The sequence below is a fragment of the uncultured Pontibacter sp. genome, assembly GCF_947499215.1.
Taxonomy (GTDB): Bacteria; Bacteroidota; Bacteroidia; order Cytophagales; family Hymenobacteraceae; genus Pontibacter.
The window spans coordinates 749,267-979,952 of sequence record NZ_CANMNI010000001.1; the positions used below are offsets into that span (position 1 = coordinate 749,267).

Sequence of the window (230,686 nt, forward strand, 5' to 3'; positions counted from 1 at the left end):
TTCGACAGGAGATACGTCGCAAGATCGGCATGCTTTTCCAAAGCTCCGCCCTATTCGACTCTATGACGGTGGAAAAGAACGTGGAGTTCCCACTTAAGATGCTCACTGACATGAACAAAGAGGAACGAATGGAGCGCGTGAACTTCTGTCTGAAGCGCGTAGGATTGGAAGGATCGAATAAGAAAATGCCTGCTGAACTAAGCGGTGGTATGAAAAAGCGTGTAGGTATAGCCCGCGCCATTGCCCCGCACTGTACCTACCTATTCTGCGATGAGCCCAACTCCGGCCTTGACCCACAAACCGCGCTTAAGATTGACGAATTGATTAAAGAGATCACCGAGGAATACAACATTACGACCATCATCGTAACGCATGATATGAACTCCGTGATTGAAATCGGCGACAAGATTTTTTTCCTGCACGAAGGTAAAAAGCTCTGGGAAGGCACCCGCGATGAGATCATGGATAGCAACATCAAAGAACTCAATGAATTTATTTTCGCCAACCGTCTGATGCGCGATGCCAAGAAAGTGGAAGAAGAGGAGCGCGAAGAAGAGGAAGAGCGTCAGCACAATGGACAGCTATCAGCTTCACAGGGCAAAGAAAAGGCTCCTTCTGAAGAAACGGTGGAAACGCAGGATGAACCACAGCCCGAGAACCCAGAGGGTCCTGCCGCTACTACCCAGACTGGGAAAGACAAGGTATAAGTACAGGTATAGCTATACCTACAAGGCACAAAAAAGGCTCCCGCTAGATCGTAGCGGGAGCCTTTTTTTGGGTATGGATTCTATTTAGAAGTTCAATCCGAAAAGCATACCGGCCACCGTGGCCGTCATCATACAGGCCAGTGAGGCACCCAATAAGGCGATAAAGCCAAGTTTTGAAAGCTGTCCCTGTTGGTTTGGCGCCATGCTACCGATACCGCCGATCTGGATGGCGATGGAGCTGAAGTTAGAGAAGCCCGCCAGCGCGTAGGTTGACATGACTAAAGCTTTCGGACCAAGGGTGCCAGCTTCTTTCATATTAGCCAAATCGAGGTAAGCCACAAACTCGTTGATAGCGGTTTTCTGCCCGAGCAAACTGCCAACCTGCAGGGTATCGGCCCACGGCACTCCCATGATAAAGGCAAAAATACGGAAAATCTGACCGAGAATATACTGCAGGGAGAAACCATTGAACTGACCGTTTGTGCTAGCTACTACCATTTCATTCAGCCCGGTCCAAACACCGATCATGTCCGTCAGGATATAGTTCACGAGAGCGATAACAGCGATAAATGCTAGCAACATACCGCCCACGTTAGCGGCAAGGCGCAAGCCATCGCCAGCTCCTCTTGAGAGCGCATCGATCAGGTTCACACCCAGTTGCTCTTCGTTCACTTCCAGTTTGTTGGATATCTCTTCGTGCTCAGTTTCGGGTACCAGTATTTTGGCGAGTACTATACCTGCAGGGGCGTTCATGATTGAGGCTGTGAGTAAGTGCGCGGCGAAAATCGCTTTCTGCGCTGGGTCTGTACCGCCCAAGAACGATACGTAGGCTGCCAATACTCCTCCGGCCAGCGTTGCCATACCGCCTGTCATCAAGCACATCAGTTCCGAGCGCGTCATGCGGGCAATGAAAGGACGCACAAGCAATGGCGCTTCCGTCTGACCCAAAAATATGTTGCCAGCGGCAGACAAGCTCTCAGGACCTGACAGGCGCATCACCTTCGACATAACCCATGCAATGCCAAATACGATCTTCTGGAGCACACCGAGGTAATACAGACCAGCCGACACCGTGGAGAAGAAGATGATCGTGGGGAGAACAGAGAAGGCGAAAATAAATCCCAGTCCGCTGTTTTTAGAAGGGTCAGCCAGATTGCCAAAGAGAAACTGTGCGCCCGCCTGCGAGAAATCCAGAAACGTAACGAAGCCTTCACTCACGTAGGCAAAGCCTTTTGCCACCACAGGCACCTGCGTCACAAGCACGCCAAAAAGAATCTGTAGGCAAAGACCGTAGCCGACGAGTCTCCAATCTATGTTTTTACGACTTTTGGAAAATACAAAGGCAATGGCAATAATGGCTAGTAGGCCAAGAAGCCCTCTGAAAATATCGAACATGCTGTGGGACAAAATTTGGCCAAAAGTAAGCCGAATATCTGTTAAAACAAAAAGTCCTGCACCATATAGGCACAGGACTTTTAAAGTATAGCGTATGTTATGCTAGTTTCGCTTGTTCAACTCGTCACGGATCTTGGCAGCGCGCTCGTAGTCCTCTTTTTCGAGGGCTTCGTTGAGCATTTTGTTCAGGTCGTCTACCGATGTCTGGTTGAGCGGTTCTTTGGAACTTGAGGCTGTCGTCGAAGAACTGCTTTTGACAGCCATTTCTTCGTTTTCGTCCTCCTCCTCTTCCAGATCGCTCAAGATAATGCCAGCCTCCGACAGTACACTTTCCACCGTGTAGATAGGCACCCCAAATCGCAGACCGATCGCGATGGCATCGGACGGACGCGCATCCAGCTCGAACTCCTTCTCTCCGTCGGTGCACATGATCTTGGAATAGAACACGCCCTCCTTCAGGTCTGAGATCAGGATCTCGGTGATGTTCACGCTCATCTGCTCAGCAAAGGTCTTGAATAGATCGTGCGTGAGCGGACGGTTTGGGTTAATTTTTTCTATCTGTATGGCAATGGACTGCGCCTCGAACATACCGATGATGATCGGCAGCCTGCGGTTTCCATCACGCTCACCCAACACCAGTGCAAACGATCCTGTCTGTGACTGGCTGGAGGAGAGCCCGAGTATCTCTAGCTGTATTTTTTTCACAATTAAGCTCTTCTTAAGTCTATTTGTCTAAAGCTTTAGCAGCTTCTATCAATTTAGGAAGCACCTCCAGCGCATCGCCAACTATGCCATAATCAGCGGCTTTGAAGAACGGCGCTTCCGGATCCTTATTAATAACGACAATCACTTTAGAAGAGTTAACCCCCGCCAAGTGCTGAATGGCACCAGAGATGCCAGCAGCGATGTATAGGTTAGGGCTTACGGTGATACCAGTCTGGCCTACGTGCTCGTGGTGTGGGCGCCAGCCGATGTCAGACACAGGCTTGGAACAGGCCGTTGCCGCACCCAGTTCTTTTGCTAGTCCTTCGATCAAATGCCAGTTTTCAGGACCTTTCATACCGCGACCGCCAGATACCACGATCTCAGCTTCTGGCAGCAATACGCCACCACCTGTGTCCTGCATCACCGTCTCTTTCGGAGCGGCAGCAAAATCAGACTCTGCCAGATCAGCTGAAAGCTTCTCAACTGTTGCGGTTGAGCCTCCGTTGCTGATGATATCGGTGCTGTTCTTCTTTACGGCTATGATCTTCACATCGGAAGTAAGGTTTACGTCCGCAAACGCCTTGCCTGAGAACACACCGCGAGTAACGGTAAAGTTGCCACCGTCGATCTTAGGAAGCTCCGTTACGTTGGTTGCCAGTGAGCCGTTCAGACGAACAGCCAGCTTAGAACCCACGGCCGCACCGATGTTGGAATTGGAGAACACCAGTACTTTGGCGCTCTCCTGCTGTGCCGCTGTCGCGATTACTTTTACATAAGCATCGGCTACGAATTGCTTCAGGCGGTCATCGGCATCGTACAACACTTTGCTGATACCCTGCTCGCCCAGTTTGGCGAGTGCCTCTTCGTGTACTTCGCCGATGGCTACCGCTGTGGCAGATGTACCCATGGCTTGTGCTACTTGGCTGCCGTATGATGCTGCCTCCAAAGAGGATTTTTTGATCTCTCCGTTCAGACCTTCTACAAATACTAATACAGACATATTACAGTACTTTAGCTTCGTTTCTCAATAGTTTAATCAATTCGCCGGCGTTGTCCGCGTCAATCAGCTTCACGCCGCTCTTTTTCTCGGGCTTGCTGTAGTTCACGTACTCCGACTTGGCTTCGCCGCCTGCTGCTTCCACCACTTTCAATGGCTTGGTGCGGGCAGTCATGATGCCGCGCATGTTCGGGATGCGGGGCTCGCACATCGGCTGCTGGGCGCTGGCTACGAAAGGCAGTTTTACCTCTACCACTTCTTTGCCACCTTCGATCTCACGCTCCAGACGAGCCGTGCTATCATCTACCATGTCCAGTTTGAAGGCTGGCGTTACAGATGGGATGCCCATCATCTCGCCCACCATGTTGTGTACTTGGAAGCCGTTGTAGTCGATGGACTCCTTGCCCATCAAAATCATATCGTAACCTCCCTCTTTGGCGATGGCAGTAATCTGCTGCGCCACGAAGAAAGCGTCTTTCGGGTGTGCGTTCACGCGGATGGCATCGTCGGCGCCAATGGCCAGTGCCTTGCGGATGTTCGGCTCAGCGTCGGCTTCGCCCACGTTCAGCACGGTTACGCTGCCGCCTTTCGCCTCTTTCAGCTCAATGGCGCGGGTCAGGGCGTACTCATCCCAAGGGTTGATCACGTACTGCACCCCGTTCTTGTCGAACTCTTTGTTATCTCCAGTAAAGTTGATCTTGGATGTAGTATCCGGAACGTTACTGATGCAAACTAATATTTTCATGATTAGAAATGTTAGCTTATTTAAAATTAGATTTGTGCGAAGTTAGTTAAAATATAGCCAAATGGAAATGTCTCAAAATAGATTGCTGCAACTCTTCCAATTCTACAAAGAAGACCCAAATGACCCGTTTACCATTTATGCCATTGCGACCGAGCTTCGTATCTCCGAGCCGCAAAAAGCGATGGAATATTATGAGAAACTCTTGTCGGAGCATGAACGCTACGTAGGCACCTACTACCATGCCGCCAGCCTGTACGCAGAACTTGGGCAACCTGATAAAGCTGAGCAAACCTACAAAAAAGGGATGCTGATCAGCCGTCAGGAAGGCAACATGCACGCATTTGCCGAGCTACAGCAGGCCTACAACAAGTTTGCGGGCCTTGACTACGAAGACGAATAGCACCTTCTGCGCTATAGATCAAAAATAGTATGCATGCAGCATATCTGCAAGTATAAAACAGGCTTTTATGCCGAAATGTTTTCTAATGGCTTCTGTAGCGTACTTGATATAGCGCCCGAAGGTTTACGATAGCAAAAAGAAAAGCCACCTCCTTTGCAGGTTTGGTGGCTTTTCATGTTTATACCTTCATGGGCTACGATAAACTTACTACCAGATCGTCAGTGTTCACCAGTGAACCTTCCGATAAGTGCAGGTTTGCAATCTTGGTGGCCTCCGAAGCGGTGATGGTTGTTTCCATTTTCATGGCCTCGATCACAAACAGTGGGGTGTTCTTTTTCACCTCCTGATCTTTCTCTACCAGTATCTTCGAGAGCAAGCCCTGTAGCGGCGCCCCAATGTGTTTAGGGTTGCCTTTATCTACTTTCTGGTGCTGCACGCGCTCCACTTTCACGGACTTGTCGCGCACTTCGATGTTTCGCGTCTGTCCATTGAGTTTGAAGAACACGGTGCGCATACCGTCCTCGTCCACGTGGCCCAGCGACTGGTATTTGATCACGATGGACTTACCGCGCGCAATGTCGATGATGGCCTCTTCGCCTTGTTGCATGCCATAGAAGAACAGACGCGTTGGGATTTTGGAGACGTTGCCGTACTGTTCGTAGTGCTTGTGGTAAGCTTCGTATACCTTCGGGTATAGCTGGTACGACAGGAAGTCGGTATACTTGGTATGCTCCCCGAACTTCTTCTGAAACTCCCGGAACTCCTGATCCAGATTGATCGGTTCGAGGTGCTCGTTCGGACGTCCGTCGTAAGGCTGTTCGTCTTTGAGCACGATAGCCTGCAGCTTTTTCGGGAAACCTCCCGCCGGCTGACCCAAGTCACCGCGGAACAGCGACTGGACCGATTCCGGGAAAGAGATCTGGTCGCCGCGCTCGAGCACATCCACCGTGGTCAGGCCATTGGAGACAAGGTATAGCGCCATATCGCCCACTACTTTGGAGCTTGGCGTTACCTTCACCAAGTCGCCAAACAGCTGGTTCACTTCAGCATAGGTTTCCTTTATTTCCTGCCACTTGTCGCCCAAACCGAGCGCATTGGCCTGCGGCCGCAGGTTGGAGTACTGACCGCCCGGTATTTCGTGGTGGTATACCTCGGCCGTACCGGCCTTCAAACCAGACTCAAACGGATAGTAGTACTCACGCACCGTCTCCCAGTAATTGGAGTGGCGGTTGAGGCTCTTCTGGTCGAACTCGCGGTGCCGCTCCTGAAAGCGCATGGCCTCCACCATACTGTTAAAGTTCGGCTGTGACGTAAGGCCCGACATGGAACCCAAGGCCACATCCACTACATCTACTCCTGCCTCAATGGCTTTGAGGTAAGTGGCGGACTGTATCCCTGATGTATCGTGGGTATGCAAGTGGATTGGCAGCTTTACGGTATCTCGGAGCGCTTCTACCAGCACCTGCGCGGCGTATGGCTTGAGCAAACCGGCCATGTCTTTGATGGCCAGTATGTGCGCCCCTGCCTCTTCGAGTTGTCTGCCCAGTTGCAGGTAGTACTCTAAATTATACTTGGTCTTTTTCGGGTTGAGGATGTCGCCGGTATAGCAAATCGTGCCTTCGGCCAGACCGCCGGTGCGCTTTCGCACGAAGTTGATGCAAGGCTCCATGCTCTTCATCCAGTTGAGCGAGTCGAAGATGCGGAAAATATCCACCCCAGTCTCCCACGACTTCTCTACAAACGACTCGATCAAGTTATCCGGATAAGCCTTATACCCTACCCCGTTAGAGCCGCGGATCAGCATTTGCAACAAGATATTTGGCACAGCTTCCCGGATCTCAGCTAGTCGGCGCCAAGGGTCTTCGTGTAGGAAGCGCAGGCACACGTCGAAGGTCGCGCCGCCCCATACCTCCATGCTAAAGGTTTGCGGATGATCTTTGGCATAGGCCTCGGCTATTTTGAGCATGTCGAAAGAGCGCATGCGGGTAGCCAGCAAGGACTGGTGCCCATCGCGGAATGTAGTGTCGGTGTAGTGGATTTGCTTATCGTTGCGCAGCCACTTTGAGAACTCCTCTGGACCAAGTTCTGTCAGGAGGTCTTTGGTGCCGCGCTCGTATGGTTTGTTCAGATTAAAGCCTGTAAAATCCGGCTTGGAAAGCACCTTATCTGGATCAGGTTTCTTCACATCCGGGTGCCCGTTCACGATCACATCGGCCAAAAAGCTGAGTAGTTTGGTTGCGCGGTCCTTGCTCTTGCGGAACACAAACAGCTCGGAGTGGTTTTTCACAAAGTCCACGGTCGCATCACCAGAAACAAACACAGGGTGCGTGATGATGTTTTGCAGGAACTGGATGTTTTGCTTCACACCCCGGATTCGGAACTCGTCCAAGGTACGCGACATTTTCATGGCGGCGTGGCGCAAGGTCGGAGCCTGCGCGGACACTTTCACCAGCAGCGAATCGAAGAACGGGCTGATCTTGGCGCCTTGGTACACACTGCCTTGGTCGAGACGGATACCGAAACCACCCGCACTGCGGTAGGCGATGATGGTGCCGTAGTCTGGCTTGAAATCGTTCTCTGGGTCTTCAGTCGTGATGCGGCACTGGATGGCCACACCGTTTGCCCGCACCGTGTGCTGCGGACCGAGCAATACCTCTTCGTGATCCAAGGTATAGCCGTCGGCGATGAAGATCTGCGTTTTGATCAAATCTATACCTGTGATCATCTCCGTCACGGTGTGCTCCACCTGAATACGTGGATTCACCTCGATGAAGTAGATGTTATTGTTATGCGGCTCCACCAAAAACTCCACCGTGCCCACGTTATTGTAGTTCACAGCCTTACAGATGCGGATGGCATAGTCGTAGAGTTGGTGGCGGGTTTCTTCGTTTAGGCTAATGGCCGGGGCTACCTCCACCACTTTCTGGAAGCGGCGCTGCACGGAACAGTCGCGCTCAAACAGGTGGGTGATGTTGCCGTAATTGTCTGCTACGATCTGCACCTCGATGTGCTTCGGATTCTCGACATACTTTTCCAAGAAGAGCGTGTCATCACCAAATGCTTTCAAGGCTTCATTTTTCGCCTCAAAAAAGCCTTTCTCAAGTTGATCATCGTCCCGGATTACGCGCATGCCGCGTCCGCCGCCGCCGGCAGCTGCCTTTAGCATCAGCGGATAGCCAATGCGGTGCGCCTCTTCCAAGGCGGTGTCGTAGGTGTTCAGGTCGAGATCGTTGCTCTGGATGATGGGCACTTCGCAGCTCACGGCCACTTTTTTGGCTGAAACCTTGTCGCCCAATGAGCCCATTACCTCCGGTCTTGGACCGATGAAGATGATGCCGTTCTCGGCGCACTTGCGGGAGAAATGCTGGTTTTCGGACAGGAAGCCGTATCCCGGGTGGATGGCGTCTACCCCATTTTCTTTGGCGATTTTGATGATCGCGTCGATGTCGAGATAGGGCTGCAGCGGCTGGTTGTCTTTGCCGATCTGGTAGGCCTCATCGGCTTTGTAGCGGTGCAGGGAGTAGCGGTCTTCGTAGGTATAGATAGCCACCGTCTGAATGTTGAGCTCCGTACAAGCCCTGAGCACACGGATGGCAATTTCGCCGCGGTTAGCGACAAGTACTTTTTTGATTTTCATGAGTGGTGAGATGTAGGGTATAGGTGCACTATATGTTTATCTGTTAAGGGCGAAAAGAGCACATCGATGCGCCACAGGTATAAAGCAATGTGATTCTATAGATATAGTTGAATGACAGACGGGAAATGAAGCTGCCTGCCTCCTTTAAAACACCCCTTAATACAGGCTTTTTCAGGATAAGGTTATATTACAATTTAGCTACTAATCCAAGCCTTATACCTTACTAAATATCAAACACTTACAAGACACTCTCCTTAATAATCCAATGCCTCCTGAACAAAGCGGAAATCTGCCAGTTGTTACAGCACGATTCAGGTATAGAAAATGATGCGATTTAAGGAAAAAAATATTTTAATCATTGGCGGCACATCCGGCATAGGCTTGGCCATTGCTAGACAGTTGCAAGCAGAAGGAGCGCACGTGACCGTAGCATCCCGAAAAACCTCTGAAGCGATAGAGGAGCTAGGTATAGCCCATCTGGAACTGGACGTGCTAGCTTTTGACCCGGCTTTTATCAAAGACCTGCCCAACGAACTGCACGGCTTGGTCTATTGCCCGGGCAGCATCCGGCTTCGGCCTTTTGAGCGCATGAGTACGGAAGACTTCCGGCAGGAGTACGAACTCAATGTGCTAGGCGCGATACAAAGTATCAAAGCCGTGTTGCCTCTTCTTAAGAAGCCGGATAGTGCGAGCATTGTGCTCTTCAGCACGGTGGCTGCTCGTTTGGGCATGCCTTATCATGCGTCCATCGCCTCCAGCAAGGCAGCCCTCGAGGGACTGGCTGTCTCCTTGGCAGCTGAATTCGCCAGCGCAGGTATACGGGTCAACGCCATTGCACCCTCCCTTACCGACACTCCTCTCTCGCAATCTCTTTTGAGTACGCCGGAAAAGGTCGAGGCCGCTGGTAAGCGCCATCCGCTCGGCCGTGTGGGGCAGCCCGAAGACATCGCCAAGGCTGCCGCCTACCTCCTCAGCGATGAGGCGGGTTGGGTCACAGGACAGGTGCTTCATTTGGATGGCGGCATGAGCACCTTGCGGATACTGTAAAAAAACAGCGCCACTGCTTAGCAATGGCGCTGACAATAATAAACAACCTAAACTTTAATGTAATCTGTAAATCAATTACTTTAGATAATATGCTTTAATGCTTGCGATGCCCCGGCTCGTAGATCAATCGTAAAAAGGTGCTCATGCGTTCCCGTTCTTTTGTAACCGGTATGCCTGTCACAATGCCGATCATCAGCCCCTCGTTTATCACCAGTCGCATCTGCGGACGTAGCACCATGTCCATGTGGCCACTTTGCATTTCCTTATTCACCTCGAGACCGACAAAGTTGCGGCTGTTCGGGATCATATAATGGGCACTTGTGTTGATCTCATAGCTGGTCTCGAGTCCGCTGTGGCCGAAGTGGTTGAACAGCCGCGGACCGGTATAGATCAGGGAGTGGAAATTACTGCCCCACTTCTTGGCTGCCACTAAAAAGGGATTAAAAAGAATCCCTTGAAACACATCATCCCGCCGGATACGGTCCAGATCCATCAGTTCGAACTCGGTGATGCCCCCTAAAGCCATGGAGGTTTTAAAGCGATCGTTCACCAGAAAGGTATACTGCGCCGCCAGTTTCAGTGACTCGATGCGGTCTGAAGGACGGTTTACTTCCGGTCGACGGTCTTTGCTGTTGGTTGTGTAAACCGACACCGGCACTTCGATCTCTAAACCCAGCCTGTCAATCGGCGCCCATTCGTACTCCACCAGAAACTCGTAGCGGTCGTAGCTAAGATTGTCGGTCATGCCTGCCCCGATATTCCACTCTTTCTCGTCTTTGTGCGCGCCCAAATCCCGAATCAGGTCAATGTACAGGGGCTCAGCGTGATCTAGCTTCAGTGGTCTTTTGGGTTGGTGCTGGGTAGTGTCAGGTATAGCAGTCTCCTGTGCCATGGCCGTGGTGGAGATGGCTGCGAATAAAGCAAAAGAGATAAAAGTTCGTTTCATAAAGGGTATTTTGAATGGCACGAAGGTAGAGCGGCCCTGTTAAAAGAGAATTAAAAGGGAATTAAATCTTAATTAAATCTGAAGCGAACACAGCAAAGAAGCTTTGCATTTCGGGCGGTTGCGTATCTTTGGCCTAATGTACCGCTACCTGCTCCTCTTCTGGCTTTGCGTGCTGCTCCTGCTCCAACCTTTGCAGGGCATGGCTGCCGCTTCGGACTCGACGGCCACGGCTGTGAACAAGGACAGGCTGCTCTTGCTCGGCACCGGCTTTGCGGTTGGTTACACGGCCCTACTGGTTTCCTTGAACAAGGCATGGTACAAAGATCAGGAGCAAACCAGTTTCCACTTCTTCAACGACAACCGGCAATGGAAGCAAATGGACAAGGCTGGTCACTTCTGGGGGGCCTTCCACCAAAGCCGGGCAGGTATAGACTTGCTGCGCTGGGCCGGTGTCCCTGATAAAAAAGCTATTTTGTATGGTGGCCTGACGGGCATTATCCTGCAAACGCCTATCGAGATCTTCGATGGTTTTCAGGCGGACTACGGCGCTTCGGTTGGCGACGCGATTGCCAACACGGTAGGATCAGCCGCAGTTGTGGCGCAGGAACTGGCTTGGCGGGAGGTGCGGATCATGCCCAAATACTCTTTCCGGACGACCCGCTACGCTGCGGAACGTCCTAATGTGCTGGGCAGCACGCTGCCAGAGCAAATGCTCAAGGATTACAATGGCCAAACCTATTGGCTCTCCGTCAATGTGGGAGATTTCTTGAAAGAAGAAAGCAAATACCCCAAATGGCTGAGTATAGCGGTAGGCTACGGTGCCGAGGGTGTGGTATACAACGACCCCGAACTGAACAAAGCCCGGGGTTTCAATGCGCGTCGTCAGTTCTACCTCAGCCCCGACCTCAACCTGATGCACTTCAAAGGGCGCAGCAAAGCGCTCAACACTACGCTATACCTCCTCAGCATCATCAAGATTCCCGCGCCGGCGCTGGAGTACAACCGCACCGATGGACTGCGCTTCCATCCGGTATACTTCTAAATCGGCACGATTAATCCGCCGCACAAATCGTATCTTTGTGTAAAGTCAATTTGTACTTGTATAATCAAGGTATAGCAAATAGCCCTATACCTTGGCACGGGCCCCATGCCTGTGACCACCGAACAACCATTAACGGATAACGAACAACGAATATATGAACGTAGGAGATCGCGTGCGCCTGATGTCGGGCCGGGAAGAAGGCATCATCACTCGCATACTGGATAATAACATCGTGGAAGTCGCTATCGACAACGACTTCACTATACCTGTTTCTAGAAGAGAGATCGTGCTGATCGCGCCGGAAGAAGCCAAGGCTTTTCGAAATACTGAGCCGGAGGGATACTCAAAACCAACGGCCCGCAAGGAGCCATCGGCGCCTGTGCTAGCTGAGAAAGGCATCTACCTCGCCATGGTGCACCAGTCGGAAGAGTTGCTGGCCGCCACCGTTGTGAACAACACGGACTACGACGTGCTGTTTACCTCTGGAGAAGAGCGCAATAACCAATACCGTGGTTTGCAAAACGATAAACTGGCTCCAAAGGCGAGTCGTGTCGTAAGTCACTACCACATGAAGGACTTTGAGAAATGGCCGACGCTGATCGTGCAGTTTCTGCAGCATCGCAATGGCAGCCCGGGTCTATTTGAGCCGGTGACCAAGAAGGTGCAGTTCCGTGCCAACTCTTTCTATAAGAGCAAAAAAACCGCGCCGGTATTAAATAAAGAGGCCTACCTTTTCCAGCTCGACACCAAACCCGTTGCCGTCGATACCGACAAGATAAAGGAACAGCTTTCCGAAAAGCCTACTACACAGGAAAACAACAAGGTACAGGCACCGGAGCACGAAGTGGATCTCCACATAGAGAAGTTGGTGGAGGACTACAGCGACATGAGTAACACCGCCATGCTGAAGCTACAACTAGAGCGATTCCAAGATGCATTGGATCGCGCCATGGCCGCCAACATGCACGAGATCATATTCATACACGGCACAGGCAACGGCGTGCTCCGCAAAGAGATCCAGAAGATCCTGAGTCGTACCCCCGGCATCCGCTTCTTCGAAGACGCCAAGAAAGAGAAGTTCGGGTATGGCGCGACCTTGGTGAGACTTAGATAGCAATTTGACAGTTAACAATAATCAGTTATCAGTGAATTGGAGACCAGAATTATTTATTTGGGATTCTTGTTTACTGATTACTGCTAACTGTGTACTGTTTCTTACCTTTGCAGATATAGAAAGCTTAACAGCAAGCCGTCTTATCGCCGCTCCGCATGGAGGGGAGGAAAGTCCGGGCAACGTAGAGCATCCTACTTCCTAACGGGAAGGGGCCTTCCGGGAGACGGGAAGGCTACAGCCAGTGCCACAGAAAATAACCGCCACGGCCTTGGCCGCGGTAAGGGTGAAAAGGTGCGGTAAGAGCGCACCAGCGGCTGGGTGAACAGTCCGGCTGGGTAAACCTTAGGAGTTGAAAGACCAAATAGGCTGACAGCGCCTCGCTTCGGCGGGGCTAAGGGCTGCTCGTCCGATGTCAGTGGGTAGGTCGATGGAGCCTGTGCGCGAGTGCAGGCCTAGATAAATGATAAGACGTTGGGTTTCGGCCCAGCGACAGAACCCGGCTTATAGGCTTGCTGTTAAACTTTTCTGCTTACTTCTCTTCAAAGCTTCATTTCATCTTTTCTTAATTTATCTTTCTGCATAATATACTTTTCTGTTGCTGTTCTGCTTCGCAGTGGCTTTCTACCTATATCTTGACCTATATCGTCTTCTAGCTTCGCCTGTGCGGAGGGTACTCACTTTTTTCTCCCGAATCTAGTTCGGGATCTAGAAAGTTTCCCTTCGGAGGGGTCAGGAGGAGGAAAATCGTGCACAATTATCCTGATTCTAATAGGATATACCTCCATGGCATCCTAGACACTCAAGGTCTAAAAGACAAGCGAAGTTTTACACTCCCCTCCGACATGATCAATCCTGTACATCCGTGGGGGTAGTGGCCCTCTTCTTAATCCTGTAAATCCTGATTCAGATAAGCACTTCTTCGTATCTTTGCACCCTCAAACGACACGATCATGACTGAGTTGAAACTATACGACCCGTTCCCAAAAATGCAGTTTAGCGACAAGCACTGCTTTCTGTGCGGGGCACATACGGAACCCGAAAACCGAACACCTGTGTTTGCGTCGTGGCTACAGGACAGGTATAACCTGCGCGGCAAGGAACTACTTATGCTCGATAAGAGTGTCAGCACTTATGGTGAGCTCACCATACCCTGCTGCGACGATTGCCATACCCAGCACCTCATTCCGCTGGAAGAAGAGATAGCTGCGGCTGCAGACCAAGGTATAGCCGGATGGCAGGCCTTGGAGCCTAAAAAGCTTTTTCAATGGATTGGCAAAATGTACTACGGCATACTTATCACCGAACTCATCAAAGAGGCCGATCCGCTCATTATGCCACAGAACCCGGTGAGCGAAAACCCGAAAATGCTGGGCAAGTTCCGCGAGTTCTTCAAGGTGCTGCAGTCGATTCGGGTGCCCATGGAGTTTTCTGATTTTCTGCCATGCTCATTGTTCATGTTGGAGGTGAGTCCAACGGAAGATGAGCTGCCCTTCGAGTATCAGGATGAGCTGACGACTATGGCATTTAGCATTAAACTTGGGCCGGTCGTGCTCGTTTGCACCCTGCTGGACAATGGCATTATCGGGAAGGCCCTTGGTAAGTTCTACCGCCTCACGCAAGGGCAGCAACTACACCCGATTCAGGTGGCTGAGTTCAAGGCGCGGGTGTTTTACGCCGCTTATATTTTTAATGTTATACCAGAGTATTTTGAGCGCTCGCTCAAGCCTGAAGACACGCGGATCACCCTCGATACTATTATAGACGATGTAACGAGCGAGATCTTCAATCCTTGGGAGATGAGCGCTTATGCCCACATGCTGGAAGAGATGCTCAAGCCATGGGATATCCGCGAAAAAGAGATACTGGTTGACCCCAGCAAGCCAATTAGCTTTCTGCTGGATGACCAGAACAACTTTCAACCGATGGAGCGTTACCAGAAACTTAATTAAACAGGAAGGCCCGCTATACCTAGGTACAGTGGGCCTTCCTGACTTCAATACCTTATAAATTACTGTTCAATTACAAAACTAACATTTACATTAGAGGTCACCGTCACCTGACCGCCTGCAATGGAAGGGCCACCACCGCCCTGCGCCATTTCCATATCCATGGCAACTTTGGCATAATCCATGCGTGGTGAAATGATGGGTGTGTGCTCACTAATGGAATATACCTTACCTACTTTCGCGCCTAGCTCGTTGGTGAGCGCATTAGCCTTTTGCTTGGCATCAGCCACAGCTCTTTTACGGGCCTCCACTTGGTGCTTCTCAATGTTAGATACCCGAAAAGCGATGTCATCAATACGGTTCACACCGTTCTCATAAAGACCGGAAAGTAGCGCATCAAACTTGTCTAGTTTTTTGATCACAACGGTCATAGTTTTTTGCGCCATGTAAAAATCAGGTTCCGCCTTGCCAAACTGGTTGCTGGAGTAAATGGGCTGTAGATTGACATATGAAGTTTGAATATCTTTGGCATCTACGCCCTGCTTGCGCAAGTAGGCAATAATGGCCGCCGCTTTGCTATCGGTTTGCTTACGGGCCTGTTCCAGTGTTTTCTCGCGCATCTCTACGCCTAAACTAATCACTACTTCGTCAGGCGGAAGTTTAACCTCCCCTATTCCGTTTACACTGATGAGCGGTGGTAGAACTTGTTGTTGGGCCTGTACCTGCAGCAAGCCTGCCACCATTACAAACAGGGCGATAAAGGATAGCTTTTTCATAGTTTTTAACTCTTTAAAGGATTGGTTACCTAATTTGTAAATATAGCACCATACTATATAACGGTCAATCACAAATGTTATACCACAAATCGCCAGAACCGAACAAGCCTCTTCGCCATTATGGCGAAGAGGCTTGTAAGTAATGCTAATACTAAAGAATTAACCTTCGAAGTCGAAATCCTGATCGGCTACATACTTGGCTACCAGAACAGCACCCAGCGTTACGGCTCCCGCAGTCAGGATAAGTTGTGTAGTGCTCATGCGGCGGGCACCCTGCAATACCAATTTTCCCACATCGTGCATCAACTCAGGCAGCTTATCGTGCTTACCTTGAAATATGTGCATCGCCGACTCAACGGTTTTAGACATATCGTGTGGCTTCATCAATTTCAGGGCGCTTGGCTCCCCTGACTGCTTCTTGCTTTGGCTTTGTCCGCCGTTGCCGGCATTCTGGTTGCCCTTGTTATCGTTTTCCATAGTTGTATTTTCAGTTTCGGTTATGTATAAAATCAAGTGATTTTCTTATACGGCATTATCGGCTTCAGGATATGGCTTAGGCTTCAGAACGACCACCATAGCGAGAAATCATCTCGCTGATGCGCTGCACAAGGCTATCGGAATTAATCATCATGCTGGCGGGGAAGCCCACTGACAGATCGCTGATCTCGAGTGATTTTGCTTCAGGGTTATAGTTGTAGTTGGCTTGCACGCCTTTCTCACTGGTGCGGCCGCTATCGCCTTGCAAACTCATACCATACGTTTGAAGTTTGCTTTTCAGTTCGTTGTATGCTTCGGGCGTTACGCCGGTATAAAATGCTCTTTTAGACATAGTGTTTATTTCTTTTTTGGATGATAGGTATAACGGCGCAAGATAGCATGAAGTTTATAAAAGCCCGTTAGATGGTTGGCTTGTGATCATTTTTAAAGAATCAGGCATAAATCGAAGCAAAATTTCGATAAATTATTTTGCACGATAAAAATGGGCTTGTATATTTGCACCCGCAATACAGTAGCACGGTCCGTTCGTCTAGGGGTTAGGACTCCAGATTTTCATTCTGGCAACAGGGGTTCGATTCCCCTACGGACTACTCGAAAGCCTCTCAGTTAACATTGAGAGGCTTTTTTTATGCACTTCGGACACTAACGCTGCTTCTCCCCTATCGCTGAACTCCAAGAAGCCCCGCTGATCATGCTACTGAAATAGATCATAAGTCAGACTTTGGTAGATCCTGAAACTCTACCCAGATAGGGTGCACATGTAAAACAATTTGTATAGCATTGAGCTCTTCCTCCATGGAGCAAGTCTTTCACAGCAATGTAAAATTTGTACTAATCAGTCCACTATGCTTTTTTTAACCAGTCTGCTCGTATCCTCTTGCAGAAAAATAGGAACCCTTTACAGTGTCTATTAGTAGCTTACTTAATCCATAAAATTTTGCCATATCTAGATGAAAAGAAGATCCCTCTTACGGCTTTTCTCAATGCCTCCCCTCACTCGGCAATGCTAAGACTAAATTCCTAAGAGTTGGATTATTCATCTAGTATTACGATTGAATAAGTAGCTAAACGTTGTACCGAATGCATTGTAATTTTGCCAACCATCAAATGTTTTTTTGCTCACCATTCTGTAGTAAAGAGTGACGTCAAGTTGAGATTTTATTGTTTTGGAGATTCCGACTGTATACCAATTCTGATTCAAAGTATGGGTGTGAAATACATAGAACCACTCATAGGAAAGATAGGGAGTAAAGTTGCAGTCATAAATTGAAACCAATTTCTTAATCTCAAATCTTTGCCGCCATCTCCAATATTCAATTTCTTTAAAAATTCTGTATTCAAATCTTGGATTGGTGCTGCATCCCCATCCATGTTTTAAATCCAAGCTTATTCTAGGTATGATTTCAATGCGGTTTTCCGTGTGCCACTCTTTCTCTTTTTCCCGCTCGTACAGGTAGTTCACTTTAATTCTGAAGTAGTCATTAAAGGTATACTGTAACGCAAATCCGTAATTGTGCAGGGCAAATGTGCCTATATTATCTGTTACTCTTTGTTCCCAGGTAAAACCTAGCGTTGCAGCGGATGAAATAGGATACTTAATTTCAACCTCATCCCAATACTGCCAGGTATTCTGCGCGCTCGCCACTATTGACAGAACAGAAAAAGAAATAAAGAGAATAATCTTAAATAAGACCCCTTGTGTGCTTTTGGTTAGATACATTACTTGCCCCTGTTAAAGCGCATCTAATGTATTATACCTTTCTATCCTTTTTATGGCCGTATTATTTAGCGCGCGTGCTCCTTCTGCATGTTGTACCAATCTAATTTCCAATGATAAGTGATTCTTACTATTTAATTGGCGGGAGAAGCTTATAGACAGGAAACGTGAAGTTTTAAAAGTTGCTAATAATTTATAGATGTACTGCCACAGTTTTCATATTCCTGTGGATAATGGACGAGAATTCGCACCACCTTCGATCTACTTGATAGCCTTTCAGTTAACACTGAGAGGCTTTTATGCTCTTCGAATACTAATCGAGTGGTAAAGAAGCCTTTTCCCTACGGCTTAGCTTGAAGAAGTCAATGATATTATAGAAACTCTTGTTCAAATCACCGGCAAGTCTAACCCCCCATCTGACTTTGCTTATTTGTCAGTCCTAACATATATGAAAAAGCTTAGTGGCTTTAAATCTTTATTGCCTCGTTTTTTTATCTCACCTACTCATCTTTCATGGAACGGCAAAAGAACCTATAGGCACACCAATTGCTCATAAACCATCCTGAATTTCAATACTTGGCCGCTTCTTGTGACGGATATCAAAGGACAAGACACTTAAAAAGACAACTAACGTAATTGAATAAGTCTATTCATACTTAACTGACTTAATCTAGTTAGAATTGCTCGTAAAAGACCGCTTAATTCCCTACCTTTTGTTTACACCTATGCATAATCCCAATCCTTCGGTGCTTAATCAAACGAAGATCCAGATCTTCCTACGCTTCCTTAAGTTTGGATTTCTGGCGTGGGGTGGCCCGGTGGCCCAGATTGCCATGCTTAAACAAGAATTAGTGGAGGAAGAAGAATGGATCACAAAGGAGCGGTTTAACCGGGCGCTTGCTGTCTATCAGGTATTGCCCGGACCGGAAGCCCACGAGTTATGCGTTTACTTTGGAATGGTAGCGGGCGGTAGACTGGGTGGCTTTCTGGCTGGTCTTGGTTTTATGCTTCCCGGATTTATCCTAATGCTTTTGCTCACATGGCTGTATGTTAGCATAGGCATTGGCTCCCCGCTGCTGCAGGCTGTTTTTCTGGGCTTCCAGGCTGCTGTGATCGCCCTGATCTTTGCGGCAGTTCATCGCATCGGTAAACACGCGCTTGTCGATTGGAAACTGCTGGTGATTGCAATAGCCGCTTTTATAGCCTATTTCTGCGGTGTCGGATTTTTCATCGTGCTTCCCCTGGCTGGTCTTGCCTATGTGTTCTGGATGAAGGGGAATCTACTGCTTGTGACGCTTTGTGGAGTAGTGCTGGCCATCGCCTGTGTCTTCTTGTTCAACCCTGAGATGCTTCAACTCCAGACCACCGCACCTGTTGACGCAGCTACTTCTACAGTAAGGGAACAGTCGCATTTGGCGGTTTTCTGGACAGGCTTAAAGGCAGGATTGCTGACCTTTGGCGGGGCCTATACCGTTATCCCATTCATCCAGCAGGATGCCGTAGTACAACAGGGCTGGTTAAGTAACAGGCAGTTTCTTGATGGCATCGCGCTGTCAGGTATACTTCCTGCACCCCTGATTATCTTTTCTACATTTGTGGGTTATTTCGGCGCAGGCTGGCCGGGTACCATTCTGATGACGTTTGCCATCTTTCTGCCAGCTTTCTCCTTCACGCTGTTAGGGCATAACATAGTTGAAAAGGTCATTTCAAACAAGGCACTGCATAGTTTCCTGGACGGCGTGACGGCCGGTGTGATAGGCCTGATTGCGATGACTGCGGTGCTGCTGTTCCGGTCTACCATCACGGATTGGTTCACAGCGCTTGTGTTTGCACTGTCCTTGTTGATATTGTACCGCATCAAGTCAAAGTTCACGGCCATTTTTGTGATTCTGGGAGCAGGATTGCTGGGCATGGTTTGGCACCTAATCCAGTAAGAGGCTATTTCCTCTATCAAATGAAGCCATTTGTAAGGGAAGAGAATCTTTTATTCCGACAATTCAACACTAATGATAGTGTCCTAAAAGCTAGTGTTTGGGATGATTCATTTCTTTGCCATGCTTACCAAGTTCCTCCAGCGCCGCCCGGAAGCCTTGCGCTAGCTTGATGGCTGGGCCGCTTCCGTAATAATGAAGAAATATAATTCGCGGGTCATCGCCGAGCATATGGTGATGCAGGGCCACCACTTCCATATTATGTTGGCGCAAGGCCTTGATCACCGGATTTACTTCCTGCTCCAGCATGGCTATATCGCCCGCAATGTGCGCCCTTTCTTGTTTGCCAGCAAAAGAAGCCCATGAGTTGAGGCCTATGGAGGGTGTCATTTCCGCTCCCATCGCCATAATGGTTAGATCATCTCTGCCCACTGTATACTTATAGGTAGGTCCATTTACCGTTCCGCTATACTTTACCACAGCATTTAAGGCTTGTATGTCAAAGTTTTCTTTGCCTGTGGGAGCTGCCGCTGTTGCGGGGGCAGTATTGCCGCTCTGTGCAGTTGGATTAGCAGCAGAGGTTTTAGGTTGATTCGCAGGTGCTAGCTTGCTTTGGCTGATGGTAGCAGCAAATTTTTTAGCCAGATCAGTGGGAGTGCCCATGCCATGCAGGTGCATGTAAAAGATCCGGGGCTCTTCGTAAAAGAAATGATTGTGAATTGCACTCACTTCCAACCCGTTCGCATGGGCTGCTGAAATCAAGGGATTCACTTCCTCCTGCAGCAACACGGTATCGCTCATGAGCATGGCCGTCTTACCATCTACTGTCTTCTTGATGGATACCCATCCTCCAAAGCCGAAAGCAATTGGCACAGATTCACCTTTGATCTTTACTTTTAAGTCATTACGGGGCAAGGGCGTGGTATGCGTCGCTTCAGCTTCTTTGTAGGTTCCCTTTTTCCCCATGGCAGTTTCGATCGCTGAAATCTCTGCTGTGGTTAAAGCAGGTGTGCTTCCTTTCTGAGGAGCTGCCAGCAGTTCAGGAAGACCTAAGACGGAAGCAGTTCCAAGCAAGGCCGTTACCTGTAATGCTTGCCTTCGGCTCATGTTGTTTTTCATACTGGTTTATACTTAAAAAAAGGAGAAAAGGTGATACAATATAAACTACTGCTATATCTAAATAAATATAACCACTTTAAACAGCCTTGTAGTTGCTACAGATCAGTCAATTATTCACATTTGAATGTATCAAATAAATCAGTAGCTTTTAGTAGCACAGCTAGTTTTCCTTAGTTCATGTAGCCGCTTTCTGATTAGGTCAACACTGTTGCCGTTTCCCACTTTCTTATGCAGGCTAAAGTCCATAGCAAGCGTTATGATCAACAGGCACTCAATGCTACTATTGAAAAGTCTCTACCTCTCCACTTCTACCTCTACATATTTACTCACGGCCACCAAATCACTGTGGATAAGGTTCGATAATTCAATCCTTTGGTCTACTAAAAAAGCCGCTTCAGATAAAACTGGAGCGGCTTTTTTTATAGCCTCCCTTTCAATTCATAGATTTAGCCTTTACAATTCTTGTGAAGCTAATTGCGCACTCTTCAAAGTTTTGCCCTAGCCCTTAACACTCCTTTCAGTTGTGATAGGAACTGTAAATAATAGAGATGTACATCTGCCATGCATTATACTTTTTTACCCATCTAGTGGCATCATATTATCATCAAGTCTCAGGTCAATCATTAAGAGGTTAGGGTCGATACCCCCGCGTTCAGGTTTTCGCGGCACTGTGATTTTTATCTTTTGCTCACCAGACCGAATGCGGTGCATCAGAAGGTATAGTGGCTCGTTTAACCCTTTACCCTCCTCATAAATGCCAACTTCCAGCCAATCATTCATCGGCACTTCATTTTCCTTACCTGTACTATCCACGACCACCTTTTGAGCCTCCACCTTCAGGGTTACCTCCCAGTTGCCTGCATTCGTTTGCTCTGCTACAAATTGCTTTGTTTTAAGGCGCCAATACGTGTTCTCCTTAAACAGGTCATGTAACAAGTATTTCAATGAGTCAGGGGTAACCCTTTGTAGCTCATGATAGAGATCCAAGGTAGTCGGCAGAGGTAACTCTCCTGAAGTACGTTTTTGGAGCAGGCTCCGCAGTGCACCATTGACTTTTTCTTTACCTATGTACTTACTCAGGGTATACATGGCGAGACCACCTTTTTTATAATATAAAAAGGGTTCATCTGCCCTGATTAAGGAAGTTGATGCGAGTGAGCGTGGCATTGCATAGGAGTCATGCAAAAAGTTTACATATTTCTGCAAATGACCATCACCATAGTTCTTTTCCAGCACCTGCATGCCGGAATACACTGATAGGCCTTCAATCAGAACACCGGCTCCTTCGACATAGGCAGGTGTTAATCTGGCCATTCCCCACCACTGGTGCGCCACTTCATGCGCCAGAATATAATAGGGAAGGTCAAAGCCATCCGGACTGTCATCGGGATTCATAAGGGCATACTGTTCTCCATAGTATATGATGCTCGCATCCGCAGTTGCTCCACCCCCGGTGCCAGCGCGCTCTACTACCGTTAGATGTTTAAAGGGATAAGGACCAAACTGCTCCGTAAAGTATTCCAACGAAGCTTTTACGCTTCGGAGCATACGGTCTAGGTTCTGGGTATGATTTGGATAATAATACACCTTTATCGCGACATCATTCCACTTACTTTCCTGCACCGCATAGTTACCTGATAAGATAGAGTACTCACCCCCGATACCCGCATCCGTTTTGTAATGGAAGTAGCGCCGGTCAACTGCTGTCCAAGTTTGTTGCAATACTCCGGGCGCGACGGCAACTTCATCCTTTGCCGTACCTACAATGGCTTCAAAGGTAGTCTGATCTGTACTGAACGGCTTTTTACGTTCCTTCTGAGCATAAAGAAAAGGTATGTCTGGGCGCGCAGCAAGCTGATGCTTTCTACGAAGGACAGTATCATTAATTTCTCTGTAGCGTTGGTAGCCAATAGTAGGTAGCAGGTCAAAATTCCTGAAATAGGTGCCGTTTTCCACCACCAAACCGTTCGTACCGCTATGTTGGAAACCACGGGGCTTATAGTTTACTAAAAAGTCTAATTGCAGGGAATCTCCCGGCCTTAATGGTTGCTCTAGTGCATAAATGTGGTAGCCGAGTACTTTGTCTATCAGCACGCCGGCAGCTGGCCGGTTGAAGTTTACTTCACCAATCTTTATGACCGGTACACTCCCTACATGTATCGAGTCTATTGGAAATGTTTCCTTATTCACCAGTGTATAGGTGCCACGAATACTGGCTTCCTGCCGGTCGGGATAAATCTCGACATGCAGCTTTGTAGCTATCAGGTGGGGTTGCGGGGTATTTCTGTACTGCCCATAGCGCCGTTCGTATGCAGCCTTCCTCTCACTGATCTCAGAGCCAGTCAGGTACTCATTCAGGACATTCGTGTTATAGAAAACGAAGCTCCCCACGCTAAAGAGAAGCCCTGCACCGAGTATGGCAACCCAAGTTGTTGAGCGTGTGAAACGGCTCCTTGCTAGCTGAATACGATGTTTCAAACCTTGTTCCCTTCCCCGCGCCCAAAGCAATCTCGCAGCCACTGCCAGCAGTAAGGCCCAAGCTAACCAGTAGACTTTAAACCACAACCACGGCCCAAGTGTAGGTCCGAATCCACGCATATCGGTATACCACCATCTTGGGTCTGCTCCAAAAATGAGCAAACTGTGCTCGACCTGGAAGGTGGAAGGAAAGGCCATAAAGCTAAAAACCAATAGCACCACCAGGTAACCAATATGTTTTTGATTTACTATTACATGTACCACAAAGACGAGCAGGGCAAATAGCAGGTAATCTACAAGCTGAAGCCCAAATAGGGTCTGCAGGTATAGACCTAGCTCCAATTTATCGTAGCCCAGGTATACCTGCATCCCTATACCTCCTGCCATAATCAAGGCCATCCAGACAACAATGATGAGACTTAACCCCAAGAACTTACCTGTGAAGAGTACCCAATCCGGTACAGGTGTTGCATCAGCTACATCACTTAGGCCTGCATCCCGCTCACGCCAAACAAGCTCACCAACGAAGTACATGATAAGTAGCGGGATAACAACCCAAGGAGAATTGACGCTGCTTACAGGAGAGGTCAGGTAGGATAGCACCTGCTGGGTAGTGGGAAGCAGCGGAATCCCATGCTCATTTAGAATGCTGCCACTGAATACAGCTGAGACCAGTGCAATGGTACCAACTAGTGTAAGTCCTATTGGATGTCGGGCTATTTTTCCAAAACATGCCCACGCAATGGTAAGCATCTGACAGAACCAGGTGGCAAAGCCAAAACTTCGCTGAATCTGCGGAACAGAAATGGCAGCTGCTCTAATTATTGCGGTTTCAGGAGAAGTCTTGACCTGTACTTTTGGATGCTTTTTAAAGCTACTCCACCAGCTGTTTATTGCGGGATTCGTAAAGCTGAAGCGACGATAGGTTAACCACAACAGCCCTATAGCCACACTCCCCCACATGACACGATTCAGAAGAAACATACCTTCCAGCGTAACGAGTCGCGTGTTTTTCTCTGTTGCCGTCCATGTTTGTAGTTCGTTGCCTACAATACCGGCAACACCTACCGGATCCAGTAATTTTGTTAAGTCCCAGTTTCCAAAGAGCTTTGCTGCCGTCACCGCGATCATCTGAGGAAAAATGGCTAATAATAAGCTGGCCAGATAACTAGTCATCACCTGGCGGCTAAGCGCGGCAAAAGAGAATTGAAGCGCTGTTGCTACAAAAACAATCGGTAATGCAATTAAGAAGTATACATTCAAATACGCCAAAGGCCTGAACGGCAATAATTCTTCTTGCTCTATACCTGGCAGGTAGAAGGACAGCAACACACCTAATGGTAAAGAAAGGATTAGCAATGCATTCACCGCAAAGGCTGCCAGAAATCGCCCGCCCAAGTAATCACGCTTCTTGACCGGAGAAGCATATATAAGAGGATGCATCCGCAGCTGTACGTCTCGTGCTGCCGCTTCGCTAGCCACGGACGCACCTATTACAAGCCAGATAAGGCAGCCAATAACAGTTATAGCCGTGATGTGAAAGGTATTATTAGGGTATACGCCGTCGGCAGTTGCGATGACCAGCTTCATTCCGATTGTAAATGCGAGCAGGACTACTACATAGAGCCATGTGGAAATGCGCCCTACCTGATACGCAAACTCAGAGCGAAAAATCTTCCAGAGTATCATAGCTGCACCTCTCTCTCCTGCAGCATTACCTGCTTTTGATTATATCCTGCCATCGTGGTGAAGTAAACATCCTCCAGATCTGGGGGCACCAGTTCAAAGCCATTACCGGGATTTTCTTCGCTGTATACATGGACTACAGTTCGTCCGCTAAGCAGTTTAGTAGAGATGACCTTATACTCCTGCTCCAGCGCTGGCAACATGCTTTTCTCAACAATGCGGCGCCAAATCATTCCTTGCAGTTCTTCTATCGCATTTAAAGGCTCCCCTTGCTGCAGTATTTGTCCTTTGCTGATGATAGCCATTCGGGTGCAAAGCTCGCTGACATCTTCAACAATATGGGTAGATAGAATCACGATGCTGTTCTCGCCCAGCTCACTCAATAGGTTGAGAAAGCGTACCCGCTCTGCTGGGTCTAGGCCTGCTGTAGGCTCGTCTACGATCAGCAACTTAGGATTGCCCAGTAATGCCACTGCCACGCCGAAGCGTTGCTTCATACCACCCGAGAAGCCACCCAATTTTTGCCTGCGTACATCCCACAGATTAGTTTGTTTTAGCAAGGCTTCTACCACTTCTTTTCTGGAAGCCCAGTTGGTGATTCCTTTGAGCACGGCGAAGTAATCGAGTAGATCTTCCGCTTTCGCTTTAGGGTAGAGCCCGAACTCTTGTGGCAGGTAACCGAGCGTCTGACGCACCTCCTCCTTCTGCTTCACTACATTTATTTCACCTAAAATTATATCCCCTTCATCGGGGTCCTGCAGCGTAGCTAGTGTGCGCATGAGCGTAGACTTTCCTGCGCCGTTAGGGCCTAGCAAGCCGTACATGCCCGAGGGAATGTCTAAGGAAATATTGTTCAAAGCCTTTACGCCATTGGCGTAGGTTTTAGAGACATTGCGGATGGACAGGGTGATCTGGTTATTTTCCATAGTTTCAGATTTTTTCATTCTAATTGCTAGAAGAGAGAGAAGCATCTTTAGAGCGCCTTCTCGCTTATTTCCAGAATAAAGGAAACGGTATGGTAATGGAAAGCAAAAAGCAATATGCTACCTCTGTAAAGTAGTCGACCAATGGCGACTTTGCATCCGCCAAAGCACTTGCAGGATCAATAAGCGGTTTCGCAGATTGGTATCAGGCTCCTGCCGAGTAGATAGTATAGGAATGGCAGGAAAAAATATCTTTGTGCTATGCATCGAATTAAAAAGGTATTCACGCTCATCCACATCGGTCTCTGGATTCTGTTTAGCCTGTTGATAGCGCTTCAACTAAGTCAGGATACTGTTCACTGGTTTAAATTAACTGTGGCAGTCGTCCTGACAGCTATGTATGTTTTTTACAGCCATTTCTTTCTCCTGACCCGCTATTTAGGCAAAAGAAAAAAAGGTGCTTATTTCCTCCGGCTTTCAGGAATCACATTGTCCGGTCCGATCTTATATATGCTTCTTCATTACAAAAGGCTGGATACTTTCGACCTTTTGTACTATTTTGTCTCCCTGTTCTCAATTATAATCCCCTTTATTTTCCTAAGCTGGTTGGCCAGAGTTACAGAGAATTTGGTGCTTAATACCATCAAAAAAGAGCAGCTAGAGAAACAGGCTGTACAGGCTGAACTATATTATTTGAAGTCACAGATCAATCCGCACTTTCTGTTCAATACACTCAATAACATCCACACCTTGGTTTACAAACAAGCTGCTACTGCTCCGGAAGCTGTCCTTCGTTTGTCTTCCCTGATGCGCTACATGATCTATGAATCAAATGCTCCCACGGTACCGCTTTCACGGGAGATGAACTACCTGGAGGATTATGTGGGTTTGCAGCAGCTCCGGTATAAAAAAAGCCCGGTTGTAGACCTGGAGTTAGAAGGAGATACGGAGTCCTGCCACATTGCTCCGCTGCTTTTCATACACCTCTTGGAGAATGCCTACAAACACAGCCCGGCCCGTCTGGAACCAGGCGACATAAAAGTTAGGATAGTGATAAAAGAAAATACGCTTATCTTCAGCATACAAAATCCTATTGAGAAGAATCGGGGTAATACGCTGGAAGAGCCAAGTGGTATTGGTCTGCCAAATGTTCAGAAAAGGCTGGCTTTGTTATACCCGGATCAACACACCCTAGAGATAGATAACTCGGGTGAAAAATTTACAGTTACATTAAAGATTCACGGTCTTCGTTTACAGGTTCATGAAAGAAAAGCTCACCTGCTATATAATTGATGACGAGCATCTTGCCCAGGAAATACTGGAAGAGTATGTAGCGAAAGTTCCTTTCTTGGAGTTGAAAGGAACCTTTATTAGCCCATTAGAAGCAGCTGCCCAACTAAAGGATGATAAACCCGACCTGCTTTTCTTGGACATTAACATGCCGGACCTCGATGGGCTCAGCTTCATCCCGATGCTGAACCCAAAGCCCATGATCATCCTGACGACTGCCTATGATCAGTATGCCTTGAAAGCCTTTGAACTGGAAGTGAAAGATTACTTGGTAAAGCCTTTTTCCTTCGAGCGATTCTACAAAGGCGTGCTTCGGCTATACCAAGAACAAACCAGTCGTCAGCAAACCGAAAAGAAGGAAGCGATCGCAGAACCGAGACATGAGCAGGAGTATATTTTCCTTAAGGTGGGCCATCGTATCCAAAAAATTGCGACACGTGATATTCTCTACATAGAGGGCATGAAAGACTATCTGAGAATCCATACAGCCAAGGAAAAGATCATGTCTTTGCTAAGTTTTGCGAAACTGGAGGAGCTGCTGCCAGCCCAAGACTTTGCCCGCGTACACCGTTCCTTTATGGTTTCTATCGATAAGATAGACCATATTGAAAAAAACAGGATCCAAATAGCTGATCAAGTTATACCTATTAGCGAAACCTATAGTGAGAGCTTTTACAAGAAATTAAGAGGCTTGATATAAATATAATTTAGATGTGACGCTATAGAACATCTTCATGCAGGTTTTAAAGCTCTGTCAATGCCACTAAATACATATGAATAAGGGTTAATAACTCAATAATTGGTCTACTTACTGCCCGCTTCAACGTTTGCTCTTCTGGAATCGTAATCCTGAAAAGACCAACGCACCATCGCTGACCGTAGTAAGGATGCTTTACTTTAGGCAGCAATAGTGCGTTGCATTAATTTTTAGTAGCTGTGAGCAGCCTTATCACAAAATTATAAGTGATATCTACGTTTTAATTGGCTATAGTATAACACCACCTACAATAGAGTTAAATTTGCTCAACAAAATCTAAAAAGACTTTTTTATGCATTTCAAGGTCCATATCAGGAGATAGTGCTACACGGGCAATATAATCTTTGTCGTCTTCTTTCGTCGTCCCTTGCGTGGAAGTAGCGGGTATTGTCCAGTAACATCCCTTCAACTGCCCATAGCTCACACAGTATTTACTTTCATGAGGAATTTCTTCAATCATTAAATTGATCAATTTTAGGTTTAACGCTCTTTTATAAGCTTCCCTTTCTTCATCAGTATTCCCTTTCGTAGGAAGGTCCAGTGAAAATACGGATGGCGTAAATCCTTCTTTTGCTAATTCCTCAGAAACAAAATTGATCTTCGCAGCTGGTAAAACCTCTTTGATAAAGTTTACATAGTCACGCGTATTCCTGTAAGCATCTTCAATCCTTTGATTCATCGAAGGTAATTGCTCTGCTAGTATCTCCATTTGAAGATCTGTAGCCTCGTTGTCGCAAAGTATCAGGTGCTTTTCTATTTTCTTCAGCAAAGCTTCAGCCCTTACATTTGCTACACAGTAGCCGGCAGTAGCTTTTCCGCCACTCGGGAATTTCGATCCGCTAACATAAGATATGATTCTGACCGACGAGAGGATGTTATCCTCACTTGCGAATTGTACATTCGGGCAGAATGTCTGATCTAAAATAAATACCGGATCGATGGCAACTTCACCACTTGCAGTCTTACGCGCCTTAGTTAGAACATCCCTTAATTTTACAAGATCAGGAACCTCGACTCTTGGGTTTGTTGGAATCTCAGCGATAATGTAAGCGACAGCGTCTTGGCTGGCAATTTTGTCCAGCACGGTATCAATACTTTGAACCATATCATGGTCACCATCAACCGGCAGATCCACCACTTCAACATTATCCAAACAAGCATCTACCCGTCTTGCTTGGTCGTTTGTTCCACCATAGCAATTGGGAGGAACAATGAATTTGATAGCTTTTCCTTTGTGTTTTTCTAGAGCATCGTGCACCAGCCCCATCATGATCGCATACTGCATAGACAGCCCGGATGAAGCAACTAGCCCCTTCGTATTGGTACCTGTAATCTTTCTGATTGACGCTAAGACACTTGCTTTGTTCTTCTCAACGTCACGCTGCTCATGGTCGGAAGAAGCTTTTCCTGTCAGCTGCTGCAAGGCAGCAAAACAATTGGCCGGAGTCATGGCAATTGTCTCTCTTCTGCGCACATGCTGAATTTCTGAGATGTAATCCTCATTTTGTTCACCATTTACCAATAAAATACTTCCCAATTGAGGATGAACTTTGATAAAGAAGTCAATATTCGGGTTGAGATCAACTTTACCAATTTCGTCATCTTGCGAAACGAAAATGGTACTGCCATCAAACTCCAAAATCTCTTCTACTTTCTTAACCTGCTTTAAGTCAAATTTATAACCATAAACACGCTTTAGCACGTCAGCATCGAAAGATTCCGGTAATTCACCGGCATAAGCAATTTGGGTGTTTTTATGATCCAGCAGGTTTTTTCTCAGCACTGCTAAAATAGGAACCGTCCTAGATGAAAAACTGATCACATTTTCCGGCTTCAGATTATTCAACTTAGCAATAGCCCATTCCAGTACGGAAGATAATGGATGGCCTAAACGAATATAATCGAAAGCAGTGGGTAATTCGCTGAGCGCTGTAGTTTCAGAATTGCCGTTCTTGAATAGATTATCAAACTGCCCTAAGAATTGGGTTTTGGCTAATTGTTCATTATAAATATCCAGTCGATGGGTTGTTAGCCTCAACCAGTCAGCTGGCATGTTTGCTAATACATCTTCAATGTAGCCTAGCACTTTACTATCTTTCATAATATTTACTTGGAGTTAAGCCTATAATACACAAAGTAGTAGAAAATTTAATTTCCGGCCTAGTTTTAAAAAGGTGGCTAGATGCTAATTTTTAAACCCACCGTCAAAGGCATACTTCTGGGAACCGTTAGACAAAACATAATAGACAATCTGGATGAAGTGGAGGCCATCGTATTAGAAACAAACGGCACCATATCGGTGATAAGAAAAGATGGAGATTCTCAAGGAACCTCCACCTACAAACAGCTTAAAAAGTAATCCGGCATCTGAAATTGACTAGCTGCCAGTCACCAAGTCAATTCACCTCAAACTTTAAGGATTAGTAGAAAATATACTGGCCTCTTTCACAAACACCCTTCTGTTCAGCTTCAGATGCGCCACAACAAGTTCGGCAAAATCCTCTGGGTGCATCACGCGCTCCGGGTCACCTGTGATCAGATTAGCACTTTGTGCCATCTCTGTCACCACCGTGCTCGGGGCCAAGGCTGTTACGCGTATGTTATGCTTCCGCACTTCTTGCATCAAACTTTCGGACAGGCCAAAAACGGCGAACTTAGAGGCACTATACGCACTCGTAACAGGGCTGCCCGCTTTGCCCGCCGTAGAGGATATGTTCACAATATCACCAGTCTGCCGCTCGATCATTTGCGGCAGCACGGACCGTGTGGTATAGTAAACGCCAAACACATTCACTTTTATCTGCTGCTCCCATACCTCAGGCTCCAGCTCCAAGAACTTCCCAAAAGTGGCTGTGCCGGCATTGTTGATTAAAATGTCAATTGGTCCTAGCTCATCCTGTACCTTGGCTACAGCGCTTTCCACTTCGGCTCTGTTACTCACATCAGCCGTGGCAAACGCTGCTTTTACACCTAAGCTTTCAAGCTCATCCGCTAGGATTTTTACATCTTTTTCTGTTCTGGCTATTAAGCCGACGTGTACGCCTTCCTGCGCCAGTGCAATTGCTATGGCCTTGCCTATACCTTTCCCTGCGCCGGTTACCAGTGCTACTTTATCTTTTAGTGACTGCATGTATATTTGCTCTATTTAATAGTTTAAGATAAGACTTGTTCCTCATACGCTGTTTTAAGGACCTTGTGTTTGAAGTGGTGCCGCAACTTGCACTGCTCATCAACAGAGCAGATAGCCGTTACTTAAGAAAGTGCCTGAGGTGCTGGTCCTCCGGCCGGTTTAGAGCGGTCAGCAGGTAGCGGCACATATTCCAGATTATCGGTTGGGGGTAGCAGGATTCGCCCCTCTTTCCAGTCTGCCTTCGCCTGTTCGATGCGATCTTTTCTGGACGAGACAAAATTCCACCAGATAAAACGCTCTCCTAGTGGCTCCCCTCCAAACAGCATGAGTGTACTGGGTTCCTTTGCTAATATAATAGGGTCCCCGCCTTTGCTGAAGACCAACATTTGTCCGACCGTATAAGTCCTGTTTGCGACCTCTATACTACCTTTCGCTACGTAGATTCCCCTTTCAGAGTGTTCTCTTGGAAGCCCGAAGCGAGCACCCTTCTCTAACACGACATGGAGATAAAATAAGGGGGAATGGGTTTTCACATCGTTGCGCAAACCATAGGCATCGCCTGCGATCAGTCGCATCCAGACACCATTGTCTGTGAAAATCGGCAACCGTTTCGGTTTGTAGTTCTCAAAGTCCGGCGCAGCTTCTTCGTCTTTCTCCGGAAGCGCCACCCAAGTCTGTATCATCTCCAAATTTCCGCCTGCTAATGCGGCCGGATCCTCAAAGCGCTCCGAGTGAGCTATACCGCTTCCGGCTGTCATCCAGTTTACTTCGCCCGGGCGTATGATCTGCTCCACACCCAAGCTATCCCTGTGCGTCACCTGTCCGCCAAACAAATAACTGACCGTGGATAGGCCTATGTGGGGATGTGGCAGCACATCCATCGTATGCGCTGCACTGGGCTGTATTTCCACAGGGCCTGCATGATCCATAAAAATAAAAGGGCCGACCATGCGGCGCTGACGAAAAGGCAGAATGCGTTTTACATCCATACCCGGTCCCAAGGAGGCTTTACGCGCTTCAATTACTATGTCTAGCATACCTAGATTTTTAGTGGTTTGTCTGAATATAAACGTAGACGGCTTAAATGGGGTACTTGTGTTACAAATACTGCAATCAAATAGAGCTGTTCCATTGATTATTTAGAACGAAGAAAAGCAGACGGCCCCGGCACTTTGAGTACCGGGGCCGTCTGCTTTTTATACCTACCGTGCTTCTGCCTATCGCGCACTCGCTACTTGTACCTGACGCTTCTCTCCTTTACCTTTCGGTTGCGCAGGGTACATAAAATTGCGAACGTCTTTCATGTAGTTGAGGCTGCCATTAGTTAGGTTGCTGAGCACGATGATTGAGCTGTGGTCCTTGGGGTTGCGCAGGATGTAGGTGTTAAAGCCGTGCCACAAACCGCCGTGGTATACCACCGTGTCACCGCTTTCGACCTGCTTCAGGCGCCACCCAAAACCATAGGACTCTTTCTTCTTGTTGAGTTTGCCGGTTGGGGTGAAGGCTTCCTCTAGGGTCTGCCGCGAAACGAGCCGCTGGGTATAAAGCGCCTGATCCCACTTATACAAATCCTCCACCGTCGAGTACATTCCTTTGTCACCTAACACGGTATCCTGATAGTCTGGCAGTCGTTTACGACGTCCTCCAATATGGCCGCTGGCCACCCTATCCGATTGGCTTACCAGTTCGTGCTGGAAGGTGTAGGTGTTGTGCATCTTCAGCGGGTCAAATATATGCTCCCGCATAAACTCCGCAAAGGGCTGTCCGGAAGCCTTCTCTACAACCGATGCCAATAGCGCATAGCCTGTGTTACTGTAACTGAACGTACGGTCAGGCTGATAGTAGATGTTCGGTTTATGCACGGCCATCATGCTTAGCACATCGTCGTTGCTGAGATCCACTTTACGATCGGGCCAGAGTTCATCGCTGAAATAGGTATAGTTGGGGAGTCCCGAGCGGTGCGTGAGCAACTGTCTCACTGTAATGCCTTTGTAGGGGAAGTCTGGGATGTATACCTGCAGGCTGTCGTCGTAGTTCAGTTTGCCCCTCTCCTTCAGCATCATAATGGCCATGGCCGTGAACTGCTTGGAAACGGAGGCCAGCTGAAACACGGTCTGAGTGGTAAGGGTGTCCTTGGTTTTAAAATCGGAATAACCGAAAGCCCCTTTGTAAACGATCTGGTCGTACTTGGTCACCAATACGGTGCCGTTGAATCCCTTTTTCTTGTGCAGACGCGTGAAAATAGAGTCGACCTGTGTGCCCAGCTTACTGGCGATAACAGGTGTGAAAGTTTGTGGCACTTCAATGTGGAGCTCGCAGTCCTCTTCCGCAATCAAGCGGTCTTCACGAGTGCCAGAACAGGAAAACAAGAGCAGACCGGATAGGAATGCCGCAAAAAAACGAACAGAATGAAAATGTGACTTAACAAGGACCATACAGAATACTACCAACGCCGAAATGAGCTTTAAATATAAGCCAACTTTCTGGTTTTTAGCAAAGGAATTTTTACAAAATATATGAAGCACTCTATTTAAGCCTCAATCTCTGATGCAGCAGATTGTAAGTATTGGCCCTTTCCGTAAACGGTGTCAATAAAATGTCAATTGTTTTGACCACTGCCATATTCACGCATAAGTTAAATGCAATCACTCTTTATAATTGCACTGAGATTATACCTTCCCAACAGAGCTAAACCTTATACTCATCTCAACTTAATCTTTATCAGCATATTATCAACAAACCCCAAGCTTAGAAACTGTGCAATAACGTCAATACCTCGCCTAATTTAAATTAAGCTTTCACTAAGAAAAGTGGCACTTACACCCTCGTTCTTCTTAAAATAAAAAAAATTTAAAATTCATGTAAATAAAATTAATACAATATCGTACAGCAATCTAAGAAAACTCAAAAAAAGCTTTAATAGCAAGTTTTCGATGAATTTTGCTAGCTGTTGCAGAATTCATATATAGGCTAAATTATATTTTAAATCACTCTAGCATAACCCCTACTATGAAAAAAAACTTACTTCTTCAGCTGATCAGCTCCCAATTTCATTTCTCGACTTAGGCCTGTAACACCGCGCCTATTTAAGGCAAAATAACCAAGGCACAAACTGACACGATTATAGCGGGACCCCAAAAAAAGCCCTGCATGGCAGCGCCTTGCCTAGATTTTCCTACAATGTTTAAAATTTAATTATCTAATACTTACACTTTACAACTATGAAAAAAAGTTATACCATCAACCTTCATCAAAATTGCCCGCATGGGAGACGAACAAATACGCTTGGGCAGTTACTTCGCTGCTTTTTATTCTTATTCACTATAGGTCTCACTACTTCTTTACAGGCACAAAACAACACTTGGCAAACTATTGATGTAAGTGTGTTTGCTTCGACACCTCAAGCCTATCTAGATTGCAGTAATACTTCTGTGACACTAAAATCATACGTTAGAGTAAACGGCTCATACAGGGAAGAAGGAATCACCTATGAGTGGAGAGATGAAATTAATAATGTTCATGAAATTATTTCAACGGAAAAGGAACTCATAGTCACCAAACCGAGCAGATATTCCCTCACCGTAAGGAATACAATAGACTGCTCTACCGTTAAGGATATTTCTTGCTCCGCTTCAAGTGAATTTGTAGTGGAAGGTATCAACTTCCCTTATGGATTCGCCGGTCAGGATAAAAAAATGTACCCAGATGATGCTACTGTTACACTGCAGGGCAACTCAAGAGGTGACGTGACACCGATGTGGGTGGCGAGCAATGGCGGTAACATTGTATCGGGGGCAAACACCCTAACGCCTGTAGTAGATGCGGCGGGCACTTACACACTCACACTGACTCATATTAGTGGCTGCACCATGCAGGACGAGGCAGTGGTAACGAGAGAAGAAAACACATTTACAGCCCGCATTTTCAGCTCTCCCATCCGATTTACTTGCCCCGGTCCCAACCATGCTACTCTGGATGGTTACGCCATATTCAATGAAGAGTATGTAAGTGAAGGAATCACTTACCAATGGAGTGGACCGAATGGATTTTCTTCCAATAACAGAAGGGTTGGGGTTACCGAACCGGGAGAATATACGTTAGTGGTAACTGATACAAACCGCAATCTCACTGCATCCGCCTCACTTGTCATAAATCCTCCTATGCAACCGACGGGAAGCGCTGGCCCCGACAAAGTTTTGACCAGCCAGAATAGCACTGTCACCCTCGAGGGTTCAGGAAGTGAAAGTGCCGTGATATGGTTCGCGAGCGACGGGGGCAACATTGTATCGGGTGAAAGATCATTTAATCCAGTGGTGGACGCCCCGGGTACTTATACCATGAGAGTTACTAACGTCCGTACCTCTTGCACATTTGAAGACACTGTAAAAGTTACCCGCGAAGAGGAACTAACGGTTAGCGCTACCGGCGGTAAGTTGGACTGCGCGACAGCCTCTGTGCAACTGATGGGCTCCTCTTCTGCAGAGGGCGCCATCTACAGCTGGACCGGCCCGAACGGCTATACCTCCACAGAGCAGAACCCTATCGTGAAGGTAGCCGGAGACTATACCTTGACCGTCACTGATCCGGCATCAGGTTCAACTGCCTCTACCAGCGTAGTCGTTACACCTGTCTCGACAGAAATGGAGGTCACAAACCACACGATCGATTTCGACAGCGAAAAGCGAGGCCTGATTACGAGCATCGAAACAGAAGCAGGACCCGTGGCGCTGATGGGCAGAAAGCGTAACGGGGATGGCAGCTATTCACCAGAAAACTACGCAGCTATCTTCGACACGCAAGACCCGACAGGCGACGACACCAATCTGTATACTACTAACTGGGGGAATGCCCTTATCATCAACGAATACCACAACGACTTGCCGGATGCTACCCGTTGGGGAGGCGAACTGATATTGGATTTCTCAGCCATCGGTCCGGTTACCATGGAGTCAATGAATGTTGTAGGGATGGACGTATATGAACAGATGTCGTGGGTATACTTGTATGATGCGGATGGCAAGGAGTTGAACAAGGTATACCTGAAGCCACTTGGTATGAACAGCAAGCAGACGGTAAATCTGGGAAACACCAGAGGTGTGATGATGATGAAAGTAGTACTCGATGGCAGAAACTCCATGGACGAGTTCAGTGGTTCAGCTGCCATCGATGATATCAAATTCCATGTGGAGACAACGGTTGAAAATCCGTGTGAAGTAGCGGCCTCTAACATCACCCACTCGAAGGCCTATCCTACCTCCTTCAGCGACCAAGCCACTCTGGAGTTCATCGTGCGCGAGACGGAGAACTACAGCATCAACCTCTACGACACACAAGGTATGCTTGTCAAGCAACTTCGCTCAGGTATAGCCAAAGCAGGCGAGTTGACCACAGTGGAACTGAACGGCAGAGAACTGAAGGAAGGCATGTACTTTGCACGTCTGGTAAGCGACTCCGGATCTCAAACCTTTAAACTGATTCTAAAGCGATAAACCAAAGAGATCTTATCATGCATTGAAAGCCCCCGTCTCCCCTTGAGGCGGGGGCTTTTTTTCCTAAAAACCCGCAGAGAACTTATTCCTAAGCCTGAAGTATAAAATAGTAGTGGTACAACCTAAAGATTTCAGTTGCAATGGGCTTTCCGGTTTTCATATGCTTCTTTTTTATGCTGCTGTTCCAACCCGTGCAGGAAGACGCATACCTCGAAAAGAGGGAGGCTATGGTACAGAAGCAAATCAAAGGCAGAGGCGTGAAGGATAATGCCGTGCTCGAGGCCATGCGTACCGTGAAGCGCCACTTATTCGTTCCTCCCTCAATCGCGGCCGAAGCCTATTCTGACCGCGCTCTGCCCATAGGCTATGAGCAGACCATCTCCCAGCCCTACATGGTGGCCTACATGACCGAAATAATCAAGCCCAACCCCGACATGAAAGTGCTGGAGATCGGCACCGGATCAGGCTATCAGGCTGCCGTACTGGCTGAGATCGTGAAAGAGGTATACACCATTGAGATTGTACCGGAGCATGGCCAAATGGCTGCCGCTAGACTAGAACAACTGGGCTATGATAACATTGAAGTAAAAATTGGGGACGGCTATGCGGGCTGGGAAGAGCACGCACCCTTCGATGCCATTGTCGTAACAGCCGGGGCCGAGACCGTTCCCCCTCCCCTGTTTGCGCAACTAAAAGAAGGCGGTCGCATGGTTATACCTGTTGGGCCCGTGTACAGGACGCAAACCCTCAAGTTGATCGAGAAGAAAAAAGGCAAAGCCGTCACCCGCAACTTAATGCCTGTGGTGTTTGTGCCTTTTACTCGGGAAGAACAGAAATAACTCATAACTACCTAGAAAGCAATCAACTTGGCTACAAAAGCAAGCAAATCATAAAAATTCATACCTATACCTGTAAAATTGCGTAAGCGCTATATAGCAACTCAAAAACATAGCTCTACACCTATGTTAAACTGAGTTTGCTATTCATAATACTTTCTTTAATCAAAGCTTACACATGCAGAAAACTTTACTGTCTTTCCTCATTTTCTTGTTAACTGTAACTACAGCAACGGCTCAGACTGAAGCCGACACCACTTGGCGAAGAACCTTCACGGCAGGTATAAATTTGAATCAAGCTGCTTTCAGCGATAACTGGAAAGCAGGAGGCATCAGCTCTATTGCCTTCAACTCAAACTTGGATGCGCGGGCCGACTACAAATTAGGCAAAACATCATGGGACAATGCCGTGCAAATGCAGTATGGCCTTATCAAAAACAAAGGCGAAGAACAGCGCAAAAGCATCGACCGCATTTTCCTAGACTCTAAGTATGGCTACGCTATCTCATCGGACTGGAACACGTTTGTGTCAGCCAATTTCCTTTCTCAATTCACAAAAGGCTATGAGTACGACGTGGATGCGGACGGAACAGACCGCCTGATCTCAAACTTCCTGTCACCGGGTTTCCTTACGTTCGCCTTAGGCGCCGAGTACAAACCGAATCCTTATTTTTCGCTGCGTCTGAGTCCCTTCGCACCGCGCTTCACCTTTTTGGCAGACGATGCCGTGGCTTTGAATGAGCGGTACGGTGTGCCGGAGGGCAAAAGCATACGCACGGAATGGCTGGCCGCCATGGTGCAGGCCAGCTATAACCGGGATATTCTCACCAATGTCAACCTGAGGCTGGGGCACATGGCCTATATCAACTACCGGGAGCTATCGGGTAAAAAGATAGACCATATGTTCAATGCCGTACTGACTGCCAAGGTGAACCGCTACATTAATGTGAACCTGATGGGCAACCTGATCTATGACTATGATCAGGACTCGGAAGTGCAGTATAACCAGTCACTGGGGTTAGGCATACTCTATACCATGGAGGGTTTTACGGTTAGGCCATAGGCGCTATACCTGTGTGCATACCTGCACCCTAAAAGCCAAACTCATCTTATTATGCAGGGCTTAATACTTTGGTCTTAAGCCTTGCATACTTTCTTCCAAAATAAACCATGGAAAAAGCAGTCAGCAAAATGCCGACCGCCGAAAGTCCGATTACACTGTTTGAAAAGAAGGTGACCCAGTTTAACTGCACTTTGAAGATTTCCTTGCTAAACAACACACCCACACTGCCCACATACCCAAATGAATCGGCTAGGTATATTAAAAAGCCCACGTTCCCTGTATACTTAAAGGTAGAGATCAGGCGGTCGAAGAACACGGCATTGAAGGGGATGTAAACCATGTATAGGCCAAGCCCGACGAGCATCATCCACCAGATCGGCTCCATTGAATCCGCGGAAAAAAGCAAGGTGGAAACTCCTGCGACGGCAAATCCAATCAGAATAAACACATGTGCCGTTTGAAGGGCCCTATAGTTGTTTTTGATGAGCACCATGCTGCCAATCAAAACCAAGATAATCAGGGTGATAGGCGTTTCCGTTTTTGAAAATATAGCCGGCTGATTGAAATAGCCAAGCTCTTTCCACATTTCAGCACTAAAGTTGTCGCGTATATCCCGGAAGATGGTCGCAAAGGAGTAAATGAGCACACAAGCGACTATACCTGCAAAAAATTCTCTCACGAAGCCTCTCCGGTCTTCTTCGGTCATGGCAGTGCGTTCTGTTCGAAGCTGAATGTCTTCTTCGCTGGGTGGCGGAATCCGCTCCATCAGATACACGAAGAGCAGAAGCGGCAGGGCAAAGACAAGACCGGTGTAAAAGGGCATCCAAAATTCTGACACATTGAATTGCACCATTAGCCAAGCACCAACGGATTTGACAAAACCGGAGGCGAAGATAAAGCTTACGGCTAAGGTTGCCCCAATGAAATCGGTACTTCTTCTGCCCTCCACGTAGGAAAAGACAACTCCCCAGAGCATTCCCAAGGGGAAGCCGTTTATAAAAAGAAAAGCAATGTTATACGGAGCCGGTACAAGGGCGAAAAAAAGCCAGCTTACCCAAGAAATCCCCGTCAGGATGAGAATCACGCTCCCTCTGCCGGTTCGTTTAAGCTCTGAAATATACTTGATGCCGTAGAACTTGGCCAGCAGGTAACCTAAGACCTGACTGATAACCAAGAGTGTTTTATAACTGTACCCTGCTATCTCAATCCCATCGAATGTGGCCACTGTAAAGGACTTTCTGAAGCCAAAAATCATGGTGTAGGCTAAAAAGACCACAACGGCAGCGTATAGCCCAACCTTCACTTGGCTATTTTTCTTTAAGATTAAATTAGACATGCCTTATACCTCATTCCTAGGATGGAAATTTCGTTTTTGCTGTGGTAATGTAATGATTAGCTATGGAAGTTTCCTAATGGCAGTTAAGAAGTCTTCTAGAACTCTCTGAATTATGACTCCAAAATATACTTCACCAACTTCTGAATTAATGTTGTAGATTTAACGTAATAGGTATATACAATCAGAACCTGCTTTACATCTTCTTGTAAACTCCTGATCTCATTGCTCATCAATCGCCCCAGGTTCTTTTCTATTCCCAGCAGCAACGCCGCACCATACTCCGGATCCGAGTATGCCCTTAACCCAAGTAAATGAAATTATACATTAAGTACATGGTCAGTAGCCGCTGCAAAGCGCTGGTGCAGGAAGAACTCATAAATCTAGGATTACAGTCAGAGTATGTGGTTGTTGACCTAGGCATAGTAGAAATACACAAGGACATCACCGACATTCAGCTGGAGCAGCTAAAAGACAATCTGAGCAAAGCTGGCTTGGAATTGCTTGACGACAGCAAGAGCAAACTGATCGATAAGATAAAGGCACTCATCACCGATATGATCCACTCTTCGGAAGAGCAACCGAAAGTGAATTATTCGGTTTACATCAGTGAAAAACTGGGTTACAACTATAACTACTTGGCCAATATTTTTTCAGAGGTCAAGGGTATTACCATTCAGCAGTTCATTATCATCCATAAGATAGAGAAAGCAAAGGAGCTGCTGTTTTATGATGATCTCTCCCTTACCGAAATTGCCCACCGCCTGCATTACAGCAGTGTTGCCCACTTATCCAGCCAATTTAAAAAAGTGACGGGACTTTCTCCCTCGTTTTACAGGCACTTAAAGGACAAGCGGGAGGGCGTGCTCGAAAACCTGTAACATTTGATACATACTTGAACAAGTATGTAAAGTATTCCTCTCTTAATGCCCTCACCTTTGTGCGTGCTTTTGGATACCTCAGACTTAAGGGTGTTCAATTGTGTTGTTAACACTTTCAGGCATCATCCTGCCTCTAAGTATAGCGCAAATATTTATTCCCCAAACCGCTCACGTTTGCCTATGAACCTATTAAAATTAGAAACCGGAAATGCCTCTTTCGACCATATTTCAGATGGCGGATTGCCACTGGGCCGAACTACTCTTGTAGCAGGAAGCTCAGGTAGCGCAAAAACACTTTTTGGCGCTCAATTTCTAGCTATGGGTATACAATTGTTCAATCAGCCGGGGGTTTTTGTCACCTTCGAAGAACAGGTAGATGACATCCGGAAGAACCTGAAAAGTTTTAACTGGGACATTGACACTTGGGAAAGGGAAGGTAAATGGATATTTGTGGATGCTGCCCCGAAAGAGGAAAATATAATAGCCATTGGCGACTTCGATCTGAGTGCTTTCAGGATCAGATTAGAGAGTGCCGTGCAGAAATGCAAGGCCCAACGAGTCGTTATCGACTCCATTGGCAGCATCTTTACGCAATTTCACGAGGAGATGCATACCATCCGGCGTGAGCTGATACAGGTAGCCCTTACCCTTTCGCGTTTAGGCGCAACATCTATCATCACAGCCGAGCGACTGGAAGAATATGGTAAAATCACTCGCTTCGGGGTTGAGGAGTTTCTGACTGATAATGTGGTCATACTTCGCAATGTGCTGCACAACGAGAAGCGCAGAAGAACCATCGAGATCCTGAAATTCAGGGGAAGCAATCACGAGAAGGGCGAAAACCCATTTAGCATCAACAAGGAGAACGGTATCGTCATCATCCCTTTGTCAGCGATGAACCTGAAGCATGTTTCTTCTAATGAAAGGGTAACATCCGGTATACCTAAACTGGACGACATGATAAATGGCGGGTTTTATAAAGGATCCATCAACTTGGTTTCTGGGGCAATAGGAGCTGGCAAAACGTTGCTGGTCGCCAACTTTATAAATGGCATCCGGGAGAAAAAAGAACGCTGTCTGCTCATGGCCTTTGAGGAAAGTTATGAGCAACTGAACCGAAACGCAGCCGGTTGGGGAATCAGTTTTGCCCAATTGGAAGAAGAAGGGCTCCTGAAAGTGATCTGTATCTATCCCGAGATTTCTTCATTGGAAGACCATTTCATCAACATACAGGAAGTGGTGGAGAGCTTCAAACCCGACAGAATTGCGATCGACAGTCTTTCCGCCTTGTCGCGCACTTCTACAGACAAAGGCTTCCGGGAGTTTATCATTGCTTTTACTTCCTACCTCAAACACAAGGAGATTACAGGCATGTTTACATCCAACACTCCCTTATTGGCGGGCGGCACATCAGATACGGAAGGTAACATCTCCCCTATCACGGATACCATTATCCTGCTGCGCTATGTAGAAATGTCAGGTGAGATGCAACGGAGCATCGCAGTGCTCAAAATGCGCGGGTCCAGACACGACTCCTCCATCCGCAAATTTTCTATTACCGACAGAGGAGCCGAGATAGGAAAACACTTCGAAGGCATTAGTGGCATCCTGACAGGCAACCCCATGCTTATTAAGCTTGAGTAACAAGCCGTTTCGACACACCATTTTAGCCGGCGGTTTTCGGCGCTTTTAGCCCAAATTAACAAAATGAGCATACATGTATTTCAGCTCTTTATCAACGGACACAGTCTTAACTCAGTTGAGACTGTGGACACACTTCTTAAGATCTGCAGGGAAAATCTAAATGGAAACTACCAACTAGAGATCATTGATATTCAGAAGTATCCTGAAAAAGCCGAGGAAGCAGGTATAATAGCCATACCCACCCTAATCAGATTGGAGCCAACACCAGTTAGCCGTATAATAGGAGCTTTGAATGTGAGAAGCCGTGTATTAGCCGCCTTGGGGATTTCGAGTATGCTTAACAAAGTTTAATCGCCGTACAAGCATCGGCATGCACGCCTTTCTTATCGTCCGTTAAGCTTTGGTGCAACAAATACGCTATTAGTGAGATTTCTTAGGAATCTCACTGCAAGGCCCCTCATAACGCACAAATATGTGAATATAAAGCGACCTTGACAGCCTGAAGATAACTGGCAAAAGTCCTATCACTACAACGGCCACTACGCCAATCATCATCGCCATGGTAATCTCTTCCACAAACTGGTAAAGTACCACCAAACAGATGACGAAAATAGCCACATTGAAGGCGAAACTCACATACATGGCTCCGTAGTAAAAGCCCGGCTCCGGCTCCAAAGCTTGGCCGCAGCAGGGGCAGTTCGTGCGCATGTCGGCAAACTTCGGGGTATAGAGACCACCTGTAAACATCTGCCCTTCGCTGCATCGCGGACATTTTGTGGTGATGATGCTATAGAAAATGGAGTTTTTCTGGCTCATTTTGCTTGAATATCAAAGTTACGACACACAAAACCAAAGATAGTGTTTTTCAGATATCCAAACGGTGACTTTCATCACAAAATCTTCTAAAACTCAACTATAAAACCGAGTGTGGGTACAAGGTTACCGTCGTCGTTCTTCAGCACTACAGGTATGGCGTTACTCCCATCAGTACGCAGCGGAGCGCTATCGGTAGTGGCAAAGCCGGTATTGTCCTCGTTGCGCTGGAAGGTATAGCGGTCGTAGCCCGGGGTGCGACTGGCCAGCACATTGGCCACATCTAAGAACAAATCCAGGGTAATGCGGCTGAAATTCCACTTTTTGTCGATGCGCACATCCAATTGGCTAAAAGGCCTGAGTCGCTCTGTGTTGAGTTGGGTGAAATCCAAAATACCCACGCCCAGCGTAGCATAGTTGCGCTGCGATGCCTCCAAATCGAATGGCGTAGTGGGTGCACCACCGGCATAGCGGTACTTGGCTCCGAACTCCCAGTTGCGCGGCAGTTTCTTGCCCAGCAGCCCCGATACCAAATGGCGGTAGTCCCAAGCGCTGGAAACATAGCGCCCGTCCGTTCCCGCAAACTCACTTACCACATAGGTATAGGAGAGCACCGAAAACACTGTACCCGTCAGTTTTTTCTGAAGGTAAAACTCCGCTCCGTAGGCTCTTCCTTTGCCTGAGGTACTCACCGCCTCGTTCCCGATGGATCCAAAGTCACCGCCTTGGTTTGCCAGCGAAATGCCGTCACGCAGCGACACCGGGTAGTTGCTGTAGTCCTTGTAAAAGCCCTCCAGCGTGAAGCGTAGATCCTGACGAGGCAAGAACTCCGTGCCCAGCACATAATGGATAGAGCGGATATAGTCGGCAGAACGGTTCAAAAACTGGTTGTTTTCCTGATAGCCCAGCACGGTATAAGTAGGCAATTTGTAATACGTACCCCACGAGCCGTTAATGGTCCATTTATCAGTGAGAAAGTAAGAAGCTGACAGGCGCGGCGACAGTGCTCTAAGCGGATTGCGCCCCTCGTCGGTAAAAGTGTTCATGTCGGTGCGCAAGCCAAAGGACAGTCCCAACCGGTTGTTGAGCACCGTACGCGATACCTGCCCGAAAGCGCCGTAGCGGAAAAAGTCCAGATCGGTGTCGTAATTCACGGTCACGGCTGGTTGCACCAAATTTCCGCTTTCGTCGCGCACTTCATTGCGGATCAAACTGAAGATGTCGTTGGTAAACTGCACATACTGACCCGAAAGGCCGTAAGCGTACTTAAACCCGTTGCGGTACTTGTTCACATCGAGGCGCAGCTTGTTCTCTGTTTCCCGTGAGCTCGATTTTAGGGTGAGTTGAGAAGCTTCGCCCTCTCCTGCCGCCTCCGATTTCTCCAAGTCGATATCAAAAGCGTTCCGACTCAACGCCAAGTTCACATAGCCATCGTTTACGAGTCGTTTCATGGATACGCCCGTGGTGTAGTTCCACTGGTTGTTGGTAGGTATGGAGCGCAGAATATACTCGCTCTCGGGCGTGCTGTTGCGCGGCACCCCAAACGCAAATTCATCAATGGCGCCTACGCCGATAAAAGAAAGGGATGTTTTGTTGTCGATTTTGTGATCTACTTTGTACTGAAAGTCCCAGTAATTGGGGCGAATGGGTAAGTCAAGTAGCTTGAACAAAAACTGAAGATAGCTGCGTCGCGCTGACACCAAGTAGGTGGTTTTAGAGGACAGCGGGCCTTCTAGCGTAGTGGCGAACTCGGAACCGCTCAGGCGCACATTGCCCGAAAAGCGCTCCGGGTTGCCATAGCGCTGCCTGAATTCAAACACTGATGCCAGGGCGTTGTCGTAGCGGGCATCAAAGGCGGAAGAACTCACTTTCAGATCCTCGATAAAAGACACATTGAGTATACCGGTAGCCCCGCCTGCGCTACCCTGCGTGGTAAAGTGGTTGATGAGCGGAATCTCGATGCCATCCAGATAGTACACATTCTCGCTCGGCGCCCCACCCCGGATGATCAGGTCGTTGCGCCCGCCTCCACCCGCTCCGTTGGTGGCCACTCCCGGCAGCACCTGTACTACTTTCGAAATATCAAAATTACCGCCCGGGTTGCTGCGAATTTCCTCGGTGCTCAGGCTCTGCACCGACAGTGGCGTCACGATATCGGCCACGGCGGCACTCTGCCGGCGACGGGCCACCACTTCCACCTCCCCCAACTGACTAGTGCTCGGTACCAGCTCGAAATTGATGATCTGTGCGTTGCCTGATGTGACGTTTATGTTGAACTTACTCTGTGGCTGATACCCGATATAAGAACCCTGCAAGGTATAGCTCCCCAACGGGATATTCTCCAAGCGGTAAGTGCCTTGGGCATCGCTCACCGTACCCAACTGCGTGCCGACCAGCTGTACTGATACTCCAATCAGGGCCTCCTGCGTGTTTCTGTCGCGTACCGTGCCGGTAATGACGCCAGTCTGGGCAGACACCAAAAGCGGAAAAAAGAAGAGTAGTGTAAAAAGCAGTCTCATGGCCAAAAGCTTGTTTATTGCTGCGTGTAATACACCCATCGCCTTAAAATGTTTAGAAAACACTATATATTTTTAAGCTCCAAGTTACCAAGCATTTACAAAAGCAAATAACTGGTTAATGTTTAGACACTTATACAACCGCGCCTCTCTCCCCTTCCCTCAAAAATTACCGACAATAGCTCAGCTTATTTCACAACTCTTGTACATACTGCCTGAGTTTATCAGCGTCAGTCACCGCGTTCCCCATAATGGTGTTGTTGAAAAATACCCATACCTCTTTGCCGTCCTCCAGCCAGTCTTTCACCATGTAGGCGTAGCGCTCCAGCTTTTCGTCGGAGTAGGCGGAGGAGTACATTTTCTCGTCGCCGTGCAGGCGCAGGTAGGCAGTGTCTGTGGTGGTGACTTCGATACCCGGAAAACGTTTGCCAGCGCTGGCGATCACGGTCGTAATCTCATACTCCCGCATCAGGTCCAGCGCCTCATCGGTGAACCAACTCACATGCCGCGCCTCCAGAGCAAACACTTGCGCAGGGTATAGCTCCCGCAAGGTATGGAAGAAGTCTCCGGCTATACCTTTGTCGAAGCGGAAGCTGCCCGCTATTTGCACCAGTACCGGCCCCAGCCGCTCGCCCATGAGCAGGTAGCGCGACATGAACTTTTGCAGCGGCTCCTCTATATCCTGAAACTTGCGCTTATGTGTGATCTCTTGGTTGAGCTTAGGAGCGAATTTAAAATGTTCTGCCGTTTCCGCCAGCCACTTCTCTATGGTTTTGGCCATTGTAAAGTGGTAAAAACTGCTGTTGATCTCCGTGCAATTGAAGCGGGTGGCATAGTAACTCAGGCGGTCAGCCGACTTCAGGTCGGGTGGGTACAGCACTTCAGGCCAGCGATAGCTCCAGCCGGAAGTGCCTATGTGTAGTTTCGGATTATCTATCATCAGCCCTGATACGGATTATTAACTGGATTAGGCACCCAGCGGGAAGTTGAATACGAAGGCAGTGCCATCGGGTGTGATGCCATCCAAGCGCACCATGCCCCTGCTGGAAGCCGCCAGCGCTTTACTGATATCGGCTAAGCTACTCACGGCCCTTCCGTTCACGCGCGCTATCACGGAGCCTTCCGGTATACCTGCCGTGGCAAAAAAACCATCGGGGTGGACTTTGGTCACGTATACCCCCTCACCCAAACCGTAGCGTTCTTTCATGCGGTCCGTCAGTGGGGCAAAGTTAGCCCCCAGTCTTGCCTCCAGCCCTTTGGCTGCCATATCAGAAGCGCTCTCCTCTTCCTCGCCTTGCAACGTTACAGTAGCCTTGCGCTGCTTGCCGTCACGCAGCAGGGCCAGTTCCACTTTATCGCCGGGGTAATAGCGGGCAATGCGCTCTGAGAGCTCTGCTGATGTGTTCACTTCAACACCATCAATTCCCTGTATGATGTCACCTTCTTTTAGACCGGCTTTCTCGGCGCCACTGCCCGACTGTACTCCCATGATATAAACACCGCTCACCTCACCCGGATCGATGCCGCGCGCCCGCAGCATCTGGTCTTCCACAGCCGGTACCGGGAAGTTCACGCCCAAAAAACCACGAAGAACCCGGCCATGCTTCCGGATGTCGCCTACCACTTTCTGCATCAGGTTAACAGGTATAGCAAAGCCATAGCCGGCATAGCTGCCCGTTTGGGAGGCAATGGCCGTGTTAATGCCGATCAGCTGTCCCGAAGTATTTACTAAGGCACCACCCGAGTTGCCGGGGTTAATGGCGGCATCTGTTTGAATGAAAGACTCGATGGCGGTATTGGCCACCTGCGCCGGATCGACGTACCCGCCCTGTCCGGGTCGGTTTAGGATGCCGATGCTTCTGCCTTTGGCACTAACGATTCCGGCTGTTACCGTGGAGTTAAGCGAGAGCGGATAGCCCACAGCCAGCACCCACTCTCCGACCTGCACCTTGTCCGAGTCACCAAGCGGCACCACCGGCAGGTCACGGCCCTCTACTTTCAGCAGGGCCAAATCGGTGCTCGGGTCTGTTCCAATTAGTTTGGCCTCGAAAGTGCGGCGGTCTGGCAGGACCACTTCTATGCCCGAGGCCCGGTCGATTACGTGGTTGTTGGTAACAATATAACCATCTTTTGAAATGAGTACGCCTGAACCTGAGCCCCGAGCCGGGGTGGATTGCTGCGGGATGCCGAACAGTTCATAAATAGGATTACGGCCAGTTTGCGTAGCGGTGTACAATGTTTTGATGTGCACTACAGCCGGGGTTACGTTGGCAGCGGCCGGTATAAAATCAGGGTTGCCAACCGACGATGCTACTGGTATAGCCGAAGAATTGGTATTGTTGAAGTTCCCGTCTTGTTGCGGGCTGCCTTCGAAGAGTTTATACCCTGCGATGGCGAGCACGGCAGAGAGAATGGCTATTAAAAAGGTACCGACAGCTTTTCCCATAAAATTCGATGTCTTACCACTTGCTTTACCGATAATTACACGACCGGGTTGGCTGAAAAGCGGATTTGAGTTCATAACGGCTGACTTTAAGATTGTTTAAAACCTTTTGCACGGGCTATACCTAATTCTAGTCGAGTATGCTCTGTTTATACTGTCTAGTCCTCAAAAAAGCGCATAGTTTATGACTTAAATCCTGTCGCTGTTCGTAAACAGTGGGTCAGAGACCATTAAGCCTACACTTAGCTACAGACCTATGAGTAACTTGAACGAAGACTACCCTGCGGCAGACGCGACCATGGCGACAACACAAACCACAGCCCCAGCCGAAGAAAAGCCGAAGGCTGAGCCTCGACCCGCCTTGAGTATGTTCGATGCCATCGCTGTGATTGTGGGTGTGGTAGTGGGTGCCGGCATTTTCCGAACACCTTCGCTTGTAGCTGCCAACGTCGAAAGCGGCACGATGTTCCTGACCACTTGGGTGCTGGGCGGTCTGGTTTCTCTGATCGGAGCACTCTGCTATGCTGAGCTCACCACCACCTTTCCGCATGCCGGGGGCGACTATCACTTTCTCACGAGGGCTTTCGGTAAAAAATTGGCATTTTTGTTTGCTTGGGCGCGTATGAGCGTCATCCAGACCGGCTCCATCGCCTTGCTGTCCTTTATCATCGGCGACTACATGGCCCAGATCTACAGCATCGGCGAGCTATCGTCGGTCATCTATGCGGCGCTGGTTGTGGTGTTGCTCACGGCCATCAACATTGTGGGCGTCAGTTTCGGCACAGGTGTGCAGCGGTTTTTAATTATACTGGAGGTACTGGGGATACTTTTTGTGCTGGGTGCGGCTTTTCTTTTTACGCCCAACGAGGCTGCGGCAGTGAGTAATTCAGGTTCAGGCAACGGCACCTCTATGGGACTGGCCATGGTATTTGTGCTGCTCACCTTCGGTGGTTGGAACGAGGCCGCCTACATCTCAGCAGAACTCAAGAGCGGCCGTCGGGGCATGGCCACCGCTCTGATTGCCAGCATAGCCGTTATTACCTTGATCTATCTGCTTATCAACATGGCTTACCTCCATGTATTAGGCTTGAAAGGGATGGCCGCCTCCGATGCTGTTGCCGCTGACCTCGTGCGGGTAACACTTGGTAATACAGGGATGGTCCTGATCGGCATCATTGTGACACTCGCCGCCCTCACCTCGGCCAATGCCACTATTCTCACCGGTGCACGCACCAATTACGCCCTCGGCCGTGACTTCCCGGTTTTTAGCTTCTTGGGCCAGTGGAACACCAAGGCATCCTCTCCGGTGAATGCCTATGTGGTGCAGGGTGTGGTCTCGCTCGCGCTGGTTGGCTTGGCGTTGTTCACCCGCAATGGTTTTGAGACCATGGTGGAGTACACGGCGCCGGTTTTCTGGTTCTTCCTGCTACTGGTAGGTATAGCCTTATTTGTGCTGCGCCGTAAAGAGCCGGAGCGTCCACGACCTTTTAAGGTACCGCTTTATCCCGTTCTGCCCTTTATTTTCTGCCTTACTAGCGCCTACCTGTTTTACTCTAGCCTGATGTATACTGGGTTGGGAGCCTTGGTAGGTATAGGCGTGCTGGTGGTAGGTGTGCTCGTGCTGCTGGCACTTCCTACTATCGAAAAGAGCATGAAAAGCAGGACTTAATGGAGTGAGATACTCGTCAAGTCCTATAAAATTATTTGCAAAATGCTAAAAATGCCAACTGAAGCCTAGACTGGTACGTAAAAACAGGCTACGTGCATGCTTCAGCCGACTGAAAACAATCAACAAGATATCAGCTCCCCTTATACTTAATTTAAACTGAATATTAACTTAAAGAAAAGAAGATGAGATCAATCAGACATTCGTTATGCACCATGGTGCTGACACTTTTCGCTACGGCGGCATTCGCCCAAACCACAACCACGGCCCCAAAACTGGATGTACCTTATGTCCCTACCCCACAGGCTGTAGTCGACGCCATGCTTAAGCTAGCAAACGTATCGAGTGACGACGTGGTGTATGATTTGGGTTGTGGCGACGGCCGCATTGTGATTACGGCGGCCAAGGAGCACGGTGCCACTGGCACTGGCTTCGATATAAACCCGGAGCGGATAAAAGAGGCCAACGCCAATGCAAAGGAAGCTGGTGTAACTGACAAGGTGAAGTTTGTGGAACAGAATCTGTTTAAAGTTGACTACCGACCTGCCTCTGTGGTAACGCTCTACCTATTGCCGAACGTGAACATGAAGCTTCGTCCGGTGCTGCTGGAGCAGTTGAAGCCGGGTACCCGCATCGTGTCGCACGCCTTCGACATGGGCGATTGGGAACCAGAGGAGACGATGGTGGTTGATGGATCAACCATTTATCTGTGGACAGTTCCGGAAGACAAAAAGATTGGCAAAAGCCGCTAGATTGAGCTATACCTATAAAACAAAACCCTGCCTCTACAGAAGAAGCAGGGTTTTCTTTTGCTTTGTAAAAGCACCATTGGCTTGGATTCTATGCTGCAGGCAGCAGCCGGTAAAAACAGGAGCAGTCATCTGTTTTGATAATTAAATCCCTATATTTACAGCTGACACCAACTACAATCTTTGAAATGTATACAGGATTACAGCATCTACACTCTTTTATGACCTATCTGGTACTGCTAGGTCTTGTTATCAGCATCATCTTTGCCTTTATGGGCATGTCCGGCAACAAACCTTTCACGGACAAAGACAGAAAAATGGGTTTGCTGGGTCTCATTCCAGCACACTTGCAGTGGGTGATCGGTGTGATCCTATACTTTGTGTCGCCTTTAGGAATTAGTAATGCGACAGAAGGTTTCATGAAGGATTCTACCTCTAGGTTGTACATACTAGAGCACCCGCTTACCATGATTATCGCGGTGGTGCTGATTACAGTGGGTTATGCCCGTGCCAAGCGCCTGCAGGACGACAAGAAACGTTTCAGCAGCATTGCCATTTTCTATACCATCGCCCTGATACTGATTCTGATCCGCATTCCGTGGAATGCATGGCCGGGAAACTAAGCTACCGACCGGTATAGCCCCACAGGGCAGTGCCTCCCCTTTCAGGTATAGCCCTGAAGCGGGAGGCATTCTTTTTTATGAAAGCATATTGAAGCGCTATGAGTAAAACAGACCAAACCTCGAAGCAAGAGATCAAACAGGTGGGCCAGCAGGTATACGCGGCACATAAAAGGTATAAAGAGCAGGCCTTGCGACACCGTCGCTTCCGTCATCAGCACATTGTGCCTTTAATCGAAAAGCTGCAGGACAATCCGCTTTTTGACGTACAAGTGGCTGGCCACTCAGTACAGGGTCGCGCTATCTACCTTATAAAAGCCGGCAGCGGCAAAACCAAGGTCATGCTTTGGTCGCAGATGCACGGCGACGAGCCCACCGCTACCATGGCCGTGTTCGATTTGCTGAACTTCCTGAGCGTGTCGGATGAGCTTGACCCGATTCGGCGGCAGTTGCTGGAGCACCTGACACTCTATTTCGTGCCGATGCTGAACCCAGACGGAGCCGAGATGTATACCCGACGAAACGCATTGGGTATAGACATGAACCGCGATGCCCTGCGCCTGCAGAGTCCAGAGTCGGTGCTGCTAAAGCAGCTGCGGGACGACTTGGAGCCGACCTTCGGCTTTAACCTGCACGACCAAAGCCGTTACTATACCGCTGGCTATACGGCACTCCCGGCCACCATCTCTTTTCTGGCGCCCGCCTACGACTACGCCCGCAACATCAATTCGGTGCGGGACCGGGCTATGCGCACCATCGCGGGTATGGACAGCGTATTGCAGCAGTTTATTCCCGGTCAGGTGGCCAAATTTAACGACGAGCACGAGCCTAGGGCCTTTGGAGACAACATACAGAAATGGGGCACCAGCGTGATCTTAGTAGAGTCTGGGGGCCAGCATGGCGATCCGGAGAAGCAGCATATACGTCAGCTTAACTTTACTACCATTATCGCCGGTCTATACCTCATTGCAAAAGAAGATTATAGAGCCTTTGCGCTGGAGGATTACAATTTTATACCTGAGAATCAGCGCCACCTCTACGACTTAGTGATACGCCATGCACGCTACGCTGAAAACGGCAGGGAAACACTGTTGGACATCGGAATTAATCGGCTGGAAGTGGATGCGCCCAACCACATGGGCTTTTACCACAGCAGCGCCGTGGAAGAGCTTGGCGACATGAGCGTTTTCCACGGCTACGAGGAGCTCGACGCCACCGGCTTGCAGCTGGTGCCGGGCAAGGTATACGACCAAGCCTTGGAGCGTATGGACGAGTTAACACCCGCACTGGGTACCGAGCTGCTTAAGCAGGGCTATACCACGATTAGAGTACGTCACCTGCCCGGCGTGCTCCCCGACCCTAGCTCCCTCCCACTCAATGTGACAGGCATGGAAAGCATCGTTAACCACCAACTGACACTCGATGAACCGGCTAACTTCATCTTGCAGGATGACAGCGGCCATGCCAAATACGCCATTCTGAACGGATTTGTATACGACTTGCAAGGCAACCGGCCGGAGCTCTTCCATGGACTGCTGCATTAAGCCGAAAACTTAATTTTGTCATTCAAATCCTACCCGGTTTTGGAATCAGTTTGTAACTTACAGACTGATTCCAGACCAACCTTAGCTTCATGGTATTAAATTATCTTTGGGCGGCTTTCTTCCTGATCGCCTTTGCCATTGCCTTGTTCCAGCTCATCGTTTTCCGCGATGTGGAGATTTTCCAGAAACTCGTCGCCAGTACCTTCGACAACGCCAAACTAGGCTTTGAGATTTCCCTCGGCCTCACCGGGGTGATGACGCTCTGGCTGGGTTTGATGAAGGTGGGCGAACGGGGCGGGATCATCGCTATTTTCTCCCGCTTGGTGGCGCCTTTTTTCAACCGGCTCTTTCCGGAGATTCCGAAAAACCATCCAGTGTTTGGCTCTATTTTGATGAACTTCTCGGCCAACATGCTGGGGCTGGACAACGCCGCCACGCCACTTGGCCTTAAAGCCATGAAGGAGATGCAGGAGCTCAACCCGATAAAAGACCGGGCCTCTAACGCCCAGATCATGTTCTTGGTACTGAACACCTCGGGCCTGACCATTATACCTGTCAGCATCATGGTGTTCCGGGCCCAGTTGGGTGCAGCCGACCCTTCGGATATATTTATCCCTATCCTGCTAGCTACCTTCTTTTCCACTATGGTGGGCTTGATCGCTGTGGCACTTTACCAGCGCATTAATCTTTTCAACCCCGTTATAATGGCCTACATCGGCACACTGTTGTTGCTGATCGTGGGGCTTATTTACTACTTCAGCACCATCTCACAGGAAGAAGTAAGCGTGATATCGCAGGTGGCCAGCAACGTGATCCTGTTTTCGATCATCGTCTCGTTTGTGGGGCTAGCCCTCATCCGTAAGGTGAATGTGTACGAGGCTTTTATCGAGGGCGCAAAAGAAGGCTTTTCAGTGGCCATTACCATTATACCTTATCTCGTGGCAATACTGGTGGCCATCGGGGTATTCCGCACTTCGGGCGCCTTGGATATGATCGTGGACAGCATCGGGTACCTGATTGCCCTGACCGGGGTGAATACGGACTTTGTGCCGGCCCTGCCGGTCGCCTTCATGAAACCCCTAAGCGGCAGCGGCGCCCGCGGCCTGATGGTGGAGGCCATGAACACCTATGGCGTGGATTCCTTTGTAGGTCGCATGGCCTCGGCCTTCCAAGGCTCCACCGAGACGACCTTCTACATTCTAGCGGTATACTTTGGTTCGGTGGGTATAAAACGATCGAGGTATGCTCTCACCTGCGGCTTGCTCGCCGACTTGGCCGGTGCGATTGCCGCTATATTTATTGCGTATCTGTTTTTCCATTGATTCAAAAGCACCGCACTAACCGGTTCGCTATTTCCTAAATAAAAATAAACCGCCCCTTTCCATCATGTAAACGGAAAGGGGCGGTTTGCTCTTCAGGAGCGGGTGTGCTACAATCTGCTCAAAACTTTAGCTACTTTTTCAGCACGAGTCGGGTAGTCTGTACATCGTTGGCGCTGATCAGGCGCAAGTAGTACACCCCTTCCCGTAGCTTTTCTGCCTGTATTGTTTTGTTCAGTAACTGTCCGGCCTTTGCCTTACCCTCTGCTACGACACCCAGCATTTCGCCATTGGCACTGTAAAGCTCCAGCCTGTAATTTCCCTGTATCGGAATAGAGAAAGTAATTTTGGCCCCGGTACTGAAAGGATTCGGATGCACCCGCAAGGCGGAAGCATGTGCAGGTGTATCGTTACATCTTCCCAGCTTATCGTCCCGGTGGTTTCGCAAATGGCTTTCGATTGCCGGTGCTGGCAGGCAAAGCTGCTGCCCGTTATGGCAGATTGCTATCTTCCCATTGCCGCAGCGCACATCTATGACCGTGATGGTAACCGTTGCGGTTGCGGAGCAACTGCCATTGTAAGCTGTTACGGTAAAAATATAGGTACCCGCCGAGGATGGCGTGAAGACGGGGTCCGCTATCGACGCATTGCTCAGGCCATCTGCCGGGCTCCAAGTATAAGTGGTCCCTCCAGTGGCAATCAATTGTACCTGCTGCGCACCGTAGCCTAGGTATATGGTACTGGAATCACCGCCTGTATAAACATCTGACAAAGTCCTCACAGCTATTGCGGGAGTTGGCGTTACACAGTCTGCTTCCGGACTGAGCTTGATAACCCAATAGTCACTACTGCCGCGTGAGGCCTCACTCTTGTCACCACTAATACCCGATGTAGACTCACCACCCAGTATGTATCCACCATCGCTCGTTTGCTGTAAAGACATCAGCCTGTCTGATCTGTTCCCCTCATATGCCCTGTCCCACAATTTATCACCAGTTCCATTTAGTTTCACCAGCCAATAACTGGGACTGCAAATGTTCTCCTCCTCATAATCGCAGAATGCATCGCTTCCTTCCGTCCTGTCACCACTTACGGGCGATGTGGAACTGCCCCCCAACAAATACCCTCCATCGCTTGTCTGAATGAGGTCATTTAACCTATCATGCTTCACGCCTCCTATCGTTTTTTCCCACTCAATACTACCTGTGGCATCTGTCTTTACAACCCAAAAATCCGGAGAGCAGATATCATCGTCGTACCTGTCACAACCGGCTCTGTTATTTTCTGACTTCTCACCGCTGGCGTTTGAGTATGAGTAACCTCCAAAAACATACCCTCCGTCACTGGTTTGTACAAGCGAAGTCAGGATATCCGTGCTGATCCCTCCCATTGTTTTTTCCCATTCTATCATCCCGTTGGCATCAGTCTTCACCACCCAGTAGTCAGATGGGCAGTCTCGAGTGACAAACTCATCACAAATGCCACGGTTGTCTTCCGATTTGTCTCCACTGGCGTTTGAGGTGGAGTGACCTCCAATGATATAGCCGCCGTCTTGTGTTTGCCGGACAACGTATAGCCGCTCCAGAAAATCTCCGCCGTATGTCTTGTCCCATACTTTATTACCAGCAGCATCTATTTTGATTATCCAATAGTCTGACCATCTGCTTGCTTCCGTTTTATCACCGCTTATATCTGACCAAGAGGATCCTCCCAATACATAGCCACCGTCTTCTGTTTGTTGCAGTGAGTAGAGAAAGTCCCTGCCCTCACCTCCATATGTGCGGTCCCATTCTTTATTGCCATTTGCATCTACTTTTACAATCCAATAGTCGGTGTCTCCCACATTAGCTTCCGTTTTGTCGCCACTTATACCTGACCAAGATGTTCCACCTAAAATATAACCCCCATCGGAGGTTTGCTGCAGCGAAGTCAGTTCGTCCTGATCACTTCCTCCAAAGGTTTTGTCCCATACCTTATTTCCTTCCGCATCAAGCTTTACAATCCAGTAATCAGCGGTGCGTAGGTTAAAAGGTTCGGTGACACCCCGGTTCGGCTCGCTTTTGTCTCCACTCACGCCCGACCTCGAAGTACCGCCAAGTATATAGCCCCCATCCACTGTCTGCTGCACTTCTGCGAAGGATTCTGTCTCCTCACCTCCATATGTTCTGTCCCATTCGATAGTTTGCGCCTGCAGTTGATAAGAAAAAATGAAAAGTAATGTCAGGCTTAACACCTGCTTGTAGCAGGCAGATAATTGACCTAGCGGGAAGGTCTGTTTAAAATAAAATGTTTTCATAATGTTTAAGTTTGAATGAGAAAAGAAGTATAGATAATAACTGGAGTTAAACTATATAATACCAGTGCAAATCAGAATATGTTTTGTCATAATATTGATTAAAAGTACACCTCTATTATATTCTTAGTGGACAGCAGCCTACCCCTTGCTAATCGATTTGGATACCCAGTAAATGAAAAGAGCCGCTTGCCTAAATAGACAAGCGGCTCTTTCACCCCAATTAAAGTTTTGTATTATTTAATTTCTGACAACCACCGGGTGGCCTTCCAATTGGGCATGACTCAGTTTCCAGTCACCATCCTCCCCCTTTTCCCAGAGGAGCATAAAGTTACCCTCTCCCAAGCCTCGCGGCTCACCGGGCGCTGCAGGTAGCACATCCACTGAGAAGGTACCGGCCTCATAGGCGAGCTTTGTATCAGTGTCAGAGCTAACTGGGTATAATTTTAAGTCAGCAATGGTACCCATAGTTTCTCGAACCCATTTATCAGATACTTCAGACTTACCTCTGTATACCACCTCTCCCTGAAGGAAATTCACATCGTCAGCCATCATCGAGATGACCTTATCAGAGTCCCTAGCGTTCCAAGCACCAATAAACTCTTGGTTTAGTGCCTGCACATTTACCGCGTCCCCCTCAGACTTCGAACACGAAGCCAGCAGGAAAATCGCAAATAGAGTATAAAGGAATGTTTTCATGATTTCTATCTTTTAATTGAAGACCACGCACAGTACGTACAAACTGAAGCGTGGGGTTTATGCTTCCCCACCCAGTAATGAACTGAGTGAGGAAAGCTACACTTACTCAAGCGGATTACCAGCTCTTTCTGCGAATCTCAGAGGTATGGTAAGGCTTGCTGCGGTCACCATAGTCTAGGTTTGGCAAGTAATTGGCGTAGACCATCTGCGGACTAGGACTGTTGTCAGCCGCATACATCATTGCCAAGGAGTTTGCTGCGGCAGTCTCAGCCGGAGTTGCCGCCACTAAACCTGTCTTAGGTGCAGGAGCTGCTTTGGCAGGCGTGTTTTTAGCTACTGTCGCTCTGTTTGCGGCTGCTCGATCTGCAGCGGCTGCACGCTGCGCGGCAGCGGCTCTTTCAGCGGCGGCTACTCTGGCAGCTTCTGCCTCACGCTCTTTCTGCTTATTGTCGATAACCTTACCAACACCGTAACCTACAGCACCACCGGCAACACCACCTACAACACCACCTACTACGCGGTTACGCTTATGGATAATGGCACCTGCAGCGGCACCAGTACCGGCACCGATCACGGCACCCTTAGCTTGTGGGCTCCAGCCAGTTCTTTTCTCCTGCGCTTCAGCCGATCCTGCAAAAGCAACTGATACCATCAGCGCCATGCTCATTATATAGCTTACCTTTTTCATGACTTTCATTTTTAAATTGAAAAAACATTAAACTCTTTCGGCATACCAATTACAAGTTGTGTGCCAGTCCAAAGAGAAAGCGAATACAAAAGGCTTATGAATAGATATTAAGCAGCTATTACACAACCTTTAGCAAAATCATAAATAATTGATTTAAAACAAATTGAACCATAAATCGGATTACTTCAGAAAGAAATAAGTACCTAAAAAAATATTTTAAGAAAAATTTCTTCTGAGGCCAAACAGTGCAATACACTGGATCTATCTTGCTTTTGCAGCTGAATAAATTATCTTTAAGTATGAAAATACCGCACGCTCTTTTCACTCGCTTCACAGCACTCATCCTGATGCTGATTCTTGGCTTCTCCTGCCAACGCATTCAAAAGGAAGCCTCTTATGATTTGCTCATTAAAAATGCGACTGTTGTTGATGGGACAGGCTCCGCACCTTACAAAGCGCATGTCCTAGTTAGTGGCGACACAATCGCTAAAATCGACCGGGATACAAGTGTTTCTTATGCGGCAAACAGCACTATTGATGCACAGGGCTTATACCTGACACCGGGCTTTATAGACACACATGCGCATGGTGATCCCCTCGAGACGCCTGAGTTCAGCAACTTCCTATCCATGGGTGTGACGACTATTTGCCTCGGCCAAGACGGTTTTAGTCCGGAGCGCGAAGACTTGGCGGAATGGATGCAGGAAGTGAATGATAAAAAACCGGGTGTTAACATAGCCATGTTTGCAGGGCACAACACCCTGCGTATGCTATCCGGCGTTCAATATGACTCGCTGCCATCTTCCGATGGCTTGGCTAAAATGGAGCAACTTCTAGTCAAGTCTTTCGAAGCCGGTTGCTTTGGTATGACAACCGGTTTGGAGTATAACCCGGGCTACTACGCCCGCAGTAATGAATTAAACAGACTGGCTAAAGTGGTTGGTGCTAAAGACGGTCTTATCATGAGCCACATGCGCAATGAGGACGATGCCTATGTAGAGAATTCGATCCGGGAGCTGCTCGCCCAAGGCGTATACTGTCCTGTGCATGTGTCGCATATTAAAGTAGTATATGGCAAAGGCGAGGAAAGAGCTAACCAAATACTTCAGCTTCTGGATTCTGCTAGGCGGCAAGGTATAAAAGTGACGGCCGATTTCTATCCTTATACCGCCAGCTATACTGGCATCGCCATCCTGTTCCCTGACTGGGCTAAAAAACCGCATGATTATAATAATGTCCTTCAAACTCGCCGCACAGAACTTGCCGAGTTTCTGAAGAACAAGATCATACAGCGAAATGGCCCTGAAGCTACGCTGATCGGCTCCGGACCTTACAAGGGAAAAACCCTGAAACAAGTAGCCGAAGAACTCAACAAGCCCTTCGAACTTGCCCTGATGGAGGACATCGGTCCTTATGGTGCTGATGGCGCTTACTTTATTATGGACGAATCCCTGCAGGAGGCTTTTCTGAAAGACCAGCATGTGATGGTTTGCAGTGATGGCAGTCCCTCCATGCGGCACCCCAGAAGTTTCGGAACCTTTGCTAGAGTGTTGGAAACCTATGTAGCTAAAAAACAGCTTCTCACGCTCGAAGAGGCCATTCACAAAATGACAGGTCTGTCAGCCCAAACAATAGGTATAAAGGACCGAGGGCTCATTCAAACTGGCTACAAGGCAGACCTCCTGCTTTTCAGATTGCAAGAAGTAAAAGAGAATGCCACTTACGAGAACCCGCTTCAGGAGGCCTCAGGGTTTAGCTATGTTATGGTGAATGGGATTGTAGTGAAAGAGGATGGGCAGTTAAACGGCGAAAGAGCAGGCCGCATGCTGCAAAAAAGAGTGCTATAGTTTCAATCTTCCTAGTTTTTAGCACAAGCTAAATTGTAAATAAATTGGCCTGATAATTATCATTTCGGTAATTATCAGGCCAATTTATTTACAATACTTATTATTTATATTATATCAATAAATTTTTTATATATAAAAAGTATAATAAATAATAATCATATAACAAATATGTGCCTGTATGAGTAACTCAGTCTACCATACACTCGTATTGTAATCAAATACGTTTTTATTTAATTATTCTTATTGCCAAATCTCACCCTTGCAATTTTAGACTATGAGGCCTTTATCTGTAAAGTATATATTTAGTTTATTAGCTTTTCTAACTTTATTTTCTGCTTGTACAGGTACAAGAGAAGCTGTTTACTTTAATAATATAGGTAATACAGAAATAGCTGGCAACCCTGAGGACTTAGAGCCTATCATCCAGTCTAATGACCTGCTAAACATTAGTATTAATAGCCTAAACCCAGCTGCATCTGAGCTATTCAATGTTTCTAGCCAAAGTTCCGCGCGTATTTCAAATTCTGCCGCAACTAGCACCATGTCCCCTGTAATTGGCTATTTAGTAGACCAAGATGGTTTTGTTCAGTTGCCTTTTTTAGGAAGAGTAAAAGCTGCGGGATCAACTAAAAAAGAGTTTCAGAATGTTATCAGGAATGAGTTGGTCAATAGGAAATTACTCGTCGATCCAATTGTAGATGTACGTTATCTCAATTACAAAGTCTCAGTACTAGGCGAAGTTGCCCGCCCTTCTGTTCTAACCATTCCAAATGAAAAAATAACACTCTTGGAAGCCCTCGGTCTCGCAGGTGACTTAACGATCTATGCTAGTAGAAATAATGTGCTGCTGATAAGGGAAGAAGACGGTAAAAAGAAACTTACCCGTATCGATCTTACATCGGATGAGATATTTAAATCACCATACTACTATCTAAGATCAAACGACATTATTTATGTCGAGCCAAATAAAACAAAGATTCAAAACGCAAGTCCAGCTAGGCAATGGTTGCCTGTCATATTCAGTGGCTTGACAGTTTTTGTGATTGCAATTGATCGACTGACAAGATAAACTCTAATTTATGAAAGCTTATGAGTAATAGTGTAAGTGGCTCCGAAGACAGCTTTTTATCTTCTATCATGCACAAATACTTGCCATTTTGGCCTCTGTTTGTATTGTTATTGCTCCTATCTGTGGCAGGAGCATGGGCGTATCTTCACTTTTACGCTACTCCGGTGTATGAAGTAACGGCCTCCTTAATGATTAAAGATGAAAAGAAAGGTGTAAGTGATTCAAAATTAACTGAATCTATAGACGCTTTTACAGCTAACAAAACTGTTGAAAATGAAATAAATGTATTCCAATCTAGAGCTTTAATGCTCCAAGTCGTTAATGATTTAAAGTTGTACGCACCTATTTACGAAGAAGGTAAATTTAAATCAACATCAGCATATACCTCATCTCCGATCATAATAGAGCTTAAAGAACCAGAAAAAGCACAGAATACTCCAAAGGTCTACTTCACTTTTGATAAAAATCAAAATATTGTACTAATTAACGATAAGGAATATTCACTCGACCGATGGCTTAATACACCTTACGGTACCCTTAAGTTCTCTAGTAATCCCCATAAATCTACTTATGTCGAGTACCCATTGTATTTCTCGATTATCAATCCAAATAGTGTCGCAAATGGCTTAATTGCTAGAATAAGAATACAGGCTTCCAGTAAGTTCTCCTCTGTTGTAAATATGAACATGAAGGATTCTGTACCACAGAGAGGCGAAGACATTCTCAATCACTTGATCAGTGCCTATAAGCAATTAGCTGTTAATGAAAGAAACAGGCTCGCAGCTAATACGCTTGAATTTGTTGAAGAACGCATTAAAACGGTCGTAGATGAGTTGCACGAATTAGAAAATGAGGTTGTACAGTTCCGTTCTACTCAAGGTGGTGTCAATCTCAGCGAGCAAGGGAGATTATACTTAGAGAACGTACGGGATAATGACCGAAAAGTATCTGAAATTACTACCCAATTAGCTGTACTAGACAAAGTAGAAAAGTATGTTATGTCTAGAAACAACACAGCAAGTTTTGTCCCATCGACTCTCGGCATTAATGACCAAGCCCTCAGCCAACTTCTGCAAAAGCTATATGATTCAGAGATTCAATACCAAAAATTAAAGTATACAACAGCTGAGAACAATCCTTTACTTATAGCAATCACGAATGAAATTGATAACATTAGGCCGCGAATTTTAGAGAACATTCGTAACCAGCGCACAAACCTGCAGGCAAGCCGTGCTAATCTGGCTTCCACTAATAATGCCTACAACTCAGTTTTACAATCTATTCCACAGAAAGAAAGGGAATTGATGGAGCTGAACCGCCAACAGACTGTAAAAAATAATGCTTACAATTTTCTTCTTCAAAAGAGGGAGGAAACTGTACTTTCATACGCACCATCTGTAGAAGAGAGCAAAATAATAGACATGGCTGGCTCATCCTCTGCTCCAATTAGCCCACAGCCCATGTATATCTATCTTATGGCTATCATGGGGGCATTAGGAGTAGGCATCACCTTTATAGCAGGGAGAGAGTTGCTCAGCAGTAAACTTTTATTCCGTTCTGAGATAACACCATATACTAATGCACCCATTGTGGCAGAGCTTTGCTTTGTTAAACCGAATAAAGATGGCAAGTTTACCGCACCTACAGAAGCTTCAGTGATAGAACAATTCAGACAACTGCGAGTAACATTAGGTTTATATGGGCGAACTTTCACCAAAAAGAAGATACTAGTTACATCAAGTATCCCGGGAGAGGGTAAAAGTTATGTAAGTTCTAACTTAGCCTTGAGTTTGGCTTCATCGGGGAAAAAAGTTGCCCTTCTGGATTTTGACCTTAGAAACCCTAATACGTCATTTCAATTTGATTTATACAAGAGAGAAGGGATCATTGAATACTTAAATGCAGACATACCTTTACAGGACTTACTTTTAACTTCCTCTTTTAACAATTTAAGCATCTTACCTGCCGGTAATGAAATAGGCGATCATACCGAGCTTTTACTGAATGGCAAATTAGAATGCCTCTTCAGTCAGCTTGAAGACATTTTTGATTATCTTATTATTGATACCCCTCCAATAGATTTGGTTTCAGATGCATATCTATTATCAGAATTCTCAGATATCTCTTTGCTGGTAATGCGACATGCTTATACACCTAAAAGTCTTGTTCAGCGCTTAAAAACAGATAACAAAATAAAGTCATTGAACAACACTGCGATTGTATTTAACGCGGTGAAACCTAGAGGTTTTGTTAAGGGGCGCTATGGTTATGGCTATGGCTATGGCTACGAATATAAATATAAGGATAAAGCATATAGTAAGCACGGTGCGGTTGCGAAGGCGTAAACTACGTCACTAAATCATAAGGAGTTAGATAGAATTAATCTGTTGAGCGCTATTGAGCAATTGCTAGTTAGAATGATTTGAGTCTCTCCTATCTCTATACATTACTGGTTATGACGGAGACTTATCATTAACTGGTCACGGCTTTATTAAACTTATTTAATACAAGAGACAGACTTCTAGAAAGCGGGAACATGCTAAGCTTTGGTTGTCTAGGTTAAACAAACTTTAACTCACACATAAATAGGACTGATTGGCGGTTGATACGCATAATACTGAGTGAATACGGTATTACACATACACTTAACCTCCTCATTGATTGATTCTTTTTATTAAGCATCCATATAATTTTTAGGCAGATGAAGGTATTAGTTACAGGAACAGCAGGTTTTGTCGGTTTTCACCTAGCTGAAAAGTTGCTTAAAAGGGGCGATGAGGTAGTGGGTATTGATAATATAAATAATTACTATGATACTAGACTAAAATATGATCGGCTAGCCGAAAGTGGTATTGCAGAAGAGCTTGTTAATTGGAATAAAGAGGTTACCAGTTATAAGCATTCCAAATACAGGTTCATTAGGATGAACTTGGAAGACAAGAATCAGCTGATGGATCTGTGTGCAAAGGAGAGCTTTGATGTGATTATGCATTTAGCTGCACAGGCAGGCGTTCGATATTCTATTACAAATCCGGATGCCTACGCCCAATCCAATCTGATAAGTTTCCTTAATATACTGGAAGCAGGCAGACATAATAAAATTAAGCACTTGGTCTATGCCAGCTCCTCCAGTGTGTATGGTCTCAATCAGAAGATGCCGTTTTCTGTCAAAGACAATGTGGACCACCCGGTGTCATTGTATGCAGCTAGTAAAAAAGCGAATGAACTGATGGCACATACTTATAGCCATTTATATAGCATTCCTACCACAGGATTAAGATTTTTCACGGTTTATGGCCCTTGGGGAAGACCAGACATGGCATACTATAAATTCGCAGATTCTATTCAAAAAGGGATGCCTATACAAGTTTTTAACCATGGAAACATGGAGAGAGATTTTACTTACATAGATGATGTAGTAGAAGGTATTATCAGTGTCTTAGACAGACCCGCGGAGCCATGCTTAGAATGGGATAGTAAACAACCAAATCCATCACGATCCACAGCTCCATATTGTATCTATAACATAGGAAATAACAGTCCTGTGAATCTACTGAAGTTTATTAAGGAAATTGAAAACTGCTTAGAGCAGAAAGCAATTCTGGAGATGCGAGATATGGAGCCGGGGGACGTCACATCAACTTGGGCTAATATAGATGATTTGATTGAGAACTTTAATTACCGTCCTAACACTCCTATCCAGCATGGGCTTAAACGATTCATTGACTGGTATAAGAACTACTACGCTAAAACGAGTAAGTTGGCATTGACTTGATTATCTCTTGCCCTCAACCTTATCTCAAAACTGTGTGAGTAAAGCCTTTTGTCAATTTTCCTAGTTCACTGTAGACGATCAGCAGCTTAACTTTAATTCCTTTACATTATTCTTTTAATTCTATAGAACTTCTACACATTGAGCGACAATCTTACAAAGACTCCACCACCACTGCCTAGAAAAGAAAACCTAAAGCAGCGGGCCTATCTTAACTCAGTGACAAGTTTCATTGACTACGCTGGAGCTCAAATTGTTGGGTTTATAGTCAGTCCGTTCATAGTTAATGGATTAGGAAGCTCATTTTACGGAATATGGCAAATGCTCAGCCAAATGACCAATTATGCTGGTATGGCTGATACTAGGGCTACTCAAGTGCTAAAATGGTCAATAGCGAACAAAAGAGACGTTGCCTATGATGAAGAGCTAAAAAGCGAAGTTACTACGGCCTTAGTAGTGACAGGATTAATACTGCCTATAGTGCTTGTTGTAGGAGGTATTATAGTTTGGTATGCTCCATACATTACGCAGGCAGACAAAGAGCACTATAATCTGATTCGCATCACGTGCTCCTTTCTAGTTCTTGCATTGGTAATTAGTAAGGTATTTAACCTTTTTGAATCCGTATTAAGGGGGATGAACCTAGGCTACAAACGCATGGGTCTTCGTGCTGGAATAGTAGCAGTGAGTGGTGGTTTAAAAGTCCTTGCTATTACCCAAGGTTATGGACTCGTAGGTTTATCTATTATAGAAGTCTTCACTGCTGTTATAATAGGAACTACATTTTACATTATTGTGAAACAAAATATTGGTTGGTTTGGATTCGGCACTACCAACTTTTCAAAGGTTGTTTCCTATGGTAAACTAAGCGGATGGTTTATGGCCTTCACCGGTTCGAAAATGTTTCTCCTCCATAGTGATAAAATCATTTTAGGATATATCATTGGCCCTATATTCGTCACGAAGTATACAATTACCATGTTCACGTCTTATGCTTTACAAGGGCTTGTAAATGCCGTAATTACTGGGGTTATACCTGGTATAGGAAGTTTATACGGCAGAGGGGAATATCATAAAGTCATCCAAGCTAGAAAAATCATCATATCACTCAATTGGCTTCTTGCAACTTGTCTCGGAGTGACGATTTTACTACTAAATAGATCCTTTATAGGGCTTTGGGTGGGAGAAGAACATTATGCAGGCACATTTGAGAATCTATTAATCATCTTGGTATCTATCCAAATTATCTTCTTTCAAATTGATAGCCTTATTATTAATGTAACACTTAATATGAAGAAGAAGGTATTATTTTCTTCAATAGCTTCATTGCTAACTATCTCAATAGCTTACTTTTTAGTCGAAAAATATTTGATAGTCGGGCTATGTATAAGTATACTATTGGGAAGAGCAATTCTTACGATTGGCTATCCTTTCATATTAAAGGAAAAGATGCAAGAGAAGCAGCACGACTTTTCTTTAAGTATAATTCGTCCCTCAATTACCTGTTGCATTTTCTTCTTGATAGCCGCATACAGTAGCCAATGGATAGATTTAACTAATTGGCTGCAGTTGATTACAGCGGGCGTTGTATCTGTTCTTTTTATAGGGGTTCTATACTGGCGTATCGGATTGAGTACTGAGGATAGAATAGATGTTTGGAAGATCTTATCTAATATAAAGCTATTCAAAAAGGAGGGCAAGGGTATTTAGCAGTGTAAAGCATATCCAGCTCAAGTTGCTATAAACTTTCAAAGCTATGGTCCTACATTAATATTAAGACACAGATAAAAATAAGTTTATGACAAAGAACAAAGTAGCTGTGATTCACTCTGATTCCAAAATAGAATCACTTTTTACACTCTTTCCATTAATTATTTCCAAATACAGCTCTCTTTTTGAGTTTATACATATAACATCAAAAAGAGCCATGCTTGTTGAGGGAGAATGTGTGGTATTAGTGCGTACGTTTAAAGGAAATAGCGCATTTAAGGAAGATAACCAACGCAAGCGGGACTTTATTAAAAATTTCAAAAAGAGATTTAATAGAGTAATCGTGTTAGATGATGGCGCTGGAAGCGATAGTCTCCATTATGAGTATATGGATTTAGTAGACTTATACTATAAAGGAAAGCTTCTGGTAGACAAAGAAAATTACTTAAAACCAATGTATGGAAGCCAATACTTTACCAATTACTATAATTCTAAATTCGGTATAACAGACGAAAAAGTAAAGGTTAGACAACCTCCAAGCAACCCAGCTGTTATAGATAAGCTTCGCGTTTCTTGGAATCTTGGATACGGAATGTACCCTATACCAGGCTCAACTTCTATCAAAGTTGCTAGGGAAGCTGTCTCCCTCAATTTCTCCAAAGCATTAAAACCATGGTACTCGTACAATTATAGTAGAATGATTAAGGAACTCAGCAAACCTGTATCATTTAATACCAAGGACAGTGTGGTACATGCACGATTTGGCTGTAATTCTCTACCTAACACGATTGCTTATCAGAGACAAATTTTCCTTGAAAAATGCGCTAATAGTAAAAAAGTTGTAACTGGGAAAATAAGTCAGAAGCAGTATAACAATGAACTCAAAAAAGTAGCCGCTGTATTAAGCCCTTTTGGCTGGGGTGAGATCTGCTTTAGAGATTTTGAAGCTATACTAAGTGGGGCACTATTAATCAAGCCTAATATGGATATGATAGACACTTGGCCTAACATTTACTTAGCTTCTACAACATACATCCCCGTTGACTGGAACGGTGATAATTTGATTGATACTATAGATTCAATAAATGACGCTTCTCAACAGCATTTGAATATGGTAGAAACTGCCAGAGAAGAATATAAGAAGGCTCTGTTAAAAGTCGACGACCGTGTTGAGAAATTCATTGAGGAAGTATCAGATTTTCATATTTCATAAATGCACCAAGTCAGAAATACCAGAAAATTAATTTTACTATGGCACCTCAGTTTATTTCTAATATGCTGCCTTCTCCCTTAGAATCGCCGGCACAATGGTAATATATAGTGCTATTATATTATAGGTAATAGTTCTATTAAACAGAATGATAATTTACCAGTTTGTATATAATTTTCAGTGACACACCCTATGCATGAATATACTATTACAGAAGAATCGCACAAGCTGTTAAATGAGCTAAAAAGTCAAAATATCCGATTTGCACATTGGAAAAGTAATAGTCATTTAGGAAAGGCTTTAGCAGGAAAAACAGATATTGACCTATTAGTGCTGCCAGATGACAAAGAACGATTTGAAAGTAGCCTAAGGAGCCTCGGCTACAAGAAAATGGTTAGTCAACCTTGGAGCACCTATCCGCTCGTGGAAGATTGGCTTGGTCTAGACTGTCTTACTGGCTCTTTTTTACATATTCATGTTCACTATGCCATAGTTACTGGTATACAACATGTTAAACACCTATATCTGCCTTGGATAGATGCGTTTTTTAATCATGTGATCACCGATAGAAAGACAGGATGGCCTATTCCTAAACCAGAGTTGGAAGTATTGATTTTATTCATCAGAATTTGGGCAAAAATGCCTCCAGCTGAAAGAATCAAAAAGCAGCCAGTTATACCACCATATATAAAAGATGAATTAGTAAATCTGCTTCAGGAAGTTGATTTGACTAATCTAACCTCATTATGTGTAGAACTAAATTTAAAGATTCCTAAGCACTTTACTGAAGTCATAGATTCGATTAAAGTTAATGGGGACAACGAAAATATATTAGAGATATCACAGCTCTTGTATACTCAAATGAAGCCTTATTTTAGAATACCGTGGTTTCAGTCAGTTTTAATATCTACATTTTTTAAGATTAATATAAAAGCTTACAAATACTCAATGAGATTTATTGGCCCCTTCAAATTAGGGAAAACACTTTATGGAGGAGGTAAGGTAATTGCCCTGATCGGGAGTGATGGCTCAGGAAAAAGTACAATTAGCAACGACTTATTAAAATGGCTAACCTACAAAGTTGATACTCACTATTTTTATATGGGAAAGAATCCACACATAAAGAGTAACAATAAACTTTTACTTTCTAAGACTGACATCTTTTTTCTTAACAATAGGGTTTCTAAAATTCTGAAGAAACTAGTTGGAAACTTGTACTACCTCATACTAATACAGAAGAAACTTTCCTCAATTCGATTAGCAAGACGAATGAGTACAACAGGAAGTGTTATCCTTTGTGATAGATTTCCTCAAAAAGACGTTTTCGGCATTAATGACGGACCAAATCTTCAACTGGCAAGGCCTAATTGGTCTTCTAGGATGGAAATGAGAATGTTTGATCAGGTTGCTGAATTAGCACCTGATATTGTTATAAAGCTTAATGTTAAGCCGGAAGTTGCAATGGAGAGGAAGCCTGAGCATGATAAAAGTAAAATTCTGCAAAAGTGTGATGCTTTATCCAACATAAATTTTAAAAATACTAAAGTAATCAATGTTGATTCTAATCGACCATATGAACAAGTATTAGCAGAAGTCAAAAATGAGATTTGGAGGCTGTTATGAACAATCATGCTGGTAAGAAAAAAATTATAGAAATCGTGGGACCACCCGGAGTCGGCAAGTCTACGATTTATAGTCAACTATGCAGAAGTTGGAACTCCGAACTAAATTGGATTTACCAAGATGCACTTTTAGCACCTGCACCACCTAGCCCTTTAGATTTTAAAAAATGGCTTGAACATAAAGCGCGAGTATATTCTGGTAAGAAGAGAGCAAGAAGCATTTCCTCAGACTATGGAATACGCTTTATAGAAAATCATAAAGAGCTTGCTAACCTATGCTGGAGTCACCTTTCATCTCTTAAAGAAATTGAGAATATTAATAGTTGCTATAGATCAGCTTACCATCTATTTAATGACTTCTGCAGATACCAAGCTATTCTAGAGGCGGCAAAAAGCAAACCTTGTGTAATCGAAGAAGGTCTATTACAAAAATCTTTCTTAGTACAGTCTTGGAAAAGTTTACCTGCTTCATTTTTGGGGAACTATATATCCTCATTACCTCTAGCCCACTCAGTTATATACATAGATATGGCTGATACAAACTCAATAGTAAAAAGGCTAAAAATGCGAGGCAAAGTAATTGCCTCGCATTTAGGCAAAGACAACCAAGCACTATTTGAAGACATCTCTAACTGGCAAGACATGTTTAATCAGGTTATTCCAAATTTAGAGGCTAGAAATGTTAACGTATTGAAAATCGATGCCAATTGCACTCCTCAGGATAATGTGATATTAATAAAACAAGCACTTAAGAATATACACTAAGTGTATTTAAGACTTTAAAGCGAATTCTATGAACTTATTTTTTCTATCCGTAGAATTATTTGCAATAGCATTAACAATCTACCTTCTCCTATATAAGAAAGAGCTGTCTATAATTTATATACCAGTTCTGATATTTGCTAGAATAGTAGTTACGCCTCTCAGTCCAGCAATGCTGTATTACGCAACAATATCAATTCTCCTTTTCTACTGTATCTACAAAAACTCTTCTTTTTTCTCTGAGAATATATTTTCACTATGCTTAATAATACTTTACCTGATTCTTGTTACTAGAACAACGGACTTTGAAGCTATTAGACCTGGTTTTTTTGCTTGTTTATGGCTTTTTCTATCTCTTCCCTTAATTAGTTCTATATATAAAAAGCATTCAAGAGAAATCATCTTCAAAGAGCTTTCGACAGCTGCATTTCTTATTCTGTGCTTATTTATCCTAAATGTAATAGTATCAACTATGGCTGGTTATTCTCCGCACATGATGTACGGAATTACTTCGGGCATATTGTATGGTAACTTATATGCAACAGATTTCAATATACTGGCTATTGCAGCATTTGTAATTTTAGCTTATGCTGTGCGCCGCAGAAATGCCATATACTTTATTACGTTTATGATTTCACTTGCTTTTATCCTTCTTTCATTGCGTAGATCTGTAATGGGGCTTAGCTTATTAGGAATAGGTATTATTCTCTTTATATTTTCAACACAAAAAAATATTCGTAACGTAATAATACTAGCACTCACTATATCTGCCTTTGGTGCCATTGTAATCATGAATACAAGTTTTATGACAACATTTATACAAAGGTATGAACAAAGAAAGCTAGCAGAGCGTGAATTAAGCGAAGAGAAAAGATTCCTAGAATATGAGATATTGTATGATGATCTTTTCTCTTATGAAGATTACAGCCCATTATTTGGCTATGAGCTTTTAAATAGTGCTGGCAACTATGGCAAGGGTATCTTAGATGAAAGAACGCTTCATTCAGATGTAACCAATATCGTCCATTCGTCAGGTTTAATCGGTTTATCTCTTTATTTCTTAATGATTATAACATGCTTTGTACAAGCCTTTAAAAATTCCAAGACAAAAGAAGACATATTATTAATTATGTTTTGTGCTTCTGTGTTTGTTGTTTATACAATTACAGGCCGCTACACAAGTTCTGAAAGTATGATTTTTCTATTCCTTACCCTAATGCTTTCCCTTTCTATTAAAGAAGACGAAGTGCAAGAATTAGAAGAGCATGTATCAACAACAGTTACTCCATTAGCCAAGACCTATTCTAGCAAGGTATAGTAGAAAGATCTAAGCAGTACTAGTACTTTCCATTTCGTTGTGTCACTTGCATCGGGAATCAATATAAAAACTTTATTATATGGCTAGATTTATATTCTATGATGATAAAATAGTGAATATTTTATTAAAAGAGGAAAAGCCTTCAGGTGGTGCAGCTGTACAAGCATATGGATGGATTCAAGGCCTTCTAGCTTCTACTCAAGATGTTTACTTATTAACTACGCCTAATAGCGAAAATAATTTTAAAGAGGAGTGTCTTAATATAAAAATTCTTCCGGATTATGAACCTTCCAAGGGTATACGATGGGTACGATGGGTTTATTATCGCATACCTCACATATACAAAGCGTTAAGACAAGTTAAGCCTGATTATGTCTATAAAGGTATACCTAGTTGGCACTCTAGTATATTAGCGATTATATGTCACTCACTAAACATTAAATTTATCCAAAGGGTGTCTAATGATTTTCTAATAGATGATCGTTTTTTCACTAAATATTCCCGAACACACCGTCTTTTACAGGATATAGGATTCAGGTTGTCTAGCTGTATCCTATGTCAAAATGAATATCAATTCCGTATTATAAAAAGAAAATTTCCTAGAAAAACAGTATATAAAATATCCAATCCAATAGTATTAAACAATTCTCATACTATTAATGATACAAAATATGACTCTTATATATCATGGCTTGGGCTCTTCCAGTACCAAAAAAATCTAAAACTCCTTTATGATATAGCCTCCAAATTAGGAAATCATACCTTTTTAATCGCTGGTAAAGAAGCCTCACAGGTTGATAATGAAACGATGGAATACTTGGAAAAGCTTAAAGAACTTCCTAACGTTAAATTCATAGGTTTTTTGCCAAGACATGAGGTCTTACCATTTCTATCGCGATCTAAATTTTTATTGAACACATCGCACTATGAGGGATTTAGCAATACATTCTTAGAGGCAATGGCTACTGGAACCCCCATTCTTACAACAGAACAAGTAAACCCCGATTCTATCATTTCAGACCACGATTTAGGGATAGTTTATAAAGATGCTCTACACTTAAGTAGGCAGATAGAAGCGATTCCCCGACCCGTTTATGAGGCGCTTTCCAAGAAAGTTACTGATTATGTAAATCAAAATCATGACCATCGGTTACTGACAAACAGTCTTCTAGATATTTTGAAAACGGTGTAACTACACTCAACATATGCAGTTCCATTATATGCTAACAATAATTAAAATGATTACAATATGAGAATTAAAATAATTTTTTTTATTGGAAGTCTAAGAGCTGGGGGAAAGGAGAGAAGGCTTGTAGAATTACTTTCTTATTTAAGTAACAGCGGTGTGTATGAGTTACTAGTTATCATGACATCAAATCAAATTCATTATCAAAAGTTTCATGACTTAAAAATTCGTTATCATGTTATACCTAAGCTATGGAATAAAAATGATATTTCTGTTTTTTATAAGTTTTACAAAATAGTAAAGCTCTATAAACCTGACATAATTCATACTTGGGGCAAGGTGCAAACTCTTTACAGTATTCCTACAGTCATTAAAACTAAAGTGCCCCTCATTAATAGCCAGATAACGGCAGCACCTCCCAATATCAATAGAATTTCAATCGACTATTTAATAAACAGGGTTAATTTCAAATTCTCTAGGACAATATTATCTAATTCCAATGCAGGTATTGAGGCTTTTAAGCCTCCTTCGTACAAATCGAGAGTGATACACAATGGTGTTGACCTAGACCGTTTTAAGGCTTTACCTAACACTTCTATAGTAAAAGAGAAGTACAATATTCTGACTCCTTATACTGTCATAATGGTAGCCTCAGTATCCCCAAATAAAGATTATAAATTGTTTTTTGATATAGCTCAGAGAGTAACCAAAATTAGGAGTGACATCAGTTTCATTGGGGTTGGATGGTATATTGAAGATGACACGACCTATCAGAATATTATGAAATTAATCAGTAGCAACAACAGATTATTATTTCCAGGCAACATTAATGATGTGGAGGCCTTAGTGAACGCATGTGACATTGGGGTTTTATTTTCACCTAATGGCGAGGGTATTTCTAATGCTATAATTGAATACATGTCGTTAGGCAAGCCTGTGATAGCTAGCAGAATAGGTGGAAATACGGAGCTTATCCAACACAATGTAAATGGTTATCTAGTTAAAGAAAGTACTCCTGACGAGATAGCTGAGCTAGTGATTGATCTGATAGACAATAAGAAGAAAAGGGACGAGTTCGGAAAAAGGAGTAAAGAAGTTATTTTAAATTCATTCTCGCTCGAGCGTATGGGTGAGAAATTCGAAGCAGCTTACAGAGATGCTTTGAACATAGGATCTCCTAGAATAGTAAATGATTCAGGACTTGTTAAAGTTAATAATTGAATGAAGTTGATAGCCTTTTAATTACTCCGGTTAAGGAATTCCCGGCTATAGCTTTCAATATGTAATATTAAGAAAGTACTCTATGTATACATGGAAAGCTAAAGTGTTTTTCAGCCATTAGAATTAGATAGTGAGATACCCATTCGTCGGCAGCAAGTTCCTTATACTATAACATAAACTATTTATCTCATCATGAAAATCCTTGTCGATATTAACCATCCTGCTCATGTGCATTATTTTAGAAATTTTTCTAATATAATGCAGGACAAGGGTCATGAGGTGCTATTTGTAGCAAGAGATAAAGAAATTTCACACCGACTGCTTACATTATACAACATTTCATATATAAACAGAGGTAAGGGTAGAGAAGGAAAAATTGGCAAGTTTATATATTTAATATTTGCAGACTATAAACTTCTTAGGATTTCATTAAAGTATAAACCTGATGTATTCATAAACTTTTTGCACCCCTACCCTTCTCATGTAGCAAAATTTCTAGGTATCCCCTCTTTAGTTTTCAGTGATACTGAACATGCAAAGCTTCATCATCAGTTAACGGTACCTTTTGCAACCAAAATATTTACCCCATCATGTTTTCGAACAGATCTAGGTATTAAGCAGAAAAGATTTGACAGTTACATGGAGGTGTCATATTTACACCCCAACTATTATTCCCCTAATCCTGAAATATTAAAACTATTAGGAGTAATAGAAGGCGAAAAATATGTTATTATAAGATTTGTTTCATGGGCAGCAACTCATGATTTTGGACATACTGGTATGACTTTGCACAACAAGAGAAAAGCTGTACAGTCATTAATTAAATATGCTAAGGTTTTTATTACAGCCGAAGGTGAACTTCCTTCAGATTTGGAGAGCTACAGAATCAGTATACCAGTTGATAAAATGCATGATGCAATATACTACAGTAGCTTACTTTTTGGGGAAAGTGCTACGATGGCCTCCGAAGCTGCTGTATTAGGAACACCATCAATATTTATTGATAATGACGGTAGAGGATACACAACTGAGGAGGAGCAAAAATATGGAATAGTCTTTAATTTTAATGAAAGCGAAAGCGATCAGTTAAGAGCTATTGACAAGGCAGTCTCCATTATAGCAGATGATGGAAGTAGAGAAAAATTCAGGAAAACCCGCGAAGAAATTCTAAAAAACTGTGTAGATACTACTCAATTTATGGTTGATGAAGTCCTTAAATATAAACCTTAGAACTTCCTAAAAAAAGGAACTAGTAGGGTTGATATTCTTTACTTCTACTATTTCTGAGTACCGTCTCTTCCTGCCTACATCTTAAATATTAGCTCCTAATTCGCATAAAACTGAATATTAACGGAGCAGCTACATGCCGATAGAAATATATAATCTATTATAAGACAGGTATATCAGAAAGCTGCCTTGTGCACTTTTTTACTAAATATAGTCAGGAATATTATCTTCATATCTAACCCGAATGACCAGTTCTCAACATACCAAAGGTCATACTTTGTACGCATTGTTTTTTGCTCTTTAGTTTCTGTGGGCCCTCTCCAACCATTCACTTGTGCCCACCCGGTGATTCCAGGTTTAAAGTAATGCCTCATCATATACTTCTCTTCACTTTCTTGAAATTGTTGGTTAAGAACGCTCCTGTGTGGTCTTGGCCCGACTACGCTCATATCACCTAGAAGTACATTAACAAACTGGGGTAATTCATCTAAGCTATACTTTCTTAAAATTCTTCCAAGTTTGGTTATTCTCTGATCATTCTTAGCTGTAGACAGTGTGCCCCCTATTTGAGAATCATTCTCCCGCATGCTTCTGAATTTAAAAATCCTAATTGGACGCCCACTTTTGCCTATCCGCATTGGGCAATAAAATACAGGTCCCGGGGAATCTACTTTAATTAACAGGGCTATAAGTAGAAACAATGGCAACAACATTAGTAAAGCAATGAAAGAAAATAACTTATCGAAGCTATTCTTTACAAATGATGCAATGGCATTGTCCAGTGGCAACTGTCGTACATTTATTGCCTCTAAATGGCCATACCGTGTTGCTTTATACTTGTCACCAAATAATCCCTGATAATCCGGTATATACTTTACACGCACCCCATGATAGTCAGCTGCAGCCAGTATATTCTTTACCTTCTTGGATGGTTTAATAGGTATTGCTATTACAATCTCATCAACCAAATTATCTCTTAGGTAATCATGTATGTTAGATATATCTCCAACTACTTTCTCGTGCTCAACAATGCATTCTTCTTTCTTACACTTAACAAATCCTTTAATTTGATGACTTGAGCTATTTTTCCCATGCAAGCTCTTCTCAACATTAACCGCCATGTTTCCAATTCCAGCCACTAGCGTGTATTTTGCGGAAGACTTAGAATTGACAAGTAAGCTTATATTAGATACCATCAAATTAATCGGGATCCCGATTACTGGAAGAGAAACAACAAACGCAATAACTACGGTTTTACTAGTTTCAGGATAAGGATAGATTAAAAAGAACAGAACCACCAACCCTAATAGAATAAAGTATGCCTTGATGTAATAGAATACGCGTAAGTTAGCCTTACTAAGGCTAACGTCATATATATTCCGCCAGTAACCTAGCATAATCCACAGAAAGACGATTCCAACAAGAATTAGCCACTCAAGCTCTAGATACTTATTCTCACTAAAAAGAAATATCGACAAGAAAAATGAAAGTATAAGAGTTAGTACATCTGCTCCTAGATATATTGGAGGTAGTGGTTGTCTAGATTTAATCATAGCGTATTTGTTTAATTCATCAGCACATGGCGATAGTACACTAAATTTCACTTTCTAATTACTTCGGTAGGGATTGAAAGATACTTGCAGCTTCAGGTTGACAGTATTCTTATAAAAGATCCCTTAACATTAAATATTTACACCTTACTAATTCAAATAGAGTATATTATATTTAATTTAATCAATCCTGAGTTGACCTTTAGACACTTTATAAAGAAGTGAATTATTATGATGATTATACAATTTATAATTCTAGTATATTTTCTCCCATACCTATCATAAGTTACGTTGTAGTTAGTATTAACGATCTCTATATGTTAAAATAAAATATTTGCCATATTTGGTCTCTTCCAAAGATTTTTTTAAAAATTACCAATAATGATAAAATGTAACATATAATAAATATACTTAAATCAAGAATTAAAGATTTGAATATTTTATATTTTTTTTAAAGCAATTTTGAATTTATGGGGAAAGAGACTATTTGTCTAGGGAATGTTCGAAAATGCAAGGTAAATACAATTTTATGGCTGTGAACATATTCCTATTAAGGGTGAATAAGTATAGCTATAAAGGTATATTCATAGGTTTGATCAATCATTTAGAGAAATGTTTTGGACAGAATACTAAACTAGAATTCTCTTGATCTGCTCATATTTGATAGGTTATCCTATTGAGCGTATAGCAGTTATTTTTTCTCAAGCATAATTTTAAATTCGAGTGCTTCTACTGTGACCTTGTACAGTACATCTCATGTTATATAACATAGAACACTACTCTTAAATAACCCCGCTCTGCTGCAGTGGCCATCAAATGGGACACTTCAAGCATCTTATAACTGATCAAAAATAAGTTTTCCTTAATGGCTTTTTATGTTATCATTAAGAGATCCTATATAGTAATTACTTTCATGAATTGTCACATCCAAAGCGATTTGAAATGTTTATACAGTAAAGTCATAAAAGAATAGTCATGAAATTTCACATATGCTGTATATATTATAATGCATATCGGTAAAACATCATTAGCATAAATAGTTATTTTTTAAAATTATTCGTATAATTTTTAGGCGAAACCTAAGAATGGCGTTACAGGTGAACCTTATTTTTCCAATAGAATTTAATTAGATCCTTTGCTTTGAAATTAGAAAAGACTTGTTGAAAAGGTCCTTTAAAATAGTTAAGAAACTGACTGGCAATAGAGTTATGGCTCTTATTCCGGCTGTTGATTCCAAATTCGAGTGGGCCACTAAATACCAATCATGCCTTGGGTTAACTGCATTCCAGAGGATAAAATTTATATATAAATGGCAAAGGTTGTATCATCAAATGTGTTTGCAGATATTATTAATGCCTGAAAGTGGCAAACAATTCACAGGCCTTGCAATAACTGGCTTTCCGAAAGCAAAACATACATATAGATCTATAAGGCATTTACATGGGCACAAGCTACCGTAGCTCTCTAATCAATGCTCTTATATTAATTAAACAGGTATAGCTCTTCGATACTATGATTGACATTCAGCACAAGGTACTTAAAAAAGAGGTTGAGATTATAGAGTTACTAATAGGCGATGATGCCTTGAGACAAATCCAAGATAATGAGTTTATCTCTGACTGGGACAACATATATGATCTATGTCCTTGGGCTACTGTTTTTCAAAAAAGGGAATTTGTAACCTCATGGTATAGGATCTACCAAGACAAATATGTTCCTATTATTGTCAGTGCAAAAAATAATGGAAGACTCACCGGCCTTCTAACGTTAGCAAAAAGTAATGATAAACATATAATCGGCGCAGGAGGGAATCAAGCTGAATATCAGGTCTGGTTAGCTGAAGATTCTTCCAACTCGGAATTCATAATAAATGCGCTGAGTCTTCTTCAGAAGCAATTTCCTAAAGCTGCGATTCATTTAAAGTATATTCCCTACAATACTCCCATCGGTTGTATAAAGACCGATCCTTACTGGAAAAGCCGATGCATGGTCCAGTCATTTAAACAACCCCTACTAGTTGTAGATGAAGCTAGCCTTACCCGTGAATTGAAGAAGAAAAACAGAAGAGAGAAACTAAATCGTTTAAAAAGATTAGGTGAGTTAAAGTTTGAGCGCATTACAGGAACCGATGAGTTTGCCTCAACCATCGAAGAGCTTGCCGTTCAATTTGATTTCCGAAAAGGTGCGACAGTAAACATTAACCCATTCAAAGATGACCCATTCAAGCGAAAGTTCATGCTTGCTTTGTTTGAGCATAATTTAGTACATGCCACAATTCTGAAGCTAAATGATGAAATTATTGCCTCTAATATAGGTGCAATGGATAACAACTGGGTCCATTTGCAAGGTCTTAATACCCACTCTCCTTTCTATGCAAAGCATTCTCCCGGTATACTTCATTTCCTGATGCTTGGCAAGCTGATGGTCGAGGAGAATTTTAAAGTGTTTGACTTAACACCTGGAGGAGACTCCTATAAAGAGGATCTGGCAAACCATTATGAAAATGCATTCGAACTTACCATCAGCAACCCTAGTCATATTCTATCAAAAAATCTTCAGTATAAGCTGATTAAATATATAAAGCTGACTTTATTAAAAGCTGTAGCAAGAAAAACTTTTATTAAAGATTTTAAAAAAGCTACTTGGAATACATCTGAGAGAATTCGTAAAAGCCTAAGATCATCAGTTACTGACTATATTACTTTTATATATCCTGCAAAACAGGACAGAGTTTATTCTACTTACTGCCATTCTATCATTAAACTTCAGAATTCCACTATTCCCATCAATAAAATGAGCCTCGAAGACCTGCTGGACTACGACGGCCGTGAGGCGTGGCAGACGCGGTGGGAGTTTCTGGAGGAGGCAATGCGGCGCTTCGAGTCGGGTGAGCGCAGCTACACCTGGGCCGAGGGGGGGCGGCTGCTGGCCTGCGCCTGGCTGGGGAGGGCGCCTGTCGGCGGCCCGGCGCCGGAGGGGGCGCCCGTGCTGCGGGGCATCTACTGCCACCCGGCCGGCCGGGGGCGGCTGGCCGGCTTTCTGGCGGCCGCGGCGGGGGAGGCCTGCCAAGGCGGGGGAGAGCTGTACGCCACGGCCCGGGAGGCATACACCTCCCAAGCCCTTGAAGCGATTGGATTCACATTAGTCACTTAGATGTTGACAATTCAAACATCCATTAGCTTGTATTTATCTAGCCGTAACTTTACCCTAATATCTAATATATTGCAGATATGATTGAAGGTGACTTATCATCATAATCACAGTTTTGTTAATCTAAGAATCTACTTGCATATAAACACTCGTGATGTAGCTTGTGATAAGGAGAGCACAATGGGCTCTGTGCTAAACTCCCTTTTTAATATTGTAGTAGGCGTTGGATACTAAAGCCAAACAAATTCGATTACTAATTAGGATTATGAGATTGTAAATGCAAAAAAACGTCCTTATCTACTATGGCGATGCAACATATTTTAAAGATGGCTTACTATTCCAGCATGTCACGGAATAGTCACCCCACAAGATTGTTAAAGCAAATTAACACTTGAAAGGACATCTTGATCAACAATACCTCACATTAACCATTACACAAGTGGACGATAGGTTTGAAAATGATTAATATTTGTTTGGGGCAATGCAGATAAAATAATTAATAGCAAGTGTTCAATACATATTAGTTTTTAGTTCACTAATGTGAATCCAATCGCTTCAAGGGCTTGGGAGGTGTATGCCTCCCGGGCCGTGGCGTACAGCTCTCCCCCGTCCTGGCAGGCCACCGCGGCCGCCAGAAAGCCCGCCAGCCGCCCCCGGCCGGCTGGGTGGCAGTAGATGCCCCGCAGCACGGGCGCCCCCTCCGGCGCCGGGCCGCCGACAGGCGCCCTCCCCAGCCAAGCGCAGGCCAGCAGCCGCCCCCCCTCGGCCCAGGTGTAGCTCCGCTCACCCGACTCGAAGCGCCGCATCGACTCCCCCAGAAACTCCCACCGCGTCTGCCACACCCCACGGCCGTCGTAGTCCAACAGGTCGTTTAGGTTATTATACCTAACTTCAACAGAAGCACAAGATTCTGAGCGCTTTATGTCATCAGCTAGAATTCTGTAGTGTTTCTTTTCCCCTTCTCTTACTTTGAAAAGTAGTAAGCTTAACCCCGAATTGAGGAATGCTTTAGTCTTACCTTTAAAAAGATAAATATTTTTTCTGATAGCCAACTCAACTGACATCGGCCTTAAACCTGATTTAATCAGACGATCATGAAGACCCTTTTTTAACCGCTTTTTGAGTTGAAAGCTTAGTTTATTAGAAACTACAAGCTCATGTACATAATCATGATTTGTAGCCATACGCTCCTTATAAGAGTCTCCACCTGGAGTTAGATCAAATACAGCCACACCTTCTTCTGATAGGTGCTGTCCTAGCATAAGAAAATGCACGAACCCTGGTGAATAGTAATTAGCATACAAAGGTGTATGGATGTTGATACCCCCTAGATGCACCCAATCCTTGCTTATCACGGCAGCTATTGCTGCTATTACCTCTTCGTTCACTTTTAGTACTGTTGCATGGAGAAGCCCTAATTGGAAAAGCTCCTGCAGGAAAACGGCCTTGAGCGGATTCTCCCGAAAACGGTTCTTGTTGAACATGGCCCCCTGCCGGAAGTCATACTGTACGGCCAGTTCCTTGAGCATGGCTGAGAAGGCAGCGGCATCTGTCACCCGCTCCAGACGTACCTCGCCTATCCGGCGCAGTCGGTTCAGCTTATTCTTAAACTCAGTTTTTCTAAACATTTTAGGCAGATCGGGGGCAGCCATGTCCATCAGGGGACGGCGGGCGGGCTGTACCACGCATTGCGCCCGCCAGCGCGGGTCAGCCTCGGCCCAGCTCATGGGGGCACCCGGAGGCAGAAATCGCAGGTGCACGGCATGGCCCGGCAGTCGACGCTGCAGCTCTGTGAGGGCTGTCGTGATGAAGGACTCGCCCTCGGCCTCAGCCGAAAGCCAGCACTGGTACTCGGCCTCGAAGTGGCCGGCCCCCACCAGTTGCCCCCCACCTTGGGGAAGCGCCAAGGTCAGCAGGCCCGTTAGCTGCCCCTCCTGCACTGCACGCACCAGCACAGGCAGATAGGCCCCTTGGTAGGTGCGGTACCAGCACGCAACAAAGTTTCTGCTCTGGAACACGGTACCCCAAGGACAGGCCTCGTAGAGCCGGTCCCAGTCCTGCTGAAAATCCTCATCCGAGAGTAAAGTAAAAACCTCTTCCCCTATCAATACATCAAGTCCTTGTGTATTCACAGGCAAAGTAGATGTAGCATGATTAACTATGGTTTGCATAGGATATTATTTTAGAGTTTACAGGTATAACCCGTACCTTCATTAATACTATTCTTACACTTTGCAGAAGAACAAAGACAGTATGGCTCAATAACACATCAGCCTGCAGAAACGACTTGCACAGTTGAACTCGCACGAGCTTCTTTGACAGCATCAACAATTTGTAAAAGGTTCTCTAACGTTAGCTCTTGATGAACCGGCAAAGCTAATACCCCCTCCCGAAGAGACTTGCTTCTTGGGAAGTCGGCTACAGGAAGAGATGGATGTGGGTTTATCCAAAACAGAAGTCCATTTACTCCTCTTAGGCGCAGTCTGGCTAGGAATTCGCGTGGTTCAACCACCTCAAGAGGAAAAGCAAAAGGGCTTGCCCCTTCCGGAAGAAATGCAAACGGAGGTGGAACCATATCCCCCAGATGTCTGAGCAAGAACCTGTAATTTTCCCTTCTGCGGTGGGCTGTTTGCTCATCTAGAATTTTAGGAAGCAGATACCTAGTCATGCTGGAAGGAGGCGAAGAAGCATCACCGACTTCGAACTCAATGTGCGTGCGTTTGTTCAGCCTATTCCAAGACCTATTCAGCTTGGTCTGTATAGGTTTTAGCATTATATGGATGATTCCCAGTTCGCTTCTTCGGGAGGCAATCCAGTTAATGTGCCTTTTAAAAGCACGCCAAACTCCAGATTTGGGTTGCCCAGAGGGAGGCGCGAGAGGAACGTTCGCAATGACTGCTCCCCCGTCGGGTAGACCATAAGTTTTATACAGGCAAAATAGCCCCATATGTCCAAATGAGCCTACCGGCTTCCCGTTGTGCGTTGCAAGGAAGGCTTGTGCGGCATCCTCCACTAACATTATTTCCCTGTCATCGCACCACTGCCGCCAATATGCTGCATCTTGAGGAAAGCCCAAGTAGTGTATAATGTAAAGAGCCCGAACACCAGAACTCATCAAAGACTGTAGTTCCTCCGGATCAGGCTCGAGGTTTTCCTTAACCTCATAATAACGAATCTGAAGCCCCGCCTCTATCAAAGCTTCTACTTCAGAACCATGGTGATATGCAGGGACAAGGATAATATCGCCACTCTTTAGCCCCAAAGCATGACATGAATTACAGATTGCGTGTCTTGCTAGAGAGTATAATCTGCAATTGTCCTGATCGAGCGGAAACGGCTTCCAGTCAGAATTACTTCTAAAATAAATGTCAATTGGCAAAGAGGGCCAAATGAGGAGACTGCGAGTAGGGTGTATCTTTCTCATTTTAAGCAATTCAGAGGTAATTAATTTAATGGTGTCAGTTAAATTGAGGCAAAGTCTTAGGCACTTTAATAGGTGGGGCACTAGACGGGGTAACTTTAATTTTTGTATCTAGCTTATAAGTTCCCTGCAATTTTTGGACAAGTGGTTGCCAAATGCCTACCATGCGACAAATGTTCTCAGCAAAAGATGCGCCCTCCAAATAACCAAATCTTGGTAACTCGAAATAATCTTTTAGGCTTTCTTTGGTGAGATACTGTGGCTTGCTAGAAAATGCTAACTTATACCCTAAGTTCCTCAACACCACCATCTCTCTTTGCCCATAGTCGCCATTGGGGTAAGCAAAAAAATCCACTTCTTTATGCATCCAAGTCTCTAACTTTCGCTTTGAAATTTTCAGTTCTTCCACCACATCTTCATCCTCACAATTGATAAGTATAGGATGTGAATGCGTATGCCCGCCGATTGTTACATATGGGGAGCAAGCTGCTTGCTTTACCTGCTCGATAGTTAATGCCTCTCTCTCAATCGATCTGTACTTCTTTATGTCATTAATTATAGAGAGTCGGTCATTATTATGCATCCTCTTGAGAGTTGCTTTGGAGGGGACAACCAAGGGTGTTCCTTCGGCTACATTTAAATAGGACCACCAATAAGCGCCTTCTTCTACTGGTTCAGTTGAGACGAATATGGTTACCGGTACACAGTATTTATTTGCTATCTCAACAATGCTGGATTCATTACTCTGCCATCCATCGTCAACTGTAATTATAATTGCCCCCTTTGGCAACTCAAGGTTTTCTCGTATAATATCTAAAACATCCGCTGGACTAAGGAATGTAAAACCTTTGTGCTTTAGCCATCTCACACTCTTTTCAAATTCCTCCTTTGTGGGCTTGTGAAAGTAGAGTGACAATATATAGTCTCCTCTCATGGCTTTCATTCTTGCTCTACGAACAACCCCGAAGATAATTAGAAGTGAGGCAATCAACCACGAGCAAATATTTCTTACAGTGATTTTCATTGTCTAGAACGACTTTAACTGAGTAATAAATCTTATAAGTATGAGTTGAGGCAAAGCTATCTAAGAGCACATTCTTAAGAGTTTTGATTTAAGGGGGTCTTCAAACTACAACTGCAGTTTAAGTTCGTTTTCTATTTGCGATTCAACAGTTTTTATACTAAAAAATAGTATATTAGTTATATGATTTGCTCACTTATTTATGATCGTGCTTAAAAAGCATGTGAACAGCTCTATTGTTGAAGTTTAGAGTTTAGAGTGGCAAATAACTCTCAAAAGGCGCAACGTGACTATCTTATATTTACAAGGATTTTTCTTAAAGAAGAGAATTTTATAGCTATACCCATCTGTCCCGCCTACATAACCCTAAAGCTATATAACTCGCCCAGCTACGGACGCCACTAGCTCCGCATTTGAGTTTGTGACCTGCCCACTGGTCCAAGTGCTTGATCACAAAACTTGACTCATGCCCAGCACCTAGGCAATGCCCCATAGTTAGATAGGATGAGGCTCATCACAAGCTTTCCGGAGGGCCGATATCCCTTTATACTTATTTTATGAACTACTGATCAGTTTAATATAAATTAATCTTAAAATAAAAACAAGACCTTCTATTAAGCGTATAAAGATTTAATCAAAATATAGCACTTTATAAAAAATAAACTTAACTAATTAAAGTCAATTCCTTTAAGGAGCGCTTAAATCAATAAAGAGTATGTTGCTAAACTCATTATCGTTCCTACTATTCGTTACTAGAACATGTTTGCTTTATATCGCCCTGTTAACTAGGTATCGGTGGGATTTGATGCTCACAAATGGGTTATCATCTTACGACTTCAAAGCCGTAGTTTATTCTTTAGCTGTTGATCGCGGAAATTTGAAACTGCAAAAACAACTAGGAGGGTACAACCTTTATGTTTCCTATTTTCTACACTTAGTAGGCGGTCCAATTGAAAAAGCCAGCAATCTGCTTACGCATTTTCTTCAAAAGTTCAACCTTGAATACAATCGGATGGTGCAGTATCTGAAACTCCAGCTATGGGGTTTCATTATGAACTTAGTTGTAGCCGACAGATTGAGTATTAATTAGACGCTGTTTACAGAGACTCAAGCTTACAATAACAGGCGACCCATAATCAATATCTAACCCCTTATATCATTTAGCTCAATGTGTGGAATAGCAGGAATAATTCAATTTGAAGATAAAACACCTCAAGAAACGGGTTTACGAAACATGATGCAGAAAATGAAGCATCGTGGTCCAGATGATGATGGGGTATTTATAGAAGATAAGGTAGGTTTAGGTTTTGTAAGACTCAGTATTATAGATCTCACACCTGATGGGCACCAGCCTATGTTTTCGGCAGACGCTAGGTATGTACTTGTTTTTAACGGTGAGATCTTTAACTATGTGGAGCTGCGGGAAGAACTTTCCCAGAAAGGTGTTGTGTTCAAAACCAAAACTGACACCGAGGTTTTATTAAACTCCTATATTTATTGGGGTGAGGAGTGCATGCATCATTTTAATGGTATGTGGGCTTTTGCAATTTATGACAGGACCAATAAGTCTGTTTTTGCATCGAGAGACCGTTTTGGTATAAAGCCCTTTTATTACTTGCATACCGATACCTTCTTTGCGTTCTGCTCTGAAATTCCACCACTGCTTACACTCTTACAGGCCAAGCCAACTCCAAATTATCAAAGCATATTTGATTACCTAGCTTTCAGCAGAACAGATCAAAACGAGAACACTTTTTTCAGTGAAATAAAAAAACTACAGCATGGCTGTAAGCTCAGAGTAACTGATAACAGATTAAATATTGAGAAATGGTATAACCTTAAAGAGAGAGTAGCTAACACAGAGGTTTTTAATGACCCTGAGGAATACAGAGATTTACTCGCCTCTGCTATTAGACTTAGACTTAGGAGTGATGTGCCAGTGGGTGTATGCCTCAGCGGAGGATTGGACTCTTCTAGTATTGTATCTGTTTTACTTAAGGATTTTAACAAAACAGATTTGAACACTTTTTCGGCGGTATACGAGGACGGTCAGTTTGGGGACGAGAAACGATTTATTCATGAATACAAACCCGTTCTAAAGAACATGCACTATACCTCGCCCAGTGCCGTTACGTTGCAAAATGACCTGCACCACTTTGTGAAGGCACATGCCGAACCCCTCCCCTCCACATCTCCTTATGCGCAGTATAAGGTAATGGAACTGGCTAAGGGCAATGTGGTGGTGACCCTAGATGGACAAGGTGCGGACGAAAAACTGGCAGGATACCACTACTTCTTTGGTTTCTATTTCAAGGATCTGCTCCGATCAGCTAGAATTGGCAGACTCAGCGGCGAAGTATACCACTACATGACCAAGCATCGCAGTCTTTATGGCTTAAAAGCATTCATTTACTTTCTGCTTCCCGAAAACTCCAGAACTTCACTGCGGGTGGACGAAAAAGGCTACATGGATTCCGCATTTGTGGACAGGTATAGTAAGTCAAATGGTATAGCCGGTCAGCTATACGGCTCAAAAACCTTAAAAGACTCCTTGCTTGATCACTTCGAGAACAAATTGGAGCATCTTCTTAAGTGGGAAGATATTAATTCCATGCACTTTTCACTAGAAGCACGAGTCCCCTTCTTAGATTATCGGTTGGTAGAAAAGACGCTGGCGAGTTCTGATAATTGGTCAATCCGAAATGGCATCACCAAGTATATTCTGAGAGAAGCCATGAAAGGCACTCTACCAGAAAAAATACGCATGCGCCAAGACAAAATGGGTTTTGGCACACCGCAGGATGAGTGGTTTCGAGAACCTGCTTGGCAAAAGATTATTACAGATCTACTAATGAGCGATTCTTTTAGGGAACGGGGGATTATAAACTCTAACACTGCACTCAGCAAGTATAAAGACCATTTAGACGGCAAAGCCAACATTGCAAAAGAGATCTGGAAATGGATACACCTTGAGCTATGGTTCCGCGAATTTATCGATTAGGTAAAGTGTACTTAAATCAGTGGAAAATAACCAAGGGGGGCAACCTAGTAACAAGTATATTCTCAATATATCAATTGAATTGACGCACTTAAAACTCCAGCATTATACCAATGCGCTATAATTAATATGATCAATTAGTTAAAACCCTTAATCTAATAGGAGAACTCACATTGGAAAAGAAGATGAAAGTATTGTTTGTATCATCAGGCAACTCTAAAGCCTTTGATATTGCTCCCTTTATTAAAGTCCAAGGAGAATCTTTAAGGGAAAAGCAAATTGATTTAGAGTACTTTAAAATTACAGGAAAGGGTTTTTCTGGTTACCTCTCAAATGTCAAAATATTGAAGAGACTATTGAAATCAAATGATTTTGACATTATACATGCCCATTTCACACTTTCTGCATGGGTAGTGGTTTTAGCAATGCCTAAAGTGCCAATTGTGCTATCCCTGATGGGTGATGACGCCCGCGGGAGAGTAAGAAAATTAGTCAAGAACAAGGTTTATATTAATTTTTTTACTTTTTCCACAATACTAATTCAACCCTTCATGAAAAAAATCATTTCCAAATCTCCAAATCTCGAAAAGTTTGTTTGGCAGAAAGGGAAATCATACTTATTGCCTAATGGGGTTGATGTCCAAAAGTTTTACCCTACAGAGCAGGACTTCCGGGAAGAATTAGGTCTTGTGACAAATAAAAAGTACGTTCTTTTTTTAGGAAATACCCAAGACCCAACAAAAAACTTTCAGTTGCTAAATGCAACCAGAGAAGAGCTTTCTTCTCATGGTATTGAAATAGTTGCGCCATATCCCATCCCCCATCAACAGGTTTTTAAGTATTTGAATTCGGTTGACCTACTTGTGATGTGCTCATATGATGAAGGATCCCCTAATGTTGTCAAAGAGGGGATGGCTTGCAATTGCAAAGGTGTATTTACTGATGTGGGTGACGTGCGGTATTTAGTGGACAATACACAAGGTTATGCAATAACTGATTTCGATGCTAAAGACCTCACAAAAAAAATTCTAGAGGTTATAGCCATGAACCACTGTGAGGGCAGGCAAAAGTTATTGAATCTTAAGTTGGACCTTCCTACAGTGGCTGATAAACTAAAAAGAATATATCAGGAAGCTAAAATTTGATAATCTAAACCCAAATTATTTACTCCTCTTTAATTATTGAAAGAGTTATCCGGGTTCACCTCAAGGTTTAAGGCTTTTTATACCTATCGATTAAAAGCAACCCCCTTAACCACCTTTAAATTAAACTACTGGTGCACACTTTCTTCTACTAGTTTAGTTCTTACTGGATTTGATCTAACAGTTTCAGAAGTCATATCAGCCAGCGTTGTGCCGGCTGTTCCCACCCTTACGTTGTCGAAGTAGAGCACGCGCTTATCCACGGTGGTCGCTTCGCTGGCCCAGCGCGACTTGTAGATGCCTATCTTCCACTTCGGCAGTGCCCCGTCGAAGAGGTTGCCACCCTTGCGTGAGAGCACCTGCTTGCCGTCCACCCAGATCTCGGTCAGGCCGTCAGAGCCGTAGGAGTGCACCATGTGCATAACGATATTGAGCCACTTGTTCTTGGTCACCGGACCCAGGTCGATCTTCTCCTTCTCATCCTGCTCGTCGCGCACCGTCATCGTGATGCGGCCTCTTCTAGTGCGGAGGGAGGCTGATGGGCTGCCCATGTCGCTCTGGTGCCACTGGGTGATCACCTCGTCGTTCTCCTCGTCCACGTAGCCGTCGGCCGGGAAATAGATGTCGAAGGCGTACCACATTTCCTTTTCCACCTTGCGCTTTACTACCGTCGTCTCCACACGGCGGCTGCCCTTCACGTCCGGGTCATTCGGGCGCAGCTCGTAGCGGGCCGCCTTGCCCCCTCCGCCCGGTCGCTCCACCACATTCAGCGAATGGCGCGCCCCCAGCTCCAGTCTGTGGAAGGAGGCAAGTGGGTCGCTGCCCTCGAAGTTTTGGCTGAAGAGCAGGCTGGCCGTGGCGTTTCCCACGGATTCAACGCCCATTGATGGGTTAATCTCTTCTAATTCTTTTTGCATATATACCAGCAACAAGGCGCTCAGGAAGATGGATAGCACTATTTTGCTAGTACTTGGCTTCATATTCATCCGAATTAAAGAGTTTCAGAATAACTCAAGACTCTAGTGTTATAGCCTTTATACTACAGCTATAAAAAAAGAAAATTAGCAATGGAATACATTTTAACTTTTACTATTTAAAATAAACATTGTTCAAAATACAAACTAAATAATTTAATTTTATAACAATTAGCTTTTGACATTGAGCCCGCATTGACTTTAGTTAATGGTTGTAATTTGTCTTATCATCTAGATTTTTAGAACAGCCCACTGATACCTTTTATTGAAAGAAGTGAAGTAGCTTGTTAAGTTGATTCAGTGTATAAAAAAAGCGGTGCAGGAATATTCCTGCACCGCTTTTTATTTTCAACTAGCCTTAATCAGGCCAGTTACTCATACACCATTAGCTTTTGATAGTGAAGCTAACCTGCATAGGGGTTCCTGCTGCGCCTGAGGCGGAGTAAGGAGTGGCCTTAAGGGTGTAGCTGCCCGCTGGCAGGATTTGGTTGTAGTAGTAGTTGCCGCTGCCGTTGTCACCGAAGAGGGCGAATGGCGCCGCACCGTCAGTGTAGCTGTGGCCCTTCGCACCTGTCAACTCAAACTTCACGTTTGCAGTGGTAGCAGGGTCAAAGTTGGCACGGAAGTTCAGCTTCTTGGTACCCATAGCGCTGAAGCTAACAGTAGAGCCGTCAGTCAGCTGGAACAGGTCCTTGTCTGCGTTCGCGTCTATCAGCGTGATGTTACTAACGGTAGGGCTAGTTACTGGAGAAGTTGTTGCTTTCTCCTCGCTGCCAGTAGATGGAGCAATTGAGTTAGAACCTGACTCTACTATAGTGAATCTAACCTGCACAGGGGTTCCTGCTGCGCCTGAGGCGGAGTAAGGAGTGGCCTTGAGGGTGTAGCTGCCCGCTGGCAGGATTTGGTTGTAATAGTAGTTGCCGTTGCCGTTGTCACCGAAGAGGGCGAATGGCGCCGCACCGTCAGTTGAGCTGTGGCCCTTCGCACCTGTCAACTCAAACTTCACGTTTGCAGTGGTAGCAGGGTCAAAGTTGGCACGGAAGTTCAGCTTCTTGGTACCCATAGCGCTGAAGCTAACAGTAGAGCCGTCAGTCAGCTGGAACAGGTCCTTGTCTGCGTTCGCATCTATCAAAGTAACAGATCCTGCACCCTCAGTAACAGATGTTCCTGGTTGTGGATCAGTGGTTGGAGCAGTTGGAGTTGGCTCAGGTGTCAACTCTGGTTCAGAAACTGTAGGTGCAGTAACAGTAGAGGATGTCATATCGGCTAGCGTTGTGCCGGCCGTTCCCACTCTCACGTTGTCGAAGTAAAGCACACGCTTGTCCACGGTGGTCGCTTCGCTGGCCCAGCGCGACTTGTAGATGCCTATCTTCCACTTCGGCAGCGCCCCGTCGAAGAGGTTGCCACCCTTGCGGGAGAGCACCTGCTTGCCATCAATCCAGATCTCGGTCAGGCCGTCAGAACCGTGGGAGTGCACCATGTGCACGACGATGTTGAGCCACTTGTTCTTGGTCACCGGGCCTAGGTCGATCTTCTCCTTCTGGTCCTGCTCATTGCGCACCGTCATCGTGATGCGGCCGTTCGTTGTGCGGAGGGAGGCCGAGGGGCTACCCATGTCGCTCTGGTGCCATTGGGTGATCACCTCGTCGTTCGCCTCGTCCACGTAACCGTCGGCAGGGAAGTAGGCGTCATAACCGTACCACGTCTCTTTCTCCACTTCGCTGGCCTCGACCACTGTTGTCTCGACACGGCGGCTGCCCTTCACATCTGGGTCGTTCGGGCGCAGCTCGAAGCGGGATGTCTTACCCCCGCCACCTGGCCGATCTACTACTGTCAGTGAGTGGGCAGCTCCTGTCTCCCGGCTGTGGAAAGAGGCAAGTGGGTCGCTGCCCTCGAAGTTCTGGCTGAAGAGCAGGCTGGCCGTGGCGTTGCCTACGGACTCAACTCCGAGCGATGGGTTTACTTCTTCTAAATCTTTTTTATCGCATGAAAATGTTATGGCGCCTACTAGCATAGGCGTTAGGATATAACGAAGTTTAAGGTTCATCTTGTTTTGGCTAAAGTTGATAATTGTTTATTTTTTTGATTGTACTAATACAGTAAAGATAATTTGATTTAAGTTTCTGATTCTTGCTATTAAATTTTCGCATTTACTCTTCAGAAATATAATTTTAATTAAAACAGTACGCCTAGAAGTCTATCCATATATGTGTCCTTTCTCCTTAAGGTTCAACACTTAATACTATTCAAAATCATAGGCGATCAGATTCAAAATTTTTGCATATTTCTATCCGAATGCCTTTTGCAAATGTAAGGGAGTTCAATTCAAAAATAAAAGCAGCAGCTACTAAAAACCCCCTATAAACATCATATTCCTTATTTATTATTGAATAAGTGCAATTAATACCGACATTTAACCGTAACCTAGTTAAACCTGCTGCCGTTACGACTGATTCTCCAGTTGAACATTTAGTTGGATTTATATGAAGCATATAGAATCTGACTATCGAAAAAAAATCATGGTTTTAAACAAATAAAAAGCCAACTGTAATACTACAAACTCAATTTGGACAGCCTCAACAAGCACTGTTATAGTCTGCACTTTCCATATGAATGACTACTCATCGTTCAATCTTGAATAAATTTGGGTTTACAACGTGCGCTTTGAAAAGGCAACCGAAATAGACTTTAGCAGCTTTCAGGCTATGTTATTTTCCTAGATATCCTTAAGGTGTGGCGCTAAGTATCCATTAGAGATTAGGAGGGCATCCGATTAGGAAATCCACATTCGCTTCTTAACATTATCTCGAATTATAGGCTAAGGTGTGATTCACCGTTACTTTAATCATCCTCGCCATACTTTTTCTCCCCTTAATAAAGCAGGTGGGTTCTCACTTTATACCTCTAATCAAGCAGTACTGAATTCAGGGAGCTAGTTTAAGAATAGGTGTTAAATAATCCTGTTAGCACAAGACTTAATCCATCCACAAAAAAAAACACACATTTCACCAAATAAAATAGTTTTCTCTAAACTTTTTCATAAAATAAGACTATAAAAAGACCTGAATTGTGCCCAAAATAATTTTAGACTCACATACAATCAATTTAATCAAACACTAAATCTTAAAATAAATGATACGCATGCGCTTTTAAGCGCTCTGCCCTTTAGAACCTTGACTATGTTATAAATTAAAATCCTCCTTATGAAAAAATTTACTTATCTCTTAGTACTCGCTTTTTTCTATTCTTTAGGATTATCAGCTCAATTTACCTCCGTAACAAACTTGAATAATCTTACTATAGAGGCAGGTGTAGGTACCCATCACAAAGCACAATCCAAAGTGTTTACCCATGATGGGAAGCATTGGGCTGCTCTGGCTAACTCAACAGGCACTCACCTTTGGCGCCTAGATGGAACATCTTGGACCCATGTGTTGATGCTTACCAGCAGGAAGGGCAGAGCCGATTGTAAAATAGTGGGCAATGTGGTACATGTCTTTGTTTACCAAAGTAACACTTCACAGTTAATATCTGCTGAATATGTTCCCTCTTCTCAAACCTTCAAAATTTGGCCATCAAGGTCATCAATCATAAATTTCTCTTTCAACAGTGAAGTCAGAACTGCTACGATAGATGTAGATGGCACAGGCAGAATGTGGCTGGCTTATGCTCGAAACACCGAAGTGCATGTACAGTGGAGCGATGCGCCCTATTCTAATTGGAGCGCACCTGTAACAATTGCAAGTGGCCTAAGAAGTGATGACGCAGCTGCTGTTATTGCCATGCCCGGGAAAATAGGTGTGCTGTGGTCTAATCAGAACACCGACAGGTGGGGTTTTAAGACCCATACTGATGGAGCATCTCCTTCAAGTTGGTCTGCTGATGAAGTACCGGCTTCACAGTCTGCATTAGACGTAGGTTATGGAATGGCCGATGACCATATGAACTTGAAAGTCGCCAGTGATGGTACCCTGTATTGTGCCATCAAGACGGGATACAATGATGAAGCATATCCTTTGATAGGATTGCTGGTACGTAGGCCAAATGGCGTATGGGATGATTTGTATGACGTCTCGCGCATAGGAACAACTCCAATTGTCGTTCTAAATGAAGAAGCTGGGAAATTACGGGTTGTTTACCCATCAAAGACCTACGGGGGCGACATTCTCTATAATGAATCCCCTCTTTCTAACATCTCCATTGGACCACAGATGACCTTAATGAGAGGTGCGCCATATCGTGACCCAACCAGCAGCAAACAAAACTTTAGTTCAAGCGGGGTGATACTCACAACAGACGAAGATGCAGGCGTGGCAGCCGGAGTGTTGGTAAATGATGACGGTTCATCACCACCTCCTCCTTCAGAGCAGTATACCCTCTCTGTGAGCACAGTGGGCAGCGGCTCGGTTAGTAAAAGTCCAACCCAAAATACCTATGCGGCAGGCAGCACCGTAAGCCTGACGGCCACACCGGCTGCCGGCTACCAGTTCGCCGGCTGGAGCGGAGATGTAACTGGCACTACTAATCCTCTTTCTGTGGTCATGAATAACAACATAACCCTTACGGCTACCTTCACCGAAACTCCTAGTGCTCCGGAGGTGGTAAGCTTTGTACTGGTTGATGCGGTAACAGAACAGGACGTGCAAACCCTAGCGGACGGGGCCACCGTCAGCCTCTCCTCGCTGGCGAACACCAAGCTCAACATCCGGGCCAACACCTCGCCGGCCTCGGTGGGCAGCGTCCGCTTCGAGCTGAGCGGGGCCCAGAGCAAGACCTACACCGACAACGGCGCCCCCTACGCCCTGCACGGCGACAACGGCAACGGCAACTACTACTACGGCAACTGGAACCCGCCAGCAACGGGCACCTACACCCTGAGGGCCACCCCCTACGCAGGCAGCAAGGCCACCGGCACGGCCGGCACCCCGCTCTCCATCTCCTTCACCATAGTGGATAGCGATGACTCACCATCGGATCAGTATAGCTTAACCACAAATACCACAGGCAGCGGAACGGTAGCCAAAAGTCCTAATCAAGAAACCTATGCGGCAGGCAGCACCGTGAGCCTGACGGCCACACCGGCTGCCGGTTACCAGTTCGCCGGCTGGAGTGGAGACGCCTCGAGCACCGCCAATCCATTAAATCTTCTTATGGATGGGAACAAGAACATCACAGCTACCTTTACTGCCGTCAGCAGTGGTTCACTAGAGGTGACAAGTTTTGTCTTAGTAGATTCACACACAGAGCAGGATGTGCAAACCCTAGCGGACGGGGCCACCATCAGCCTCTCCTCGCTGGCGAACACCAAGCTCAACATCCGGGCCAACACCTCGCCGGCCTCGGTGGGCAGCGTCCGCTTCGAGCTGAGCGGGGCCCAGAGCAAGACCTACACCGACAACGGCGCCCCCTACGCCCTGCACGGCGACAACGGCAACGGCAACTACTACTACGGCAACTGGAACCCGCCAGCAACGGGCACCTACACCCTGAGGGCCACCCCCTACGAAGGCAGCAAGGCCACGGGCACGGTTGGCACTCCGCTCTCCATCTCCTTCACCATAGTGGATAGCGATGGGGCAATGCCTTCTGAGAAGAACTCCAAAGCAAGTCCACCAGGCCATGTGAACCATCCAAAAGGGATTCCGCCTGGCCTTGAAAGACTCAGTGCTCATCCAAATCCATTCTCTAGCAAGGCCAGAGTGAGGTTTACTGCATTAGAAGATGGAGATTATACTATCTCACTTTATGATAGCAAAGGGGGGTTAATTAGAGTTGTGCAGCAGGGCAATGCTATATCAGGAGATTTGCATGAACTTGACTTTGATGGTTCTGATTTAGGAAAAGGGCTTTATATAATCAGGCTTCAGACAAGAAATAAAAATGAGACATTTAGGCTGATGCTTGAAAGATAACATCAAATCCCAAATATAATTGGTGCCTTAACCCAATATTAAACCCGTCCTCGTCTCTTTATTTGATTTATATGAAAGGACGAGGACGGTTTTTTTTTCATCTTATGAATTATTTATGATTCTTATAATTTATAATTTATTTAAAAGGTATGCTAAAATTTTTCGCTAATAAGGCCAGAATGAAAGTGGGATTACCACAGCAGTTAGATATGAAATTAGTTAACTCCTTTCCCACTATCTTTTTTCTCCCATGTATGACTTACAAGGAGATGAAGCTCTTAGAAAGGAGTTCAAAGCCGAGTAAATCGGTAGTAGAATTTGGCGCGGGGGGCAGCACCATACATTTCCTAAAAGAGAATAAAAAGGTAGTAAGTGTAGAAAACAACAAACCCTATATAGATTACCTTATCACTATTGATTTAATCAGAAAAAAAATAGACGAGAAGCAACTCAGTCTGAATTATGTAAATACAGGTGAAGTCAGAAAATGGGGCAAACCTATAGATGAACTTAATAAAAATGAGTGGCCTCAATACTACACTCAGGTTTGGGAAAAGCTTAAAATAGAGGCGCCTGATTTGTTATTGATAGACGGTAGGTTTAGAGTAATGTGTGCATTATGCGCTATACCCTACATTAAAGAGGACACTTGCGTTTTATTTCACGATTTTACAAAACCAAAGAAATACAACAGCATTCTTGAGTTCTTCGATATTATTGATTGTGCTGACTCGCTTTATGTACTCAAGATAAAAGATACTATTGACAAAGAGTGTTTAGAATCAATGAAAAAAGAATTTCAGTTCGACTACCGGTAGACATCCCACTAGTATACCAACCTTTAAATACAGATCTGCACAAGTAAGATCCTCACTCACTCCTCATAAATATATCTGAGGTTCAAAGGGTGGGTAAACTCAACTATATCTAGTAGCCTAGCTTGTTCTTACAGACTGTGCTCCTGAAACACAAGTAAGTGCATGAACTACACCTAACCCTGTTACATCGCTAGATATTCATCACGCTAGCATAAGCCTATCTTAAGTTTATACTGCTCCAACAATACCTCTCGTCTTTTGAGCAGAATTTCCACAACAATCCATTTCCCAGCTTATGCAAGTTAAGAGTTGTTTTTTCGGGAGCCATTCATTTGCCTCTGTCATTTATAACAAGGTATTACACATTTACTATCTAGCTATAATAAAAAAAAATGACTTATACTATAATTATTTAAATATTTTTAGCGAATCAACATTTATATTATGTAAACGAATCTCTTTATTATTATATGCGTAATAGCTAATAGATTCGTCCTTTGAGAAGTTTGCATAAATTCCATTATAAATAGGGAGCACATGCCCTTATTAATGTTAGTTATGCTGCGTGCTTGCCTTGTAAAATTGTTTATCCCCTTGTGTTTAAGGCCATTTGTATGAAAAAAACAGCTACGCTTTTCCTAATTTACACCCTTGCTTTTTCATTTGAATTAGCGGCACAATTTACTACTGTAACCAATTTGGATCCCCTAGAGGCAAAGTCTTTTGCTACAAGAGAAAAACAACAGGCAAAGGTTTTCAACCACGCTGGTAAATACTGGTCTATATTGGCAAATTCTACTGGTACACATCTTTGGCAGTTAGATGGCACCACGTGGAAGCATGCTTTAAATTTGGTGACAAGGAACTCAAGGGCTGATTATGTTATAGATGGTGACATCGTGCATATTCTTTTGTTTTCAGGAGCTTCTTCTCAGTTCATATCAATTGAGTTCAATCATACTGCCGGGCACTTTACATATTGGCAAGGCAAAAAGACCGCCAGTGAAATTAACTTCGAAGATGGAGTAAAGATAGCCTCCATTGATCGAGATAAAACCGGACGATTATGGGTAGCCTCCAATGGGCTCAGTGGGCATGTGAAGGTAAGGTGGAGTGACGCACCCTATACAAACTGGAGTTCTCCTACAGGAATTTCCTCTGGATTAAGGGAAGATGATGTTGCCGCTGTAATCTCATTACCTCAGATAAATCGAATAGGAGTACTTTGGTCTAATCAGAAAACTAAAAGATGGGGTTTTAAAACACATAAGGACGGGGATGACCCTACCACTTGGTCAGAAGACGAAGTACCCGCATCCCAATCAGCTCTTAGTACTGGATCCGGTATGTCTGATGATCACATCAGCATGAAAGTGGCAAGCGACGGCACCTTGTTTTGCGCTGTCAAAACAGGTTATAATACAGTTGGCCTCCCACTCATCGCACTGCTTGTTAGACGCCCTTCAGGGGAGTGGGACAGCTTGTACGAAGTTTCGCAACGAGGAACCCTTCCAATCCTAATTCTAAATGAAGCCTTAGGTAAAATAAAAGTTATTTATACCTCAGACACTTATGGTGGAGACATACTTTACAAAGAATCTTCAATCTCCAATATTTCTTTTTGCAGTGAACACACCCTCATTAAAGGCAATTATAATTATGCATCCAGTACAAAGCACCATTATAGTAAAGATGTCATTGTACTAGCTTCAAATGAAACAAGTGTCGTTGGCGTACTTGCGACTGACGACCCAACCAATAATGAGCCTTTAGCATCAGATTGTGACATGGAGGATAATGGACGAGACTTTTTTGCTTATCCTAATCCATTTGCAACACACACTACCGTTAATTTCAGTTTTCCTGAAAATCAAGAGTATACCCTCACGCTTTATGATAGCAATGGCGCTAAAGTTTCACAGGTGTCAAATAATACAGCAGTAGGAGGCGAATTAAATCAATTAACAGTTGATGCCTCCACGTTAGCCAGAGGATTATATATTCTGAAACTAGAGACTAGCAACAAAGTAAGGGCTATTAAGCTGGTGCATGAGCGGTAAACACCGTAAAACGCCTAGTTTTATCCCTCAACTCCTTATTCCCGTATTACCCCTTGAGAATACAAGGGATTTATGAGTACACCGGAAACAAACGGCATTTTTGCAGAGCACTATCTTTTAAAGGAGCGACTTAGCTCGGGAAGGGTTGAGGAGGTATGGAAGGCAGAGGACTGGTCGGATGAAGGGGCGCCTGTTACGCTCAGACTGTATGCGCCGCAGATCCGCCTCGACCCGCATAGTCTTGACCTCTTGCGAAAAGAGCAGGAAGAACGCGCCGCATTGGAGCATCCTAACCTGTTGTCCCCATCCGGCTTTGGGGTGCATGCGGGCATCCCATATGAGGTGGTGCCGCTTCAACCACAGCAATCCCTCGCTCAAAAACTCCTGCTCGATGGCCCTTTACCCGAGCGTGAAATTGCTTTGCTCATCAGGCAGGTAGCGACGGCGCTTTATTTCCTTCATACCCGGCAACCTCTTATATTACACAGACAACTATCGCCTGACCATATCATGGTCAGCAATGATGGCGCTTATTTGCTATCAGCCCCCGCACTCAGCAGCCAGTTGCGAACCGTACTGCACAGGGCGACCGGCACACCCTTGGCTACGGGCACGGCCTATGCCGCTCCCGAGCTTTTCGGTTCACACCCCTTGCATAGCGAAGCCAGCGACATTTTTGGGCTTGGTGTCAGCTTATATGAGCTCTGTACCGGAGAGACCCCTTGGTTGGGTAATGGGGGACTAAGCTTAAGCCAAGGCGCCGAAATCCCGATTGTGCCTGCACCCTACTCCCGCTATCTCAGCAATCTGGTGAGGGCCTGTCTGCACCCTGACCCAAACAAGCGACCCTCGGCGCAGGTGCTGGCCGATGAGGCAGACTATTATCTAGAACACGGACAATGGAAACCTTACGGGGCCTTTGGTAATGTAACGGCCGAGTCAATCGTCTACAAAAAGGGGCCATCTATTGGCTTGATTCTTTTGGCTGTATTGCTAGTACTCGGAGCAGCCGCGGCTACCTATTACTTTTACCTAAGGGAGCCTGCCAAACCAAGCAAACCGGACACATACGCAAGTACTACCTCCTCCAGCGCTACTTCTTCCAACTCCGGTCAAATCCCACCCGACGACACAACCACGGCTATAGACCAGACTGCGCAAGCACCGGCGAAGGCGCAGAAGAAAGCCGTAGTTGCTCAACCTGAGCAAAAAGCCGTAACTACAGCTCAGCCTGAAAAGAAACCTCCAGTCCAAAAGCCAGTTACAAAGCCTGCGCAGCGAAAGCCCGCTCAACCTTTACAGCCGACTTACCCTAGGCCCACCAGTCTCGACGGGTACCTGAATGGCCTTCTAAATGAAGAGATACCGCTGGAAGTACGAGACCGATGGCGCCCAGCCATTCAGAAATATTTCTCGAACGACGCCATCATCTCGGCTAAAATGAACAATGCGCCGCTGGGCAGTTTTGGAGTCAACGAGTTCATCGATATCCTGCTGAGTTCCGAAAACGGCAACAGCATCATCTTAGAGGAAATTATTAGAGAAGAAGACGGCACCATTGATGAGGTTAGCGTTAGCATTATTACCGTCGAATAAGCTTAATTTAATTTAAATAAGAAATTACAATGGGGGCTTGGTAATATAAATATTATCAACAATATTTATAAAGCCATATATTTTTGTACCCTATGTTTCTAGTTCTACTCCGACAACAGTGGAAGCAGACCAGTCGGTCCCCTGTTTTTCAAAAAAGCTTAGTCGTCAATATCATCCTCGGGTTGCTGATTATTTATTTTGCTTCAATCCTTGTCACGCTTGGCTTTTTTGCGGATAAAGTATTAGTGAAACTCTACCCCGGTCAGAGCTCCGTTGATTCCCTCAATAGTTTTCTGCTCTTCTATTTTCTGATTGACCTCCTTCTGCGGTTTATGATGCAGGACTTGCCCGTGCTGGCCGTGCAGCCATACCTGCACCTGCCTGTGCGGCGCAACAGACTGATACACTTCATGCTGCTTCGCTCTATACCCAGCATGTTCAACCTTATGATGCTGCTGGTATTTGTGCCCTTTATGCTGCGAGCTGTTATACCTACTTATGGCACAGGTATAGCTTTGGTGTGGCTGGCAGCGTTACTCATGCTTACTTTCTTCAACAACTACCTGCTCATCTATTTCAAGCGGCAGCTAACCAACAATCCTAGAGCCACTTTGCTGCTAGTTGTAGCCGTGGCCGGAATGATGCTGCTTGATTACTTGCAGGTGCTTTCACTGCGGCAGCTCTCTATGGATGCTTTCGGTGCGCTCATGCAGCAACCATGGCTACTGGTAGTGCCTTTTGGCATGCTTGCATTTGCCTATTGGCTCAATTTCAATTTCATGCGCGCGCATTTATACCCTGAGGAGATCTTCATCAAGAAAGTTGCGGCAGTGGATGGCAGCGATTTGGGCTTTCTGCACCGATTTGGCGATACAGGAAAACTGATCGCGCTGGAACTGAAGCTTATATGGCGGCACAAACGTCCGAAATCCATGATCATGCTATCAGGGATTATGCTATTTTACGGTCTTCTGTTTTATAGAAACGAGGCCTATACCGATGGCTATATGATGCTCATCTTCATCGGTATCTTTATGACAGGTATGCCGATATTCAACTACGGGCAATTTGTGCCTGCTTGGCAGAGCGGACATTTCGATGCCCTGCTTACACAACGCATTACATCCTATCAATATCTACAGGCTAAATACTGGCTTTTCGTGCCTGCCGTGCTGGCCATGTTCCTGCTCACGCTGCCTTATGGCTTATTTGGTTACAAAATCGTGCTCATCAACGTGGCAGCCATGCTTTTTAACATTGGCATCAGTAGTTTCTTTGTGTTATACTTTGCCGTTTTGAACAAGAAGCGGCTCGACCTAAACAGTGGGTCTGCTTTTAACTGGCAAGGTGTAGGCGCTTCGAGCTTTATCCTGCAGTTGCCCGTCCTCCTGACTCCACTTCTGATCTATGCGCCTTTCGGTTATTTCGATATGCCACAGGTGGGCGTATTTTTCATCGGTCTAATCGGCTTGTTGGGATTTGTCTTTCACAGGCAATTGCTGCAACTGGCCACCAGCCGCTTCATCGACCACAAATACCGTATGGCAGCCGGTTACCGACAGCATTAACCTAGGTGCTATGCTATAACTGCCCGAAGCCACAAATTCATCTTTTAAAATTAAAAACAGGTGATTACCTGCCAAATCATCATACCTCTATACCCATGCTTGAAGTAACTAACCTTGAGAAATCTTATAGCGGTATAACCGTGGTGAACATCCCCTCGATGCACATACTGCCTGGCGAAACGGTAGGTTTGGTGGGCAATAACGGAGCTGGCAAAACCACGCTATTCCGCATGATGCTAGACCTCGTGCGACCCTCCGCAGGACTAGTCCTAGCCAAAGGAGAGCCAGTTGCCCACGCCCATAATTGGAAGCACTATACCGGCTCACACCTCGACGAGGGCTTCCTGATCGACTATCTTACACCGGAGGAGTACTTTAAATTTATTGGTGACCTGCATGGCTTGTCAACTGGGGACATACAAGAGCGTCTACAGCCCTTTACCGATCTGTTCAACGGTGAGGTGCTACAGCAGCGCAAGTATATCCGTGACTTTTCGAAAGGCAACCAGAAAAAGATAGGTATAGCGGCAGCAGCGCTTTCCCTACCCGAAATCCTGATCTTGGATGAGCCTTTCGCCAGCTTAGACCCCAGTTCTCAGATCAGGTTGAAAAATCTGCTGCGTTATCTGCACGAACAGCACCGCATGACACTATTCATCTCAAGCCACGACCTGAGCCATGTGACAGAGGTATGCAAGCGCATTGTGATTCTCGAGAAAGGACAAATCGTGCAGGATATGCAAACTACGGAAAACACACTGCAGGCTCTCGAAGCCTACTTTACGGTTTAAAATACGATTTAACGCAAACACAAAAAGCCACTAATCCCGGGATTTGGTGGCTTTTTGCTTTATGGTAATGGCTGTTCCAGCTATCTATCGACTTAATAGGATTTTTTACGTTTAAGCAAACAGTCCTATAACACGGTCAATTTTAGATTTCATTAATCAAATATTGTCTCGCAACATGAAAGCATATTTTCTCCTGCTTATACTTCTGACTGTAGGCCTATACCCTACTTGGGCACAGCAACCTGTAAACTCCAGCGAACAGGAAGTAGTGTTTCGCTCCGTCAGCCTCATCCCGATGGATAAGGAGCAGGTTATCAAGAACCAAACGGTGGTGGTAAAAGACGGGAAGATCACGGCCATTGGCAGCGCGGGAAAAGTGAAGCACAGCAAAAATGCGCTGATCGTAGACGGAAAAGGTAAATACCTGATGCCCGGACTGGCCGAAATGCACGCTCATGTCCCCCCTGTTGACGACTTGGAGCAGATGAAAGAAGTACTGCAGTTGTTTACACTGCATGGCATTACCACCATTAGGGGGATGCTGGGTCATCCACGCCACCTCGAACTGCGCAGCAAATTGCAGTCCGGCGAATTGATCGGGCCACGATTCTATACCTCAGGCCCCTCTCTGAACGGGAACAGCGTTAATTCTCCTGAAGCCGGGGCCGAGATGGTCAGGCAACAGAAGCAGGCCGGTTACGATTTCCTGAAACTCCATCCGGGGCTTAACAACGAGACCTTTGCCGCTATTGCCAATACAGCTAATCAGGAAGGAATGCCTTTTGCCGGGCATGTGTCGTACGAGGTGGGTGTTTGGCGTGCCATTGAGGCGGGCTATGCCTCTATTGATCATATGGACGGTTTTATTGAAAGCCTTGTACCGGGTCTAGAGGCTATACCGGAGCAGGAGGTTGGCCTCTTTGCCATGTATATCGCCGATCAGGCGGACACGACCCGTATACCTAACCTGATGACGGCTTTGCGCGAAAAGAGCATCTGGGTAGTTCCGACACAGGCACTTGCCGAACGCTGGATGTCACCTGCCGAGTCACCTGAAGTACTGGCCAACAAACCTGAAATGAAATACATGTCTCCTAAAACGGTGCAGAACTGGGTGGCGTCCAAACAGAAGCTGCTAGCAGACCCGCGTTACGATGCCGATGCCATCATGCGGTATGTGGACCTGCGCAGGGAACTAATCAAAGCCTGCAACGATAACCAAGTCGGCCTGTTGCTGGGCTGTGACGCCCCACAGGTATTTAATGTGCCCGGCATCTCCACCCACCAAGAGTTGGAGTACTTGGTCGCGGCGGGCTTAAGCCCCTACGAAGCCCTCCGGACGGGCACTGTGAATGTAGGGAAGTACTTTAACCGAGAAGACATAGGCGTGTTGAAGGTGGGTGCAGTGGCTGATCTGCTGCTCTTGGGCGGAAATCCCTTAGAAGACATCACCCAAACCCAACGCATTGAAGGTATCCTGATCGGCCATACCTATCTGCCCAAAGCCTACATCACCCAAGCATTAAAAAAGATGGAAAAGGCGCAGTAGTCCGGTCCCAAAACTAAAAGCCCGGCAAGCTGTTACGAATCCAATAAATAAAATGACCAGTTCAACAAACACAATCTCCATGAAACAGAAAGCAATACTACTACTGGCAGGCATGCTGCTGCTCTTTACGGCACAGGCCCAACAAACAAATAGCGAAGACCAAATTGAAACTGAGAAAGGACCACTGACCGTAAGGCCGATCCTGCACGGTACTGTGGCTTTTACTTGGGATGGCAAAACCATTTACGTGGACCCCTACGGCGGCGCGAAGGCATTTGAAGGTATAGCCGACCCCGACCTGATCCTGATCACCGACATCCACGGCGACCATCTCGACCTCAAGACACTCGAGGCCATCAATACTGACAAGGCTACTTTTGTGGTGCCACAGGCCGTGGCTGACAAGCTACCGGAGAGCTATAAGCAGCGCGTTGTTGTGCTTGGCAACGGCGAGCACACCGAGCAGCTGGGTATAGCCATTGCGGCCCTGCCCATGTATAACCTGCCCGAGAGCGAGGATTCCCGCCACACCAAAGGCCGGGGCAACGGCTATGTGCTGGAGTTCGCCGACAAAACCGTATACCTATCCGGCGACACCGAAGACATCCCTGAGATGCGTGCGCTACGCAACATTGATATGGCCTTTGTCTGCATGAACCTACCCTATACCATGAATATCGACCAAGCCGCATCTGCCGTACTGGAATTTAAACCGACTATGATATACCCTTATCACTACCGTGGACAGGAAGGGCTGAGCGATGTGGAGGCGTTTAAGCAGAAAGTGAACGAAGGAGATAAGAACATAGAAGTAAGGCTGCGCAACTGGTATCCGGAAAATAAAAAATAAGAAACCATACTCAACAGCCCTTGCACGACTTTAGGCTATACATTGAATACGTTGCACGGTTCATCGAAGCGATTGGCGTCCTGATCATTGCGATCGGGGCAGCCGTCGCACTTTTCCGTTTTTTATTTCCCATTCGGCGAAACTCCCACCGCTCCTATAAGCAGTTGCGCCATGACTTGGGCAAAGCCATCCTGCTGGGGCTAGAGATACTGGTGGCCGCCGACATCATTGCCACCGTCGTGACAGAACCCAGCATGGAGCGCGTGCTCACACTGGGCCTCATTGTCCTGATCCGTACCTTTCTGAGCCTCTCCCTGCAGGTCGAACTGGAAGGTCGTTTTCCGTGGCAGAAAAGGAGGCCGGAGGCAGAGGAACCTCTTTAGTCCCGTCATTCGGCAATTCCGTATACATAGCTACACCCCGGATCGTGGTCTCAGACCATGCTATACCTGTCATTGCTCCTGTTCAAGTTATCTTAAGTCCTGTGCATGCGCGCAAGGCCGCTACCTTTCAAAGAATCCGCACTGCTGCTAGTGGGTGTACTGCTGGTGGTGTATATCATCTACCGGCATTTCTCAAGCAATCCACGCCTGAACGGACATTACACGGTCGGAGTAATTCTTAACACAATTGAGCTTACACCCAGTGACCTTGAGGTGGTCAAGTTCATCATCGGCAAAAAGCTTCAGCAAATCAATCAACAGGGTGGCGTGGACGGACGGGAGCTTCGCGTGAAGTATCTAGACGACGAGGGCAGCCCCGAAACGGCGCAGCAAGTGGTGCGCGAAACCATGAATGACAGTCATTTGATCGGCTATGTGGGCTGCTGGAGTTCTACCCGCTCCAAGGCCATCTCTAATTTAGTCGGGCCCAGCCGAATTCCATTTATAGGAGGTTATGCACTCACTCCCCTTTTTGAGGACTTCCCTACCATGTACACGGCGGAGCGGGGCATCCTAGACCTTTCGGCAGTATATGGGGAGCTGATTAGTGAATACCGTCGACCGGCATTTGTTGGCAAGAAAGGAGATCTCTACTCGCTTGCCCTTTTTCAGAAAATGCAGGAAGTGACTTCCCAGCAAGACAATATGCAGTTGGTGCATCATAAGTGGTTTTCAGGCGATCATACCTACACACCAACTGAACTCGACTCGCTGAGTAGCGCACTTATTTCAAAAGACGCTGACTTTCTGGTGATCTCCTTTGAGAGCGGCATCACCTCCTATATTATTAAGGAGTTGCGAAACGCAGGTATACACATACCGATCTACACGGCCTTGGGTGACCTTGGCTTTGTGACTTCGCAGGCTGACGGCCTATCGGTCGGTGAGCTCTACGACCTGAACGTGATCGGCGTTCCTGGGACTTTCAACCTACGGCTGCAGGAGCAGATACCGGCTTTCAGAAAGGAAGTGCAGCGTAGCGAAACGCTCGAGTTGCAGCTCAGCTTCGGCGCCCGGTTGGCCGATAGTATCGGGCTCTTGGCTGAGGCGGCTCGGTCCTCTGCCTCCAAAGGCCCGGACCTGCCCATCCGGGAACGCATCAACTACGGCATGACACAGTACATAGGCGGCGAGCGCATTTACAGGGGCTGGTTCAACGACTGGTATTTTACGCCTGACAGGGCCATAGCCGGTGACGTGTTGCTTGCTTGGAAGCCCAAAGCCACCGCCTACCACATGCTGGCGCCGCAGCAGTACATGCACCTAAACGACACCCTGCGCAAAGTGCCTGTGCTCTATACCCACATGGACATGGTGCATATTAACCGGGTCAGCGACACGGAAGGAAGCTTTTACGCCACTTTTTATTTTGAGGTGACTTCTGCCGGCCAGTTCGCTGTAGAGCAGCTCGACTTTACCAATGCCGCCCGCAGCGAAACGAGCCACGAGTATCTGTTAGACATCAAGCCCATCCGGCAACGTAGGCTTTCTGGTGAGCATCCGCTCTACAACTACCTGTATAAAATTTCGGGCAAGTTCATCTTTGAGCCGGATCTACGCAACTATCCTTTCGATCAGCAGCGTTTCTCCATCTCCTTTCAGCCTAGCAGTGCACTAACGCCGTTTCTGGTGCAGCCTTCCCACCCCTCCTCCCGCGACACGGTGTTTGAGGTAAGAGGCTGGAACTACAGCGGCCATTATGTTGGTTTCGACCATGACATCATTAGCTCCTTCAATACCTTCGAGTTCTCCCGCCAGACCATTCCATACTACAAGTTCAACTATACCTTTGTGCTGAGTCGGGCCCGCATCGATTTTTTTCTCAAGGTGTTCACACCGCTTCTAGTTATCCTTACCATCACCTATTTCTCGGTATACATCCCGCTGCACCGCTTCGAAACGCTTGAGGCCATACAGGTCACCTCGCTTCTGGCCTCCATCGCCCTGTACTTCTCCGCCTACAAACCCGAGATGGAGTTCGCCACCATTTCAGACAAAATCTTTATTTTCACTTACATCATGATCACTTCCCTTATAGGAACCTCCATATTGCAGTTTGTGAAACGCAAGAAATATAACACCGAGAGCAAAGTCGCTAAAATTTACCAGCATTACATTTTCCCACTTATCGTACTGGTTTTCACCTTTGCAGTGATCTGGTAAGCTTTTGCAAAACCACAGAACTCTAAGTAGCAGAACTTAAACGACTTGCCATCTGTTGAGCAGAAATGTGAAACGAGTAGAGCCTGCATATGGGCATTGTGCAAGGTATAGCGAAACGAATGTTTAGCGCCTTTTTAGGGCCCGATTGGCAATAAAAGATTAACTTTTTAAGTTAGGGTAAAAAGGTTTTTGGAAAAAAGCACAAAATTCACTAATCGACTATCTTAAAAAAATATTATTTTTATATTTACCGCAATTCAACTTTTACCATTATTAAAAACAACATGAAAGCATTCTTTCTTTCCTTATTGATCGTGCTGACCGTGGCGGCACCAGCAGTGCAGGCGCAGGGAACTGCTAGCAATGAGAACAAGTCAGCCACTGCCTTGTCTGGGCAGTTCAATGACCTCAAGTCCAAGTCCAACTCCTACATGGAAGGCAATAGAGAGTATAAGGTTGTGAATGTCAGTCTGCTCAACTCCTTCTGGCAGAGCGTGCAGGCTACTATAAAAGAGACCGAGCAGAAGCAGGCCAAAGACCTGAACGCAACCCGCGGCGATTTGGAGACTGCCCGTGCGCGCATAGACGAGCAGGAAAAGCAGATCGAAGCCCTCAAGCTTGACAATGCCGAAAAGGAAGCGGCCGTGCAGCAGAGCGAAGACGCCGTAAATAACCTGCATGTGCTAGGCATCCCAATTCATAAGCAGGTATATGTGATCATCAACACAGCCATCATTGCCCTTCTGCTTATTGCCTTGGGTGTGATTTATACCCAGTATAAGAGCAGCAAAAAGGTGACAGACCAGAAAAAGAAAGAGTTTGACGACATCGACCATGAGTTCGCCGACTTCAAGAAGAACGCCCGCGAGCGCGAGATCAAAATCAAGCGTGAGCTGCAGACGGAGATGAACCTAGTGGCGGAACTCAACGAACAGATAGCCGCACTGCAGAAAAAAGTGCATGCATAAGCGGACTTTTCCTACAAAATAATGCAGACAGGCTGCCTCGGTTATCCGGGGCAGCCTGTTTTTTTAGGGCCAGAAATGGTCGTAGAACCTACGTTTGCGTTTGCTCCTTCTGCTATCCTTGCCATACACGTAGTACAAAAAGTAACCGATAGCATAGAGCACTATAACCGATGCTATGATAATGATTTCCATAGACTTATATACGTAAATATACAATAAAGGGCATATCTGCGACTCCATTTCAACTTGGTCCGCCCCTGCTTTCCCCTTTACGGTTTCTACCCTCGTGCTACAAATAAGATCCCTAATCAGAGCTCAAACCTATACGCCAGCCCCGGATGCCATTCTATTTTGCAGATGATAAAGGGCGCAAAAACACCGTTGGCGCAACTTGGCAACTCCACCTGCTCGAGTGGCTTGCCCCGATGAGAGTGCTTGTCAAGGTATAGCTTAGCCGAAGGATCGAAGCACTTGTTTTGCAGCAGGAGCCGTCGCAGGGAGCCCGATAACCCATAACATACCCAGTAGGTTGGATTTTGAAAATCGGTCTGTAAAATCAAAGCATATTTCATAGCATAACGTTTTGCCTTTTGTACGGAGGTAATCAATACTAGGATTATACAAATAAAATTCTTTTAAATTATCCTATTCTCATCGGTCAGGTCCCAAAACTTCATTTATACTTTAGAGCGAATGCCTATTGCCAACTTTTGCAGTTTTTAGTTTACTTTCCCAATAAACAAGCATATATTAGTTTAATTATCTATATCATTTTTGGATATTTGCGTTTTTACTAACAAAAAAATGAAACTTATTTGTCAAAATTTCATATACAACTAAATTGAGCTAATTAAGTATTCAGAAGGTAATTAACACTAGGCGCAGGTAGGAGCAGTGTAAAAGGGCGCGCTGAAAAACCACGATCAGCAGAACATGAAAAGCTTTCATTACTATCATATAAACCCTTATTATTTTTCATCAGGTACTAAATGGAAATACTATGAAGAACACCTTTACACTAATCATGTTTCTACTTCTAGGCTGCTTCGCATCGAGCGCCCTTGCGCAGCAGCGGGAAGTTAGCGGCCGGGTAACAGCGGATGACACCGGCACAGGTATGCCGGGCGTCAGTGTGGCCGTAAAAGGCACAACCACCGGTGTGGCCACCGACACCGATGGCAACTACCAAATACGGGTGCCTGACGATAACGCGACTCTTGTATTCCGCTTTTTGGGCTACCAAACCCGTGAAGTGGTGGTGGGCACCCAGAGCACCATAGACGTGGTAATGGCAACAGATGCCAAACAGTTGGGTGAAGTAATGGTGACGGCACTCGGTATCACAAGAGAGAAGAAGGCCCTTGGCTATGCCGCACAGTCCGTGGAGTCGGCAGAGCTAACACAGCACCGCCAGCCCAACGTTCTGAATGCCATGCAGGGCAAAGTGGCCGGCGCTACCATCTCGAGCACAGGCGGCGCTCCCGGACAGGGCACCAACATCCAGATCAGAGGTATAAACTCCATCGACGTGACCCGCAACAACCAGCCGCTTTTCGTGATTGACGGCGTCCTAATGGACAATAGTACTTCAACTGTGGGAGCTGGAGCCGAACTCAGGGGTATGAGCAACCGCCTCGCTGACATTAACCCGGATGACATAGAAAGCATTAACGTGCTGAAGGGTGGCGCTGCAACAGCGCTGTATGGTCTGCGAGGTGCTAACGGTGTTGTGGTCATTACCACCAAACGGGGCGAGCAAGGAGCCCTGCGCGTGAATTTTACAAGTACGGCGGGTTTAGAGGAGGTAAATAAATTCCCGGATATTCAGGATACCTATACCCAAGGCTACCGAGGCGTGTATGACCCGACCAGCTTCTGGCCATCGTGGGGTCCGACGGTATCAGAAGCCCGACAGCTGGATCCGACCCATCCCGACGGGCTTTACAACCACTTCAGAGACGCCTACGAAACAGGGCATCAATTCCGCAACTCTCTTTCCTTTTCAGGCGGCAACGAGGCCATCACATTCCTATCCTCTATCTCCCACCTCAGGCATGAGGGGGTGCTGCCATTCACTGACTTCAGCAATACCTCAGCCCGTCTTAACGCAGAGGTTAAAATCAGCGAAAAAGTAAGAACCGGTGCCAACTTTAACTACACAAATTCCGGCGGAGCCCGCTACAATGCAGACCGCTTTAATGAGAGTCTGAGCTACTGGTCTCCACGCTGGGATGTGACGGATTTCCGGAAGCCGGACGGCACCATGAACACCTACGGCAACAACAACCCGATATACGGAGCCGCCACTAACCGGCTGGAAGATGATGTAAACAGATTCATAGGCGGCTTAAGCTTTGGCTATACCCCAACCAGCTGGCTCGACCTCAGCTACCGCGTAGGCCTTGACACGTACAACGATGACCGCACTCGCACCGCCCCTGGTCCATTGGGTGTGGCAGATGAGCGGGTATATGAAGATAACGGACAGGGATTCGTAGGTGAGTATACCGAGAAGTTCCGGGCCATTAACTCTACCTTCCTGGCTACCCTAAACAAAAGTTTTGGTGAGGACTTTAACGCTACGCTGCGCTTAGGACACGAACTGTACGATAGACGTATAAAAAGCTTTGGCGTGTTCGGCAATGAGCTTACCGTACATGACTGGTTCTTCCTGCCAAACGCGCGTCTGCTTACCTCCACACAAAACTTAAGAGAGTACCGCTTGATGGGCTTTTTTGGGGAGGCTACCTTCGATTACAGAGACTTCCTTTTCCTGACCCTGACCGGCCGTAATGACGTAACGTCAACGCTCCGAAAGCCGAACAACTCATTCTTCTACCCTTCGGCCAGTTTGAGCTATGTGTTCTCCGAGCATCTGGAGCTACCGGAATTCATCAACCAGAGTAAGCTCAGAGTATCGTATGCCCAGATAGGCAAGGATGCCGAAGAGTATGCCACCTCCTCCGGCTTCGCCTCCTACAATGGACTGCCGACAGGCTATACCGGTTTCACGCGCGCTGCGCTGCTGGGCAACGTTGATCTGCGTCCGGAATTCACTGATACCTATGAGGCTGGTTTAGAGATGTCTTTCCTGAACAACCGATTGGGCTTTGACTTTACCTACTACTACTCGCTGAGCAAGGACCAGATCATCAATATCGCCGTGGCCTCTACCACGGGTTTTGTGCGGGCTGCAGTCAACTCCGGCGAGATGCGAAACAAAGGCGTTGAGATTGTCCTGAACGCGGTACCTGTTCAGACGCAGGATTTCACTTGGGACTCCAAGCTGATTTTCTCTGCTAACCGTAACAAGATCCTGAGTATACGGGAAGGGCTGGACGAGATTCCGTACGCCTCTCAGTTTGGTTACGTAGGCTCTACTGTTACCATGAAATTGATACCTGGCCAGCCATACGGTAATATTTACGGCTCGCACTGGCAGCGCTATTACGGCGGGGCTGAAGAGGATCCGCTGTTTATCGATAAAGACCGGCCAATTGTCATCGGAGAAAATGGTTTCCCGGTACGCGCTCCACTCACCAGCCAGAAAGTATTGGGCAACTCAATGCCTGACTGGATTGGCGGTTTCACCAACACCCTCTCCTACAAAGGGCTGAGCCTGACTAGCTTGTTTGATGCCCAGTGGGGTCATGAGAAATACAACCAGATGGGTAACTTCTTCTCCGCCTTCGGTATAGCAGAATACACGGAAGACCGAAACGATACCAGAGTCTTTGAAGGTGTGCTGGCAGACGGAACACCTAACACCAAGCAAGTATGGCTCGGACAAGGCGTGGGACCTGACGGCGAAGATTACGGAGACGGTTTCTACCGCCGCTTCCACCGCGGTGTTTCTGAGAACTTTGTGGAGGATGCCTCTTGGGTGCGATTGCGCTCCCTGACCCTGAGCTATTCCCTGCCAAGCAGTTTGTTTGAGAATAACTTTATCCGCAACAGCTCGGTGGCACTCACTGGCAACAACCTGTGGCTCTGGACCAGATATTCTGGTTTTGACCCCGAGAACAGCTCCACTCCAAGCGGTAGCAACGTGACCGGTTTTGCCGGTTTCACTTACCCGGCTGTGAGAAGCTACCTGATTACGCTGAATGTAGGATTCTAAAATCAAGAATGAACATGAGAAAGATATATAGATATGCGCTTGCCTTTATGATGATAGGGGCTTCGCTCAGCCTGCAAAGCTGCGAGGATTACTTCGACCTGCACGAGAACCCTAACTTGGTGTCGAACCCTCCGCTCAATGCCATGCTTTCCACCACCACCCAGAAAACCGGACTGAACAGCCAGCGGATTGCCGCCACCACTTCTTTTTACGTGCAGTATGTAGCCAGCCCGGTAGCCGGCAACGGCACAGATACCTATCAAGTAACTGACCTTACCGGTACTTGGGATGCGATCTATCTGGCGATGGCCGACATCTACGACATGAAGCAGAAAGGTCTGGAAGAAGGCGCATCTGACTATGTGGGCGTGGCTAACATTATGATGGCCTACCACCTCAATCTGATAATTGACCACTGGGGCGATGCGCCCTACTCGCAGGCATTCGACAATACAACGCTTACTCCCGGTTTTGACCCCGCTCAGGATCTATATGCTGAAGCCATGCGCCTGCTCGACGAAGGTATAGCCGAGCTCAACAAAACAGATTCACGAATTCCCCTGCGGGACGAAGACGACCTAATACATGGTGGCGATAAGACCAAGTGGATCCGTACGGCTTATGCCTTTAAGGCGCGTATGCTCAATAAAGTAAGCAAGCTTTCCAGCTATGACCCTAACGCCGTGCTGACTGCCGTTGACAACTCTTTACAGTCCAATGCCGATGATGCCGACATGGATGTGTTCGCCGTACGTAACCCTTGGGCCCAGATAGCACAGAACAACACGCAGCTGGTGTTGGGCGGCTGGCTGTCGGAACAGTTCGTAGACCACCTCAATGGCACGACCTATGGCGTAGTGGACCCGCGCTTGTCACGCATCACCGACCCGACCGACCCTAAATTCTCATTAGACCCTTACATAGGTACGCCAAACGGTGTAGGCAATGTAGGTCCGAGAAACAACACGGATCGTGATGAGGTATACATCTCCCGCAACTCCCCACTCACTGGCGACCTCTCTCCTATTATTATCGTCTCTTATGCCGAGATGAAGTTTGTAGAGGCTGAAGCCGCCTTCAGAGCCGGTGACCGTGATCGGGCATACGCAGCTTACATAGCAGGTATAACAGCGCATATGAACAAGCTGGGTGTGCCGGAAGGCGAGCGCAACGCCTACCTCAACAACCCAGCCGTGGGTGTTGGTGCCGCCAACCTGACGCTCGACCTGATCTTTAAAGAGAAGTATGTAGTCACATACCTCAATGCCGAAGCATGGGTGGATGCCAGACGCTACGACTACCAGTATGCTGACTTCACGCTGCCAGTTGGGGCCGACATCCCAACCTTCATCCGCAGAGTGGCATACCCTCAGGGTGAGGCCAGCAAGAACCCCAACACACCAGATTCGCCAGTGCTTTCTGAAAGACTGTGGTGGGACATTTAAAGTTTAAGAGTTAGAAAGTTTAGAAGTTAGAAAGACATCTAGACTACAATTTCTGATCTCTTGGATTATAACAAAGAAGCCGATCTGCTAGCTTAGATCGGCTTCTTTGTTTCTAAGAAATTAAATGAGGCCAGATTTCAATACGCCTCGCTAATATTGAATTTTAAACTTCTGCAGATTGGGCAAGTGTTCTTTTTTTCGTTTGAGTTCGTGCTCATAGAAAGCACGGCCTAGGTTTTTCATAAAAGGATAGCCTACCGTGTCGTACTTATATTTGCCATCGTTGAAGATCTCATTCTCGTTCACCAAGATCACCGCCGTCAATAGGAACTCGACATTATTATCAAAATCGACGATGTAGGCGTTGTCGATCAGGAAACCATAAGCATTGCCGATTTTATTGAAGATGCGGATGTTATCAGGTATAGTTTCTTTTGAGGTGCCATACATCAGGAACTTCACATAGCTGTCCGGGTACTCCTTTGAGTCGTAGGACGGGTAGTCGCTCTCACGGGGCAGCATGCTCATGTATTTGTAGAGGAAGTTATAATCGTCCTCGGTCAGGTTAAAGCGCTGCTCAGCTGGTACTGACTCCGGGAATAACACGCTTTTGAGTATACCCTGCAGCGCCTCAATCGAAATGTAGTTTTTGGCTGTGAAGTCCATTGGACCATCCATCAGCAAATCGTCTTTGATATAGCCCTTTCCAAGCATACCATCGAACTGGGCCTGATTGAACGGAATCGGGTTGTTCACCAGTGGCTGCTCGTAAATCACTTGGCCATTTTTGTAAAACCGGAAGGGATTGGTATGTCGGTTTTCATCCGGACTCAGAAAGATATCGAGACGGTGCACCAGTTGTACATCTTTAAACCCTTTTTGGTGCAGACTTTGGTTCAAACGCTGCTGTCCCACAAATTCATAGAGCCGGTTGTAGGCATCGTTGTCGCTCACCAAGAACAGCTTTTTGATATAGTGCGCAATGGAAGCCTGCCCATCGGCCGAAGTGCTGTCGCCACGCACAGGGCTCTGACCGGCGTAGGCGCTGTCTGCCTGCAGCGGCGTGTACTTGTCGAGTCGGTTTATACCTAGCTCATTGAGTTTCTCAAGCGCCACTACGGCACCGGGCAGCTTCACGGTACTGGCCGGATAAAAGTACTCCTGTGGATTAACGCGGTAGGTATAGGAGGTAAAGTGCGGCTGGTTCTGCTCGTCGCGGTCTATCTGGGTATACAGAATCTGGAGTCTATACCTGCCTAGATTGTCGAGTATGGTTTTAAACTGTTCGGGTTTGTTTTCAAGTATCTTCTCTATCATACTGGTTTGCTTACTTACCTGCCTATTGCCTGCGCAAGACGCCATAGTGATACAACAAATAAAACCAAGGTATAGCGACCGTTTCCGTATCATTCGAAATGAAATTCTTTTCATGCTGACAGGTTTTTGAATGATTTGAATTTAGAAAGCTTTTCGGGGAATGCAATGTAATGGCCGGTATAAAATGAGCAGGTATAGCGGTGATACAACTTAAATGATGCGATAAAAGTCTGAGATGCAGCAGTTATATAGAGAATTACTATATTGTGTGAGCATTACTGACAGGTATAAATACCGGCGCTCTGGTATAGGGCTTATACCTCATCCCTTTAAAACGACACTACCCTATGAACAAATACGGCTTGCACGGAAAACTACAGGCTACTGCCGGGAACGGCGAACAGCTAGCCCAGATCCTATTGGAAGCTTCCAGATTGGTCTCAAACGCAAAGGGTTGCCAGCTATACCTTGTAAGCTTGGATCAGAATACTCCGGATGGTGTTTGGGTGACGGAGGTATGGGACAGCAAAGATGACCACGACAACTCTCTGCAAGTACCCGGCGTGCGCGAACTGATCGGCCAAGCTATGCCCCTGTTGGCAGGAAGTCCGCAGAAAGGTCAGGTGCTGGAAGTGCTTGGTGGGGCTGGTTTGAAATAGGCTTAAGTGCACCATGGTATTTGTATAAATTATCAACAACCGTCTGGTTACGCTTTCCCGTGAATTGGCTAAAATATCTTAACATAATAAAAGCAATGAAAAAATCGCTAATATTAATTTTTAGAGTCTTAATTGGTATCATTTTAATCGCCAAAACATCAAATTGGTTTCTAAATTATAGTGAAGAAACGAATGTAATTATTAACGTTGCAATGTTTACTCTAATCGGAATTGCATATTTAGTTGGTGGATTTAACTGGAACAAAAAACCTAATAATATAATTTTTGTGGTTTGCGGATTATACCTAGTTGGAATGAATTTTATTGCGGACTTCGGTTTGAAATCAATCATCGGAGTTATTTGTATTTTAGTACCGATGTTTATAGCGAGATTTTCACCCGAAGAAACGGGCGAAAGAGAACTCTCTGAAAATTAATAATATTGTTGCTAACAAAATCTTTACGGTAAATGCGCCACTGCAGAGCCCAGTACGTTAACGTAATTTACCATGCCCATCCAAATACGCCAAGAGCAACCCGCTGACTACCCCGCTGTATTTACGCTGGTGGAGCATGCCTTCAGCGATCTGGAAATAAGCGACCATACCGAGCAGTTTTTGGTGGAGCGCCTGCGCAAATCTGATGCGTTTATACCTGAGCTGTCGCTGGTGGCTGAGGAGGAGGGAAAAATTGTTGGCTACATCTTGCTGACGAAGCTTAAAATCCGGAACGAGCAGCAGGAGTTTGAGTCGCTTTCGCTGGCTCCTGTAGCAGTGCTGCCTGAGTACCAGCGGCAAGGTATAGGCGCCATGCTCATAGAACAAGCGCATCGCATCGCCAAAAGCTTAGGCTATACTGCTGTTATTCTGGTAGGGCACGAAAACTACTACCCCCGCTTCGGCTACAAGCCCGCCTCTACTTTTGGCATCAAATTCCCTTTCGAAGTGCCCGAAGCAAACGCCATGGCTGTAGAACTGGTCGAAAACGGACTGGCAGGTATACGCGGCACCGTGATGTACCCGCCCGCTTTCTTTGCATAATTTATACCCGTCTTGCTTGTGTTAAACATCTGTTAAACAAGTCATAACCCTGATCAACTCCCGCCACAACTAACCTTTTGTTGCATCGCTTGCAACCTATGTTACCGCTTTGGGCTCTTCTTAGCATAGGCTATTAACACAAACATGCTATGCCAAAGAAAGTCTGTTCACGATTCGTGCTAGTTTTACTTTTACTACTTATCGGCTCTACCACCTACGGGCAAGTCCTGCAGCTAAAAGGCGTTGTTAAAACCGCCGAAAAGCAAGAGGCTATACCTTACGTGAACATCGGCATCAAAAAGAAAAACATAGGAACGGCGACGCGGCCCGACGGCAGTTTCACGCTCAACCTGAAAGAGGAAAACCGGCACGACACACTCACCTTTTCGGCCATTGGGTATAACGAGATTTCACTGCCCATATCATCCATCCTCTCCAGTCGTATGAGCGAGTTTGATCTCAGTGAAAAAATAACCACACTGCGCGAAGTAGTGATCAGCAACAAGGCCTCCAAAATCAAGAAGTTCGGAACCACCTCGCGCAATCCCTTTCTCTACGGCTCTGCCGAAACGGTCCACTCCGAGGATATCTCTGAACTGGGCAAGTATATCAACCTTAACAATAAAGCCTCCGAGATAATATCTGCCACTGTATACTTGCGCAGCATCAAACGTGACTCCGCTTCGTTTCGCATCAACCTGTATAAAAATGTGGCAGGTATGCCGGGAGAGCGCCTGATTGAGAAAAGCATTATCAAGCGACTTCCTCTTACCCAAGGCTGGGTCACTATACCGCTGGAGCAGTATGGCTTGGTAGTGGATGAGGATTTTTTTCTGGGCATAGAATATCTGCCTGAACACAGCAATCACGAGAAGTATATCTTTATCTACGGCGCGGCATTGGGTGGCAGCTTCTACTCCAGAAAAGCAAGTCTAGGGAACTGGGAAAAAGGCGTTGGTGGGCGTCTGGCCGCTTATGTAACAGTAAGGCAATAACACTGTCGGCTTATTAGCTCTGTATGAAAAGAAACGCTGTACTCCTCTCTGCTTTGCTGCTATGTCTCCTGCTACCATGCATGGTGGCAATAGGCCAGAACCAGCCTGCTACTCACAAACACGTTGTGCAATTCTCAGGTCAGGTTGTTGCCGGTGATAGCCTTATTGTATTGGAAGGAGTCGCTGTGTATGTGCCGGGTACAACGCGGGGCACGCATACCCGAAAGAGCGGCTATTTCTCGTTGCCGGTTGTGGCAGGCGACACCGTGGTTTTTGCCACGCTGGGTTATGAAAAGCTATACCTGACAGTGCCTGCTAACACCAATGAAAGTAACTTAACACTCAGTATCAGGCTAACAGAAAAGAGCACTACGCTGCCAACAGTGGAGGTGATGCCTTGGGCTACCGAATATGATTTAAAGCAGGCAATTTTGAGAACGAAGCTTCCAGAAGAGCCAAGTGAACGCTTGCCTGTTATACCTCCGCCAGTCGCCTACAGGTCTATTAAAGACATGCCCGCGATGGATGCCTCGCAGAATTTCAAGTATGGACAGCAACAGCAGCAGAGCTTACGGGATGCGCGTATTAGAGTACCAGATATCTTAAAAGTTACCTCAGTCCCAATAAAGTATTACTAGTGCTTCTTCGATTTATTTTTGGAAGGAAAATTCTCCTCTTGGGATGAGTAAGAGGGGTGTTTGTAGCAGTCTCTTCAATGTTGCTGTTGCTTCCACATTCTCCTATGCCTCCAACACCCCTATAGTCCCCTCAAGGGGACAGTTTGACAATTAATAGCTAGTGTATACTCAAATAGGAATAGCTAACTAGATATAGCCTAAGCCTCTTGCTTTTCTTCCAGATTGAAGAGAGCGCTCAGGCCTTCAAGCAAGGCCTCTGACTCACCACGCTGGCAAGCTGCCTTCAGTTCCAGTGCAGGTAGTTTTACAATCTTGTTGAGGATATTTTTGGTGATAGCTTCTACGAGTTCTTTCTCGCTGTCACCCAGCTTTTTGGTGTAGCGGGCCAGCTCTTGCTGACGAATTTCCTCCAATCGGCTCTTAAACTGCTGTAGGGCCGGTGACATCGCCATTTCGCGTGTCCAAGTGGTAAACTCAGCCATCTCCTGAGCTATGATCTCTTTAACCTGCGGTATAGCGGCCATACGCATGGTCAGCGCCTCGGTGGCACGGTTCCGGATGTTGTCTACGTTGTATACACGCGCATTTGGCAGCACCTCTATCTCAGCGTCAATGCTGCGCGGCATAGAAAGGTCCACGAAGAATTTCGGTGCGGTTACACCCATCTGCTCCACTTCAGACTTACCGATAAAGAAGCAATCGCCCGGCACCGATGAGATCACCACATCTGCCTGTGCCATTTCTTCCCACACATTCTCCCAGTAAATAGCACGGGCATTAGTCTTCTGAGTCAGCTCCAGTGCCTTGTGGTGCGTGCGGTTGGCGATGGTGATGTTGCTGATCTTCGACTTGCCGAAGTTATCGCAAACATTCGCGCCTATCTCCCCCACTCCGATCATGAGCACACGCGGGTCAGCCATGCCTTTGGTGAGTTCTTCTACCAGCTCCACCGTGGCATACGACACAGAAGCGGCACCGTCGAAGAAGGATGTCTGGTTGAATACCTGTTTGTTGGTGTAGAAAATGGTATGCATCAGCCTGTGCAGAAACGGTCCGGCCATGTCGGCGTCAGCGGCCCACTGGTAGGCTTTTTTTACTTGGTTGAGTATCTGCATATCGCCCACCACCTGCGACTCTAAGCCCAGCGACACATAAAAAAGATGCTGCACGGCTTGCTGGTGGTCGGTGATGTTCTGGAAATACGTGGAGATCTCCTTGGTCGCGATAAAGCCTTTCTCGATGGCAATCAGTTTGATGATGGCCTGCGAAAGATCTTGTGCAGCCGAGTAGTATACCTCGGTGCGGTTGCAGGTAGAGAGTACCAGCACATCCTGTGCGTCTGTAAACTCATTTATCTTATCGAGCAGGTTGCGGCAACCGATCTCGTTCAGCGACACGGCTTCGCGAACGGCAATAGGTGCTTGCTTGTAAGATAAAGTAAGGGCTTTGAACTGGTTTTGCATGGTCTTTCTCTCAGATACAATGCAAAGGTCTTAAATGCTAGGCTGCAAAAATATGACTTTAGTCACTTTCAGGCAGGAGAAATGTCAGTGTTTGATGGAGGAGCAAAAGAGTTTGCGGAGAATAAATGCGCTAATCTCCGCAAATGTGCGGAGATTAGGCAATGCACTTTATCAGGTGGAAAAAGTAAAAGCAACAGCTGGTAAGGATGCTGTCAACCTCTTAATTCCGCATACGCTCTAATTTCTGAGAGTTCAGAATGGTAATCTTGCTTCCACGCGTATCGATCAGGTTCTCGTCTTTGAAATCAGCCAAGGTACGAATTACCGTTTCTTTGGAGGCTCCTACAATGCTGGCCAAATCCTCGCGGGTAATGGAAACCTCTGACTTGTAGTTCGGGTCTTCTTTGTATTGCTTCTCCACAAACAGCAGGGCCTCGGCCACACGCTTGCGCACAGAATTATAAGCCAGTTTCAAAAGGCGCTCCTCACGGTCAGCCAAATTATCGGATAAGATTTTGATGAACTTGCCCGCCACGTCGCGGTTCTGATACAGCAGAGTATAGAAGTCCTCGCGGGGAATGATGTATACCTCTGAGTCCTCTAGCGCCATTGCAGACTCACGATAGGATTTCTCTTCCAGCAAATCGAGATAGCCGATAAAATCTCCGTCTTTGTATAGACAGGTGATGTACTCACGGCCTTCTTCGTTCGACTTATAAGTTTTGATTTTTCCTTTGTTCAGGAAGTACAGGTTGCTCGGGTAGTTGCCCTCTGAGAACAGATGCTGCTTTTTGCGGAACACTGTCACACGGCGGTTTTCGGAGATGAGTTTGTTCAGTTCCTCATAGCCTTTCGCCTCCTGTATAAAGTTGTCGATGCCCTGCACGTTGCGCTGGAACTCCGCCTTCATGATCTCATTTTTCTTCAGGCGCATCTCCACCACGTCAAGCAACTCCACGTCGTCAAAAGGCTTTGTCAGGTAGTCATCCGCCCCTAGATTCATCCCTCTTCGGAAATCGTCTTTCTCCGACTTGGCAGTCAGGAAGATGAAGGGAATGCTCGCCGTATCCGGATTTTTGCTCAGCATGTGCAGTACGCCGTACCCGTCGAGCTGCGGCATCATGATATCGCAAATGATTAGGTCGGGGTGCTCTTTTTTAGCGATGTCTACACCCAGCTTACCATTGGCAGCTTCAATCACATTGTAATTGGCCAGCGTGAGTATCTCGGCGGTGTTTTCGCGAATCTCTTGGTTGTCCTCAATAAGCAATATCTTTTTCATATCTGTGCGGTATATGGCAAAGTGATGGTGAATGTGGTGCCGCGACCCAGTTCGCTTTCGTAGCGAAGTTCGCCTCCCATAATTTCTACATATTTTTTTACAATGTTGAGCCCCAGTCCCGTTCCCTGTATGTTGGTCACGTTCTGGGCTCTGAAAAACGGTGTAAACAGGTGTGTCTTGTCCTCATCCGGTATACCTATGCCTTCGTCGCGCACCACCATGGTGATGGTATCGGCTTTGATGGCAGTCGTAAACCATATTGTGCTGTTCTCACCGGAGTACTTGCTGCCATTGGACAGCAGGTTGATCATCACGTTGCGCATCAGCTGTTTGTCCAGGTATACAGTATTTTGCTCCCCCTCGTGCTTGTAATCGATGCGCTGCCCTTCCTTCAAAAATCCCTGCATTTCGTCCACCACTTCGGCTGCAAAACTGTGCAAGTCAAAGGTGCTGGGCACATTGTGTATCTTACCCTCCTCCATCCTACTGATGGACAGGAAGTCGTTCAGGATATTGGTCAGGTTGTGTACCGCCGACTTGATACGACCGACATGCTTGAGGCGTTTATCATCGTCCTCAGCGGACTTGTATTTGGTGATAAGCGAGGCTGAGGAAAGCACGGTACTAAGCGGTGTCCGGAACTCATGGGAGGCAATGGTTACGAAACGTGACTTCAACTCATGCAGTTCTTTTTCTTTCTGTAGCGCCTTGTATATTTCCTGCTGTGCTTTCGTCAGCGTTTTGTTGGCCTTTTCTAAATTATGAATAGCGGTAGCCAGTTCTTGGGTGCGTTCCTCTACACGCTGTTCCAGTTCAGTGTTGAGCTTCTGTATCTCGGCCAAGCTCTTGGCATGCTCAATGCTATACCTGATAGAGCGCTCCAGATCGAAGGGGTTAAAAGTGCCCTTCACCAGATAGTCCTGCGCACCTGCCCGCATGGCCTTTTCGTCCGTTTCACGGTCGCTTTGGCCGGTGAGCAATATAAACGGAGCAGTTATACCTTCGTTCACCGCCTGTGTGATCAGTTCCAACCCATCGTGCGCTCCCAGCCTGAAATCGACAAGGTACACATGGTGCTTTTTTTCCCGGATAATGTCGATCGCCTGACTAAATGACGGCGCCCACTCGAGCACATAGTTGCGCCCGGGTATGTCGTCCATGATGTCCCGCGTAATGATGAAGTCGTCCTCATCATCATCTACCAGCAAAACACGTATTCTGTCAGGCATATTTTGAGTTTGGGAGTTAAAGAGTTTGGGAGTTAAGGAGTCTAAGAGTAGGGTAATAGGTTTAGAATGTTGGATCGTATTAAGTAAATGATAGAGCTTCGCTTTTCATTTACTCAAAATTCATAATTCTAAACTCTCAAACTCCTCAACTTGCTAGGGTTTGGGCAGTTCTACTATTTCGAACCAGTACTTGCTCAAGGTGCGCATCACATCCACCAAAGCGGTAAAGGTAACGGGCTTCGTGATGAAAGAGCTCACACCCAGATCGTAGGTGCGGAGGATGTCCTCTTCAGCCTTAGAAGTGGTGAGCACCACCACCGGCAGCACGCGGAGGTGCTCATCGGCTTTGATCTCCTTCAGCGCCTCGCGGCCGTCTTTTTTTGGCATGTTGAGGTCCAATAGAATCAGGCCTGGCGTTTGGTATTTCTCCTTGTCGTTAAACCTGCCGCGGTTGTGCAGGTAGTCCATCAGCTCTTCGCCATTTTCCACGAACTGTATCGCGTTGGATAGCCTGTTTTCTTCCAGCGCTTCCTTTATGAGCATGCGGTCTTCGGCGTCGTCGTCTGCTATCAGAATCACAATAGGTCTATTCGATTTCATAGGCGTTTATTCCTTCAGGTGAGTTTTTGCTAAGGTAACAATAAAATGCGTACCCTCTCCCGGTTTGCTTTTGGCCGTGATGTCACCACCATGGCGAATGGCAATTTTACGGCAGATGGCCAGTCCAATGCCGGATCCCTCGTATTTCTGTCCTTCCAGTCGCTGGAATATATTGAAGATCCGGTCCAGATATTTTTCGTCGAAGCCGATCCCATTGTCTTCGATGTGCAACTCGATCAGTTCGTCGCCCGGTGTTGCTGTCATGTGTGCTTTCAGTTGCAACTCTTTGGCATATACCTTCACCACAGGATCTTCCTCGTCTTTGCGGAACTTGATGGCATTGCTGATCAGGTTCTGCAGCAACTGGCGCATCTGGGTAGGCTCAGCCTGAATGGTTGGCAACGGCCCTACCTCCACTTTGGCATGGGAGCGCTCGATGGCGATCTCCAAATCCGATATTACATCCCGCGCAATCTGGTTTAGGTCTGTCTTAACAAACGGCTTGGCTTTGGAAGTGACTCTGGAGAAAGTGAGCAAGTCGTTGATCAGGTTCTGCATGCGGTTGGCTGCGTTGAGCATACGGTCCACATAGTCCTTCCCCTGATCGCTCAGGTTTTCGTACTCCTTCATCTTGAGGCGGTCGCCGAAGGCCTGAATCTTACGTAAAGGCTCCTGCAAGTCGTGCGACGACACGTAGGCAAAGTCCTGCAGCTCGCGGTTGCTGCGCTCCAGTTCGGCAGCATAGCGACGCAGACGCTCTTCAGTTACTTTCTGGCGGGTGATGTCGTGGATGAAGCCGGTATATACCTTACGGTCGGCCAGCTTCACTTCGCTGATGCTCAGGTATAGTGGGAAGATCGTCCCGTCTTTTTTCAAGCCTGACACTTCACGTCCTATACCGATGATACGCTTTTCGCCCGTCTCGTGGTAGTGGTGCATGTAGTTGTCGTGCAGACTACGATCCGGCTCCGGCATGAGCATATTGATCTTCCGACCCAGTACTTCCGACTCGTCATAGCCAAACAGCTTACAGGCCGACGGATTGATCATCTCAATAACCCCTCGCGTGTCGATGGTGATGATGCCGTCCACCGCGGTTTGGATGATGGAGTTGATGCGGCTCTCGCTTTCGCGCAGGGCAGCCTCAGTTTTTTTAAGCTCCGAAATATCGTGAATAATGCCTGTAAATATCTGCTTGTCATGCAGGTTTACCTCACTGATACTAAGCCGAAATGGAAACACGGCACCGTCTTTCTTCTTACCCAGCACTTCGCGGCCTTTGCCGATTATCTGCCCCACACCGGTTCGGTGGTAGTTTTCGATGTAAGTATCGTGCAGACTATGGTCAGGCTCCGGCATCAGCATATTCACGTTATTGCCAATGATTTCATCCGGCTGATAACCGAAAATATGTGCAGCCGCCGGGTTCACGGACTCTACAATACCACGATTGTCGATGGTGATAATACCGTCAATGGCGGTTTCGATGATGGCTTTTAAGCGTGACTCGCTGTCTATATGCTGGTTATCGGAATGGTCTTGTTCTTTCACGCGTATTTCTTTTGCTAAATATACGCACTACGGCCCTATTCTCAAAAAGTGTCCTGATTGCCCGATTCTCCACTGGAAAAAGTGCTACGTTGCATTGGCCAGTTGAACCAGCGCATTGCTATGCTGTAGGATGGAATCTGCATGACCAATCTCAGTTGCATGGTCCTGCACAAAATGCCCACCAACGCTCTCTCGTCTGTGTAAGGCGGCGTTTGTTATCAGTTCGGCTACGGTGAGTAAGTTTTGCAGTTCCAGCACTTCTTGGTGTATGCCAGTGAGTTCCCGTATGCCTTTAGCTTTTCGCTGCATGGCTTCTAGTTCGGCCTTACAGCGTAGCAAACCCTTCACCGATCGCACTATACCTGCCTGTTCCCAGAGTAGCTTTTGCAATTTCGCACGCTTCCGCGCTATCTCCGCCCGCATACCTAGCCACAATGTGCCTCCGCTCTCCTCTTCTATAGCTAAGTCAGGTATAGTTACTTGTTGCTTAGAAAGTTCACCTGTCGCATGTTCTGCCGCACTTCGTGCAAACACGACCCCTTCCAGCAAGGAATTGCTTGCCAATCGGTTTGCCCCGTGCACCCCTGTGCAGGCCACTTCCCCAATGGCGTATAGCCGGTCAATGGAAGTTCTCCCACTTAGATCGGTTTTCACACCGCCGCACTGGTAATGCGCCGCCGGCACAATGGGGATCAGTTGCTTTTCGGCATCAATGCCAATAGTGGTACACTTATGATAAATAGAAGGGAAGTTTTGACGCACCTCACCCGCAGGTAGATGCCGCACATCAAGGTATAGACAAGGACTCTGGTGGAGTTGCATTTCGGTGAGCACCGCTCGGGCCACAATGTCGCGGGGAGCCAGCGAACCAAGCGGATGGTACAGGTGCATAAAACGGCTACCGTCTGGCAGAACGAGTTCCGCTCCTGCCCCACGCAGCGCCTCGCTGATCAGGAAGACTTCGCCGTTGGCTTGGTATAAAGCTGTCGGGTGAAACTGAAAGAACTCCATGTTTTGGATGTCCGCTCCCGCTCTTACAGCCATAGCCAGTCCGTCGCCGGTGGCAATGCTGGGGTTAGTGGTATACTGGTATACCTGTCCGGAGCCGCCGGTAGCCAGCACCACCGCTTGTGCCCGTATAGACCTTACCTCCTGTGTGTGCAGATCCAGCACCTGTACGCCATAGCAAAACGTGCCGGAGTCACTGTTATCAGTGAGTAGTTCTATACCCATCTGATGTTCCTGCACCGAGATATTCGGGTGACGCAGCACCGCCTCTTCCAAGGCTTGCTGTATGCTGCGGCCCGTATGGTCTTTTACATGCACAATGCGGTGATGGCTGTGGCCGCCTTCCAGCCCAAGGGCCATATCGCCTGATTCGCTTTCATCAAAACCAATGGCCATACCCTGCAGCCAGCGGATAGCATCTGGCGCCTCCTGCACCATGAAACGCACGGCCATTTCCCGGCACAGTCCGGCACCTGCCTCCAGCGTGTCCTGCACGTGCTGTTCGAAAGAGTCGGTGGGGTCGAGTACGGCGGCTATACCTCCCTGCGCATAGGCCGTGTTGGTTTCGGAAAGGGTGGCTTTGCAAAGCACCAGCACGCGGGAATGGACAGCGGCCTGCAGGGCAAAGGTGAGCCCTGCAATCCCACTGCCCAACACCACGAAATCAAAATCTGGCACTTTCATGATCTTTTAAGAAAAGGCTAACATGCGCTCAATTGGCAGCAAGGCTCGCTGACGGATATCCTCCGCCAGATCCACGGTATACATCCGTTCTGCCTCCGTACCGATGGCCCGCAAAGCCTGCAGGGTGCGCTGCAACGTAATCTGTTTCATGTGCGGGCACTTGATGCAGGGCACGATGAATTCTTTCTCAGGATACATACCACGCAAGGTCGCGCCTAAGTCGCACTCCGAACCCAAGATGAACTGCCGCGACTTACTTTCACCTACAAAACGAAGTATATCGGACGTGCTGCCCACCACGCCGCCAGCTCCTGTCAGGGCATCAGCTACCGTATCGTCTGGCACTTCCCAGTGCACGAGCACCTGCGCTTCGGGGTACATCATTTTGAGTCCGTTGATGCGCTGCGGCGTGAATTGTTCGTGCACCTCGCACTTGCCCTCCCACAGGATCAGTTCCTTGCCTGTCTCGGCTTTGATGCGGGTCTGCAGGTTGCGGCCCATGAACAGGTCGGGCAAAAAGATCAGACTATCGGAGTCAAAGGAACGGGCAATATCCATTGCGTTCCGGGAGGTGCAGCAAATGTCGGCTTCGGCTTTGGTCTCGGCGTAGGTGTTGATGTAAGCCACTACCGGCACGCCCGGGTATTGCGCCTTGAGTTTGCGCACATCGGCACCGGTAATGCTTTCGGCCAGCGAACAACCCGCATCAAAACTCGGCAGCAACACCTGCTTGGCGGGGTTCAGGATTTTGGCGGTTTCGGCCATGAACTTCACACCACAGAAAATGATGTTATCGGCCTCCACGCTTTTAGCGGCTACACTCAAGCCGAGCGAGTCGCCCACAAAGTCGGCTATACCGCCATCGTTGTGGTGCACCTGCAGTTCGGGCGACATGTAGAAGTGCGATAAGATCACCGCGTTCTTCTCGCGCTTCAGTTCCCGGATCTCTTCCACCGCCTCCTGCAGGGCGGCAATCTCTTCGGTTTGGGCAAAAGGGTGCATGGCTCTGAATTTTTCAGAGAAGGCACCCTGTGTCAGGGTCGCTGTCATGTTATGTTTTGGGGTTGTTTGAGCTATGCCTTAGGCTTTGCCATCCAGCACTTGTTCGGGTTGGTTTTTGATGAAATATTTTCCTGTTTTCACGTCATCTACCAGACTCTGTATGGTCTTGTCGCGGAACACCTGCAACAGGTGGTTACGGTAAGCTTTTATCTCATCGTGGAGCGGACAAGGATGTGTGTCAGAACAATGCTTCATGCCCATGCCGCATTTCTTGAAAGCCTCTAGGCCATCAATAATGCGTACCACTTCCAACAGGTTAATTTCATTGGCGGGGCGATGCAGGAAAAAACCTCCGTGCGGGCCTTTGACGGACGCGATCACGCCTTTGCGCACCATGTCCTGCAGGATCTTGCCCATAAAGTGGGCAGGCAGTTCCAGTTCGTTCGCTATTTCCTTTATGCCTACACGCTTTCCCTCTTCGTCGGCCATCGCGATGTACACGATAGACCGCAGGGCGTATTCTGTTGTTTTCGAAAGCATAACCTTGTCCTTTAATCCTCTTTTGCTCCAGCGTGCAAATTTATCAGGTATTTCCCAGTAATCGCATGCCTTCTTCACTTATCATTTCGGGCGTCCATTGCGGGAGCCATACCAGTTCCACTTCTATCTCCAGATTAGGGAAACGCTTGTGCAGCATTTGCTCGGCCGCCGTCGTAATGGTGCCGCTCATCGGGCAGCCCGGCGTTGTGAGCGTTAAGTCTACGTGCAGCTTCTCCTCCTCTTCTTTCAGGGTCACTTTATATACAAGCCCAAGATCGACAATGTTTATGCCGATCTCGGGGTCGATGATGTACTTGAGCGCCTCATACGCTTCGTTGACGAGCTCCTGTTCCTGCGTTTTCATATCCAAATGGTTTTAAATCTTTCACCTTGTGCAACAACACCTTAAACACATTGCCCGCATAAAGCACTGCCGCTATACTCAACAACACTGCCCCTATTAAAATCACAGTTTGCTCGGCCATCAGCACGCCTACCAGCAAGGCTACCAATCCCACAATGTAGGCGATGTTCTGCCAGCGCAGCAGTGTGACGCTATACAAATCCTTCGGCATAGGCGTTTTGAAACGTCCCACATAATCTTCATAGCTGTGCATCCAGACGATAAACGGCAGCGTCTTGAAAGTCTGTCCCAGTATCAAAGCTGATACAAAGCCGAAGAAGATCGAGAGTCCGTACACAAGGTATAGCGAAGACAACAGGCGTTGCGGCAAACCGAACTGTAGCGTGACCACAAAGACCAGCACGATCGGCAAGAGCAGCAGGGCCAGCGCCACAAAGGTCTGTTTCATTCCCAAGTCTAAGTCAGGTCGTTTACCAAGGCATTTGGCTTGGTACAAAAAGTGCAGGAAGCCGGCTATACCTAATACCACCATCAGCGCATACAAGGCATTGTAGCCGGTCTGCAAAAACAGGTGGTCCATGGCGAAGAGCACCAATCCGGCGTTTATCAGGTAGTAAGCACCGTGCAGCCCTTTCGTATTTTCAGGGTGCGCCAGCAGGAACATCGGAATTAGTTTAGAACCCACACCCACAATCAGCAGCAGGAACCAGCCCGCCATACCTATGTGCGCATGCAGTTGCAAATAATGCACATGGTCCTGCGGCAGGAAAGGATATTGAAAGTTGAAAGCCATCAGCACGCCGACTAACCCCGTCGCCACCAGCCAAACCACGGACGTCACGATAAAGTCTGCCTCTATCCCCCAATTCTTAACTTGCCGGGCAGTTTGCACCACATTGTAGCTAAAGATCAGAAACGATGTAAAGAGCATGATGGCCGCCACTTGCAGCTCCAAACCCACCCAGAAATTCCAGAAGCCGATGGAGAGCAGGATCGTACCCATTGCCAGCAGCACAAAGGCCGCTGTGCCCAGTTTCTCGCTATATAGCCGCACCTCCAGCACCACCGGCAGCAGTTGGTAAAGCGAACCGAAGATGATCATAGTCGCCCAGCCCAGCGCCGCCACGTGTGTCAGTGTGAGCAGCTTCGGATGAAAGTAGTGTCCGCCGAAGGCATCCGTTGAGAAAACCAGCAGCAAGCACAGCACCACAAACGACACCGCCGCGAAGGCGTAGTGCGGCAGCACAAGCCATTTGGATGGTGAATTGGATGTAGTTGCGGCGCTCATGATGGTTAATTGTTGGTTGTTAATTGTTTGCTATCACATGCTCTAAACCCTAAATGTCATCTCAAATGCAATGAGAGATCTGGATTATTTCACATCATTTGGTAAAATTCCAGATTTCTCCCTAAGGCCGAAATGACATAGGTCATCTAAAATAACAGCATTTATACAGCTCGGCGTCTACCGATATATCAGCAAATACACCTCGTTAGGCCCTACCTCCTTTATACTCACCTTAAATCCCCGCTCCGTCAGTTGAGGCAGCAGGAACTGCGGTACCTTTCGGTGTTGCACGTAAAGCGCATCACTTTCAGGAAGTGTTTCCAATGCGCTAAGTATAGACACCATCGGCTGTGGCATTTCCATTTGGCGCACATCGATATGCTGCAGCTTTCCGCTATATTTGGCCAACAATTCATCAAAGTCAGCCTCGGTGGCTGTTTTCGCTACTTCTACTTTCTCTCCAGCAGACTGCCTTTTAAAATAGGTCTTTACCAGATTCGGCCCCAGCGTTTCGGTGTAGTACTCGAAGCCTTTGGGGCGCACGATGGCAATGAGCGGAATCGGTTCGAAGGTGTTCAAAATGCAAAGCACCTGATCTGGGCTTAGCTTATTTACAGCCTCCATAATCTGTAGAAATGGGTCGTCGCCTTTGGCGATGGTATCGCGCACGTCCAGCACGATGGTGTCTGTTGCCTTTAGGTTTTCCATAAAGGCGGGTCTTTCCAAAATATCCGTTTCCATAGGGATAGCCCTTTTGTTGTAAGTTGGTATTGACGCGACGCTGAAGCCCAGCGGCTGCAGCTTTTCATAAAAATCCTCCACCCGGCATTTTCCTATGCGGGCGGCGTCGGCGATGGTCACCCGCGAAGCCAGCACCTTGCGCAGCACGGGGTTCCGCAGTTTCTCAAAGTGCTTGTTGATCGACACGATGGCCTCTATCGCCGCAGGATTCTCCCGCAGAATAGTCGAGATTCGGGTGGTGGCAGACAGTTCCATTGCTAGGCTACCTTTTTGTGTTCCCAGAAAGCGGGCAGAAACTCATCTACTGGTTCTTTCAGATCATGCTCCAGCAACCTGCCCACATCAGCCAGTTCTTCCGGATCAGCCACGGTTTGCAGGTATGGGAACAGTTCCCGTTCTTCCCAGCGGATGTGGTCCGTCAGGTCCTGTTGCAGCGTGGCTACCAGCGAAGTGTTTAAGTTCTTTTGCTTGTTGATCAACCCAATTATGGCCTGAATCAGCTGGTGCTCTTCGTGCAGTCTGATGGAGTTCACATCATCTTTCGGTAATAGTCTTTTGAGTATAACCTCCTCTTCCCGGCAGTGCGGTTTCAGAATGTTTTTCCAGAAATACTGGATGTACTGGCGCATGATCTCAAAGGAAGTGCCGTTGGCCATCCCTTGCTTCAGTTTCCAGCAAAACAATAGTCCGAAGTGGTGCTCCCGTGAGAGCGGTATCAGACTATTGTCTCGTTTCAGTGGTTTGGTTGCAGTTGTCATAGGTGTGGTGTTTTACCTCCCCCCAACCCCCTCCTTTGTCGAGGGCCCCTACCCCCAAAACAGGAGGGGGAGTTGAGAAGGGTGTTAATGCTTTTCTCTTTGCCCTCGCTCGCATCTCGCGAGCGAGGGAGTTAGGTATTTTAACTCCCTCCCCTGTTTTTAGGGGAGGGCTGGGGTGGGGTTATTTCAACACTTCTTTCTCCAGCTCCACAGCTTTCGGGAAGAGCACGTTGTTCTCCAAGTGGATGTGGCGGTGCAGGTCTTCCTCGAACTCCTGTAGCTTCGAGAACATCACGCGGTACGTAGCGCAGGCGTCGGCTGGCAGGGTATAGTCGTTGGTCAGGTTGCGGATGGCTTCCAGTTCGCCACCGGCTGCCTCGTGCTCCATCTCCATCATGTTAATCGGGTTCTGAATGCTGCCGAAAGCCGGACGGTCTATTTTCACACCGTTTTTCTTCGCTTCTGCCATTTGCTTGATGAATGGGAACAGCACGCGCTCTTCTTTCGGCATGTGGGCCTCCAGCTCGTTGGCGATGTTCACAAAGTGCTTGGCTACTTCCACCACTTCAGGGTGACGGCTGCCGTGCACGCGGGCTACTTTGGTTGTATATTCGTACAGGGTAGGGATGGCTTCGCGCACATAGCTGTGGTGCATGTTCACGATGTAGTCGCCTAGGAAGCCCAAGTCCCACTTCTCGTACTCGTTGCCGCGTGTGGAGGCGCTGCCTGTTTCAGGTATGGCGTTTAGCTCGTTTTCTACCGTTTCAGGGCTGATGCCTTTTTCTTCGCATACCTGCTTCAGCGATTTCTTGCCTCCGCAGCAAAAGTCAATGCCATATTTTTTGAATACCTGTGCTTTGCGGTAGTCTTTGGCTACGAGTTCCCCTACGGTCTCCCCTTCTTCAGGTGTCAGTTTTGATATTTTCACTTCCCAGATTTCCGGGCCTTGCAACAGGTATTCCCACTTAAAGGTATTGCCGCGCTCGCCCAGCAACTGGTAGTACAGTGGCTTCGGGTCGTGGTCGTTGTGAATCACAAAAGCTTCGCCGCCATTCAGGTTGTCGAACCAGTTAAAAATGGTCGGGTGCTTCATGCGTGGCTCCAGTACCGTTACGTCTAATTTTTCTATGGTTTCCATGGTGTTTTATTAAATGAATAATGGGTTGTAAATGATTGCCGATGTAAATGTATGTACGAAAATAATTAAATAAAAGATAAAAAGGTCTTTTTTTCTTAATTAATAATATCATACATTTACTATGTCTTTAGGAGACGCGTATAAATAATAATAAACCCCTCATAATCAACCAAAACCCTTAACGCAAGCCTTATGAAAAAAGGAAAAGCAAAAGCCAGCGGACTGGCGGTTTCCCGCTTCTTCACCCGTCAAGGTGAGAGCCCGTATGCCTTGTTCAACTTCGAAAAACGGTCCTCCACTATCCGCGACCCCACCGGCGGCATCGTGGCCGAGATAAAGGACGTGGAAGTGCCCGTGAACTGGTCGCAAATAGCCACCGATATCTTAGCGCAGAAGTACCTGCGCAGGGCAGGCGTACCGCAGCCGGATGGCAGCAAGGGCGCGGAAAAATCGGTGAAGCAGGTGGTGCACCGGCTGGCGGATTGCTGGAGAAGCTGGGGTGAAGGACATGGTTATTTTAAGACTCCGGAAGACGCGCAGGCTTTTTACGACGAACTAGTGTACATGCTCCTCGGGCAGTATGCCGCGCCCAACTCACCGCAGTGGTTCAACACGGGCCTCTACTCCTCCTATAAATTAAAAGGCAAAGCCCAGGGACACTATTATATAGACCCCGAAACAGAAAAGCTGCAGGAGTCGACCTCGGCTTACGAGCGTCCGCAGCCGCATGCCTGTTTTATACTGGCTGTGGACGATGACCTCGTGAACAAAGGCGGCATTATGGACCTGTGGGTGCAGGAAGCCCGCATCTTTAAGTATGGCTCGGGCGTGGGTACCAATTTCTCGAACATTCGGGGCAAAGACGAAGCGCTGGGCGGTGGCGGCAGCTCTTCGGGGCTGATGTCTTTTTTGAAGATAGGCGACCGTGCGGCGGGGGCGATTAAGTCGGGCGGTACGACGCGACGGGCGGCTAAAATGGTCTGCCTCGATTTGGACCATCCCGAGATTGTGGAGTTCATCAACTGGAAAAAAGAAGAAGAGAAAAAGGTGGCGGCCCTGATTGCGGCGGGCTACCCGGCTGACTACAACGGCGAAGCTTACCAAACCGTGTCGGGACAGAATTCGAATAACTCGGTGCGGGTGCCGAACTCTTTTTTCAAAGCGCTGAAAAACAACAAACCGTGGCACCTGCATGCCCGCTCTACCGGAAAGGTGGTGAAATCCATACCTGCCCGCGAGCTCTGGGATACAATTGCCGACGCCGCGTGGTCCTGCGCCGACCCGGGACTGCAGTTCGACACGACGATTAACGAGTGGCATACAAGTCCCGCCGAAGGGCCTATCCGCGCCTCGAACCCGTGCTCGGAGTACATGTTCCTCGACAACACGGCCTGCAACCTCGCCTCGCTCAACCTGATTCGCTTTTTCAATGAAACCACGCAGACTTTTGATGTAGCCGCTTACCGCCACGCCTGCCGCCTCTGGACCATGGTGTTGGAGATTTCGGTGCTGATGGCGCAGTTCCCCTCCGAAGAAGTGGCGCAACGCTCCTACGATTACCGCACCATCGGCCTCGGGTATGCCAACCTCGGCGCTTTGCTGATGGTGCAGGGACTGGCCTACGACAGCGACGAAGCCCGCACGGTAGCCGCCGCACTCACCGCGATTATGACGGGTACTTCTTATGCGACTTCTGCCGAGATGGCCGCCGAACTGGGTGCTTTCCCGAAGTATAAACCCAACGCAGAAGCCATGCTGCGCGTTATCCGCAACCACCGGGCGGCCGCGCACAACACCCCCGAAGCATACGAAGGCTTGTCTATACCTGCGCAGCCGCTCGACCCTGCCCTTTGCCCCGAGTACCTGCACCAGGCCGCCTGCGCTGCCTGGGACGAAGCCCTAGAGCTGGGCCAGAAACACGGCTACCGCAATGCGCAGGCCACAGTTATCGCCCCGACGGGCACCATCGGTTTACTGATGGACTGCGACACGACAGGCGTGGAGCCGGACTTCGCGCTGGTGAAGTATAAGAAGCTGGCGGGTGGCGGTTATTTCAAAATCATCAACCAGTCTATACCTGCCGCGCTGCGCAAACTGGGCTATACCGAAGCCGAAATGCAGGCCATCGTGAACTACGCCAAAGGCCACGCCACGTTCAAAGGCGCTCCGCACATCAACGAAACGTCACTGGCCTCTGCCGGCTTCACGCCAGAAGAAATCCAGCAACTGGAAGCAGGCCTCTCAACGGCCTACGATGTGGCCTCGCTCTTCAGTGTATATAATCTGGGAGAAGCTTGTCTGCAACGACTGGGCTTTGTGCCCGAGCTCTACAACCTGCCTGATTTTAATCTGTTGCGCGCGTTGGGCTATACCTACCAACAGATAGAAGAAGCCAGCGACTACATCTGCGGTACCATGACCACCGAAGGCGCGCCCTACTTGCGCGAAGAGCATTACCCCGTGTTTGACTGCGCCAACCGCTGCGGGCACAAGGGCAAGCGCTTCATCAAGCCCGAAGGACACATCCAGATGATGGCCGCCGTGCAGCCGTTCATTTCGGGGGCCATCTCCAAGACCATCAACCTGCCCAACGAAACCACCCGCGAAGAAGTGGCCCGTTGCTACCTCCTGTCGTGGGAACTGGGCCTGAAAGCCTGTTCGATTTACCGCGACGGCAGCAAGCTCTCGCAACCGCTCTCGTCGAGTAGCAAGAAAGCGGAAACCGAAAAAGCACCCGACAAGGAAGTACCGCAGACCGACAACAGTATTAGCGCCGAGCAGGTGCTGAAGGCCGCCAAAGCCATTCTGGAAGACGCCGCCAACGAGCCTTTCCGCAAGCAACTGGCCCACATGGTGGAGCGCCGCAAACTGCCCGACAAGCGCAACGGTTTCACGCAGAAAGCCAAGATTGACGGCCATACCGTGTACATCCGCACGGGCGAGTACCCGAACGGCGAGCTGGGCGAAGTATTCATCGACATGTACAAGGAAGGCGCTTCGTTTCGCTCCATCCTCAACTGTTTCGCCATTGCGGTGTCGCTGGGCCTGCAGTATGGCGTGCCGCTGGAAGAGTTCGTGAGCCGCTTCACTTTCACCCGCTTCGAGCCTGCGGGCCGTGTGGAGCACCCCAACATCAAGTCCGCCACTTCGGTCTTCGACTACCTCTTCCGCCTCCTCGGCTACGAGTACCTGAAGCGCGAAGACCTCGTGCATGTCCCGAGTGAGAAGGATCCGGAACCGGCGCCGCAAGTTGCCCCGGCTATACCTACCGTCGCCACGCCAGCGGCCCAGCCCGAGTCAGCCACCGACGTGAAAGCCAATGGCTATACCTTGGTGACGCAGAGCCGCACCGTGCTGATGGAACAGACCCAGCAAGTGCTGGCCAGCATGATGGGCGACGCCCCCATCTGCAACGTCTGCGGCCACATCACCATCCGCTCTGGTACTTGCTACAAATGCCTGAACTGTGGGAATAGTTTGGGGTGTAGTTAAGGGATTTGAGTGGAAATGAAACAGGAGCGTCTGGGTATAGGCGCTCCTGTTTTTTTGTTTGGGTAGAATTGGGCACTATAAAAAAAGGACTATATTAGCTTTCTTAAATGCAGGTGGTTAGAATCAGGATGTAGTGAAGAAATTATTAATTCAGGTAAAACCACTTCGCACATAGTGTCAATAAACATATGTTCACGCTTTCGAGGTAGCTATTAGCCATTTTAAAAATCAACCATGAACAATTTATCTACATCTGAACAATTAACTTATAGCACAGTAAGAATTGAGTGCGAGTATAACGATGGTACCACCGGAACAGGCACAGGCTTTTTCTTTCAGTTTCTTCAAGACACTGCGAATGACACTTATGTGCCTGTCGTAATAACGAACAAACATGTGGTTAATGGAGCGACAAAAGGAAAACTTATCATAACAAAAGCAAATGCTAACAATGAGCCGCTCGACACGCAACACTTTCAAGTTGCATTTGACAATTTTGAGAGCTTCTGGAGAAAACATCCAGATTCAGAAGTTGACTTATGTGCAATGCCAATAGCTCCTTTTATAAATGAAGCAAATAAAAGAGGTGAGCGTCTGTTCTATATTTCTCTTGACAAGTCCCTTATCCCTACAAATGAGCAACTGGCCGATTTATCCGCTTTGGAAGAAATCTTAATGATAGGCTATCCTAATGGAATTTGGGACCATGTAAATAACAAGCCAATTTTAAGAAAAGGCGTAACGGCAACACATCCGAATTTTGACTACTGTGGAAAGAAGGAAATTATGATTGACGCAGCTTGCTTCCCCGGTTCTAGTGGTTCTCCTGTTTTTATTTTTAATGAAGGAGGGTATCGCGATAAGAGAGGTAACACCTATATGGGGACAAGTAGAGTAATTCTATTAGGTGCTTTATATGCGGGGCCACAACATACAGCACAAGGAGACATTCAAATTGTAAATGTACCTACAGGTCAGAGACCAATCGCAATTTCAAGAATTCCTAATAACCTCGGTTTAGTAATAAAGGCGGAAAGGATAAATGAATTAGAACAATTGTTTAAATAAAATAACGGCATATAACAAGGCATTGCCAAAATAACTGCTGACTTACTTCTAAGAACATTTGTGCAAGGTTCAACATTAGGAATTCTATTGAACATTTGTGCTAAAAACCCGCCACTTCGGCAATACCCTAACCGTTAATCTAGATTCTTCTAAAACAGAACTTTCAAAGCTAGCATGAACTTTATTCTGACTAAGTATATATATCCTGTAAATGACCCTCTTATTCTTTCTAATAAATTTAACTTTTATCTAGACAATCCAAAAACTGAAGAAGAGATAGCTATAATTAAAGAATACTTAGATGTTTCTCTAAACAGTCCGGATTTCGTTTACAAGCGTGACCACGAGTACAGGATTCCAATTAAATCAACTAAAAAAACTTACAACTTATTATCTGTTGAAAGTGCTCTTGAAGGTTTAAATAAGAATTATTCAGGTTTGGATTTATCTGTACATGAGTTCTTTAAAAAGTATAGAGAACTTGAACCTCTTGAAAAGCTCGCAAGGATGTGGGTTATTGCTAGATATAATGATGAAGGGGAATATCAAAGACTAAAGGAAATTGCACTTGAGGAAAGCAGGAATGGTAACCCAGGCTTCTTTTTGTTAGATAAGGGTAATCCTATTATTGATAACTCAGATAATTTAGTAGGCTTCACTTATTTTTTATCACTACTAGTCCATACAGATAACGAGTTTTATAATGGACAATCATTTATTCTCCATAACGATTCCTTTACTATTCAACATCCTAAGGTAGACAGGTTTTTCAACCTGTCTGTAATGTATTTTGGCTTTATGTCTTATTCCCATGAGATTAAAAATTCAGAAGACCATTGGAAATCTTTCTATCACATTAGAGATGAGTTAGCCACTGTAAGTAAAAAGTTAGATGATATAATAGATAATGAAAACCAGGAGAAAATTCTATTTATAGCAAATTTATTAAAAGTTGTAGGGAATAATCAGAAGGATGAGAGTGCAAAGCTAGTGACATTAGTTAGTATAATAGAATTACTATTGACCCACAGCCCAGACTACAATAGATTCAATATTGAAGATTCGATAAGCAAGCAATTCAGACTTAAAGCAAGCCTTTTAATTTATCAAAACGACAAAAGCAAAGATATTGAAAAGGTAAAAAATAGATTAAAAGAGATTTATTCTCAAAGGTCGAATATCGCGCATGGGAATTTTAAATCGTTTAAGGATTATTTAAGAAAAGAAGCGAAAAAGTCTAAAGAGGAAGATATTAGTGAAGACATAATTCTTGAAAGGCTAAATAATGATTTATTTAATTTTATAAGAGCCATCGTCGAAGAATATATTAAAGACAGAAAATTAGTTGATTTCCTAAAAGAGAATTAAACACTATAGGATAACACATCACATGGTGAAAGCAGCGACTGCGCCTCGCTCACAACATGTACGAGCCTGTTGCTAATATTTGTTTTAATAGAAGCTACAAGCTATAGGAAGTGCGTTATTATCTGAAGAAAAGTAATTTATAGGAATCAGTATCAACCGCAGAAAGCAAGCTACAAACTTGGACCATGGCAGTCACTAGTTACGGTACCGCTAAACTTGCGACATATTTCACTGCCAACTAACATACCCAATCCTGCCAATCCTAAAATCCCGTAAATCCTGATTCAGACAACCTCCCCTCCCCACTCACTATCAACCCCCGCTGCCCCAGAAAGAACAATATTAACCCCAGCGGCATCGGCACACTCGCCCAGAGCATCAGCCAGTTGAAACTCGGCAAAGCCGCTAGCCCGAGCCAGAGCAAAGTGCCTTGTCCGAACATGAGCATTTCCGTGGCGAAGAAGCCTGCCAGAAAAAGCGTCAGGCCTATACCGCCATACCTGCCGAGTCGGTAGAGCCCTTGCTGCAACAGGAAGCCCAGCACAAACAACGATACAAAACCGAGCAGCGACAAGTGCAGGTAACCAATGATGAAGTAGCGAAGTTTATAGGCCAGATCCGCCATGTACGGAAAGGCGGAAGCAGTTTGCAGAGCCAGTTTTAGCACCAGAAACAGGAGCGCCAGACCGATCAGTCCGTGCACCCAGGGCTGGAGCAAAGGCTTCGTTTCAGGCCATACCTGCGCGATGACTTTGAACAGGTAATACCCGCCCACCACCTGCAAGGCCACCGCCACATAGCCGATGGCGTATACCCATTCTGCCGGTTGGGTCCACAGCACCGAGAGCGCATAGGCTGGCAGACAAGCCAGCGCCAGCCACCAGAAAGCCCGCATGGCCCCGCTGCGATTGAAGTATAGCTGGTGGTGCTCCAGAAACCAGAACAGAAGCCCGAGCACCGCAAAGGTGAACCAGCCGTTGTACTGGAAGTGCAGGTAGAAATAGATGGCCGAGTAGTAGAGTTCACCGCCAATGGTGCCCTTCGCCATAATCGGCCCCATGGCCCACGGACCGATGGACGACACCACCATAAACAGCAAGGCTGCCCCGATGTATTTCAGGGAAGTGGCGTGTGTGCCGGTGTCCACGTTAAGCTGCACATGCTGCCAGTAGCTGCGGGCAAACCAGTAGCTAAGCAAGATGTGCATCGTCGAGAAAATGATGGAGAACAGCGCGTAGCCTTGCACCGGAAAGGTGTACAGCATGCCCAACACCGAGACCTGCGTCAGGAAAAACTGCCGTTGGAAGGACTTACGAGCCGCGCCCGTTATAGCTGGAAAAATGTAGAGCAATGCTGCAAAAAAAGAGCAATAGAGCCAGCCCAGCAAGGCCACATGCGAGTGCGCATGCAGGAAGTTTTTGTAGTTGACGCCATCTACAGGCGACACCATCAGCCAGCGCAGAAAAAGGCCCAGTACCGCCACCAGCACCAAATACCCCAGCGCAATGCGTGCCCGCACCAGGGTGTCCTGTCCTGTTTGTGTGTTTTGCTGTTGCCTTTCCCTTACTTCAGTCATCGCTTACTCGAAGTACTGGTTATACTCCTTTAGTCGTGTACTTACCCGCGCCAGCGCCTGCTCGGACTGGTGCTCGTCTTTTTCCGCCAGTATATTTACGTCCTCCACCAACGGCACCAGGTAAACGTGCAGCATGTCGTGGGCTGGGCCCTTCATGCGGCAGTCCTTGAAGAGCTGCTGCATTTCCGCTTTCATCGAAGTCCCCAAATCATTGTAAGCTTCTGCCGAATTGTTCTCGGCCTGCATGTTAAATTCCTGCAGCATACCCTGCAACTGGGCCATATGGCGGTTGGTTGGCTCGTCGGCTTTCCAGCGTTCGGTACCGTTCAGGGCTAGGGCTTGCGTATCGTGAATTACCTCTTTGTGCTCGGTTTCCAAATCGCGCTCGGTTCCACACATGGAGGTCAGACTGGCCAGAAATATGGCGATGATAACTAGCTTCATGCTACAAATCCCTCCTCTTTTTGCTCAACATTTATAACGCTCTGTGCCAAGCGCAACAAGTCTTGCTGCAGCGACTGGCTGCGGTCTTTGGCATACAGGGTGTGCACTAGCGTACCTATCTCCTCTTTTGTCGCGCCCGGATTTTGATCCTTAAACTGCAGCACTTGCTCGAGTATCGCCAGCGGCCTTGGACCCCATGTGAAGAGCCGCTCGTTGGTCTCTGCATTCAGGCAGATCAGCTTCGGTATAGCGCGGCTTCCGTTAGTCAGGCAGGTATCCATCCACTCAGGGTTTTCGTCGCGCAGAATCACGGTGAGTTCGATGGTTGGCACGGCGTCGGCAATGGCGGCAAGGGCTGGCAGTTGCTGCGCTCCGTCCCCGCACCACGATTCCACCAGCACCACCCAATGCCACTCCGGTCGCGGCTGTTGCAGGGCTTCGAGTAAATCCTGGTTGATGGCGAATTGCTTCTCGACACGCTTCATGCGTTGCTGGTTAAGTCGGGTGTAGGCAATGCGCTCTTCGGTTTGCTCTTCGCCAGTAGTTTGGTTGTTGGCCACGAGTTCTTCTGACAGCTTTTTGAAGCTCTGATAGGTCAGCGGGTTGATGAGTTCGGGGGTAAGTATATCAGGGGTGTTCATATGACGTTTGGGTTAAATTATATGCAAGTCTAGCTATCCCCACCTACTTATAAAATGACTTAAGTCACTCACATACAATATTTAACAAACTTATTCCAGCTGTAAAAACAAATACATAGAAAATGATCTATGTCATTATTTGGACTAATGATGCTCATTTCTGAGCGCATGGTATTAGCCTACCTTGTGATGGCATTTATTCTGTCAATACACAAATGAGCGTTACCACTATACAACCATCCACCGTGTTTGATCCGGAAGATCTGAAGACAGCCTTCAGCACCAAAACGGACGAAGAGCTTAAACTTGCCTACTTCCTTTTCCGGATGATGGGCAAACCTACTTTGGTCAAACTGGGCGGAATTGCCACCGTCTGGGCGCTAAAGCTGGGGCTTCCTATTAAAGGCCTCATCAAAGGCACCATTTACCGCCACTTCTGCGGAGGCGAGACGGCCCAGCAAGCGCAAAGTGCTATCCGCCGCATGGCCAACGCCAAGGTATACACCGTGCTCGACTACGCCGCCGAAGCCAAGGAAGACGAAGCCGGTTTTGACCACGTGCTCGACGAGATCATGCGCAACATCCGGCTGGCAAAAATAACCGGAGAGATCCCTTATATCAGCGTGAAACTGACAGGTATAGGCTCCCGCGAAATTTTCAGAAAAATGCAGGAAGGCGAGGTGCTCAATCAAGAAGAACAGGCCGCTTTTCAGCGTACAGAAAATCGTTTGGACCTGATTTGCAAGGCCGCCTTTGAAGCCAACATCACGGTATACATCGACGCCGAAGAAAGCTGGCTGCAGCAAGGGATGGATGAGCTGGCAGAGAAGATGATGCTGCGCTACAACGAGCGCCGAGCCGTGGTGTTCAACACGCTGCAGATGTACCGCACCGACCGCATTGCCTACCTCACCGACTTGCTGAAGAGAAGTGAAGGCTACGATGTGATACTGGGTATAAAAATCGTGCGTGGTGCTTACATCGAAAAAGAACAGGAACGGGCCGCTGAGTATGGCTACCCGAGTCCGGTCTTTCACATCAAAGCAGACACTGACCGCAGTTTCGACAAGGCGATAGACATCTGTCTGCACCACCTTTACCGTGTCGAGCTTTGCGCTGCCACGCACAACGAAGCCAGCACCCGCTACCTCGTTAACCAGATCAACCGCCAAGGTATAGCAGACCACCGGAAACGCATCCATTTCTCGCAACTCTACGGCATGAGCGACAACCTGACCTACAATCTGGCCAGCGCCGGTTTCAACGCTTCCAAATATTTGCCTTACGGCGATGTGGCTACTACCCTGCCTTACATGATCCGGAGAGCGGAGGAGAATACCTCTATCGCAGGTCAAATGGGTAGGGAGTTGAGCTTGTTGGAGGCGGAGATGAAGCGGAGGAAACTTTAACCCCTCCCCAACCCTCCCCTAAAAACAGGGGAGGGAGCTTTGAGAATGATTAACTAAACGCCCTAGCTCGCCACTGGCAAGTGAGGGCAAAAAATAGATAAGTAAACAATTCAAAGTCTCTCAACTCCCCCTCCTGTTTTGGGGGTAGGGGCCCTCGACAAAAGGAGGGGGCTGGTGGGAGGTTAAATCAAACCGATACAGCATTTTCATTCATGATCAAAAACACACCGCACACCTTCCACATCCCGGTTATGGGGTTGGCTTTTTCCATCGACTCGCCTATGAAAGTGGCGCAGTATGGTATTTCTTCTGTTGTCTCGCTGAGCGACGATACTTTGCTCGAGCAAATGCGCGAGCACTATAGCCATGTCTATCAGGAGCACTTCACTCCTATCACACCGAAAGATGCCGACTACCGTGCCCGTCGTGTGGAAGAGTACCTGAACCTCGCCGACCGCATTGTGAAGCAACAGGTAGAAGCGCTAAAACAAGAGTCGTTTGATTCGGAGTCGCGCCTGACCAAGTACTTTTTGTTGCTGCCAGACAATGCGCCGCTTAAAACGCTTTACCGGAAAATGCTACAAACCAACAATCCGGAGCTGAAAAAGATCATGCAGGATGAGTTGCGACAAGCTGTGGTGCCGGGAAGTATTGATGTGAACATCATGACGAAGCTCGACAAAACCAACTATGACAAAGACGGCAATCCGCTACCATCGGAGTACTCCGACGCACTGGCCGCGCTGCGTGGTTTTGCCAACAGCACAGTGCATGCCTCGGTAATTTTCTCGGCAGGTATGAACATGCGTTTGTATAGCTACCTCGAGCAATTCCCCTGCTTTTTCCCTGATGAAGATGGCTATCTGCAAAAGCAAGTTGTGATCAAGGTGAGTGACTACCGCTCGGCATTTGTGCAGGGCAAGATACTGGCTAAAAAAGGTATCTGGGTATCGGAATTCCGTATCGAGTCCGGCCTGAACTGCGGGGGCCATGCCTTCGCGACAGACGGCTATTTGATCGGCCCGATTCTGGAAGAGTTCAAGCAAAACCGACAGGTCATGCAGGACGAACTCTATACCTTGTTCAGCAATGCCCTCACAGCTAAAGGTAATCCTGTGCCAGAGAAAGCGCCTACTACGCACATCACCATGCAAGGCGGGATCGGTACATCAGAAGAGCACAATTTTCTGTTGGAGCACTACGGCATGGACGCCGCCGGTTGGGGTACGCCGTTCCTATTGGTACCAGAAGCCACAACAGTAGATGCTGAAACGATGGAGAAGCTCGCCCGCGCGAAAAAAGAAGACTTATACCTAAGCCCGATATCCCCGCTTGGTGTACCGTTCAACTCACTGCGCGGCACCAGTTCCGAGGCGCTTACGCTAGCACGCATTGAAAAAGGCAAGCCGGGTAGTCCGTGCGAGAAAAAGCACTTGGTTTCGAACTCCGACTTCACGAAAGAACCGATCTGTACGGCTTCCCGCAAGTATCAACGCAACAAACTTGTGCAGCTGCAGGGACTAGGCTTACCGGAAGCGGAATACAAAGCCCAAGAAGCAAAAGTGCTCGAAAAGGAGTGCCTCTGCGAAGGGCTAGCCAATACCGCTTTAGTGAAGCTAGGTATAGCCCGCAAAGCTGTTGCTTCCCGTCCGATAGCTATCTGCCCGGGTCCGAATCTTGCCTACTTCTCCAACATTTTTAAACTGCAGGAGATGGTAGATCATATTTACGGTCGTGTGAATGTGCTCAACAGCACTTATCGTCCGCATGTGTTCGTCAACGAGCTCAACATGTACGTACAATACTGGAAGAACAAGAAGGCCGAACTGCAGGAAACCATGACCGACAAGCAGGAAAAATACCTGCAGAGTTTCTGGCAGAACCTGCAGCAAGGTATAGCTTATTACAAAGAGCTAGTACCAACCCTTTTCAAAGACCAGCTTGAAAAACGCGTGCTGATGCTGGATGAATTACTCGAAGCCGAAGACCAGTTGCAATTGGCGAATCAGAAGGTATAAGAGAACATGAGTAGAATACGATTAACCCGCCTGTTCACATTTGAAGCCGCGCATGCCCTGCAGAATTACAAGGGCGGTTGCCGCAACATTCACGGGCATTCTTACCGATTGGAAGTAACCATTATCGGCACGCCTATCGTGAGCGAAACACACCCGAATGACGGTATGGTGATGGATTTCAAGGACCTGAAAAAGCTGGTGCAGGAAACCATCATTGAGCCGATCGACCATGCGCTCTTGCTGCGTCAGGACGCCTCGATGGAACTGGTAGAGGCACTGCGGCACTTGAATCACAAACTGGTGCTCACGCCCTTTCAACCAACTTGCGAGAACATGCTGATTGATTTTAAACAGCGGATCCGGCATTTGCTACCAGATTATGTGGAACTGCACAGCCTCAAGCTCTGGGAAACGGAGAAGTCCTTTGCGGAATGGTATGCTTCGGACAATTGAGTAAGTAGTTTCCTCCCCCTTAGAAACGGCCCTGATCATGGCTTAAGCTACATGAACAGGGCCGTTTTTTTGTGCCTTTTAGTATAGAACACTCTGGTTATAAACATTATACCTTGAAACGAAGCCGATTTACACTCGTTTTATAGAGTTCTCACCAATACAAACGACTATGAAAAAGGCATTTATTATTTTTATCGGCATTTTCTTCTTCTCCTGCACATCTGACAATACCACACACGACACTGATCGTGAGACAGATACTCGTAACACCGAAACTATGGATGAAAGTGTAGAGATTGGTTCTGGCGAAGAAGTAAGCCCGCAACTGGATATGCAGGATGACACCGCCGCGTTTGAGGTCGATACGGTGACGACACCTAGACCAGTCGGTCAGTAACATAAAGCAATAAAAAATCCCCGACTTGAGTAAGCCGGGGATTTTTTTTAATAGCTATGTTATACATCCCTCCTTTTAAACGCCCTCCTCGAAGTCATCAGTGGCACGAGCACCCACAGCACCATTACCACCAAAGCGATTCCTATCCCCCACATGCTGCCAAAAATGCTTTTGTAAAGTGCACCGGTATAGCCCATCATGGCAGAAATATCTAAGTTCAGCAACACCATCACACGACCCAAATCCACTGGGTTAAGCGCAGTCAAAGCGAGTGTGGCATACTCCAGTGGGTAATCGGCAAACGAGTACAGAATAAACAGCACAATGCCGTCGTAGATAAGCGCGAAGTAGAACCAGAGCAATAGCGCTATACCTATACCTTTGGCTTTGTCGCGGGTGATCACAGAGGCTAGGAAGGCCAGCGCTACGAAGATGAAGGTAATGAAAACACCCGTCAGCACAAGGTATAAACCCGTGGCGCTCGGCGCAAACAAGAGCACCGGTATACCTACGCCGATCAGGAAAGCGGCGGACAGCGACAGGGAAACGCCCCAGTATTCGCTCATGAAAATCTTGCTGCGCTTGATTGGTTGTGATACCAAGAGCTCCATAAATTCATAGGAGTTGTAGAAGTGCGTCGTGCCGAACACAATGCTGATAAGCGGCACCGTGAGTAGCACCAGATTTAGCAAACTCAACAGGCCCTTCTCAGGGCTGCCGCCAAGGTTGAACAGGCCAATAGAGAGCAGCAACAGAAACAAGGTATAGGCCACCACAATTTTGTTGCGCACAATGTCGTAAAGTACGTACTTGATGATCTTGTTCATGGCCTAGTCCTCCTCGTTCATAATTTTGGCAATAGCACGGCTCAGGCGCTCCTCATTGGTGTGCTGCTTGATGCTGGCGATTGTCTCATGAAATTTAAGTGCGCCGTCCACCAGACACATCACCTCGTCGGCCACCTCTTCCACCTCACTCATAATGTGCGAAGTGATCAGGATCAGCTTGCCCTTTTTCTTTTCCTTCAGGATTTTGCACTTCAGGATCTCCGCCGAAATCGGGTCGAGGCCAGCGGTTGGTTCATCAAGAATAAGCACCTGCGGGTCGAACATGAAAGCCAGTGCCGCACTCACTTTTTGCTTCGTGCCGCCCGACAGGGAGCCCATTCTTTTATCATAGATATCCTTGAGGCCATACAGGCCTATTAATTCTTCGTCAATGGTTTTGGCGTCTTTGCGGATGTCACGGATCATATCGATCACCTGCCGGATCTTCATGTTCTCCGGGTACTTACCAATTTGTGGCATATAACCGATCTGACTGCGGTAGGCGTACTTTTTCAGCACACTCTCGCCATCCATTTTTATATCGCCGCTATCCGGCAGCACCATACCCAGTATGCACTTGCTCATAGTGGTTTTGCCCGAGCCGTTTGGCCCGATAACCGACACCACACGGCCACCGCCAAAGCGCACCGTCAGGTCTTTGAGCACGGTTAGCTTACCGTAGGTTTTGGACAAGTTTTCTATCGTTATCATGATTTACTTTCTTCATTAAAGGGCGTTCGTCGACCAGACTCTCAGGTATAAAACTCGGCAGCACCCGCTCGATGCTGTCCATCATGTCGACCATAAAGCTACGCATAAACATCACCGAAGGCGGCACGCGTTCAACCAACATGGAGTACAAACTAACTGGGCGGTAAGGCACATCCCCTATCTTGTTTTTATCAAGGTCGTAGCCGTTGTACTTGTCCCAGTAGTTGTGCTCGAACAGGTTCATGGTTGGACTTCCGTTGGTGCTCACATCAAAGGAGTTACCGGTGAAGTTGTTTAGCCTAAAGGTGTCCTGAATGCAGCTGGCTAATAAGCGTATGGCCCAGCCGTTGCGGTCAAAGTCGTTGTTTTCTATGTGTAACCGGCTGGAGCTTTCCATGTAAATGCCAGTGGTGTTTCTGCGGAATGTATTATTAAGAATGACACTTTGCGAAATATCTTTCAGGAGCAAGCCATAAGCAGAGGCGCCCCAGTTGTCTTCAAAAGTGTTGTGTTCCATCCGGATGTTGCGGGTATACATCACGGCCACGCCGGCACCGTTTTTCCGGAAGATATTGCGAGTATACACGTTGCCGTCCGAGAACATAAAATGCAGTCCGTAACGGTTGTTGCGCTCGCTGATGTTCTCGTTAATCAGGCTGTTGGTCACGTACTCAAAGTAAATACCGTCGCGGTGACCTTCCACCCTGTTGTTGCTTACTTCCACACCATCGGTGCGCCACACGTGTATAGCATTACCCAGCGCCGACTCTATCTTGCCGGTGCTCTGCCCCCGTACCACATTGCCCTTCACTACACTGTTGTCGGCGTTCTGTATGTATATCCCAAAATAGGTGTTCAGGACGGTGTTATTCAGTATCTGTATGTTTTCATGGTCGGCCACACGAATGGCGGCATCGTCGCGCATGTAGCTCACGGCCACGTTCTGTACGGTAAAGCCCTCCACTTTCACATTAGAGGATTTGATGGTGATGATCTGGCCGCTGTTTTGGCCATCTATCACCGGGTTATTGCGGCCTATCAAACTGATGGGCTTGTTAATCTCTATACCTGACTCTTTGTATACGCCGCCATCCACGAGCACCACGTCGCCGGCTTTCGCCTTGTTCACGGCCTCTTTCACGGAGTGGTACTCGCAGGTGTTGCATACCTTTAGTGTGTCGCCAAGTGCCACAGGGCTACCCAGCAGCCACACCAAAGCGCATGCAGTCCAAACTACTATATATTTACTCAGGTTTTTCATTGTTTTTTACGGCTGTCATCGCCTGTTCCCAGTTCAGCAGGCGACCGCCTACTTCCTGTTGCATTTTGGTGGCTGTGGCTTTGTCCGACACAGCTGTCAGGTACATGCCCATGGGGCTTGGGAGCTCTTGGCTCTGTATAAAATTGGCGCTACGGGCGTCAATCAGTTCGTTTGGTCGTGTGAAGTCTGTTACCAATATGTAAGCTGCTTTTTCGGCTTGCTCGGTATTTTCCTGCAGGTATGCGGCCAGACACTCAGCCGAGTCGAAGTAAAAGGGCTTGCCTTTGTCATTCACCAGCTCGGCACCATACCTGTTATCCGATACAGTCATCTGGCAGTGGGCACAGTTCACTTCGCCATAGGCGATAGGCTTCGGCTCCACTTGGCAGGCAGCCAACAAAGTCAGCACCATCGCCACTAGAAGCACATTCTGAATCAATCGTCTCATACCATTACTTTTTTTGCGTTATGCTTCGCTTCCTTTTTACGGCTTAAGAAGTATACCAGTGCAGAAATTGTGATGGCTAGGAAGATACCAAAGCTACCCCATGCTGGCAAGGACAAAGCCTCAAAATTAAGCAGGGTTTTGTGACCTAACAGCGGTGGCACGTACGTCATGCCCGGCACTTTGATAGGGGCTGTTGGGTCCAGGTTGGTACCGAACTTCTCCAGCCAAAGGTAAAAGTCAAGTATACCCACAGCACCTGCAATCATCAGCAGCACTGTCCAGCTCAGCACCAGTTTTCGTTTGCCTATAAAAGCGATCAGCACACCTGTCACCATAAAAAAGATGACAATGTAAGGCATGATCTTAAGCTCGGCGAAAGAGTCGGCGTGGATAGGCTCCATGCCAATATAGTGGTTAAGAATGTTAAAGTTTTGAATAGCTCCAGCCGTGTTACCCGCTATCTGGTTCACCCAGATGTGCATTTCTAGCCCTTCGGGGTATTGTGGAGCGGTTAGGTATATCTTCCACATAGGGAAGAGAAACAACAAGCCGAGAGATAGCGCAGCTATGATCATCAGCACTTTTTGGTAAGCTTTCATCCTTGTTAAGTTTAAGGTGAAAATTAAAAATAAGCGGAGGCTGCCCCGGGCAACCTCCGCTTGTGTTATGCCCGACTTATACCGTCTGGTTAAGCGGAAGGCTTCTTCTTACCTGTAGAGAACGTGATCGGCACGTTAGACCCCTTAGGAGAAACCCGGATGTAGCCTTGCATTTCCTGGTGGAGCGCAGAGCAGAAGTCCGTGCAGTAGAATGGAAACACACCGGCTTTCTTAGGTACCCAGCGCAGCGTCTGTGTAGCGCCTGGCATGATCAGGGTTTCGGCTGTGTTGGCGCCCATTACAGCGAAGCCGTGTGGCACGTCCCAGTCTTGCTCGAGGTTGGTCACGTGGAAGAGAACAGTGTCGCCTACCTGTACCCCTTCGATGTTATCCGGGGTCATGTGGCTACGGATGGCCGTCATTTTCACTCTTACCACATTGCCTTGGCGGGTTACGCTGGCGTCAGCTTCTTTTTTCACTGCGTGTGGGTGCGTATTCTTAGCCAAATCGTAGAATTTCACACTGTTTGGCGCCACTTTATCGGCTTTGATTGCCTGAGCGTAGTGTGGTTCCGCTACGGTTGGGAAGTCAAGGAGCATGCGCATTTTCTCTCCGCTGATATCGATCAACTGGGCAGAGTGTGCCAGTTCAGGACCAGTAGGCAGGTAGCGGTCTTTGGTGATCTTATTCATCGCCACCAAGTACTTGCCGTCAGGGTTTTTAGTATCACCACCCGGGATCATCAAGTGACCAACTGAGTAGTAAACTGGCATTCTGTCTACTACGGTGAAGTCGCTCAATTTCCATTTAACCACTTCAGAAGACACGAACATAGAGGTATAGGCGTTGCCTTTTCCGTCAAACTCGGTGTGCAATGGTCCAAGGCCCGGCTCTGGCACTTCAGCTTTCAGCACAGATTCGTACTTGAACACTGGGATACCGTTGATCTCGCCGTCAAAAGACTTGTTTTTGATCGCTTCCTGCATTTTAGAGAAAGAGAATACCGGAATGGTTGCAGCCAGTTTACCACTTACTACCATGTGCTCGCCGCTTGGATCCACGTCGATACCGTGTGGAGACTTAGGCGCAGGAATCAGGTACATCATGCCCGGGCACTCTTCCGGCAGCAGGTAGCGCACTGTCTTCTTGATGGTAGACTTCGCAATGTGCGTGTCCTTGTCCATTTTGTTGTGGTAATAATTGGCTGGCATTTCGCGGGCCTTGCCTTCAGCGGCATACTTAGCAGCCAATTTCCAGTTAACAGCGGCCAGATAGTCGCGGTCGTTCTGAGAAGCACCCAGCTCTTTCAAAGTACCAGCCTGCTCTGTGTTGTAGGTTGTAAAGAACACCCAGTCAGAAGATGGGCCTTTGCCACCGTTAGCCAAGTCGTAGTCGAAGCCCGGCACCAGAATTTGGAAGTCAAGTTCCATATCGCCTTTCTCTTGGTCCACCTTAATGAAAGAGATAGAACCACGGAACTTGTCGGCGTACTCATTCATGCTCACGTCAGCAGTTGCGCCTTTCATGTCCAACGGCACAGAGAAGCGCGTACCCGCGATCACATACTCGTTGTTATCAGTTGGGTATGGCGAGCAGTGGTTACCGGCAGAGTTTGGAATCTCCATGATCTCCACTGTTTCGAAGGTAGTCAGGTCGACACGGGCCACACGTGGTGTGTTATTACCGTTGGCAAACAACCAGCGACCGTCGGTCATACCATCGGTACGAGACAGTTTCGGGTGGTGCAAGTCATCCCAAGGCACAAAACCGTGTGATGTCATCAGCATAGCTTTGGACTCTTCGTTGTAGCCGTAGCCGTTCTCACCGTGCTGCGTGAACACCGGAATGATCTTCAACAGTCGGCCTGAAGGAAGACCGTACACAGACATCTGTCCGTTGAAACCGCCTGACAGGAAAGAGTAGTACTCATCGTGCTTGCCCGGTGCTACATACACCGCCTGCGCAGCGTCCGAAGCTACACCCGCAGCCGTGGCGCTACCTTCGCCAGGGCCGCCGCTGCATCCCTGCAGCACAGCGCCGCCAGCCAGTGCCAGCGTAAAGGCCGCGGCAGGAGCCGCTTTCTTAAAGGTTTTGAATAATGATTTCATGGTGTTTTTGGTTTTGCTTGTTGATTGTGATTAGGAGTTTTTATCATTCTGACGCAGGAACTCAAGTAGTGCTCTCGCGTCTTTCTCGTTGATGTTCTGGTTGGTCATCTGCGTTAAGTGCTCAGCCAGCAGCTTCTTGGCTTCGGGGTCTTTCTTGGTCATTTCCTCCGGGTTAATAATCATGTTCATGATCCACTCCGGCTTGCGCTTCTCAGTTACGCCGGCCATACCCGGGCCCACTACTTTTTGGTCAGACAACTGGTGGCAGGCAGAACACTTGCCTTCAAAAATAGCCTTGCCTTCTGCGGCCAGCGCTTCGTCTATGTTATCGCCCACTTCAACTGACGTGATTGGTCCTATTCCTTTTCCATCGTCCTCTACTGGAGCCTCAGGAGCCTGATGGGCCAAACCTGTTTCTTCTGTTGTTTCGGTAGTAGAAGTGTTGTCAGAAGAGCAGCTATAGAATACCATAGCGGCTAAAAACAGTAATGCGGCAGATTTAAGGGATTTCATGGTTGTTGGTTTTTGGTTTTTGATTTTCATAAAGTTTACCTGTTTAGTGATGAGATGATTAAGTCCCTGATACGACGAACGTTAGTTAGCCGTTTTAATTAAGTTTTAATCTTCCCCTCACTCACTCTCTTTTGGCTTTCATTTACAATTCAAAGGTAGGTGGACTACTCTCCGAAATAAAAGACCTTAATCTCTTTTATTAGTGACATTTGTCATCTTTTTTGCTTTTGCATTTTCAAAGTCCCTGTGCAGCTTCAAATATTTTGAGACTTGGCGCTATTCCTAGGCTTTAGATGCGAGTGGTGATACAGTCAGCAGAAAGGTTGTTTCCTCAAGCGCCTCTACGCTGTGTCTCACGTGCTCCTGCAGCGTCAGCAACTGCCCTTTGGTAAGCACTACAGCTTCTGCCTCTGTGTTGAATCTGATTCGGCCTTCAATCACATGAACACTGATGGGGCCCGGCGCTTGATGCGGCTTTATTTCGGAGCCTGCCTGCATCACGTTCAGCAGGATGCGCATTGATTCGGACTTAAAGATTGTTCTGGACCCTCGCCCGCTCTTCTGCCAACTCTCCTCCCCTTTCAACTCAAGCGCCAAGGCTGGAAGGTCAGTGGTGAATAAAGCTTTTCCGCTCTCTTCGTGGATGGAGCCGCTGGGTTGCTGTGACTTATCTGCTTCTTTCATGTCTCTATATATAAGCGTGTATAAGGAGTGGTGCGTCTTACCGCTTTCATCATGTACAAAACTACCCCAGCCATACCACATAATAGAAGACCTTAATCTCTTTTATTAATGATCTATGTCATTTTTCACGCCACGCCTCTGTATGACCTTTGCAGCAGTTCCATACCAAAAGAAAAGAAGATGCCATGAAACGGCTTGCTGTTATACTGTGTGTGCTGTGTGTGCTGCTGCAGCCCTTGAGCAAGCAGGGTATCTTGATGGTATACCAGCTCAACAAAGCGTACGTCGCCAGCGAGTTGTGCGAAAACAGGTTTATACCTGACTCTGACTGTCAGGGTAAATGCCACCTCCGCAAAGAGCTGAAAAAAGACTCGGAGCGCGAAAAGCAATCGCAACGCCAGCAGCAAAGCACGATCGACATGATCGCATTTAATGCAGAGCTGCTTCCTGTAGCGACTGCCGTACCTCAAAGCGAAACAATCGGCCACTCCCTATACCGGGCAGGCCTCTATACCACACCTGATTTTTCCATTTTCCATCCCCCACGCCTCATCGCTTAGTTCCCGATCCCGGTGCCACTTCGGCTCCCTCCTTTTATTCTAAATTTTAAAGAGAACTAGTCATGAAAAAGATTTTCTTAACAATCATCGCCCTCTTATCGATCAACTTCAGCAGCCAAGCCTGTGACAAAGGCTGCACCATGGGCGGAAGTTATATGGGCATTTTGCCTCAATTCCATAAAAACTTTGTGGGGCTTCGCTATACCACGCGCTCCTACACCACCACCGCTACACACGGTACCCATTTGCAGGTAACGGACGAACATTTTGCCACTGCCGAGCTGTGGGGCCGTTTTGTGCCGGTCAAGAATGTGCAGGTCTTCGCTTTTGTGCCCTACATACTCAATGAACAGAGCGGCGGTCACCATGCCATCAAAAGCAGAGGCTTTGGGGATGTGACCTTGATGGCCAATTATTCGCTTATCAACACTGGCGACCGGATGGACCGCGACCTGAAGCACACGCTGCAGGTGGGTGGTGGCGTGAAGCTCGCCACAGGCGCCTTTCGTAACCAAGAGCAGGGAGAGCAGCTGGCGCCTAACATGCAACCCGGCACAGGCAGCACCGACTACCTCGCAAACGGTATCTATACCATCCGCTACAAACAATTGGGCCTGAGCAACGATGTTACCTACCGCTTTAACACCGAGAACAGCAACGGCTACCGCTTCGGCAACCGTGTCAGCGCTTCATCTAACCTGTTTTACTGGCAGAATGTGAAAGGCATCTCGCTACTGCCAAGCGCAGGCATGTATTACGAGCATGCCGAAGGCGATCAATACGAGGGTGCTCCCAACCTGCAGAAAGGCGGTGATTCTTTCTTCACCAACTTGGGCCTGAGCGTGTATGTGAAAAATATTGCGGTGGGCGGTACAATACAATTGCCTGTTAGCAGCACCGAGGCGCACCACCACACCGAAGGCAACCGCCGCAGCATGGTGAACCTCACTTACATGTTCTAAAGATCATGGCCCTGATCCCAGCAACTAATTTTCAACTCTAATTCAACTATAACCATTCAAACCTTTACTTTTTATGAAATACAGAAACCTATGGCTGGGATTTATTGCCGTGATAGTCGGCTCCTTCGCCGTTCTCGGGTACTACGGTATCGAGATTTACAGAGAGGCACCACCCATACCTGTCAAGGTGGTCACTACTTCCGGAAAGGTCCTCTTTACCGAAGATGATATTAAAGACGGACAGAACGTATGGCAGTCGACAGGCGGCCAACAGTTGGGCTCGGTATGGGGCCACGGTGCTTACATAGCACCTGACTGGAGTGCCGACTGGTTGCACAAGGAAGCAATGTACTTCCTCGACTACTGGGCGCAACAGGAAAAGGGCGTGCTCTATGATGACCTGGACGAAGAGACAAAAGCGATGCTGGAAGCCCGTCTGCAGAAGCAGATCCGCGCCAATACCTACGACCCGGAGACAGGCATCTTGACCGTGTCGGACCTGCGTGCCGAGGCCATTGCAGAAGTTGGCAAGCACTACACCGGCCTGTTCATGAACGACCCGGCGCTGGCCAAGCACCGCGACGCTTACGCCATGAAAGACAACACCGTGGAGGACCCGGTGCGCATGGAGAAGCTCAACACCTTCTTCTTCTGGACTTCGTGGGCTTGCGTGACCGAGCGTCCGGGCAAGAAGATCACTTACACCAACAACTGGCCCGCCGAGAAACTGGTTGCCAATGAGCCAAGCTCCGACCTCATCATCTGGACAGGCTTCTCTGTGATCATCCTGATTGCGGGTGTAGGTATGCTGGCCTACTACTATGCCTCTAACCGTGAAGAGGAAATTGACCACTCCAAGCTGCCGAAGCAGGATCCATTGTTGGGTTTGACGGCTACTCCTTCCATGAAGGCCACTTTGAAGTACTTCTGGATTGTGACTGCCCTTATTCTCGTCCAGGTCACGCTCGGGGTCGTCTCGGCGCACTACGGCGTAGAAGGACAGGCGCTTTACGGTTTCCCATTAGCTGAGTACCTTCCCTACTCCATCACCCGCACATGGCACGTGCAGCTGGCCATCTTCTGGATCGCCACCTCTTGGCTGGCAACTGGTCTCTACATAGCGCCTGCCGTGTCGGGTCACGAACCTAAATTCCAGAAACTGGGCGTGAACTTCCTCTTCGTCTGCTTGCTCATCATAGTGGCGGGCTCACTGGCCGGTCAGTGGTATGGCATTATGCAGAAACTGGGCTATACAGAGAACTTCTGGTTCGGTCACCAAGGGTACGAGTATGTGGACTTAGGTCGCTTCTGGCAGATATTCCTGTTGGTAGGCTTGTTCCTGTGGCTGGCCTTGATGGTGCGCGCGATTCTGCCTGCCTTCAAAAACGATGTGGAAGGACGTCACCTGCTGGGTATGTTCCTCATCTCTTCAGCTGCCATTGCCTTATTCTACGCCGCTGGCATGATGTGGGGACAGCACACTAATCTCGCCATTGCCGAGTACTGGCGCTGGTGGGTAGTGCACCTGTGGGTTGAGGGCTTCTTCGAAGTGTTCGCTACCGTGGTAATTGCCTTCCTGTTTGTGCGCATGGGCCTGCTCGACACCAAAATCGCCACTACTACCGTGCTGTTCTCCACCATCATCTTCCTGTTCGGCGGTATACTTGGTACTTTCCACCACTTATACTTCAGCGGTACGCCTACTGCGGTGATGGCCTTGGGTGCAACTTTTAGTGCGCTCGAAGTAGTGCCATTGGTATTGATCGGCTTCGAAGCCTACCACAATCTTCAAATCAGCAAACTCACACAGTGGATCAAAGCCTACAAGTGGCCGATCTACTCCTTCGTGGCCGTGGCTTTCTGGAACCTCGTAGGTGCGGGTGTATTCGGTTTCGTGATCAATCCGCCGATAGCGCTCTACTACATGCAGGGATTGAACACCACACCAGTGCACGCTCACACCGCCCTGTTCGGGGTATACGGTATGCTGGGTATCGGTCTGATGCTGTTTGTACTCAAGGGCCTGTCTGCCCGTCGTCGTTGGAAAGACGGTGTGATCAGCTTCGCCTTCTGGTCTATCAACATCGGCCTGATCCTGATGGTGCTGATCAGTGTGCTGCCAATCGGTCTGATGCAGACTTGGGCTAGCGTGGAGCACGGTTTGTGGTACGCCCGTTCCATGGAGTTCATGCAGACCGACACTATGAACATCCTGCGCTGGCTGCGTGTGATCGGTGACACGATTTTCGCGGGTGGTGTGCTGGCCTTGGCTTGGTTCATCATCGGCCTAAGAACAGGCTGGTCTTTGGAAGAGGATGAGGACGTGACACCACTGATCGAAGAGGAAGCACCTGCAAAACAAGTGCGCTCATAAGCTAAATTCAGCTAAACCCAAAAGCTGAACTCAGAGCGTAACGCTCATTATACATACACCCTTTACTGACAAGCCCTTCTGCCTTTGGTGGAGGGGCTTTTTTTGGGCTAACTTCTAGTTGCAGGTATAAGGAAGTTTTAACAAGTATAGCCCATACCGTCATTCCTGTTTGTGCGTATGGTATAGGCGGGTTTAGGTATAGCTTTAGTCGCTCTCCGGGGTTTATCAGTCCCAAAGCAAGTGGTAGAGGAAGTCCTAATCCCCGTATACCTATAGAAGGGACGTGCGGGTCGGGAGACCCGCAACAGTGTGCTTTCGGATGGATAAATCCGAAAGAGCGAAGGAAAACCAAATGGGTGTAAAAATGCAGGGACAGGTCGCGACCTGTCTGAATCGTTCCCAAACTTTCCTTCAAGGGAAACTAGTAGGGTGTTAGCTTTTGGTGTAAGACTTCCGCAAAAGCTTAACACCCCTGCGGTCCCCTCAAAGGGACCATTTTACGAGAACTTTCGGTTCTACTTCTTCGGGGAGTTTAGGGGTAAGTTAATTGTTACCCATAACTCCACTTCCTGCTATGGAGGTAAGGGCCCTCGAAAAAGGAAGGTAATGTGGGGAAGTAGATTTAACTCTCAAGAAATCAGTAATTCAATTACACACCAACAAAACGAAAAATTATGGGCATCAAGAAAATAGTCGATAAAGTAAAAGAAGAAATCAATGTACTGAAGGGCGACGAGTCCAAAGACAAGCTGTACCAGAACGAACAGGACTACCCGGATGTGGCCAGTGCGCGGACGGCTTTTGAGGAATCGAAAAAGAAACTATTCAACGTGAATTTATGGTCAAATCTAGAAGGCATCAACTCTACCTTCGAGCTGTACGATGACCGTGGAAGAAAAACAACAGCGGAGGTGCCCGAAACTGGCTATTACCTGAAGATAACGCTTCCCGGCGCTGAGGTAGAAAACTGGGTGCAGGTCAACAACATCAAAACAACCGAAAACATGGCCGAATTTACGGTGCAGCCCAGCAGCAAGCCTAATCCACCGGCTGACGAAGAAGAAGTAACGGAGCATTTTTTCACCGACGAGGCCACCAGTACCTTCAGGGTGGAGGTGCAGGACACCAAACTGATTGGTTCTGAGATCGGCAAGAATGAGTACATCAATAACCAAGGAGAAGAGTCCGGAGACCGTTCAATGCTGAACACCCTGATAGCCGAAGGCGGATGGGCCGGGTTTCAAGGGCTGCAGTGGGACAAACTGACCAGCTACCTTGTGCATCAGGAAGAGGCGAGCGCCGAATAGCTGATAAGCTTTTCTCTCACCCTTTAACCGCCATTAGTGTAAGCATGAAGATGCTGAGCCTTATTCTTTTTCTGTTGTTCCTCACAGTGCTGACGTTTATACTGCGTAGAATCGAGCATCGGAAAAATCGCAGAAATTGAGTTTATACCTGCCCTTCTATACTTTAAGGGCAGGTATAGGCTTAGGCGCTGTGCCGCATTTCCCTTATATTTGGTGAAACAACCAATCTGATCCGAATGAAACGCCTTTTGTTCCTAGCCCTTTCCTGTGGTCTTTTGCTACAAGGAAGTGCCTTTGCCCAGTCGCTAGCGCTCGACAAACCAGTCGAAAAATCGCTTAAAAAAGTAAAGCCGAATGATGTAAAGGCCCACATCAAGTACCTCGCTGACGACCGCCTGTTGGGCCGTAAGCCCGGTACCGAAGGTTACCAAATGGCCGTAGACTATGTGGTAGAGCATTATCAAAAGGCTGGCATTGAGCCCGGCGGCGAGAACGGCACCTATCTCCAACTCGTGCGCCTGCGCCAGTCATTTCCCGGTAAAGAAGCCAGCATGGTGCTCGCCGACTCTATGGGCACTGAGCTGCAACTGACTTACAACAAGGATTTCTCGGTATACCCGCATGCCGAGGAACCTGAGGTGAGTATGGAGGCACCGCTTGTTTTCGCCGGCTACGGCATCAGCGCACCTGACTTAGGCTATGACGACTATGCAGGTATAGATGTGACCGGTAAAATTGTGGTGGTGATGCGCGGCGCTCCGACCAGCTTTCCTTCTACTGTGTCGGCCTACAGCCGCGACATGATGACGGTGCTGAAGATCGCTGCCGAGAAAGGCGCCGTGGGCGTGATCGTGGCAACTGACAACCCAAAGGCTGGCGTTGCAAACCTAGAACGCGGTACGTACAGCGTGATGGACCCGAATGGGAAAGTAGCCGTGTCACGCAATTATGTATCTGATAAGATTCGTGTGCTGGCTAACATCAATGCCGCCACATTCGAACAGCTTTTGAAGGGCACAGGTCTGGAAGTGGCCAAGCTTGGAGAGCAACTGAAACAAGGCAAGCCTGCCTCTACCCCGCTCACCCATACCCTGCGCACCAGCTATACCTCCAGCTACAAAGATTTTGAAAGCCACAACGTGATAGGCAAGATCACCGGTGCTGATCCGCAACTGCAAAACGAGTACGTGGTGCACAGCGCCCACCTCGACCACGTGGGCGTAGGCCGTGCCGTGAACGGTGATTCCATCTATAACGGTGCCCACGACAATGCCTCCGGCGTAGCCAGTGTGCTCGAGATCGGTAAAATCTACTCCAGGCTGAAGGAAAAACCGAAGCGATCCGTGCTGTTTGTAATGGTGACCGCCGAGGAAATGGGCCTGCTGGGTTCCGCTTATTTCGCCCGCTACCCAACAGTTCCGGTAGAGCAGATCGTGGCCAACATCAACACCGACATGCCTACCATCATCGCGCCGCTGCTTTCAGTGGTAGGTTTAGGCTCAAACCACTCTACATTAGAAAACGAAGTAGCTGCCGCCGCACAGCATTTGGGTATGACCGTGGAAGAAGACCCAGAGCCAGAGCAAATGCGCTTTATACGCAGCGACCAGTACAGCTTCGTGATGCAAGGTATACCCGCCCTGCACATCAAGTATGGCAACAAGACTAAAGACGGACAAAACAACTTGAACAAGCAAGTAGAACAGTGGCGCGCCATCCACTACCACAAGCCGCAGGATAACTTTAACAACACATTCGATTATAACGCTGGCAAAAAGTACGTGCAACTGAACTTCCTGATCAGCTACCAAGTGGCAAATGCAACGGAAAGACCCAACTGGAAAGCGGGCGATTTCTTCGGAAGCCGCTTTGGCAGACAAGCCAACTAGGCCAAGCCATTAACAAACAAAAAGAGCTGCCCCGTAATAGGGCAGCTCTTTTTGTTACTATACCTGTGTTAATACAGCATCTCATAATACTGATGCGCCATACGGTCGGAATCGAAATGCGGCACCACATCGCGCATGCCTTGCTTTACGATGTTCATCCACTTATTCCGGTCATTGTAGTAAGTCGGAATCACTTCGTTTTCCAGTATGCTCATCAGGTTTTTGTGGTCAATCTCATCCTGCATCGAATCAGGCAGGCTGGTGTCAACTACTGGTAGCACAAAGCTGTTTTCTCCGTGGCGTGCAAACTCAGGCAGCCAGCCGTCGAGTACCGAGAGGTTCACGGCACCGTTCATGGCAGCGGTCATACCGCTTGTTCCGGAGGCTTCACGCGGACGACGCGGGGTATTGAGCCACACATCAGCTCCGTGCTTCAACTTCTTCGACAGGCCGATCTCATAACCCGTCAGCACCGCGAAGTTCTTACGATGATAAGATAGATGGACCAAACTGTTAAACACACTCACAGCACCCTCATCAAATGGATAAGGCTTGCCGGCCCAGATCACCTGCACGGGCTGTGACTTGTTAGAGATCATGTCAAAGAAGCGCTCAATATCGTGCACCAGGAGGTCGGCCCGTTTGTAGGCGGCGAAACGGCGCGCCCACACAATAGTAAGTACATCCTTTCGGAAGAGTTTACCCGTCTGGTCGGCCACAAGCTCAAATAACTCCTGCTTCATTTCCGCCTTGCGCTGTATCAAGGCCTGATTATCATCGCGCTCCAAGGCCTGTCGCATGCTGTTGTCCATCCAGAAACGGGCATTCTGGGCGTTGGTGATCGCCTTGATCTCGCACACATTGTCGTTCTCATACCACATATCGCGGGCCACTTCGCCGTGCAGTTGCGACACCCCGTTGGCTATTTTGGCAATGCGGAGCGCAGCCAAGGTATAGTCGAAGAAATTGCCGTGCATGCCGGTCATGTGGCGGGCCTCTTCCAGAGAGGAGGTGTTAAAGAAAGACATGTTGTTGAGCAGGTGGATGTCGTGCACTTCGTTTCCGGCTTTTTCCGGCGTGTGCGTCGTGAATACAATCCGCTTGCGCATATCCTCCACATTGCCAAACTTTTCGCGCAGGTAAAAGGCGAGTGGCAGGGCGTGCCCCTCGTTCATGTGGTAGATGTCGGCCCCTCCCAGTTCCTCTACTACTTTGGCACCGGCTATACCCAGCACAATGCTCTGCGCGATGCGGGTAGAAGGTTCCTTGTCGTATAGATGATAGGTGATAGTACGGGCAAGGTGGTCATTCTCCGGTATGTTGGTGGTCAGGAAATACATCGGCACTGTGCCGAACACTTCGGGGCGCAACACTAAGGCTTTCACCTTTACCGGGTGGCCGTTCACGTTCACGGTTACCGTGATGCCTGAATCCTCGAGGTAGGTATAGTATTTCTTCTGAAACTGCACCCTCATGGTTTGGTCATCATTTCGGGTCTGGTCGTAGTAGCCGTATTTCCAGAGTATGCCGATACCGATCATGTTCTGTCGCAGATCGTGCGCGCTGCGCATGTGCGAACCCGCTAAGAAGCCCAAACCACCCGAATAGGTTTTGAGTGCCTGATGGATGCCGAACTCCATGCTGAAGTAAGCTACGCGTTTCTGATACTTCTCATTTATCTCGTAGGGATGATACCACTTATTGTATACTGTCATATTTAAATGCTAATTTATTTTGTTCTCACAGGCTGCTTCTGGCAAACGCTGTCACATCATCTATTTATAAGGTAAAACTAATCCCCGGACCTACATAGTACAAGAAATCCAGAAAATCTATACCTATTCTCCAAGTTACATACAAATCTGACAGGCAGCCTGCTTTTCAATTTAATTAGTCTTGCCCGTCCTGATTTAGTTCTCGCTTCCGTCCCTCAAAAAAGACTAAGTACAATATACTGACAACAGGCTCAAAGTGATACGGTTTATTTTAGCGCCGCAACTATCTTCATGAAAAAGGCCCACCTGTGAGGGAGGGCCTTCCATGTAAAATGTACTTTGGCTTAGCTTATTTAGCCAACAGCATTTTGTTGGAGTATACTTTGTTGCCAGCCTCTACTTTGTAGATGTAGGTACCGGCCGGCAGGTTTTCCGCTCTAAAGTCTACGCTGTGGTTGCCGGCTGTTTTGCTTTCCGATACCAGCGTGCGCACTTTCTGGCCAAGGATGTCGAACACCTCCACCAGCACCGGACCGTCCTGCTCTACTGCGTAGCGGATGGTGGTTGACTCTGAGAACGGGTTCGGGTAGCTCACCAGTTTGCCTTCTTCTGAGATCACCAGATTGGAGGTGCTCTCAGCGGCAAGCGGTTGCTCTCCACTGTTCCATAGACCGTGCGTGCGGGTAATGATCACGGCAAAGTCGGCGCGGGTCACATCTTGTAGCGGCTTGAAACTGGCATGCAGCACTGGCTCCAGATCATACGGCCCTTGTGTGGCGGTGAAGTAGGCGTTGATCATGTTCAATTCCAAGGCCACACTCACGTAGCCCTCCAGTCCGGTAGGAATAGTAGCGGCGTCCTCGATAGGATAACTCTTGCCATTATATTCCACGGTAGGCGTTTTGCCATTGCGTTGTAGCGCATACTCCTGCAAGCCAAGCGCCTGCACCAACGAATAGGCCACCTCGGCGCGGTTCACTTTGCCGTTCGGGTTAAACTTGCCCGGCGAAGCGGCTAGCATGATACTGTTCTGTATATGTTTTTGGTCGCGCAGGGCAGCACCACGGGCAGTTACCGATTCTGCGATCAGGTTGCGTTCTTTCACGTCGGTCAGGGTATAGGAACCATCTACTGGCAGGTACTGGCGTATACCCTCGCCCATCATCAGGTAATCGGCCATGTCGATGCGCTTCAACAGCTCATCCGGCTTATAGCTTCCATTCAAACCGTCTACAAGACGAGAGCTTACAGCCATCATAATGGAGGCCTCCGCCGGGTGGCCCACGATATCATCAAGGCCGGAAGTACCGGCGGCGGTCATCCTATTCACCACCCCGCTAATCTGCTCGGGGAATGCGGCTCCATTCAAACCGGAAATGCGCACTGTCCAAGTACCCGGCTCTGGGGAGGCCACCGCCACGCCACGGTCGTAGCTCATCGCAAACAGCACTGGTATACCGGAGCGTGTTTCGGCACCTGATGGTGAGATCAGGGACAGGTTCACCGGATTGCCTGTCTCGCCGGCAACACCCTGCGTTCTGATCTTGGCTTCGATGGAGGTCGTACCCGCTGTCACATCGAAGGTATAATCGTTGGTAGCCGTTGTAGCCGGATTATAATCGATGGTGAAGTTATCCGTTACGTTGTTGGCATTCACGTTGCTCCGGAAGGTGCGGTTCATGTTCAGCGTCGAGCCATAGGGAGCAGATGCGCGATAGACTCTATCCACAGCGGCGTAGGCGTTCACGTAACCGGCTCCTACCTCCCACTTCTCACGGTTCGGAATGTTGGTGGCGGTTTGCTGCAAAATTTCCTTCACTTGGTAAGGTGTGAGGGTTGGGTTGGCCTCTAAGAGCAAAGCTACAATACCGGCCACATGCGGGGCAGCCATGGAGGTACCGCTCATGTGCGTGTAGTAGGCCACATGCGCCGGGTCCAGTTCGGTGGCATCCTTATCGATGGAAAGCGATGAAGTAGGTGAAATGGCGCGGGTCGCAATAATGTCCACGCCCGGAGAAGTCACTGTCGGACGGTCTTCCCATGTAAAGGTTTTGCCGTCGAGCGAGAAAGAACCGCCTTTGTTTTTGATGCCGCGCGAAGAGAAATCAGCCAATCGACCGGACTTGTCGCCAGCGGCCACCGCAATCACCCATGGGGCTTTTTTGTACTGCCCGGTCATGGTGCCGGAGCCCGGACCGGAGTTACCCGCCGAGAACACTACCACGATGTTGCGATCCACGCAACGCTTAGTGGCCAGCGTGATCGGGTCAGCCGGGTTCACTTCAGTGCCGGTGTCGCTGGTTGTGCCAAAAGAGTTGGTAATCACGCGGATGTTGTAGCGCGCCTGATTGGTAATGGCGTAGTCGAAACCGGAAAGCACGTCCAGCAAGAGCAAAGCCGCACCGGAGCCATAGCCGATCAAATCAGCGCCCGGAGCCACGCCCTCATACAAACCTTGCGAGGCCTGTCCGGTACCGCCCACTATACCTGCCACGTGCGTGCCATGACCGCCCGTTGCGTCGGTGTTGGGCACGTTCTCCAAAATCAGGTAGGGCAGAATAGAAGAAACGGCATTGAGGTTCGTAGCGGCCGTCACGTTCTGCTTCAGGTTTTTGCCGAACTGCAGGTCAGGGTGCGTGCCGTCCACGCCGCTGTCGTTCACGACAATGCCAACGCCTTTGCCGGAAACAGGAAACCCGCCGTTACGACTGGTAAAGAGCGGGTCTTTGCGCAACTTATCTACACCGGTAAGCGCGGTGCCGGAGTTGTTTTCGTATTGCAGTGATTCGTTCAGGTAAAGGGAGAGTACGCGGGAGCTCTTGGCGAGGAGGTCTACCTGCAAGCCCGTGGCGAGCACACCGGCGATGGGAAGGGATTTAAGCGTGAGGCCTTGGGTGATACCGGCCTGAGTAAGGGTGGAGAGATCGAGAAGTGAAGGAGCACCATCACCTTTGAAAGTTACAACTACCTGCACCAATTTGGTCTTATCGGTAATAGCACTCTTGAGTTTACTGTCGACATAGGCCTGTGCAAAAACTTGGCTGACAGCCAAAAGGCAGAGCACAACAGCGGCTAGAAATTTTCTCATAAATCAGGAAAGTTAAAAGTGTTACATAAGGTGTTTTAAAGTAAAGAGAGCGGCATTCTAGCTAGCAATGCCGTTGGTTTTGAATAGTATTAGAAAAATGGCGTCGGTTAATAAGAAGATATTACGAAGTCACCTCATCAAAAAAATTATACTTTAAAAACAAGCTGTGGCATTTCAAACAGAAAAAACCTGCTTTATCCATCATTTTTTAGAATACCAAGCCTTCAAAAAATCATACCTACAATCCATGTTATGACACTAGTGTGCAGTCACGTTTTCCAGCATCGGCAATGTAGGCTAGGCTACTCCCGGTAAACTCTTCGATTTATGTTTGAGGAAATGGTGGGATTTAAGCAAACTCAGTCTATTCAGTATAGGCTGAAATTCATAATTTGCGGGACATAAGCTTTACCCTTCTACACATTAATGATACAGTTTATACCTTATCACGCGCTTTCTCCCGAACTCTCTCGGGAGTTGAATGAATTTATAGCAGAAGAATTTGGGCATGTTCCTTTTGTGCAGCAGCAGATTTGGGCCAAACCAGACTGGACGGTGTTATTAGAGGCGGGTGGTGAAGTCGCCACCTTCTGCAACATCATAGTGCGGGAAGTCATCATGGACGGCCAGCGCCGCAGCGTAGCAGGCATTAACAATGTAATCACCCCTGCCGCGCATCGGGGTAAAGGATACTCCAGTCGGGTGCTACGTGAAACGAGCACGTTTCTTTTCGAACACCTGCATGCCGAATTGGGGCTGTTACTCTGTGCTGATGCCCTAGTACCCTTTTATGAACGATTGGGATGGTATACAGTGGAATGCCAATTAGTATATGACCAGCCAAATGGCCGAGAGGAATATGACTCAAATGTTATGCTGCTGACCAATGGACACAATGCCAGCTTAGCGCCTAGGTATATTGATTTGAACGGTCTGCCTTGGTAAACGCCAATTACTCAAAGTTACTCAAACAGCATCCCCATCTTGCCCATCTGGTAGTCGCGCATAGCTTGCATCACCTCGGTCTGGGTGTTCATCACGAAGGGACCGTGCATGGCGAGCGGCTCTTCCAACGGTTCGCCCGCCACCAGCAAGAGGCGTGTGTCCTCTCTGGCCGTCAATGTACAGCCCTCACCATCGTGGTTCAGGAGCGCCATGTTCAGGCCTTCAACTAAACCGTAGCCTTCGAGCATAATCTGCCCGTCCAACAGGTATAAAAAGGCATTGTAGTTGGCAGGTATAGGTATAGCGCATGTGCCGCCCGCCTTTAAGGTAATGCGGAGCGCCAGCACAGGGCTCGGCGTGCGGACAGGACCTTGCATCTCCTTGTACACGCCCGTCACAACAGCTACTTGCACCCGTTCATTGTCTTCGCTCGTAGTGGGTGTGTCTTCCGCCTGCAGCGGGAAATAAGCAGGCTGGTCCATTTTGTTTGCCTTCGGGGTGTTCACCCACAACTGCACGATTTCCTGCACACCGCCTTGCTCCTGCATGTCGTGGGGCGGCCGCTCGCTGTGCACAATGCCCCTGCCGGCGTTCATCCACTGTGTACCACCGGCGTATACCACGCTGTCGTTACCGCGGGAGTCGCGGTGGTGCACGGCACCTTGGTATACAAACGTGACCGGCGAAAAGCCCCGGTGCGGGTGTGGGTCCACGCCGAGTTTGTAAGGATAGTCAGACTGCGGTATGGTGGTGATGTGGTGGTGCAGCAGTAGAAAAGGATCGTGCTGCTCTACTTGGGCAGAGGGCAATGCCTGCCGGATAGGCAAACCACCCATGTCTATTTCTTCGGCAAAGAGAAGCCGTGCCACAGTCCGGTTTTTTTGCATAAGTTGTTCGGGTCACATTGGTTTCCTGAAGATACGCAAAACAAATAAAAACCGGAGAAGTAAGGGCTCGAATTGGCATCAACTCGGAGGCTTGCGCTCGTTTAGCCTCTACCTACAAAAGAAAAACCTGAGCGCAAGAATCAGGAAATAAGTCCGCGCTGCAGCGCGTATTTCATGAGCATGGCGGTGTTGCGGGCTTTGGTTTTGTCGAGTAGGTTCTGGCGATGTGTTTCGATGGTGCGCTTGCTTGTAAAGAGTCTTTCTGCGATTTCGGCATTGGTGAAGCCTTCGCCTATGAGCGCCAGTACTTCCAGTTCGCGTTTGGAAAGTTCGCGCTGTTCCTCGTCGACTGCCGTGACTGGTACACTGGGCTGCGCATGCACTTTTTGTAAAAGGTCCATCGTCACATCCGGGCTGATGTAGCGGCAGCCATGGGCGACAAGCTGAAGGGCGCAGCAAAGCTCGTCTTTACCGGCGTTTTTAAGGATGTAGCCTGAAGCCCCGAGGTCCATCATGCGGTTCACGTACTTTTCATGGCTCAGCATGGAGAGCACCACTACCTTCAGGTCAGGATAATGCTGCAGTACATAGGCAGCAGTATCAAAACCATCCATGCCTGGCATGCTGATGTCCATGAGCACAATATCGGCATGAATGTTAGGAAGCAAATCAATCAGTTCACTGCCGCTAGCGGCCTCACCTACTACCCGCACATTGTTTTGGTCCTGTAGCAGGGCCTTTAACCCATCGCGCACTATTTGATGGTCATCAGTGATTACTAGGTCTATCATCTCTTAAGTTTGATTCAAAAAAACCTTCGTTGATTTAACAGGGATTCTGGAAAAAGCTAGATGTTTCGTCAAGAAGGTCAGTATAGGAGCATCCGTCATAGGGTTTGAAACCAAGTACAGCGTCAACCCCTGACAATTTTCATCATAAATAACTGAATGTACAATCGGTAGCGACCGACATTTAATTTAATTTTGAATTCTTATTAAAAATTAAGTATTTAAACCCAAAGGCTATACGTATTTACCTCTGCGGTTGGATGGCTAATTATCCATATACTTACCCTTTGGAACAAGCGCAACGGTGGTACGGCACGTAGCTTTGACAGGAAGTAACAACCCTAAATACAGCCTGACTTGCGTTAGATTCGTATTTAGGCAGAACAGTACAATACCGTGCAGAACTACTGTGTGGGTATAATTAAAAAGAGAAAAAAACACCAGACTATAAATGAAATCATTTAGCGTTAAGACAGATACGCTCGGTAAGGGAACAGTGCTGCGGTTCAAAGGAGAGCTCGATGCCAGTTCCTCTGTGTATGCCGACAACGCACTGGAAGAAGCCATCGCCAACTCTTCGGGATTTGTGCTGGTTGACTGCAGTGAGTTGGTTTACATCTCCTCTGCTGGTTTGGGCGTGCTGCTGGCCGCTTTTCAGGCCTGTAACTTGAAGGAGATGGAAATGGTGATGGTGAACATGCAACCTAAGATCCGCAACGTGTTTGAGATTTTGGGGCTCGACCGGCTCATAAAGTCGGCTGACTCCGTGGAAGATGCACGTCAGATGGTAGCAAAATAAAAAAAAAGGGGCCGCTTAAAGCGGCCCCTTTTTCGTGCAAAATATACTTTCTTATCTATCGTAGTCGCCACGGAAGCTACTGCCCGACTCCCCTCGGCGGCGCTGTTCGCGGCGCGAGTAGTCGTAGTCAGAACTGCCATAGCCACTTTGGGAACCTCTCTGCGAGCGGTAGCCCGAAGAGCCGGTGTCGCGGAACTGTCCGCCACTGAAAGGGCCGCCGCCACTGCCAAAGTAGCCGCCGCCCATCGAGCCGGAGCCACCGCTGCCGTAGTCAGAGCCACGCGGGAAGCCCATGGAACTGCGCCCGTAGTCGCTTTGCGAAGAAGATCCGTAGCCTGAAGAATCGCCGTAGCCACCCTGTGAACTGCCCATACCGTAGTCGCGCTGGGAGCCGCCGTAAGATGACGACCTGCCAGAGGAGCCATACTCAGATCCGGAAGAACCATAATCAGAGCCACTCGATCCTGCACCGTAAGGCGAGCCGCCGCGCCCGCTACTATAGCTACTGCCCTGCCCTCGCTGCGGACTGTAGTGGCCTAACTGTGACTGCCCATAGCCGGAGCCGCGGCCATAAGAATCGCCTCGGCTGCCATAACGGGAGCCTTGGTTGTAATCGCCTGATGCACTTGATCCATAAGAAGAGGAACCGTAACCTCCACGGTCATAGTTTCCGGAGCTTGGGTAGCGGGACTGGCCTCGGTCTCTGCCTTGCGAACGTTCTCTTCTGTAGCGCTCATCTTCTTCCTCATCTCCGGTTACACGTTCCCACGCATGACTTATTTTATTGCCAATACGGTCAAAAAAGCCGCCCTCATGCTCCTGTGAACGGTCACGGTCATGTGAGCGATATCCCCTCTGGCCGTAGTTATCCTGATAGTCTCTTGCCATAGCTTATTATTTTATTTATTATAGAATATATTGGATATATTATTAGACGGAAGCTGCATTTATTAAACGAAAGCTGTGGCTGTGGGTTTTTGTTTTAACGGAGCCTCCAAGGCCATCCGCACAAAAGCCGTAATTAACCCTATCGCCACAAATCACCTTTTACCACTTTGGCAGGCAAGTCCATGCTTTTTTTTCTTCTTGAAGAATCTCCCATTGCGCATCCAATCCGTACTATTCTAAGCATGGTCCCCGGAACCAGCCTACAAAAATTGGGCACCTATGCGCTACTGCCACTTTGCAAGCACCGATACTGTGTTCAGGAGACCCTAGAAAGAAGCTAGAAAGCAAATGAAAATACTTGAATTAAGGATCATGCGCGGGCCGAACTACTGGTCCATCAAGCATCCAAAAATCATTGTCCTGAAACTCGATCTGGAGAATTTGCAGGACGTTCTTACCAATGAAGTGCCGCAGTTCCCGGAGCGGCTAGAGAAGCTATTCCCGGGCATGTATGAGCACCGCTCCTCGAAGGGCACGCCCGGCGGATTTTTCAGGCTGGTGCGCGAGGGAACTACCTTCAGCAAAGTGGTGCAGCACATCGCCCTCGAGCTACAAACAATCGCCGGCATGAACAGCGGCTACGGCAGACGCTACGCCGGCCCCGCACCGGGCGTAGACTATGTGGTGTTCTCTTACCAGCAGGAGCGCGCAGGTGAGTATGCCGCCCATGCCGCTGTGCGCATCACCGAACTGTTATCCAAAGGCAAAAAACCAAGCATTTTGCAGGACATCGCCAAGCTGCACCAGATCCGCGAGGATGAGTACTTCGGGCCGAGCACCGAAGCCATTGTGTCTGAGGCCGTGATCCGGGGCATCCCCTACATCAACAACCACCGCAGTGGCCTCATTCAGCTGGGCTATGGCATACACCAGAAACACATACAGGCGGCCATGACCTGCCGCACCTCTTTTTTTGCCGTAGAGAACGCAGGCAACAAAAACGCCACCAAGCTCATTCTCGACGATGCCGGCGTGCCTGTGCCGCGCGGCAGCATCGTGACTAATGCCGAGGAGTTGGAAGAAGCCATTGAAGAGCTAGGCTACCCGATAGTAGTCAAACCGCTGGACGGTAATCAGGGCAAGGGTGCCACGGTCAATATCCATACTTGGAAAGAAGCCCACAGGGCTTTGGGGGAAGCCCATCGCTACTCTAAACAGGTCATGGTAGAGCAATTTATCACTGGCGCGGATTATCGTCTGCTGGTGATTGACGGAAAGTTTATCGCGGCGGCCAAGCGCACACCGGCCATGGTCACCGGCAACGGCATCTCGACCATACAGCAACTGGTGAAAGAGGTTAACAAAGACCCTCGCCGCGGCATTGGCCACGAAAAAGCGCTCACCCACATCAAAATAGACAAGCACACCCGGGGCCTCCTCAAAGAAAAAGGGCTGACCCTGCAGTCGGTGCTGCCTGAGAGCGAAGTGCTATACCTGAAGAGCACGGCCAACCTGAGCACGGGCGGTACCGCCACCGATGTAACCGATATTGTGCACCCTTACAACGTGCTTATGGCTGAGCGCATTGCCGGCATTATTGGACTGGATGTCTGCGGCATCGATGTGATGACGACTGACATCGCCATCCCGCTGCCTGAGACACGCGGGGCCGTGATCGAGGTGAACGCCGCGCCCGGTCTGCGCATGCACATCTCCCCCACCGAGGGACTGCCGCGCAACGTGGCCGAGCCGATCATTAACATGCTCTTCCCGCATGGTAACCCCACCCGCATACCTATTGTGGCCATCACGGGTACCAACGGCAAAACCACCACCACCCGACTGGTGGCGCACATGCTCAAATTCAAAGGTTTCCAAGTGGGCTATACCACCACCGACGGCATTTACATTCAGGACAAGAAGATCATCAAAGGCGATACCACGGGGGCTTACAGCAGCGAGTTTGTGCTCAAAGACCCGACCGTGAACTACGCCGTGCTGGAGTGCGCCCGAGGCGGCATGCTGCGCTCCGGTCTGGCCTTTCGGCAGTGCGACATTGGCATCGTTACCAACGTGTCGGCCGACCACTTGGGGCTGGGGGACATCAACACCGTGGAGGAAATGGCCGAGGTGAAAGCCGTCATTCCCCGCACGGTTTGCCAGAATGGCTATGCCGTGCTCAACGCCGATGATGACTTGGTTTTTGAAATGGCTACCGGACTATCTTGCAAAGTGGCTTTCTTTAGTCTGGATGAGGAGAACCCGCGCATCCTCAAGCACATCAGCAAAGGTGGACTCGCAGCCGTGTACGAAAACGGTTATATCTCTATCTTCAAGAACACCTACAAGATACGGGTAGACCGGGTGGCCGATATTCCGCTCACCTTCGGGGGCCGCGCACGGTTTAACATACAGAACGTGCTGGCCGCCACCTTGGCCGGTTATATCAACCACTTCGAGATTGCGGAGATCCGCACGGCGCTGCGCACCTTCATTCCTTCCGCCGAAACTACGCCGGGCCGCATGAACCTTTTCAAGCTACCGCGCTACGAGGTGCTCATCGACTATGCCCACAACATTGCCAGCATGGAGGCCATCGCCGACTTTATTGACAATGTGCATGCTACCTACAAGATCGGCATTGTGGCAGGTATAGGCGACCGCTTGGAGGCGGACACCATCGAGATCGGCCGCATTGCGGCGGAGACCTTTGATGAGATTATCATCCGGCAGGACAAGGATCTGCGGGGCAAATCAGGGAAGGAGATCAACAGCCTAATCAAGCAGGGCATTATGTCCGTGAAACCTGAAATGAAACTTACCGAGATCAATCAGGAGACCCGTGCACTTGCCCACGCCTTGGAGTACGCACCGGAGGGTGCCTTTATTACGCTGTTCTCCGAGGACATCCCAGAGTCGGTCAAGCTAGTGGAGAGTTTCCGCATTATCCAGCACCGGCGTATCTCGTCACTCGAACAGGATTCATTTTAGATTTCAACTACTCCACACCGCTCGCAATTCTGAAAAGAAGGAAGCGGTGTGGTGCTTTAATCCCTGAGGCGGGAGTCTCAGGGATACCCTAATGCCAACACATAAACTATGAGAAATTTGCGATTGCCATACACGGCATTGTGTGGCTTGGCAACGGCATAGACAGCCACGCCGCTTTCAACGCACAGCGTCTGCAGGAACTGGTGCAGGAAAAGCAGGTACAACCAGTATAACATCAGGAAGAAGAAGCCTTTTTGTCCTTTAGTTTGTTAAGGGGAAGAATAACAGAAATTGCTATGGATGCTTGCCTGATGGCCGTATCTTTGTAGCAACAAATTTGAGACTCATACCAACATACATGGAAAGAATAACAACCGATATATGCATTGTGGGAGCAGGCCCTGTAGGCCTGTTCGCCGTGTTTGAGGCTGGTTTGCTCAAGATGCGCTGCCACGTGGTGGACGCGCTGCCCGTAGTGGGCGGACAGCTGGCAGAGATATACCCTAAAAAACCAATCTACGATATACCAGGCTTCCCGTCGATTCTGGCAGGCGAGCTGGTAGACAACCTCATGAAACAGATCGAGCCCTTCCACCCTACTTTCACCTTGGGTGAGCGTGTGGAGGAACTCCAGAAACAGGAAGACGGCTCGTTTATCGTGCGCACCTCCGAAGGCACCGAGATCGCCTGCAAGGTGGTGGCCATCGCGGGCGGACTGGGTTCTTTTGAGCCCCGCAAGCCGGCCATCGAAAGTCTGGAAAGTTTCGAGGGCAAAGGTGTGACCTACATGGTGCGCGACCCGGAACTGTTCCGTAGCAAAAAAGTAGTACTGGCCGGCGGTGGCGACTCCGCGCTGGACTGGGCCATTTACTTGGCGGGTGTGGCCAAGGAACTCACGCTTGTGCACCGTGGCTCTACCTTCAGGGGAGCGCCGGAGTCGGCTGAGAAAGTGCTGACCCTAGCCGAGGAAGGACAGATCAAGCTGTTGCTGAAGTCGAACGTGACGGATGTGCAGGGCAACGGCAAAGTAGACGCTGTCACCGTACTCATCGACAATCAGACGGAGCATAAGATCGAGACCGATTACTTCATTCCGCTATTCGGACTCGTGCCGAAACTGGGACCTTTGGAAAACTGGGGACTGGAACTGGAGAAGGGCGCCATTGTGGTGAACACCTTCGACTACTCCACCAACATACCGGGCGTATACGCCATAGGCGACATCAACACTTACCCGGGCAAACTCAAGTTGATTTTGTGCGGCTTCCATGAGTCAGCTTTGATGGCCCAGAGCGCTTACAATGTTATTTATCCGGACAAGAAGTTCGTGCTGAAGTACACGACCGTGAACGGCATACAGGAGCTCAGCTAATGGAGGAGACGATCAACATTCACGTAGAGTTGCCCGATGGCAGCCGCGTGACGCTAGAGGCGCCTACCGACATGGGCCTCTCTGTGATGGAAGTGATGAAGGCCAATGAGCTTGACGTACCCGCTATTTGCGGAGGCATGGCCATTTGCGCCACCTGCCATGTGGAAGTGCTGCAGAGCGGTGAATTGCCTGAGCTCGGCGATGACGAAGCCTACATGTTGGAGACATTACCGCATGCCACTTGGTCAAGCCGACTTTCGTGCCAGTTGCGCGTGACCCCTGACTTGGATGGGCTGGTGGTGCGCCTGATGCCGGAAGCTTAAGAGCTATATCGAATACCTGAAAAATTGGAAAGCCATACCTGTACAGGGTATGGTTTTTTTATGCCCTATACCTAAGGTTGGCGCTATACCTTATTCTGCTCCATATAAGGCTTCCAGTTGACAATCAGCACCTTCTCGTCGGGCAGCAGGAAATAGCCGTAGTCGTAGCAGAAGTGGTAGGTGTTGCCCTGCTTGGTGCGATAGAGGTGAGTGAAGTGACGGAAGTCGAAGCCGGCCACTTGGAGCACTTGCCGGTAGGTGGTGGTTTTCCCCTGCGGACTGGCCTGCTTGAGAATGGTGCGGTTACGGCGAAGAATGGAATTGACGCTGAGGATGAGCTGCTCCCCGCTGTTCTGGCGCCTGCCTGCGTTGTGGGCGTTTGCCCGGCACTGGTTGGAGCAAAAGCGCTTGTCCAGTCGCCCGGTCATTCTGATGCCACATTGCTGGCACTGTTTCTCTTCTTCCATTGGAACATTCGTTTTATGAAACGTATAGTTTCGTTTATAAACGCATTTATACGTTTCATAAAACGACTGAGTCAAAGACTGGGTTTACTTTTGGGTGAAATTCACTTCAGATGTTATGCAGCAGTCTTACAACACAGCCCCCGTCCTATACCTGAATTCGCTTGAGCACCAAGGCAAGCAGTTCATCCGCCTGTGGTACAAGCCGGACCACCGCATCACCAAACTGCTGAAGGACAGCGATGTGGCCAAGTACAGCAAGACCTACAAATGCTATGTGACGCACAAATCGCCGGAGGCGATTGAGCTGCTGCACAGGCACTTTCAGGGGGTGGCACTGGTGGACGCGCGCTATCTGAACAGGCCCAAAAGGATCAGGCCGGCCATGGGCGCGGTGGTCACCTCGGGCAGTCTGCAGTCCGAGCCGCTGGCCAAGCTGCCCGAGCTGCCCATCATTCGACTGCAGCCGCTCGAGCACGAGGGGAAGACACTCATTCAGATCTCGTTTCCCTTTAACGAACTGATCTACAAAACGCTCAAGTGCAGCTCCTGCTGCCAGTGGCTGCAGGAGCCGAGGTGCTTTGCCGTGGGCACCGATGCCACGAGCCTGCACCAGTTGCTCGACGATGTGCAGGGCACGGCGCAGGTATGGCTGGCGGGCACGATGCATATCAGGGACATGGGCGTTCTGCGCAGGCTCTGGGAACAGACCTACGTGAAGAGTTCGGGTTACATCACCTGCCCGCTGCCCTACTTGGAGAAGCTATACCTGTTAAACTACTCCTTGAACACCATCCGCACCTATCACAGCCTGCTGCTGCGATTTTTTAACGGTCATCGCGATGGGGGGCTGGAGGCGATAGACGGTTTCGGCACGCAGGCGATAAATGAGTACCACCGGCAGATGGTGCAGAGCCAGAAGTACTCCTTCTCGCTCATCAACCAATCGATCAACGCCGTCAAGTTCTACTTCCACCGGGTGCTAGGCCGGCACACGCTTGACCTGAGCCAGATAGAGCGGCCAGAGAAGCCCAGCAGACTACCTGCCGTGCTCAGCAAGGAAGAAGTGAAACGTATTTTGCAAGCCACTGACAACCTGAAGCACCGCTGCATGCTGCAGCTGCTCTACGCAGGTGGATTACGCATCAGCGAGGTCATCAATCTGAAAATCATAGACGTACAGTCGGGCAGGAACATGCTGGTTATACGCGGCGGCAAGGGCAAGAAGGACCGCACCACCCTCCTTTCGCAGAAGCTGCTCGAGAGCCTCAGGGCCTACTATAAAGAGTACAGGCCGAAAGTCTGGCTGTTTGAGGGACAGCACGGCGGGCAGTACACGGTGGAGAGCCTGCGCAACGTCTTCAGGGCGGCCAAGGGGAAGGCATGCGTGCGGACCAAGGCCACCCCACACACGCTCAGGCACTCCTTTGCCACGCATTTGCTTGAACAGGGTACAGATTTGAGGTATATCCAGACCCTGCTCGGGCACAGGAGCAGCAAGACAACGGAGATTTACACCCACGTGACGAGTTACGCACTGGATAAAATTACAAGCCCGCTTGACAATCTGTGAAAATGAACTATATTAGCTTAACTATATGCTATGTGGTGCTCATACTCCCGAGAGGCTCAAAAAAATGAGCATGTCCAGACAGAACTCCCTCCGCATATATGGCGGATAAACGTCACGGTGACGTTTACACAGTAGTTGGCACAAATTTCAAGTTATGAATGACTTCTAAACGAACGATAAATATGACTAAGCCAGCACCAGATGAAGTTGGTGGAGCAAGAGTTATACTCTATGCTTCCTTAGAAGGCAAAAAAGCTACTGGAAGGACCGAACACTTCCATACTGGTAAATCAGTAAATCCTACTACTGGACTTGCAATCTGCAAATATGATAATGAAGATGGGTACTACTTGTTTGGTTGTGACTTGAAATGGGAGTCAGTAACTGATACTTTGCATGAAACAGTAGAAGATGCTATTGAGCAGGCAGAATGGGAATACGGAGATTTATCTGGTGCTTGGGTGAAGAAATAATAGAAAAACATGTGCCAACACAATGCATGCTCAACCTTCGCTAACGCTTCAGGCTCCGCATGCACGCGGCCGTTGGCAGGTATATATAATAAAATGAAACTCACTTTACTCTTATTACTCACGCTCTCTCTAAATACAGCCATAGCTTGTTCATGTGGCAGGGTATCAATATTTAAGAATTTCAAAAAATCCGACACAGTATTTAAGGGAAAGGTCATTGAAGTAAAAGAGATTAAAACAACAGAACAAACAACGGCAGGGAATGCAGCGGAATATAGGCGCTACGAATTCACATTTGAAGTCCTTAACAGGTATAAAGGACTTAAGTCAAAAGAGCCTGTTACCATCACTACCACAGGTAGTGGCTCTGATTGCGGTAATTACTTTGATTTAGGTGAAAGTTACATTGTGTATGCCTACAACTGGGACACCATGTTAACACGGCAATTTATAGACAAAACAACGGACGAGTTCTTAACTACAAATCTATGCACCAGAACAAAAAAGGTGAAGTCTTGGACTGTCTTTGAATCGCTTGTGCTGGATATAATTTAAAAATACATTTGCCAACACGGCACATAAGTCAAGCTTCGGCGACGCCTTGCTCGCTTTATGTACAAAACGTTATGCGGCAGCTTAAAAGACAACAACCAACGACATTGACAGTAAGAAAATGAAATCAGATAATAAACTTGCAGGACTTGGACTTTTGACAGCAATTTCGGCATCACTATGCTGCATTACACCTGTTTTGGCTCTGTTGGCTGGAACAAGTGGACTTGCTTCTACTTTCTCTTGGCTTGACCCATTCAGACCATATTTAATTGGCTTGACAGTTTTGGTTCTTGCGTTTGCTTGGTATCAAAAACTGAAACCTCAAAAACAAATTGACTGCTGCGACACAACTGAAAAAACACCCTTTATTCAGACAAAAAAGTTTTTGGGTTTCGTAACAGTTTTTGCAGGACTGATGCTTGCGTTTCCAAGTTATGTCCACATATTCTTTCCAAAGACAGAAAGTCAAACAATCATAACCGACCAATCAAACATTAAAACAGCAGAATTTACAATTAACGGAATGACTTGTGCAGGTTGTGAAGAAAACGTAAATCACGAAGTAAATAAACTGACAGGAATAATTAAGACGAATGTTTCTTACGACAACGGCAACGCAATCATAGAATTTGATAGAACTCAAACCGACATTCAAGAGATAGAAAAAGCCATAACTAAAACAGGCTATTCCGTAACCGACAAAAAAGAAATAAAATGAACATAATCCTGCAATCAACTATCACTTGCCCTGAATGTGGACATAAGAAAGAAGAAACTATGCCGACAGACGCTTGCCAATATTTTTACGAGTGCGAAAGCTGCAAAAAGGTATTAAAGCCAAAACAGGGCGACTGTTGTGTATTTTGTAGCTATGGAACAGTGAAATGTCCATCCATTCAAGCCGGGACAAATTGCTGTTAAAGACAATGATAAAACTGACTGAAATCGAAAGCCGACCGCATAACATCGGTTTTGCAATATGGCGGGTGAAGTGCTACTATGAAACATTTGTGCAAGATTCAACATCAGTAATTCTATTGAACTTTTGTGCTAAAATGCCGCCACATCGCAAAGCCGTAAACCGTTATGCGAAATCTAAATGATAGAAAAGTTAAATAATCCACCAATATCAGGGCAATACGAAGAAGTATTCTTCGACCTACAAGACCCTTGGCGTGGCAAGGAATGGCATTACGTTTTATTTACAGATGAAAATGGCAGTAAATGGTGTGGACATTTCAGAGAAAAGGAAATAAGTAACTTTTTAACAGCAGAATTGCCAAATAAAGGAATTGCCTGCATTGTTGCTGGTGGACATGGTTATTTAGTAGATGTAAATAAAAGAGAAAAAATCAGAGACTTATCTACTGACCCAATCATCTCACTAATAGCAGATTATCAAACATCTTCGTTCTTCATAACTACTTATTGGGATTTAATCCTGATTGATACCAACCTTAATGAATTAGAAATAAGTCTCCCAATACAAGCAGATGGAATTTATCTTAAGGAAATTGAAGGCAGGAAGCTAAAAATGCAGATTGAAGAGATTGGGGCTGATATGAAAATGAACTTTGATTTTTATATAGACTTAACAGATAATACAGTTAAAAAGTACTTAGCATAACCACACCTTTACCATAGCTGCGCCATGGCAAAGCCAAGTCCGTTAGCACATAATTGTAATCATAGAAGTTTAATCAAATCTGTAAAATGGCTCAAGTAGAATTGGTACAGTTTATCCCACAGACTGGAAGATATTTGATTTATTATCCAAAAAACTACGAGCTGCATGAAGATGACGATAGTATAGTTACTATTTCCGCTAACGATGGTAACAGTACAATGACAATTAGTGGATATGAAGTAGAAGGTGAAGCTGACGCGGCAGTGATTGAACAGTTCTTGTCTGATATAACTTCCAGTTATGAGATATTGTCAGAGCCGAAAATTGGTGAATTCGGAGAAGGTATTAGGATTGAAGCAACATACATAAAGGATGATAATAAATGGATATGGAAAATCTTCTCTCTAGGAAATGCTATTGTTGTAGTTTCAATAAATAGTGAAGAAGAACTAAGTCCTGAGCAATTAGGGCTATATGAATTTATGCTTCAAAACATGGAAGTTCATCCAGATTAAATAAAATCATTTGTTAACCACACCCATAAGCCAGCTGCGCCCCCCATGGCCAAGTCCGTTTCCAGACCTAATACCTGATCGCAACCCGCTTCCCTCCGGCATCCGCCGACTCGTAAATCGCCATGAGCACCTTTATATCGCGCAGGCCCATTTCGCCGGGCACAACAGAGGGCTGGTTGTTTCGAAAACTCTGTGCCTGACTGTCCATTTGCCGCACCTGCTCATAGATGTTGGGCAGGTCCATTTTACCCTCGCTGGTCTCCCCTTTCTTACCATCATAGGCATAGGCCGGACTCAGGCGCCACCAGCCTTTCTCGGCCTTGGCGCTGAGTAGGTTCTCGTCTTCGGCATAACTGGTGTGGCACTCCGCCATGACGCCGTTCTCAAACTCCATCTGCCAGCGAACGGACTGCTCCACGCTGTGGAAATAAGTCGGTTTTGTGACTTCGCCATACGTGGCCGTGACGGCAACGGGGGACTTGCCCATGGTATAGATGGCTCCCTGCACACAGTAGATGCCCAAGTCCATGAGAGAGCCGCCGCCTGCAAGCTCTTTGTTCAGGCGCCATACATCGAGGTTTCCGTTGGTCATATCCGAGCTGTTGCGAGCTTCGATCTGTTTTACCTTGCCGTATACCTGCTTTTGCCCTAGCTCCATCACCCGTTGGTGAAAAGGTTCGAAATGCAGCCTGTACCCAATGGCCAGCTGAACATTGTTTTCGCGACAGGCATCGACCATGCGCTGGGCGTCCGCTACAGAAGTGGCCATCGGTTTCTCACAGATCACATGCTTCCTGGCTTTGGCGGCCCGAATGGTGTACTCGGCATGCAGGGCGCTCGGCAGCACCACATAAACTATGTCAATGTCTTTATTGTTGGCGATCTGGTCGAAGGTGTCGTAGGAGTAAATGTTCTTGTCAGGTATGTTGTACTTCTTTTTCCATGCCTCGGCTTTGGAGGGTGTGCCCGTCACGATGCCGGCTAGGTAGCAGTGCTCGGTCTCCTGCAAGGCTGGCGCCAGCTGGTTGGTACTGTACTGCCCTAGCCCCACTAAGGCAATCCCCATCTTCTTTCGCTGCCGCGCTCCTGTCTGCGGACTTTCTTCTTCGAAGGTTAGACCGCCGCCATACTGCCCGGCACTGTGCGAAAGAAGCGGCATGCCCAGCAGCGTGCCGCCTACTGTAAAGGTAACGCCCTTCAGAAATTTGCGCCGATCGGTCTGTGCGAAGTATGGGTTTGTTTTCATGGGAAAGACAGCTTGAGGATACTAAAAAAACGCGGTGCATGGGTTTATGTTTCGGGTTGCCACAACACAGCTTGTAAGCACCTTATATATGCTTACCTTTGTCGCCATAAAAATTATTCCGGTTCTTTTGTTACTTTCCCTTACCAAGCCCCTGCTTATACCCTTCGGCGATGCTGCAGCGGCCTATACCTTACCCGAAAAGTTTACCTACCCTTTCCAATACACACCACATGCGCTCGCCTTGCTGGCTTCCGAAAAGTTGCAGCGGCACCTTGCCCAGCAGAATGATTGGGAACACAACTTCGGGCTGGTTGCTGGTCAGGAAGGGTCGATCATCGGCAAAATGTTTGGCGTGTTGGTCGTTCGAACGGAGCAGGATGAACTGGGCTATCTGGCGGCCTTTTCGGGGAAGCTGGCGGGCAGTTACCACCACCCTGCCTTTGTGCCGCCCATATTCGATGCGCTCACCGAAGGCAGCTTTCTGAATACCGGCATGCGTGAACTCACTCGTATCAATCAGGAGATCAGCGAACTTCAGGAGCGGAGTAGAAAGGAGAATGTGAACCGGATCGACGAACTGCAGCAACTGCGCAAAACAAATTCCGTTGCCCTCCAGTCTAGGCTTTTCGACCAGTACTATTTTCTGAACCAAGCCGGTGAGTCGAAAAGCCTGCGCGACATTTTCAGGCAGACAGCCAATAGCAACCCGCCTGCCGGTGCCGGGGAATGCGCTGCGCCCAAACTGCTCCAGTATGCCTTTCAGCACAACATGAAGCCATTGGCTTTGGCAGAGTTCTGGTGGGGCTTGTCGCCTAAATCGGCCTACTGGAAACATGGTCACTTCTACCCTGCCTGCCGCGAGAAGTGCCAACCCATTTTGGCACACATGCTGCAAGGTATAGCCTTGGACGAAATACCAGTGTAGCGCCTACTGGTCCACATATTTTACAGCGGAGGCAAAGCGCTGCCCGCACAATTTTCGTATGTTGCAGCTATGAACCACAGATCACCAGAGATCCGGACCGTCAACGTGGTCCGCTACGTCACGCCTTTGCGCGAGGGCGGCTCGCTGCCCGCCATTGTGGAGGCAGACGACGAGTTCCTGTACGTGCTCAAATTCCGGGGCGCGGGACAAGGTATAAAAGTGCTTATTGCCGAGCTGATTGTCGGGGAAATCGCCCGTGCGCTGGGCTTCCAGATACCCGAGATTGTGTTTATGCACCTCGACGAGGCCTTTGGTCGCACTGAGCCCGACGAAGAGATACAGGACCTGCTGCGCGCCAGCGAGGGACTCAACCTAGGCTCCCACTACTTGCAAGGTGCCATCACCTTCGACCCGGTAGTCACGACCATCGACGCCGAACTGGCCTCGCGCATTGTGTGGCTGGACTCCTTGGTGACCAACGTGGACCGCACTGCCCGCAACACCAACATGCTCATGTGGAAGAAGGAGCTCTGGCTCATCGATCATGGCGCTTCGCTGTTTTTCCACCACTCGTGGGACAACTGGGAAGAGCAGGCCAAACGCCCTTTCGCCATGATCAAAGACCATGTGCTCTTGCCACAGGCCACCGCATTGGAGGCCACAGACAAGGCAGGGAAAGAAATCCTTACGCCAGCCCGCATAAACGAGATTCTGGCCCTTATACCTGACGAGTGGCTGACTGTTGTGGAGTCGCCTTTTGAGACGCCCGAGGAGCATCGCCAAGCCTATGCCCGCTTCTTTGAGATACGATTAGCCCATTCTGACATTTTTGTGAAAGCCGCCCAGCATGCAAGAGAGACACTTATTTGAGTACGCCGTGATACGGGTGGTGCCGCGGGTAGAGCGTGAGGAGTTTCTGAATGTTGGCGTTATCCTGCTTTGCAGCTCCCAAGGATTTCTACAGATCCGCTATACCCTGAACGAGGAGCGCCTGAAAGCGGTGTTCGGTGAATTGGATATGGAAGAACTACAGGCTCGATTGCAAGCCTTCGAAAAGGTATGCGCCGGCCGCCGCGAAGGTGGCCCGATCGGTCAGTTGGGCACAGCCTCCCGTTTCCGCTGGCTGACGGCTAACCGCAGCACGATTGTGCAGACTTCTGCTGTGCACCCGGGCTTGTGCATCAGTGCGCTGGAGACGCTCGAGAAACTGCATCGCGACTTGGTGTTGTAGCCCCATCATTTTGCAACCCACGCTATCCGGCAATTTATTATATTCGCATAGACCAAAAACCGAGGTATGAACATATCCCGCATTATCACCATCGTCCTGACGCTAGGAGCCATTGTTTTTGTGGTGATTATCCTGTCGGATCCCTACTTCTTTACCGACACCAAGAAGATACAGAAGACTGCCGAAGCTAAACTAGAGGAAGGCATTTTGGGCAATAAAAATGCGTTTAAGGAGGCCAGTTACTATCTGAACTCGCTGATTGAACAGGGCCACGACGACCGCAAAACCCATGACCTGCTGTACTGGAGCTACCGCTACGACAAGAACTTTGCACAGGCGGAACAGGCACTTGATGAAGCTTTGGAAGAGTATCCGGATGATCTTGGTTTCCTGTACCATCGCGCTGAAATGCGACTGGAGCAGGGCAAGTACGAGCAGGCGCTGCAGGACTATAACACGGTGGTCGAACGTGCCGGTAAGGAGGCGTTTCTGTATGATGCGCTTTATGGCCGCGGGGCCGCTAGGTATAAACTTGGACAGGAATCAGAGGCGGAAGCTGACAGGCTAAAAGCGCAGGAACTGACTAGGGATACTCTGCAGACGTATTCGGTTTATTTTAAGGAGTAAACCCCACCTATGCCTAAATCATACCTCTCCTCAAATACTTTTTAATACAGTGCAGCGCGCCTGACTTCTCGGCGAAGGGATGGAAGTCCTCTAATTGAATCACCTTAAACCCGAGTTTCTCCCATAGCTGCTTGTTGGCCTCATCGGTTTTGCGGAGGTATTCCCAATTGCCGTGGCCGTAGGTGGGCAGCCAGACGGTTTTCTCGGTTTTGCTTTTCACTTCCACGACCGCATTGTTGGAGGTGGCGTAGTACCACTTCCTGCGTCTTTCTTCCGGGTTATCAAGATAAGTGAGCGGCAGCGGGTTACGGATCACCTCGAAGCCCTGTCGCACCAGCATGGCCGCCACATCGTCGAACACATCCGGTATACCGTAATTTGTGAGTTCTTCACCCAGCACCTCAGCGGCTAAGCGAGTGTCTCCGACCAGTATTTGGTATTTGCCGGATTTCCCGCGTCCTGCCAAGGTAATGAACATGTCGATGTGGAACAGCGGCTGCACCGTGCCTTCTATGTTTTTAGAGTGCAGGGTCTCAGTCCACGTCACGCCGTCCATCTCAAACTCCTGTTCTTCCTCTTCCGGCACGTACAGTAGGCTGCCTAACACAAGAAATTTGCGCTCCTGATCTAAGTAGCGGCTGAAGAGTTTTGCCAGTTGTTCCGTGGCCATCGTTCCCTCTTCTGGCAGCAGCACGCCTTTCAGGTCGAGCATGGAGTTTACCATGTAGTCCGCTCCCATCAGGAAGAAGTCGTCACCCACCAGCAGGTTGCCACCCTCAAAGTACAGCGGTGATTTCACCCGATTTATACCCAGTGATTTGCTCAGAAAATAGCCTGTGTAGTCGTCGGCAGCCCGGCGGTGCGAATGTGGCTGCACCAAGTAGTAGCTGCCATCCTTCCGGTCCTGCACCACTTCGTAATCGTCCTCGGCCCACACCAGTATCTTGATGTCGCTGGGTATTTCGTGAAACCGCGCCCGCTCCAGCATCCCCTGCTCCGAGAGCCATGTCTCCAAGTGCTTTCTGGTATCGCCTCCGTCCGGCACCAGCAGGTGGAGTTCTGTATAGCTCGGCAGCTTCCGAAATAGGTCTTGGTATACCACCCAAAGCGGGTTGTCGTCATACTTGAACACATAGGACGGCACCGTGAAGACCATGGCCTCCAGCGCACCATCGGCACTGGATACAAGGCTGGGCTGTTCCGGTAGCTGGCTGTACTGCTGCAGCAGTGTCATGGCGATGGCCCTGCGTCGCATACCTGACTCTGGCAGGTCCTGCCGGGACTCACTGGACAGCTCTTCTATCAGCCGGTAATGCCTGGTTCGGATTGGGCGCAATTTTTCCTTCATGTTGGTTACTGAATATCGTTTTCTGCTGCCTGCCTAAATGTGTAGCTGATCATAAGTCGGCAAGGTATAGGTATCTCCTTCAGCCAAAAGATGTACTTTGAGATTGCGCACCGAGAAGGCCTGCCCCGTCTTGATCTCGTAGATGTTAGTCTCCGTGATACCCATGCCATCCACAATGGTGACCAATCCAGTTCCGAGTACTTTTATCTCAGATCCTTTTGATACACAGATGGCCGTATCCTCTTCAAGTCCGATGCCAATACAGCCCGGATTGGTGACAATGCACTGCGTAACTCGTATGATGCGCCCTCGCTGTATGAAGTGCGTGTCGATGGCCACATTCTTCAGAAACTCGAGACCGGTCGTAATGCGCACATCCCCTTTGATGTAACCTCCCTGCGTTTCGCCCTCAAAGATCATAGGGGTGGACATGGCCGTGGCACCGGCACTGGTGCCGGCAATGATAAAGCTTTCGTCGTAGGTGTAGCGCTCTTTCATAAGCTGCAGCACCGGCGAGCCGCCCAGAATGGCCGTCAGGCGCAATTGGTCTCCGCCCGTGAACATGATACCAGCCGCACGCTCCACGATATCGCTAAATTCTGGCCTTAAAGCATCCATCCGGTTGCGGATATCAAGCACCTCCACATTTTGCACCCCCAGTTTGTGAAACACTTTAAGGTAGTCTTTTGCAATTTTATCCGGCTCGGTAGAGGCCGTTGGCACCACGGCTATCATGGGGTTCTTCCCTTTGAGCTCTCCGACAAAGTACTTCAGTATTTCCTCACTTTCGAAGTCGGTGCTCTTCGATTGCTCTTCAGAGAGCTCTTTTTCACCTTTGTCCTCCCGTCCACCAATAGCCAGCAGACAGCCCTTTGGCACCGGAGACTCCTTATGGCCCTTATAACGGTCAGAGACTTTTTTCTTTGCCATTTTATGCTCCTTCTACGGTTAATTTATTTAAGGTCTTTTGTAACTCACCACCCTTGCGACAAGCGTATCGGCCTGCTTCGGATCCTCTTTAAAATTCACCCAGCCCTCCCGCTTCGAAGCTTTCGGGGAAAAGGCAATATTTAGCTCGGCATGCTCTATCTCCTCTCCTCCTTTCTCTATCGAAAGCTCGATCTGTACTTCTTCTGCCGTTTCCCCTCCCCGGTTTTGCACCACCACCCGATAGCGCTGCGGGGCGTTATCAGAAGGATCAGGGAAGTACTCCACCACCAAATCAGGTGTGGATGGCTCGTCGGTATAGGTCTGGTAGCCCAAATAGGCTACTATACTCAGCACCAAGAGTAAGCTTATGGCGAAGACAGACCACTCTAAGGCGTTTTTGTCGTCGTCTTCTCCGGCTCTGTTCTCCTTTTTGGTTTTATATGATTCTCTTTCTTCTCCCATGTTGGCTTACTTTATAAGTAATCTACCGGCTGAGGCCCCCAAGCTTGCCAATACGCCTAAAACGATGCACTGGGCAAAGGCCACATCAAAACTTACCCCTTCGAATCGGCCGAAAAACCAAAGCAGAAAAGCAGACGCGGCCAAGGCCGTCAGGTAACTCAAGCAGGTGTCCACGGTGATGGCGAATGCCAAGTTGCCACCTCCATGCTTACCCGTCCCCTTGAAATCGCTGAAGTACACCACTAGCACACTCAGCAGCAGCGATAGCAGTGCCATGAGCAGAATGTGATAAGCCTCCGCTCCAACGGCTAGTACCACCACTTCCTCCGTAGGAGCCACGTTGCCACCCACGATCACGCTGCCGCAAAGGGCCAGCACTACCAAGCTAATCTTACTCTTCAGACCTGTGCGCCAGCCGGCTTCTCGCGCTTCTTGCTGGGCCTCGTCTTCTTCCTCAGGCTCCTCTTCCGGAGTGCCCAACTGTGCCGTACCGATTGACACGCCAATAGACACCGCCATGGCCTCAATGATGATCTTGCCCATGATTTCGTCCATGGACATCTCACTGAACTGAATGCGGTTGAGCACAAACAACACGGCAAAAGCAAGAATAAGCCCCAAGCCCATCTCCTCCACTGAGTCGATGAAAACGCTGCGCCACGAAGCCCCCGGCCGCATGCCAGCGTAGCGGTTGTAACCCAGCAGCAGCAGGTAGGTTACGAGCACCATTATCAGCAGTTGCAGCGGCGATGCGATAAAGCCGGCCCACCACACCTCCATGGTGTAGAGCAGCGGAAAACTGAACAGCAAACCACCGGCTATACCCCGGGCATACTCCTTCAGCGACTTACGGATTGGCCTCTTATTGGTCATTTGCTCCATACCTGTTTATCTTGGCAGTCTCAGCGCAATGCCGCTTGTGATGAAACTGTGCGGAGCCGCTTTGTTCAGGCGCCCGCCCGCCGCCACATCAAACTGTAGGTTGGGCAGAATCAGGTATAGCAGCCCTATGCCGGCTTGGTGCTCGGCTGTTTCACCCCTGCCTTTGCTCCCGAATACCTCTAGGTATAAAGTCAGCCCATCGATAAGCTCACGGGTGATATTAGCCCCGTAAGAGCGCACGGGGTCACCTCCTGTCCAGCCGTAACCGAAGTTGTAGGTCAGGTTCATTTTCTCAGAAAGATTATTGGCAAGGCCTAGGTTGAACTGTGGCTCCGGATTATCAGGCTTAAACACCTCACTGGCAAGAGGCAGGGTTACCATGGCCATCAGGGCAGCCGCAGGTCGCCAGCCACTGCCCTCCCATAGGCGCACTTTCGTACCCACGCTCAGCGGACCCCAGCCTTTGATATGCCGCTCCGTTCCGTTTTCGATGACGGAGTCTTTCACGGCGCCTTGTATGCGCAACTCCACCCCTTCGAGCAGACCAATGCGCAAAAGGGCCGTGGGATAGGCGTGCGTCCTGATCTGCTGCGTTCGTTTCTGGTAGAAATAACCTGCTTCCAACTGCACCGTACGACCCGGCACCACGCCCGGCCCCTGCGACTGGTCCGGACGGTCAGCGTCAATTTCGTCGGTCTGCGCGTGCGCTATACTTGGATAAATAACTGGAGCGATCAGCACGATTAGGAAGTACAGGTATAACCGAGATAGTGGTTTCATAGCGCAAACAGCCATTTTAGACTGTTGGGCTTTATACGCTCACAAGTGGCAATTAGTAAGCAAATGGAAAGGAAATACCGATTAGCACGTAGCATAACGGGGTTTACCCGCAGTTACATACCCTATAGTTTACAGGTACAGCGCGTAGCACCTTAAGTCAGAGAGAAAGATTAGCTTGGGAGAGAAAAGAAAGGGAGCCGGTTCCAACCGCCTGCATTATAAATAACAGATACCGACTCCCTTCTGAAACATGGTCAAACCGCTAAACGCACCCCAGATAGCGGCAAGCCCATGGTTGAATTAAAAACAGCATGTGGTAAAACAGCTGATCGAACTAGACCGGACAGCGAGGTTCAACCAACCTAAAACCTTCGCTCCGAAGCTGCTTCACCTGTGTTTCGTCTTCCTTATACGAATCTAAAATAGGTTTGTAACGCACTGTTACTCAAAATGCTAACATACTCTACATTTTAAGTATAATACCCTTGCGCACTACGTGTTTATACGGGCATGCTTCCTGCGCAAGTGCTATTAGCTTTAAAATATACCTAAATCTATATATTGGTATATTTTTTGTATCTACCGAATCTCAACTTTCATAAAACAAGCATGAGAAAAATCTTTACGACAGCACTTCTGGCTATGCTCGGTGCAAGTGCATTTGCACAAACCTCTCAGGGCACGGTTTCGGTGCAGGGATCGGTGGGTTTTAGAAACGAAAACAGAAATGAGACCAACGTTGATTATAGAGATTTGCATTCCTCCCGGAGTATTAATCTGAACCCTTCGGTCGGTTATTTTCTTAATGCTGGGCTGGAACTGGGAGCAGGTTTGGGGTTAGAACACAATGCCTATAGGTACAAATGGGATGAGGGAGAAAGTTACTCTAGATACAATAGCATTAGTTTACGCCCGTACGCCCGAAAATATGTAGCCATTACGGAACAACTGCAACTCCACGGCACCGGTTTTGTCTCTTTAGGGCTCGGCAATCAAAAATCCGGTAGTAACGGAGACTCCTCTTCTGAAGTGATCAGCAAGTCCACTACCCTCGGCATAGGCATTTACCCTGGCCTCACCTATTTTGTCACTCCAAAACTGGGCTTCACTGCTAGATTTGGTTCTCTTTCCTTCACTAGGCTCAGAAATAAACCAGGAGAAGGAGCCTATAATCCTACCCCCACTACCTACAACACATTCAATGCCGATTTATCACCGACTAGCGTGGGCATTGGCATAGGATATTTCATAGCACGCTAGCCGGTCTCCCCATGAAAAAGATAGCTATAATATGTGCATCAGCCCTGATCACCCTAGGCGCACAGGCACAAACCCAAAAAGGAAATGTTGCCCTTACAGGAAGGTTTGGTTATACCCAACAGAAAGCGGACCCTGATAAATCCAATGGAAAGTATTCCTACACCCTGGACAGCTATACCTATACCCTAGCACCTGCCATTGGGGTCTTTGTGAAAGATAATCTGGAAATAGGAGCTTCAGTGTACCTGACCAAAAGTACATCCGAAAGTCTGAGTACTAACTTAAATTATCGGGGTGATGATTTGGAAGAGGGTGAAGGAAGGCGCTACAGCGTTTATGCGACACAATACAAATTCCTGAAAGAACGACTAGCAATGCATGGAACTCTATCTGCAGGCCTAGGAAACACTGAAAATTCACGTTTCTTTACCAATAGAGATCAAGTGGGTGTTTATCAGTTGGGAGACCATTATGATAGATCTTCTGAATTTTCAGTCGCTCTATCACCAGGTCTCACCTTTTTTCCCTCTGACAGAATAGGTGTATCCGCCAACTTAGGATCCCTGAGGTATAGCCGGCGTGACATTGGCCAGACCTATAAAAGCGTTATGTATAATAACGACCCGGAGTATATTGAAGCTGCCTACATATCGAATATATTGGAGCTCAATTTCTCAACTATGTATCTCAATTTTGGTCTAACCTATTTCTTTGGAAAATAAGAGCTTATACAAAAAAGCAACGGCCTCACCTTTTCAGGGTGAGGCCGTTGCTTTTATACCTATTACCTATACCTTACCAACCACTCGCCAGCACGTCGGCGATGTGCATGGTTTTGATCGGTTTTCTGTTTTTCTGGATGTAGCCGTTGATGTGCATCAGGCAGCTGCTATCGGTTGAGATGATGTAGTCGGCGCCGGTTGCCAAGGCATTCTCCACTTTCTGCTCCGCCATCGCCACCGAGATCGACTCGAACTTTACGGCAAAGGTGCCGCCGAATCCGCAGCAGGTTTCCGTGTCCTCCATCTCAACCATCTCCAAGCCCTGCACGCCTTGCAACAAAGCACGCGGCCCTTCCTTGATGTGGCACTCACGCAGGGCGCTGCAGGAGTCGTGATACGTGGCCTTTCCGTCCAGTCTTGCGCCCGGAACTTCCGTTACTTTGAGCACATCAGTTAGGAACTCAGTCAGTTCGTATACCTTCTTCTGCATGGCGCGGTACTTGACCAGCTTCGAAGATTTCACAAAGATGTCTTGATAGGCGTTGCGCACCATCCCCACGCAGGAGGCAGAGGGCGCTACAATGTAATGCGAGGTCTCGTTGGAGAAATCGTCCAGAAACTTGTTCGCCACTTCACGGGCTTCATCAAAGAAACCGGCATTGAAGGCGGGCTGTCCGCAGCAGGTCTGGTTGGGATTATAGTTCACCTCGCAGCCCAGTCGCTCCAGCACTTTCACCATGCTCATACCTGTTTCGGGATGCAGCTGATCCACAAAGCAGGGAATAAATATATCTACTATCGTTCTTCTTGCCATGATCAGGAAAAAACAGAGGTCGAAGCTGCCAGCGCGGCGCTAAATGCCCCCTTGTCGAGCTCCAAATTTAAGCCATTATTTTCGAAGTAGCCGACCAAATTTTCAGTCGCCATGTTGCCCACCAGTTCGTCTTTGGCCATCGGGCAGCCGCCATAGCCGCGCATGGCCCCATCAAAACGACGACAGCCGGCCATGAAGGCAGCGTCCACTTTCTCGTGCCATGTGGTGGGGGTGGTGTGTAGGTGCGCGCCAAACTCGATGTGCTTGAAAGCAGGTATAAGCTTATTGAACAGGTAAGTGATATTTTCCGGATTCGACACACCGATGGTATCGGAAAGCGAGATGATCTTCACGCCCAACTGATCGAGCTCCTTCACAAAGCTGATCACAGTTTCGGCATCCCACGGATCGTTGTATGGGTTGCCGAAGCCCATGGAAATGTAGGTCACCAAGGTCTTGTTCTGTTTCTGACAGATGTCCTGTATCTGGGCCAACTGGTCCATGGCCTCGGCAATGCTCTTGTTGGTGTTGCGTTGCTGAAAAGTCTCGGAAACAGAGAGCGGAAAGCCAAGGTACTCGATTTCAGCATGCGCCGCCGCCTCTTCCGCGCCCCGCACATTGGCGATGATCGCGAGCAGCTTGGAATGCGTGCCGTTCAAATCCAAATTTGCCAAAACCTCAGCGGTATCCGCCATCTGTGGAATGGCCTTGGGCGACACAAAACTGCCGAAGTCGATGGTGTCGAAGCCCACTTTCAGCAGTTGGTTAATGTAGTCGATCTTCGTTTGGGTAGGTATAAACTCCTTGAGCCCCTGCATGGCATCGCGCGGGCACTCTATTATTTTGATGCTATTTTCTTTCATAGTAAAGCCGTGGCTAGTCGTTTTGCCAAATATACAAATTAGATTCAACTCAAATTATTGCATTCCTTATAGATAAATTTTTATATCTGCTTGTATTATTATATATTTTGCTGGAGAAAAAAAGCCGGAGCATAATCAGTAGCCATGACACACGTTAGACAAAGCACAATACTTATAACAGGAGGCGCCTCCGGCATCGGCAAACTGATGGGCCGCAAATGCCTGCAACAGGGGGCCACTCGTCTGCTCATCTGGGATATAAACCCAATCGGGTTGCAGGATACCGCCCAAGAACTGAGCGCCAGCGGTTATGAGGTGCACACCTATCAGGTTAACGTAGGCGATATCGAGCAGGTGAAGCAGACGGCAGAACAGGTGCTTGCCCAGTTTGGCGCTCCCAATATTCTAATCAACAACGCCGGCATTGTGGTGGGCAAGCCTTTTGCCGAGCACAGCATGGCTGAGATTGAGCGCACGTTGCAGGTGAATGTGCTGGGTGTGATGGCCGTGACGAATGCTTTCCTACCGGATATGCTGGCACGCGGTCAGGGCCACGTGGTGAACATTGCCTCGGCCGCAGGGTTGTTGCCGAATCCGCGCATGAGTGTGTATGCGGGCAGCAAGTGGGCAGTGCTAGGCTGGTCGGAGAGTTTGCGGCTGGAACTGGAGCAGGCCGGCCATGGGATGCGCGTGACAACGGTGACACCCAGTTACATCGACACGGGTATGTTTGCCGGAGTAAAGGCACCGCTTCTCACCCCCATCCTGCAGCCCGATACCATAGCTGATGCAATTTTGCAGGCAGTGGAGCAGAACAGGATCATCCTGCGCAAGCCTTTTATCGTACACCTGCTGCCCCTACTCCGCGGTATCCTGCCCACCCGTGTATTCGACACGGTGGCTGGCCGCTGGTTTGGGGTCTATACCTCTATGAATGACTTTACAGGCAGACCGGCTGCCGAACAAAAACCGGTTAACGCAACTTAAACCTAACCCAATTCACCCGCTATGAACGCAACAAACACTTATGTAAAGCGTGTCCCCCCCATCGTGGAGGCTGACCCGCAGGCAGTTTTTGACCTGCTGCAAAGGCAGCGATCTTTTTTTGCCAACGGCCAAACCCTCGACATCCGCTTCCGTCAGGATCAGCTCCGTCTACTGCTCGAAGCCGTCCAGAACCACGAGCAGGAAATTATCGACGCCATGTACGCCGACTTTCGAAAGCCCGCTTTTGAAACTTACACGACCGAGATCGGTTTTGTGGAGAAAGAGATACGCTTGGTACTCAAGCACCTGAAAAAGTGGGCCAAACCGCAGGCCGTGCGCGAAACGCTGCTCAATTTTCCTGCACGCAGTTATGTGTATTCGCAGCCTTACGGTGTGGCGCTCATCATCGGGCCTTGGAATTATCCGCTGCAACTGGTTCTAAATCCGTTGATCGGGGCATTAGCCGCTGGAAACTGTGCCATCATTAAACCTTCAGAACTCACACCGGCTACTGCTAAGGTGATCGCCAAAATCATACAATCCGTGTTCGACCCGGCTTACGTGGCAGTCGTGCAGGGAGGCGTTTCAACTACGCAGCACCTACTGGCCCAGCGCTTCGACTATATTTTTTTTACCGGCAGCACGCAGGTGGGACGCGTGGTGATGAAAGCCGCAGCTGAGCACCTCACCCCGGTTACACTGGAGCTTGGTGGCAAGAGTCCGGCTATTGTGGCCGAGGATGCTGACTTAGGCCTCACGGCACGGCGTATTGTGTGGGGCAAATTCATGAACGCCGGCCAGACCTGCGTGGCACCCGACTACCTGCTGGTGCAGGAGCAGGTAAAAGAAGAACTGATCGAGCAGCTGCGCATTGCCATTCAACAGTTTTATGGTGATACACCCCGCCACAGCCCTGACTTGGCCCGTATTGTAAACGACCGGCACTACGAACGCTTGAGCAGCTACCTCCGGGACGGTGTGGTGCGCATCGGCGGTCAGCATGATGCGGAGAGCCGCTTTATCGCCCCCACTGTACTGGACCAGATAACTTGGAATGACGCTGTGATGCAGGATGAGATCTTCGGGCCCATTCTGCCCGTGCTCACCTATACCAACCTAAATGACGCCATTGCACAGATCAATACCCATGAGAAGCCCCTCGCGCTGTACTTCTTCTCAAACAGCAAAGAACGGCAGCAGCGTGTGCTAAAGGAGACCCACTTTGGCGGAGGCTGCATTAACGACACAATCTCTCACCTCATTAACCCCAACTTGCCCTTCGGTGGTGTGGGCGAAAGCGGTGTCGGAAGCTATCATGGGCAGTCCAGTTTTGAGCTTTTCTCGAATCAGAAAAGTGTGGTGCACCGGGGTACTTGGATCGATTTGCCGCTACGCTATCCGCCTTATGGGAACCGACTGGCTTATATCAAAAAGCTGTTTAAATGGCTGTAGGTGCAAGTAGACTTTAGTCATTAGTGTAGCCGTGCGGTAGTACTTCACGTATGCAAATAAATTAAGGTATCTGCCGTATATGGGGCTGTACACGCAATTATACACGATAAGACTATGGAAAATCTGATTGAATATCTGGACGAATCGCTTATTCCGCTAGAGGATAAGGTAAAAGAGTACCTGCACATAGAGCGCGACATACGGCTGCTCGAAGTGGAGGTACTTTCTTTACAAAGTGTAAAACCTGATTTTGACCCGGAGCAGAATATTGAGCATCAGCTGACAGATCAGCAACCGCAGAACTCGCTTAATGACAAAGAGCAAAAACTGAAAGACCTGCTCGACAGGTACCGAGCATTACAGCAAGAGGTAATCGAGATGCTGCCCGAGAAGAACAAATTTGTGGAACTGAACTTAGGCTATGGCCCGAGCATGGTAGGCTACTTTACAGTGGACCCCGAAACCCGTACGCCGCTCGAGGAGCCGGTTCTGCGCGTAGTACACTAATTTCATTACCTTTGACACACAATCAAAGGCTAACCTAAACCTTATTCCATCTACATGGGCTTACTCATATTATACCTTTCCATTGCACTTGTTTTTTCATTTCTATGCTCCCTGCTCGAAGCGGCCTTACTCAGCATCACCCCCTCACATGTGAGCATTACCGCACAGGAAAACCCAACTGTAGGCAAGCACCTGCAGGAGTTTAAAGATAACATCGACCGGCCATTGGCTGCCATCCTTACCGTCAATACGTTTGCGCATACCATTGGCGCTGCTGGCGTCGGCGCCCAAGCGCAGATCATTTGGGGCGAAGAATACCTGTCGCTTATTTCGGCTATTCTCACGATCATCATATTGATCCTCTCCGAGATTATACCTAAAACATTGGGCGCTAACTATTGGAGGCAGCTGACACCCTTTACGGTGACTACGCTGCGCATCATGATCTACTCGCCGCTATACCCGCTCATTATCCTGTCACAGTTCATTACCAAGCGTCTGAAACGCGACAAGAACAAAAGTGTGCTGAGCCGTGCCGACTTCACTGCTATGGCGGAGATTGGTATAAAAGAAGGTATTTTCAAAAGAGGAGAATCTCAGATATTGCGCAATGTGCTGCGCTTCAATCAGATTTTGGTGCGCCATGTCATGACGCCTAGAACTGTTATTTACGGTGCGCAGGAGGATATGCCTATAATAGATTTTTTCAAGCAGGCCAAGACTCTACGCTTCTCCCGTATCCCGGTTTACCAGAACAGTTTAGACGACATTCACGGCTATGTGCTAAAGGACGAGGTACTCTCGAAACTGATTGATAACCAAGGTCACATGCCTTTGAATAGCATTAAGCGTAATATAGAAGTGGTAACCGAGTACATGCCTATACCTGAGTTGTTCAGCCGACTGCTGAAAGAGCAAAACCATATCGCACTGGTAGTGGATGAGTATGGCGGCACGGCCGGTATCGTGACTATGGAGGACATCATCGAAACCTTACTGGGCATGGAGATCATGGACGAGATGGACAACGTGGAAGACATGCAGAAATGGGCCCGCGAGAACTGGGAGAAAAGAGCCAAGGGCATCGGGTTCAAGACAGAGTAAACAGCCCAATCTGAACATATCGAATCATCATAAAACGAAAACTCCCCGTTATCAATGAGACAGCGGGGAGTTTTTGTTTTACCCAATTAAACTATGCTTAATGAAACTGTTCTTCTTCGGTAGAGCCCACCAATGCGGCGGTAGAGGCAGTGCCTGAAGTGACGGTATTCTGGATAGCATCGAAGTAAGCGGTGCCGACAAAAGACTGGTGTTTCACCGCTTTGAAGCCGTCTTTCACTAAGCCGAACTCACGCTCCTGCAGCTCGGAGTAGCCCGCCATACCGCGTGCTTTATACGCCTTTGCCAACTCAAACATACTCGTGTTGAGCGCATGGAAGCCGGCCAATGTAATGAACTGAAACTTGTAGCCCATCTTCGCCAATTCTTCCCGGAACGTTTCCATTTTTTCCACACTCAATTTGGCGGCCCAGTTAAAGGACGGTGAGCAGTTGTAGGCCAGCAGCTTGCCCGGATATTCGGCATGGATGGCTTCAGCAAACCTGCGTGCCTGTTCCAAGTCTGGCGTAGAAGTTTCCATCCAGATCAGGTCGGCGTAAGGGGCATAGGCCAAACCGCGGGCTATACCTTGCTCTATACCGCAATTCACGCGGTAGAAACCTTCGCTGGTGCGTTCACCCGGTATAACAAAAGCATGGTCGCGCGGATCGATGTCGCTGGTAATCAGGTTGGCGGCATCGGCATCAGTGCGGGCCACTAATAGGGTTGACACACCCATTACATCTGCTGCCAGTCGCGCTGCCACCAGTTTGTTGATAGCTTCCTGCGTTGGTACCAGCACCTTGCCACCTAGGTGGCCGCACTTCTTGGCACTGGACAACTGGTCTTCGAAATGCACACCGGCAGCTCCGGCCTCGATCATCATTTTCATCAGTTCAAAGGCATTCAGGTTGCCGCCGAAACCAGCCTCCGCATCCGCCACAATCGGAACCAGCCAGTCGACTTCACCATCTCCGGTCACGCTCTGTATCTGGTCGGCACGCAGCAGGGCATTGTTAATCTTCTTGATTACGTTCGGCACACTGTCCGCCGGATATAGGCTTTGGTCTGGGTACATCTGCCCGGCTAGGTTGGCATCGGCAGCGACTTGCCAGCCACTCAGGTAGATGGCGTTGAGACCAGCCTGCACTTCCTGCACCGCTTGGTTGCCAGTCATGGCGCCCAGTCCGGCCACATATTCTTCGGTGTGCAGCAGGCGCCACAGTTTCTCGGCCCCATTGCGGGCCAAGGTATACTCAATTTTAACGGAGCCCTGCAGTTTTACAACTTCATCGGCAGTATACGGTCTTTTTATACCTGCCCAACGTGGGTTCACAAGCCAGTCTTGCTGGATAGCCTGAATTCTTTCTGTCTTATTCATGGGGATTTGTGATTTTGGAGTTTAATCAATGTATTTATATGCCGGTAGGGTCAGGAAATCGACGAAGCAGGTAGAGAGCACGAGTTCCGAGAAGAGTTGGGAAGCGCGTTCGTAGTGGCAGTTTTTGAACATCGCCAAACCTACCTCCTCTTTGATGTTCTCGGTCTCTTCTTTGATCAGTTGCAGCACGCGCTCTTCTGTGATGGGCTCTCCTTCGGCGGTTTGTGTGCCCTCATGGTGCAGCCACTGCCATACCTGCGCCCGGGAGATCTCGGCGGTGGCGGCGTCTTCCATCAGGTTGTGGATGGCAGCTGCGCCAGTACCGCAAAGCCAGTTGCCGATGTAGAGGATGCCCACGTTGATGTTAAGTCGCAGACCGGCCTCTGTAATCTTGCCTCCTTCTATGTTGAAGTTGAGCAGGTCGTCGGCTTTCACGTTCACCTCTTCGCGCAGCACTTCCTTCTGGTGAGGTTTATCTCCCAGCACTTTATCGAAAGCCTCACGCGCTACCGGAATCAAATCCGGGTGGGCTACCCACGTGCCGTCAAAACCGTTTTTGGCTTCGAAATCCTTGTCGGCTTTCACTTTTTCAAAGGCAGTTTTGTTTACAGTTGGGTCGTGGCGATTCGGGATGAAAGCCGCCATACCGCCCATGGCATGCGCCCCCCGCTTGTGACAGGTTTGCACAAGCAGATCAGTGTACGCTTTCATAAAAGGCACTTGCATGGTGATGGCCGTACGGTCCGGAAAAATGACATCGGGCTGGTTGCGGAATTTCTTGATGGCGCTGAAAATGTAGTCCCAGCGTCCAGCATTGAGTCCGACAATATGCTCGCGCAATTCGTAGAGGATTTCGTCCATCTCGAAAGCGGCCAGTATGGTCTCAATCAACACAGTCGCTTTGGTGGTGCCAACCGGTATATCCAGCGCCTCCTGTGCCGCTACGAACACGTCGTTCCACAAGCGTGCCTCCAAGTGACTCTCCAGTTTGGGTAGGTAGAAGTATGGACCCGTGCCCCGGGCGATCAGCTCTTTGGCGTTATGGAAGAAGAATAGTCCGAAATCAAACAAAGCGGCTGAGATGGGCTTGTCTCCTATTACCAAATGCTTCTCAGTCAGATGCCAGCCTCTTGGGCGCACCTTCAGCAAGGCCACCTCGTCCTTTAGCTGGTATACCTTGCCGTTTTGATAGGTGATGGTACGGCGCACGGCATCGTAAAGGTTGAGCTGCCCCTGCACCACGTTTTCCCACGTGGGTGAGTTCGCGTCTTCAAAGTCAGCCATGAACACATCGGCCCCGGAGTTCAGCGCATTGATCACCATTTTGCGATCCACTGGACCTGTGATCTCCACACGGCGCATCTGCAGGTCGGCAGGTATAGCACCTACCTTCCAGTTTCCTTCCCGCACGGCTTTTGTCTCTTCCAGAAAATCAGGGCGCTCCCCGGCATCAATCCGCTGTTGCCGCTCCGCTCTTGCTTTCAGAAGCTCTTCTCTTCTGTTTTCAAAGCGCTCATGCAGCATGGCCAAAAATTCAAGGGCTTCAGGTGTTAATACATGCTCTATACCTTTCACAGGTATTCCTTTTACTTGGGCTGTGCTTTCAACTAACATAATTATAAACTTGAGGTGATGTTTTGTTACTTTAACATCTATACGCGAACAATTTAGTTATGGCGAATTTTCGCTAAATATTTTTTTTACGTTTTTAGGAAATAATCGCAAAAGCGCGTTTATTAGCATAAAGACCACAAAAATTATTTTTGATGAGGCTACAAGAAGATGTTATCCGGCTTATACTCGGACTGAAAATCAAACAGTTAAGAACAGAAAAGAACATCTCGCTCACCGATCTGGCCACGAGTACAGGTATATCGGTATCGTACCTCAATGAAATAGAGAAAGGGAAAAAGCACCCCAAACCCAGCAAGATCGCCGTGATCGCCGATGAATTGGGCGTGACCTATGATTATCTGGTTTCACTGCAGTTGAGCAAGCGCCTGCAACCAGTGGGCGAACTCTTGCAATCGAACATCTTGTCGGAGTTGCCGCTCGAGCATTTCGGGTTGGATGTGAGTCGATTATTGGACCTATTTGCCACGGCTCCTGCCAAGTTGAGTGCCTTTGTGAATACCTTGCTGGAAATCTCCCGCGCATTTGACTTACGGGTTGAGCAATTCTACTTCTCCGCCCTGCGCTCCTACCAGGAACTGCACGACAACTATTTCGAAGACCTAGAGTTGGAGGTGGAGCGCTTTATGGAGGTACACGGTATTAGTCCGGAGGCTACGCCGACCTTTGCGCATCTGGCAGGTATACTGCAAGATTCATTTAACATAAAAATCGCAACAGATACATTTGATCAACACCCTGAACTGGCCCCGCTTCGCTCCGTCCACATACCCGGTGCGGCGCCGGTACTTTTGCTCAACCCTAACCTGACAGAGCAACAGCGCGCTTTTGCGGTGGCCCGTGAGATTGGCTTTGAGGTGTTGCAGCTGCAGCCACGGCCCCACACGTCCACTTGGGTAAAAGTGGGCTCCTTTGAGGAGGTGCTTAACAACTTCAAAGCCTCTTATTTTGCAGGGGCTTTGCTGCTCAACCGCGACCGGTTGGTGCAGGACATGCAGACGTTTTTCGCGCAACCGACTTGGCAACCTGACTTACTGGTACAATTGATGGAGAGCTACCGCACCTCACCGGAAACGCTCCTGCACCGGCTCACCTCCCTCCTGCCACGCTTCTTCAGTATCAAGCAATTGTTTTTCTTACGCTTCCACCACGATGCAGCTATAGACCGCTTTTCTTTGACCAAGGAACTGCACCTCTCGGGCTTGCATAACCCGCACGCCTCTTTCCTGAACGAGCACTACTGCCGCCGCTGGATCTCGCTCACGCTTTTCGAGGAAATGGAGCAGCACAAACTAGCTGGCAACTTTGAGCAGCCGCTGGCAGGTATACAGCGCTCCTCTTATGTTAACTCCACCAACGAGTATCTGGTGATGGCCTTGGCCCAGCCCACCGAAAGCATGAACGGAACGATCAGCATTGGCATGCTCCTCAACGAAAACCTGCGTCGCAAAGTCCGCTTCTTAGACGATCCAGCCATTGTGCACCGCCTAGTAAACGAAACATGTGAGCGCTGTCCTCTGACTGACTGCCTCGAACGCGCCGCCCCACCCGTGGTGCTGGAAAAACAGCTTTGGCAGGAAAAGGTGATGCAGACTTTGGAGGGGTTGAAGGGGTAAGGATTTACACCTCCCCCAGCCCCCTCCTTTTATAGAGGGCCCCTACCCCCAAAATAGGAGGGGGTGTTGTACACGAGTAACATCCCCTTGCCCACTTCCGAAACAAGTCCGAAATCTTCTACTTCGAAGGGGGTCTATTTCAGCATTACCGGGTCCAACCACCCCTAGCCCCTCCTTGTCCAAGGCGGGGAACTTGGAACTGTCAATTCACAGGTATACGTTCTATAGCTGCTTTGTGCCTGTTCAAGATTGACATCCCCCTGCCCCCTTCGAAGGGGGACTTTCTGCCATTACTACTGTGAAAGGTTTAAATGTTATGGCAATTCACACTCACATCACTAGAACACGCATTGAAAGAGTAACTCGCACGCTGGCAATGAAACAAATCACATCTGTCAAGTGCACTTTGCGGCGCTCCACTGTTTGAGCGGTCAGCGAGTTTGGAGCGTCTTGATTTTTTTGCCTACTTTTTTTATCAAGAAAAAAAGTAGGGCCCGGCTGGCCAAGCCAAGCTACAAAGCAAGGTCAGTTGCCAAAAACGATAGCTACCTCTACGAAGTAAGATTTGATATCTTTCAATATCCGTGAATAAGCTAAAATCCCACAAACCCATAATCAACTTTCACTCAAAAACCCTATCTTCGGGTTTAGATCCTTCACCCAGTCCATGGCCCAATTCCATTTCCGGCAAACCACCATTTCGCAGGAGTTCAGCGCTCCGCTTTCGCTCCTTGAGCTGCACCAGCAGATTAGGGAAGAACTGGAGATGGCGTTTCCGGACAGTTACTGGGTGGTAGCTGAGATATCACAGGTAAACGCTGACCGCCGCAAAGGACACTGTTACCTCAACCTGATCGACAAAGGCGACGACCCGCGCGGAGCACTGCAGGCGCAAGCAAGGGCCACAATATGGAGTAGCCGTTTCCAGATGCTGGGGCGCTACTTTGAAGAGAAGACCGGACAGCCGCTCAAAGCCGGGCTCAAGATTTTGTTTCAGGCGCAGGTGCGCTTTCATGAACTTTATGGCCTGAGCCTCGACATCATCAACATCGATGCGAACTATACCATCGGCGACCTTGCCCGGCAACGACAGGAAACCCTAAAGCGACTAGAGGCTGAGGGACTGCTCACGGCTAACAAAGAACTGGAAATGCCGCTGGTGCCGCAGCGACTGGCCATTGTGTCGTCGGCGACAGCGGCAGGTTATCAGGATTTTATACACCAGCTCGAGCACAACAGCTACGGCTATACCTTCGACACACGCCTTTTTCCGGCCATTGTGCAGGGCAACGAGGCACCGGCTTCCATTGTCAAAGCCATGGATCTGATTGCTAAGTACAGTCACCTGTTCGACGCCATCGTGATGATCCGAGGTGGTGGTTCGCAGACCGATCTGGGTTGTTTCGACGACTACAGGGTAGCCGCTGCCATCGGCAACTCCCCCTTGCCTGTGATAACAGGTATAGGCCACGAGCGCGACGAAAGCATCTCAGATCTGGTGGCGCATACCCGCCAGAAAACACCGACTGCCGTGGCCAGCTTTCTGATAGACAGAGGCCGTGCACTCGAAACGGAAGTGGAGAGCCTGTATGACAGCATCTACATGTTTGCCGCCCAGCAATTGCGCTTGTCCGCCGACAAACTGGAGCGCCAGAGTTTGAAGATATCAAACCTGACCAACGCTTATCTGCAGGAGAACCGGGAACAGTTGGAGCATTTTTCGAAAAGCCTGCTGCTCAAACCGAAGAACTTCTTACACAACCAAAAGCTCCTTCTGAGCGATAAAGAACAGCTGATACGGGCAAATACAAAAGATTTATTGCACCTACGCGGCAAGGAACTAAGCGAGCTGACTGTTTGTGTGGAGGGAATAGGCCAGCGTTGGCTGCACATGAAGGAGCAAGACCTGAACAAACTGGTGCACTGCATCGAGACGGAGGCCAAGGACAAGCATAAACTAAGTCAGTTGCGCTTTGTGAAATGCAGTGACCGCTTGCAGTATAGCGCCCAGAGAAGCATGAGCACCGCCTCGCACCGACTCGACATGCTGGAGATGCGGATTCAGGCCAACGACCCGGAAAAGCTGTTGCTACGCGGCTATACCTTGACACTGCTCAATGGCAAGATCATAAAGCACATTGGGCAGGTAACAGAAGGAGACGTGATTGAAACGCGCCTGCAGGACGGCAGGCTGCACAGTATCGTTGTAAACACTGACAAAGATGAATAACAAAGACATAAACAAAATGACGTACCGCGAAGCCACCCAAGAGCTGGAGGAAATCCTGCGGGCTATCGAAAGCGACTCGGTGGATGTGGATGAACTCACCCAAAAAGTGCAGCGCTCTTCCCTGCTGATCAAATTCTGCAAAGACAAACTGCGCCACGCCGAAAACGCTATCAACCAAGTCTTCAACGAAGAAAACTGTGAAGAGCCGGCCTCAAAGCCTGAGAAAGGCACAGGCAATAACGGCAGCTTGTTTCAATAGCTCGAATTAAGTTCAATGAAGAAGTTTGCCCTTATCCTGATCGTCCTGCTTATCGGCTTGATCATTTATAATATCACTAACATTGATTTTTCTGATTCGCTAACGTCTGTACCTAACCAACAGGTATACATGCGGCTCGTGGCAAATATATTGGTCCTTATTTCGCTGGTGTACAGCTACCGGAGGTATAACCGGAAGACAGATCATCAGTCCTAGAATTTAATAAGCCTTTAACAAAGAGCCCCGGTCTGTTCTCACAGGCCGGGGCTCTTTGTTTTCATTCTAAATTATTTTACAACAACTCTTTTGGCGCCTTCTTCTGCTTAAGTCCTACCAAGCGGGACAACAGTTTGCGGGTCTCTTCGCAGGTATCCAAATGGTACTTGGCCACAGAATGCGAGTTTCCGATCTTAACGGTATAGGCCTCCCGCGGCATCGCTTTGAAAATGTCCTCGTCGCCCCAGTCGTCGCCGATGGCCAGCACGAAATCGTGCGGGTACATGTTGAGCCAGAAACTGGTCGCCTTGCCTTTGCTCACCTCCTGCGCTTTTATCTCTACGGCCATCTGTCCGTCGAGTACCTGCAGGTTGCTGTTGGTGGCCAAGAAGTTGAGGTGGCTCACCAGTTCGCGGGCACGCAGTTCGCCTAAACCAGTCTCCACGCGGCGATAGTGCCATACGAGCGAGTACTCTTTCTCTTCGATAAAGGAGCCCGGCGTACGGTCCACGTACAGGTCGAGGATGAGTCGGATATCGCTTTTCCAGTCGTCGATCAGGCTGGTCATGGTCTGCCAGCCGGTACCGCGCTGTTTTATCCAAACACCATGTTCGGCGATCAGGTCGATATTGAGATTACCCAACCAACGCTGCATGTTGTCTTTCTCGCGACTGCTCACCACGACAACACGGTTTTTTGGGTTGCTGCAGAGCACTTGCAAGAGCTCCAGCAAATCCTCATCCGGAGCCGCCATCAGCGGACGGTTGTGGTAATCTACCAACGCGCCGTCATACTCTAAGAAGAAGAGGCGGGAACTGGAGTCTTCGTACGAGTTGCTGAGTTCTTGGAAAGTAGCCTCGTCGAGGTAAGTCGTCGCCATAGACAGCTGCTTGATCTTGACATAAGACAAACGGTCCATGAACATGCTCACCCAGTGGTGAATGTTATACCTGCGCAGCGATTCCTGCATGTGCTGCATGTGCTGCTTTTGTACATCCTCCGGCATGGTCAGGGCCGTATGCAGGGTTTCTACAAGCTGGTTGATGTCGTTCGGGTTGATAAGCAAGGCCTCTGATAGCTCTTTAGAAGCCCCGGCCATTTCGCTCAGAATCAGTACACCGGTCTGGTCGAGTTTGCTGGCCACATACTCCTTGCATACCAAGTTCATACCGTCGCGCATAGGCGTTACCAGCGCCACATCGGCCATGCGGTAGAACGCGGAAAGCGTTTCGAGCGGATAAGAGCGGTAGAAATACTGGATTGGGTTCCAGTTCATGTGGCTGTACTTGCCATTAATGCGGCCCACGAGTTCATCCACCTCGTTTTTCAGCTCTTTGTATTTCTCCACGGCGTCTCGTGAAGGCACCACGAGCATCACCAGCGTTACTTTCTCATGGAACTCCGGGTAACGCTCCAGAAACAACTCAAAGGCCTGCAGACGCTGCGGTATACCTTTGGAGTAGTCCAGACGGTCGATCGACAGCACAATCTTTTTGGAATGCAAGTTGTTGCGATAGATCTTTTCGCGCTTCTTCACCTCTTCGCTGTCCGCTGTTTGGGCATACTTCTCATAATCTATCCCCATCGGGAAAGAGTCTACCAGTAAAGAGCGGTTGCCAGTATTGATCCAGCCGTGGGTACTGCCATGGCCTACAAGTCTGTTCACGGAGCTTAGGAAGTGGCGCATGTCGTCGTAGGTATGGAAACCGATAAGGTCGGAACCAAGCATACCTTCTAACAGCTCTTTGCGCCAAGGCAACAAGCGGAACACCTCGTAGGACGGGAAAGGAATGTGCTGGAAAAAACCGATCGTACTATTTGGTAGTTTCTCACGCAGCATGGAGGGCAGGAGCAAGAGCTGGTAGTCGTGTACCCAAATGGTATCGTCCGGCTCCGCCACTTTCACCACCTCATCGCAGTACTTCTGGTTCACTTCTACATACGTTTCCCATACCTGCTGGTCGTAAATGGCATACTGGCTGAAGTAGTGGAAAGTGGGCCACAGTGTTTCGTTGCTGAAGCCCTCGTAAAATTCTTTTATCTCTTTTTCGGTCAGGAAGACCGGGTGCATGTTCTGTCCGTTCAGGTTCTCGACGATATCCTCTTGCTGAGATTCCTCCTCGACCACCATACCCGGCCAACCGATCCATAGGTTGTTTTTCTTCTTGTAAATGGAGCCCAATCCGGTGGCAAGCCCGCCTTCACTTGGTGTAAAGTTGAGCTTGCCCTCACTCTCCTGAAGTTTTACGGGAAGTCTGTTTGATACAATGATCAATTTGGCCATGTTTATTTTACCTTATGTCAGGCTTCTATTGCTTTGCGATTGGGTGTGAAATCGCATTGCTTTCAGCGTCTGGATGTTAAATTGTGTTTGTGCGTACAGCATAGGCAGTCTTTATATCATACGCAAGAAGAGGCTTCACGTTTCTACTATATAGTAGTATTTGTATGTTAATTTTACTCTCCCCTACAACACAGGCGTTTATACACTAGATCACTACTTAATTCTTAGTTTAGCGTATGTGATGGGCATGAAAAGCTTTTCACAATTTATTTCTGAACTCGACCACTTAGCTTTAGGCCTCCTCATCATAGGTCTTGCCATTGTCGTGGGACTTGTGGTGAAAGTGGTGCTCTTCTGGCTTCTGAACCTGTACAACCGGAAGACGGCCCCTCAGCTGATGGCCTCCGTGACACGGCACCTCGACCGGCCGCTCACTTTCTTTATTCCATTGCTCTTTGCCGCCTTTGTTCTTAGCTCTGCCCCCTTCACGCCGGAGCAGTACTATTTTTTTCGTCGCCTCATCGAGCTGCTGAACATTGCCGGCTTTGGCTGGATTCTGTTGCAACTGGTATATGTGGTGCAGGACATGGTGCGCCTCAAATACAACATAACCAAGGAAGACAACTACCGGGAGCGACGCCTGATCACGCAGCTGCAATTCATCAAAAAGCTGTCGATCGTGCTCATCATTTTCATCACGGTGTCGCTGATACTCCTCTCGTTTGAGCCGGTACGCAAGCTGGGAACCGGTATGCTTACTTCGGCAGGTATAGCCGGTATCATCGTGGGTTTTGCCGCGCAGCGCTCCCTCTCCAATTTGCTCGCCGGACTGCAGATTGCCTTCACCCAACCCATCCGCATCGACGATGTACTGGTGCTGGAAGGTGAGTTTGGACGTGTAGAGGAAATCACACTGACCTATGTGGTGCTGCGCATCTGGGACAACCGCCGCCTTGTGCTACCGCTTAACTACTTCATCGAAAAGCCTTTCCAGAACTGGACCCGCACCGGTTCCGACATTCTGGCCACGGTATACCTGTACTTGGACTATACAGCCCCTGTTGAGAAGATCAGAAAGGAACTGGAGCATATTTTAGAGGCCACCCCGCTTTGGGATCGCAAAGTGCACAATCTGCAGGTAACCGATGCCAAAGAACGGACATTGGAGTTGCGGGTGATGGTGAGCGCCCCCAGTTCAGCTATAGCTTGGGATTTGCGCTGTCATATCCGCGAAAAACTCATTACCTTTATACAGGAGCGCTATCCGGAGGCGTTACCCAAAGTACGCAGTGACCTCCCTCCGGCAACCATTTCAGGACAGGCGCAGTAACAGCTTACACATACCTAACACAGCCCAACCGAAACACCAACACATGGATTATTTTAAAGGAATTGACCCGGATATCATGAACTGGGTCATTATACCTGTTCTTATATTTCTGGCCCGCATCATGGATGTAACGCTAGGAACTTTACGCATTGTTTTCATTTCAAAAGGCGACAAAGTCATCGCTCCGCTATTGGGTTTTGTAGAAGTGCTCATTTGGCTTGTGGCCATCACGCAAGTAATGCAGAACCTGAGCAACTTCGCTTCTTACTTCGCATGGGCCGCCGGGTTCGCTACTGGTAACTTCTTAGGCCTGCGCATTGAGCAAAAGCTGGCGCTGGGCCAAGTAGTGGTGCGGGTCATAACCGTTGAGTCGGCAGATAGCCTGATCGATCGCCTGACCAATCGCGGCTACCGCCTGACTGCCCTAGACGCCAAAGGCTCTCGCGGCAAAGTAAACCTGCTGTTCATGATTCTGAAGCGCAAGAAACTGCAGGAAGTCATCGGCATTATAAGAGACTACAACCCCAACGCCTTCTACTCGATCGAGGATGTGCGGTCTGTCTCAGGCACAGAAATACCGGAAGAGGAAGTAGAGCGTAAGATGAGTTTCAGGAAGTTTTTCCCGGTGAGGAAGGGGAAATGATACCTCCCCCAACCCCCTCCTAAAAACAGGAGGGGGCTTTTCGTGCACGATTATACCTGCCCCTCCTATTATTGAGGGCCCCTACCCCCAGAGGGAATTGGGAACGATTGTCATCCCCCTACCCCTCCCGAATCAAGTCCGGGATCTTCGACTTCAAAGGGGGGCTTTATGCAACACCGGATCCAACCACCCCTAACCCCTCCTTGTCTAGGGCGGGGAATCTGTAACTGCCAGTATGTAAGTATAAGCGTTGTTGTACCTGTTACGCACCAATAACACGCATTGAAAGACATACTTGCACAGAATCTATGAAACGAATTACTTTAGCCCGGTGCACAAGCGACGATTTTGTGTTTGAGCGGTCAGCGAGTTTAAAATCGTCTTGATTTTTTTGCTCACTTTTTTCATCAAGGAAAAAAGTGAGCGCCCGCTGCACAGGCGAAGCTACAAAGCAAGGCTAGTTGCTTTACCTAATAAGACGTTGCTACGCAGCGAAACCAGCAAAAGCGAAAATAAAAAGAGCGCCTTTCCAAAACTGAAAAGACGCTCTCAATCAAAAATATACTTTACAAGAATTACTACCCCTCCGACTGGTACTTAAAATACACCACCGCCATAGGCGGTAACTTCAGCACTACAGAATAATCATGCCCATGAAAGGAATCAGGTATAGCCTGCAGCGCACCGTGGTTGTGGAAATTACTTCCCCCGAAATGACTGTCGTCGCTGTTAAACACCTCCACCCAGTTGCCTCCGGTTGGGACGCCTAGACGGTAATGCTCGTGCACACCCGGGGTAAAGTTACAGACAACCAAGAGCTGGTCTTCCGGCCTGTCCCCTTTGCGCAGAAAGCTCATCACACTGTTGTGGGCGTCCTGAAAATCGATCCATTGAAATCCCTGCGGCTCAAAGCTGTGGGCGTAAAGCGCTGGTTCCTGTTTGTAGAGGTGATTGAGAGATCGGATCAGTTCCTGTACTCCTGCATGATAACCAAACTGCAGCAAGTGCCAGTCTAGACTACTGTCGTGGTTCCACTCGCTACTCTGCGCCAATTCTCCACCCATAAACATGAGCTTAGCACCCGGGTGGGCGTACATGTAAGCATAGAGCGCCCGCAGGTTTGCGAAAGCCTGCCATTCATCACCCGGCATTTTGCGGATGAGAGCTCCTTTGCCGTGCACCACTTCGTCGTGGGAGAGCGGCAGCATGAAGCGCTCCGTGAAGGCATAGATGATACTGAAAGTGATATCGCCTTGGTGGTGTCGGCGGTATACAGGGTCTTTGGAGAAATAGGTCAGCGTGTCGTGCATCCAACCCATCATCCATTTCATGTCGAAGCCGAGTCCACCGTCCTCTACCTTGCCCGTCACCTGCGGCCACGCCGTGGATTCTTCGGCAATGGTCAATACCTCAGGAAACTTATCGTGCACCGCCTGATTGAAATCTTTGAGCAAAGAAATCGCCTCCAGGTTCTCGCGTCCACCATACTCGTTCGGGATCCACTCATCGTGCTTGCGGCTGTAGTCTAAGTATAGCATAGAGGCCACGGCATCCACACGAAGCCCGTCTACGTGGTATTTGTCGAGCCAGAAGAGGGCGTTGCTGATCAGGAAAGAACATACCTCGTTGCGTCCGTAGTTGAAGATGTAGCTGTTCCAGTCCGGGTGGTAGCCTTTGCGCGGATCGGCGTGCTCGAACAGGTGCGTACCGTCGAAATAGGCCAGCCCGTGTTCGTCGGACGGGAAGTGCGATGGCACCCAGTCCATGATCACGCCAATGCCCTCACGGTGCAGACAGTCGATCAGGCACATCAGGTCTTCGGGTGAGCCATAAGTACTGGCCGCTGCAAAGTATCCCGTGATCTGATAGCCCCATGAGCCGTTGAACGGATGGTACATCACCGGCATGAACTCGACATGCGTAAAGCCCAGATCCTTCACATAGGCAGGCAACTCTTCGGCAAGCTCGCGATAAGTCAGCGGGCGGTTATTGTCTTCAGGCTTGCGGCGCCAAGAGCCCACGTGCAACTCATATACCGAGTAAGGCTGGGCCTGTCCGTGGCGTGCCTTCCGTTGCTGCAGCCAACTGTCGTCCTGCCACGTGTGGTGCAGGTCGTGCACCACCGAAGCGGTTTGCGGTGGCTTCTCACGGCGTAGTGCAAAAGGGTCGCTCTTCTCGACGTGGTACATGTGGTAGCGCGACTTGATGTGGTATTTGTATAGCATGCCTGCCAGCACATCAGGTATAAAACCCTCCCAAATGCCCGAGCCGTCGGCCCGTACCTGCAACTGGTGGCTTTCGCGGTTCCAAGAGTTGAAGTCGCCCATAACCGACACCTGTTCGGCATTGGGAGCCCATACTGCAAAGTAGGCGCCTTTGGTCCCCTGCCACTCCATTAGGTGTGAGCCTAATTTGTCGTACAAGGTATAGTGGCGGCCTTCGCGAAACAGGTAGATATCGAACTCCGACAACAGGCTGGTATCGTAAAAAACCGGCCCAGTCTGCGCTTGAGAAGGCTGTTCGGCGGCAGGCGATGGCGTAGTGGATAGACCTACCTCCTTGGCCTCTGCCTCCATTGCAGTGGTTTCAGCTTTCCCAGCTCGACCCCGCTTTGGTTTGGCCGCAGTTTGGGCGATCGGCGTCTCTGTGGCCGCACGTCCGCGTTTCGGTTTCACCGTTACCTCCTGTGCCGCGTCCCCTCCTTCTGTAGCTGTTTTCCGCGGTCTGCCACGCTTGGCTGGAGCCGGGGAAGGCGTGATGTCAGCCAACTGATTTTCAGAAGACGTCATCTGATCATGGGGTGTACCCTCTTCCTTTTTAGTCCTCTTGCGGCCAGCCATTTTTTTAGCAGGCGCTCCATCGTTCAAAGCCGCGTTGGCACTGGTTTCCATACCTGTTCCCACGGCGGGGTTTTGCTGTGTGTTCTCCTGTTCCTTCTTCTTAGCCATTCCGATATTTTTTCATGATGTACTTGATGCCCCTGATCGGGATGAGCACCCAATCCGGACGGTTATTCAATTCATAGCCCAGTTCATAGATCGCCTTCTCCAACAAGAAGGTCTCGATCAGTATCTCAAAGTCTTCTTCTTTCTCCGGCACCACACCTGTTCCGTTGGTCTTGTCCAGATAGGTGTGCATGAAGAAGCCGCTGGCGTAGTGGTACCATTGCTCTGCCCATTCTTCCAGATAAGCGCTGTCCTCTTTGCGGAAGCTGTCTTGCTGGAATAGCGCATTGTAGGCAGCGTAATGGAAGGAGCGGATCATGCCGGCCACGTCACGCAGCGGCGAGCGCTTCAGTCGGCGTTCGCTGAACGAGCGGGCCGGTTCCCCTTCGAAGTCGATGATGATGAAGTCGCGCCCCGTAAACAGCACCTGGCCCAAATGGTAGTCGCCGTGGGTACGAATCTTCATTGTGTCGATCTTTCGGCTGAAGATCTTCTTGAGTCGTTCCAGCACTTCTTGTCGCATCTGCAGCACTTCTTCGGCCTCTGCCCTAACGGCGTCTGGCAAGTTGGGCAAATGCTTTCGCAGGCTGTCGAAATTGCTGCGCACCAGCGAGGTGAGGGACGAGTAAAGCGAACGCTGGTAGTGCAATGAGAAGTCCTCTGGTACAAAATCTTTGGAGCCGTTGATATTGGAGAGCGCCAAGTGCATTTCGGCAGTGCGCTGTCCCAGTAACTCGATCCGTTCCACAGACGCGCCGCCTAGCTGCAATTGCATGTGCTCTGGTGCCTCTGAGAACGGTATTGGTCGCGCCAGTGTGCCCGTGGTATCAACTTGGTCGATGTGCTCCCGGTGTGTCTGTAGCCTTTCAAAGAAGCGCTTGAGGGAGTCTTCCATGTATACCCAAGCATCGCCCTGATTCGGCACAAGTTCCTGCAGCATCACAAGCACCATCGGCGGTTTGCCGCTCTCCTCGTGCTCTATGGAGCCAAGGAACATCGGCACGTTAGGGAAATTCTCATCGGTCAGCGCCTGCACGATCTCCACATCCGGATTCATGGTGCGGTCCAGCTTGCGGTATACCTTCAGGAAGAACTGGTTATCGTAAAGCACGGATGTGTTGCTCTGTTCCGCCCCCAATATTTTGGATGAGAGCGGATGTCCTATCTCCTTTATTTTAGAAGCGATGGAGCGACTGCCCGTGCCCACAAGTTCAGCATTGTCCACTTTGTGGCGCTTGCGCTTGGCCATCATGTTGAGTAACAACTGCCGGTAGTCCTCAGAGTAAACCGCGTCGTAAAGGATGCCTTCTTTACCATCCACGCTCACGCGGGCGATCACGCTATTCTGCTGCGTGGACATGAGCTCCTCTTCCTGTTCGCCACTGGCAAAAGCAATTGGCAATTGGTACAGTTCCGGCAGTCCCTCATTATAACTCACCTCGATGAACAAAAGCGAAGCGGCGAAGCGCCCTGCCGTCATCGGTATGTTGCTCACCACCTGCATGCGCTGTATAGTGCGGGCCTTGCCGCCAAACCAGCGACGGTTCAGGATATAAGGTGGCAGCACTTTCGTTTCCAGTGTTTTAAGCGAACGGGCAGGCAGCGGCTGGCTTAATGACGGCAGCTGCATGGCTGGTTTCTGCATATCCGGACCGGCACCACCACTCATTTCCTGCGGCTGCAACTCGAACCAATAGTAGCCGTGCGCCGCCATCGTGAACAGGTAGGTATCATCCTTCACTTGCGGGAATTTGTTCCGGCTGAACACCTCCACCGGCACGTAGCCTTTAAACTCAGGCAGTTCCAATTCCACCGCCTCAGGGAAGCGAGACAGGTTGGCGATCACCAGAATGTTCTCGTCTTGATAAGAGCGCACAAAAGCCAGTACTTTGGAGTTGGAAGGGTTCAGAAACTGCATAGTACCTCGTCCAAAAGCCTTGTAACGCTTGCGCATATTGATTACGCGGCGCATCCACCAAAGCAAAGAGCTACTGTTGTGTTGCTGCGTCTCCACGTTCACGGACTCATACTTGTATTCCGGGTCGATGATCACAGGCAGGTATAGCTTCTGCGGATTGGCAGTCGAGAAGCCAGCATTGCGGTTATCATTCCATTGCATCGGCGTGCGCACGCCGTCGCGGTCACCTAAATAGTAGTTATCGCCCATGCCGATCTCGTCACCGTAGTAAACCACCGGCGTACCGCGCATTGAGAAAAGTAACACGTTCATGAGCTCGATTCTGGCGCGATCGTTCCCTAAAAGTGGCGCCAAGCGGTGGCGTATACCTAGGTTGATCTTGGCCATCGGATCGCGGGTGTATACCTTATACATGTAGTCGCGCTCCTCGTCGGTCACCATTTCTAGTGTGAGTTCGTCGTGGTTGCGCAGGAACATGGCCCACTGGCAGGTCTCCGGTATGGCAGGGGTCTGGTCGAAAATGTCGATGATCGGATAGCGGTCTTCCATCTTCACGGACATGAACAGGCGCGGCATGATCGGGAAGTGGTAGTTCATGTGGCATTCGTCGCCGTCACCGAAGTACGAAGCCGAATCCTCTGGCCACATGTTCGCCTCCGCCAAAAGCAACTTGCCCTCATACTTGCTGTCCACATGGGCACGGAGCTTTTTCAGGAAGTCGTGTGTCTCGGGCAGGTTCTCGCAGTTGGTGCCGTCGCGCTCAAACAGGTACGGCACGGCATCCAGACGGAAACCGTCCACACCCATGTCAAACCAGTAGTCGAGCATCTTGAACACCTCTTGCTGCACGTCCGGGTTGTCAAAGTTCAGGTCGGGCTGGTGGTGGAAGAAGCGGTGCCAGTAGTACTGCCCAGCCACGGGGTCCCACGTCCAGTTACTCGGTTCGTAGTCGGTGAAAATGATGCGCACGTCCTTGTATTGCTTCGGATCGTCGGTCCATACGTAGTAGTTGCGGTATTTGGATCCCTTCTTCGCGCGACGTGCCCGCTGGAACCACGGATGCTGGTCGGAGCTGTGGTTGATAACCAACTCTGTGATTACTTTGAGTCCGCGACGATGCGCTTCTTTCACAAACAGTTTGAAATCCTGCATGTTGCCATAGCTCGGATTGATGCTGTAATAGTCGGCGATGTCGTAGCCGTCGTCTTTGAGTGGAGACGGGTAGAAAGGCAAAAGCCAGATCGCTGTCACGCCTAGGTCTTCTAGGTAGTCAAGCTTCTGCATCAGGCCTTTGAAGTCGCCAATGCCGTCGCCGTTGCCATCCATGAAGGCTTTGATGTGCAACTCGTAAATGATGGCGTCTTTGTACCAGTGAATGTTGTCGTCGAGAAGGGTGTTTTCCTCTGCCATATAGTTTTTTCTGTTTTATTCGTGTTTGCCGTGGTCTTCTGGAAGCCAAGTATCATCAAGATTTTCATGGCCCATCCCCGGGGTAGCTGTTTCGATGCGGAATACGTGCACCGGCATTTCGTGCGGACGCAATTCCACGTAATTCCACTCGCTGTTCCAAGTGTATTTGTGCTCAGTCATCAGATCATGCACCATGTATTGCTGGTTATCGGGCATTTTCAGGGCATGGAGCGGCACCTGCACCCAACCGGCCTGCGTGTTGTGCGGGTCTAGGTTGATGACCATGAGCATTTTGTTTTTCCGCTTGTCGTCCCACTTGGCGTAGCACAGCAATTGCGGGTTGTCCGTGTCGCCGAAGGCGATGTTCCAAGTGGTTTGCAGAGCGGGGTTGACCTGCCGGATCTTATTGATCTTGGTGATGACCTCCCGGATTTTCGTCAGTTTGCCCCAGTCCCAGTGCATGACTTCGTACTTCTCAGAGTCCCAATATTCCTCTTTGCCCTGCACCGGTGTGTTGATGCCGAACTCATACACGGGGCCATACATGCCATAGTTCGAAGAAAGCGTCGCGGCCATCACCACACGGGTAATGTGCGCTGGTTCGCCGCCTGTCTGCAGTTCGTGCGGCAGGATGTCAGGGGTGTTCGGCCAGAAGTTCGGACGGTAGAAATCGCGCATCTCAGTCTGTGTGAGTTCGCGCATGTACTCTTTTATCTCAGCGGCAGTGTTGCGCCATGTGAAGTAGGTATAGGATTGCGTGAAACCGATCTTGCCAAGCCGTTCCATCACACGCGGTCTCGTGAAGGCCTCTGCCAAGAAGATTACCTGCGGATATTGCTGGCGAACCTCGCGTATGAGCCACTCCCAGAAGCTGAAAGGTTTGGTATGCGGGTTGTCGACACGGAATACGTACACCCCTTGCTCGATCCAGTGGATGACGATACTCTTGAGTTCGCGCCAGAGGTTCTGCCAGTCTTCGGTTTCGAAGTTCACGGGCAGCACGTCTTGGTATTTTTTCGGTGGATTTTCGGCATACTGCACCGTGCCGTCCGGTCGCCACTTAAACCATTGCGGGTGCTCCTTTACATAGGGGTGGTCGGGCGAACATTGTATGGCAAAATCCAGTGCGACCTCGATGCCATGCTCGCGGGCGGCGTGCACAAAGTTGCGGAAGTCCTCTTCGCTGCCCAGCTCCGGCAGGATGGCCTTGTGACCTCCTGTTTCGGCCCCGATGGCCCAAGGCGAACCCGGCTCTCCAGGCTGTGATGTGACCGAGTTATTTTTACCTTTCCGGAAAGCAAAACCAATCGGATGAATAGGAGGCAGGTAGATCGTGTCGAAGCCCATTTCGGCAATGCGCGGCAAGAGTAGCTCACAGTCTTGGAAGGTACCGTGACGCCCGTCTGCCTGTGCCGCCGACCTCGGGAAGAACTCATACCATGTGCTGAAAAGCGCTTTCTGGCGCTCCACTTCCACGGTTAGTATTTTATGATAGGTGGTTACGTTCTGGCGGTCGCAACAGGCGTGCATCAGCTCCGACACATCCTCGCCGGTGGCCAGAGCCACGGCGTCGGCTACGGAGCCGGGACTGTTGAGCTGTTCGGCCCATTTGCGCAGGCGCTTCTGTTGTCCGGGCTTGGCAGTCATGGCGGACTCTTCGAGTAGCTGAGCCCCGATCTGCAACTCCACCGTGATATCCTGATTCGCTTCGAACTTCTTTTTGAGACCTTTCTGCCATGTATAAAAATGATCGACCCATCCCTGCAGGGTATACTCAAAAGTACCCATGCTGTCGGGCGCGAAGGTCACTTCCCAGCGGTCGTTGCCCAGAAATTGCATGGGCACTTCGTTCCATTTTTTCTTTTTGGCGTGGCGGTAGAGCAACACGGCTTTTACCTCATCATGGCCATCTCCAAACACATCTGCGGTCACGGTTACTTCCTCTCCCACTACCCTTTTTATTGGATACTGCCCACAGTTTACCTGCGGCTTCACGTTTTCGATGATGACCCTTTTGGTTCCTTCCAGTGCTTCCATGTATTGGCTTTTTCCTGATTTGATTAAAGTAGCTAATAGGTACTGCATGCGTTGCCAATAGGTTTCGAACGGTTAGGCGTAACCATACCTGCAGCCTGTGTTAATTGGGTTATAGCACGGCTTTGCAATCAGAAAAGATTGAATTGGCTAAAAAAGAACAACCTAATGTCGTAGAAGCGAGTTAAAAATCAGGCGTAAACGAATAAGAAATGAGCATAACACGAGAGATTGGAGCACATTATACCCCAGACAAAGGAACCTTATTTACGGTGTGGGCCCCCGCGGCTGCGCAGGTTGATGTGGTGCTGAAAGATAACGATAAGATAATACCGCTGCAGCGCGAAGCCTTCGGTTATTGGACCGCCCTGAGCGAAGAAACGGGCCCCGGCACACGCTATACCTACCGCCTCGACGATGACATGGAACGCCCAGACCCGGCCTCGCAGCACCAGTCCGACGGCGTGCACGAAGCCTCTGCCGTGGTGGGCCATACCGACTTCAACTGGACCGATAAAAACTGGAAGCCGCTGCCACTGGAGCAACTCATTATATACGAATTGCATGTGGGCACTTTTTCAGAAGAGGGCACTTTCCAAGGCATCATCGACAAGCTGCCCGAACTCGCGGACTTAGGTATAACAGCCATTGAACTCATGCCGGTGGCGCAATTTCCGGGCAGCCGCAATTGGGGCTACGATGGCGTATACCCTTCGGCGGTGCAGGAAAGCTACGGCGGTCCTGATGGATTGAAAGAACTGGTAAACGCCTGCCATGCCGCAGGTATAGCCGTGGTGCTGGATGTGGTGTACAATCACCTTGGTCCAGAGGGAAACTACCTGAATGATTTCGGTCCTTACTTTACCGACAAGTATAACACGCCTTGGGGCAAAGCGCTCAATTTTGATGACGCCCACAGCGACCACGTGCGCAATTTTTTCATACAGAATGCCCTGATGTGGTTCCGCGATTACCACATCGACGCCCTGCGCCTCGACGCCGTGCACGCCATTCTGGACACAGGTGCCAAGCACTTTTTGCAGGACCTGCAGGAACAGGTGCACCATCTCGAAAAACAGCTCGGCCATACCTATTTGCTCATCGCTGAAAGCGATCTGAACGATGTGCGGCTGATCAACCCGATGGAGAAAGGAGGCTACGGACTGGCAGCGCAATGGAGTGATGATTTTCACCATGCGGTGCACGCTTTGCTCACCGGAGAAACATCCGGTTACTACAGCGATTTCGGGAAGCTGGAGCAATTGCAGAAAGTGCTGGAGCATGGCTTTGTGTACGACGGTCTCTACTCCGAGCACCGCAAACGCACCTTCGGCAGCGACGCCACCGCCAACCCCGCCCGCCAGTTTGTGGTGTGCTCCCAGAACCACGACCAAGTGGGCAACCGCATGCTCGGCGAGCGACTCAGCAAACTGATTTCATACGACATGCTTAAAGTGGCGGCAGGACTGGTCTTGCTCTCCCCTTTCACACCCATGCTGTTCATGGGCGAAGAGTATGGCGAAGCAAATCCTTTCCTCTACTTTGTGAGCCACTCCGATAAAGAATTGGTGGAAGCCGTGCGCAAAGGCCGCAAAGAAGAATTCTCGGCTTTTTCGTGGCAGGGCGAAGCACCTGACCCGCAATCCGAAGAGACCTTCCGCCAATCAAAACTGCAGCGGACTTATGAGCATAGCGAACCACACCGCCAGCTGCGCGAATTCTACAAGGCGCTCATTAAACTCCGCAAGTCCGCCCCCGCCTTGGCACGGCCCGACAAGACCCGCCTGCATGTTTCCGCTGACAGCCATACCCATGTACTGCACCTGATCCACTCGGGTGAGAGTCCTTACATCTATGCTTTATTTAACATAAGTAATCAACCACAAAAAGCATCGATTGTAAAAGAGGTAGGGTCGGCGTGGAAGCTGGTGCTGAGTTCCACTGAGAACAGGTACGGCGGTGCAGGCTCGGACCTGCCTCAGGAAATCAATGCCGGGCAGGAGATCACGCTTCCAGCCGCTTCACTCACCTTATTCCAAAGCAACATTATTCTATGAACAACTATATCTGCATTCACGGACACTTTTACCAGCCGCCCCGCGAGAACCCTTGGCTCAACGAGGTAGAGCTGCAGGAGTCGGCGCACCCCTACCACGACTGGAATGAGCGCATCACGGCCGAGTGCTACGCCCGCAATTCTGCCTCCCGCATACAAAACGGGCGGGGACAGATCGTGGACATCATGAACAACTACGCCCGCATGAGCTTCAACTTCGGCCCGACTTTGCTGGAGTGGATGGAGAAGAAAGCGCCCGACATTTACCAGTCCATACTCGATGCCGACAAAGAAAGCCAGAAGCGTTTCTCAGGGCACGGTGCCGCTATTGGGCAGGTATACAACCACATGATCATGCCGCTGGCCAACGAGCGCGACCAGCACACGCAGGTACTTTGGGGAATTTATGATTTCCGGAAACGGTTCGGCCGAGACCCTGAAGGGATGTGGCTCGGCGAAACCGCGGCCAACACGGCCACGCTGGAGGTACTGGCCGAGCACGGTATTAAGTTTACCATCCTCTCGCCCTACCAAGCCAAGCGCTACCGCAAAATCGACGAAAAGGAGTGGCACAATGCGACGGGTGCCAAGATTGATCCGCGCCGTCCCTACCGCTGCACTTTGCCGTCGGGTCGGACTATCGCACTGTTCTTTTATGACGCGCCCGTATCGCAGGCCATAGCGTTTGAAGGTTTGCTGGAGAGCGGCGAGAAATTCGCGCATCGGCTCACAACCACCTTTGACGAGCACACCAAGGATCCGCAGCTCATGCACATCGCCACCGACGGAGAAACCTATGGCCACCACCACCGCTTCGGCGAGATGGCCCTCTCCTATGCCCTGCACCACATCGAACAGGAACAGCTGGCCAAGATCACGATTTACGGGGAATATCTGGAGCTATACCCGCCCAAGTATGAAGCCGAGATCATCGAGAACACCTCGTGGAGCTGTATGCATGGCGTGGAGCGCTGGCGCAGCGACTGCGGCTGCCATACCGGTGGCCACGACGATTGGAATCAGGCATGGCGGGCTCCCATCCGCGAAGGTTTTGACTGGATACGCGATGAGCTGGAACCGCTCTTCGAAGAAGAAATGCGCAAACTCGGCGCCGATCCGTGGCAGACGCGCAACAATTACATTCAGGTGATCATGGACCGGTCGGAAGACTTTGTGCGGGATTTCATCCACACCCACACCGACCGCGAGCTGAGCAAAGGCGAACAGACCAAATTTCTGAAATTGCTCGAAATGCAGTACCATGCCATGCTCATGTACACCAGTTGCGGCTGGTTTTTCGACGAGGTGACAGGCATCGAAACCATGCAGGACATTCTGTACGCCACCCGCGCTTTACAGCTAGCCAAAGACCTAAGCGGCAACGACTATGAAACACCCTTTGTCGAGTTTCTCAAAAAAGCCAAAAGCAACAATAAGGAATATGGCGACGCCTCCAAGGCCTACTATAAAATTGTGCAGCCAACACAGCTCGATCTGTTGCGTGTAGGCGGGCACTATGCCGTGTCTTCTATCTTCACAGATTCGCCCGATGAACTGCCGCTCTACAGCTACAAGGCTACCTCGGAGTACTATGAACAAGTAGAAGCCGGGCGACAGAAGCTCGCCATCGGCAAGGCCTTTATCCGGTCCAGCGTGACGTGGGAAGAAGTGGACATTTCCTTTGGCGTGCTGCACATCGGGGACCACCAGCTGTTTGGGGGCGTGCGCAAGTTCGTAAGCCCCGATGCCTTCGCCACGTTGCACCACGAACTCACGAGCGCTTTCGACAAAGGCAACATCACGGAAGTGATCATGCTCTTGGACAAGCACTTCGAGTCGCACAGCTATTCTTTCTGGCACCTGTTCCGTGACGATCAGAAGAAAATCCTCGATCAGGTGCTCGAACAAACCATGCGGTCTTTGGAGCATGATTTCCAACAGGTATACGACAACAACTACCCGCTTATGGCCGCCATCAAAAACGTGGGCATGCAGTTGCCGCGGCCGCTGCAGATCACAATAGACTACATCGTGAGTTCGCGCCTTCTCGAAGCCCTGATGGCAGAGCGAGTGGATGTAGACGCCGTGCTCAGTCTTCTAAAAGAAGTAGAGCGCATGGGCGTGAAACTGGACAAAGAAGCGGTGGATTATGCCGCCACCATCCACGTGGAGGAAGCCATGAACCACTTGGAGGACAACCCGGATGACACGGCGCACATGGAGTACCTGACGGAGTTGCTCACCGTTATAAACGGTTCAAAACTAGAACCTGAGTACTGGCAGGCCCAAAACATCATCTTCCGTATGCGGCAAACTACTTACGAGGAGCGTTGCCACAAAAAAGGCGAGAAAGAAGGCAAATCCGCCGACTGGTGTTCCAAGTTTGAAGCACTATATGAAAACCTCAACTTAAAGAAGTAAACACCTTATGGTCTATATTCCGTCGTCTACTTACAGACTGCAACTTTCCCCGAAATTCAAACTCAGGGACCTTAAACGCATACTCCCCTACTTGCGGGAACTGGGCATCAGCACGATTTACGCGGCTCCTTTTTTCACGGCCCGACCCGGCAGTGAGCATGGCTACGACGTAACCGACCCGCACCAAATCAACCCTGATGTGGGCACCATGGAAGAGCTGCAGGAAATAGCGGAAGAACTGAAAGCGCACAACATGGGGTGGCTGCAGGACATCGTGCCCAACCACATGGCCTACCATCCGAACAATGCTTGGCTGATGGATGTACTGGAGAAAGGCCAGAAATCCAGCTTCTATTCCTTCTTCGACGTCAACTTCAACCATCCCGATTTCAAGGGACAACTGATGGTGCCTTTTCTGGGGGAGCCGCTGGAGAACGTCGTAAAACAGAAGCAACTCAAGGTGACGTTTGACGAGAATGGCTTCCGCTTGCACTACTTTGACAACGTATACCCGATCAGTATCGACAGCTATACCTTTCTGTTGCAGCAAGCCGGTAATAAGCTGAGCGCAGAAGAGGCCAAAGCTGCCCTCGCCCAGCAAATGCAGGCACTGGAGCCACTGATGGCGCACGATACGCTGGAACTTGATGCATGGCTGCAGGGCAAGCGAACGCTCTATGGCGCCGTTCAGGAAAAGTCGGAACTGGAACAAGGTATAGCCGATGCACTGCAAGGTATAAACGAGGACGAAACGGCTATGCGCCAGCTGTTGGAGCAACAGTATTATGTGCTCACGCACTGGCAGGAAACAGAACAAAAAATCAACTACCGCCGCTTCTTCACCGTCAACGACCTGATCTGCACCGCCATGGAGCGACAGGAAGTGTTCGACCACTACCATCAGTTCATCAGAGAGCTCTGCATGCGACAGCTCGTACAGGGCCTGCGGGTGGACCACGTCGACGGACTTTTCGACCCCGACACTTATCTGGAAAGACTGCGTGCATTGGCCGGCGAAGAGGTATACTTGGTAGTAGAAAAGATTCTGGAAGGCGAAGAGAACATGCCCGACTACTGGCCAATTGAGGGCAACAGCGGCTACGATTTTCTGGCTTGGGTGAGCAACCTGTATACCAACGCCGAGGGCGAGCGCAAACTCACCGAGCTATACCGTCGACTGGTACCCGACGCCCCGCTCGACTACGAAAATCTGGTCAATGAGAAAAAGCTTCTGATACTGGAACATCACATGCAGGGCGAGCTGCAAAACCTGTTGCGCCTGCTCCGCGATTCGGACTTATTGCCGTCTTCTCTGGACGACAAAAACTGGCACCATGCCTTGGCTACTTTACTCGCTTCGTTCCCGGTATACCGTATCTACGGCCATACCTTCCCACTGGCTCCCGCTGCCATGGAAGTGGTGGAAGAAGCCTTTAAATTAGCGCACGAAAAAGCCCCCGAAGCCCAAGCCGAACTCGAGCATCTGCGCACATTATTTGAGTCAGGCGAACAGGATTCAGAAGAGCAAAGACGCCACAAATTGTACTTTGTGATGCGCAGTCAACAGTTCACGGGTCCGTTGGCTGCTAAGGGAGTGGAAGACACAACTTTCTACAACTACAACCGCTTGCTGGCGCTCAATGAGGTGGGCAACAGTCCCGATGTGTTTCACATTGCGCGACACGATTTCCATGAACTGATGCAGTATCGGCTGCAAACCTATCCGCATTCCATCAACGCCACGGCCACCCACGACACCAAGCGCGGCGAAGGCTCCCGCATGCGCCTGCAGGTACTCAGCGAGATACCCGAGGAGTGGGAAAAAGCCGCGACAGAGTGGATGCAGTTGGCACAAAAGCACATCAAGAACGACGGACCGACCCCGAACGACCTGTATTTTACGCTGCAAACCTTGCTTGGCGTGATGCCGATTGACGGCAAAGTGGACGATACGTTGGTGGAGCGGGTGCAGGAATATCTGGTGAAGGCTTTCCGGGAGGCCAAAGTCAACACGAACTGGTCCGAACCAAACGAGGCCTATGAAACGGCTGTGAAAAATCTGGTGAAGCAACTTCTACAGGAAGATAAAGAGTTCATGGCTTCCTTCCGGCCTTTCTTCCAGAAAACGGCGCACTTTGGCTGGCTGTATTCGCTCTGCCAGACCTTGCTCAAGACCACCTGTCCGGGCGTACCCGATGTGTACCAAGGCTGCGAACTCTGGGACTTCAGTCTGGTGGACCCCGATAACCGCCGCCCCGTGGACTACGAAAAGCGGCAGAAATTTTTGAAAGAGATGAAAGCCGGTGAAAGTAGCGACAAGCTGTTGCAGGAAATGCTGTCCTCGCCAGAAGATGCCCGTGTGAAGCTATACCTGTTGCATAAAGTGCTCCATTTGCGCAATGATCTGAAAGCGCTCTTTGACCATGGGGATTATATACCTTTGCATCTAAAAGGCAAGCACAGCGAACATGCCATGGCCTTTGCCCGTCACCACGGAAACGACTGGTGTATTGTAGTGGTGCCGCGCTTGCTGACAGATATCATCTCAGAAAAGGAGCTGCCACTGGGCGAGCCGGTATGGGGCGACACGGTGCTGGAACTACCAGCCGGGGCGCCACAGCAATGGCAACAGCTTTTTGGCAACACCCAGATACAAGCGTCGCAGGCTATACCTTTAGGTGAGCTTTTTGCGTCTTTCCCTGTAGCACTTTTAACCTCCACAAACCCATGATCATACCCAAGCGAAGTAGCGGTATTTTGCTCCACATCACCTCACTCCCATCGGCCTACGGCATAGGTGATCTGGGTTCGGAAGCCTACAAGTTTGCCGACCTGTTGGCCGAGGCGGGACAGCGCTACTGGCAGATCCTGCCGCTCAACCCGACTGAGATTGGCTCGGGCAATTCACCCTACAGTAGCCACTCGGCCTTTGCGGGAAACCCCTTGCTCATCAGTCCCGAGCGGTTGGTGGAAGACGGACTGTTAGACAAAAAAGACATCCGGGCTGGCGGCGGTTTTGACAAGGCCAAAGTAAACTATCCGAGGGTGGCGGAATATAAAGTAAAATTGTTGCGACAGGCTTACGATAACTTTAAAGATGGCAAGGCCGGCAAGTTGAAAGGCGAGTTCATCCGTTTTCAGGAAGCACACAAGGAGTGGTTAACTGACTTTACGAACTTCGTGGCTTTCAAGCATTACTTTGACCACAAACCATGGACCGAGTGGCCTGTGAAGCTGCAAACCCGACAGGACCATGCCATGGAGGCGCTTTCCGCTGAACTAGCTGGAGAAATCGAGCGGGAGGCCTTTTTTCAGTTTCTGTTCTACCGTCAGTGGGAAGCGCTCAAGACTTACTGCACCTCCAAAGAGATCACCTTTATTGGCGATATGCCCTTCTATGTGAGTCACGACAGTGCCGATGTCTGGGCACACCCGCACATTTTCAAACTCGACCGCCAAGGCAAACCCACCGCTTTGTCGGGTGTGCCCCCGGATTATTTCAGCGAAACGGGGCAGCTGTGGGGTACGCCGGTGTTTGACTGGAAGAAATTGCAGGAACAGAATTTTGACTGGTGGATAGAGCGCATTGCGCATAATCTGGAGCTATTCGGTTTGCTGCGCCTCGACCATTTCCGCGCTTTTTCGGCATACTGGGAAGTACCCGCCGGGGAAGACACTGCCATAAATGGGAAATGGGTTAAAACGCCGGGAGCCAAACTGCTCACAGTAGTAAAAGAGAAATTTCCCGCCATGCCGATCATTGCCGAAGACCTGGGCGAGATCGACCAACCCGTGCGCGACCTGATGGCCAAGTTTGACCTGCCGGGCATGCGGGTGCTGCTTTTCGCCTTTGGAGAAGACCTGCCAGAAAGTATTTACGCTCCGCACCATCACGTGCAAAACTCCATTGTGTACACGGGCACGCACGACAACAGCACCGTGCGGGCATGGTATGAGCACGACGCCAGCCGCGACGACAAGAAGCGCTTGAGCGACTACAGTGCCCAGCGCCTTTCAAAGGAAAACGCAAGTGCCGTGATGGCGCGACTGGCCTATATGTCGGTCTCGCAACTCGTGGTGCTGCCAATGCAGGATGTGCTGGGCTTGGGCAAAGAAGCGATCATGAACAAGCCCTCCACCGCCAAAGGCAACTGGCAGTGGCGTCTGCAGCCGAATTTGTTTACTAAGACAGTAGCGCATAGGTTAAGACAGGAAATCGAGTTGTATGGGAGATAGGTATATTTATTTTTCTGTGTATATTGATTGGCTTATATAAATTTCTGTTATAACCTAAGCCCCTCAGCATGAAAAATAAACTCACCCTCCTCCTTTTGCTCGTCTTGTTATCGATCAGCGTTCCGCTATTGGCGCAAGACATGGCTTCTTAGGAAATAAGTAGAACTGTGGTGAGAGATGGCGTAAGTATGGGCACGGCGCTTGGTGTATCGCTCGCGGTGGTTACCTCTTGGTCGCGTAACCAGTCTATTTTGTGGGCTATACTTCATGGTATTCTCAACTGGCTGTATGTTATCTACTTTGCCATCACCAGAGATTCAAGGGGCTAAAAAATCATGATCCCAACGACATGAAATGAATAAACTACTGAAAACTCAAATCAACAGACACCCAAGTATCTATTGATTTTAATTTTTTATTTCCCTCAAAAATCTTACATTGATTCAGCATTCGGGTATAGCCGAAAACATTCAAACTCCCAAATCTACAGCATTATGCCATTAGCTTCCACAGCATTACCACTGGGCACTGTAGCACCCAATTTTGCCCTGCTCGACACCGTTTCTGACAAACTGGTTTGTTTAGAGGACGTCGTTTCTACTAAGGCCACCGTCATCATGTTTCTGTGTAACCACTGCCCTTATGTGCAGCACATACTGGATGAACTGGTGAACGTGGCCAAAACGTACCAGCAACAGGGCGTGAGCTTTGTGGGAATCAGCGCAAACGATGCGGTAAACTACCCACAGGACGGTCCGCAGCAAATGCGCGAACTGGCCAAGGAGAAAGGCCTTCCTTTCACATACCTATATGACCAGACGCAGCAGGTGGCCCGTACCTATCAGGCGGTATGCACACCGGAGTTCTTTGTGTTCGACCGCAACATGCGCCTCGCCTACCATGGGCAGTTCGACGATGCTCGCCCTAAAAACGAAACGCCCGTAACAGGCGATGACCTGCGACAGGCGCTCGATACCTTGTTGGCTGGCGATCAGGTTAGCCTTGACCAAAAACCTAGTATAGGCTGCGGCATTAAATGGAAAATTCAGCCGGAGGCAGTGGATTAGGCTGCGTGCTGGCCATATAGCCGGCCACGGCATTGGCATGGTCCAAGTAATGAGAGGTGTAGCTCTCATCGCCTGAGTGGATATAGAGAGCAGTTTTGCCTTTCACGGAGTCGATTATGCTCTCGTGCTCACCCAGCGGAACAGCCGGACAACCCAAACTGCGGCCCAGTCGGCCATATTGATTCATAAAAGCTTCGGTCGCGTACTCGGCACCGTGCATCACGACGGCACGCTCACGGGCATTGGAATTAAAGGCTTGGTCCATACCATCGAGCCTGAGTGACTTGCCGTGCTTGCCGAAGTAAACTTCATCTGTCACGTAAAAGCCCACGCTGCTCATAAACGACTTGTTTTCATTGGAGAAGGTCTGTGCCATTACTTCGCCAGAGTTTCGTCCATGCGCCACATACGTGTTGTGCAGCACTTGTCGGTTGTTGAGGTCAATTACCCAAAGTCGCTTTTCGTTGGAGGGCTTCGTGAAATCTACTACCGTTAGGACGCCTTTGTCTGAAAGATGTCCTTCATTATACATGCCGTAGTAGCCCATCAGCGCCCTGTTGAACACATCGTAACTCATGTCGGAGGCACTCAGGTTCATCTGGGTATAGAGATCGAACGACACCTGCTCGAAGCGCATCACCTTTAGGGCCGTGACGTTGCCTTTGACTTTCTTGTCCACCGACACATACTTGCCGATGGCCATCGAAGCGGATGGTGAAAGGAGAAGTGGGGCGAACAAAGGCAGTAAGCGTTTGCCCATCTTTTTCTTCCTGCCGCGCCATCTCTCTTTTATACTTTTCTTTCTTACTGTCTTTCTCACGTTCCAGTTTGCTTGGTACAATTCTAATTGTACGTGCAGGACTTTGCACTGTTCAGATTTGCCAGAAAGGTACAACGCAGCTTGTAAATCATTCTATATCAATTGAAAGGAATCAATTCAGGTATCATCTTTGTATAGAAAGGAATACACATCTGAAATCCGGAAAAGAAGACAAATATGAACAGAAGGCCGACAAGCTATTCTCCTTTCTTATATTTTATAGTGATTACCCTCTTCCTGTTTAGTTGCGGAAGCCGGGAAACCCTGCGCGGGGTGTTCAAAAAAGAAACGCCTTACGAGGCCTATACCTCCTCCCTGAAGAGTGCCAAACTCGACGAAACCGCTGTGGGGCAGGATTGGCTGGCGGCAGGTCAGACAGCTCTGCAAACACCTACTCCTGTCACGCTTCCGTTTAAGGAAACCGGTTATTTCCCGGCAGACAAACCACGGGCGCTGGGGTATAAGGTAGAAGCGAAACGCGGTGAGAGGCTGGTGGTGAGTCTGGAGATGACGGCACGCCAAACGGTGCGCGTGTTCTTGGACCTTTTCGAAGCCAGCACCGACCCGACTAGCACGCCCAAACAGGTTTCCTACGCTGATTCAACTGCCACAACTTTCAGCTATGTAGTAGAAGAGGACATGGCGCACCTGTTGCGCATACAGCCAGAGCTGCTGCGTGGTGGCAGCTATACCATTACCATACAGGCCCAACCAACCTTTGCCTTTCCCATACCCGGCAAGACGAGCCGAAACATTGCCAGCATCTGGGGAGACCCGCGCGATGCAGGTGCACGCCGTCATGAAGGCATCGACATTTTCGCTCCGCGGGGCACGCCTGTTATTGCTTCGGTGGATGGGGTGGTTTCGCGGGTAGGTGAATCGCCACGTGGTGGCAAGGTGGTCTGGCTTTCGGATAGGAACCGTGGCCAGAACCTGTACTATGCGCACTTAGACCAGCAACTGGTAACGACAGGCCAGCGCGTCAGCGTGGGCGATACCTTGGGGCTAGTGGGCAACACGGGCAATGCCAAAGGCACCGGCCCGCATCTTCATTTCGGTATTTATAGGTATGGCCGCGGTGCCACAAACCCCTACCCTTATGTGCACGAGTCCGCCACACCTATACCTACCGTGAAAGTCGACGCAACACACATTGGCAACTGGGTACGGGTATCTTCTAAAATGGCCAACGTGCGGGTACAGCCCTCCACTAAAGCCCCTGTCCATACCGCTCTGAAACAGCACACACCCCTGCAGGTAACCGGAGCCTCTGACAGTTGGTACCGTGTCCGACTGCCCGACCAGTCTGAGGCCTACGTGATGAGCACGCTGGTAGAAGGTATAGCCAAGCCCATCGCGGTAAAGAAACTGAAACAAGAGCATCCGCTGTTGGATGATGCCCACCCGGAAGCCGGACAGATGGACAGTCTGCCAATGGGCTTGGCTATACCTGTATTGGCTGTTAACGGAGCTTTCAATCTGGTGCGCCAGCCAGATGGCCGACTGGGCTGGATACAAACCGCGGATTAAAAAAAGGGCCATTTAGCGCTTATTTCAGTACCGACAGTGCTTTCTGCGTACAGCATTTATACCTATATTTGGGTAGCAAATCATGTTGAACGCTCTTAATCAAATATTTTTTGAAGTTAGCTGCTATTGATATTGGTTCGAATGCGGTGAGATGCCAGATCTCCAATGTGCTGAACCAGAACGGGAATGTCATTTTCAAACGGGTGGAATACATCCGCTACGCCATCCGCTTCGGCGAGGACGTGTTCAATACCGGCTTTATCAGCGAAGGTAAGATCCAGAAATTCATCAAGCTTATGCACGCCTTCCAACTTCTGTTGGACGTGCACGATGTGGACCACTTTATGGTTTGTGCCACCTCGGCCATGCGTACTTCCGAAAATGCACCCGAGATTCTGGACCGTGTGCACCAAGCCATCGGCATGGGTATACAGGTAATTGACGGTGTGGCCGAGGCCGACCTTATCAACAAAGTCATTGTAAATTTTCTGGATGACCGCAACTACCTGCACATCGATGTGGGTGGCGGCAGCACGGAGTTCAACATCTATGTGAACCGCGAGAAAATGGCTTCGCAGTCCTTCGAGCAAGGCTCTATCCGCCACATGCACGGTGTGGATTCGCAGGAACTTTGGAATAACATGCGCGTGTGGATCGAGGAGAACGCCAAGAAATACCACCTCACACGAGCGATCGGCACAGGTGGCAACATCAACAAGATCTTTGATATGTCGGGCAAGGCGACGGGCAAGGCTATTTTCCGCAAACAGATCGAGGAGATCGTGAGCCGCGTGGGCGCCATGACCATGGAGCAGCGCATCACTGAGCTACTTCTCAACCCCGACCGTGCCGACGTCATCCTCCCCGCCGCAGAGATATACCTGTCCGCCATGAAGTGGGCGAAGCTCGAGAGCATGCTGGTACCTGCTGTGGGATTAAAGGATGGGATGATCCATGCCTTGTATGAGCAACATCATCAGGAAAGGTTTGTGATCAGTCAGATTAGCAGGTAAGTTATACCAGCTCCACTTCCTTCTCCACCTCCTCAAACACCATCTTATAAAACACCTTGTGCACATCCACAATCTCTTCGTTGGCGGCTGGTTTCTTACGGGCGTAGGTGCCGTCTTCGCGCATGATGTAGGAGTTCTGGTTGTCGAGCAGGTTATAATACAGGATGTTGATCGCTTCTTTCTTCAACTCTTCATTCACGATCAGGAACAGGGCCTCTACGCGACGGTCGAAGCTGCGCACCATGATGTCGGCACTCCCGCCGTATACCTTGGAGTCGCCGTTGTTGTGGAAGTAATAAATACGGCTGTGCTCAAGGTATTCTCCCACAATTGACTTCACAGTGATGTTCTCGCTCAAGTCCTCGCGGCCCGGGCGCAGGCAGCAAATGCCGCGCACGATGAGCTTGATCGGTACACCCGCCTTGGAGGCCTTGTAGAATTCGTCGATCACTTCTTTGTCTTCCAGCGAGTTGATCTTGATGACGATGCCGCTCTTCAACCCTTTTTTGGCATTGCGGGCTTCGTGGCGAATCAGCTCGATCAGCTGCGAGCGCATGGCTTTGGGTGATGTGAGCAGATACTTGTATTCGTTCGGTCTCGAGTGACCGGTTATGACATTAAAAAACTCTGACACGTCGTGGGCATACACCTCGTTGGTGGTCAGCAAACTCACGTCCGTGTAAAGACGGGCGGTCTGTTCGTTGTAGTTACCACTTCCAATGTGAATGTAGCGCGTCACCTTCTCCCCTTCCTTCCGGATGATCATGAGCATTTTGGTGTGCGTCTTATACTTGCTGATGCCGTAGATGACGAAGCAGCCTGCCTTTTCCAGTCTTTCGCCTTCCCGCAGGTTTTTCTCCTCATCAAAACGGGCTTTCACCTCGAACAATACCGAAACGTGCTTGCCGTTTTCCGCCGCTTTCAAGAGGGCAGCTGTTACTCTGGATTGGTCAGCCAGTCGGTAAATGGTTTGTTTAATGCCCAGAACGTAGGGGTCCTCGGCGGCACGCTCAAGCAGCTGCACCACGGGCTCCATGTTGTTGTAAGGATGGTGCAACAGCACGTCATGCTCTTTCAGGTACCGGAACATGTCCACCGATTCGGCCGGAAGGCTGAGCGGGATAACAGGTGCCGGCTGCTTAAAGCCTTTGTCTTTAAACTGTCTGTGGTTGATGATCTGCCACAAGCCACGCAGGTCGATCATGCTCGTGATCGTGAAGACATTGGCATTATCGATGGTCCAGCGCTCTTTCAGGATCTTCATCATGAAAGCCGACGGATTTCGTTCAATTTCCAGTCTAACTACGCGACCTTTCTTGCGCGTCTTCAGCTTCGACTTGATCTCTTGCACAAAGTCCGCCTCGATATCATCAGACTCCTCCAGTGTGAAGTCGCCGTTACGGGTAATGCGGAAGAGGTTCACCGACACGATCTCCACGTTGCGGAAAAGCTTTTTGATCTTCCAGCGGATGATCTCTTCAATCGGCACAAAAATGATCTTGTCCTTTCGGTTGATCTCGTAGAAACGGGCCAGATTCTGGGGTATCTGCACAAAGGTCACGCGATCCTGTGCCTTCTGCTCTTCGGTGGTGCGGGTAACCACGCCAAAGGTAAGCAGTTGGTTCATGAGCAGCGGGAAGCCGTGGTAGTTGTCGAACACCATGGGCGTGAGCAGCGGGTAGATCGTGTTCTTGAAGTAACTGTCCACCTTCTTCTGCTCTACCTCTGTCAGGTCACCAACTTTGAGTATGTCTAAGCCGTTATTGTCGAACAGCTCTGCCAGTTCGTTGTTGAAAGTGAGATACTGATCGTTGACAAAGCGGTGGGCGTAGTCGAGCAACTTTTTGCGAAAAGGCATTTCACGCAAACCCGAGTAGTCGAGGCGCTCCTTGCCGTAGTCGATGTAGTTGTACAAGCTGCCTACCCGGATCATAAAGAACTCGTCGAGGTTGGAAGCCGTGATGGCCATGAACTTGAGCCGGTCGAACAGACTACGGCTTGTGTCGCGGGCTTGGTCGAGTACACGGTAATTGAAGCGCAGCCAGCTCAGGTCGCGGCTGATGTATTTACTTCGCTTTATTTGGTCAGAAACCTTATTGATCAGCATGTTTTCAGGTGTTAAAGAAGCCTCTTGTCAATTCAGGAAACAGGGGCTCCCCGGCAGACGAAGGTATAAGGGCAATGCAGCAAGAATGCCCAACTGCTAATATAATTTTTGTAAGTGAATTTGTCATGCCTTTTGATAAAAGCTTACGCAAATGTTTCAAAAAAACCACGGTTGGCAAAGAAACAGGTATGTCTTACCCTCATTCAGTGGCAGATTCTCAAAACCAATCCGCCTGTAGCTGGTATAAAACATAAGCAAAATAGAACAGGCCATGCAGACAAACACGATACCCGATACCAGCGAATTTGAGTTACCTCCCCTCCCACTCGAAGACTGGGAATCCACTAAAGACACCCTGCACCTCTACCTGCAGATAATCGGAAAAGTTCGCCTGACGCTTATGCCTCCGCGCAACCACTGGTGGCACGTCACGCTTTACCTGACATCACGCGGACTCACTACGGGCCCCATCCCTTACAAGTTTTATACTTTCGAAATTGACTTTGATTTCATAGACCACCAGCTCCTCATCAAAACCAGCACTGGTGCGCAAGAGCAGATAAAACTGCAGGACGGGCTGAGTGTTTCGGAGTTTTATACCTCTGTTATGAAGCCGCTGGATGTGCTGGGTATAAAAGTCGATATCCTCGCCAAACCATACGATAACAAGAGCAAGATTCCCTTTGCGGAAGACCACACCCATGCCACGTATAACGCCGAGCAGGTATACAACTATTGGCGGGTGCTGACCGCTGTTGATGAGGTCATGAAGGAGTTCAGCGGACGCTTCTACGGCAAAACCTGCCCGGTACAACTTTATTGGCACCACATCGACCTGACCGTAACCCGTTTCTCAGGCAAGAAAGTACCGGTGAAGCCTGAGGCCAGCCTCGTGGAGCGAAATGCTTACTCGCATGAGGTGATCAGCTTTGGTTTTTGGCCCGGCGATGATCAGGTGCGTTATCCGGCCTTCTACTCCTATACCTTCCCTTCGCCGGAAGGTATAGACAAGGAGCCGCTCAAACCTAAATCCGCCTCTTGGGTAGATTCCAACGGTAGCCCGATGGCCCTGCTCCCCTACGAAGACCTCCGTAAAGAAGAGAATCCACGCCAAGCCCTGCTAGACTTTCTGGAAAGCTCCTATCTTGCCGGTGCCAAGCTGGCGGGTTGGCCTATAGAAGAATTGCAGGTGCAGCAAGGCTAATGGAAATAAGTGAATGAGGATGAAGCATGGCAAACGCATACCTACAGGTATACTATCATGGATGGTTCTCGCCATGTCAATGCTACCTGTCTTTCTTCTGCAAGCCAGTCCTACCTTATCAGGCGATACGTCTCGGGCAGCCATTAACATCGGTCTGACCGGGCACACAGGCTTCATTATTCCCCATTCACAAGACATCCGAGACATCGCCAATTCCAATCCTTGGGGAATAGAAGCCGATGTAAGTCTGCATTTTACCAACGAGCGGGCTTGGCAGTACATACAAGGTTATCCGCGTTTGGGTGCCGCACTAGCCTACTACAATTTTGACAATCCGGAGGTGCTGGGCAGTGCCTATACCTTCCTGCTCTATGTAGAGCCTTTTCTGTCGGCGCACCGACGGTTCAGTTTGTCGTTTCGCTTTGCTGCCGGACTGGCCTACATGGACAATATCTACAACCCCGAAACCAATCCGGACAATCTCTTCTACAGTACCGCTATCAGTTTTCCGCTTGAGGTCAACCTGTTGGGTAATTACCGCTTGAGTGAGCGCTGGATGCTGCGAGCGGGCGGTACGTATAAGCACATCTCCAATGGCGGTTTACGGCAACCGAACAAAGGCATCAACTTCCCCTCGGCCACACTGGGGCTCAACTATACTTTGTTACCGGCTGATTTTCCGGAGCGGCAATTGACTGAGGCAATGCTGGACCAGCATGAGCG

General features: G+C 48.4%; 181 protein-coding genes, 1 tRNA gene, 1 other RNA gene and 1 pseudogene (2 of these 184 cut by a window edge). 104 read left to right on the forward strand and 80 right to left on the reverse strand.

Translation table 11 applies throughout. The features are described 5' to 3' along the window. Positions 1–533: pseudogene (locus tag Q1A04_RS03305) on the forward strand (ATP-binding cassette domain-containing protein); its annotated part reaches 214 nt to the left of the window's first position; the annotation flags it as partial. Between the two features lie 258 nt (positions 534–791). On the opposite strand, the gene Q1A04_RS03310 reads toward Q1A04_RS03305, so the two are convergent. The 4 genes from Q1A04_RS03310 to Q1A04_RS03325 all read right to left on the reverse strand — a co-directional run bounded on the left by Q1A04_RS03310 (position 792) and on the right by Q1A04_RS03325 (position 4,549). After that, positions 792–2,102 carry a nucleoside transporter C-terminal domain-containing protein gene (locus Q1A04_RS03310; protein WP_299701171.1) on the reverse strand — a complete coding sequence of 437 codons (1,311 nt, stop codon included), beginning with the start codon at positions 2,100–2,102 and terminating at the stop codon, positions 792–794. A 102-nt stretch (positions 2,103–2,204) separates the two neighbouring features. After that, positions 2,205–2,807: a bifunctional nuclease family protein gene (locus tag Q1A04_RS03315; protein WP_299701174.1), complete on the reverse strand. Its 603-nt coding sequence runs from the start codon at positions 2,805–2,807 to the stop codon at positions 2,205–2,207. Positions 2,808–2,826: 19 nt separating this feature from the next. After that, entirely contained in the window at positions 2,827–3,807 is a 981-nt protein-coding gene (locus Q1A04_RS03320; RefSeq protein WP_299701176.1) for an electron transfer flavoprotein subunit alpha/FixB family protein, read from the reverse strand. A gap of 1 nt (position 3,808) precedes the next feature. Further along, on the reverse strand, positions 3,809–4,549 hold the full coding sequence (locus tag Q1A04_RS03325; protein WP_220624146.1) for an electron transfer flavoprotein subunit beta/FixA family protein: 741 nt from the start codon (positions 4,547–4,549) through the stop codon (positions 3,809–3,811). A gap of 67 nt (positions 4,550–4,616) precedes the next feature. On the opposite strand from Q1A04_RS03325, the gene Q1A04_RS03330 reads away from it, so the two are divergent. After that, on the forward strand, positions 4,617–4,949 hold the full coding sequence (locus Q1A04_RS03330; RefSeq protein ID WP_299701184.1) for a tetratricopeptide repeat protein: 333 nt from the start codon (positions 4,617–4,619) through the stop codon (positions 4,947–4,949). Positions 4,950–5,142: 193 nt separating this feature from the next. Here Q1A04_RS03330 and Q1A04_RS03335 read toward each other — a convergent pair whose 3' ends face one another. Beyond that, a complete protein-coding gene (locus Q1A04_RS03335; RefSeq protein WP_299701187.1) occupies positions 5,143–8,586 on the reverse strand; it encodes a pyruvate carboxylase in 3,444 nt (1,147 codons plus the stop codon). 324 nt (positions 8,587–8,910) lie between these two features. Here Q1A04_RS03335 and Q1A04_RS03340 point away from each other — a divergent pair, with 324 nt between their 5' ends. Beyond that, positions 8,911–9,633, forward strand: coding sequence for an SDR family oxidoreductase (locus Q1A04_RS03340; RefSeq protein WP_366943772.1), 723 nt, complete (start codon positions 8,911–8,913; stop codon positions 9,631–9,633). Positions 9,634–9,727: 94 nt separating this feature from the next. On the opposite strand, the gene Q1A04_RS03345 is transcribed toward Q1A04_RS03340, so the two are convergent. Next, positions 9,728–10,579: an HAEPLYID family protein gene (locus Q1A04_RS03345; RefSeq protein ID WP_299701190.1), complete on the reverse strand. Its 852-nt coding sequence runs from the start codon at positions 10,577–10,579 to the stop codon at positions 9,728–9,730. A gap of 136 nt (positions 10,580–10,715) precedes the next feature. On the opposite strand from Q1A04_RS03345, the gene Q1A04_RS03350 reads away from it, so the two are divergent. The 4 genes from Q1A04_RS03350 (at position 10,716) to Q1A04_RS03365 (ending at position 14,684) form a co-directional block, all read left to right on the forward strand. Continuing rightward, positions 10,716–11,621, forward strand: coding sequence for a DUF2279 domain-containing protein (locus Q1A04_RS03350; RefSeq protein WP_299701193.1), 906 nt, complete (start codon positions 10,716–10,718; stop codon positions 11,619–11,621). 154 nt (positions 11,622–11,775) lie between these two features. Continuing rightward, a complete protein-coding gene (locus Q1A04_RS03355) occupies positions 11,776–12,735 on the forward strand; it encodes a Smr/MutS family protein (protein ID WP_299701196.1) in 960 nt (319 codons plus the stop codon). 127 nt (positions 12,736–12,862) lie between these two features. After that, positions 12,863–13,255: RNase P RNA component class A (rnpB, locus tag Q1A04_RS03360), an RNA gene on the forward strand. 430 nt (positions 13,256–13,685) lie between these two features. Next, positions 13,686–14,684 (forward strand): hypothetical protein, encoded by a 999-nt coding sequence (locus tag Q1A04_RS03365; protein ID WP_299701198.1) that lies wholly within the window; start codon positions 13,686–13,688, stop codon positions 14,682–14,684. A gap of 59 nt (positions 14,685–14,743) precedes the next feature. On the opposite strand, the gene Q1A04_RS03370 is transcribed toward Q1A04_RS03365, so the two are convergent. The 3 genes from Q1A04_RS03370 to Q1A04_RS03380 all read right to left on the reverse strand — a co-directional run bounded on the left by Q1A04_RS03370 (position 14,744) and on the right by Q1A04_RS03380 (position 16,286). Next, a complete protein-coding gene (locus tag Q1A04_RS03370; RefSeq protein ID WP_299701201.1) occupies positions 14,744–15,457 on the reverse strand; it encodes an SIMPL domain-containing protein in 714 nt (237 codons plus the stop codon). 159 nt (positions 15,458–15,616) lie between these two features. Further along, positions 15,617–15,934 carry a hypothetical protein gene (locus Q1A04_RS03375; RefSeq protein ID WP_299701205.1) on the reverse strand — a complete coding sequence of 106 codons (318 nt, stop codon included), beginning with the start codon at positions 15,932–15,934 and terminating at the stop codon, positions 15,617–15,619. Positions 15,935–16,010: 76 nt separating this feature from the next. Next, a complete protein-coding gene (locus Q1A04_RS03380) occupies positions 16,011–16,286 on the reverse strand; it encodes a hypothetical protein (protein ID WP_299701208.1) in 276 nt (91 codons plus the stop codon). Positions 16,287–16,473: 187 nt separating this feature from the next. Between Q1A04_RS03380 and Q1A04_RS03385 the strand changes: the two genes are divergently transcribed. Beyond that, positions 16,474–16,545: transfer RNA gene (locus Q1A04_RS03385), tRNA-Glu, on the forward strand. Between the two features lie 446 nt (positions 16,546–16,991). Here Q1A04_RS03385 and Q1A04_RS03390 read toward each other — a convergent pair. Further along, positions 16,992–17,675 (reverse strand): DUF2490 domain-containing protein, encoded by a 684-nt coding sequence (locus tag Q1A04_RS03390; RefSeq protein WP_299701211.1) that lies wholly within the window; start codon positions 17,673–17,675, stop codon positions 16,992–16,994. 722 nt (positions 17,676–18,397) lie between these two features. Between Q1A04_RS03390 and chrA the strand changes: the two genes are divergently transcribed. Next, positions 18,398–19,606: a chromate efflux transporter gene (chrA, locus tag Q1A04_RS03395; RefSeq protein WP_299701214.1), complete on the forward strand. Its 1,209-nt coding sequence runs from the start codon at positions 18,398–18,400 to the stop codon at positions 19,604–19,606. Positions 19,607–19,696: 90 nt separating this feature from the next. On the opposite strand, the gene Q1A04_RS03400 is transcribed toward chrA, so the two are convergent. From Q1A04_RS03400 to Q1A04_RS03410, 3 genes are all read right to left on the reverse strand, one after another. Then, on the reverse strand, positions 19,697–20,722 hold the full coding sequence (locus Q1A04_RS03400) for a DUF1259 domain-containing protein (RefSeq protein ID WP_299701217.1): 1,026 nt from the start codon (positions 20,720–20,722) through the stop codon (positions 19,697–19,699). A gap of 576 nt (positions 20,723–21,298) precedes the next feature. Next, positions 21,299–24,889 carry a M1 family aminopeptidase gene (locus tag Q1A04_RS03405; protein ID WP_299701219.1) on the reverse strand — a complete coding sequence of 1,197 codons (3,591 nt, stop codon included), beginning with the start codon at positions 24,887–24,889 and terminating at the stop codon, positions 21,299–21,301. Beyond that, on the reverse strand, positions 24,886–25,812 hold the full coding sequence (locus Q1A04_RS03410; protein ID WP_299701221.1) for an ABC transporter ATP-binding protein: 927 nt from the start codon (positions 25,810–25,812) through the stop codon (positions 24,886–24,888). The genes Q1A04_RS03405 and Q1A04_RS03410 overlap by 4 nt, the downstream gene beginning before the upstream one ends. A gap of 258 nt (positions 25,813–26,070) precedes the next feature. Between Q1A04_RS03410 and Q1A04_RS03415 the strand changes: the two genes are divergently transcribed. Beyond that, positions 26,071–27,102: a histidine kinase gene (locus Q1A04_RS03415; protein ID WP_299701223.1), complete on the forward strand. Its 1,032-nt coding sequence runs from the start codon at positions 26,071–26,073 to the stop codon at positions 27,100–27,102. Then, positions 27,071–27,799: a LytTR family DNA-binding domain-containing protein gene (locus Q1A04_RS03420; RefSeq protein ID WP_299701224.1), complete on the forward strand. Its 729-nt coding sequence runs from the start codon at positions 27,071–27,073 to the stop codon at positions 27,797–27,799. Before Q1A04_RS03415 ends, Q1A04_RS03420 begins: the two co-directional genes overlap by 32 nt. Before the next feature lie 313 nt (positions 27,800–28,112). Here the strand turns inward: Q1A04_RS03420 and Q1A04_RS03425 are convergent, their stop codons facing one another. After that, complete coding sequence (locus Q1A04_RS03425) at positions 28,113–29,957, reverse strand: PLP-dependent transferase (RefSeq protein WP_299701226.1); 1,845 nt, start codon at positions 29,955–29,957, stop codon at positions 28,113–28,115. Positions 29,958–30,038: 81 nt separating this feature from the next. Here Q1A04_RS03425 and Q1A04_RS03430 point away from each other — a divergent pair, with 81 nt between their 5' ends. Continuing rightward, positions 30,039–30,215, forward strand: a complete 177-nt coding sequence (locus tag Q1A04_RS03430) for a YetF domain-containing protein (RefSeq protein WP_299701228.1) — start codon at positions 30,039–30,041, stop codon at positions 30,213–30,215. Between the two features lie 54 nt (positions 30,216–30,269). Here the strand turns inward: Q1A04_RS03430 and Q1A04_RS03435 are convergent, their stop codons facing one another. From Q1A04_RS03435 to Q1A04_RS03445, 3 genes are all read right to left on the reverse strand, one after another. After that, on the reverse strand, positions 30,270–30,986 hold the full coding sequence (locus tag Q1A04_RS03435) for a 3-ketoacyl-ACP reductase (protein ID WP_299701230.1): 717 nt from the start codon (positions 30,984–30,986) through the stop codon (positions 30,270–30,272). A 122-nt stretch (positions 30,987–31,108) separates the two neighbouring features. Next, positions 31,109–32,023 (reverse strand): pirin family protein, encoded by a 915-nt coding sequence (locus Q1A04_RS03440; protein ID WP_299701232.1) that lies wholly within the window; start codon positions 32,021–32,023, stop codon positions 31,109–31,111. Between the two features lie 180 nt (positions 32,024–32,203). After that, a complete protein-coding gene (locus Q1A04_RS03445) occupies positions 32,204–33,355 on the reverse strand; it encodes a serine hydrolase (RefSeq protein WP_299701233.1) in 1,152 nt (383 codons plus the stop codon). A 1,326-nt stretch (positions 33,356–34,681) separates the two neighbouring features. Here Q1A04_RS03445 and Q1A04_RS03450 point away from each other — a divergent pair. The 3 genes from Q1A04_RS03450 to Q1A04_RS03460 all read left to right on the forward strand — a co-directional run bounded on the left by Q1A04_RS03450 (position 34,682) and on the right by Q1A04_RS03460 (position 38,374). Beyond that, positions 34,682–36,475 carry a T9SS type A sorting domain-containing protein gene (locus tag Q1A04_RS03450; protein WP_299701235.1) on the forward strand — a complete coding sequence of 598 codons (1,794 nt, stop codon included), beginning with the start codon at positions 34,682–34,684 and terminating at the stop codon, positions 36,473–36,475. Between the two features lie 173 nt (positions 36,476–36,648). Next, positions 36,649–37,314 carry a protein-L-isoaspartate(D-aspartate) O-methyltransferase gene (locus tag Q1A04_RS03455; RefSeq protein WP_299701237.1) on the forward strand — a complete coding sequence of 222 codons (666 nt, stop codon included), beginning with the start codon at positions 36,649–36,651 and terminating at the stop codon, positions 37,312–37,314. 175 nt (positions 37,315–37,489) lie between these two features. Next, complete coding sequence (locus Q1A04_RS03460; protein ID WP_299701238.1) at positions 37,490–38,374, forward strand: DUF3078 domain-containing protein; 885 nt, start codon at positions 37,490–37,492, stop codon at positions 38,372–38,374. A gap of 49 nt (positions 38,375–38,423) precedes the next feature. Here Q1A04_RS03460 and Q1A04_RS03465 read toward each other — a convergent pair whose 3' ends face one another. Continuing rightward, a complete protein-coding gene (locus Q1A04_RS03465) occupies positions 38,424–39,710 on the reverse strand; it encodes a DUF5690 family protein (RefSeq protein ID WP_299701240.1) in 1,287 nt (428 codons plus the stop codon). 311 nt (positions 39,711–40,021) lie between these two features. On the opposite strand from Q1A04_RS03465, the gene Q1A04_RS03470 reads away from it, so the two are divergent. The 3 genes from Q1A04_RS03470 (at position 40,022) to Q1A04_RS03480 (ending at position 42,583) form a co-directional block, all read left to right on the forward strand. Further along, a complete protein-coding gene (locus Q1A04_RS03470; protein WP_299701243.1) occupies positions 40,022–40,588 on the forward strand; it encodes an AraC family transcriptional regulator in 567 nt (188 codons plus the stop codon). A 180-nt stretch (positions 40,589–40,768) separates the two neighbouring features. Further along, positions 40,769–42,232: a circadian clock protein KaiC gene (gene kaiC, locus Q1A04_RS03475; RefSeq protein WP_299701245.1), complete on the forward strand. Its 1,464-nt coding sequence runs from the start codon at positions 40,769–40,771 to the stop codon at positions 42,230–42,232. Between the two features lie 63 nt (positions 42,233–42,295). Further along, positions 42,296–42,583, forward strand: coding sequence for a circadian clock KaiB family protein (locus Q1A04_RS03480; protein ID WP_299701248.1), 288 nt, complete (start codon positions 42,296–42,298; stop codon positions 42,581–42,583). A 69-nt stretch (positions 42,584–42,652) separates the two neighbouring features. Here Q1A04_RS03480 and Q1A04_RS03485 read toward each other — a convergent pair whose 3' ends face one another. The 4 genes from Q1A04_RS03485 to Q1A04_RS03500 form a co-directional block, all read right to left on the reverse strand. Beyond that, on the reverse strand, positions 42,653–43,048 hold the full coding sequence (locus Q1A04_RS03485) for a DUF983 domain-containing protein (RefSeq protein WP_299701251.1): 396 nt from the start codon (positions 43,046–43,048) through the stop codon (positions 42,653–42,655). A gap of 86 nt (positions 43,049–43,134) precedes the next feature. After that, positions 43,135–45,564, reverse strand: a complete 2,430-nt coding sequence (locus Q1A04_RS03490) for a TonB-dependent receptor (protein WP_299701254.1) — start codon at positions 45,562–45,564, stop codon at positions 43,135–43,137. Positions 45,565–45,754: 190 nt separating this feature from the next. Next, positions 45,755–46,501, reverse strand: coding sequence for a DUF72 domain-containing protein (locus Q1A04_RS03495; RefSeq protein WP_299701257.1), 747 nt, complete (start codon positions 46,499–46,501; stop codon positions 45,755–45,757). A 27-nt stretch (positions 46,502–46,528) separates the two neighbouring features. Next, positions 46,529–48,007, reverse strand: coding sequence for a trypsin-like peptidase domain-containing protein (locus Q1A04_RS03500; RefSeq protein WP_299701259.1), 1,479 nt, complete (start codon positions 48,005–48,007; stop codon positions 46,529–46,531). Positions 48,008–48,260: 253 nt separating this feature from the next. On the opposite strand from Q1A04_RS03500, the gene Q1A04_RS03505 reads away from it, so the two are divergent. The 5 genes from Q1A04_RS03505 (at position 48,261) to Q1A04_RS03525 (ending at position 53,905) form a co-directional block, all read left to right on the forward strand. Next, positions 48,261–49,673: an amino acid permease gene (locus Q1A04_RS03505; protein WP_299701261.1), complete on the forward strand. Its 1,413-nt coding sequence runs from the start codon at positions 48,261–48,263 to the stop codon at positions 49,671–49,673. 182 nt (positions 49,674–49,855) lie between these two features. Further along, positions 49,856–50,422, forward strand: a complete 567-nt coding sequence (locus Q1A04_RS03510) for a methyltransferase domain-containing protein (RefSeq protein WP_299701263.1) — start codon at positions 49,856–49,858, stop codon at positions 50,420–50,422. Between the two features lie 218 nt (positions 50,423–50,640). Continuing rightward, on the forward strand, positions 50,641–51,042 hold the full coding sequence (locus Q1A04_RS03515; RefSeq protein WP_299701265.1) for a hypothetical protein: 402 nt from the start codon (positions 50,641–50,643) through the stop codon (positions 51,040–51,042). 98 nt (positions 51,043–51,140) lie between these two features. Then, a complete protein-coding gene (locus Q1A04_RS03520; protein ID WP_299701266.1) occupies positions 51,141–52,583 on the forward strand; it encodes a M14 metallopeptidase family protein in 1,443 nt (480 codons plus the stop codon). 89 nt (positions 52,584–52,672) lie between these two features. Further along, positions 52,673–53,905, forward strand: coding sequence for a nucleoside recognition domain-containing protein (locus tag Q1A04_RS03525; RefSeq protein ID WP_299701269.1), 1,233 nt, complete (start codon positions 52,673–52,675; stop codon positions 53,903–53,905). Positions 53,906–54,035: 130 nt separating this feature from the next. Here Q1A04_RS03525 and Q1A04_RS03530 read toward each other — a convergent pair whose 3' ends face one another. From Q1A04_RS03530 to Q1A04_RS03540, 3 genes are all read right to left on the reverse strand, one after another. Next, the gene (locus tag Q1A04_RS03530; protein ID WP_299701271.1) at positions 54,036–56,198 is read right to left on the reverse strand and encodes a T9SS type A sorting domain-containing protein; all 2,163 of its coding nucleotides are present in this window, start codon (positions 56,196–56,198) and stop codon (positions 54,036–54,038) included. A 237-nt stretch (positions 56,199–56,435) separates the two neighbouring features. Further along, positions 56,436–56,894 (reverse strand): nuclear transport factor 2 family protein, encoded by a 459-nt coding sequence (locus Q1A04_RS03535; protein ID WP_299701273.1) that lies wholly within the window; start codon positions 56,892–56,894, stop codon positions 56,436–56,438. Positions 56,895–57,009: 115 nt separating this feature from the next. Further along, positions 57,010–57,582 (reverse strand): hypothetical protein, encoded by a 573-nt coding sequence (locus Q1A04_RS03540; protein ID WP_299701275.1) that lies wholly within the window; start codon positions 57,580–57,582, stop codon positions 57,010–57,012. A gap of 299 nt (positions 57,583–57,881) precedes the next feature. Here Q1A04_RS03540 and Q1A04_RS03545 point away from each other — a divergent pair, with 299 nt between their 5' ends. The 12 genes from Q1A04_RS03545 to Q1A04_RS03600 all read left to right on the forward strand — a co-directional run bounded on the left by Q1A04_RS03545 (position 57,882) and on the right by Q1A04_RS03600 (position 74,529). Continuing rightward, positions 57,882–59,429, forward strand: coding sequence for an amidohydrolase family protein (locus Q1A04_RS03545; RefSeq protein WP_299701278.1), 1,548 nt, complete (start codon positions 57,882–57,884; stop codon positions 59,427–59,429). Between the two features lie 274 nt (positions 59,430–59,703). After that, positions 59,704–60,498, forward strand: coding sequence for a polysaccharide biosynthesis/export family protein (locus Q1A04_RS03550; protein WP_299701281.1), 795 nt, complete (start codon positions 59,704–59,706; stop codon positions 60,496–60,498). 20 nt (positions 60,499–60,518) lie between these two features. Next, positions 60,519–62,843, forward strand: a complete 2,325-nt coding sequence (locus tag Q1A04_RS03555; protein WP_299701284.1) for a polysaccharide biosynthesis tyrosine autokinase — start codon at positions 60,519–60,521, stop codon at positions 62,841–62,843. A 356-nt stretch (positions 62,844–63,199) separates the two neighbouring features. After that, positions 63,200–64,273, forward strand: coding sequence for an NAD-dependent epimerase (locus tag Q1A04_RS03560; protein ID WP_299701287.1), 1,074 nt, complete (start codon positions 63,200–63,202; stop codon positions 64,271–64,273). Positions 64,274–64,411: 138 nt separating this feature from the next. Continuing rightward, on the forward strand, positions 64,412–65,980 hold the full coding sequence (locus Q1A04_RS03565; RefSeq protein WP_299701290.1) for a polysaccharide biosynthesis protein: 1,569 nt from the start codon (positions 64,412–64,414) through the stop codon (positions 65,978–65,980). A gap of 88 nt (positions 65,981–66,068) precedes the next feature. Continuing rightward, complete coding sequence (locus Q1A04_RS03570) at positions 66,069–67,193, forward strand: hypothetical protein (RefSeq protein WP_299701293.1); 1,125 nt, start codon at positions 66,069–66,071, stop codon at positions 67,191–67,193. A 189-nt stretch (positions 67,194–67,382) separates the two neighbouring features. After that, the gene (locus Q1A04_RS03575) at positions 67,383–68,813 is read left to right on the forward strand and encodes a hypothetical protein (RefSeq protein WP_299701296.1); all 1,431 of its coding nucleotides are present in this window, start codon (positions 67,383–67,385) and stop codon (positions 68,811–68,813) included. Continuing rightward, positions 68,810–69,577, forward strand: a complete 768-nt coding sequence (locus tag Q1A04_RS03580; RefSeq protein ID WP_299701299.1) for a hypothetical protein — start codon at positions 68,810–68,812, stop codon at positions 69,575–69,577. The genes Q1A04_RS03575 and Q1A04_RS03580 overlap by 4 nt, the downstream gene beginning before the upstream one ends. Before the next feature lie 28 nt (positions 69,578–69,605). After that, positions 69,606–70,892, forward strand: coding sequence for a hypothetical protein (locus tag Q1A04_RS03585; RefSeq protein WP_299701302.1), 1,287 nt, complete (start codon positions 69,606–69,608; stop codon positions 70,890–70,892). Between the two features lie 79 nt (positions 70,893–70,971). Then, positions 70,972–72,084, forward strand: coding sequence for a glycosyltransferase family 4 protein (locus tag Q1A04_RS03590; RefSeq protein WP_299701304.1), 1,113 nt, complete (start codon positions 70,972–70,974; stop codon positions 72,082–72,084). Positions 72,085–72,141: 57 nt separating this feature from the next. Beyond that, positions 72,142–73,299: a glycosyltransferase gene (locus tag Q1A04_RS03595; protein WP_299701306.1), complete on the forward strand. Its 1,158-nt coding sequence runs from the start codon at positions 72,142–72,144 to the stop codon at positions 73,297–73,299. 192 nt (positions 73,300–73,491) lie between these two features. After that, a complete protein-coding gene (locus Q1A04_RS03600) occupies positions 73,492–74,529 on the forward strand; it encodes a DUF354 domain-containing protein (RefSeq protein WP_299701308.1) in 1,038 nt (345 codons plus the stop codon). Positions 74,530–74,702: 173 nt separating this feature from the next. Here Q1A04_RS03600 and Q1A04_RS03605 read toward each other — a convergent pair whose 3' ends face one another. Then, on the reverse strand, positions 74,703–76,079 hold the full coding sequence (locus Q1A04_RS03605; RefSeq protein ID WP_299701311.1) for an undecaprenyl-phosphate glucose phosphotransferase: 1,377 nt from the start codon (positions 76,077–76,079) through the stop codon (positions 74,703–74,705). A gap of 1,509 nt (positions 76,080–77,588) precedes the next feature. Here Q1A04_RS03605 and Q1A04_RS03610 point away from each other — a divergent pair. Beyond that, a complete protein-coding gene (locus tag Q1A04_RS03610) occupies positions 77,589–79,229 on the forward strand; it encodes a GNAT family N-acetyltransferase (protein ID WP_299701314.1) in 1,641 nt (546 codons plus the stop codon). A gap of 524 nt (positions 79,230–79,753) precedes the next feature. Here Q1A04_RS03610 and Q1A04_RS03615 read toward each other — a convergent pair. The 3 genes from Q1A04_RS03615 to Q1A04_RS03625 all read right to left on the reverse strand — a co-directional run bounded on the left by Q1A04_RS03615 (position 79,754) and on the right by Q1A04_RS03625 (position 83,671). After that, complete coding sequence (locus Q1A04_RS03615) at positions 79,754–81,358, reverse strand: GNAT family N-acetyltransferase (RefSeq protein WP_299701317.1); 1,605 nt, start codon at positions 81,356–81,358, stop codon at positions 79,754–79,756. A gap of 137 nt (positions 81,359–81,495) precedes the next feature. After that, positions 81,496–82,650, reverse strand: a complete 1,155-nt coding sequence (locus tag Q1A04_RS03620; protein WP_299701320.1) for a DegT/DnrJ/EryC1/StrS family aminotransferase — start codon at positions 82,648–82,650, stop codon at positions 81,496–81,498. A gap of 34 nt (positions 82,651–82,684) precedes the next feature. Beyond that, on the reverse strand, positions 82,685–83,671 hold the full coding sequence (locus tag Q1A04_RS03625; RefSeq protein WP_299701322.1) for a polysaccharide deacetylase family protein: 987 nt from the start codon (positions 83,669–83,671) through the stop codon (positions 82,685–82,687). 1,165 nt (positions 83,672–84,836) lie between these two features. Between Q1A04_RS03625 and asnB the strand changes: the two genes are divergently transcribed. Further along, on the forward strand, positions 84,837–86,669 hold the full coding sequence (gene asnB, locus Q1A04_RS03630) for an asparagine synthase (glutamine-hydrolyzing) (RefSeq protein ID WP_299701325.1): 1,833 nt from the start codon (positions 84,837–84,839) through the stop codon (positions 86,667–86,669). Between the two features lie 182 nt (positions 86,670–86,851). Continuing rightward, positions 86,852–87,811, forward strand: a complete 960-nt coding sequence (locus Q1A04_RS03635; protein WP_299701328.1) for a glycosyltransferase — start codon at positions 86,852–86,854, stop codon at positions 87,809–87,811. 125 nt (positions 87,812–87,936) lie between these two features. On the opposite strand, the gene Q1A04_RS03640 is transcribed toward Q1A04_RS03635, so the two are convergent. Further along, on the reverse strand, positions 87,937–88,788 hold the full coding sequence (locus Q1A04_RS03640) for a polysaccharide lyase (protein ID WP_299701331.1): 852 nt from the start codon (positions 88,786–88,788) through the stop codon (positions 87,937–87,939). 379 nt (positions 88,789–89,167) lie between these two features. After that, positions 89,168–90,829, reverse strand: coding sequence for a polysaccharide lyase (locus Q1A04_RS03645; protein ID WP_299701334.1), 1,662 nt, complete (start codon positions 90,827–90,829; stop codon positions 89,168–89,170). 1,735 nt (positions 90,830–92,564) lie between these two features. Here Q1A04_RS03645 and Q1A04_RS03650 point away from each other — a divergent pair. The 11 genes from Q1A04_RS03650 to Q1A04_RS03700 all read left to right on the forward strand — a co-directional run bounded on the left by Q1A04_RS03650 (position 92,565) and on the right by Q1A04_RS03700 (position 107,500). Next, positions 92,565–94,694 carry a T9SS type A sorting domain-containing protein gene (locus Q1A04_RS03650; RefSeq protein ID WP_299701337.1) on the forward strand — a complete coding sequence of 710 codons (2,130 nt, stop codon included), beginning with the start codon at positions 92,565–92,567 and terminating at the stop codon, positions 94,692–94,694. A gap of 149 nt (positions 94,695–94,843) precedes the next feature. After that, positions 94,844–95,512, forward strand: coding sequence for a hypothetical protein (locus Q1A04_RS03655; RefSeq protein WP_299701339.1), 669 nt, complete (start codon positions 94,844–94,846; stop codon positions 95,510–95,512). A gap of 614 nt (positions 95,513–96,126) precedes the next feature. Beyond that, a complete protein-coding gene (locus Q1A04_RS03660; RefSeq protein ID WP_299701341.1) occupies positions 96,127–97,572 on the forward strand; it encodes a T9SS type A sorting domain-containing protein in 1,446 nt (481 codons plus the stop codon). A 72-nt stretch (positions 97,573–97,644) separates the two neighbouring features. After that, positions 97,645–99,168 carry a protein kinase gene (locus tag Q1A04_RS03665; RefSeq protein ID WP_299701343.1) on the forward strand — a complete coding sequence of 508 codons (1,524 nt, stop codon included), beginning with the start codon at positions 97,645–97,647 and terminating at the stop codon, positions 99,166–99,168. A 92-nt stretch (positions 99,169–99,260) separates the two neighbouring features. Next, positions 99,261–100,736, forward strand: a complete 1,476-nt coding sequence (locus Q1A04_RS03670; protein WP_299701345.1) for a DUF5687 family protein — start codon at positions 99,261–99,263, stop codon at positions 100,734–100,736. Between the two features lie 95 nt (positions 100,737–100,831). After that, positions 100,832–101,527, forward strand: a complete 696-nt coding sequence (locus tag Q1A04_RS03675) for an ABC transporter ATP-binding protein (protein ID WP_299701347.1) — start codon at positions 100,832–100,834, stop codon at positions 101,525–101,527. 175 nt (positions 101,528–101,702) lie between these two features. Further along, on the forward strand, positions 101,703–103,076 hold the full coding sequence (locus Q1A04_RS03680; protein WP_299701349.1) for an amidohydrolase family protein: 1,374 nt from the start codon (positions 101,703–101,705) through the stop codon (positions 103,074–103,076). 79 nt (positions 103,077–103,155) lie between these two features. Then, on the forward strand, positions 103,156–103,926 hold the full coding sequence (locus tag Q1A04_RS03685; RefSeq protein WP_299701351.1) for an MBL fold metallo-hydrolase: 771 nt from the start codon (positions 103,156–103,158) through the stop codon (positions 103,924–103,926). Positions 103,927–103,946: 20 nt separating this feature from the next. After that, on the forward strand, positions 103,947–104,309 hold the full coding sequence (locus Q1A04_RS03690; RefSeq protein ID WP_299701353.1) for a DUF1622 domain-containing protein: 363 nt from the start codon (positions 103,947–103,949) through the stop codon (positions 104,307–104,309). Between the two features lie 105 nt (positions 104,310–104,414). After that, the gene (locus tag Q1A04_RS03695) at positions 104,415–106,532 is read left to right on the forward strand and encodes an ABC transporter substrate-binding protein (RefSeq protein ID WP_299701355.1); all 2,118 of its coding nucleotides are present in this window, start codon (positions 104,415–104,417) and stop codon (positions 106,530–106,532) included. Between the two features lie 284 nt (positions 106,533–106,816). Next, a complete protein-coding gene (locus Q1A04_RS03700) occupies positions 106,817–107,500 on the forward strand; it encodes a hypothetical protein (RefSeq protein ID WP_299701358.1) in 684 nt (227 codons plus the stop codon). Positions 107,501–107,808: 308 nt separating this feature from the next. Here Q1A04_RS03700 and Q1A04_RS03705 read toward each other — a convergent pair whose 3' ends face one another. Then, the gene (locus Q1A04_RS03705; protein ID WP_299701361.1) at positions 107,809–108,072 is read right to left on the reverse strand and encodes a hypothetical protein; all 264 of its coding nucleotides are present in this window, start codon (positions 108,070–108,072) and stop codon (positions 107,809–107,811) included. Between the two features lie 452 nt (positions 108,073–108,524). Between Q1A04_RS03705 and Q1A04_RS03710 the strand changes: the two genes are divergently transcribed. Both Q1A04_RS03710 and Q1A04_RS03715 read left to right on the forward strand, forming a co-directional pair. Then, positions 108,525–111,620 carry a SusC/RagA family TonB-linked outer membrane protein gene (locus Q1A04_RS03710; RefSeq protein WP_299701364.1) on the forward strand — a complete coding sequence of 1,032 codons (3,096 nt, stop codon included), beginning with the start codon at positions 108,525–108,527 and terminating at the stop codon, positions 111,618–111,620. Positions 111,621–111,634: 14 nt separating this feature from the next. After that, the gene (locus Q1A04_RS03715; protein WP_299701367.1) at positions 111,635–113,065 is read left to right on the forward strand and encodes a SusD/RagB family nutrient-binding outer membrane lipoprotein; all 1,431 of its coding nucleotides are present in this window, start codon (positions 111,635–111,637) and stop codon (positions 113,063–113,065) included. A 150-nt stretch (positions 113,066–113,215) separates the two neighbouring features. On the opposite strand, the gene Q1A04_RS03720 is transcribed toward Q1A04_RS03715, so the two are convergent. After that, positions 113,216–114,382, reverse strand: a complete 1,167-nt coding sequence (locus Q1A04_RS03720; RefSeq protein ID WP_299701369.1) for a serine hydrolase — start codon at positions 114,380–114,382, stop codon at positions 113,216–113,218. A gap of 347 nt (positions 114,383–114,729) precedes the next feature. Between Q1A04_RS03720 and Q1A04_RS03725 the strand changes: the two genes are divergently transcribed. The 5 genes from Q1A04_RS03725 (at position 114,730) to Q1A04_RS03745 (ending at position 117,714) form a co-directional block, all read left to right on the forward strand. Then, a complete protein-coding gene (locus Q1A04_RS03725) occupies positions 114,730–115,041 on the forward strand; it encodes an antibiotic biosynthesis monooxygenase family protein (RefSeq protein ID WP_299701372.1) in 312 nt (103 codons plus the stop codon). Positions 115,042–115,136: 95 nt separating this feature from the next. Further along, positions 115,137–115,478: a hypothetical protein gene (locus Q1A04_RS03730; protein WP_299701375.1), complete on the forward strand. Its 342-nt coding sequence runs from the start codon at positions 115,137–115,139 to the stop codon at positions 115,476–115,478. Between the two features lie 72 nt (positions 115,479–115,550). Further along, positions 115,551–116,081 carry a GNAT family N-acetyltransferase gene (locus Q1A04_RS03735; protein WP_299701378.1) on the forward strand — a complete coding sequence of 177 codons (531 nt, stop codon included), beginning with the start codon at positions 115,551–115,553 and terminating at the stop codon, positions 116,079–116,081. 149 nt (positions 116,082–116,230) lie between these two features. Further along, positions 116,231–117,076: a carboxypeptidase-like regulatory domain-containing protein gene (locus Q1A04_RS03740; protein WP_299701381.1), complete on the forward strand. Its 846-nt coding sequence runs from the start codon at positions 116,231–116,233 to the stop codon at positions 117,074–117,076. Positions 117,077–117,099: 23 nt separating this feature from the next. Further along, on the forward strand, positions 117,100–117,714 hold the full coding sequence (locus Q1A04_RS03745; protein ID WP_299701384.1) for a carboxypeptidase-like regulatory domain-containing protein: 615 nt from the start codon (positions 117,100–117,102) through the stop codon (positions 117,712–117,714). 197 nt (positions 117,715–117,911) lie between these two features. Here the strand turns inward: Q1A04_RS03745 and hemA are convergent, their stop codons facing one another. The 13 genes from hemA to ric form a co-directional block, all read right to left on the reverse strand. Beyond that, positions 117,912–119,177, reverse strand: a complete 1,266-nt coding sequence (gene hemA, locus Q1A04_RS03750) for a glutamyl-tRNA reductase (protein ID WP_299701387.1) — start codon at positions 119,175–119,177, stop codon at positions 117,912–117,914. Between the two features lie 220 nt (positions 119,178–119,397). Next, entirely contained in the window at positions 119,398–120,459 is a 1,062-nt protein-coding gene (locus Q1A04_RS03755) for a response regulator (protein ID WP_299701390.1), read from the reverse strand. Further along, positions 120,456–121,688: a hybrid sensor histidine kinase/response regulator gene (locus Q1A04_RS03760; protein WP_299701393.1), complete on the reverse strand. Its 1,233-nt coding sequence runs from the start codon at positions 121,686–121,688 to the stop codon at positions 120,456–120,458. Before Q1A04_RS03760 ends, Q1A04_RS03755 begins: the two co-directional genes overlap by 4 nt. 153 nt (positions 121,689–121,841) lie before the next feature. Beyond that, positions 121,842–122,288, reverse strand: a complete 447-nt coding sequence (locus tag Q1A04_RS03765; RefSeq protein ID WP_299701396.1) for a response regulator — start codon at positions 122,286–122,288, stop codon at positions 121,842–121,844. Between the two features lie 6 nt (positions 122,289–122,294). Further along, positions 122,295–123,839 carry a PAS domain-containing sensor histidine kinase gene (locus Q1A04_RS03770; RefSeq protein WP_299701399.1) on the reverse strand — a complete coding sequence of 515 codons (1,545 nt, stop codon included), beginning with the start codon at positions 123,837–123,839 and terminating at the stop codon, positions 122,295–122,297. An 84-nt stretch (positions 123,840–123,923) separates the two neighbouring features. Then, a complete protein-coding gene (gene nadB, locus Q1A04_RS03775) occupies positions 123,924–125,531 on the reverse strand; it encodes an L-aspartate oxidase (protein WP_299701402.1) in 1,608 nt (535 codons plus the stop codon). 6 nt (positions 125,532–125,537) lie between these two features. Beyond that, positions 125,538–126,581, reverse strand: coding sequence for a quinolinate synthase NadA (nadA, locus tag Q1A04_RS03780; protein WP_299701405.1), 1,044 nt, complete (start codon positions 126,579–126,581; stop codon positions 125,538–125,540). Positions 126,582–126,611: 30 nt separating this feature from the next. Next, positions 126,612–127,073, reverse strand: coding sequence for an Rrf2 family transcriptional regulator (locus tag Q1A04_RS03785; RefSeq protein WP_299701408.1), 462 nt, complete (start codon positions 127,071–127,073; stop codon positions 126,612–126,614). Between the two features lie 43 nt (positions 127,074–127,116). Next, positions 127,117–127,437, reverse strand: coding sequence for a metal-sulfur cluster assembly factor (locus Q1A04_RS03790; RefSeq protein WP_299701411.1), 321 nt, complete (start codon positions 127,435–127,437; stop codon positions 127,117–127,119). Further along, positions 127,397–128,725, reverse strand: coding sequence for a hypothetical protein (locus tag Q1A04_RS03795; RefSeq protein ID WP_299701414.1), 1,329 nt, complete (start codon positions 128,723–128,725; stop codon positions 127,397–127,399). The genes Q1A04_RS03790 and Q1A04_RS03795 overlap by 41 nt, the downstream gene beginning before the upstream one ends. 177 nt (positions 128,726–128,902) lie before the next feature. Then, positions 128,903–129,721 (reverse strand): DUF2249 domain-containing protein, encoded by an 819-nt coding sequence (locus Q1A04_RS03800; RefSeq protein ID WP_299701417.1) that lies wholly within the window; start codon positions 129,719–129,721, stop codon positions 128,903–128,905. Between the two features lie 2 nt (positions 129,722–129,723). Then, entirely contained in the window at positions 129,724–130,224 is a 501-nt protein-coding gene (locus tag Q1A04_RS03805; RefSeq protein WP_299701420.1) for a hemerythrin domain-containing protein, read from the reverse strand. A 181-nt stretch (positions 130,225–130,405) separates the two neighbouring features. Then, entirely contained in the window at positions 130,406–131,362 is a 957-nt protein-coding gene (ric, locus tag Q1A04_RS03810) for an iron-sulfur cluster repair di-iron protein (RefSeq protein ID WP_299701423.1), read from the reverse strand. 192 nt (positions 131,363–131,554) lie between these two features. On the opposite strand from ric, the gene Q1A04_RS03815 reads away from it, so the two are divergent. The 3 genes from Q1A04_RS03815 (at position 131,555) to Q1A04_RS03825 (ending at position 137,290) form a co-directional block, all read left to right on the forward strand. Continuing rightward, a complete protein-coding gene (locus tag Q1A04_RS03815; protein ID WP_299701426.1) occupies positions 131,555–134,854 on the forward strand; it encodes a vitamin B12-dependent ribonucleotide reductase in 3,300 nt (1,099 codons plus the stop codon). A gap of 234 nt (positions 134,855–135,088) precedes the next feature. After that, positions 135,089–135,922 carry a serine protease gene (locus Q1A04_RS03820; protein ID WP_299701429.1) on the forward strand — a complete coding sequence of 278 codons (834 nt, stop codon included), beginning with the start codon at positions 135,089–135,091 and terminating at the stop codon, positions 135,920–135,922. 174 nt (positions 135,923–136,096) lie between these two features. Further along, positions 136,097–137,290 carry a HEPN domain-containing protein gene (locus Q1A04_RS03825; protein ID WP_299701432.1) on the forward strand — a complete coding sequence of 398 codons (1,194 nt, stop codon included), beginning with the start codon at positions 136,097–136,099 and terminating at the stop codon, positions 137,288–137,290. A 262-nt stretch (positions 137,291–137,552) separates the two neighbouring features. On the opposite strand, the gene Q1A04_RS03830 is transcribed toward Q1A04_RS03825, so the two are convergent. Genes Q1A04_RS03830 through Q1A04_RS03840 form a run of 3 tightly spaced genes read right to left on the reverse strand, consistent with a single transcriptional unit; the run spans position 137,553 to position 139,951 of the window. After that, complete coding sequence (locus Q1A04_RS03830) at positions 137,553–138,866, reverse strand: hypothetical protein (RefSeq protein ID WP_299701435.1); 1,314 nt, start codon at positions 138,864–138,866, stop codon at positions 137,553–137,555. Between the two features lie 3 nt (positions 138,867–138,869). Further along, positions 138,870–139,310 (reverse strand): hypothetical protein, encoded by a 441-nt coding sequence (locus tag Q1A04_RS03835; protein WP_299701438.1) that lies wholly within the window; start codon positions 139,308–139,310, stop codon positions 138,870–138,872. Next, on the reverse strand, positions 139,307–139,951 hold the full coding sequence (locus Q1A04_RS03840; protein WP_299701440.1) for a thioredoxin family protein: 645 nt from the start codon (positions 139,949–139,951) through the stop codon (positions 139,307–139,309). Before Q1A04_RS03840 ends, Q1A04_RS03835 begins: the two co-directional genes overlap by 4 nt. A 215-nt stretch (positions 139,952–140,166) precedes the next feature. Here Q1A04_RS03840 and Q1A04_RS03845 point away from each other — a divergent pair, with 215 nt between their 5' ends. From Q1A04_RS03845 to Q1A04_RS03855, 3 genes are all read left to right on the forward strand, one after another. Beyond that, positions 140,167–141,360 (forward strand): proline dehydrogenase family protein, encoded by a 1,194-nt coding sequence (locus tag Q1A04_RS03845; protein ID WP_299701443.1) that lies wholly within the window; start codon positions 140,167–140,169, stop codon positions 141,358–141,360. Between the two features lie 212 nt (positions 141,361–141,572). Further along, positions 141,573–143,378, forward strand: a complete 1,806-nt coding sequence (locus tag Q1A04_RS03850) for a hypothetical protein (protein WP_299701446.1) — start codon at positions 141,573–141,575, stop codon at positions 143,376–143,378. Positions 143,379–143,384: 6 nt separating this feature from the next. Further along, complete coding sequence (locus Q1A04_RS03855; RefSeq protein WP_299701449.1) at positions 143,385–143,831, forward strand: 6-carboxytetrahydropterin synthase; 447 nt, start codon at positions 143,385–143,387, stop codon at positions 143,829–143,831. A gap of 456 nt (positions 143,832–144,287) precedes the next feature. Here the strand turns inward: Q1A04_RS03855 and Q1A04_RS03860 are convergent, their stop codons facing one another. The 8 genes from Q1A04_RS03860 to Q1A04_RS03895 all read right to left on the reverse strand — a co-directional run bounded on the left by Q1A04_RS03860 (position 144,288) and on the right by Q1A04_RS03895 (position 151,379). Next, on the reverse strand, positions 144,288–145,055 hold the full coding sequence (locus tag Q1A04_RS03860; RefSeq protein WP_299701452.1) for an ABC transporter permease subunit: 768 nt from the start codon (positions 145,053–145,055) through the stop codon (positions 144,288–144,290). Between the two features lie 3 nt (positions 145,056–145,058). Further along, positions 145,059–145,766 carry an ABC transporter ATP-binding protein gene (locus tag Q1A04_RS03865; RefSeq protein ID WP_299701455.1) on the reverse strand — a complete coding sequence of 236 codons (708 nt, stop codon included), beginning with the start codon at positions 145,764–145,766 and terminating at the stop codon, positions 145,059–145,061. Next, the gene (locus Q1A04_RS03870; protein WP_299701458.1) at positions 145,729–147,027 is read right to left on the reverse strand and encodes a nitrous oxide reductase family maturation protein NosD; all 1,299 of its coding nucleotides are present in this window, start codon (positions 147,025–147,027) and stop codon (positions 145,729–145,731) included. The genes Q1A04_RS03865 and Q1A04_RS03870 overlap by 38 nt, the downstream gene beginning before the upstream one ends. Further along, on the reverse strand, positions 147,011–147,475 hold the full coding sequence (locus tag Q1A04_RS03875; protein ID WP_299701460.1) for a nitrous oxide reductase accessory protein NosL: 465 nt from the start codon (positions 147,473–147,475) through the stop codon (positions 147,011–147,013). The genes Q1A04_RS03870 and Q1A04_RS03875 overlap by 17 nt, the downstream gene beginning before the upstream one ends. Further along, entirely contained in the window at positions 147,472–148,074 is a 603-nt protein-coding gene (locus tag Q1A04_RS03880) for a hypothetical protein (protein ID WP_299701463.1), read from the reverse strand. Before Q1A04_RS03880 ends, Q1A04_RS03875 begins: the two co-directional genes overlap by 4 nt. A gap of 89 nt (positions 148,075–148,163) precedes the next feature. Beyond that, positions 148,164–150,182 (reverse strand): Sec-dependent nitrous-oxide reductase, encoded by a 2,019-nt coding sequence (nosZ, locus tag Q1A04_RS03885; RefSeq protein WP_299701466.1) that lies wholly within the window; start codon positions 150,180–150,182, stop codon positions 148,164–148,166. Positions 150,183–150,212: 30 nt separating this feature from the next. Then, complete coding sequence (locus tag Q1A04_RS03890) at positions 150,213–150,695, reverse strand: cytochrome c (RefSeq protein ID WP_299701468.1); 483 nt, start codon at positions 150,693–150,695, stop codon at positions 150,213–150,215. Positions 150,696–150,977: 282 nt separating this feature from the next. Beyond that, a complete protein-coding gene (locus tag Q1A04_RS03895) occupies positions 150,978–151,379 on the reverse strand; it encodes a cupin domain-containing protein (RefSeq protein WP_299701471.1) in 402 nt (133 codons plus the stop codon). A 185-nt stretch (positions 151,380–151,564) separates the two neighbouring features. Between Q1A04_RS03895 and Q1A04_RS03900 the strand changes: the two genes are divergently transcribed. From Q1A04_RS03900 to Q1A04_RS03920, 5 genes are all read left to right on the forward strand, one after another. Beyond that, the gene (locus tag Q1A04_RS03900; protein WP_299701473.1) at positions 151,565–151,939 is read left to right on the forward strand and encodes a hypothetical protein; all 375 of its coding nucleotides are present in this window, start codon (positions 151,565–151,567) and stop codon (positions 151,937–151,939) included. Positions 151,940–152,001: 62 nt separating this feature from the next. Further along, positions 152,002–152,901 carry a hypothetical protein gene (locus Q1A04_RS03905; protein WP_299701476.1) on the forward strand — a complete coding sequence of 300 codons (900 nt, stop codon included), beginning with the start codon at positions 152,002–152,004 and terminating at the stop codon, positions 152,899–152,901. A 73-nt stretch (positions 152,902–152,974) separates the two neighbouring features. Beyond that, on the forward strand, positions 152,975–155,275 hold the full coding sequence (locus tag Q1A04_RS03910; protein ID WP_299701479.1) for a nitric-oxide reductase large subunit: 2,301 nt from the start codon (positions 152,975–152,977) through the stop codon (positions 155,273–155,275). Positions 155,276–155,949: 674 nt separating this feature from the next. Further along, positions 155,950–156,582 (forward strand): hypothetical protein, encoded by a 633-nt coding sequence (locus tag Q1A04_RS03915; protein ID WP_299701482.1) that lies wholly within the window; start codon positions 155,950–155,952, stop codon positions 156,580–156,582. A 236-nt stretch (positions 156,583–156,818) separates the two neighbouring features. Then, on the forward strand, positions 156,819–158,471 hold the full coding sequence (locus tag Q1A04_RS03920) for a M28 family peptidase (protein WP_299701485.1): 1,653 nt from the start codon (positions 156,819–156,821) through the stop codon (positions 158,469–158,471). A 68-nt stretch (positions 158,472–158,539) separates the two neighbouring features. Here the strand turns inward: Q1A04_RS03920 and glgP are convergent, their stop codons facing one another. Both glgP and Q1A04_RS03930 read right to left on the reverse strand, forming a co-directional pair. Next, entirely contained in the window at positions 158,540–160,186 is a 1,647-nt protein-coding gene (glgP, locus tag Q1A04_RS03925; RefSeq protein ID WP_299701488.1) for an alpha-glucan family phosphorylase, read from the reverse strand. A 349-nt stretch (positions 160,187–160,535) separates the two neighbouring features. After that, positions 160,536–163,274 carry a S8/S53 family peptidase gene (locus Q1A04_RS03930; protein WP_299701491.1) on the reverse strand — a complete coding sequence of 913 codons (2,739 nt, stop codon included), beginning with the start codon at positions 163,272–163,274 and terminating at the stop codon, positions 160,536–160,538. Between the two features lie 426 nt (positions 163,275–163,700). Between Q1A04_RS03930 and Q1A04_RS03935 the strand changes: the two genes are divergently transcribed. After that, the gene (locus Q1A04_RS03935) at positions 163,701–164,219 is read left to right on the forward strand and encodes a GNAT family N-acetyltransferase (protein WP_299701495.1); all 519 of its coding nucleotides are present in this window, start codon (positions 163,701–163,703) and stop codon (positions 164,217–164,219) included. A gap of 17 nt (positions 164,220–164,236) precedes the next feature. Here Q1A04_RS03935 and Q1A04_RS03940 read toward each other — a convergent pair whose 3' ends face one another. Continuing rightward, positions 164,237–165,088: a pirin family protein gene (locus tag Q1A04_RS03940; protein WP_299701498.1), complete on the reverse strand. Its 852-nt coding sequence runs from the start codon at positions 165,086–165,088 to the stop codon at positions 164,237–164,239. Positions 165,089–165,246: 158 nt separating this feature from the next. After that, positions 165,247–165,897 (reverse strand): response regulator transcription factor, encoded by a 651-nt coding sequence (locus Q1A04_RS03945; protein ID WP_299701501.1) that lies wholly within the window; start codon positions 165,895–165,897, stop codon positions 165,247–165,249. Between the two features lie 448 nt (positions 165,898–166,345). Here Q1A04_RS03945 and Q1A04_RS03950 point away from each other — a divergent pair, with 448 nt between their 5' ends. Further along, positions 166,346–166,693 (forward strand): STAS domain-containing protein, encoded by a 348-nt coding sequence (locus Q1A04_RS03950; protein WP_299701504.1) that lies wholly within the window; start codon positions 166,346–166,348, stop codon positions 166,691–166,693. A gap of 51 nt (positions 166,694–166,744) precedes the next feature. Here the strand turns inward: Q1A04_RS03950 and Q1A04_RS03955 are convergent, their stop codons facing one another. Beyond that, positions 166,745–167,581 (reverse strand): hypothetical protein, encoded by an 837-nt coding sequence (locus tag Q1A04_RS03955; protein WP_299701507.1) that lies wholly within the window; start codon positions 167,579–167,581, stop codon positions 166,745–166,747. A gap of 348 nt (positions 167,582–167,929) precedes the next feature. Between Q1A04_RS03955 and cphA the strand changes: the two genes are divergently transcribed. Continuing rightward, a complete protein-coding gene (gene cphA / locus Q1A04_RS03960; RefSeq protein WP_299701510.1) occupies positions 167,930–170,572 on the forward strand; it encodes a cyanophycin synthetase in 2,643 nt (880 codons plus the stop codon). Between the two features lie 77 nt (positions 170,573–170,649). On the opposite strand, the gene Q1A04_RS03965 is transcribed toward cphA, so the two are convergent. Beyond that, a complete protein-coding gene (locus Q1A04_RS03965; protein WP_299701512.1) occupies positions 170,650–170,808 on the reverse strand; it encodes a hypothetical protein in 159 nt (52 codons plus the stop codon). Positions 170,809–170,930: 122 nt separating this feature from the next. On the opposite strand from Q1A04_RS03965, the gene Q1A04_RS03970 reads away from it, so the two are divergent. After that, complete coding sequence (locus tag Q1A04_RS03970; RefSeq protein WP_299701515.1) at positions 170,931–171,944, forward strand: NAD(P)/FAD-dependent oxidoreductase; 1,014 nt, start codon at positions 170,931–170,933, stop codon at positions 171,942–171,944. Further along, a complete protein-coding gene (locus Q1A04_RS03975; RefSeq protein ID WP_299701518.1) occupies positions 171,944–172,267 on the forward strand; it encodes a 2Fe-2S iron-sulfur cluster-binding protein in 324 nt (107 codons plus the stop codon). The genes Q1A04_RS03970 and Q1A04_RS03975 overlap by 1 nt, the downstream gene beginning before the upstream one ends. Before the next feature lie 83 nt (positions 172,268–172,350). Here the strand turns inward: Q1A04_RS03975 and Q1A04_RS03980 are convergent, their stop codons facing one another. After that, complete coding sequence (locus Q1A04_RS03980; protein WP_299701521.1) at positions 172,351–172,734, reverse strand: hypothetical protein; 384 nt, start codon at positions 172,732–172,734, stop codon at positions 172,351–172,353. Between the two features lie 115 nt (positions 172,735–172,849). On the opposite strand from Q1A04_RS03980, the gene Q1A04_RS03985 reads away from it, so the two are divergent. From Q1A04_RS03985 to Q1A04_RS04015, 7 genes are all read left to right on the forward strand, one after another. After that, entirely contained in the window at positions 172,850–174,304 is a 1,455-nt protein-coding gene (locus tag Q1A04_RS03985; RefSeq protein ID WP_299701524.1) for a tyrosine-type recombinase/integrase, read from the forward strand. A gap of 182 nt (positions 174,305–174,486) precedes the next feature. Further along, positions 174,487–174,777 (forward strand): hypothetical protein, encoded by a 291-nt coding sequence (locus Q1A04_RS03990; RefSeq protein ID WP_299701527.1) that lies wholly within the window; start codon positions 174,487–174,489, stop codon positions 174,775–174,777. A gap of 93 nt (positions 174,778–174,870) precedes the next feature. After that, positions 174,871–175,332, forward strand: a complete 462-nt coding sequence (locus tag Q1A04_RS03995) for a hypothetical protein (protein ID WP_299701530.1) — start codon at positions 174,871–174,873, stop codon at positions 175,330–175,332. 118 nt (positions 175,333–175,450) lie between these two features. Continuing rightward, positions 175,451–176,050, forward strand: a complete 600-nt coding sequence (gene merTP, locus Q1A04_RS04000; protein ID WP_013631655.1) for a mercuric transport protein MerTP — start codon at positions 175,451–175,453, stop codon at positions 176,048–176,050. After that, complete coding sequence (locus tag Q1A04_RS04005; protein ID WP_013631656.1) at positions 176,047–176,253, forward strand: GDCCVxC domain-containing (seleno)protein; 207 nt, start codon at positions 176,047–176,049, stop codon at positions 176,251–176,253. The genes merTP and Q1A04_RS04005 overlap by 4 nt, the downstream gene beginning before the upstream one ends. Before the next feature lie 178 nt (positions 176,254–176,431). After that, positions 176,432–176,959 (forward strand): hypothetical protein, encoded by a 528-nt coding sequence (locus Q1A04_RS04010; protein ID WP_299701534.1) that lies wholly within the window; start codon positions 176,432–176,434, stop codon positions 176,957–176,959. An 86-nt stretch (positions 176,960–177,045) separates the two neighbouring features. Further along, positions 177,046–177,474, forward strand: coding sequence for a hypothetical protein (locus Q1A04_RS04015; RefSeq protein ID WP_299701537.1), 429 nt, complete (start codon positions 177,046–177,048; stop codon positions 177,472–177,474). 67 nt (positions 177,475–177,541) lie between these two features. Here the strand turns inward: Q1A04_RS04015 and Q1A04_RS04020 are convergent, their stop codons facing one another. Continuing rightward, a complete protein-coding gene (locus Q1A04_RS04020; RefSeq protein ID WP_299701540.1) occupies positions 177,542–178,720 on the reverse strand; it encodes a Gfo/Idh/MocA family oxidoreductase in 1,179 nt (392 codons plus the stop codon). Positions 178,721–178,808: 88 nt separating this feature from the next. On the opposite strand from Q1A04_RS04020, the gene Q1A04_RS04025 reads away from it, so the two are divergent. The 4 genes from Q1A04_RS04025 to Q1A04_RS04040 all read left to right on the forward strand — a co-directional run bounded on the left by Q1A04_RS04025 (position 178,809) and on the right by Q1A04_RS04040 (position 181,503). After that, the gene (locus Q1A04_RS04025) at positions 178,809–179,645 is read left to right on the forward strand and encodes a pseudouridylate synthase (RefSeq protein ID WP_299701543.1); all 837 of its coding nucleotides are present in this window, start codon (positions 178,809–178,811) and stop codon (positions 179,643–179,645) included. Between the two features lie 69 nt (positions 179,646–179,714). Next, positions 179,715–180,515, forward strand: coding sequence for a HipA family kinase (locus Q1A04_RS04030; protein ID WP_299701546.1), 801 nt, complete (start codon positions 179,715–179,717; stop codon positions 180,513–180,515). Beyond that, entirely contained in the window at positions 180,493–180,876 is a 384-nt protein-coding gene (locus Q1A04_RS04035; RefSeq protein ID WP_299701549.1) for a DUF3037 domain-containing protein, read from the forward strand. Before Q1A04_RS04030 ends, Q1A04_RS04035 begins: the two co-directional genes overlap by 23 nt. A 66-nt stretch (positions 180,877–180,942) precedes the next feature. Further along, positions 180,943–181,503: a tetratricopeptide repeat protein gene (locus tag Q1A04_RS04040; RefSeq protein ID WP_299701551.1), complete on the forward strand. Its 561-nt coding sequence runs from the start codon at positions 180,943–180,945 to the stop codon at positions 181,501–181,503. A 13-nt stretch (positions 181,504–181,516) separates the two neighbouring features. Here the strand turns inward: Q1A04_RS04040 and Q1A04_RS04045 are convergent, their stop codons facing one another. From Q1A04_RS04045 to Q1A04_RS04065, 5 genes are read right to left on the reverse strand one after another with little or no spacing between them, the layout of a single operon-like run. Further along, positions 181,517–182,851 (reverse strand): hypothetical protein, encoded by a 1,335-nt coding sequence (locus Q1A04_RS04045; RefSeq protein WP_299701554.1) that lies wholly within the window; start codon positions 182,849–182,851, stop codon positions 181,517–181,519. 33 nt (positions 182,852–182,884) lie between these two features. Next, positions 182,885–183,781, reverse strand: a complete 897-nt coding sequence (locus Q1A04_RS04050; RefSeq protein ID WP_299701557.1) for a cyanophycinase — start codon at positions 183,779–183,781, stop codon at positions 182,885–182,887. 27 nt (positions 183,782–183,808) lie between these two features. Then, a complete protein-coding gene (locus Q1A04_RS04055) occupies positions 183,809–184,243 on the reverse strand; it encodes a hypothetical protein (protein ID WP_299701560.1) in 435 nt (144 codons plus the stop codon). A gap of 6 nt (positions 184,244–184,249) precedes the next feature. Next, positions 184,250–185,116, reverse strand: a complete 867-nt coding sequence (locus tag Q1A04_RS04060) for a TIGR02587 family membrane protein (RefSeq protein WP_299701563.1) — start codon at positions 185,114–185,116, stop codon at positions 184,250–184,252. Positions 185,117–185,131: 15 nt separating this feature from the next. After that, the gene (locus Q1A04_RS04065; protein ID WP_299701566.1) at positions 185,132–185,905 is read right to left on the reverse strand and encodes a transporter; all 774 of its coding nucleotides are present in this window, start codon (positions 185,903–185,905) and stop codon (positions 185,132–185,134) included. A gap of 609 nt (positions 185,906–186,514) precedes the next feature. On the opposite strand from Q1A04_RS04065, the gene Q1A04_RS04070 reads away from it, so the two are divergent. Both Q1A04_RS04070 and Q1A04_RS04075 read left to right on the forward strand, forming a co-directional pair. Then, complete coding sequence (locus Q1A04_RS04070) at positions 186,515–187,165, forward strand: outer membrane beta-barrel protein (protein ID WP_299701569.1); 651 nt, start codon at positions 186,515–186,517, stop codon at positions 187,163–187,165. Between the two features lie 11 nt (positions 187,166–187,176). Further along, complete coding sequence (locus Q1A04_RS04075) at positions 187,177–187,887, forward strand: hypothetical protein (protein WP_299701572.1); 711 nt, start codon at positions 187,177–187,179, stop codon at positions 187,885–187,887. Positions 187,888–187,960: 73 nt separating this feature from the next. On the opposite strand, the gene Q1A04_RS04080 is transcribed toward Q1A04_RS04075, so the two are convergent. Both Q1A04_RS04080 and Q1A04_RS04085 read right to left on the reverse strand, forming a co-directional pair. After that, the gene (locus tag Q1A04_RS04080) at positions 187,961–188,701 is read right to left on the reverse strand and encodes a (Fe-S)-binding protein (protein ID WP_299701575.1); all 741 of its coding nucleotides are present in this window, start codon (positions 188,699–188,701) and stop codon (positions 187,961–187,963) included. A gap of 2 nt (positions 188,702–188,703) precedes the next feature. Then, positions 188,704–189,564: a hydroxymethylglutaryl-CoA lyase gene (locus Q1A04_RS04085; protein ID WP_299701578.1), complete on the reverse strand. Its 861-nt coding sequence runs from the start codon at positions 189,562–189,564 to the stop codon at positions 188,704–188,706. A gap of 144 nt (positions 189,565–189,708) precedes the next feature. Between Q1A04_RS04085 and Q1A04_RS04090 the strand changes: the two genes are divergently transcribed. From Q1A04_RS04090 to Q1A04_RS04105, 4 genes are all read left to right on the forward strand, one after another. Further along, complete coding sequence (locus Q1A04_RS04090; RefSeq protein WP_299701581.1) at positions 189,709–190,551, forward strand: SDR family oxidoreductase; 843 nt, start codon at positions 189,709–189,711, stop codon at positions 190,549–190,551. A 21-nt stretch (positions 190,552–190,572) separates the two neighbouring features. After that, positions 190,573–192,003: an aldehyde dehydrogenase gene (locus tag Q1A04_RS04095; protein WP_299701584.1), complete on the forward strand. Its 1,431-nt coding sequence runs from the start codon at positions 190,573–190,575 to the stop codon at positions 192,001–192,003. A 114-nt stretch (positions 192,004–192,117) separates the two neighbouring features. Next, positions 192,118–192,510, forward strand: coding sequence for a hypothetical protein (locus tag Q1A04_RS04100; RefSeq protein WP_299701587.1), 393 nt, complete (start codon positions 192,118–192,120; stop codon positions 192,508–192,510). Between the two features lie 54 nt (positions 192,511–192,564). After that, entirely contained in the window at positions 192,565–193,614 is a 1,050-nt protein-coding gene (locus Q1A04_RS04105; protein ID WP_299701589.1) for a CNNM domain-containing protein, read from the forward strand. 97 nt (positions 193,615–193,711) lie between these two features. On the opposite strand, the gene aceA is transcribed toward Q1A04_RS04105, so the two are convergent. Beyond that, positions 193,712–194,992: an isocitrate lyase gene (aceA, locus tag Q1A04_RS04110; RefSeq protein WP_299701592.1), complete on the reverse strand. Its 1,281-nt coding sequence runs from the start codon at positions 194,990–194,992 to the stop codon at positions 193,712–193,714. A 21-nt stretch (positions 194,993–195,013) separates the two neighbouring features. Continuing rightward, the gene (gene aceB / locus Q1A04_RS04115; RefSeq protein ID WP_299701595.1) at positions 195,014–196,606 is read right to left on the reverse strand and encodes a malate synthase A; all 1,593 of its coding nucleotides are present in this window, start codon (positions 196,604–196,606) and stop codon (positions 195,014–195,016) included. A gap of 152 nt (positions 196,607–196,758) precedes the next feature. Here aceB and Q1A04_RS04120 point away from each other — a divergent pair, with 152 nt between their 5' ends. The 4 genes from Q1A04_RS04120 to Q1A04_RS04135 all read left to right on the forward strand — a co-directional run bounded on the left by Q1A04_RS04120 (position 196,759) and on the right by Q1A04_RS04135 (position 200,945). After that, positions 196,759–198,240, forward strand: coding sequence for an XRE family transcriptional regulator (locus Q1A04_RS04120; protein WP_299701598.1), 1,482 nt, complete (start codon positions 196,759–196,761; stop codon positions 198,238–198,240). Between the two features lie 667 nt (positions 198,241–198,907). Next, complete coding sequence (gene xseA / locus Q1A04_RS04125) at positions 198,908–200,470, forward strand: exodeoxyribonuclease VII large subunit (RefSeq protein WP_299701601.1); 1,563 nt, start codon at positions 198,908–198,910, stop codon at positions 200,468–200,470. Further along, the gene (gene xseB / locus Q1A04_RS04130; protein WP_299701604.1) at positions 200,463–200,729 is read left to right on the forward strand and encodes an exodeoxyribonuclease VII small subunit; all 267 of its coding nucleotides are present in this window, start codon (positions 200,463–200,465) and stop codon (positions 200,727–200,729) included. The genes xseA and xseB overlap by 8 nt, the downstream gene beginning before the upstream one ends. Before the next feature lie 15 nt (positions 200,730–200,744). Next, positions 200,745–200,945, forward strand: coding sequence for a hypothetical protein (locus Q1A04_RS04135; protein ID WP_299701607.1), 201 nt, complete (start codon positions 200,745–200,747; stop codon positions 200,943–200,945). Positions 200,946–201,021: 76 nt separating this feature from the next. Here Q1A04_RS04135 and Q1A04_RS04140 read toward each other — a convergent pair whose 3' ends face one another. After that, positions 201,022–203,229: a bifunctional alpha,alpha-trehalose-phosphate synthase (UDP-forming)/trehalose-phosphatase gene (locus tag Q1A04_RS04140; RefSeq protein WP_299701609.1), complete on the reverse strand. Its 2,208-nt coding sequence runs from the start codon at positions 203,227–203,229 to the stop codon at positions 201,022–201,024. A 247-nt stretch (positions 203,230–203,476) separates the two neighbouring features. On the opposite strand from Q1A04_RS04140, the gene Q1A04_RS04145 reads away from it, so the two are divergent. Beyond that, entirely contained in the window at positions 203,477–204,559 is a 1,083-nt protein-coding gene (locus Q1A04_RS04145; protein ID WP_299701612.1) for a mechanosensitive ion channel domain-containing protein, read from the forward strand. Between the two features lie 43 nt (positions 204,560–204,602). Next, the gene (locus Q1A04_RS04150) at positions 204,603–205,202 is read left to right on the forward strand and encodes a DUF2179 domain-containing protein (protein WP_299701615.1); all 600 of its coding nucleotides are present in this window, start codon (positions 204,603–204,605) and stop codon (positions 205,200–205,202) included. A gap of 578 nt (positions 205,203–205,780) precedes the next feature. On the opposite strand, the gene glgB is transcribed toward Q1A04_RS04150, so the two are convergent. Genes glgB through Q1A04_RS04165 form a run of 3 tightly spaced genes read right to left on the reverse strand, consistent with a single transcriptional unit; the run spans position 205,781 to position 213,512 of the window. After that, positions 205,781–208,150, reverse strand: coding sequence for a 1,4-alpha-glucan branching protein GlgB (gene glgB / locus Q1A04_RS04155; RefSeq protein ID WP_299701617.1), 2,370 nt, complete (start codon positions 208,148–208,150; stop codon positions 205,781–205,783). After that, on the reverse strand, positions 208,143–211,475 hold the full coding sequence (gene treS / locus Q1A04_RS04160) for a maltose alpha-D-glucosyltransferase (protein ID WP_299701619.1): 3,333 nt from the start codon (positions 211,473–211,475) through the stop codon (positions 208,143–208,145). The genes glgB and treS overlap by 8 nt, the downstream gene beginning before the upstream one ends. Positions 211,476–211,490: 15 nt before the next feature. Further along, on the reverse strand, positions 211,491–213,512 hold the full coding sequence (locus Q1A04_RS04165) for an alpha-1,4-glucan--maltose-1-phosphate maltosyltransferase (protein WP_299701622.1): 2,022 nt from the start codon (positions 213,510–213,512) through the stop codon (positions 211,491–211,493). A gap of 209 nt (positions 213,513–213,721) precedes the next feature. Between Q1A04_RS04165 and treZ the strand changes: the two genes are divergently transcribed. The 5 genes from treZ to Q1A04_RS04190 all read left to right on the forward strand — a co-directional run bounded on the left by treZ (position 213,722) and on the right by Q1A04_RS04190 (position 223,289). Continuing rightward, a complete protein-coding gene (gene treZ, locus Q1A04_RS04170; protein ID WP_299701625.1) occupies positions 213,722–215,566 on the forward strand; it encodes a malto-oligosyltrehalose trehalohydrolase in 1,845 nt (614 codons plus the stop codon). Then, the gene (locus tag Q1A04_RS04175) at positions 215,563–217,986 is read left to right on the forward strand and encodes a DUF3536 domain-containing protein (protein ID WP_299701628.1); all 2,424 of its coding nucleotides are present in this window, start codon (positions 215,563–215,565) and stop codon (positions 217,984–217,986) included. The genes treZ and Q1A04_RS04175 overlap by 4 nt, the downstream gene beginning before the upstream one ends. Positions 217,987–217,993: 7 nt before the next feature. Beyond that, positions 217,994–220,717 carry a malto-oligosyltrehalose synthase gene (gene treY / locus Q1A04_RS04180; protein WP_299701631.1) on the forward strand — a complete coding sequence of 908 codons (2,724 nt, stop codon included), beginning with the start codon at positions 217,994–217,996 and terminating at the stop codon, positions 220,715–220,717. After that, positions 220,714–222,222: a 4-alpha-glucanotransferase gene (gene malQ / locus Q1A04_RS04185; protein ID WP_299701634.1), complete on the forward strand. Its 1,509-nt coding sequence runs from the start codon at positions 220,714–220,716 to the stop codon at positions 222,220–222,222. The genes treY and malQ overlap by 4 nt, the downstream gene beginning before the upstream one ends. Positions 222,223–222,716: 494 nt before the next feature. Next, positions 222,717–223,289, forward strand: a complete 573-nt coding sequence (locus Q1A04_RS04190; protein WP_299701637.1) for a thioredoxin family protein — start codon at positions 222,717–222,719, stop codon at positions 223,287–223,289. Here Q1A04_RS04190 and Q1A04_RS04195 read toward each other — a convergent pair. Next, entirely contained in the window at positions 223,255–224,109 is an 855-nt protein-coding gene (locus tag Q1A04_RS04195; protein WP_299701640.1) for a murein L,D-transpeptidase catalytic domain family protein, read from the reverse strand. The genes Q1A04_RS04190 and Q1A04_RS04195 overlap by 35 nt on opposite strands. A gap of 177 nt (positions 224,110–224,286) precedes the next feature. Here Q1A04_RS04195 and Q1A04_RS04200 point away from each other — a divergent pair, with 177 nt between their 5' ends. Next, positions 224,287–225,639, forward strand: a complete 1,353-nt coding sequence (locus tag Q1A04_RS04200) for a peptidoglycan DD-metalloendopeptidase family protein (protein ID WP_299701643.1) — start codon at positions 224,287–224,289, stop codon at positions 225,637–225,639. Between the two features lie 110 nt (positions 225,640–225,749). Next, a complete protein-coding gene (locus Q1A04_RS04205) occupies positions 225,750–226,652 on the forward strand; it encodes a phosphatase (RefSeq protein WP_299701646.1) in 903 nt (300 codons plus the stop codon). Position 226,653: 1 nt separating this feature from the next. Here the strand turns inward: Q1A04_RS04205 and ppk1 are convergent, their stop codons facing one another. After that, positions 226,654–228,759 carry a polyphosphate kinase 1 gene (gene ppk1, locus Q1A04_RS04210; protein WP_299701649.1) on the reverse strand — a complete coding sequence of 702 codons (2,106 nt, stop codon included), beginning with the start codon at positions 228,757–228,759 and terminating at the stop codon, positions 226,654–226,656. 271 nt (positions 228,760–229,030) lie between these two features. Between ppk1 and Q1A04_RS04215 the strand changes: the two genes are divergently transcribed. Next, complete coding sequence (locus Q1A04_RS04215; protein ID WP_299701652.1) at positions 229,031–229,963, forward strand: DUF5996 family protein; 933 nt, start codon at positions 229,031–229,033, stop codon at positions 229,961–229,963. Between the two features lie 13 nt (positions 229,964–229,976). Next, positions 229,977–230,686, forward strand: partial view of an acyloxyacyl hydrolase gene (locus Q1A04_RS04220; protein WP_299701655.1) — the 5' portion only. It continues 421 nt past the right edge of the window; the window shows 710 of its 1,131 coding nt (coding positions 1–710); it begins with the start codon at positions 229,977–229,979; its stop codon lies off the right edge, out of view.

Bases quoted from the DNA above. Each gene is read 5' to 3' on its own strand.
- Q1A04_RS03310 (WP_299701171.1), bottom strand. From the start codon at position 2,102: ATGTTCGATATTTTCAGAGGGCTTCTTGGCCTACTAGCCATTATTGCC.
- Q1A04_RS03320 (WP_299701176.1), bottom strand. From the start codon at position 3,807: ATGTCTGTATTAGTATTTGTAGAAGGTCTGAACGGAGAGATCAAAAAA.
- Q1A04_RS03325 (WP_220624146.1), bottom strand. From the start codon at position 4,549: ATGAAAATATTAGTTTGCATCAGTAACGTTCCGGATACTACATCCAAG.
- Q1A04_RS03330 (WP_299701184.1), top strand. From the start codon at position 4,617: ATGTCTCAAAATAGATTGCTGCAACTCTTCCAATTCTACAAAGAAGAC.
- Q1A04_RS03335 (WP_299701187.1), bottom strand. From the start codon at position 8,586: ATGAAAATCAAAAAAGTACTTGTCGCTAACCGCGGCGAAATTGCCATC.
- Q1A04_RS03340 (WP_366943772.1), top strand. From the start codon at position 8,911: ATGATGCGATTTAAGGAAAAAAATATTTTAATCATTGGCGGCACATCC.
- Q1A04_RS03345 (WP_299701190.1), bottom strand. From the start codon at position 10,579: ATGAAACGAACTTTTATCTCTTTTGCTTTATTCGCAGCCATCTCCACC.
- Q1A04_RS03350 (WP_299701193.1), top strand. From the start codon at position 10,716: ATGTACCGCTACCTGCTCCTCTTCTGGCTTTGCGTGCTGCTCCTGCTC.
- Q1A04_RS03355 (WP_299701196.1), top strand. From the start codon at position 11,776: ATGAACGTAGGAGATCGCGTGCGCCTGATGTCGGGCCGGGAAGAAGGC.
- Q1A04_RS03365 (WP_299701198.1), top strand. From the start codon at position 13,686: ATGACTGAGTTGAAACTATACGACCCGTTCCCAAAAATGCAGTTTAGC.
- Q1A04_RS03370 (WP_299701201.1), bottom strand. From the start codon at position 15,457: ATGAAAAAGCTATCCTTTATCGCCCTGTTTGTAATGGTGGCAGGCTTG.
- Q1A04_RS03375 (WP_299701205.1), bottom strand. From the start codon at position 15,934: ATGGAAAACGATAACAAGGGCAACCAGAATGCCGGCAACGGCGGACAA.
- Q1A04_RS03380 (WP_299701208.1), bottom strand. From the start codon at position 16,286: ATGTCTAAAAGAGCATTTTATACCGGCGTAACGCCCGAAGCATACAAC.
- Q1A04_RS03390 (WP_299701211.1), bottom strand. From the start codon at position 17,675: ATGTATCTAACCAAAAGCACACAAGGGGTCTTATTTAAGATTATTCTC.
- chrA (WP_299701214.1), top strand. From the start codon at position 18,398: ATGCATAATCCCAATCCTTCGGTGCTTAATCAAACGAAGATCCAGATC.
- Q1A04_RS03400 (WP_299701217.1), bottom strand. From the start codon at position 20,722: ATGAAAAACAACATGAGCCGAAGGCAAGCATTACAGGTAACGGCCTTG.
- Q1A04_RS03405 (WP_299701219.1), bottom strand. From the start codon at position 24,889: ATGATACTCTGGAAGATTTTTCGCTCTGAGTTTGCGTATCAGGTAGGG.
- Q1A04_RS03410 (WP_299701221.1), bottom strand. From the start codon at position 25,812: ATGGAAAATAACCAGATCACCCTGTCCATCCGCAATGTCTCTAAAACC.
- Q1A04_RS03415 (WP_299701223.1), top strand. From the start codon at position 26,071: ATGCATCGAATTAAAAAGGTATTCACGCTCATCCACATCGGTCTCTGG.
- Q1A04_RS03420 (WP_299701224.1), top strand. From the start codon at position 27,071: ATGAAAGAAAAGCTCACCTGCTATATAATTGATGACGAGCATCTTGCC.
- Q1A04_RS03425 (WP_299701226.1), bottom strand. From the start codon at position 29,957: ATGAAAGATAGTAAAGTGCTAGGCTACATTGAAGATGTATTAGCAAAC.
- Q1A04_RS03430 (WP_299701228.1), top strand. From the start codon at position 30,039: ATGCTAATTTTTAAACCCACCGTCAAAGGCATACTTCTGGGAACCGTT.
- Q1A04_RS03435 (WP_299701230.1), bottom strand. From the start codon at position 30,986: ATGCAGTCACTAAAAGATAAAGTAGCACTGGTAACCGGCGCAGGGAAA.
- Q1A04_RS03440 (WP_299701232.1), bottom strand. From the start codon at position 32,023: ATGCTAGACATAGTAATTGAAGCGCGTAAAGCCTCCTTGGGACCGGGT.
- Q1A04_RS03450 (WP_299701235.1), top strand. From the start codon at position 34,682: ATGTACCCAGATGATGCTACTGTTACACTGCAGGGCAACTCAAGAGGT.
- Q1A04_RS03455 (WP_299701237.1), top strand. From the start codon at position 36,649: ATGCTGCTGTTCCAACCCGTGCAGGAAGACGCATACCTCGAAAAGAGG.
- Q1A04_RS03460 (WP_299701238.1), top strand. From the start codon at position 37,490: ATGCAGAAAACTTTACTGTCTTTCCTCATTTTCTTGTTAACTGTAACT.
- Q1A04_RS03465 (WP_299701240.1), bottom strand. From the start codon at position 39,710: ATGTCTAATTTAATCTTAAAGAAAAATAGCCAAGTGAAGGTTGGGCTA.
- Q1A04_RS03470 (WP_299701243.1), top strand. From the start codon at position 40,022: ATGAAATTATACATTAAGTACATGGTCAGTAGCCGCTGCAAAGCGCTG.
- kaiC (WP_299701245.1), top strand. From the start codon at position 40,769: ATGAACCTATTAAAATTAGAAACCGGAAATGCCTCTTTCGACCATATT.
- Q1A04_RS03480 (WP_299701248.1), top strand. From the start codon at position 42,296: ATGAGCATACATGTATTTCAGCTCTTTATCAACGGACACAGTCTTAAC.
- Q1A04_RS03485 (WP_299701251.1), bottom strand. From the start codon at position 43,048: ATGAGCCAGAAAAACTCCATTTTCTATAGCATCATCACCACAAAATGT.
- Q1A04_RS03490 (WP_299701254.1), bottom strand. From the start codon at position 45,564: ATGAGACTGCTTTTTACACTACTCTTCTTTTTTCCGCTTTTGGTGTCT.
- Q1A04_RS03495 (WP_299701257.1), bottom strand. From the start codon at position 46,501: ATGATAGATAATCCGAAACTACACATAGGCACTTCCGGCTGGAGCTAT.
- Q1A04_RS03500 (WP_299701259.1), bottom strand. From the start codon at position 48,007: ATGGGAAAAGCTGTCGGTACCTTTTTAATAGCCATTCTCTCTGCCGTG.
- Q1A04_RS03505 (WP_299701261.1), top strand. From the start codon at position 48,261: ATGAGTAACTTGAACGAAGACTACCCTGCGGCAGACGCGACCATGGCG.
- Q1A04_RS03510 (WP_299701263.1), top strand. From the start codon at position 49,856: ATGAGATCAATCAGACATTCGTTATGCACCATGGTGCTGACACTTTTC.
- Q1A04_RS03515 (WP_299701265.1), top strand. From the start codon at position 50,641: ATGACCTATCTGGTACTGCTAGGTCTTGTTATCAGCATCATCTTTGCC.
- Q1A04_RS03520 (WP_299701266.1), top strand. From the start codon at position 51,141: ATGAGTAAAACAGACCAAACCTCGAAGCAAGAGATCAAACAGGTGGGC.
- Q1A04_RS03525 (WP_299701269.1), top strand. From the start codon at position 52,673: ATGGTATTAAATTATCTTTGGGCGGCTTTCTTCCTGATCGCCTTTGCC.
- Q1A04_RS03530 (WP_299701271.1), bottom strand. From the start codon at position 56,198: ATGAAAACATTTTATTTTAAACAGACCTTCCCGCTAGGTCAATTATCT.
- Q1A04_RS03535 (WP_299701273.1), bottom strand. From the start codon at position 56,894: ATGAAAACATTCCTTTATACTCTATTTGCGATTTTCCTGCTGGCTTCG.
- Q1A04_RS03540 (WP_299701275.1), bottom strand. From the start codon at position 57,582: ATGAAAAAGGTAAGCTATATAATGAGCATGGCGCTGATGGTATCAGTT.
- Q1A04_RS03545 (WP_299701278.1), top strand. From the start codon at position 57,882: ATGAAAATACCGCACGCTCTTTTCACTCGCTTCACAGCACTCATCCTG.
- Q1A04_RS03550 (WP_299701281.1), top strand. From the start codon at position 59,704: ATGAGGCCTTTATCTGTAAAGTATATATTTAGTTTATTAGCTTTTCTA.
- Q1A04_RS03555 (WP_299701284.1), top strand. From the start codon at position 60,519: ATGAGTAATAGTGTAAGTGGCTCCGAAGACAGCTTTTTATCTTCTATC.
- Q1A04_RS03560 (WP_299701287.1), top strand. From the start codon at position 63,200: ATGAAGGTATTAGTTACAGGAACAGCAGGTTTTGTCGGTTTTCACCTA.
- Q1A04_RS03570 (WP_299701293.1), top strand. From the start codon at position 66,069: ATGACAAAGAACAAAGTAGCTGTGATTCACTCTGATTCCAAAATAGAA.
- Q1A04_RS03575 (WP_299701296.1), top strand. From the start codon at position 67,383: ATGCATGAATATACTATTACAGAAGAATCGCACAAGCTGTTAAATGAG.
- Q1A04_RS03580 (WP_299701299.1), top strand. From the start codon at position 68,810: ATGAACAATCATGCTGGTAAGAAAAAAATTATAGAAATCGTGGGACCA.
- Q1A04_RS03585 (WP_299701302.1), top strand. From the start codon at position 69,606: ATGAACTTATTTTTTCTATCCGTAGAATTATTTGCAATAGCATTAACA.
- Q1A04_RS03590 (WP_299701304.1), top strand. From the start codon at position 70,972: ATGGCTAGATTTATATTCTATGATGATAAAATAGTGAATATTTTATTA.
- Q1A04_RS03595 (WP_299701306.1), top strand. From the start codon at position 72,142: ATGAGAATTAAAATAATTTTTTTTATTGGAAGTCTAAGAGCTGGGGGA.
- Q1A04_RS03600 (WP_299701308.1), top strand. From the start codon at position 73,492: ATGAAAATCCTTGTCGATATTAACCATCCTGCTCATGTGCATTATTTT.
- Q1A04_RS03605 (WP_299701311.1), bottom strand. From the start codon at position 76,079: ATGATTAAATCTAGACAACCACTACCTCCAATATATCTAGGAGCAGAT.
- Q1A04_RS03610 (WP_299701314.1), top strand. From the start codon at position 77,589: ATGATTGACATTCAGCACAAGGTACTTAAAAAAGAGGTTGAGATTATA.
- Q1A04_RS03620 (WP_299701320.1), bottom strand. From the start codon at position 82,650: ATGAGAAAGATACACCCTACTCGCAGTCTCCTCATTTGGCCCTCTTTG.
- Q1A04_RS03625 (WP_299701322.1), bottom strand. From the start codon at position 83,671: ATGAAAATCACTGTAAGAAATATTTGCTCGTGGTTGATTGCCTCACTT.
- asnB (WP_299701325.1), top strand. From the start codon at position 84,837: ATGTGTGGAATAGCAGGAATAATTCAATTTGAAGATAAAACACCTCAA.
- Q1A04_RS03635 (WP_299701328.1), top strand. From the start codon at position 86,852: ATGAAAGTATTGTTTGTATCATCAGGCAACTCTAAAGCCTTTGATATT.
- Q1A04_RS03640 (WP_299701331.1), bottom strand. From the start codon at position 88,788: ATGAAGCCAAGTACTAGCAAAATAGTGCTATCCATCTTCCTGAGCGCC.
- Q1A04_RS03645 (WP_299701334.1), bottom strand. From the start codon at position 90,829: ATGAACCTTAAACTTCGTTATATCCTAACGCCTATGCTAGTAGGCGCC.
- Q1A04_RS03650 (WP_299701337.1), top strand. From the start codon at position 92,565: ATGCCCGGGAAAATAGGTGTGCTGTGGTCTAATCAGAACACCGACAGG.
- Q1A04_RS03655 (WP_299701339.1), top strand. From the start codon at position 94,844: ATGCTAAAATTTTTCGCTAATAAGGCCAGAATGAAAGTGGGATTACCA.
- Q1A04_RS03660 (WP_299701341.1), top strand. From the start codon at position 96,127: ATGAAAAAAACAGCTACGCTTTTCCTAATTTACACCCTTGCTTTTTCA.
- Q1A04_RS03665 (WP_299701343.1), top strand. From the start codon at position 97,645: ATGAGTACACCGGAAACAAACGGCATTTTTGCAGAGCACTATCTTTTA.
- Q1A04_RS03670 (WP_299701345.1), top strand. From the start codon at position 99,261: ATGTTTCTAGTTCTACTCCGACAACAGTGGAAGCAGACCAGTCGGTCC.
- Q1A04_RS03675 (WP_299701347.1), top strand. From the start codon at position 100,832: ATGCTTGAAGTAACTAACCTTGAGAAATCTTATAGCGGTATAACCGTG.
- Q1A04_RS03680 (WP_299701349.1), top strand. From the start codon at position 101,703: ATGAAAGCATATTTTCTCCTGCTTATACTTCTGACTGTAGGCCTATAC.
- Q1A04_RS03685 (WP_299701351.1), top strand. From the start codon at position 103,156: ATGAAACAGAAAGCAATACTACTACTGGCAGGCATGCTGCTGCTCTTT.
- Q1A04_RS03695 (WP_299701355.1), top strand. From the start codon at position 104,415: ATGCGCGCAAGGCCGCTACCTTTCAAAGAATCCGCACTGCTGCTAGTG.
- Q1A04_RS03700 (WP_299701358.1), top strand. From the start codon at position 106,817: ATGAAAGCATTCTTTCTTTCCTTATTGATCGTGCTGACCGTGGCGGCA.
- Q1A04_RS03705 (WP_299701361.1), bottom strand. From the start codon at position 108,072: ATGAAATATGCTTTGATTTTACAGACCGATTTTCAAAATCCAACCTAC.
- Q1A04_RS03710 (WP_299701364.1), top strand. From the start codon at position 108,525: ATGTTTCTACTTCTAGGCTGCTTCGCATCGAGCGCCCTTGCGCAGCAG.
- Q1A04_RS03715 (WP_299701367.1), top strand. From the start codon at position 111,635: ATGAGAAAGATATATAGATATGCGCTTGCCTTTATGATGATAGGGGCT.
- Q1A04_RS03720 (WP_299701369.1), bottom strand. From the start codon at position 114,382: ATGATAGAGAAGATACTTGAAAACAAACCCGAACAGTTTAAAACCATA.
- Q1A04_RS03725 (WP_299701372.1), top strand. From the start codon at position 114,730: ATGAACAAATACGGCTTGCACGGAAAACTACAGGCTACTGCCGGGAAC.
- Q1A04_RS03730 (WP_299701375.1), top strand. From the start codon at position 115,137: ATGAAAAAATCGCTAATATTAATTTTTAGAGTCTTAATTGGTATCATT.
- Q1A04_RS03735 (WP_299701378.1), top strand. From the start codon at position 115,551: ATGCCCATCCAAATACGCCAAGAGCAACCCGCTGACTACCCCGCTGTA.
- Q1A04_RS03740 (WP_299701381.1), top strand. From the start codon at position 116,231: ATGCCAAAGAAAGTCTGTTCACGATTCGTGCTAGTTTTACTTTTACTA.
- Q1A04_RS03745 (WP_299701384.1), top strand. From the start codon at position 117,100: ATGAAAAGAAACGCTGTACTCCTCTCTGCTTTGCTGCTATGTCTCCTG.
- hemA (WP_299701387.1), bottom strand. From the start codon at position 119,177: ATGCAAAACCAGTTCAAAGCCCTTACTTTATCTTACAAGCAAGCACCT.
- Q1A04_RS03755 (WP_299701390.1), bottom strand. From the start codon at position 120,459: ATGAAAAAGATATTGCTTATTGAGGACAACCAAGAGATTCGCGAAAAC.
- Q1A04_RS03760 (WP_299701393.1), bottom strand. From the start codon at position 121,688: ATGCCTGACAGAATACGTGTTTTGCTGGTAGATGATGATGAGGACGAC.
- Q1A04_RS03765 (WP_299701396.1), bottom strand. From the start codon at position 122,288: ATGAAATCGAATAGACCTATTGTGATTCTGATAGCAGACGACGACGCC.
- nadB (WP_299701402.1), bottom strand. From the start codon at position 125,531: ATGAAAGTGCCAGATTTTGATTTCGTGGTGTTGGGCAGTGGGATTGCA.
- nadA (WP_299701405.1), bottom strand. From the start codon at position 126,581: ATGACAGCGACCCTGACACAGGGTGCCTTCTCTGAAAAATTCAGAGCC.
- Q1A04_RS03785 (WP_299701408.1), bottom strand. From the start codon at position 127,073: ATGCTTTCGAAAACAACAGAATACGCCCTGCGGTCTATCGTGTACATC.
- Q1A04_RS03790 (WP_299701411.1), bottom strand. From the start codon at position 127,437: ATGAAAACGCAGGAACAGGAGCTCGTCAACGAAGCGTATGAGGCGCTC.
- Q1A04_RS03795 (WP_299701414.1), bottom strand. From the start codon at position 128,725: ATGAGCGCCGCAACTACATCCAATTCACCATCCAAATGGCTTGTGCTG.
- Q1A04_RS03800 (WP_299701417.1), bottom strand. From the start codon at position 129,721: ATGGAACTGTCTGCCACCACCCGAATCTCGACTATTCTGCGGGAGAAT.
- Q1A04_RS03805 (WP_299701420.1), bottom strand. From the start codon at position 130,224: ATGACAACTGCAACCAAACCACTGAAACGAGACAATAGTCTGATACCG.
- ric (WP_299701423.1), bottom strand. From the start codon at position 131,362: ATGGAAACCATAGAAAAATTAGACGTAACGGTACTGGAGCCACGCATG.
- Q1A04_RS03815 (WP_299701426.1), top strand. From the start codon at position 131,555: ATGAAAAAAGGAAAAGCAAAAGCCAGCGGACTGGCGGTTTCCCGCTTC.
- Q1A04_RS03820 (WP_299701429.1), top strand. From the start codon at position 135,089: ATGAACAATTTATCTACATCTGAACAATTAACTTATAGCACAGTAAGA.
- Q1A04_RS03825 (WP_299701432.1), top strand. From the start codon at position 136,097: ATGAACTTTATTCTGACTAAGTATATATATCCTGTAAATGACCCTCTT.
- Q1A04_RS03830 (WP_299701435.1), bottom strand. From the start codon at position 138,866: ATGACTGAAGTAAGGGAAAGGCAACAGCAAAACACACAAACAGGACAG.
- Q1A04_RS03835 (WP_299701438.1), bottom strand. From the start codon at position 139,310: ATGAAGCTAGTTATCATCGCCATATTTCTGGCCAGTCTGACCTCCATG.
- Q1A04_RS03840 (WP_299701440.1), bottom strand. From the start codon at position 139,951: ATGAACACCCCTGATATACTTACCCCCGAACTCATCAACCCGCTGACC.
- Q1A04_RS03845 (WP_299701443.1), top strand. From the start codon at position 140,167: ATGAGCGTTACCACTATACAACCATCCACCGTGTTTGATCCGGAAGAT.
- Q1A04_RS03850 (WP_299701446.1), top strand. From the start codon at position 141,573: ATGATCAAAAACACACCGCACACCTTCCACATCCCGGTTATGGGGTTG.
- Q1A04_RS03855 (WP_299701449.1), top strand. From the start codon at position 143,385: ATGAGTAGAATACGATTAACCCGCCTGTTCACATTTGAAGCCGCGCAT.
- Q1A04_RS03860 (WP_299701452.1), bottom strand. From the start codon at position 145,055: ATGAACAAGATCATCAAGTACGTACTTTACGACATTGTGCGCAACAAA.
- Q1A04_RS03865 (WP_299701455.1), bottom strand. From the start codon at position 145,766: ATGATAACGATAGAAAACTTGTCCAAAACCTACGGTAAGCTAACCGTG.
- Q1A04_RS03870 (WP_299701458.1), bottom strand. From the start codon at position 147,027: ATGAAAAACCTGAGTAAATATATAGTAGTTTGGACTGCATGCGCTTTG.
- Q1A04_RS03875 (WP_299701460.1), bottom strand. From the start codon at position 147,475: ATGAGACGATTGATTCAGAATGTGCTTCTAGTGGCGATGGTGCTGACT.
- Q1A04_RS03880 (WP_299701463.1), bottom strand. From the start codon at position 148,074: ATGAAAGCTTACCAAAAAGTGCTGATGATCATAGCTGCGCTATCTCTC.
- nosZ (WP_299701466.1), bottom strand. From the start codon at position 150,182: ATGAAATCATTATTCAAAACCTTTAAGAAAGCGGCTCCTGCCGCGGCC.
- Q1A04_RS03890 (WP_299701468.1), bottom strand. From the start codon at position 150,695: ATGAAATCCCTTAAATCTGCCGCATTACTGTTTTTAGCCGCTATGGTA.
- Q1A04_RS03895 (WP_299701471.1), bottom strand. From the start codon at position 151,379: ATGAAAGAAGCAGATAAGTCACAGCAACCCAGCGGCTCCATCCACGAA.
- Q1A04_RS03900 (WP_299701473.1), top strand. From the start codon at position 151,565: ATGAAACGGCTTGCTGTTATACTGTGTGTGCTGTGTGTGCTGCTGCAG.
- Q1A04_RS03905 (WP_299701476.1), top strand. From the start codon at position 152,002: ATGAAAAAGATTTTCTTAACAATCATCGCCCTCTTATCGATCAACTTC.
- Q1A04_RS03910 (WP_299701479.1), top strand. From the start codon at position 152,975: ATGAAATACAGAAACCTATGGCTGGGATTTATTGCCGTGATAGTCGGC.
- Q1A04_RS03915 (WP_299701482.1), top strand. From the start codon at position 155,950: ATGGGCATCAAGAAAATAGTCGATAAAGTAAAAGAAGAAATCAATGTA.
- Q1A04_RS03920 (WP_299701485.1), top strand. From the start codon at position 156,819: ATGAAACGCCTTTTGTTCCTAGCCCTTTCCTGTGGTCTTTTGCTACAA.
- glgP (WP_299701488.1), bottom strand. From the start codon at position 160,186: ATGACAGTATACAATAAGTGGTATCATCCCTACGAGATAAATGAGAAG.
- Q1A04_RS03930 (WP_299701491.1), bottom strand. From the start codon at position 163,274: ATGAGAAAATTTCTAGCCGCTGTTGTGCTCTGCCTTTTGGCTGTCAGC.
- Q1A04_RS03935 (WP_299701495.1), top strand. From the start codon at position 163,701: ATGATACAGTTTATACCTTATCACGCGCTTTCTCCCGAACTCTCTCGG.
- Q1A04_RS03945 (WP_299701501.1), bottom strand. From the start codon at position 165,897: ATGATAGACCTAGTAATCACTGATGACCATCAAATAGTGCGCGATGGG.
- Q1A04_RS03950 (WP_299701504.1), top strand. From the start codon at position 166,346: ATGAAATCATTTAGCGTTAAGACAGATACGCTCGGTAAGGGAACAGTG.
- Q1A04_RS03955 (WP_299701507.1), bottom strand. From the start codon at position 167,581: ATGGCAAGAGACTATCAGGATAACTACGGCCAGAGGGGATATCGCTCA.
- cphA (WP_299701510.1), top strand. From the start codon at position 167,930: ATGAAAATACTTGAATTAAGGATCATGCGCGGGCCGAACTACTGGTCC.
- Q1A04_RS03965 (WP_299701512.1), bottom strand. From the start codon at position 170,808: ATGTTATACTGGTTGTACCTGCTTTTCCTGCACCAGTTCCTGCAGACG.
- Q1A04_RS03970 (WP_299701515.1), top strand. From the start codon at position 170,931: ATGGAAAGAATAACAACCGATATATGCATTGTGGGAGCAGGCCCTGTA.
- Q1A04_RS03975 (WP_299701518.1), top strand. From the start codon at position 171,944: ATGGAGGAGACGATCAACATTCACGTAGAGTTGCCCGATGGCAGCCGC.
- Q1A04_RS03980 (WP_299701521.1), bottom strand. From the start codon at position 172,734: ATGGAAGAAGAGAAACAGTGCCAGCAATGTGGCATCAGAATGACCGGG.
- Q1A04_RS03985 (WP_299701524.1), top strand. From the start codon at position 172,850: ATGCAGCAGTCTTACAACACAGCCCCCGTCCTATACCTGAATTCGCTT.
- Q1A04_RS03990 (WP_299701527.1), top strand. From the start codon at position 174,487: ATGACTAAGCCAGCACCAGATGAAGTTGGTGGAGCAAGAGTTATACTC.
- Q1A04_RS03995 (WP_299701530.1), top strand. From the start codon at position 174,871: ATGAAACTCACTTTACTCTTATTACTCACGCTCTCTCTAAATACAGCC.
- merTP (WP_013631655.1), top strand. From the start codon at position 175,451: ATGAAATCAGATAATAAACTTGCAGGACTTGGACTTTTGACAGCAATT.
- Q1A04_RS04005 (WP_013631656.1), top strand. From the start codon at position 176,047: ATGAACATAATCCTGCAATCAACTATCACTTGCCCTGAATGTGGACAT.
- Q1A04_RS04010 (WP_299701534.1), top strand. From the start codon at position 176,432: ATGATAGAAAAGTTAAATAATCCACCAATATCAGGGCAATACGAAGAA.
- Q1A04_RS04015 (WP_299701537.1), top strand. From the start codon at position 177,046: ATGGCTCAAGTAGAATTGGTACAGTTTATCCCACAGACTGGAAGATAT.
- Q1A04_RS04020 (WP_299701540.1), bottom strand. From the start codon at position 178,720: ATGAAAACAAACCCATACTTCGCACAGACCGATCGGCGCAAATTTCTG.
- Q1A04_RS04025 (WP_299701543.1), top strand. From the start codon at position 178,809: ATGCTTACCTTTGTCGCCATAAAAATTATTCCGGTTCTTTTGTTACTT.
- Q1A04_RS04030 (WP_299701546.1), top strand. From the start codon at position 179,715: ATGAACCACAGATCACCAGAGATCCGGACCGTCAACGTGGTCCGCTAC.
- Q1A04_RS04035 (WP_299701549.1), top strand. From the start codon at position 180,493: ATGCAAGAGAGACACTTATTTGAGTACGCCGTGATACGGGTGGTGCCG.
- Q1A04_RS04040 (WP_299701551.1), top strand. From the start codon at position 180,943: ATGAACATATCCCGCATTATCACCATCGTCCTGACGCTAGGAGCCATT.
- Q1A04_RS04045 (WP_299701554.1), bottom strand. From the start codon at position 182,851: ATGAAGGAAAAATTGCGCCCAATCCGAACCAGGCATTACCGGCTGATA.
- Q1A04_RS04050 (WP_299701557.1), bottom strand. From the start codon at position 183,781: ATGGCAAAGAAAAAAGTCTCTGACCGTTATAAGGGCCATAAGGAGTCT.
- Q1A04_RS04055 (WP_299701560.1), bottom strand. From the start codon at position 184,243: ATGGGAGAAGAAAGAGAATCATATAAAACCAAAAAGGAGAACAGAGCC.
- Q1A04_RS04060 (WP_299701563.1), bottom strand. From the start codon at position 185,116: ATGACCAATAAGAGGCCAATCCGTAAGTCGCTGAAGGAGTATGCCCGG.
- Q1A04_RS04065 (WP_299701566.1), bottom strand. From the start codon at position 185,905: ATGAAACCACTATCTCGGTTATACCTGTACTTCCTAATCGTGCTGATC.
- Q1A04_RS04070 (WP_299701569.1), top strand. From the start codon at position 186,515: ATGAGAAAAATCTTTACGACAGCACTTCTGGCTATGCTCGGTGCAAGT.
- Q1A04_RS04075 (WP_299701572.1), top strand. From the start codon at position 187,177: ATGAAAAAGATAGCTATAATATGTGCATCAGCCCTGATCACCCTAGGC.
- Q1A04_RS04080 (WP_299701575.1), bottom strand. From the start codon at position 188,701: ATGGCAAGAAGAACGATAGTAGATATATTTATTCCCTGCTTTGTGGAT.
- Q1A04_RS04085 (WP_299701578.1), bottom strand. From the start codon at position 189,564: ATGAAAGAAAATAGCATCAAAATAATAGAGTGCCCGCGCGATGCCATG.
- Q1A04_RS04090 (WP_299701581.1), top strand. From the start codon at position 189,709: ATGACACACGTTAGACAAAGCACAATACTTATAACAGGAGGCGCCTCC.
- Q1A04_RS04095 (WP_299701584.1), top strand. From the start codon at position 190,573: ATGAACGCAACAAACACTTATGTAAAGCGTGTCCCCCCCATCGTGGAG.
- Q1A04_RS04100 (WP_299701587.1), top strand. From the start codon at position 192,118: ATGGAAAATCTGATTGAATATCTGGACGAATCGCTTATTCCGCTAGAG.
- Q1A04_RS04105 (WP_299701589.1), top strand. From the start codon at position 192,565: ATGGGCTTACTCATATTATACCTTTCCATTGCACTTGTTTTTTCATTT.
- aceA (WP_299701592.1), bottom strand. From the start codon at position 194,992: ATGAATAAGACAGAAAGAATTCAGGCTATCCAGCAAGACTGGCTTGTG.
- aceB (WP_299701595.1), bottom strand. From the start codon at position 196,606: ATGTTAGTTGAAAGCACAGCCCAAGTAAAAGGAATACCTGTGAAAGGT.
- Q1A04_RS04120 (WP_299701598.1), top strand. From the start codon at position 196,759: ATGAGGCTACAAGAAGATGTTATCCGGCTTATACTCGGACTGAAAATC.
- xseA (WP_299701601.1), top strand. From the start codon at position 198,908: ATGGCCCAATTCCATTTCCGGCAAACCACCATTTCGCAGGAGTTCAGC.
- xseB (WP_299701604.1), top strand. From the start codon at position 200,463: ATGAATAACAAAGACATAAACAAAATGACGTACCGCGAAGCCACCCAA.
- Q1A04_RS04135 (WP_299701607.1), top strand. From the start codon at position 200,745: ATGAAGAAGTTTGCCCTTATCCTGATCGTCCTGCTTATCGGCTTGATC.
- Q1A04_RS04140 (WP_299701609.1), bottom strand. From the start codon at position 203,229: ATGGCCAAATTGATCATTGTATCAAACAGACTTCCCGTAAAACTTCAG.
- Q1A04_RS04145 (WP_299701612.1), top strand. From the start codon at position 203,477: ATGAAAAGCTTTTCACAATTTATTTCTGAACTCGACCACTTAGCTTTA.
- Q1A04_RS04150 (WP_299701615.1), top strand. From the start codon at position 204,603: ATGGATTATTTTAAAGGAATTGACCCGGATATCATGAACTGGGTCATT.
- glgB (WP_299701617.1), bottom strand. From the start codon at position 208,150: ATGGCTAAGAAGAAGGAACAGGAGAACACACAGCAAAACCCCGCCGTG.
- treS (WP_299701619.1), bottom strand. From the start codon at position 211,475: ATGGCAGAGGAAAACACCCTTCTCGACGACAACATTCACTGGTACAAA.
- Q1A04_RS04165 (WP_299701622.1), bottom strand. From the start codon at position 213,512: ATGGAAGCACTGGAAGGAACCAAAAGGGTCATCATCGAAAACGTGAAG.
- treZ (WP_299701625.1), top strand. From the start codon at position 213,722: ATGAGCATAACACGAGAGATTGGAGCACATTATACCCCAGACAAAGGA.
- Q1A04_RS04175 (WP_299701628.1), top strand. From the start codon at position 215,563: ATGAACAACTATATCTGCATTCACGGACACTTTTACCAGCCGCCCCGC.
- treY (WP_299701631.1), top strand. From the start codon at position 217,994: ATGGTCTATATTCCGTCGTCTACTTACAGACTGCAACTTTCCCCGAAA.
- malQ (WP_299701634.1), top strand. From the start codon at position 220,714: ATGATCATACCCAAGCGAAGTAGCGGTATTTTGCTCCACATCACCTCA.
- Q1A04_RS04190 (WP_299701637.1), top strand. From the start codon at position 222,717: ATGCCATTAGCTTCCACAGCATTACCACTGGGCACTGTAGCACCCAAT.
- Q1A04_RS04200 (WP_299701643.1), top strand. From the start codon at position 224,287: ATGAACAGAAGGCCGACAAGCTATTCTCCTTTCTTATATTTTATAGTG.
- ppk1 (WP_299701649.1), bottom strand. From the start codon at position 228,759: ATGCTGATCAATAAGGTTTCTGACCAAATAAAGCGAAGTAAATACATC.
- Q1A04_RS04215 (WP_299701652.1), top strand. From the start codon at position 229,031: ATGCAGACAAACACGATACCCGATACCAGCGAATTTGAGTTACCTCCC.